Here is a 172,149-nt window from a genome sequence, read left to right on the forward strand (position 1 = left end):
ACCTTAGTCTTGCAATACCACATAGCGCAAGCGGGCCGATATCAATTGGGCGGTGAAACGATAACCTGGTGGCAGCTAGATCAAGGTTTACAACAAAAATCGTTTAAAACACAACAATTTGAAGTACCGGGTTTCACTTTACAGTGGATCTGGTCAATACTGGCGATAGTCATTTTTTTATTATGTTTATCAGCCTGTTATTGGCTATATCTCAAATACAAGCGAAGTTTGACTGGGCGCATTAAGCACGCCTATCACCAGCAGCAGTGGTCGCGTTTGATAGCTCTTTTGTATCAGCGTGCTGATCGGCGCGGTGTGTTAGCCCAATTAAAACGCTTACCGGGAGGGCAGTGGCTGGTGCCATTATTTTCTCAAGAGTATGGTGCGGCGCAATATCAGCTGAGCGAGACAGAAAAAAAACAATTAAAAAAGATCTGCTAAGTGAGCTTGCATGCTGTTGATTCGACCCGTTATCGCCTTGTTGTGTTGGGTAGGCCTTGTTGTTCCCGTTGTTGCTGATGACCTAAGTTACGTTGGCAACGCCAGTTGTGGTGAGTGTCACGCTGAGCAAATGCAGCTTTGGCAGGGGTCTCACCATGCCAAAGCGATGCAAGCCGCGACGTCTAAAACCGTATTAGGGGACTTTAATCAAACCCGATTTGAAGGCGCGGGGGGGTGGACCGAGTTCAATCAAGACGAAAAGGGGTACTACCTTACCACCGGCCCTTTAGGCCAAGCGGGTAAGCGGTTTGAGGTGCCTTACGTGTTTGGCTATTATCCTTTGCAGCAGGTATTGGTAGATATAGGCCAAGGCCGCTTACAGGCGTATACCGTGGCTTGGGATGCCAGGCCGAAAGATGAAGGTGGGCAGCGTTGGTATAGCCTTTATCAAGACACCCACAGTCACGCGTCACCTTTCTATTGGCAAGGGCAATTTAACAACTGGAACGCCCGCTGCGCGCAATGTCACTCCACCGATTTACAGCGTGGTTATGATGTCGCTACCGACAGTTATCATACGCAATGGAGCGAGATTAACGTGAGTTGTGAGGCCTGCCACGGCAAAGCTTCTAATCATGTGAAATTAAAGCAAGCCAATAAAGAGGCCGTGAATTCAGGCTTTGCCAAAGCGCAATTCAAGCAAGGTTTGTGGGCTTTTAGTCCTGACCAACTGACGGCGAAATTAGTTGGCTCCAAGCCTGCAACCATAGAGCATGGTCAACCTGGACAATGCATTGCTTGTCATAGTCGCCGTGTGGCCATCACAGATGGCAATGATCCCAGCCAGTTTAACCAAGATTACATCCCCCGTTTAGCGCTTCCGGATTTGTATCACAGTGACGGCCAAATTCTGGATGAGGTCTATATATATGGCTCATTTAGTCAGAGTAAAATGGCCGCCGCTGGCGTGGTGTGCAGTGATTGTCACGACCCTCACAGTGCGAAAGTGAAAATGCTGGATAACAACCTTTGCGCTCAATGTCATTTACCCACCGAATACGATACCCCAAAGCACACTTTACACGAAGCAGATTCAACCGGTGGCGTGTGTATTGATTGCCATATGCCGTCGCAGCGATACATGGGGGTGGATGATCGTCGCGACCACAGTTTTAAAGTACCTAACCCTTGGGTCAGTGAAGCGCTCGACACGCCAGATGTTTGTTTAAATTGTCATCAGGATAAAGACAGTGCTTGGTCGCAGCAAATACTCAAAGATAAAAAAGCCAAAGTATTTGGTCATTATGATGACATAGGCTCTGCGTTGTTGTTGGCGCAAACCGATGCCATCAAAGGTCAGGCTCACCTTGCTCAACTGATAAAAGACGAACAACAGCCGCCGATGCGGCGTGCGGTATTGCTGAGCCACTTAGACTTATCTTCGGTCAGCCATTTAGAGGTGTTACATAGCGCAGCTAATAGCGAGCAAACGCTAGTAAAATTGGGTGTTATTAGTGCTTTGGAAAGCGCGCCTTCTAACGTGCAAGTGCAAATTGGCTTTGGCCTTTTGTATGACCAAGACAAAAACGTACGGATGCAAGCAATGCGCCTGCTTGCGCCACTGTTTCGTCGTGAAGTGCCCGCAAAGGCTCAACAAAAATTGCAACAAGTGGTCACCGAAGCCATTACCACCTATCAAGGTCAGCAAGATTTATTGTCAGCGCAATTAGCGTTAGCAGACATTGCTTACAAGGTGGGTCAGTTGCCCCAAGCACAGCTTCATTATGAAAATGCGCTGCAGCTGCAACCGCAATTTTTGCCTGCAAAGTTAAACTTGGCCAGTATTCTTCGCGAGCAAGGTCAGTTAGCGCTTGCCAGTCAGTTATTAAACGATATTTTATCAATCGAGCCAGAGCATGCGATGGCGCTGCATAATTTAGGATTGGTATACACTATAGAGAAACGCTGGTCGCAAGCGTTGCCAGCGCTGGCAAAGGCCGCTCAACTAGAGCCGCAACATCCACGATTTGGCTTTGTCTATTTACTGGCCCTTGAAGCGGCAGGGGAAATAACGACTGCTCAAGAACAATTAGCTCGGCTCCAAGCATTGACGCCAGACGATCCGGCTTTGCAAAAGGTAAAACAGCGGCTCTCTCATGCCGCCCCCTAAAATGATAGGTGTAAAACAACGAGGATACGACGATGAAAAAAGTGCTTTGCATGACCGCATTAACGGGTCTGTTTGCATGCTTTGGCGCTGCGGCGCAGTCACAACCTAAGTTGGTGCTGCAAATTACCGTGGACGCATTACGCGGTGACTTAGAGCAGCGTTTTCGTCATAACATGGGGGAGGGGGGATTTAATTATTTACTGGATAAAGGCATTTATTACGACAATGCCCATTATCAGCACGCTAACACCGAAACCATAGTTGGCCATGTATCACTAGCCACCGGAGCGCCGCCCAAGGTGCATGGCATGGTGGGAAACGTATGGTTTGATCGAGCTGAAAACCGTGCCGTGTATAACATTGAAGATGAGCGTTATCACTTACTCACTTCTGGCGCAGATGTAGACAAAAGCGCAGAGATTGATTCAACCCAAAAAGTCGCCAAAGGCGACGGACGTTCGCCACTGCCCATGTTGTCGAGCACCTTTAGTGATGAATTAGCGCTGGCTTATAACGGCCAAAGCAAGGTTTTTGCGGTATCGGTAAAAGACCGAGGCGCGGTATCGTTGGCGGGCCAATATGGCAAAGCATTTTGGTTTTCGAAGTCTGCTGGCGAGTTTGTTAGCAGTGATTACTATTATCAGCAATATCCTGGCTGGGTTGATGCTTTCAACCAATCGAAGCCATTACAGGGTTATCACGAAAAAAGCTGGCAGCTGTCGTTAGATCAATCTAAGTATCTGTTTAAAGATGAAAAGGGAACCGATGGAAAAACCGAGTTAGCCGGCTTTGGGACACGATTTCCACACGCTTATGGCCCAACAACGGATAAGTATTTTACCACTAAGCTGACCTTGAGTCCGGCTGGTGACGAGCTAACTTTGGCATTTACTCAAGCTTTAATTGCCGAGGAGCAACTCGGGCAAGATGCAATACCGGATTATTTAGCCGTGAGCTTTTCTTCGAATGATTATGTTATTCATATGTTTGGCCCTTCTAGTTTAGAGGCAGAAGATAACTTATTGCGTTTAGATCGCAGCATTGCTCAGTTGCTTAAAACCGTCGACGAAAAAGTGGGCTTAGAACATACTTTAATTGTGCTTTCTGCTGATCATGGTGCGCCAGATACCCCTTCCTACTTGCAAGCGATGGGAGACCAAAAAGCCGAATACTTTAATTTTCAGCTGTTGGATGCCAAAGTATTATCAGACCTGCTTTCAAAAGCACTTAATCAAAAAGGAAAATGGGTGGAGCAATACGCTCAACCTTATATTTACCTCGATCACGATCTCGTCAAGCAGCACAAGTTAGACTTAGCCAAAGTACAGCAAGTTTTGGCCGATAGGTTGAGCCAAGTGCCCAATATCCAATACGCAGTACCCACAAGCCGAATTGTCGACGGTCAGCTAGCCAATACAAGAGTGATGAATTTGGTGGCCAATAATTATCACCCACAGCGCTCTGGAGATGTGCACCTTATCTTTTCTCCGAATGTTTACATTAATGATCTCGATGGCTTAAAAGTGGCCTCTGTTCATGGCTCGCCATGGCGATACGATACTTACGTGCCAGTTGTGTTTGCCGGCATGAAATTGGCGCCAGAGCGGGTAAATCGCGCGGTCACCCCTTATGACATCGCCCCCACTTTGGCCCATTATCTGAAAATCGCACCGCCTAACGGCGCGACAGGCTCAGTATTAGAAGAAGTGGTTGAGCGTTAGCTTGCTTAAACATTGGTCGAGTTTCTATCTCTGTCCTTAACCGAGATGATAAAGCGCGATTTTTATTTTTCTTTGATTTTATTAACCCTTTCTCATGTGGCAGGGGTTTAATACCTTTGCCTCCTGCAAAGGCTAGCAATAATAGTCGCAGTATGGACAGAGTGATTCGATGCTAGGCATCGGTTTACTTCAGGAGTGGCGAAATTGTCAGGTTTGCTCCCTGCAACTGACATGATTGAAAGTAATAAATTAAAGGAAGAATTATGAACAAAACCCTAGGTGTAATCGCTTGCTCAATGCTGACATCGTCAGTTTACGCTAAACAAGTTGAAACCCCATTTACGGCCATGTTTACCACTGGGGAAGTGGTATCGGGAGTCTTATCTTATGACGATGCTGCACGTATGGATCAATCAGATCAATACTCAGCATTTTTCAAAGATAGCTCAGCAGGCAGTTATATTGAAGTTCAGCTGGGCGGTGAAACGTATCGCGCACAAGCATCTGATATGCAACCTTTAGAGATCCATGTACATACTGGTATGGGCGATGGTCGCAGAGACATCATTTTTAATCCTAATCAATCACTGATTAGCCAGGCTGGTGTATCCATCGGCGGTATGGATATCATAGTGTCAGACGCTGATGGTGCGCGCTCTCAGTTACAGTTGCCGAGTGCTATTGACATCAACCCTGTTACTGGGCCTGAGCGGTTTAACCCAGGAAATGATTGGGCAGAATTATACTTCATGAATCGCTCGCCAGACAATATTGCCGAGATCAGTGAAATCGGTTCATCGGTGTCAGATACTGGCAAAGTCAGTTATCAGTTTGAAGCCGTGGTGGAATTTGCTCAGCAGCCCCCATTTATTCAAAACCAAATTGGAAAGGGCACGATCACGTGGGAGAAACACTTACCTAAGGTAAATCAATACGGTGAAACAGGCGTTGAATACGCCGACTATTCTCCTGAAATTACCTTCACAGTTGGTGACTACACTTACCAAGTTGATCCAAACTTAATGGATGACAAAGTAACACTTGGCGTTCATGGTACGCCAGAAGGCTTATTACAAGGCGTTCACATGCATTACACCTATCCACTGCAAGGGGTAGACAGTCAAGGCATGCCAGCACCTGAGCTACTGGATTTTTCTTTGGATATTTTTATTCCACAGCCTAACCAAACTACAGATTTGAGTGTGCCTTCACAACTGCCTGTATTGACGCCAGACGTTGATGCTCGCATTCATACTCAGGCTGGAGCATTAAAATTGGTTTCATTGGAGAATGTTTCCGACTTTGTTACGGCAGAGCCTAAGGTATTTATTGAGGTGTTTACTGACTTTCCGGATACTAACTTAGTGGTTCCGGCTAAGGGCGGTAAAGTGGTGTTTGCAAGAGATGTGATGTTCAAGCAACCACCTATGCCAGCAACACCTGACGAAACATTTACCATCCGTTACGGTGAAAACATCACTTGGCCAAATGGTTTTGTGTACAACCGAACTGGTTCAAAGAAAGTGGATTTGTTTAAAGCACCGGTAAATGCACCGCTATCATTTTACGTGCCAAAACATTGGCCAGCGGGTAAATATGAATACAACATGTATAGCTATGAAGTGGATACAGGCGCAGTGGCGACCAAGACGATTACGTTCACGAAGCTGAAATAATCTAAGTCACTTGCTTCAAGGCCAGCAATGCTGGTCTTTTTTATATATGCAATTCAAAAAAATGCTGAATAGGGCCCTTGCCTTTACCTACTGCTAACTGGTCGCAGGTGAGTAACCCTTTGTGCACGTACTTTTGCGCCGATTTTACCGCTTGTATAAGTGGTTGCCCTTGGGCGAGGTAAGACGCCAGTGCAGCAGCTAATGAGCAGCCTGTGCCATGGGTGTTTTGGGTATGAATACGTGGCTGTATTAAGGTAGTGATTTGTTGCGGCGTCACGAAGTAGTCATTGCTGTGCTGGCTGTCTTGTAGGCCGCCGCCTTTGATCATCAGCGCGGTTGGGTAGCTTTGTTGCCACTGTTTAGCTTGTTGTAATAAATCGCTTTCTAGCAGTGTTGGTGCTTCGTTTAATAATACAGCTAACTCGTGGGCATTTGGGGTCATCACCGTGGCAAGTGGCAACAGTTGTTCGAGGTAGGCTTGCACTGCGTCATCCTGCAGCAGCTTGTCACCCCCTGCTGAGACCATCACAGGATCAATAACCACGTTCGCCACGTCATATTGCTTTAATTTTTTTGCGATTAACGCAATGATATCGCGATTGAATAGCATGCCAAGCTTAACGCTGGCGATGTTCATGTCAGCAAATATACTGTCTATTTGTTGTTCAATGAAATCCAGCGGCAAGGTATGAATAGCTGAAACGGCTTGGGTGTTTTGTGCGGTTAATGCCACTAAAACAGAAGCGGCGTAGCAGCCGGTAGCAGAGATGGCTTTGATGTCGGCTTGAACGCCGGCGCCGCCGCAGCTATCGGATGTTGCGATGGTAAGAACATTTTGCACATGCTTGCTCATTTTTGCCGCCTTATTTGTCAAACGAGAAGGGTCGCTAACGAGGATAATTTAGCCTTGTTAACCACCATAATATAACAAGCTATCATAGTGCAAGTTGACCAAATTTCCCTGCTTGAAAGTCGGCAACGGCTTGCTGTAGTTCTGCCTGCGTATTCATTACAAAAGGTCCCATGTGAGCGATTTTCTCGTTAATTTTTTGGCCGGCCAGCACTAACACTCCCGCTCCTTCTTCACCGCCAGTTAGCTCGATGGCAACTTGGCTATCCACTATCACCGCTTGGCCTTGGGTTAAATTTTGCTGGCTTAATTCACCGCTATGTATGTACAGCACCACTTGCTCAAAGTGTTGCAGGGCGAGGTTTGCTGTGCCGTGAGCATTCAGTTGTACGTCGGCAATAGCCGCTTGCGCGGTTAATTGATTTAACGGCGAAGTCAGCGTTTTACCCGCAAACAACCAGCTTCCAGCCAGCGCGGTTAACTTACCGCCAGCGCCATTGTCAAAATATGGCAGCGACTGGTTACTTGAGTCTTGGTATTTAGCAGGACGAAGCTTGTCCTTCGCCGGCATATTCAGCCAAATTTGAAAGCCGTGCATGGCCCCATCTTCACTGGCTAACGGCATTTCAGAGTGCATCACGCCAAAGCCTGTGCTCATCCATTGTACTTGCCCCGTACGGATATCTTTGACATTGCCCATCTGGTCTTGATGTTGAAAGCCGCCTCGCAGGATGTAAGTAAAGGTTTCGATGCCGCGATGGGGATGGGGCGGAAAGCCGCCGATGTAATCACTGGCTTGATCTGACTTTAACTCATCGATCATCAAGTAAGGATCTAAGCTGAGCTGTGTGAAATCGGCAATGCGATGGATATTAACGCCATCACCGTCTTGGGTGGCGTGGGCGCGTAAACGGCGAACGATCTTCATATAAGCCTCCTTAGTCTATGTGTGTAGCCTATCGTTTAGCTTTATCGAACTCTATTGCAATAAACTCTCTTAATCATTCTAAAAAAGTGAACCGTTGTTGAGGCGGCCTTTACTTGGTCAATTAATGTAAAGATAAAATTGATCATGCTCACAAAATAACCAGGCTAGATTGGCAATAAAAAAACTACAATAGTATTGTATTACAAATGATTGGTTCTACAGATATGAGAGACAGGCTATGAAACGAAATATTACCCTTTTAGCACTTGCCACAGCTGGCATGTTTAGCGCCGCCGCTTCAGCCACTTCCCTTGATTTTCGTCACGAATATAAGAGTGACACTAAGCAACACGCGAGTCGCGTGAAAATGGGCCATACCTTTGAAAATAACCTAAGTGTAGACCTTGAGGTGAAGTTTAAAGGTGAAGAAGGCAAGTTTATGGAAGATCTCAAATCAAACGGAACCGAAATTGGCATTAACTACAAATACCAAATAAACGATGAGTGGGCGCTTATTCCCGGCATGCCGATTGAGTTCAGTAACTCAGGCGACACCTACAAACCGCAGTTACGCTTAACTTATACGCCAAAGGCATGGGATGGTTTTTCTATCAGTGGTCGTTACCGTTTAGACATAAAGCCGGGTGAAAGTAATACCGACAATGGTGATCGCACTTTACGCCACAGGTACACAGCTAACTTTGGTTACAAGTACGAGCAATGGACCTTTGGCGCTGAGTTGAACTATTACTACTCGGACAGCTCGGATTACATTTTGTACGACAACAAGCGTACCAACTACGAAAACAATTTGACCGTACATTACAAAATGGGTGATTGGACGCCTTGGGTTGAATTTGGCGACGTCTCGGTAGACAAATACTCCAGTGACCGTGAGCTAAGAAGCCGTGTAGGCTTACGTTACAGCTTCTAATCACTCAGAGGGAGTCATTTTGACAAGTCGCGGAGGTGGCCATGTTGCAAGAATTAACGGGTAAGCGGGTACTGATTACAGGCGGGACATCAGGCGTGGGTCTGGCAACTGCGCGGTTATTCGCTCAGCATGGCGCCAAAGTGGCAATCAATGGCGTTCGTGACCCCGCACAAGCTAGCTGCATGCTCAGTGAACTGGGTGCAGAAGCGATATACCTGCAAGCGGATTTAACGAAAAGTGAGGAGTGCCAACGTTGCGTGGCGGAGTTTGTGGCCGCTTTTGGTGGCTTGGACGTATTGATTAATAATGCTGGTGGACTGGGTGAACGCCGAGGGCTGGAGGAGATTGATGACGCCTTGTTTGATCGCGTGATGGACTTGAATGCACGCTCTGCATTAATGGTGACTAAATTTGCTATTCCTCATTTACGTCAATCAGCAAAGGCCAGTGGCACAACGGCTGCGGTTATCAGCACAGGCTCTTTGGCGGGGCGTGAAGGAGGCGGCATAGGTGCGGGGGTTTACGCCGCGGCTAAAGCTTGGTTGCACGATATTCATCGCAACTGGGTAAAAGAGTTTACCAAAGACAATATTCGCTTCAACATAATAGCCCCAGGTTCAATTGATACGGCGTTTCATCAAGATAAGTCGCCCGCATTGCTGCAGCAAATTGCCGCGACAATCCCAATGGGAAGGTTTGGTCAAGTAGAAGAAGTCGCGCCAAGCTATCTATATTTGGCTTCGCACCGAATGAGCGGCTATGTCACTGGGCAAGTACTGGATGTGAATGGCGGCCAATTAGCTCCCTGATATGCAGTCTGTAGTGTGAAATTGCTCACAATTTGATATGCGTCGAAGCTTAGTATCTGATATTATTGTAATACTACAAAATCAAAGGTGTCACTTATGGCGAGTTCTTTTGTACAAATCGCGGGTTCTAAACGCAGCTTGCATGTGCAGGTCGCGCGTGAAATTGCGCGAAAAGTATTATCGAATGAACTGCCGCAAGGCAGCACAATTCCAGGTGAAATGGAATTGTGTGAACAGTTTGCGGTTAGCCGTACGGCCTTGCGAGAGGCGATTAAGTTATTGACCTCTAAAGGGTTGCTTGAGTCTAGACCCAAAATTGGCACCAAGGTTCGCAGCCGTGAAAACTGGAACTTCTTAGACGCGCAATTACTCGATTGGGCGGTAGGTATTGAAAATACCGAGAAGGTTTACCAAGAGTTCCTTGCCTTGCGCAAAGCGATAGAGCCTGAAGCAGCCGCGCTAGCCGCAAGCAATGCCACTGCTGAACAGAGGATCCAACTTTCCGCGACGTTTCAAAAGATGAGTGACATCGCAAATAACTTTGATCAAGAAGCTTGGACTGCTGCCGACATGGAATTCCACCGTTTGGTTTTTCTGTCCACAGGTAATAGTTTTTATCTGCCATTCGCGAATGTGCTGTGCACCATGTTTGAAAGTTTTATCAGTCACTCTTCGCAAGATGGCTCTACGTGCATCGATGAGCACCGTGCGATTTATGACGCCATTATGGCGGGTAACAGTGACAAAGCCCGTGAAGCCAACCAATTATTGCTTAATAACAGCAATCACCGCCTCTAGTGCAGAGCGGTACCACCTTGTTAGCAAAAGCCCGCATTACGCGGGCTTTTTTGTTATTGTGCAAATTTCTATTACTCTTATTTGTATTACAAAATAAGCTTAGCTAAAATAGTAACAGCTTGCCACTGAACCCAGGGACGAATAAATACTTGGCAAACATCGCTGCGTGACCTGTTCGCGTTAGGCAGTTGTTTAAGGTTTATCATCACATTGAGGATCTATGCCACAAACGTTAATTCCAAATATTCATCACTTTATTGGCCAGGTAGATCCCTTTGACAAGTTACCCGATGAGTTACAGCGGCAAATCGCTTGTGCCATTAAAATTACTTACCTTGGTAAAGGTGAGCAGGTGCATTTTGGTGGAGCAGTAGATGCCCGATATTTATACGTGATACGTACCGGTTCGATGGAGCAACGTAACCCCGATGGCGGTTTGCGGGCCAAGCTTGGGCCGGAAGATATTTTTGGTTTCACCTTTCTCGACCCCGGTAAAGAAGATCACCAAGACTACATTGCCACCGCAATAGAAAACACCTTGCTCTATTTAGTGCCCCACGAAGAATTGCAACGCTTACTGGAGCAATACCCAAAGTTTTCTGAGCATTTTGCCGCCAATGCCCAAGTGCGCTTGCATTCCGCCTTAGACGTACAATGGTCTGATGGTGAGAAAGGCGTGTTCGTAAAAAAGGTGGCGGAGGTGGCCAGTAAACGCGTTGCAGTGGTGGATGCTGACACATCGATTCAACAAACTGCCGATGAAATGCGTCGTATCTGCCGCACGTCTTGCGCTGTCATTAAACAAGACGGCGTGATTGTGGGGCTGGTCACTGATCGTGATATGACCAAGCGGGTAGTGGCTCAAGGCATCGACATACAATTACCGATCAGCAGTATCATGACGGTAGAGCCGTTAACCATAGGGCCTGATGATTTAGTATTGCAAGCTTCAGTGGTGATGATGCAGCACAACGTGCGCAGCTTGCCGGTTGTGGAAGACAATGAAGTCTTGGGCATTTTAACCACCACTCACTTGGTTAAAAATAATCGCATGCAAGCCATGTTCTTAATCGAGCGAATCAAGTACAGCGAAACTGCTCAGGAACTGGCACAGTTAGCACCCGAGCGCCAGGCGATTTTTGAAGCTTTGGTTGAAGGGGGCGTGAGCGCCGAGGTGATTGGTCATGTCATGACCATGATCATGGATGCATATAGCCGGCGTTTGTTACAAATGGCTGAGCGTAAGCTAGGCCCTGCACCTTGTGAATTTGCTTGGATGGTGGCAGGCTCGCACGCGCGAAATGAAGTGCATTTATTGTCTGATCAAGACTGCGCCATTGTGCTGCCTGATGATGCTTCTGAGTCTGACCGTCAGTACTTTTTGCATTTGGCCCATTGGGTATGCAATGGTTTGGCAGCTTGTGGTTACCCACTTTGTCCAGGCAAGTTTATGGCTGCTAACCCGAAGTGGTGCCAGCCTAAGCAAGTATGGTTGGCGTATTATAGCAAGTGGGTCGCCAGCCCCGAATACGATAAGTTACTCAATATTAGCGTTTTCTTAGAGACGCGCTGCATTTATGGTAACGAAGCTTTGGTCAGCGTTTTACATCAACATTTGTTGGATGAAATTGCCGCTTCAAGTCGTTTCTTACCCTCTTTGGTTCGCGATTCGGTGACTGTTAATCCGCCCCTTGGCATCTTTAACTATCTAGTGCTTGAGAAAGGGGGGGCGCATTCAAATACCCTTAACATCAAGAAGTACGCCATTACTTTGTTGGTCGATTTAGCACGCATTTATGGTTTGTCGGCGCAATGTCATCAAGACGGCACCGAAGCGCGTTTTCGCTTTGCTCACGAACAAGGCTTGCTGAGTGAAGAGATGCTAAAAAATGTGCTGGGCGCTTATGGTTTTATTAGTCAGGTGCGTTTTAAACACCAATTAACGGCGCTCAAAGCCGGTAAAACGGCCGATAATCATATAACACCCGACCAGTTTGGCAGCTTCGAGCGCAAGCATCTTAAAGATGCGTTTCGCATTATTAATGACTTACAAGAAGTGGCTAAGATACGCTTCACCAAAGACTGAGCAAGTAGGGCAATATTTATGGCACCACCTTGGCAGTATTTTCACCCTTTAAGGCGCTTAGCCCGTCGGCGTCAGCAGTATTGTCGCCAGCACGATTTACCGCCTGCTTTGGCTGCCGCGTTGAGTCAGCCAATTCCAGATGTCTGTGACGATGCCAAAGCGTTGGATTTTTTGGCGTTAGATTTAGAAACCACAGGCTTAGATCCAAGCCAAGACCATATTATCAGCCTAGGCTACTTGCCTGTGGCGCAAGGCAACATTTGTTTATCGCAAGCCCACGAGTGCCTAGTGCAAAGTGCAGAGGCGGTGAAACCGGAAACCGCTGTCATTAACCATATTGTGCCGGAAATGTTGGTCACGGGAACACCGCTTGATGAAGCCATGGATGCTTTATTTTTTGCCATGGCTGGTAAGGTTCTGGTGGCGCACGGTGCACAATTAGAGCAAGGCTTTATCAATCAATATCTGGCGCGTCAATACGGTTTGCCGGCTGCGCCTTGGTGTTGGCTAGATACGTTGGCGATTGAGAAATCACTGACCGTGTATCAAGGGCAGCATAAGCATGGCGATTTCCGTTTAGCCTCGGTGCGTCAACGCCACTGCTTGCCCGAGTACGCCAGTCATGGCGCCCTAATTGATGCATTAGCGGCTGCCGAATTATTACTGGCATTATTGCATACTTTATTTCATGACCGTCCTGCCAAAATTGGTCAACTGCCTCGGGCTCAGTGCGATTAATTGCTCCGTTTTGTTGGCTTATCTATTCGCTCCAGCCACTAGCGGTTTTTGACTGCAAGGGCGCGACTGGCGAGTCCCATCAGTGCGGCGATAGCTATGAAAATGGCCGCCTCTTGCCAGTTTGCAGCGAATAAGCTTAAAGGCAAACAGCAAATGGCCAAACCTGCCACTAGACGCGCTAAATAAGCATTTTGACGGCCGTCAATATTGGCTTGCTCTTTGAGAGAAATGGTACGGCGCATATTCATCCGAAAGCGCGACAGTACAAGTTGTCGCTGGTTAGGCTTGGACTGATAAAATAGGCTAGTAGCAATAAAGAACCCGGCGGTAATAAATACATGCCCCAATACTGTGGTGATCACTTTCAGGTCAATCAGCTCTCGCTGACTCAGTGACTCAGGGGCTACCCAAGGGCTAAACCATTCGGGGCTAAACCCAAAGTGCACCGTGGCCGATACCAGCAATCCAACCACTAAGGTTGCCCAACCAGACCAATCAGGTGTGCGGGTGAAGACCACTCCCAGTAGTGCAGGAATAGCCAGTGGAATTTGTAACATGGCGCCAAGCAACATCAATAAATCAAAAAAGCCGATGTTATCCAGTGAGGCAAAAAATAGGGCTGCGGCGACCGCCAGCAAGCCATTAACTAAGGTAGCGGCTTTACCCACTTTGAGCTGTTTGTCATCGCTCACTGGCTGACGGCTAAATTGCTGATAAACGTTTTTGACAAAAATCCCGGCGTTGCGATTAAGGGCTGTGGTCATCGGGGATACGGTCGCAGCTATCATGGCCGCCATAATTAAACCAAGCACACCTGCAGGCATAAAGTGGTCTACGAAATACAAGTAAGCGGCGTTGTTGGCTTCATCACCAAGGTTGGGGTAAATGGATGCTAAATCAACGCCATAGGTGGCTGTCACCCATGGAGGAACAAACCAAAGGATAGGCCCGAAAATGAATAAAATGGCGGTAAATATGGCGGCTTTACGGGCTTCTTTTTCATTGCGAGTGACCAAGAAGCGGTAGCAGGTCATGGCGTTATTGGTGCTAATGGTTTGCTTGGTGAGCATGACAACACCCCATAACGCGAAAATTTGCCAATAGCTAATATCGTTGCCAGCCAAAGATGTAGCCGGGAAGTCTTGCACTAGTTGTACTGGGCCACCGGCTTGCCATAATGCGGCAGCGCCAACGACCATGGTAATGGCCATTAATAAGATAAGTTGCATTACGTTAGTGGCGGATACTGCCCAAGAGCCTCCTGTTACAGCAATAAAGGTAACGATGACTCCTACCGCAATGATGGTCGTACTGAGCTCTATTTGAAACACGGCGGCGACAAAAATGGCTAAGCCATTGAGCCAGATAGCCGCAGAAAGCGTCGTTAGAGGGAATTGTAGCCAGGTATAAATTTGTTCGGAGGCAAAACCGAAGCGCTGTTGTATCACCTCCATCGGAGTGTCGACTCGCAGTTTACGAAAGCGAGAGGCAAAATAGGCCGCAGCGATAAAAAATCCCAGTGCGTTTCCCCAAAAGACTAACAACACCGGGAAACCATCTTCATAAGCTTTTGCGGCCGCTCCGGTAAAGGTCCAAGCGCTAAATTGCGTCATAAAAGCGGTAGCACCTGCCATCCACCACATCATGGCGCCACCACCGCGAATGAACTGGGAGGAATCGGTGGCAAAGCGTTTAAACAGCAAGGCGGCAATCAAGATGAAGGCAAAATATGCGCCGATAACTGTGATGTCGATATAATTCATGGCGGACGATACTCGTTTGCAAATGGCTGCTATCTGATACTGAAATGAAGTAGCAGAAAACTTGCTTGTTGAAAAAGTCCGTCCGTGGGATTAACACGCTGTTGCTGGTTTATATCAGGTCACTGCAAGTGTTATGAGAAGGTACTTGCAGTAAGATGAAAGTGAACAAAGCCAAGAGCTCAGAGTGAGGCCTTGGCGTGTTATAGCGATTGCTGAGCCTAACCGTTAGATAACGCTTACAGGGCCTTGCCAGCGAATGATATCACCGTTTACCGTAACTTGGTTTTCGGATTGTGCCGTGACGCCTACTTGGTTAGACACAGCCACTTTGATGCGGCGTTCATCGACTAACACCAATTCTACCACAGAAGCTTGGTCGTCGCTGTGCAGCACGTTAACTCGGCTAATTTTGCCGCGGGCATCTGTGCTCGCTTCTATTGCCTCGTTGAAGTAGCCGTGGGTTTCATAAGCGTTAGCAAACAAGTGATTGCTGCCACGTTGACGCAAAAGCAATACAGGTTCACTGCGCAAGTTGAAGTCAGGGTCGTTGGCGCCAGTGCGCGCAAAAATGACTTCACTGTCTGCCGTAGCACTGCTGACTAAAGAGTAATAGCTTTGTCCCATCAACCAAGACGTTAAACTTGAGCCGCTGACTTTCGCTTGCGCGACGTTCCACAGGTGCTGATAACCGTGCTCATCACCTAATGGGGCTAAGCGAGCGTGACATTCGTAATCAAAATCGGTGCGAATAATTTGGCCGCTGTAGTGTACTGGGTAGTCATAGCTGTGCTCTTGTTCGCTGATCATTCTGAACAGATCTAGTACGACCGGCTTTTCAAAGCCTTCAAGCTCCAACATCAATACGGTACGCTGTTGATCAACACCCGGGTAGTAGCCGCGAACAAACGCACTCATACCCTGACATTGTTGGTCATCGGCCATAAAGAAGTGTTGCTCGCCCCAACGCGCTTCCGCAGTGGCAGTATCACCTTGGTTTTGGCTTGCTTGGTCAACCACGACGGTATTGTGGGCAATGGTTTGCTTACAGTAGCTTTTGTTTTCAGGGATATAGCGGCCGCCAAATTTAGGCTCAATATTAACCCAACGTCCAAAGCCGTAATCGTGAATGATTTCTTGGCCATGGTTAAATAAGCTCAAATGTAAGCCGTCAAAATGGCCGTGGTCGAGCGCAGAGTGTAATTTATGGTCGCTGCCGTGTTGGCCGTACCAAAGCAGTGCCATGCTGTCGTCGTTGTGACTGTCACGGTGACGCAAAATAGAGATGCCACCGCGTTCGCCAGCAGGACCGTCGGTAAGGGCTAAACTGCCCCAGTTAAATCCAGCGATGTCAGGTTGTTGTGCCACGGCATTCGCAATGGTTTCACCTGAGCTGTGTACCCAAACCTTGTTTTGGTGCTTGGCCATGGCCAGCAAGGTTTGATCTTGTTGATAGCGTTGGAAGCATACGCTGGTGGCCAATAAGATACCTTCGTCGTTGATGTCCATGGTTTTAGATGAATCATTCAACGCCGGTAGCACGCCATTTGGAAAGGCCGTTTTCATCACCGCATAAGACGTGGTTTTTATCACTTCTTGTTTGAGCTGATAAATCTCAAGCTCTGGTTGGCGACGCTCAATGGCTTCTGCAAATAAGAAAATAGGGCGTAATGAGAAGCGGTGGTAATACGGCCCCTCCATGTAATAGCCGTCAGGCGAGAATAGCTGAGTAAGCTGGGCAATAAAGCCGCCTGAGACGCTGTCGCCTTTTAAGCCATAGAGAGCTTTGTCGACGCTGGCTTGGTCATTGATGGCATAACCACAAATGCCCACCCCAGCCACGGCCCATAAGCCATGGTTATGAACGATATCAAAGTCATGAGCGTAAGTGTCAACAAACAACTCAATCATTAATTTAAATAAGTCTGTCTCGATCAGGTTTTGCTCAGCTTCTGTCAGCTCGTGGCGAATACACGAGTAAGCGCAAGACGCATACAACATCCACATGTTTTCATTTAGCGTTTGATGGAATAAACGCCCCGGTGGGTTGGAGTCGCGGCTAGTATTGAGCTCGAGAGTGGGGTAAACCTTGGCATACTCAACCAGCATCTCTTTGGCGTAAGCCAGATAACGAGGCTCTTGAGTGATCAAGTACAAGCGACCCGCTAGATCTAAGTGAATATAGTTTTGCTTATGGCGGTTATGTTCATAACCGCCGGCTTCACCGTGCCCCGGAATTTCGATGCCAATTGGCATGTAAGCTTCCAGTGCGGCAATCTCTGCCGCGATAGACTGACCAATTAAGCTGTTGCTATTTACATGCTGGCGTAAAGACTTAGCTTCTTCAAAGCTGATTAATAAAGGTTGGTAGCTCATTATTTTACCCTCTGTTCTGTCACGGCTAGGTATCCTTGCCAGCGGTAAGTTTGACCATTAAATTCGACTTGATGCTCAGTATCTGGAGTGACTCCTTCTACATTACTGACCATGATAATTAAATTGATGTTGTTGCCCGTAATCGCGACAACCGAACCGGTATCATCGCTGCCGATAATATGAATTTGCTCGACTTTACCTCGGGCATCGGTACTGGCCTCGATGGCTTCATTAAAGTAGCCGTGGGTTTCCAGCACATTTGCAAAAAGCGTGTTTTGTCCTTGGCGTCTAAGCACCAAGCCACTTTCACTGCGTAGATTAAAGCTTGGATCGTTAGCGCCAGTGCGGGTGAAGAATATCTCATCGCCGCCATGACAGGCCGCATGCCAAGTGTAGTAACTGTTGCCTTGCAACCAGCTGACACACGCGTGCTGGTCTGTTTTACCTTGTGCCACATTCCACAGGTGCTGATAACCGGCGCTGTCGCCCATGGTTTCAAGCACTGGGTGAGTCTGATAATCAAAATTGGTGCGAATGATCTGACCTTGGTATTGCAGCGCATAGTCATACTGGTGCGGCACATCGCTGTTAATTTTAAACAGATCTAACAATAAGGGCTGCGCCAGTTCGCTATGTTTAATCATCAATACACTGCGCTGTTGATTAACCCCAGGGTAGAACTCTTTGGCTATGGCACTCACCCCTTGTACGCATTCACTGTCGCCACTGAAAAAGTGCGGCGTTCCATGACGGCTGTCTGCTAACGCCACGTCAAAATCATTTTGGCAGCTGCTATCAATGCTCACTAAGTTATGGGCGATGGTTTGTCTGGCATACGATTTGTTTTCATCAAGGTAGCGCCCGCCAAATTTTGGCTCTACATTCACCCAGCGACCAAAGCCGTACTCACGCAGCACTTCTTGTCCATTGTTGAAGAAGCTAATGCCTAAGGTATCAAAGTGGCCATGGCCCATGCCATGTTGACCATAGTTCATGGCTAATTGACTGATATCTTGTTGAGCATTCTTCATTCGTAAGAACGCTTGACCACCGCGGTCGCCGTTTGGACCTTCATTGAGCTCAACGCTAGGCCAAAATGGCATGGGTACGCTCTGCGCTTCATAAGCTTTAGACAACGCCAAACCACAACTATTAACCCAGACTTGCTGCTGTATTTTAGCCATGCCAAGTAAATTAATGTCTTGTGGGTAGTGCTTAGCATAAAGGCTAACCGCCACAATCACGCCTGCGTCTTTGATGTCCATGGTTAATGAGGCATCATTTAATGCGGGGAATACACCGTTAGGGTAGGCGGTGGCAAGCATGGCTTTTATGGTTTTACCTATCACCTGATCTTTAAAATTAAAGATGTCTAGTTCGGGACGATAACGATGGACCAGCTCTGCAAATAAGCACAGTGGACGAATGGCATAGCGATGGTAATACGGTCCTTCCATGTAATAACCAGAAGGTGCAAACAGTTGACTGATTTGAGCTAAAAAGCCCCCTTTTTCGTCGTCACCGGCAAGGCCATGGATCGACATTTCGACGTATTTATCTTGTCCTGTGGCGACACCACAAATGGCAACAGCAGCCACCGCCCATAAGCCATGGTTATGGATACGGTCAAAGTCGAAGTCGTATTTAATCGTGAACATGTCCAGCATAGGTTGAAACAAACCGTCGATGATGTGCTGACGCTGCTGCGCGCTCAGCCAATGACTGATACAGCTGTAACCTAAACTGGTGTATAACAAAAACACGTGTTCATTCAGGATTTGATGGAACAAGCGACCCGGCGGGTTGGTATTACGCTGAATATGGAAGTCGAGTTGCAAGTATTTGTCAGCGTAAGCAGACAGTAAATCGGCGCAGAACTGGGCGTACTTTTCGTCACCCGTAACCAGAAACAAGCGGCCTGCTTGGTTTATAAATTGATAATTTTGCTTGTGTTTATTGTGTTCGTAACCGCCTGCCTCACCATGACCGGGTACTTCAATTGGCTGGCTGATAAATGCATCTGTGCTAGCAATAAGGTCTTGGAGACTTTTCCCCATCAGGCTTGGGCGTCCTAGCTCTTGTTGTAATTCGGTTATTTCTTCCTTGGTAAATAACACTGCATTAGGGACTGTTGGCATGATGACCTCTTGAGCATTGCGATATTGTATTATTATAAAATAATACAAATAAGACTCGCTGTCTTGTGAAAGATGAAATTTGGTGATCTTGGTCAAGTTAATTGTTGGTTACACCTGTTTTATCGTGTTTTAGCCAACTTTTATGCTTTTTTGTGTGTAAAGAAGCAAGTTAATCACTATTTATGTATGACAATAAAGCCATAACTAACTAGGATCAAGGCTGCTCTTGGAGTCTAGTGGCGCCTCTCAACCTGATAACGTAAAAAAATGCCATTTGTTGCGCCATTTTCAGCGGTATAATGGATATATTAGACTATATTTAGAGCATTTATAGACCTTTTTCTGACTTTGATTGGCACAGTTTCTGCCAAGTGGAAGGTTCTGGCTAACGACGGCTTTGCTTTCTTATATATTGTCATATTTATCTAGGGTGGATAGCCGAATCGGATGAAAATTTACCACGGTGTTAGCTTGTAAGGGTAAATGCCTATTTGTTTATGCTTAGTCAATAATTAAATATTTAAGTTGTTGTTTTTGTTGTTTTTATATTTTTATTTTCATCGCGTTAGTTATGTTTTATTTATCATATAAAGTGCTCGATAAAGCAGCAATATGATCTAAATCACATATAAAGTGTTTTTGTATTACAAATGAAATTGTTTGGCGGTAAACTGGTTTTATCTTGTAATAAGCTCACAATTTAAGAGGCCCGCTATGAATATAGACATAGTAGTTGTTCTCGCCTATTTCGTGTTTCTCATCGCAATAGGCTGGATGTTTAGATCGTTCAGTACGTCAACCAGCGACTATTTTCGTGGCGGCGGTAAAATGCTCTGGTGGATGGTAGGTGCGACCGCTTTCATGACCCAGTTCTCCGCTTGGACCTTCACCGGTGCAGCCGGTAAAGCGTTTACCGATGGTTTTGCCATCGTAATCCTATTTCTTGCTAACGCATTTGGTTACTTCCTCAACTATGTGTACTTTGCACCGAAATTCAGGCAGCTGCGGGTTGTTACCGCGATAGAAGCGATTAAAAAGCGCTTTGGCCGCACGTCAGAACAGTTTTTCACCTGGGGCAGCATGCCTGATAGCATTATTTCTGCCGGTGTCTGGCTGAATGGTTTGGCTATTTTTGTGGCCGCAGTGTTTAACATTCCGATGGAAACCACCATTATTGCCACGGGTTTAGTGTTATTAGTGATGTCGGTCACGGGTGGCTCATGGGCGGTGGTTGCGTCTGATTTCATGCAAATGCTCGTGATCATGGCGGTCACCATTACCTGTGCGGTAGCGGCTTATTTCCACGGTGGTGGTATCAGCAATATTGTTGCTAACTTCGATGGCAACTTTATGGTGGGCAGCGACCTTAATTACATGAGCATTTTCATTCTGTGGATTGTATTCATCTTTGTGAAACAGTTTGGGGTAATGAATAACAGCATCAACGCTTACCGTTACTTATGCGCTAAAGACAGTGAAAATGCGCGTAAAGCTGCTGGTCTTGCATGTATCTTAATGATTGTAGGTCCTGTTATTTGGTTCTTGCCTCCTTGGTACGTGAATGCCTTTATGCCTGATTTTGCTTTAGCGTTTGAGTCTATGGGTAATAAAGCGGGTGACGCAGCATACTTAGCCTTTGTGCAACAAGTGATGCCAGCCGGTATGGTGGGGCTATTAATGGCCGCCATGTTCGCCGCAACTATGTCGTCAATGGACTCGGGGCTAAATCGTAACGCGGGTATCTTTATTCGTAACTTTTACTCGCCAGTACTGCGTAAAGACAACGCCAGCGAAAAAGAGCTGATGCTAGCGAGTCGTTTAGCTACGGTAGCCATGGGCCTTATCATTATCTCGATAGGTCTGTTTATTAACTCTCTGAAACACCTAAGCTTATTTGACATCGTGTTAAACATCGGTGCCTTGATTGGCTTCCCAATGCTGATTCCTGTACTGCTTGGTATGTGGATCCGTAAAACGCCGGACTGGTCTGGCTGGGCAACCTTGGTTGTGGGTGGCGTGGTGTCTTACATCTTTGGTATTGCCTTAACTGCGCAGCACATTGAAAGCATGTTTGGTCTAGACCAAGCGTTAACTGGACGTGAATGGGCTGACCTGAAAGTGGGTCTGAGCTTAGCAGCACATGTGGTGATTACGGGTGGTTTCTTTGTTTGCTCTCGCTTCTTCTACAAAGGTTTGTCGCCTGAGCGTGAAGCAGAAGTGGAAGAGTTGTTCCGCGATTGGAATACGCCTGTAACAGCTGAGGGTATTGAGCAACAAAACCTGGATACCAAACAGCGCTCTATGTTAGGCAAGCTGATCAGTGTGGCAGGCTTTGGCATCATCGCAATGGCCTTGATTCCAAATGAAGCTTGGGGCCGCGGGTTGTTTGTACTGTGTGGCACCATGGTGCTTACAGCGGGTATCTTATTGATACAAGCAGCTCGTAAGCCTAACAGCGTTGCGCAAGCGTAACTGAGCCATATCAAGCAGGGGGCTTTGCCCCCTTTCTTAATCCGGTCCGGAGTTATCATGATGAACAAATTAAGTCTTATTGTTATCACTGCGCTTGTCAGCCAACCGGCCTTAGCGTTGACCTTAGAAAAAGACCAGCTTTTACACAGTGACCGTTTAGCCTTGGTAGATAGCAGCACCATCAAAGCCAATGACCGCGCTAAAACGGCGCAGTTAAAGCAGCAGCTAGAGCACTTAAAAGCGGGCCAAACGCTAGTGATTCCGGCAGGTAAATACCAAGATTTAGGCATAGTTGAAATTACTGCCAACAATGTCACCGTGCGTGCAGAGCAAGCGGGTGCAGCTTGGTTTACCGGCTTAGTACAGCTTAAAGTCAGCGGTGATAACGTAGTGCTAGATGGCCTTGTGTTTACCGAAGGTGGGCCTGCTGAGCGCTTTGGCGGTATTCGCTTTCATGGCACTGATAACGTACTGAAGAACTCAACCTTTAAAGACTTTAACCATGACTACGTGTATGCACCTGATGACAAGCGTCAGGAATACCCAAAATACTTGTGGCTGTCTATTTGGGGTAAACAAGCGCAGCTTGTGAACAATCGCTTCGAAGGTAAATACAAGCGCGGTACTTTAATTGGCGTGCAAAAAGATGAAACAGCAGATAATCACATCATCAAGCACAACCTGTTTTATAGCCAAAAACCAAACCAATACAATGAGTTTGCTATTGATAAAGCGATTCGATATAACGCCAATAGTTGGGAAGCGATTCGCATCGGCGACAGCAAAGCTTCGCAGTGGCCTTCGCATACCTTGGTAGAAGAAAACTTATTTGTGGATATGGACGGTGAGCGCGAGATGATTTCACTGAAGTCTGGTGACAACATCATTCGTGGCAATACCATTTTCAATAGCGCGTCGATGATTTCATTGCGGCACGGTAAAAACAACACGGTTGAAAATAACGTTATCGTGGGCAACCACAAGCAATTAACGGGTGGTATGCGTATTTATGATGAAGATCATGTGATTCGCAATAACTACATTTCGGGCACCCGTGGTCGTGAAGGCGCGGTTGCCGGTAATGCAGACGTGCGGGGGGGGATCGTTATCAATACTGGGATCATCGATTCAGCCAAAGGTGAACAGTTAGACCAAAACATCAAAGGTAAAGAGCTCAATAAACAATGGACGCCGAAGAACATCACCATTAGTCACAACACTATCGTGGATGCTGACTGGGGAATTGTTCACGGTAGCCAAGGCCACCGAGTGAGCTTATTTGATAATAAAGAAGTGGCTAATATCTTTGCTGGCAACAGCATTTCATTTGACCACAACTTGGTGAAGACCAGTCATCCAGAGCAGGTCGCGGTGCGTGCCAGCGAACATTACCCTTTGCTTAACGCCAGTTATGAGCAAGAGATGTATCTGGGTCAAGTGATAGAGCCAAAGCAATTGAAGCCCTTTATGCAACAAGGACCTGAGTTAAAACAAAAGAACGGATTTTCTTATCTTCTAGGGCAAGGTGCTGACGTAACCAAACTGAAGGTTATGACAGCAGACACTGTTGGCCCTGATTACCAAATTAAATAACTATTAGAGGAAAATACTATGAATCCATTTTTTGTTGCGAACGACGTACCTTGGGAAGACTTAGGCGATGGCATTAAACGTAAAATTGTGGGCTATACCGACGACCTTATGGCGGTGCACGTACATTTTGCTAAAGGTGCGGTCGGTACTCCCCATGTACATGAAATACATGATCAAATAGGTTATGTTGCGGAAGGCAGTTTTGAAGCCGAAATTGATGGCGTGAAGAAAATCTTAGTCAAAGGGGACGCTTACATTGCCCCGAAAAAAGTCATGCATGGCGCCGTGGCTTTAGAAGAGGGCAGTGTACTTATCGACGTGTTTACCCCAAAACGTGACGACTTTTTATAATTGAGAGGGTGTATCTATGTCGAAATTAAAAATCGCATTAATCGGCGAATGTATGGTGGAGCTGCAGCAAAGAGCAACTGGCCTTAATAAGGGCTTTGGTGGTGACACATTAAATACTGCAGTGTATTTGTCTCGACTCACTCAAGGTCACGACGTGACCGTAAGTTATGTCACGGGTCTGGGGCAAGATAGTATCAGCCAAGAGATGCTAAGCCATTGGCAAAAAGAAGGCATAGATACTCACTTAGTACAAAACTTGGCAGATAAGCTACCCGGACTCTACATGGTAGAGACCGATGAGGAAGGCGAGCGCAGCTTTCTGTATTGGCGCAATGATTCTGCTGCGAAATATTGGCTGAACCACGCTGACCAAAGCGTGCTGGACGAGTTAGCCGGATATGACGCTATTTACTTGTCTGGCATCAGTTTGGCTATTTTGTCTGCTGACAGTTTGGAGTTGCTCTTTTCGGTGTTGGAAAAATGCCAACAAGCTGGGGGGAAAATCTTGTTTGATAACAATTATCGCCCGCAGCTATGGCAAAGCAAAGAGCAGGCTGCTGCGGTGTACCGCCGCTTACTGGCTTTGACTCACACCGCGTTATTAACGTTTGACGACGAGCAAGCCGTTTATGGTGATACTGACGTTAGTCAATGTATTAGCCGTACCCAAGCCTTAGGGGTGGCAGAAATTATTATCAAGCAAGGCGGCAAAGAGTGTTTAGTCGTAGTGGGCAATGAGCAACAAAATGTTGCCGCCACTGCGGTAGCTAAAGTGGTGGATACAAACGCCGCGGGAGACTCCTTTGCGGCAGGCTTTATGAGTAAGCGTTTATTGGGCGCCGACGTTATCAGCGCTGCGCATAAGGCGCACCAAGTGGCAGGCACTGTGATTCAGCACCAAGGCGCGATCATTGACGCTAAGTACATTAGCGCATTAGTTGACTAATGGCTCCTCAAAGTCAGCCCGCGTAAAAATTAGCTAATATAAACAGCATCAGAAATAAAGAATTTGAACATAAGGATTAACCATGAGCTCGATTAACGAAAGATTAAAACAATTAAAAGTAGTCCCCGTCATTGCTATTAAGAATGCTGACGATGCTGTGCCACTGGGCAAGGTATTGGTAGAGAACGGCCTACCGTGTGCGGAAATTACCTTTCGCACGCCAGCAGCGGCGCAAGCCATTAAAAACATGCGTGAAGCTTTTCCGGAAATGCTCATTGGCGCCGGTACCGTATTGAACTCTGAGACGGTAGACGCGGCTATCGACGCTGGCGTGGATTTTATCGTCAGCCCAGGTTTTAACCCTACCACGGTTAAATATTGTCAGCAGCGCAATATGCCGATTATTCCGGGTGTGAACAACCCTTCTTTGGTTGAGCAAGCCATGGAAATGGGCCTCGATACCTTAAAGTTCTTCCCTGCGGGACCTTCTGGTGGTACTGGAATGTTAAAAGCACTGACAGCGGTATACCCGGTGAGCTTTATGCCTACGGGTGGGGTGTCTGCAGATAACATCAATGATTACCTAGACATTAACGCGGTACTTGCCTGCGGCGGTACTTGGATGGTGCCAGGCAAGCTGATTGATAATCAAGAGTGGGATCAAATTGCGGCCTTAGTAAAAGAAGCCGTTGCCGCGCTGTAATGGTGTATCGCTAAAACCCTTGGCGTAATAGGTGACTGTAACGAATAAAAAAGCCCGTCTTTAGACGGGCTTTTTTATAATTGAAGCTTATTTAGTTAGGCAGAAAACAATTTATCTTACGCCCAGTAAAATCATGCCTGGCAGTACGAAGAAGGTACCGAGCACATAGCTAAATGCCAGCAGTTTATTCTTGGTGCCAACCTCGGCTAAACGTTCTGCCGCTTTAATCGGTAATTCACGTAAGAAAGGTATGCCGTAAATCACGAACACGGCCAAGAAATTAAATAGGAAGTGAACCAAGGCTATGGTGAGGGCTGCTTCTGCTGCTGCCCCTGTGATCGCTGTGGCTGCCAGTAACGCCGTAATCGTCGTACCGATATTTGCGCCCAAAGTAAACGGGTAGATTTGACGTGTGCTGAACATACCGCTACCTGCCAATGGAATCATTAAGCTGGTTGTGGTTGAAGACGATTGCACCATCACGGTGACAGCAGCGCCAGAAGCGATACCCGTGATAGGGCCTTTACCAATTGCGCTATGAAGAATGTTTTTCGCACGACCAACCATGACTTTTTTCAGTACTTTACCTAAGTAAGTCACCGAGAAAAGAATGATTAAGATACCGGCAACAACCATGGCAATACCCGCGCCTTTGCCTGGAATAAAAGCAAACGCGTCGCTGATCATACCCACAGCAGGTTTTGTCAGTGGCTTCATAAAGTTAAAGCTTTTAATCGATAAATCTGCGCCGTCTACAAAGAAGTGAGCCGTTGCTGAGGCTAATTTTTGCAACACGCCAAACATGAGCTCTAATGGCAGGAAGATGGCTACCGCAATTAAGTTAAAGAAGTCGTGAACGGTGGCAGCGCTAAAGGCTCGTTTAAAGTCTTCTTTGTCACTAATGTGGCCAATGGACACTATGGTGTTGGTAATTGTGGTGCCCATGTTAGCACCCATGATTAATGGAATAGCCACAGACATCGGCAGGCCACCCGCCACCAATCCTACAGTCACGGCGGTAACCGTGGATGAAGACTGTACTAATGCGGTTGCAAGTGTACCGAGTAACAGCGCAACCAGAGGGTGGCTGGCAAATTGAAAGATTTGTTCAGCGCCTGCAGCGCCACCTGAGAAAAGTTTGAAGCCACTACTGACTGTGCTCACTGCTACTAACATGCAATAGACAAGTGCGACGACGAAAGCCCAGTTTAAAATAGATTTATTGGTCTGGCTCATGGTGAATATCCTTACGGTGTTTATTACAACTGCGTTGCATTTTTTTGACAAGCGGATTTAATCAGAGTTTTATGACATTAATGTTTCAGTTGTTGCATAAGTGTCATATTAATCATTTGATTAGTTAATGCTTGATGGTTTAATTTAATTAAATCAGACTGTTATCTTCATTCTTGCTTGGCTTGAAGAATTCATTTTTTTGGAGGGTTTGGGCAAAATAGGATTTGAAAAAGTGAAACAAGGTTCGAGTGAGCTCTCATGCGAGAGCCCGTTGTTACTTGATACTGCAGAGACACAGAGCCTTAACTAAACTGTCGACTCAAATATGATTGCGGTCACGCTTCTTGAACTTTCCCCCAGCTTTGGCAAAAATCCGCTCGCTCGTCGTTAGAGTAAAAAAAACGGGCATAGTCTGTTTGGTATATTTGATCTAGAAAATCAGTATTAAACTTCAGTTTATCTGATATTTCGCGGTAACAGAGATCTTCCATGCTGCGACTGCCTGATAAGTGTCTTGAAACGATTTGCTTTGGCTCTATGCCAAAATAGTCTTTAAACGCGGTTTGAATGACTTCTGAGATATCTTCTAAACGAAATAAAAGTAACTCTACATTGCCGTTTCGATAGATATTATATTTTTTATTGTGATCAAACTCTTGGGTAAAAATATCAATGTTAAAAGGGGTTTTTACGTCATCATCAAACCAGTTATCTCTGGTTAATTCGCGTCGGCTATTAAGAAACAGCTCTTGCACTTCGTTAATCGAAATAGCGCCGTTACTATAATCAGTAAAAAAATTCTTACGATAATACTTTTCAACGTCTAGCATAAAGTTGGATAGCTCCCTTCGAAGCGGGTCTCTTACCGTTACGATGACTTTCAAAGTCCCTTGATAACGGCCGCTGAGAATCGCTTCTCCTAAAACCTTAGCAATACGCATGTGACGTTGATTAACTTTGCCTAAGTGCTCATTGTAGAACTCGTGCTGTTTTTTATTGGTCTCTGGGTTGATGAAGTGGGTGTGGTAAATAGCGGAAGGCAAGCCTAAAGACTCGGTGGTTTTTCGAATTGTCATTGAGCCCACTCTGCCTGGCTGGTGAATCAATATAATGGGCTTATTTTGCTTTATTTCATGCTTTAGTTGTTTTACCTGCCGACGAGTATTGAACTCGCAAATCATGTTCCAGTAGAGCTGTTTCAGATCCATGCTAGGTACCATTGTCCATGCTGGTGAATATTATAGAGTTAGCTTAATAAGCATAGCCCTAAAACCTGGCTTAAGCCCATTAAGCCTCACAATATGTACAGAAAATCCTCACTGCTATAAGTATTTCTCAATCGGCAATAATTGAAGAAATTTCGATTGTAACCTTTGCCACTGGCCTGTTTCAGGCTCTTGTTGCCATTGTTGCTGGCCTGAATACCAGCGCACTTCGTTGTGTTCCAGCGCTAATCGCCAGCTGTTTTCTGGAGTCATGGCTTGTTGTTGTGTATCTCTGAGTTTAGCGGCAACAGTGGGACTCTTGATGATCAGCAAAGACTCAGTATTGAGGTAAGTGGAGCGCAGGTTAAAATTAAACGAGCCTATCGCGCTGATATGATCGTCAAATACGATGGATTTAGCATGTAGGCCGTAAGCGGCATGTGGCGCACATTTCGTGGCGTCTTTGGTCGATTCTAGGCACAGTGGGCTATCGGGTTTGAGCTCAAATAGCTGCATGCCATGAGCTAGCATGTCGTGACGTCGACCGGCGTAGCCAGAGTGATTAGTGACTAAGTCGTTGGATACCATGGAATTTGTAAAAGCTTTCACCTCAATGCCTTTTTGTGTGAGGCCTTGAAAGCGTTGCAGCTGTTTGTCGTCAAAGACTAAATAGGCGGACTCTATTAAAATACGCTGCTGCGATTGCAGCATTAATTCGGCCAAGGCAACGGCGGTCGCTTTGGGTTGGTCGGTATTTTCTACGTCAGCGGGTACGGGTTGGTCGGAAATAAATCGAGCTTGCACCCAATTGACGTTGGCGAGCCATTGGCCCAACATTTGGCTCGCTTGCGCTTGGGTTGTTGGTAGCGCGGGTGAGTGCTGATAATTGGGCTTTGAAATATGGCTTGGCAGTTGAGTATTAGGATCGCCGCCAAGTAATTCAACCGGATAAGACCAGCGGCTGTTCCAGTAACTGTGGTAACTCGATTGAATGTCTTTGATCACTGTGCCCATCACCATGACATCGCGGTCGCGAAAGTTAATTTCATCAGATAAGTCAAAGTATTCGTCGCCGATATTACGACCTCCGACTATCGATATGACGCCGTCGACAGTAAATGATTTATTGTGCATTCGACGATTTAATCGGTCAAAGTCGCCTAACACATTAAGCCATTTGGCTACACCACTTCGGGTCGGTATAGGATTAAACACTCTTATCGTAATATTGGGGTGGGAATCTAACGCGACCAGCAAACCTTCTCGTTCGTTGAGGTTAATGTCATCCAACATAACGCGCACGTTAACGCCGCGTTCTGCAGCTGCAAGCAAGCGACTAGCAAGGTATTGGCCTGATTTATCTGAATGCCAAATATAATACTGTATGTCGATACTGTGCTCTGCGACCTCAACCAAAGCAAGGCGTTGAGCAAGTGCATCCCAGCCAGTTTCTTGCAGCAGCACCGCGCTATCTGTGCCGGTATTCGTGGGTTTATAATTGGCTGCTATATTCGCCAACAAACTGTCTGCCGATTGAGGGCGCGCGGTAGCGTCCGTTTGATGGACTACTTCTGTAGGCAGCGATGCACAGTGGGCGAGCCCAACCAGTAATAAAATGCAGATGCTAAGGCGCTGTAGTGCAAGCATGTAAAAGCTTCCTTGAGAGTTCAAAATCGTGACTGTGTTCATCGCTGGGTCAACATAGCGACGATCGCTGTCAATCATAACGCGTATTGTTTATCGCAGTAAGACCATCTTTAGTATAGGTTTTTTCAACCGAGTTTGACTCTACTGCTGACCAGTAGGAAAGCAAAAATGATAAAGCATGGCATGGGCTGTCACCGTTTGGGCGCGAAATCCACGGTGGCCAGTTTCGCTGTGAGTAATAATGATGCTTTGCTGGTATGAAATAGCTTCAGCAAGCTAGTGCATCAGTGAGTTGCCGGAGCGTTGCTAATGGAGGCGTCGCTAATGCAACCTTTGATTACTGCACAGTGTTATTTACTTGTGCGTCCATCAAAGCTTGATAGGTAACCTCATATTAACCGGTTTTACAGTGAGCAAAAGCGGCTATTTGTTGTGGCAGAGTCGCTTCAGCAAACACTTAACACTGTGTATTGCCAAGCGTTATTCATGGATCCTTTGATTACTGCACAGTGTTATTTACTTGTGCGTCCAACAAAGCTTGATAGGTAACCTCATATTAACCGGTTTTACAGTGAGCAAAAGCGGCTATTTATTGTGGCAGAGTCGCTTCAGCAAACACTTAACACTGTGTATTGCCGAAGCGTTATTCATGGATCCTTTGATTACTGCACAGTGTTATTTACTTGTGCGTCCATCAAAGCTTGATAGGTAAACTCATACTGGCTGGTTTCACCATTAGCAAAGGTAGCATCGGCGGTGATATAGCTTGGGTATAAGGTTAAAATCAATTGCGTATTCTGATCTGCCAGAATACTCACCTTACCGCTGGAATAGCGATGTGGGGTGAAACGATCGCTGAGTAAGATGGGCTCTAAGGTGTTCAGCTCTAAGCTGCCCCCAGTGCCGTCAAACTCACTGTACAAGGCGACGTTTTTATACGTTAAGCTAAATTGGTCTCCCGAGATCCCCATGTTAGTTTCAACCGTGTCAAAGCGTACTTCATTACGCTCGCCATAGTTAATATAAAGGTCTGGGTAATATTCCGGCACTTGAATGTCTTGGGGCGATTGCGCCGCGGGCACGGTTTTCACCACGCCATTAAAGTTGGCTAACGAGCCATCCCTGTCTTTGACCCACTGCGCGGTAAACCAAATGGCACCGGTCAGTTGCGCTTCACCCGGGGTGATTTCATCGCCGGTCTCACGATTACAGTGGTTGGCCGCGAACCAATAAGACAAGACTGCTTGTTGTGATGAATCGAACGTGCCATCGACGATGGAGTGCTTTTCTTGGTGCACTTCATAGGTGGGTTGATCTTGGTAGACCTCACCATTAGTACAGCTAGTTAGCTCTGGGTTAGCTTCGTCAAAGTTGGCGTCAAAGATAACGTCACCTTTAAAGCTGTCTGCCACGTTTAACTCTTGAGTGCGGGCCAAGTTAGGCAAGGTGATTGCTGGCGGCAGATAAGGCTCGTTGAGCATATCCAATGGTGTTCTGGCAAAGTTTTCCAGTTCAAATATCACCGACGAAACAATGGCGACATTGTCTGGTGTGATTTCGAGTTGTTTCTTTTCGTAGACGTGAACCGCATTTGGGTTGTCGACATTATTTGCAGCGCTACTTCCTCCGCTGCTGCCACCACAAGCCGAAAGCCAAAGGCTGGCTAACACCGCGGTAGCATGAGTTAAATGTTTCATCCTGAAACCTCATGTTATTGATCCAGGTTGAATTATGCGCAGGACGTCAAAAAATGGAAAGACTCAATCTTATCTCATACTCGACTTTGTAGAGGGGGTACAGTGAGTATTTTCTCATTAATTAAATGCAAAGCGACCAAGATCAATATTGTAGAATTTTTATCCATTAGAATGCCTGCTACTAGGCTGCTTATAACCTGAAATTTGTGGCTATCATATTGAGCGTAAATAGAATTGCGGCTTTATTGCTAACCGGACTATAGTCTAGGTTGTTTATTTAAAATGTATGGCTCGGATGCTCAATCATTTTCACTTGGTTAATTGCTTGTCATGAACTCTCACTTTGCATCAAATACTAAAATTGACATCTATAAGCGGCGGTTATTGCCCGTGATAGTGGCTATTCTGCCTAGCTTGATGATGATTTACCTTGAGCTGGTGGACGAAAGGCAGCAAGTGGATAGCCTGTTAGAGCGCTTTGAGGTGTACAGTCACAGCGTGGCAGAAGGCACCCAAGCCATAGAGCGAGAGCTGTATCAAATCAGCAATGATTTTGATTCTTGTAATGAGGCCTTTATGGCCAAAATGAAGCAGATGGAATATCGGCGCTCGGCCATTAATGATTTTTATCTGGTCACTCCGGATAAACGCAATGCCTGCTTGCAAGACCCGTTGCCTGGGGCTTTAAAACAGCTCGATTTTACTCCTAACCAAACGCCCCAAGTAACCATGACTGAGCATGCCATGGTTTATCAAAGGTATGTACCCGGTAAAAATGTCAGTATCGTATGGGTGGTGTCCCATAGATACATCTGGGTGATGAGTCGCTGGTATTCTCATCAAAAATATTGGCTGGTACACAATGCCGATGGTAAGCAGCGTTTATATTCTAATAATGATACTTTTACTACCGACAAATCAGAGGTCGATGTGGCGGGTTTTCGTCACCTAGAGTATCAGTTGCCTGGAGATTATGGGTCTTCCATTGAACTCTATTATAAACCCGCTACTGCAGGTAACTTGTCCCGTTTAGCTTGGTTAAGAATCTTTCTAACTGCACTTATCAGCATGGTGTTTGCGTGCGTATTGGCCTTTCGCTTACGCCGAGATCTTTATCATCAAATGCTGGTGGGTTTTAACAATAACGAGTTTGAGTCTTTCTTTCAGCCCATTGTTGAACTTGAAACTGGCCGCTGGTGCGGCGCCGAAGCGCTGATGCGTTGGCACCGTAACGGTAAGCCCTACGCGTTTCCAGATGAGTTTATCCCTTTGGCTGAAAGCAAAGAGGTGGCGGCGAATTTCCACTACATCAGTTTCGATTCCGTACTGCGCTTGATAAATATGGCACCTACTTTGCCTCATGATTTCTTTTTCAGCATTAATGTATGCCCAAATGAGATCGATATTACGCAGTTAGATGATTTTAAATCTCAGTGTGATGACGAAATGCTGGCTCGAGTGGAAATGGAAATTACCGAGCGAGGCATTGTTGAGGAGCATTTGTCTGAGCGAGCCGAGATGTTTAAATTGGTCAATGATTTGGGCGTGAAAGTATCGTTAGATGATTTTGGCACAGGTCAATCTGGGCTGACTTACATCGGCAGCTTACCGTTTGACAAGATCAAGATAGACCGGCGCTTTGTGCAAGCCATAGGCACCGACTCCATTAACTTTCATATTTTGACAACCATCATCGAGCTAGCCCATAAGCTAAAAGTAGTGATGGTAGCCGAAGGTGTTGAAACCCCAGAGCAGCGAGACTGGCTCAAAGCGCAAGGCGTGACTCTGGCGCAGGGGTGGTTGTTTGCTAAAGCCCTTGAACCGCAGAAGTTTATTGAACAGTTGCCTGCAAACATTACACTCAAGGGAAAGGATGATAAGTAACGTCACGGTCGGCCCTGGGCCGATTAATCAACCTGTCTATAGCTTTTATTGGGCTAAGGTCATCGCTACCTTAGCGGTGGTGTTGTTGCACTCTCACGCCTTTATGAGCGCGCCATTGTGGCAAGATGTGCCTTGGTTGGGATTATTTCTAAACCAAGTCACTCGCTTTGCAGTGCCGTTGTTTTTTGTGATTGCCGGTTATTTAATTCAACCAAAATTGCAGCGAGATCCTTGGTCAACGTTAATGGCCTATGCGAAGCCACTGCTTAAACTTTGGTTGGTATGGAGCCTGATTTATTTTGCGTTGCCTTTTAATCTTGGCACTGTAGTTGAGCACGGTTATTGGCATGAACGTGTCGGTTATTGGTCGCAGCTGATGCAAGCGCCCTTAAATACCTTGTTTGAAGGCGGCTTGGTACACTTATGGTACATTCCGGGTTTGTTGTCTGGCCTGCTGGTGATGGCCGGTTTGATTGCAAGCGGTCGCGTACATTGGATTGGGCCGGTTGCGTTGCTGTTGTACGCTTATGCGTTAATGACCAGCAGCTATCAGCCTTTTACTGGCCTAGAGTCTGCTATTTTCCCTCGTAATGGCCCATTTTTTAGCACCTTAATGTTGGTCATTGGTTTTTGGGTTCGAGCGAAAGGTCGACCAATGAGCGTGACGTTGGCGTTCATTGTCAGCCTATTAGGCATGGCGCTGCATCTTACAGAGGCATTTTTTTTACTGCCGTTAACTGATGAATACCCTGGATATGACTTTTTATTTGCCACCCCTTTGTGGGCTTACGGCTTGTTGCATTTATGCTTGGCGTTGCCACAATTGGGGCAACGCCAAGCATGGCTCAAGTCACTCAGTGAAGCAACGCTGGGCATCTATTTAGTGCATTTGCTGGTGTTTATTTATTACAAGAACGTACTTGGTATGCTGAGCCTTTCTGGCTACTGGACAGAGTTTTTGGCCACGCCGGTGGTATTTGTAGTCTCTTATCTCATTGTTATAATGCTGCGTAAAAGCCCTCTGCACCGCCTGCTTTTAAGGTAGGGCAAGCCAAGGAAGATTTATGAAGCGTTGTTATGCTGTATTATGTTGTTTATTGTTATCTGCCTGCAGTCACACTTTATCGGTCAGCGAGTCTGAGCTGTCTCACTATATTAATGATCACGTGAGCTACCAACACGAAGATGGCATTCCAGGTTTACTTTACTTGAAAGCTGAGCTGGGCCAAGTAAAGGTCAAGTTAGGCCGGGCGCAGGCTGACACTATGGAAGTGGTCGCGCACTCGAAAATAGAATTGCAAAACCCCATCCAACCTTTTTCTGGTGAAGTAACCGTGTATTTTTCAGCCGTACCTTGGTATCACGCTGCAACGGGGGCTTTGTACTTAAAGCAAGTGCAGCTGACAAAAATTGAATCAGAGCCCCGTGAGTTAGCCAATGATGCCAACAAAGTGTTGCCGCAAATTTCGCAGACTGTGCGCGCGTTTTTAGAAACTCAACCTGTCTATGTGTTAGATGAGAGCAAGGCTAAAGAAGCTCAAATCAAAGCCGTGGGGAAAGAGATAGTGATTAAGCCGGGTAAAATAGAATTTGTCGCAGAGCTGCTGTAAGCAAGCTGAAGCGATGCCAACAAGGACGTATATGAAATTATCTCGGGCCCAGTTAGAGCTGTTAACGCATCAAGTGACGCAGCATTTTGAAGACGAGCTACAGCAAGACATCGGTCAGTTTGAAGCCGAATTTTTAATTGAGTTTTTTTGTGACAAGATAGGCCCGCATTACTATAACAAAGGCCTCTCCGACGCGAGTGTTACCGTGTCTCAAAGAGCAGAGTTGATAGTCGAGGCAATCGAAGAGCTCACCCAAGCCGATGCTTTAGCTGATTAACTCTACTTTATCATTAAAGCGGCCTGCTGCCGCGCGGTGAAAAGCGAATCAGTCGAGGTAGCGAGCTTCGATTTGTGCCAACGCGCCCTTGGCGAGAACCTGTTTAAGCTGGCCATCAAATTTATCGACCCAAGCTTGGTCTACTTGCTGCTTATTGAACGCGATGTAGATAGGAACTTCACCTAATGCTGGGCCGACAATACGCGGCACTTGATTGCCCATTTGCTTACTGTAGTAGGCGGCTTGTCTGTGATCTGCGGTGATAACGTCGATCCGATCCGTGTATAAGCTTTTAACCAAGCTGTCGGTGTTATTACGCAATACCACCTTAAATACTCCCTCGGCAAGGGCTTGATCAAATTCAGGTGCCACCCGAGCTTGTCGTAATTTTCCTACTTTAAGTGTCGCCAATTGCTTGAGGTCGCCGTCAAAGTGAATACCGTTATTATCCGGAGTCGTAATAATATGAGGCTTTAAATACAGCAATGGCGTGGCGGGGTAATGCAGCCACTCTAAACGTTCCGCCACCTTCATCGTTGGGATTAAACCTACGCCATTGGCTTTCGTCGTAAAGTGAAATGCTCGGGCCCAGCTGGTCGCATGGTATGTGGGTTCAACATCCAGTCTTTGGAAGACGAGGTTGAGTAGGTCAGGAATAATACCGACGACATGGTTTGGCTGTTGTTCGTCGGCGATGATGTAGGGCGGAAAGTCTATCGTATAGACGTCTATCAGCTTAGCTTGGGCCCAGCAATGAGTGCTGATAAGTAAACTAAAAAAGTATATTAATCTTCGAGTTAGCCTCATATCACGCCCCGTCACTAGTCTAGTTACAGCATAATGTATGTTATTTGAACAGCCAAGCAAGTTTACACAAGGAAGTAAGATTTTGTTATTGAGCACACAGAAAGAAACGCTTTACAGCTGACGCTGATTTGGCCGTGGAGAGGCCATTGCTCGCGCTTTCTTGGTAAGGGAAACTGACACTGCAAAATGCTCGAATAGTGGCTGCGAAGCGAAGGCCAGTAATGGGAGTAGGGCTTTTGGCGAGATAAGGGTTAATGCACTATACCTTGGCAGCAATAGTTTGCTGCCAAGGCATTTAACTTAAGGGATGGCGTACCATTTCGTAGGTCGACCTTGTGGAAACAGTACCACACCCGTTGAGGTATCTACCGAAGCTTCGCGGCGTAAACTTAATGTGTTGTCAGGGTAGCTGACACCATTATAGTAAAGCGTCTTCCATTGCTTGGAGACTTTGGTTTGCAGTTGTAACCAAGAATGGTCTGCGGTGGACAGCACGTATAAAGGGGAGGCCACATTTTCGGTGCGACTGACAAATTCATAGCCTTTGCCGGTACCTTCCATCACCAGTAATACACAACCTTGTTTTGAACACCAGTTCAGTTGTACTAGGGCATCATCAATGCCGTCACCGTTAAGATCATACTTCACGGCGCTGAACTTGGTATTGTTTGGGTTGGTTCTGTGATAACGGAAATATTGGCTGACTGCAGCTTGAATTTCGCGATCAAGACCAGTAGGGCCAACTGCCTCAGGAGTTAATGCTCGCTGCGTCGTAGTCGGCGGTTTTAATGGCACTAAGAATTCTTCGCCGCCGGCGGTCATTTTGTCTAACCGAATCTCTTCTTTGGCAAACTTGGTGACAATCCCCGACTTGTTCATTTGCTCGGCAAATAAGGCCAAACCTCTGCGCTTAAAGGTGATTTCTTTAGCAATGCTTTCGTCGCCAGAGCGGGTTAAGAAAATGGAGACTTCAGTTGGGTTGTTCGACTTCCAAAAGCCCGACTCTTTGATTACGTTATGATGGTTTTGAGTAATCAAACTGGCGGAATAGTCGTCACTTAAATGTAATTCAAACTTTTCATGGCTGTGGCCTGGCGGGGTACCCATGTAGTGACCTATGACTGTCGTGTCTACTTCCGGCCAAGCGGGCTCAGCACAACCTTGATACTTTCCCCAAGCTGCATCGGCTTTAGCCTGATAACCCCAATAGACATTACCATTGCCGCTAAAACAATCGCCTGGACGCAAGTTAAGGGTCAATATAAAACCGTTGTCGTTTTCGGCGCGAATGGTATTGCGCTGCGTGGTTTCAAATTTGGACAGGTTAACCTTGTAGTTTTGACTGCTTGACTGCGTCGAGAAGGTCAAGGTTTGGCCACTGACTAAGGCTTTCCAAAACGGGTTAACGCCGCGCGCTTTAAAGTGAAACCCTGTGACGGCTTTTTCACACTGCGGCGACGTTTTACTCAGCGCCATGTGGTGAACCCGGTCAACCCTTAAAGTAGCTTCCTGCTGGTTGGTGCTGGGTACAATTTCACCGGCAAACTCTACATAAGCAGGCTCATAAGCGGTGGGAGAGACCTTGTTGTAAATCATCTCTAAAGAAGGATCGAATTGCAGTTTAAAGCCGTTGTCAAAACCACATGGTGTAAACCAAGCTTCGCCGTCTCCCATCACCAGTTGGCCGCGAAAGTTGGTTTCGAGCACTTGGCTAAATGGTGTCAGCGTGATGACTTCTCCACTCGCGCTTTTCACCTCGGTAGCTGGAGGTGGCGTCGGTGATTGACTGCTGCACGACCAAATCAATGGCAGTGTGATAAGGCTAAGCAGTACTTGCTTCATGGTGAGTCCCTTTCGCTAGATCCATCTAAAAAATTGTTTTTATTGTAACAAACCCTGAATCAGGCCTAATTCACTATTTTTGTGCGCTGGTGCAAATTAGGAAAAATTTTATCTGGATTTTGATTTTAAATTTACCTTATTGGAAGAAATCGAGTATGTAATTGAGGCTCGGCACCCGATACTTATCTCTTTCGTTCAGTAATTCATGTTGCGCATGACCTATTACGATTGGCTCTTCATCAAAGCAAGGGTTGCCTGCTTGTAACAGATTTCGACAGAATTGGTCTTGGCCTGGCGCGTTTACCACCCGATCTTTGGCCGCTTGTAAAACGAGCAAAGGCGTGCGTATTTGACTGGCTTGAGTGATGGCCCGGTCGGCGGCTTGAATTGCTTGATTTACCCATTGGTGAGTGGCGCCGCCCACTTTTATTTCAGGATGACTTTCATAAAGTTGGCGAAAAAAGTGGTATCGGGATTCACTTTGGCTCAAATCATTGTTGGCAAATGGCCTGTTTTGATATGGCCCTTGCCCGGGCGCGTATTGGGTCGACCAACCCATCATTGTGCGTGATTTAATACTGGCAGCAGTAATGGAGAGCGCCATTTGTGGCCGAAATGGCCCCAGATTGATATCAAACATAGGACTGCACAAGGCTGCCTTGTCAAAACGGTCATGATGTAACGTCAGATATAAGCTCGCGATGGTTGCTCCCATTGAGTGGGCAATGAGGTGGCGCTGCGTATATTGTTCCAGCGGTAATAAATCCAGCCAGAGGGCGAAATCGTTGACGTAGTCATCAAATGAATCAACAAAACCGTGCTGTGGATCTTGCGTCATACGGCCAGAGTAGCCCTGCCCTCTGTGGTCGATAATAAAAATGTCGTAGCCTTGCTGGCTGAGATCGAATGCGAGCTCTTGATACTTCAAATAGCTTTCGATTCTCCCTGGTACTAAAACCAAAGCTTTTGGGTGGCCTTGGCATAAGCTGGCGTAGCTGATGGAGACGCCGTCCACCCCGCTAAAATGGTTGATTTCAGCGTGTTTACGCCAAAACGGTTGGATCACCGTAGCAAATTTGTCAGGTAACTCTTGCTCTAAGGTAAGGTGGTACTTGTTATTAAATGCCAATGTCTTCTACTGATGTAATCCGAGTATATTGATGTTAAGTTTACCTCAAGAGCCGATTAAGTTTCGACTTGTTCAGGTTAAGTTTTAACAATATTGGTCAGGGTCGCGATGAAAAATACTGCGTATTTACTGCCAGCGTTATCGGCACTGTTTTGGTCTGGTAACTTTGTATTGGCCCGTTATGTTGCAAATGATATTCCCCCTATCGCGCTTGCTTATTGGCGCTGGACCTTGGCGTTTATCTTGATACTGCCATTTGCCATTGGCCCCATTTGGCAGCAACGGTCGTTGATCCGACAACACCTATTACCTCTTACTTTGCTTTCTATCGTTGGCGTCGCCGGTTTCAATACCTTTGTGTATTTGGGCCTGCAAACGACCACCGCCACTAATGGCTTATTGATTAACTCTATGATCCCTATCTTAATCATAGTGTGTTCCTTGTTGATTGGCGTCAGGATCAAGCTATGGCAAGGCATTGGTGTTGTGACATCTTTTGGTGGCGTGATTTTTTTAGTATGCCAAGGAGATTTAAGCCGACTATTTAGCTTGTCTTTCAACCGTGGCGATCTTTGGGTATTACTGTCGGCATTGGTGTGGGCCGTATACTCGATTGGCTTAAAAGTGAAGCCAGCAGAATTATCAGGTTTAGCCTTTCTTGGCTTTAGTATAGGGGTAGGCAGTTGTACGCTTGCGCCTATTTATTGGTTTGACTTATTGGGTGAGAAAAGTTGGACGTTTAGCATGCAAAATGGATTTGCGATAGGCTATACTGCTGTCTTTGCTTCTCTGGTTGCCTATTTCTGCTGGAATCAGGGGGTTAAGTTTATTGGTGCCAGTACCGCCGGGCAATTTATTCATTTAATGCCTGTTTTTGGCTCTGGTTTAGCGGTGTTATTTATCGGTGAAGTGTTGGCTTGGTATCAATTGGTAGGCGCATTGGCTATTGGCATTGGTATTTTGCTTTCATTACGAACTCAATCCCGATAATACCGCCAAGTAAAGCGAGAGGTTGTTATGACACTTGAAGTATGGCTGACATATTTGATTGCCGGCATAGTGTTGAGCGTTTCACCAGGGGCCGGAGCTGTCAATACTATGTCTAACGGCATGAGTTATGGCTTTAAATACAGCCTGATTTCTATCTTGGGCTTACAGCTGGGCTTAGCGCTGCAGTTTGTATTAGTCGGCATAGGGCTAGGTGCAATCGTGGCCCAGTCTGCTTTGGCTTTCAGTATCATAAAGTGGGCCGGTGTGGCTTACTTAATCTACCTTGGCATTATGAAATTTAGGCAGCGAGGCGCATTTGACCTTAATGCTCACAACGAGCCAAAAGTACCGCCGTTTACCTTGTTTGCTAAAGCTGTTTTAGTCAACGTGACTAACCCTAAGAGCATTGTTTTTCTAGTGGCGTTATTGCCGCAGTTTATTAACCCACAAGCGCCACAAGCGCTGCAGTTTACCATTCTAGGACTCACTTCGGTGGGCGTGGATTTGTTGGTCATGCTGGGTTATGCCTTGCTGGCTACGCAGCTTGCCGTTTTTATTCGCAGTGAAAAGCACATGCGGTTTCAAAACCGTGTGTTTGGTGGCATGTTTATTGGCGCAGGCTCTTTATTGGCGGTAGCCACTCCTAAATAAGTCTGAACTTTCGCTGTTTGCCACAAAAAAGGAACCTAAGGGTTCCTTTTTTGTTGAGTATTGATATCGTTTTCATCAGTTTTGACAAAGGAATTCATGATGAGAGCTGAGATTTCCCCGATTTTACAGCAATTGAATCAAGTAATTATTGGTAAGCAGCCACAAATAGAATTGGCATTAGCTTGTGTACTCGCGGGTGGCCATTTATTGATTGAGGATTTACCCGGCATGGGTAAAACGACCTTGGCACAAGGGTTAGCAACGACCTTGGGCTTAAGTTACCAAAGGGTGCAGTTTACCAGCGATATGTTACCAGCGGATATTATCGGGGTGTCTATTTTTGACCCTAATGCGCAAGCATTTAGCTTTCACCCGGGACCAATCTTTAATCAAGTTTTACTCGCCGATGAAGTAAACCGCGCCAGCCCCAAAACGCAAAGTGCATTATTAGAGGCGATGGCAGAGCAACAAGTCAGTATTGATGGTGAAACCCATTCGTTACCGACGCCTTTTTTTGTTATTGCGACACAAAATCCGATAGATCAAGCTGGGACCTTCCCTTTGCCTGAGTCACAATTAGACCGCTTTATGATGCGCATTGAGCTAGGATTTCCGGAAATGGAAGCTGAGATGGCGATGCTTCAAGGTAAGCAGTTGCAGCACCCAGAGCAAGTCATTAGCGTGGATGATTTGTTACAAATGCAACAAGCCGTTAGACAAGTTAGCGCCAGTGAAGCGGTGTTGAATTATCTGCTACGCCTAGTTTCAGAAAGCCGTTACAACGCCACGTTTACCAATGCTCTTTCACCTCGGTGCAGTAAAACATTGCTGCAAGCGGCGAAGGCTTGTGCGTGGATGAAAGGGCGTGATTACTTGCTGCCTGATGATGTTCAGCAAGTCTTTACGGCAGTGGCTGAACACAGGTTAGGCGGCATTAGCGATGCGAAAGGAAGTGCTTTGAGCCAAACGCTATTAGCGGCGGTGGATCCTCTTGCGTAACCTAATGTCAGGCGTTAAAACTAGGCTGAATCACTATACCCAAGGTTGGCTTGCCCGGCATATTCCGTCGCAAAGCAAGGTACGTTTATCGCGCCGAAACACCTTCATTTTGCCGACGAGCTTTGGCGTTATGTTTCTGGCGACCAGCGTAACCTTGTTTTTTTTAGGCACCAATTACCAAAATAACCTTATTTTATTTCTCGCTTTTTTACTGGCCAGTATTCTCGTGTCAGCTTTGTTAGTGACTCATAAAAATATGTCAGGTTTAACTTTAAGCGCCAGCCCTGCGCATCCGCAGTTTGCGGGAGAGCTAGTGGCATTTCCATTTAAAATCTCCGGTCAGGGTCAGCATTACGAGATTGAGTATCAATTTCAGCAACACTCCTGTGATGTCAGCAGCGTTATTCAAGCCGAACAAGGTTTGGTTTATGCAACGGCTTCAAGTCGTGGTTGGTTTCAACCTGGTCGATTAACGGTTTCGAGTATCTACCCTTTAGGCTTGTTTCGTGTATGGAGCCATGTTGACCTTGATTGGTCGGCGCTGATTTACCCGGCGGCCATTAAAAATGGCATTGCCTTACAACCCCTTCCTGGCAAACAAGAGCAAGGCTTTTGTGGCACTGAAGCCGGTTTTGACGAGTTTGCTGGGTTGCGCAGCTGGCAGCAGGGGGAGTCGCTCAAGTCAGTAGCATGGAAACAACTTGCTCAGGGCCGAGGTTGGCATGCGAAAGCTTTTGAACAAGCCAAAGGCAGCCCGGTCTGGCTAGATTTAACTGCGTGTCAGGGGCACCTTGAAGTTAAGCTTGGTCAATTGTGTTACCAAGTGCTGACCTTGACCGAGCAGCAGGGATTGTTTGGGCTGCGGTTAGGCTCTCTTGAAATACCACCTGGCAGCGGTTTGAGTCATCAGCAAGCCTGTTTAGAAGCGTTAGCTTTGTATGGCGCGACCACCACTCAGCAGGGAGCACGCCATGAGCAGTAATGGTTTTTTTCAGCGCCAACACTTGCAGCTTATTTTCTGCGCGTATTTGGCCACCATGTTGTCACTTGCCTCGCAGTTGACGCCGCTGATTTTTGCGCTGACCCTTTTTTGTTTAGGTTGGCGATTGGGAATATTTTTGGGGCGGTTAAAGGCCCCTTCGCCATGGCTTAACCGAACCGTTACCCTCGTAGCAGCATCGGCAACACTAGGACTAGTGGCAAGCCAAGGGTTATTTAGTGTGATGCTGCATTTGATCATGCTTGGTTATACGTTGAAGTTTCTTGAATTAACGCAAAAGCGTGATATCAACGTTTTCATTTGCACCGGGTTCATTTTAGTCGCTACTTTTTTTGTGTTTCATACTCAAGTCTACATGGCATTGTGGGGACTTGTGTTGATGGCGCTGCATCTTATTATTGCATTGGCTTTATATGGGCCTCGTTGGCAGTGGCAGCAGCAAGGAAAAATACTGGGCAAGTTGGTATTAGTAAGCCTGCCTCTTTGTTTGGTTTTGTTTATTGTTTTCCCGCGCTTACCGCCAGTGTGGAAACTGCCGCAACAAAAAGGGGCGACGACGGGGTTATCTGATTCGGTCAGTTTAGGGGACATTGCAAAACTCAGTCGTTCCAGTGAACTGGCATTTCGAGCCAGTTTTGAGCAAACGCCGCCCAATGTTAACCAAAGGTACTGGCGAGCGATGACCATGAGCCATTATGATGGCACCACGTGGAGCCAATCTTTAGCTGATAAACAACAAGCCAACGCCCGCAGCAGTCAAGTCACAAAAACCGGAAAGGGGCAGTCTTATCAAGTCGTCTTTGAGCCCAGTTATCAAACCTGGCTGCCGAGTTTGACGCTGAGTCAGGCTGATGGGCAAGGTTTTTCGGTGTTTGATGGCAGCTTACGCAGTGAAAAGATCATTGCGCAGCGGCGAATGTTTGATTTGACTTGGTACCCAGACGCCAGCTTAACTGATGTGAATGAAAGTCAGCGGCGGCAGTATATTACACTTCCCGCTGAAGGAAACCCGCAAGCACGGCAATGGGCTGCGCAACTAAAACAAAGCCATCAAACGGCCAGTGCGCAGTTAGACGCGATATTAACTACCTTTACGCAAGCACCGTATCGCTACACCTTGTCGCCTCCTCAGCTTGGCGCTTCGCAAATAGATGATTTTTTATTCAACTCTAAGGCAGGGTTTTGCGTACATTATGCCAGCAGCTTTGTTTTTATGGCGCGCTCGCTAGGGTTGCCTAGTCGTATGGTGACCGGTTATCAGGGCGGAGAATGGGATGAAAATGCGGGGTTTATTACGGTGCGCCAGTACGATGCTCACGCCTGGGCTGAAGTGTGGCTGGATGGAAAGTGGCAAAGGTTCGACCCTACGGCTTATGTTTCACCTGAGCGTGTGGATATGGGGTTAGAGTCAGCGCTTCCGGATGAGTTTTTAGCCGGTGAAATGAGCTTATTGCGCCTTCGAAACAACGCTATGATTAATCAGCTTTATTTAGCGATGGCTAAATTTGATTATGCTTGGTCTGTGTGGGTATTAAACTACAACAGCGATAAACAATTACGTTTATTATCCCGTTGGTTTGGTTCAATCAACTTTATGCAGCAAGCTTGGTTATTTGTCTATTTATTTGCGACAGCGTTAGCGCTAATGGTGCTGTTTAGCCTGAAGCCTTGGCAAAGGCCGCGACTTTCAGCTCTTGATAAACAATTTTATTTGTTTGAAAAAGCCATGGGTCGGCATGATTTACAGCGGCAAACGGGTGAAACTGTCAGTGACTTTTGCAAACGCATCGGCCACAGTAAAAGGCATTGGCAAAGCACATTGACAGATTATAGCAGGGTATATAATCGGGCTAAATATGGCCAAGTGAGTGAAGTTCAATACGCAAAAGAAGTGATGAAGCTAAAGTGGCTACTGAGTAGATTAAAGTAGGCTGATAGTATTCAGCCTACTTTATATGACGCGGGTTAATTCAAGTTAGGGTATTCTTGGTCAACCACTATATGCACTTGATTGTCGTCGTTTTGATCCGCCGAAATGAAAATCAATTGACGAGTGTCTGCAGGAACATCAAGGGGAGCGTCATAAGCCGCTCCTATTTTGTTAATACAGTTCGCGTTAGCGCTGATTTTACTCACCACTAAACGATCTTCTGCTTGCGGAATATATTCCCCAGAAATTTTGTAATCACGATAGAAAGCATTTTTAATGGCCGCGATCTCGGTAGTGCCACGACAAATATAAGCATTGATACCGAAGTTTAGGTTAGCAATTGCATGCACTATGGTGAACTCGGCAGTGCCATCACTGAGCTCACTGCTGTTTCGTTCTAATAATACAAATTGAGCCGCGTAGTCATCGTTAATCGGTTGTTCAGAGCCCATCGCGATAGAGTAAAAATCTGTGTTGTCTGGGATTTCTTTTGCTGTCGGTTCGATAACTGTCGTGCCAGTGTTGGCATTTTGCGCTGAAAAATCAAAATAACCCATGCCTGGGTCTGTCGCATCCCAGTTGATAGTTTCTTGGCCAGAAACGTCTTGAAAAGCCACCGAGGTAACACTGTTAATACTGGCTTCTGACTCCATAATGTCAAAGTTAAGCATGCCGTCAGTTGTATCCGACACGAGATTAACAAAGACTGTTTCAGCACTGCGTGGCGTTGGTTCACCCTCGCTAATGTCTGAATCGTCGCCGCCACAAGCAGTTAACAGCAAAGGAGATAATAACAAAAAGTGTTTAGCAGAAAGTTGAACCATGTTTAATCCTTATTAACCCAATGGCAAGTGCCACCGGGTGTGACTATAACCAAAACAGGCGTCATTGTATTTTGCATTGATCATAGTTTTGATGATTATAATTTAGCAGGAAAATAGCCAATGTCGGCTGATGTTAAAATAAATCAAACAGCCTGAACCTAAGCTTAACCACTGTGGTTAAAAAACAGCGCTAAACATCGGCCAGCAGAGCGTTTTTGCATATCTTTTACCATGCAGTACAATAAACGCATCTTTAGCCATTAGGTGGTGTTATGCCAACAGAATTGTCTTTAACGGCCGATGCTATTAAACAATCGGTGAAGCAAGTCTTTACGGTTGAAGCGCAAGCGCTTCAACAATGTGCGCAGAGAACTGGGGACGAGTTTGTTAATGCCATCGCGTTAATGAAACACTGCCAAGGGCGTGTGATCGTTTGTGGTATGGGAAAGTCAGGTCTTATCGGCAAAAAAATCGCCGCAACTTTAGCTTCTGTTGGCACCCCTTCGTTCTTTTTACACCCAGGGGAAGCCTTTCATGGCGATCTTGGTATGGTGCAGGCCAATGACATATTACTGCTGCTTTCATACAGCGGTGAAACCGATGAAATTTTAAAAATCATCCCTTCGATTAAAGGCTTCGGTAATAAAATTATCGCTATTACGGGGGGGCTAACATCGAGCCTTAGTAAGCATGCTGACGTTGTGCTAGATGGCAGCGTTGATAAAGAAACCTGCCCTAATAACCTAGCGCCTACTACTTCAACGACGGTGGCATTAGCCATTGGTGATGCACTTGCATCAACATTAGTATTGGAAACCGAATTTAGTCCAATGGACTTTGCGCGTTACCACCCCGGAGGCAGCTTAGGTAAGCGATTACTTACTCGTGTGAAAGATGTTATGCGCAGTGAGCAGTTACCTGAAGTAGCGTTGGATACGCCAGTAACACAAGCTTTGATGGTAATGACAGAAACCCGTACTGGGTTAGCGCTAGTATTGGATCAAGGGGTGTTACAAGGCGTCATTACTGACGGTGACGTGCGTCGTTATCTGCTAGCGGGTCAAGATATCAACCAAGGTAAAGCGCGTGATATGATGACAGTATCACCTTGTCGCATTGATCAAGAGGCGATGCTCGCCGAAGCAGAAGACTTGATGCGGCAAAAGCATATTAAATGGTTAGTAGTAACTGACGCTCAACAAGCTCTGGTGGGCATTTTGGAATGGAGCCAGTGAACGAGCAGGCCATATTTGCATAAAAAAACCAAGGCCAAGGCCTTGGTTTTTTTATGTTGCAGCTTTATTTCAGAACCTTGGTTTAAACTTTAAATTGTTGCACTGAGTGACTTAAGTTTTGCGCTTGATGCAAGATTTCATCACTGGCTTGAGAAGTATGTTGCGCCGCTTGGTTTGAGGTCTCGGCAATATCACGAATGTTGACAATATTGCGGTTTACTTCGTTAGCTACGCTACTTTGCTCTTCAATCGCCGCCGCTACCTGTATGCTGGTGTCTGAAATATTGGTGACATCACTGGTAATTTGTTCAAGCAAGGCACCCGCTTGTTGCGCTTGCTCACTACTTTCTTTACCTTGGTTGTGACAAATATTAATGAGATCAACGATGGTCGCTGTACGCCCTTGCAGTGAATCGATGATCTTGGTGATTTCTTGGGTCGACTCTTGAGTGCGCATCGCGAGGTTTCGCACTTCATCGGCAACCACGGCAAAACCTCGTCCTTGCTCACCGGCGCGAGCCGCTTCTATGGCCGCATTAAGCGCTAATAAGTTGGTTTGCTCGGCAATCCCTTTGATGACATCGAGTACTTGGCCTATGGTTTGGCTTTCATCCTCTAAATCGGATACCGCTGCGGCAGAATCGGTAAGTTTATCTGCCAAGGTATTAATTTTACTTAAGGTTTGCTCAACGCTTTCACGACCGTCAATGGCGTTGGTATTCGTCACTTCCGCTTTGCTGGCTGCCGCTTCAGTATTGCTGGCAATCTCTTCAATGGTTGATCCCATTTCGGTGACTGCAGTAGCAACCATTTCCGTTTCTTGCAGCTGGTTGTCTATCCCGCTTTGGGTTTCATTGGCGTTATGAGAAAGCTGCTCAGCAGCGCTGGATAAGGTATCCACCGCGCCATTCACTTCTTGAATTAAGTGCTGGAAACTGGTCAGCATATTGTCGAAGTTGTTGGCCACTGAGCCAATCTCGTCTTTACTGGTAATATTGGCACGCTTGGATAGGTCTTTGGTTTGATTGATTTCTCGAATCGCGCTGTCCAGTCGCATAAGAGGCTTTATGATGCTGTTTGATAGGTAGATGTTGAGCGCTACAATAATAAAACTGATGACCAAGACAATAATATAAGCTTGGGTTTTAGTGCTAGCCGTTTCAGAGACTATGTAAGCGCCCACTTCAGATTCAAGGTGCTCTAAAGACTCATCAGCTTGATGAATCGTGGCGCGGAGTTTGCCAATCAAGCCGTCGTAAGCGGTCAGCCCCATTTTTTCAATGCCTGTTACAAAAGCATTGAAGTCTTTCTTATAAACCGTCAGGTTTTGCTTCGTGGCGCCATTTGCCCCGGCAATCATGGTATCAATCAATTTGTTGAAACGGCCCACATATTTGATGTCTTGCCTGAGCATAAAATCTTTTTCAAACCGGCGTAACATCAAGTAATCAGCCAGCGCTTTGTAGTCACTGGTATCTTTAAATGACTGCTCTGCGCCATGGGCGGCTTTTCTCAAAGAACCATAAAGGCCAGTTTTCGGCGTCAAGCCCAATTCTTCTTTTAGCTCGGTGAGCGCGACAAACTGTTCTTTGTAAGAGCGCATCGCGGTAAGCGTATTGTTTATGCCCGTCGCGTCAAGATTATGGTCATTGTAATACTGAATCAGGTAGTTAATGCTTTGCTCTGTGGTGGCGTAATCTTCTAAAAATCGCGCTTTATATTTGAGGTCATTACGACTGAGAAAATCTTTTTCACTGCGGCGTAACTTAAGCATGTTGGTTTGCAACTGCTCAGCTTCAAGCGCGGTATGAGAGATATCCTCTAGCTGATTTGTTTCTACCGCAATCATAATAGCTAGCGCAACTAAACCAACCAAAGTGATGGCAATACTCGCTATCAGTTTGTGTTTGATATACATAAACCTACATCCTTTTTTATCATCTATGAGGCGAATACTAGTTACAAATTTGAAACTAAAGTGTGAATAAAGACGCATTCACCAGCATTTTGATAAGCTGATGATTTGTAATTGTCCAAAGTTCGACTTAGCTCTTATTATTCTAGACACTCGTTGATATAAAGGGTTATTTTTTGTGATTTTGTTTTCAGGGTTTGAGCTTTTTAGAGAAAAATAAATACCAATGTATTTTCTATCTATATTTCTTAAATCTATCTTTCAATTTTACCGTCATTTTATCGATTTAATCTGATTTATTTGGCCTATTTATTCGATTGAATGTACATTTCTTTAGGTTACATCTCTTGTACTTCAGTTCCTAATAGCCAGTACAACTTTCATTCTGAAACGGATGCCATTACATAAATTAGCAGGCCTTAACTGCCGTCATGAACCATGGCGTACACATCATCATTACTCAGCTACCTGTTCTTTGTATTCGATATTCGAATGGTTTCTAATTAAACCTACCTCCTTGGCCGGGGTATTATTATCACATCGAAACACGCAGTAACACTCAAACGGAGCCAAGGTATGAATCAACTTTTAAAACTCAGCTGTCTATTTGCCATTTTGGCTCCGAGTGCGCATGCGATGGACGCAGACTTTCAGCCTCAAGCCGTGAGTAAAAGACAAATCTCGATTGACGTTGTGGCATATGAAAGCGAAGTACGTAACACAGCAGGCAAAATCGCTTTGTCACCTCAAGTGAGTTTGTCGCTGATAAAGCAAGTGATTGAAAATAAGTAAGTGCCATAAGGCAACCAATATATTCCAAACCCAAGAGGACAAGATTATGAAAAACGTAATGAAACTAGCAGCTATTTTTGTCGCCCTTTCTAGCAGCGCCATGGCAATGGACATGGACTACCAAGCGCAAGTAGTAAATAAGGTAGAAACCACGGCTGACGTAGTACCGGCTGCCTATGACGAAGCAACTAAAGGCATGGTGTCGTTTAGCTCGGTAGGGCAAACCGGTCGCTTAATTACCAGCTACAACTTTAATTAAGATGCTGCATAAATGGATCAGCATCAATAATAAAATAGCCCGTCATCACGGGCTATTTTGTTAACAAGAGAGTCAATGCCTTTTCAAGCTATTAGTTCGTGATGAGCTAACCCTTCCATCCATTTCTCAATGAAAAAATCAGCTTACTTCAAAATACAGGTGAGTAACTATCAGCCTAGCGCTAGAAGCTTGCTAAGTTGTTATTTTGACTCTTCTTTAGCTTGAGCGGCAAGCTCACGTTTATATACTTCTAAGCCTTGAATGTGGCGATGCTGGTAGTAACCGGCGTTAACGTAGGTTTTGCAAATAGGGTTGCCGGGTTGACCCGCTTTACCTAATTTATAACCTTCTTCACCGTGACAAACTTCGCTATAAGTAAGATCAAAACTAAAGCTATACCAATCTTTTGCTTGCTGTTCATCAACGGCGTCGCAAGTCATGGTTGCCGTATCGAGGTTTTCAAATCGAGGTAAGCCTTGGGTGGCATCTGTTTTAGCAACCGCTTTGATGGCTGCTTCATTGCATGAGTCGCTAGCCATGGTTGTGCCAGAAAGGCATAAACTGGAAATAATTAAAATAGAAGAGATACGCACTAGATTCTCCAAGTGAACGAATACTTGGCTAATCTAGCAGGCTCTAGAGGGAGAAAAAAATGATCTTGCTAAAAAGGCGAGTTAGCTAACAAAACCAAGTGTCAGCCAAGTAGAAAAACGTTTATTCGGTTTCGTATTCATCCAAAGAAATACCTTTTTCAAGCATGATTTGTTTTACTTTCTCGGGCAAGCCATCTGCTTGGTCTTTGCGTAAGTCTTCGTCTTCAGGCAGAGGTTGACCCGTGTAAGCGTGTAAAAAGGCTTCGCACAGTAACTCACTGTTAGTGGCATGGCGTAAGTTATTTACTTGTCTACGAGTACGCTCATCCGTGAGGATTTTTAATACCTTTAGAGGAATGGATACGGTTATCTTTTTTACTTGTTCATTTTTTTTGCCGTGTTCTGCATACGGACTTAAGTATTCGCCATTCCACTGTGTAGACATATTCTAAACCCTTTTAAAAATCAGGCTTATTCTACCCGCTCAATTTTCTGCTGGCAATCTATCGGTAAAGAAGCATAGACGTCTGTGAGCACTAATCTTGCCATTGGTATCAAGGCGTGGCTCAGGTAAAATACGCGGCTTAGAAGTAAAATGAAGATTAAAGACGTTTAGACGTCTAGAAGTGTTGACGTCTTAACCCTGCTGGCATAGAGTTGCCCCTATTTGAAGAGTTTTTGGAGTAGTTAAGTAATGGCGAAATACAAGCAAGCCACCCAAGCCGTTCGCACGGGTATTGAATCAGACACGCAGCATGGCGCTGTGGTTCCGCCTATTTATTTAAGCACCAATTACAGCTTTGAAGGTTATAACAAAATTCGTGGCTTCGATTATAGCCGCTCTGGCAACCCTACGCGGGCTATTTTAGGTGACGCCATTGCCAAGCTAGAAAATGGCACTACGGGCATTATCACTTGCTCAGGCATGGCTGCGGTAAACCTTATTACGGCACTTTTGAGCCCAGGTGACTTACTGGTTGCGCCGCACGATTGTTATGGCGGTAGCTACCGTTTATTTGACTGTTGCGCCAAGAAAAATGCCTTTGATGTATTGTTCATTGACCAAGGCGACGATGAATTAATGGCGCAAGCGATTGCCAAAAAACCAAAGATAGTCTGGCTAGAAACGCCGAGCAACCCCTTGCTCCGGGTTGTTGATATCGAGAAAATTTGCCAGCAGGCCAAAGCCGTGGGTGCTCTCGTGGTGGTCGACAACACCTTCTTGTCACCTGCACTGCAGCAACCCTTGGACTTAGGCGCTGATATCGTTATTCATTCCACCACCAAGTACATTAATGGCCACTCAGACGTCGTCGCGGGCGCGGTGGTGACTAAAGACGAAACTTTAGGTGAAGACTTAGCGTGGTGGGCCAATTGCTTGGGCCTTACGGGCTCTGCATTTGACTCATACCTTACCCTGCGTGGCATTCGCACCTTAAACGCCCGTATTCGTAATCACCAAGAAAACGCCAATGCCATTATTGAGTTTCTAAAAACGCAGCCAAAAGTAAGCACGATTTATCACCCAAGCTTACCAGACCACCCTGGGCACGAGATTGCTAAGCGTCAGCAAAAAGACTTTGGCTCCATGTTTAGCTTTGACCTTGATACTGACGAAGCCGGTCTCACTCAATTTTTTGCAGCGCTGCAGCTGTTTTCATTGGCCGAATCCCTCGGTGGGGTTGAAAGCTTAGTGGCGCATCCTGCGTCAATGACACATCGCGCCATGAGTGATGAAGCCCAACAAGAAGCGGGCATTTACAATACGCTTATTCGTTTATCTGTGGGCTTAGAAGACGCTGACGATTTAATTGCTGACTTAGCGCAAGCCTTTGAAGCGATTCTCTAGGAGAGACAAAGATGCAACAAACCAGACACGTACATAAATTTGGTGGCAGCAGCTTAGCGGATCCTAACTGTTTTCGCCGAGTTGCCGATATCATCAGCAAACACTCTGCTGACAAAGACTTGATCGTGGTTTCAGCCGCCGGCAAAACCACGAACCGTTTAATCGAGATCATCGAATACGCCACAGAAGGCGATACCGCAGCGGCGCAAGCTTTAGCATCACTATCAGAATTTCAACGTAACCTTGCCACTGAGCTATTGTCTGGCTCGTTTCAGCAACAAGCCCTCAATGATTTAGACCAAGACTTAACGCAATTGGCGTTGATGCTTGAAAATGGCCTAGACCAGTACATCAATAATCAAATTTTAAGCTTTGGTGAAGTATGGTCAGCACGGTTATTGTCTATTTATCTGCGCCAGCAAGGTCTTGCTGCCAGCTGGTTAGACTCACGTAAGTACTTATCGGCAGAGTTTGGCGTGCAACCGGTAGTGGACATTGAGCTTTCACGTGAAAAATTAACTCAAGAGTTACTGGGCCGTGAAAATGAACGCGTAGTGATCACAGGCTTCTTTGCTGCGGATGAACAAGGCCACACGGTAACCTTAGGCCGTAACGGCAGTGATTATTCCGCCACTGTCACCGGAGCTATTGCTAACGCTGTTTCTACCACGATTTGGAGTGACGTGGCTGGGGTATTTAGTACCGACCCTCGTAAGGTAAAAAGCGCCGTATTGCTAGAACGATTGTCGCTTGATGAAGCCGCAGAGCTTTCGCGTTTAGGCTCGCCTGTATTACATGCTCGCACTTTATCTCCAGTGATTGCCAGTAGCCAAAAGCTCAGTCTACGTTCCAGCTACACTCCAGATGAAGGCTCGACTCAAATTGTACGACGCCAGCATAAACTGGGCGCAGCAAAAATTGTTCATGGTCTAGAGCAAGCGTGCTTAATTGAAATAACACTGCCAGAAGGCGCTAATTTATCGGACAGCTACGCGCCTCTGGCGGATTACCTTAGCGCTCACTATGTATCGCCATTAGTGATCAATAAAGACGCCAAGGCCCATACTTTACGTTTGGTATATACGCCAGAGGTGGCGAATTCGGCGCATCAAGTTCTACAGCAATACAGTCATATTACAGACTTTAGTGCAGTGGAACTAAAAACCGGTTACAGCATGGTGGGATTGGTTGGGAATGGCGTAAGCGATAACGCCGAGCAGTGCTACCGTTTTTACCGCGCTTTGTCAGATCAGCCATTAGAGTTTATTCAAGCCTGTGATAAAAAGCTGTCTTTGGTGGCTGTGACCAAAGAGATTTTACTTGAGCCACTGTTGCAAACGCTACACGAAACCTTGTTTAAACGGGCTAAACGCATTGGTTTAGTATTGTTTGGCAACGGCAATATTGGCAGCGCATGGTTGAAGTTATTGACGGCAGAGCAAAGCAAGCTGGAGCAACGTTTTCATCAAAAGCTTACCTTATGCGGCGTGTTTAATCACTTGGGCGGTAAGCTCAACTTTGATGGCTTAATGCCGCAAGATTTCCAAGCCGGTTTTGAGCCTGAGCCTTTTATTTGGGAAGAGCTGCTTTCTAAGCTAAAACATCACCCATTTGATGAGCTGGTGATCTTAGACATTACCGCCAGCGAAAGCTTAAGTCGTTACTACCCTGAGTTTGCGGCGCGTCATTTACACTTGATCACTGCCAATAAATACGCGGGTTCGGCAGAGATAAGCTTTTATAACGAAGTGAAACAGAGCTTTAGCGATCACGGTTGCCATTGGTTATACAATGCCACTGTAGGCGCAGGCCTGCCGGTACAATCCAGCATAGCCATGTTGCAAGGGGCAGGGGATCACATTCAAGGCATCAGCGGTATTTTCTCTGGTACCTTATCTTGGCTATTCCAGCAATACGACGGTTCAATGCCGTTCTCTGAGTTACTGGACCAAGCTTGGCAACAAGGTTTAACTGAGCCTGATCCAAGAGAAGACTTATCCGGTAATGACGTCATGCGTAAGCTGCTGATCTTAGCCCGCGAAGCTGGCTTAAAGATGGAAGCCAAAGACATTGAGCTAAGCTCTTTGGTGCCAGATGAACTGGCTAAAATGAGCGCCGACGAGTTTATGCAAAATACCCACTTGTTGGATGAAACCTTAGCCGAGAAGCTAGAAAAAGCGCAAAAGCAAGGCAAGGTATTACGTTATATCGCGCGCTTTAGCGTAAATGGCAAAGCAACCGTGAGTTTAGAAGCGCTGAGTGAAACCCACGCTTTTGCTAACTTGCTGCCATGTGACAACGTGTTTGCCATTGAAACCCAGTGGTATCGCACCAACCCACTGACCGTACAAGGCCCAGGGGCAGGACGAGAAGTCACCGCCGGGGCGATTCAAGCGGATTTGGTGAGTTTATGTGAAAAGCTTTAGCTAGTGAATCAGTAAGCATGCAAGTGGGGCCGTTGTCCGCACTCTAAACCACTCGATTAATCATTGTATTAACGATTAACTTGCTGAATTTAAGGCCCCCTTCGCTATTAACGAAGGGGCTTTTTTATTGTTTGACTGAGGCTAGGTCAAAGGTAGGAGGCTGTTGGAATAATACTTCCTCTCTACTGGGAAAGTCGCCTTCTACCAGCCAACTGGGCAGGTAGTCGGTAGTAAAATCAATCGTCTCGCCGGTTCTTTGGTGGTGTAGCGCTAGCATACCGATGAGCTGAAGTGGCAGCATGGCTTCATCGCTAAACAGCTGGAGAGATTTCTCACCTGTGTCCTCTCCTGGATCCGGGCTGATGAAAGCATGGTACTCATAAAAAGCCGCTAATGCGTTTTTGGTGGTGATGCTGATGTTCTCTTCTTGAACTTTAGCGCAGCTTAACAAGGTGCTGATAATAGGGAAAAGCACGTAATGGTGGTAGCCTTCAGTACCTTTAGCAACATGCCCTTCAAAACCGTTGAGTTTACTAATAACACCTGGTTGGGTATAAGGGGTAAGGGCATTCGCTGCGTCAATGAGATCAGGTTGCAAAGCGTTGGCTACAAAGGCTTTAAAACACGCCATTTCTTTTTTTTCCGCCTCCATCGACTGATTGGCAGCGTTGTGATGATCCATCAAGTCTGCTGGGTAGCGTAATAATTCGTTTATGACTTCATCAGGTTGGCGCAACAATAAGTTTAAGTTAAGCGCATTTAACCATTGACCTAGTCCTGTTCCATAAGTAGAAGCGGCAGGGGTAAGAACAAACTCTTCGCCGGCGCAGGTAATGGGAGTTAATTGGCCTTGGTCAATGAGCATGCGCTGGTGCATCCAAGCCAGCTCGGCAGCGTGGCTTAGTAGCCAAATGCAGTGCGGCTTAGGCCAATTGAGCTGCACGGCTTGGACAAACATGTGAAAAAAGTCGTCAGAAAAGCTAAGTGCTAAACTCTGGGCTCTGGCTTCTTTAAAGTTTTTAGACAAGCTTTGGTGTCTTTTTTCAACCTGATTTAGTAAATGCTCGCTGTTTTCTTGCCAGCGAGCATTAAAAAATGTTTTGTTGTGGTGTGTTATGTGATTCATTTTTTTCCTTGATTTACAATTACCGCTTAAGCCACACCTTGTAGCTATACTTTTTCGGCTGTTATTTGACTAAGGTTGTTAGCCGGAATTCTGCTCTGGTACGTTGAGTTACCAATCAACGCATATTCAAGGAGTTACTCTACTTGACTAAAGTTAGGCCTTGATATGAGTACATGGTTACATGCGCATCGTTGAAGCTATCATATACTTGTAGTGGGCCCACTATTATCTCCTGTGGCACTGGCTTTCACTGGCTTTCACTGGCTTTCACTGGTTGTGACTGGTTGTGGTCGCTTATATCTGATGATTATTTATGTACTCAATCGATGGGTTGAGTTTCATGACTCTTTTGTAAAGTAATGTCGTTACCAGCAACCCTGCAATGAAGCCGCCAATATGAGCGGTCCATGCTACGCTGGTGTCTTGGTGGAATAAACCATAACAATTCATGGCGAACCAGATTAAAAAATATACCCATGCTGGTAAGCGTGCTTGATAGACTAAAAACATAAAGGTTAATTTTGCTTTCTTAAACAGCAAAATGTATGCCCCAAAAAAGCCAGCTATAGCGCCACTGGCACCGACCATAGGAATGGCTTCTCCTAGGTGGGCAAAGTAAAAGGAGAGCCCCGCAGCGCAACCAAATAATAAGTACAGGGCGAGGTATTTTGCTTTTCCTAAGGTATCTTCCAAGTTGTCGCCGATGATATATAAAAAGTACATATTGCCCAGCAAATGCAATAAATCGGCGTGTAAAAATTGATAGCTAACAATCGTCCAAGGGCGCTGCAAGAAGTGTTCAGGGCTAAAAACCAGCCAATCTATCCATTGTGAAGGAATGACATCACTGTAGGCGACAACAAAAAATACGAGACAGTTAAAGCTAATTAAACCGTAAGTTAAATAGGCAGGCTGTCGCGGTTGAATATTATATTCAACCGGTAAACGGGTTAAGAACTGAAACAAATACGAAGCGATACTGGTGCTTTGGTTAAACGCTTGCATTGCTTGCTTGATTCTTGGTGTATGCTGGATTAATTCTATCTGATCTTTATCCACCCAAGCGCCGTGGCAGCTGTGGCAGATGTCGATATGAGCATCGACTTGCTCAACAAATTGATGTCGGTCTAGTGGCTTGTGACAGTCTGGGCAGGCATGGTTCGTAGTGTGACAAAAAGGTCCGATCTCAGCCATTAGATCATGTTCCATGCCATGATGTTCATAGCTGGCTTCAAGCTCCCCGGTTTCAAACCATAAGCCACCACATTGTTGGCACAGGTCGATTTCTTGATTTTGGTACTCAGTAATTGTGAGCGGGAGTTGATGGCAATGGGGGCAGTGTTTTTCAGGCACTCAGAAGATCCTTGTACTGAGCCGAAGACATTGAAAGCAAATATAACGCCTCAGAGCGTTGCTTTTCATTTGTGGGTCTGGCTAAATTTCGTTAAAACCAATCTTGCTGAATATATTACAAAACAATGATGTTTTTGTAAGTAATTTAGATAGAAAATTTGAAATTTTCTATGCTTGAACTAAGCAAAAAACGTGAGGGTAAGCTGGGGTGACTCAGGGTAAGGTTATGAAAATAAAGGTTGCCATAGGAGCGATAACGCAAAGCTTAGCGTTTTTTGGGTCTGCACTGCGCTATGCGGCGCTGCTATTATTTACCCCCTTTGTGTGGGCTCAACCTACTGCTGTTTCGAATTGGTCTTTGGATTGGCTACAAGGTTTTGAGTTTAAAAGTGACTACTTAAGTCTTCAAGCCGATTGTGAACAAGGCTTTGCTAAAGGCATAGAAAGCTCGCAGCAATCGCATCGGTTACACTTAACGGTGCAGCATGCATCTTGGTCGATGTTATGTCACGAGGCGCAGCTCGATGCCGATGGCACGGTCTCAAATCACGCTGCGCATGAAATAGACAGTGGCAACTATCAAGAGAAAGCCGCCCCGCTCAGTGTGGTTGAGCAGCTTCGTTTATTGGCGGTAACACCACGACAACAAAGCCAACTGCAAGAAATCGTGACTCAACTCAAGCAACTGCCTCTGGGGGATTATGATATCAAGCGCTTAGATCTCTATACCCCGCAAGGTTTAACCAGTCTCTCCTTTAATCTCCAAGTCAATAAAGCGGGGATCACGGCGCATTTACAGCAGCAAGAAAATACCGTGACACTGCTTGTGGACTGGCAGCAGCAAGCGCTCACCCTACAGACCTCGGCCAGCGATAGTTTATTAAAACCTTGGATCGCAGCATGGCCTCAAGGCTTAAAGGGGACCTTTAACGTAAATTATCAAGCGCCACTGGATGCATTGTGGCAAGGGAGCTTTGGCTTAGGGGCTCAACAGGTTCGCTTTTTACCCTGGTTGCAGGATGGCCAGTTTAGCGCACAAGGTAAACTTGACGCCAAGGCGTTGCAGTTAAAGCTTCGCAAACTTAGCTTAACAGGCCGCGCTGAACCCGCAGTTGGCGCTAAGGCTCGCTTTCATCTATCAAGCGAACGGCCACTTGTGATGACCCCTGACAAGCTCTCGGCAAAACTGCAAATGAGCATAGATAACGCTAGCTGGCAAGGCAATGCATTGCCAGAGACAGATCTCTCATTGAGCTTTGATTCTGATTTTACCCGCTGGCATGGCCAATGGCAGTTAGCTAGCCTGCGTCAAGTGATAGAAGGCTCTTATGCTTGGCAACAAGGCTTAAGTGTCAAGCTTATTCCCGGTTACTTATATTTGCCGGATATGTTAGCGGCTGCGCCAAAGTATAAAGCGCTGGCTAAAACGGCTTTAACGCAAGGTAAACTGCACTACCAAGGTAAGCTATTTTATGACTTTCAGCGCCAATCTGGACAAGCTTCGGGCCAGCTGCAACTGCGCGAGTTAACCGGTTTAATCAACGATTTTGCGATTCAAAATGGCCAGCTGAGCATGGTCCATGAGTATAAAATTGAACAAAACCAACTTAAGACACTCAAAGAAAAGAACCAGTTAGCCATTGATGAGCTCAATATTGGCGTGCCGGTGAGCGTGATTAAGAGTGACTGGTTACTCCGCCAAGGTGATATTAAAGTTTCGCAGTTTAATGGTTTTTTACTTGGCGGCAGCGTTTCATTGTCTGACTTTGAGCCATTTAAGTTAGGCATGACCAAAGTGCACTTTGCCGGTATTCAACTTGCAGCACTGATGGATTATGGGCAGCTCCCAGGCGCGCAAGCCACTGGACTATTGGATGCATCTATTCCATTGTTAAATGAAACGGATGGTTTCCACATTTATGATGGCCAGATCAGTGCCCGAGCACCCGGAGGTAAAATCACCATTCCGCCGTCAGATGCGGTGCAAAGCATCACCAGCACCAACAAAGGGGTTGAGTTTGTATTTAAAGTGTTGGAAAACTTAAGTTATAGTCAATTAAACGGTAAGCTAAATTATAAACCCAGTGGTGAAACAGATATTAAAGTCTCTTTGGTTGGACGCAGCCCGCAGATAAGTGCCACGCGACCGATAGAGTTTAATTACTCTCACCAAGAGAACTTACTGCAATTACTTCGCAGTTTACGTTTTGCTAACGAATTAGAACGCAGTCTTGAGGAAAAATATAAATGATAAGGACACTTGCACCGCTTGGCTTGATATTCGCCTTGATGGCTTGTACTCCTAGAGTAGAAGTGGCGATGCCAGATAAGCCCATTACGGTTAATTTGAACGTTAAGATAGACCACGAGATAAGAGTTAAAGTGGATAAAGAGCTTGAGCAAATTTTCAGTGATGATAGCGGACTGTTTTAAGGAGATAAAAATGAAAAAGTGGTTAATTTTACTGTTTTGTGCCTTAAGCTTTAACGTGATGGCGCTGGATTTACAAGGTGCCAAAGAAAAAGGCTTAGTCGGTGAGCGCCCAGATGGCATGGTTGGTGTCGTGGTACAGTCTGCGGAAGCCAAACAAGTGGTGAAAAGCATTAATGCTAAACGCCTTCAGGCTTATAAGAAAATCGCTTCAAAGAATAATATGAGCGTAGATCAAGTCGCCGTGTTAGCAGGTGAAAAAGCCATCCAGAAAACCCCGAAAGGCCAGTTCATTCTGAACGGAGCGGGCAAGTGGGTGAAAAAATAAATATGTAACCTATTAAAATTCATAGCGTTACTTTTTAAGCCGCCAATTGGCGGCTTAGTTGTAATTGTACAGTCAGCTGGAGGATGTATGGCTAAAAAAAGTCTTTTAACCGCTGCGGTGGTTATGATGTCAGCAAGTCCCACCGCCAAATCGGAAGTGAATATGCCCACTCGAACTCAAGCCCCTGTTGCCCAGAAAAAACCCATGAAACTGACCCAGCATGGTGATACTCGGGTGGATGATTATTACTGGTTAAGAGATGACAGCCGTCAGGATGAAGCTGTTTTAAGCTATTTACACCAGGAAAATGACTATACCGAGACCATGCTGTCTCACACTGCTCAATTACAACAAACCTTGTACCAAGAAATGGTCGGAAGGCTGCAGCAAAATGATCAGTCGGTGCCGTATAAAAAGAAAGATTACTGGTACAGTCACCGTTACCATGAAGGAAAAGAGCACCCGATATTGGTGCGCAATAAAGGCACAGTTAACGCCCCCGACGAATTATTGTTAGATGCCAACGAACAAGCAAAAGGGCATGATTACTACAGTTTGGGCGACACCGCGATCAGTCATAACCAAGGGTTGATGGCATTTTCTGAAGATACGCAGAGCAGGCGCTTATACACGATTCAAATTAAAGACTTACGAAGCTCAAAGCTACTAACAGATAAGCTTACGGGCACGTCAGGTTGCATGGTGTGGGCGAATGACAATAAGACCCTCTATTATGTCAAAAAAGACCCTCAAACTTTATTGCCAAATCAAGTCTATAAACACGTGATTGGCACGCCGCAGTCTGCTGATGAGCTGGTGTACGAGGAGAAAGACGCCAGTTATTATGTATCTTTGCATAAGTCGACCTCTGAGGATTATGTTGTTATTGGTATGTATGCTACCAATAGCAGCGAAGCGCGCTACATCGATGCAAACCAACCGGAGAGCGTGGTCGAAATTTTCAAACCTAGAGACGCTAAGGTTGAGTACACCCTAGACCACTTTAAAGGTCGCTTTATGGTGAAAACCAATCGCACGGGGAAAAACTTTGCCTTGTTCTCCGTGTCACCCGCTCAGCGTGGTGATTTAAGCAAATGGCAAGAGCTTGCTGCAGCGCAATCAGACGTATTACTGCAAACCTATGAATTATTTGATGATTGGTTAGTGCTCGAAGAGCGTGTGAATGGTTTAGTCCAGCTGCGCCAAGTGCATTGGCAAACCGGTAAGCAAAAGAAAATTCAATTTAACGACCCTACTTACACGGCCTGGGTGAGCTTTAACCCCGATACGAGCAGTAATAAGTTACGTTATGGTTATACGAGCTTAACCACGCCAACGAGTACTTTTGAGGTTGACCTCAACACTGACACTCAAACCACCTTAAAGCAGCAAGTCGTCAACGGTGAATTCAGCGCTGAGCATTATCAATCAGAGCGAGTCTGGGTGGCCGCCAGAGATGGCACTAAGGTACCGGTTTCTTTGGTTTACCGGCAGGATAAATTTAACCAAGATGGCAGTAATCCGCTGCTTATTTACGCGTATGGCTCATATGGCAGTTCTGAAGATGCTATGTTTTCTGCGGAGTTCTTATCCTTGCTTGATCGTGGCTTTGTATACGCCATTGCACATGTTAGAGGAGGCGAAGAGCTTGGCCGGCAGTGGTATGAAGACGGCAAATTGCAAAATAAGCAAAACACTTTTAATGACTTTATCGATGTCACTCAAGCGCTCACCAAGCAAGGTTACGGCGATAAACAAAAAGTGTTTGCTATGGGGGGCAGCGCTGGTGGTTTATTGATGGGGGTGGTCGCCAATGAAGCTCCGGAGTTGTATAAGGGAGTGGTGGCACAAGTGCCGTTTGTGGACGTGGTAACCACGATGTCGGATGAGTCTATTCCACTAACGACAGGGGAATATGATGAGTGGGGCAACCCGGCCAATTCTGATGATTATCATTACATCAAAGCTTACAGCCCTTACGATCAAGTTAAAGCGCAAGCTTACCCTAATATGTTGGTAACCACAGGTTTACATGATTCTCAGGTGCAGTATTGGGAGCCCGCTAAGTGGGTTGCCAAGCTCAGAGACCTTAAGCAAGGCGATAATATGTTGCTATTAGACGTGGACATGGAAACCGGGCATGGCGGTAAGTCGGGGCGGTTTCAGCAATATTTGGACACCGCCAAAGAGTACGCATTTATTCTTGATTTAGCTGGGATAAAGCAATAAGCAAAAGCTTACTGTGTTTGTTGCAGCAAATAAGCTTCAATGGCTTGAATCAGCGCCATTTGACTGTGTTTCATTTGTGCAAAATTGACGTCATTGGGGCTGTGTTTGAATTGTTTTATATTGGCTTCAAGTTGCTTACCCGCTACCAAACTGGCGGTGCCTTGAAGCTTGATCAATAACTCCATCACTTGTGGCAGCTTATCAGATTGATAAAGCTGCTCAATTTCTAAAAAATCATCAGCAGCGTGAAGCAAGTAGTCTTCACACAATTGCAATCGAAATGCTGCTTGGCTGATTTTTATTTCCAAAACGGTTTGATCAAATACCTGCAATCTTACTTATCCTATAGCGTTATTTGCATGCCATCACGGGCAATAATCACATTATCAGGGAGCTCAGCTAAATGATCCAGTAAATAGCAATCTAACTCATGGCTAATGTGGGTTAAGTAGGTGGTTTTTGGTGCAATATCATGATGAATTGCGAGGGCTTGCGAGAGCGTATTATGGTCTTGGTCTGCCTGGTGAGAAGGCGGATGAGTGCAATCGAGTACCAACACATCCAACTCATAGCCATACAGCATGGCGCTGGTGGTGCTCGGTAAACCACAGGTGTCACTTAAGTAGGCTAAATTTCCTTGGTGTTGCTGAAACAGGTAGCCAAAAGTTGGCCGCGAGTGATTCAGTGGCAAAGGTGTTACTTGCAAACCACCAAAGTTAAGGGTTTTAAAAGGCACCAAAGGACGCTGAAATTTAAGTGCGCCAGGATTTTCAAATACGTCTTCGAGATCTTTTTTATCTTCTGGCCCATACACAGGGATTGTAACGTGCTCAGCCTCTTTATACGCGGCCAACCCACGAATATGATTGGCGTGATAATGAGTTAAAAAAATACGTTCAAATGAACCCGCTTGTTGGCGTTGGTTCAAATCAGCCATAGTGGCGTCAATTAAACTCACGTCTAAGCCGTCGGTTATTTTACCGCTGCAAGTTAAGCGAGCGTATTGTGGTTTTTCGATGGCGCGCAGGCATGCTCGGCAGTGACAACCAGGCGCAGGTACTTGACGGCCATCTCCGGTGCCAAAAAAGGTCAGCTTCATCGTAATACATCTTCCTTGAAGTATTTAGATAGTCTTAATTTGAGCGCTGAGTCTATCAGTGTGAAGTATGAGAGGATGTGACAGTTATCTGATTCTTTCTTGTTCGATTTTATCGTTTTACCGCATTGTCGGTTTGATCACATCGGTTTCTTTTAATAATTGTAGGGCGTGCAAAGAGAAGTATTCAGGCGTGTCAGGCAGTCCTTCTAGATGAGAGATGATTTGCGGATCTTGAGTGGCTAGGTGTTCTTGGTATTGCCTACGAGACAATAAGGCATCAGCGTGCGCATGTACGCGGGGTAAAAAATCCATGGTGGCCTCCGTTAGCTAAAGCCAGTTTGGCAAAGGTTTATGACAGTAATATGTCTTACTTGGTGAATTAATGTTCATCCAAGGCTTAGGTGAGGAAACGGTAGGATGGAGGATTGTCCTTTGGTTTGTAAGACATTTGCCATTTGTTGTTTGCGATATAGATTGCGCTTTGGCTTTGTAATAAATTTAAATTGTTGTTTTAAATTGTTTTTATTTTATATGGTGGTGGTGCAATGAGTGCTATTTATTAAAAAAAGTTAATAATACATTTTTTTGATTTCGATATGGCGGTATGCTGTTTGTCATTAGAATTATACGCAGATGAAGTTTTCATCTGCGTGCTGAATTACCTTAGGGATAAGGGTAATAGTCTAGGAAGTCGGACTTTAATGAAGCAACACTTCAAGACAAAAAAAGGCAATGCCGCAGGGCATTGCCTTTTTTATTGCCTTCAATTATTGATAAGCTGCCTAAGTTAGCGGTTTTGAAGCTCATTTTTTTATAAAATACGGTTTGGCTTATTGGCTCAGGTAATATTGATTTCTATAATCTGAGCTGCCGCTGGTGCTAGTGGCTTTCAAATCAGGGATAGAATGAAGTTTACCAACCAATATATTGCGTTTATTTGCTTAAGCGTGATCGTGTCTGTTTCAGCCGTCATTCTTGGCGGGGCTTTTACTTTTCGTGAATTGGCGCTTAAGCACCAAGAAATTAAAGTTGGCGCGGTTATTGAAGTCGTCGATAAGCAGTTAAGTGCCAACAATGGACGCCCTGAATTCGCAGCTTGGCTGCCTAACTTGTTACGTGCCCAAGCGATTGTCAAAATGGAAGTCGCTAATGACAATGGCACCATCTACCGCTTTCATACTGTAGCTGAAGAAGATGAGCTGTCCTCACAGTTAAGCCATTACAAGTTTTATTTACAATCTCACCCGGGTTTCTTTGTCAAAGTTGCTGTGGATCCGCCTTTTAAGCACCTAAAGTTTGATATTGCCTCTATGTCTGGTTTGATTATTGGCTTGATCTTGGTCGTCGTGGCGCTTTCCGTCAGCTTGCGTTGGCTTAAAAAACAGCTTAAAGGCTCTGAAAAATTAGAACGCAGGGCACAGTTTATTCTCTCGGGCCAAGTTAAAAAGTATGCTCACAGAGACAACAACGAATGGCCTTTATCTGCAGCAAAAGCCATTGACGAGCTAATTGAGCAGCTGGCTGACGCCAAACAAGAGCGTAGCCGCTTTGATACTTATATTCGGGCCAATGCTTTTGTGGATGAAAAAACCAGCTTGGCGAACCGCTTAGCGTTTGAAAACCGGTTGGATGTTTCTTTGCGTGATGAAAGCGTGACGACTGGCGCGGTCATGCTGGTGGATTTAGCAGGCTTAGAAGAAGTGAACCACACACTAGGCACGGTGCAAGGCGATGAAATTCTTAACCAAGTAGCGACGATAGTGAAAAACTTTGGTTTGAAATTTAATGGTTCTTTCTTTGCTCGCTATGCCGGTGCCCAGTTCGCCATTTTATTTCCGCAAGTGTCATTGAAAGAAACCAAAGATATTGCCAATCAAATATGTAAAGTCATTGATAAAGTGCATTTACCTGAGTCCATCGATATCGAAGACTTTTATTACGTCGGTGTGACCAACTTTATCATGGGCGACCAAGCTTCTAGCGTGATTGATGACGCAGACAAAGCCGCACGAGCAGCGCGCTTAGAAGGTGCCAGTGGGTGGTACATGTTTGACCAGGAGAATATCACGCCAGATGTTGCCAAAGGCAGCATTCGTTGGCGCAGCTTACTGCGTCATACTTTGGACCATAACGGCTTAATTTTATTTCTGCAGCCTGTTTTTAGCGCCATTGATGGCCGCGAGTGTGGCCATGAAGTAGTGACGCGCATTCGTGATGAAAAAGGCAAGCTCGTCAATGCCGGAGAGTTTCAACCTATGGCTGAAAAAGTCGGTATGACGTTAGAGATTGATCGCGCCATGACGGAAAAGGCGCTCGGATTGTTGCGCCAAAGAGGCGAGCTAAGCTCGCCAATGAGTTTAAACCTTTGTGCTAGCAGTATTTGTAATAAAGAGTTTCGTCTGTGGTTGCGCTATGAACTGATGCAATTGCCTAAGCTACTACTCAATAAGCTGATGATTGAATTGCCTGAAGAACATGTCTCACGTTACCAACAAGACTTATTGCCTGCGTTACAAGCGATAAAAATGTTAGGCTGCAAGTTGGCGGTTGACCACGCCGGCCAAGACGTTATTAGTATGCAATATATTAAAGAGTGTGAAATTGACGTGCTGAAATTGCACCCTAGCTTGGTGCGAGAAATAGAACAGCGACAAGTGAATCAAATTGCTATTCGCAGCTTGATGGGCGCATGTGCTGACAGCCAAGTGCAAGTCATCGCCGTAGGCGTTGAAAACGCCGCGGAATGGGATTATCTCAAGCGTTTAGGGGTGCATGCAGGTCAAGGTTATTTCTTCTCTCCTCCAAAAGAAGTACTTTCCTAAAAAATAAATGTGAACACGGCTGGGTTTTTTTCCTGTGGTTCGGTTTAAATTCACATTTAATTTTCATTTTTTAATTCTAAGCAGTATATAATTTTGCGGAAATCGCTGTGAGCCAGTACTTGTGGTTGAGAACTCATATAAGCTCACATTTTTAGGCAATTCTTATCCTGACTTTACCGCGATAGAGTATGCTTAATTCATTAGACGGATAATCTTTAATTACAGGTAGTTACAACGAATGCTAAAAGGGCTCTTCTCTAAGTCAAGTTCAGGCTGCCTCGGGATTTATTTACGCCCTGATTATGTGGCGTTGGCAGTCTTTGAAGGCGGCCAGTTAGTCAGCAATAAAAGCGTTAGCATCCCCTCATCTGAGCAGTGGTTGACCAGTATCAGCCAGTTAGTCAGTGAGACTGGAGCCAAAAAACTGCCTGTTTCTTTAGCAATATCACCTCACTTTTATCAACAATTACAAGTTGATAAACCAAATGTGCCCAATGATGAGTTAGCCAGTGCTTTACCCTTTGCCATAAAAGATTTGATTACTGAATCGGTATTCGAACTCGCCATTGATTATTACGACGTGCCTCCTGTACCCATGATGACCGAGAAGGTAACCGTGGTTTACAGTCAAAAAAGCATTATCCAAAAAGCCGTAGATGTTATGGCTGAGTTAGACCTGCCCATTAACAACATTGCGACAGAAGAGCTTGCCTTAACCAATTTAATGACGGCTGAAAAAGAAACGCAAATGTTAATTCATCAAGTACAAGGCGATGACGTAGTGGTGTCGATAGTGCGGGATAACATGTTGTATTTTAGCCGAAAAATTCGTGGCTTTCAGGCGTTAGGCCAACAAGTTGAGCCACTCGATACCTTTTTAATGGACGGTCTAGGACTTGAGTTGCAGCGCTCGCTAGATTACGTCATCGGTCAATTGAAAATTGCCGACGTCAGCAAGATATTACTTGCTGTGCCTGGTGAAAGCGGTGACTTGATTGCCAGTAATTTGTCTGAGACCTTGGACCGAAAAGTCGACGTTTTTCAATTCCAGCAGCAAGGCGTGGATGTTAATGCCATGCCTGCCATTGGTGCGGGGGTCAGCCAATGAAAACTCGCGTTAACCTCTATACCCAAGATTTCGTAAAGAAAAAAGAAGTATTGTCTTTGCTGCAAATGGTTTATGTATGGGCAGCCCTGTTGGTGTTAACGGTGTTGGGTTACAGCTATTACCAGTGGCAACTGACGTCTGCTCGAGCAGAGCAACAAGCCAGCGCCAATCAACTGCAGCGGCAACAAGCAGAACTAGAACAGCTCAATCAGAGGGTGAGCGAGCACTTACCTTCAAAGCGCCTACAGCAAGAGCTGACCTATAAAAAAGCTGAGTTAGCGGCTAAGCAGAAATTACTTGGTGCGGTATTAGGCCGAGAGCAGCTGAAAAATAATGGCTTTGCGGCGGTATTAACCGATTTAGCCAAACTGAATGACAAAGATATTCGCTTAACGCAATTTGCGATAGAGCAAGGCAACGTGAGTTTATCGGGCATTGCTTACGCCAATGATGCGGTGCCGCGTTGGGTTAAAAGTTTTAAACAAAGTGAAACGTTAGCCGGGCAAGAGTTTTCCTTACTCAAGGTGAGTCGCGATGAGAATGAAGAATTGAGCTTTCAGTTGATAGCGAACACCGTAAAGGAGGCCAAGCAATGAATGGCTGGCAAGGCTTAACCGAAAAAGTCGCTGCGTTGTCGATTCGTGAACGGGTCATGGTCTTTATTACCGGGTGTGTGATCATCGCGTTTCCGGGTTACAGTTATTTTATTGAGCCGGCACAAAAACGTTTCAATCAGCAACAAGTATTGCATCAACAAAACTTACAGCAACAAACTCGAGTGAAAGGGGAAATTGATATCGCGCAGATCTTGCTCAAGCGCGATCCTGATGAGCCGGCTCGCAATGCGTTAAAGGTCATTTTGCAAAGTATTCAGCAAACGGATTTACAGCTTAACCAAGGCACGGTTGACCTTATTTCTTCTGACAAAATGGCCGCAGCATTAGAGCAATTACTGAATCGCAGTCAGAAGCTCAAATTAGTTGAATTAAGCTCAATTGCACCGACGCCTTTGTTGCCTACTGAAGGTGACTTTAGTGAAGACATTAATTTATTTCAGCACGGCTTAAAACTTAAGTTTACCGGCCAATACTTCTCAATTCGCAGTTATTTAACTGAATTAGAGCAATTACCTGAAAAGTTTTACTGGCAGTCTTTGCGGTATCAAGTGCAGCAGTACCCGCAAGCAGAAGTAGAGCTGTATATCTATACCTTAAGTACAAATAAGGACTTTATTCGTGGTTAGATGGCTTGGCGTTTTGACGCTGTTTTGCAGTTGTTTGGCATTTGCAGGTGAGAGTGAGCTGCAAGACCCTACCGCGCCCAAAAATCAAACTAAAGTTGTCACCACGAAAAAGTCGGTGGGCTTACCCAACTTACAAAGTATTGTAATTAGTCAAAATAAACGCGCCGCGTTAATCAACAATCGCCAGTACCGTGTCGGGCAGTACGTCTCGGGTTATAAGGTGATCAAAATAGACAGCAATCAAGTGTGGTTAGAAAAAGATGGCAAGACAGTCAGATTATCCGTATTTGGAACCGCATATTGGAAGCGATAAGAAAGGATGAGAGTTAAGGTGGATGCAGAATGAAAAATAGTGCCCTGATAGTGTTAGCACTGCTGTTATCAGCGTGTAAAGCCACTGAGACTTTAGATGCTCAGGTGCAAAAAGACACGCTCAATGAGTCGGTTGCGCAAAACGAAGCCAATAACGCGCCGCAAGACATTCCTGTGCCCGATACAGTATTGAATGAGTTGTTACCAGAAGCCGGCTTGACCACTAGCCCTCAACGTAATTATGAAAAACGTTTTCAAGTCTCGGCAAAGGGCGTTGATGCGACTCAATTTTTTGGCTCTATTGTACAAGACACCCCTTTTAGCGCGGCGATACATCCTGGCGTGGAAGGACGTATCACCCTTAATTTACGTGATGTTACTTTAGATGAAGTGTTTTCGGTGGTGAAAGACATCTACGGTTATGACATTCAACGTAAAGGGCGTATTTATCACATCTACCCAGCCGGTATGCGAGTAGAAACCTTCTCGATGAACTACTTATTAATGAATCGAGACGGGGCTACAAAGACTACAGTGGCAACCGGCCATTTAGCTGACCAAGACAATAGTAATAATAATAGTGACAGTGATTTTGGTAACTCTGATTCTAGTAGCTCTAACTCCAACTCTAACTCAAATTCTAGTTCCAGCAACGGTGGCAGCAATACCAATGGCACACGTATTATTACGCGCACCAATACGACGTATTGGGAAACCTTGCAGACAGCCTTAAACGATCTTGTCGGCACGGGTGAAGGCCGCAAAGTGATTCTCAACCCAATGGCAGGTTTGGTCACGGTGAAGGCGTTTCCTCATGAGTTAAAAATTGTTGAGGATTTTCTGAACAAGTCTGAACAGCATCTGCATCGCCAAGTCATTCTTGAAACACAAATTATTGAAGTTATTCTCGATAATAACTACCAGCAGGGTATTTCGTGGGAAAATGCTGGCGGCACAGCCAACACCACCAATATTATTTATGACAGCGCCCATAAAATTGCTGAGAATGTGATTCGTAATACCATTGGCGGCGGCGGTGCGATTACCATCTCCAACGGTGATTTTACAGCCGTAGTTTCGTTACTTGAAACACAAGGGGATGTTAACGTACTTTCTAAACCGCGCATTACCGCAACCAATAATCAAAAAGCCGTGATCAAAGTCGGTAACGATGAGTATTTTGTAACAGATGTTTCTACCACAACGGTAACAGGCACGGCGACTACGTCGACGCCGAACGTAGAGTTAACGCCATTCTTCTCAGGTATCTCGTTAGACGTTACGCCGCAAATAGACGCTGATGGCGGCGTATTATTACATGTTCACCCGTCTATCATTGATATTAAAGAGCAGCAAAAAACCATTAGTTTTCGTTCTACGACTGGAGGTGGCGATGGTGCCATTACCGCTGATGACGGTTTAGTTATCCCAGTAGCGCAAAGCGAGGTACGAGAATCTGACACCATAGTGAAGGCGCAAACAAATGACGTGATAGTGATCGGTGGTCTCATGAAAACGGCGACCCGTGACATCGTTTCAAAAACGCCTTTCTTAGGTGATATTCCTTGGGTGGGTGAGCTGTTTACCAACCGCACTAAGGAATCATTTAAAACAGAGTTAGTCATTTTACTTAAACCAACCGTGGTTGAAGACGGCACTTGGAGCAAAGAGCTGCAAAAATCGTCTGAATTACTCGAGAAATGGTACCCAGCGCAGTAATGATGTATTTAGATCATTTCGGTTTGCATTCTCTGCCGTTTACTTTAACGCCAGACACCGAATTTTTTTTCCCCTTGCAGCCTCACCAAGAAGCGCTGCAAGTGGTGTTATCTGCGCTGAATGGCGGAGAAGGCATCATTAAAGTAGTGGGGGAAGTGGGCACAGGTAAAACATTGATTTGCCGAAAAGTTATGCGAGAGCTGCCCGAGGACTATTATTGTTTTTTCTTCCCTAACCCTTACCTGACCGCGACGGAGTTAAGACAAGAGATTGGCAAGCGCTTAAAGCTGGACGCGCAGCAATATGAAGATCAGGCAAGCCTAACCGATGCAATTGAAAGGCGAATCAAAATGGTTCGCCAGCGCGGCAAAAAAATGGTGATTTGTATCGACGAAAGCCAGGCGTTACCTGATGAAACACTTGAAGCATTGCGTTTATTCACCAATCTAGAAACTGAAAAGGAGAAATTGGTACAGGTCATATTATTTGGCCAACCTGAGTTGGATGCTCGCTTGTCTCAAGATAAGTTTCGTCAACTAAAACAAAGGATAAGCTTCAGTTATGAGCTTCGTACTTTGCAGCAAAACGAAGCCAATGATTATATTCGCCATCGCTTGATGGTTTCAGGCTATCGCGGCGCGCCAATTTTCAGTGATCAAGCGGTGCGGGTGATTTGGCGTGCCAGTCATGGCGTGCCAAGGCTAATCAACGTGTTATGTCACAAGTCGATGATGCTTTGTTATGGCAAAGGCATCAGTTTAATTGAGCCTGCGGTAGCCAAATTGGCTGTGCAGGACACCGAAGGCGTAATCAGCAAGCGTCGCTACCCCAATTGGGTTTATGCACTAGCAGTGCTCGTCTCGTTAGAAATCATCGTATTAGCATACTGGTGGTGGGGGCAGTCACTATGAGTGTCATCAATCAAATGAATAAAGACCTTGCCCAGCGCCAACAAAGTCAAGTCAGTCCCGTCGTCGGTTCTGTGCCACGTCAATGGCGCCAGCAATGGCCATTGATAGCGGGCATCGGCCTATTTATTTTACTGACGGGTTGCATTGGCTATTTTGTTATCTGGCCTTGGTGGCAACCTTCCAGTCATGAAGCTCGCCACACGGCGCAAAATGTTGTGAATGAAACTGCCGCGCTTCATTCGCTTAGCAGTGTTACCCCTGAGCCAAAGCTTGTGCCAACGCCTCAGGTTACTAAGGCTGAGGAAGTCGGTGAGCAAGATATTCAATTAGCCATAGACAAAGATTTATATGTGGCGCTAAACGATGGCAGCGGCGCAAAAATACACATAAAAAATCAGAGTGTGAGCATTATTAATGCTGACGGCACCAAGACATTACTGACGCTACAACCTGAAGCCACTCCTGTGCCAGCAACCCCAGAGCCGAAACCAACACCCTTAGCAATAATAACAGCCAAACCCAAGGCGCTTCCCAAACCTGTGGCGCCAGAGGTTGTCATTAAGGCGAGTACACAAGCACCTTTACCTCAGCCGCAACTTGCAGCGGATAAATATCAAGACAAAGCGAAAGATACCGGCCAGCCGGGCAAGCTGAAGATTAAATCGGTGCAACTGAGCTCTGATGAGTTATATGCGTTACATTTAAAGCAAGCTCGAGCGGCCAAAAATAAAGGCGACTTAAGTGTAGCGGAAGGAAAGTTTGAAAAAGCGCTGCGTATCAAGCCCCGTGATGAAGTGGTGCGTAAAGAGCTCGCGGCGCTGAAGTATGGTCGTGGCAGTGAAGCGCAAGCGATGTTATTACTGCAAAAAGGCATCGAGTTAGTGCCTGATAGTGCCGATTTTAGACTTATGTTAGCCCGGATTTATATGAAATCTGGCGACCGCGAAGGAGCGGTCAGTCTATTAGACAGTTACAGTCCAGAGGTGGTGGCAAATTTAGATTATTACGCCACGCTCGCAGCGTTGTCACAGCAGCTAAAAATGGATGACAAAGCCATCAAAGCTTACCTAGAGCTGGCGCGTCGGCAGCCTTACCAAGCTAAATGGTGGTTAGGTTTGGCCATTAGCCAAGACCGAACCGGCATGCGCGAAGAAGCGTTAACGAGTTATCAGCAGGCTGATGTTATCGGTGGTTTATCGCCGTCATCAAGCCAATACATCAAGCAAAGAATTGCTAAGTTGGAGCCTTAAGTTATGGCGCAACCGAAACTGAAAAAACGCCTTGGCGACTTGTTAGTCGAAGACAACATTATTAGCGAAGAGCAGCTAATGCAAGCCTTGTCGGAGCAGCGCAATACCGGGCGAAAATTAGGGGCAACCTTGCAAGCGCTGGGCTTTTTGAGCGAGCAACAAATGCTGAGCTTCTTGTCACGGCAGCTCGATATTCCTTTGCTGGATCTCAGTCAGTTACGAATTGATCCCAAAGTGGTTGAGTTAATTCCCGAGGTACACGCGCGTCGATTGAGAGCGTTAGCGGTACACGATGATGGCCAGTTTGTGACGGTCGCGATGTCGGATCCTGCTGATTTGCAAGCACTGGATCGCATTAACTCCATTATGCCTCAGCGCCAGATAAAACTGGCAGTAAGCCGCGAGTCTCAGTTGGTGGAGTCGTTCGACCGCCTTTATCGTCGAACCAAAGAAATTGCCTCGTTTGCCGAGCAGTTGCAAGAGGAGCATGGCGATGATAACAGCGTAGATTTAGACTTTGGTGGCTTAGACAGCGGTGGCTCAGAAGCGACCGTGGTGAAGCTGTTGCAATCCTTATTTGAAGATGCGGTGCAAGTTGGCGCATCGGATATTCACATTGAGCCAGAAGAAAAGCTGCTGCGTATACGCCAACGTGTTGATGGCGTTTTACAAGAAAGCGTACTGGATGAAGCCAGCATTGTTAGCGCGCTGGTGTTACGCCTCAAGCTGATGGCTGGTATGGATATTTCAGAAAAACGCTTACCGCAAGACGGCCGTTTTAACATGACCATTCGTGGCCACAGTATTGACGTGCGGGTTTCAACCATGCCGGTGCAATTTGGTGAGTCTGTGGTGATGCGACTACTGGATCAAAGTGCCGGTATTTTGTCCTTAGAACAAACCGGCATGCCCGCAGATTTACTGCCGCGTTTTCGCAGGCAACTCAAGCGTCCTCATGGCATGATTTTGGTAACAGGACCAACCGGTAGCGGTAAAACAACATCGTTATACGGCGCTTTGTCTGAGTTGAACGAGCCAGGCAAGAAAATTATCACGGTAGAAGATCCGGTGGAATATCGCTTACCGCGGATCAATCAGGTCCAAGTTAACAGCAAAATAGGCCTTAACTTTTCCTCCATTCTTAAAACCACCTTACGACAAGATCCCGACATTCTATTGGTGGGGGAGATGCGTGATCACGAAACCGTAGAAATTGGCCTCAGAGGCGCGCTAACAGGTCACCTCGTCTTGTCTACTTTGCACACCAATGATGCGGTAACCAGTGCATTGCGCTTAATCGACATGGGCGCGCCGGGTTATTTGGTGGCCAGCTCATTGCGAGCCATTATTGCCCAGCGTTTGGTGCGCAAAGTGTGTGAAAATTGTAAAGCGCCTTTGGAACCAGAGCTGAGCGAACGGGTTTGGTTAGAAAATTTGTCTAAAATGTCCTTGGCAGAGCGAACCTTTTATAAGGGCAACGGTTGTCAAAACTGTAACTTTACCGGTTATAAAGGCCGGGTCGGGGTATTTGAAATGCTAGAGCTTGATGATGCCATGATGGAGGCATTGCGCCGCGACGATCCTGAAGGCTTCTCTCAAGCAGCTAAAGCCAACAAGAGTTACCGCCCTTTGGCCATGGCGGCATTAGATTACGCGATTGCAGGCGTGACCTCGCTGGAAGAAGTATTGCGTTTGGTTGAGCAGGTGGACTTATGGCAACAGCAAGAGGCTGACGCTTAATGCCGGTGTTTGACTACAAGGGCCGTGACGCCCAAGGAGGCCAAGTTTCAGGGCAACTTGAAAGCTCAGATGAAGCTACTGTGGCAGATGCCTTGATGCGCCGAGGCATCATGCCTACCAGCATAAAGCCAGGCCGTGCTAAAAGTGATTTTGATTTGAGCGTGTGGTTAGAGCGCAGCGTGCCGCTGGATCAAATGGTGATATTTACGCGCCAAATGTACTCATTAACCAAGGCCGGTATCCCTATCATTCGGGCGATTAATGGTTTAGCTGAATCCAGTCATAGTAAGTTATTACAACGCACCTTGCATGATGTGTCAGAGCAAATGCGTAACGGTCGGCCGCTAGCGGTCGCGATGCAAGGGCATCCCAAAGTCTTCAATACCTTGTTTTTATCGATCGTGAACGTGGGTGAAAATACAGGTCAACTTGATAAAGCCTTTTTACAACTGTCTGAGTACCTTGAGTTAGAACAAGAAACTCAAAAGCGGGTAAAAGCGGCGATGCGCTACCCCAGTTTTGTATTAATGGCGTTAGTGGCCGCGATGGTTATTCTTAACATCTTTGTCATACCCACTTTCGCCGGTATGTTTGCTAAGTTTGGCGTCGACTTGCCTTTGCCGACGCGCATTTTAATGACCACCTCGTCGGTGTTTGTGAATTATTGGCATTGGATGTTGATTGGGTGTATTGCGGTATATTTTGGCATTAAGTCTTGGCTGAAAACGGATCGCGGGCGCTTCACTTGGGACAGATACAAGCTGCGCTTGCCTATCGTGGGCGACATATTAAACCGTACTTTATTGGCACGTTATTCGCGCAGTTTTTCGATGATGTTAACCGCAGGGGTACCGCTAAATTCAGCGCTTAGCTTTGTCGCACAAGCCACTGATAACGCGTTTATGGCAGACCGTATTGTCGGTATGCGTGAAGGCATTGAACGTGGCGAAAGCTTGCTGCGTACGTCAAATAACAGCGGTTTATTTACTCCCTTGGTGCTGCAAATGATTGCTGTAGGGGAAGAAACGGGCCAAGTGGATGAGCTGCTACAAGAAGCGGCGGAGTTTTATGAGCGAGAAGTGGATTACGACTTAAAAAGCTTAACCGCCAAAATAGAGCCTATTCTAATTGCTATCGTGGCCGGCATGGTATTGATTCTTGCGTTGGGCATATTTACGCCTATGTGGGACATGATGAAAGCGTTCAAAGGCGGCTAAAAATGAACGCAAAAGCGGAAATGATTGAAATTTTACGGAGTTTTGGCATTAAACAAGTGCTTTGGACGGTAGTATTAACCTTAGTCTTAGTATTTTTGTTTTATTACCAGAGTCAAAGATCCGTCATAGATCAAACCAGTTTAGAGCTCACCAGCAATCGCTTTTCGCAAGCCGTCGCTGAAATACACTTGCAATGGCTCAAAGAAGGTAAGCCTAAGCAACTGAACTGGAATGAAAAACAGGTTTTTTTAAGCGATGAAGGTTGGCCCGTGTCGCTGAATGATAAAAATGTTGGCCTAAATTGTGCTTTACTTTGGCAAGGCTTCATTGACGAACAATTGGAACTGAATCAGAAAGCCCTGAATATTAATGTGCTTCCTGATACTGGCGGTAAGGATGCAGGCTGTATTTATTACTTGCCCGATGTGATGGGCTTTGAATATTGGTCAAAAAGCGGCAGCGTGACATTAAAATCTATGGGTGAGACGCTGCAATAAGCAAAAATACTGTTATATAATCTCGCTAAGCGTTAAATAATTAGCGACTATGAGGCTTAAATGAATAAAAACTCAGGTTTTTCTCTTATCGAATTAGTGATTGTAGTGGTGGTACTTGGCATTCTTGCCGTGACAGCACTGCCGCGCTTTTTAGACGTTACAGAGGAAGCAAAAAATGCCAGCCTTGAAGGCGTTGCCGGCGGCTTTGCGACCGGAGTTTCATTGACAAGGGCGCAGTGGGAAGCCATTGGTCGCTCTAAAGAAGCAGGTAAAAATGTGGTGAGCTATGATGGCTCGAAACTGTATTTAACCACGCCAACCTCTGCAGAGGTTAGCGCAGGTACAGTTTCACCAGGTTATCCTGTAACAAACCAAAATGAAGACGTTGCCCCGGGCAGCCTCACGGCTGTGAAATGTGAGTCGGTTTGGCGTTCTATTTTGCAGAACCCACCGCGTATATCAAGCTCGTTCGGTGATGTACGCACTCAAGGCGACTTCTTTAAGTATTACGTGACTACGACAAGTAGCGGCACGGAAACGAGCTGTTTATTTTATTTGGTAAACAGTCTTAACAAAGACACGGATGGTCTGTATGTAGATCCTGGTTCGGATACTACGCAATTTAAAAACTTTACCTACAAACCGGCAACGGGTCAGGTATCGGCTAATATTAATTAAAATTGTTAAATCCTTAAGGAAAACAACATGAAACAAGCGTTAAACAAACAATCTGGTTTTACTCTTATCGAGTTAGTTATTGTTATTATCGTACTAGGTATCTTAGCAGCCACTGCAGCCCCTAAGTTTATTGACCTGCAAACAGACGCTCGCCAATCAGCCTTGAATGGCCTAAAAGCGGCATTAGAAGGCGGTGCAACGCTTACTTACGCAAAAGCGGCGATTGCAGGTAAAGAAAAAGATGCTACTGCCGCCGATTTAGATGTTGATGGAAGAACTGTGAATATTATTTTCGGTTATCCGACAGCTCTTAATGTTGGTATTGGCGCTGCAGTTGATCTGAGCTCAGGAGACTGGGCTACTACTGAAGTAGCTGCAGCTGGTGGTGAGCCTGCAATTTTGCAAATTGCTGCGACTGGCACTACCCCGGAGACAAACGGCTCTTGTTGGGTTGAGTATGCTGAAACGGAAACTGCCACTGATAGACCTGTTATTAGTATTGTTGGACTAGATAGTACTGGTGCTGATACTACTGAATGCCCATAAATAATATGCAATGCCAATTTACCAACAGAAAGTAAATTCTTCTAAGCTCACCGGCTTTACTCTAGTAGAGCTGGTGATCGTTATTATTTTACTTGGTATTTTAGCGGCATATGCTTTACCCAAACTGCTGTCTTCCAGTGGTTTTGAAGATTACGCAGTGCGAGATCAGTTAATCACTCGCCTGCGCCTTACCCAATTACAAAATATGAATGCGGATCCCAGCAACAATGCCACGAGCAACGCTTGCTATTGGACCGTGATTAAACAAGACGCTCCCAACTCTTGCATTTACTCTTATGAAACTGCTCGCTTAGCCAATGGTGGGTCGCAGTGCTCTGCGCCTGATACTGGCTTATCTTGCAGTGCTTCAGCACCAGAACATCAAAGTGACCCTTACGGTTTAATTACTTTTGCAAATAAAGTCAGCATTACTACGGGGAACTTTCTGTTTGATTTTCATGGCAGAGAAACCCAAGCCTGCGCCACTTTCCCTTGCCAAATTGATATTGACTCAGGCAATAGCCTCAGTGTAGAGATTGAGCAGGAAGGTTATATTCATGCGAATTAAACCTGCTTATTTTACCCCTGCGTTATGTCAGCTCGGCTTCACCTTAGTGGAGCTAGTAGTAGGCATTGTCGTGATGGCGGTGGCATTCACTATTATCACTACTATGTTGGTTACCCAAAGCCGCGACAGCATCGACCCGTTACACCAAATGCGCGCAGCAGAGTTAGCGCAAAGTGTGTTAAATGAAATTGTGGGCCGTTCATACGATGAAAACTCTGATCATAATGGTGGCGTGTATCGCTGTGGTGAGCAATGGTGGCAAGGACCTGCGCTGGCTTCTGGTAGCAGTTGGTATGATTTTACCAATCAACAATGGCAACTTTGGCAAGTAAGCGACACTGTGACTGACGTGCCGTGTTCGGTGACTTTGGGAAAAGATAGCGGTGAGCAGCGCAGTGGGGGCACCAATAATTACAATGATGTCGATGACTATATCACCGCAAGCGGTAGCTTTGTCAGTGCGGTAGACTTTGGCGATGCCACGGGTCAACCTTTGTCTGATGTGTATCGCAACTTTGACATTCGTATTCAAGTATCGAAAGATTTTACCTTTGGATCAGGTAACGATAGCGCCAAACGAATTGACTTAACGGTGCGCACGCCTAAAGGTAATGAAATTGATTTCTCCGCCTATCGGGGGAATTACTGATGTATTGCCAATGTCTAAACCGTAATAGCCGGGGGTTCACTTTAGTTGAGCTGGTGATTGTGATCATTATGCTGGCCATTCTTGGCGTGGCTGTAACCAACTATATTGGCTTTGGCACCTTGTTGTACCGAGATGTCGCTGAGCGGGAAGAGATCCTTGCCAGTGCTCGCTTTTCGATTGAGCGACTCAACCGAGAGGTGAGGGCGTCGCTGCCTAATAGCCAACAAACTTCGAATGATGGTAACTGTTTGCGTTTTGTGCCTGTGTTAGACTCAAGCACTTACGTTGACTTTCCTATTTCCCCCAACGTCGCCAGTGATAATGGCAGCTTAATCGCTTTTAACCAGTATCAATTTTCGCCAAATCAAGGCCAGCAAATTAGTGTATACAATTTAAATGCGAGTGATATTTATAGCTTCACCCCGACTTCCTTGGTTGGGGTGAAAAGTTATACACCGCCTTCATCGGGTAATATTGCCAGTTTAGAATTTACTTCAACTATCCGCTTTCCACTTGCTTCGCCATCACAACGTGTGTTTGTGGTGGCAAGGCCGGTGCAATATTGTGTGTCTAACGGGCAACTAACTCGAACGGTTTCCTCTTGGCCAACAGAAACCGGAGTACCCAACATATCGAGTTTAATGGCTGAGAATATCACGGTGCTAAACGCCACTGATCCTAATTTTCAGCCAGTATTTGAAGTGATAGAAGCCGACCTAAGCCGAAATGGCATGGTGAAGATATTTCTCAATTTTAGCCGTGACGGTGGCGCTGAGTCATTGGTCTTCCACCATGGGATCCATATTCAAAATGTACCCTAAGCGCCCGAACTCACACTTATTATCACTGTCACTGCAAGGCGGCAGTGCTATTGTCATCGCGGTATTTATCATAGTGGTGATGTCTTTATTGGCCGCGGCGTTAACTCGCATGTTACAAGACTCGCAAGACAGTATTGCTTATGAAGTGTATGGCACAAGGGCATATTTGGCCGCCAATGCCGGCATAGAACACGGTTTTGTAAAGTTATTTCCTCTCGGTGGCGGCAGCGAGGTATGTAACAGCGTCACTGTGCTCGATTTATCTGCTCAAACTGCGTTTCATGGCTGCACCGTTAATTACAGTTGCAATGAAATAACTGAAACCGCCATCAATTTGAAGCAATATCGCTTAGAAAGCACTGCTCAGTGTGACGCAGGTAAATTTGTTACCCGGCGAAAAATACAAGCTCAAGCGAAGGAGTTGTAGTGATGGTAAGGTTTTTCGGCATTTTTTTCCTGATTTTTAGTAGTGTTTTTGCGAGTGCTGCTGACGCCGTTTTTCCCGGTTACTTTCAAGTAGGAAATGACGATAACGCAATTAATCCTACTTATTTGTTGGCAGAGAGCTTTTTTGGCTTAGGGTCTAATTATCGGCCTGTTTATCCAATTCATTTTCAATTGACTGAAGCTAGCCAAATTTCCAGCATTGAGTTACTTAATAGCCAGGGATTAGATGCTGAAGCACTTGGCGTTATCTGGGATGAAAACGATAACCAGCTGTTTTTTGGCCAGGGGTCTACAAATGCTAGAGGCGTTATTCCTGCCAATATAAACCTTCCAGCTGGCGATTATCAGATGGCTATTTGGGGTAAGTGCTTTATATCTTTTCTAACCTTAGATTATTGTCAGCTATTTGAAGATTGGGACGATTTTAGTTTTGATGGCGTGAAGTTGGCCGGCGTAAATACTGACGCGGTCCATTTTATAGAGCGAAGCCACGTAAGTAATAAAAATAAAAATGGAGACCCTTACGATGGTTCTGGGTTGTTTCCTATCACGCGGCAAAATTACCCTTTTGAGTATCGCTTCACTCTAGCTCAGGATTCAACTTTTAACCGCTTTATGTTATTCAACTTGCGCACTTCAAATCAAGGCGTCAATGCTGAGGTACAATTGATAGAGCCTAATGGTAGTGTGGTGCGTTTAGGGTTCGTCAGTGGCAACGGCGATAAGGTATTGACAGACGCTACTATAGTAAAAACTTTTGCAGCGGGTGATTATATTATTCGTATACCGGCAGCCAATGTTGCTTTGTCTTGGGACGACTTCGTCGTAGATTTTAGTTCTGTTTCGTCAAACTTACCTCAGTGTATAGATGTATTTAGTGAAGCTATCAAAGGCTACGTGCTAAACAAGCCGGATGAAAAAATAACGCTGCCTGAGAATACCAGCACAGATACATGGAATAATAATACGCCTTTGCCTTTTTCAAAGGGGGACCACTTTTTCTCTGGTATTTCACTGAGTGCTCCCTATACGGGGACGATGGCGGGAGCTACGGCAAGGGTCAATGTGAAGAACGGCAACATAGGGGACAATAGTGTTATTAACCCGAATGATCCTGATCGTTTAATCTTATTGGTAGATGGCAGCATTACCTTGCTTAATGGCGTGCAATTTAACGGTATGATCTACGCCACAGGGTCGGTAACCGTGAACCCTGGCGCCATTGTTACGGGTGCAATTACTGCGGAAGGTGCTGTTGTTAACTATGGCTCGGTAACTTATGACCCTGAAGCGGTAGAAAGTGCGGATCTTTCTGGTTTATGTGAGAATGCTGGCCCGCCACCGGTGCAAACGGAATTTCAATACGGCCAAGGCGAGTTAGGTTACATTGAATTTGACCAGCCATTTAGTGATATCCCAGTGGTATTTGCGATGCCAACCATAGATAAAAATGACCCAAATGCTGACGGGCCTTCGACGGTTGAAGTATTAAAAGGCAGCGTTAGCGCAACAGGTTTCACCGTGGTGCAAGTAGAGCCCAGCCGAGGGGTAGGCTTAAGTGCTAAAGTGATGCCTAAAATCGACTATGTTGCTGTTTTACCTGGTAAGACTCAATTGCCCGACGGCAAGGAAATCTTAGCTGGGGTTGTCGAAACCAGCGCTTATCAACGAGGTGGTAGGCAACTTGCCGGTGGTGAAGTCGTTGCCTTTGAATCTGGGGTGTTTAGTGCTACGCCGAGCGTATTAGTGCAACGCTACGTAGAATCGAATAACTGCTGGATCACTGCAACGGCGAACGATGCCAGTAATACTCAAGTTGAATTATCGCTGGAATTTTCTGAAGTATACTCCTCTTCAAATACCAACAATGGTCGCCGTTGTTACCCGGGAAATGTGCGTGTTGACCGGGCTACGCCTGAAACCCTGGCTTGGTTAGCAGGGGAAGGCGTGGGTGAGTTCACCCAAAATGGTGAAACGCTCTATTACGAATTTGGTCAAGGCCGCAACTTTGCGGGGGGCAATACCAGAGACCTTGCGAATCAATGCCGCTACATGAGCAATAGCTTTTTACAGTCGTATGGCCAAGCGCCTATTTTTGTAGCCAACAAAAGCAGCCGTGATGGCAGTGATGGCGGTTGGGCGAGACGCTGTGACATTAACGCTACAAGCTACAGCATCGTTGTTGATGAGGACCAAGCGCAAAACGCAGAGCGTAATCATTTAAGTGAGTCCTTCGATTACTTTGCCATAACCAATAATGCTCCCGTTAATAATGAAGAGTTGGAGATAGTCACAGAACAAGACGCGCTCACCTGCGACCAGCACGGCATTACTGTTCGAGTACTTGAAGACGGTGTGCTGGATCAGGATTACACGGGTTTAATCAGGCTCAGCACAGATACCGGCAAAGGCCAATGGGGCCTGATTACAGGGGATGGTAATTTGTTACCTGCCCCTACTTCTGACGACGGGGTTGCCACTTACCAGTTTGTTTCATCCGATGGCGGTGATGTTGAGCTCTCTTTATTTCATCAACAAGCCGGCGAGGTGGTTATCTCGGTTGAAAATGCAGACAATACCGCAGCAGTGGCCACCACTGTAACCTTTAGGCCTTATGGCTTTAAGCTCAGCGTGCCTAATCAAACAGAGCCTGCGAGCCAGTACCATTACGCCAACAGGCCTTTTGATGCCCAGCTTACAGCGATAGGTAAAGACGCAACTACCGGCCAATGCGGGGTAATTCTTGAATATAGTGGATCTAAAAACATTCATTTTTGGAGTAACTATGACGCCCCTACGGTGGTGGCGGGTCGCCAAGTTGAAGTGAACGAGCAAAGCATTGCGACCACCCAGGCTGCAGCGAGCCAGCAGCCAATTATATTTAATGCCGGTATCAGTGAGCCCTTTAAAGTTAACTACCCTGACGCGGGACGGATTGAACTGGCAGCCAGCGACAACGCAGAGATTGGCAAACCTCCTGGGCCAGACGATGATATTTATGAAGGCAGTCAGTTATTTACTTTTACACCAAGGCAATTGGTGATAGATGAAGTTGTTGGGTATCGCAGAGACGGCAGCAATGAAATTCAAGTCTCTCTTGGCTCAGGGGCGTTTATCAGAGCTTCTCAACCGGCAAATAATTTGGACTTTGAGACGCAAAAAGATTACGACACTTTTGATATTCGCGTGCGGGCAGAGTTAGATTGCAGCCAAGATAGCCAAGGGCATTGTAGTTCCAGCGCCATTGCGCCGAGTTTTTACCATTTACTGGCCTTTGAGCAGCAACTCGTTGCCCCTGGAGGAGGCGCGTCCGGAGTGATGACTCGAGAAGGCAGTAATGCGCGATTTAATAATTATCAAATGTTGAGTAGTGAGCCGGGTGAAGTGAGCTTGCGTCATTTCGCTTGGAATGAAGTGGGCACTCAGGCGCTTACCGCTAGCAGTGACGACTATTTAAATGACAGTCAGTCACAAACTTTCACCCCCATTGCAGATGCAACTCAAACCATTGGTCGCTTTATACCTTGGTACTTGCACGTCGATAGCTTTTTAGCAACGCCAAGCTGTCAAAGTTTTAGCTACCTTGATCAACAGGGAGTCAACATCGACTTAGCCTTAGGAGCCTATAATCAAGCACCAACACCCGTGCTATTAAGTAATTATGATACCACTCTTGGTTATGATACCGCTGCTCCAAGCGAACAAGCGTGGTTGATGGGCGCGCGCGAAGGTGCGGGTTTATTACTGCAAGGTGATAATTCGAGCCGGTTACTGTTTAATCCTGCAGATTATGACTGGCAAGCAGGGCAGCTGGTTTGGTCATCTGAGCTGGCGGGTCTAGCTAAACTGTTACCCCATGCGGTAGATGGTCCGTTTACTAGTCCAATGATGGTGTTGAATATTCTGGGGCCTGATGGCGAGCGTTTGCAAACATCTGGTAGCGAAACTTGCCAGCCCGGTAACGGTGCGCTCGAACACTATTGCGATGCTGGTTCCCTAGGTGAAATGCGTTATGGTCGAATGGTTGCTGCTAATAGCCATGGCAGTGAGCTGGCCAGTTTACGGGCGCCACTGCGCATTGAGTACTTTAACGGATCGCGATTTGAAACCAATACGGACGACAATTGCAGTGCGCTTACTTATAACCCCGTGGCCAACCACAGCATCACTGAGTTCTCATGGGCAATAGATAGCACAGGCGATGGTAATCTGGATCAGGCGGGAGAAACTAACCCGATTCCTGTGAGTACGGGAGACAGTCGTTATGGCCTGCTTAATGCCACTGCGGTAGCCGGTGAAATTAATCTTAATTTTAGTGCGCCCGGCAGCGTTGGCGGCTTTAAGTATTATGTCGATTTAAACCCTGACTCAGGTAGCAATTTATGCTGGCTGCGATTTGATTGGAATAATCAATCCGGCATTGAAAATGTCTGTGGTCAAGGTAACGCTTCGGCGATTTGTGCCCAAGCTGATCTGGATCTTAGCCCTTTAGCTCGTCAAGATGATTGTATTAGTGGCGATATTCAGTTTGGATTATTCCGTGGCAATGACCGGATTATCTACCGTCTAGAGGTGAATGACTAAATTTTGTCTAAATTAAGATTAATTTGCTCTATTGCTGGCGTTTTTAGCCCCCTTGACCCTGCTTTGATAATATAGCAAGGTGCTAATTGGGCATTCACTCACACTATCGCTGATCCTATGCGCGACGGCGCTTGCCGTTCATTTATAGGCTTGGTAAAGTGGGCGCAATTCCGCCATTTTTTTTGCAGGATCTCCATGTTTAAAAAGCTTAGAGGCGTGTTCTCCAACGATCTATCTATCGATTTGGGTACAGCCAACACACTTATTTATGTAAAAGACCAAGGCATTGTATTAAACGAGCCTTCTGTGGTGGCCATTCGCCAAGAGAGAAGTGGTACAGGTCCTAAAAGTGTTGCTGCCGTGGGCAGTGATGCCAAGCAAATGTTAGGCCGTACGCCAGGCAATATTAAAGCGATTCGTCCAATGAAGGACGGTGTAATCGCAGATTTCTATGTCACTGAGAAAATGTTACAGCACTTTATTAAGCAAGTGCATAACAACAACTTTTTGCGGCCAAGCCCTCGTGTTCTCGTGTGTGTACCCTGTGGTTCTACTCAAGTAGAACGTCGTGCTATTCGTGAGTCTGCACAAGGTGCGGGAGCACGTGAAGTGTATTTGATAGATGAGCCTATGGCGGCAGCGATTGGTGCTGGTTTACCTGTTTCGGAAGCGACCGGCTCTATGGTGGTTGACATAGGTGGCGGTACTACCGAAGTTGCCATCATTTCATTAAACGGTGTGGTTTATTCTTCATCTGTACGTATCGGTGGTGATAAGTTCGATGATGCCATCATCAACTATGTGCGTCGTAACTATGGCAGCTTAATTGGTGAAGCGACGGCAGAGCGAATCAAGCACGGTATTGGCAGCGCTTACCCTGGTGATGAAATGCGTGAGATTGAAGTGCGTGGTCGCAACCTAGCTGAAGGCGTACCAAGAAGCTTTACCCTAAACAGCAATGAAATTTTAGAAGCGCTGCAAGAACCCTTAACGGGCATTGTGAGTGCGGTTATGGTAGCCCTTGAGCAGTCTCCTCCTGAACTTGCGTCAGATATTTCTGAGCGTGGCATGGTGCTTACTGGTGGCGGTGCGCTACTAAAAGACCTCGACCGTTTACTCATGGAAGAAACGGGTATTCCTGTGGTAGTTGCAGATGATCCGCTGACTTGTGTGGCGCGTGGCGGTGGTAAAGCCCTTGAGATGATAGACATGCACGGTGGAGACTTATTCAACTACGAATAAGCATCATATTCACCGTGGCGGTATGTATCAAAAAGCCGCTGAGCTCTGGTTATCTGATTCAGGATGAAACGACAACCATGGCCATGAACCAGTACGCTTTCTCGGGTTAATGGATTAACCTCAAAAATTGAAACAAGTCTGAGGTAGGTAATGTCGCATGATGTTTGTGCTGGGTTATCTGCCTTTATTTTATCCCTGTCGCGAAGCATTCTTAATAGGAGCGACCTTGTTTTTTAGTGACGATTCATGAAGCCTATTTTTGGCCGCGGGCCTTCATTACAGCTAAGACTTCTATTAGCCGTGATTGCCTCGGTATCTTTAATTTTGCTGGATAGCAAACTGAATTTACTTTCCCCATACCGCGTATATCTAAACTCGTTAGTAAGCCCCTTGCAATACGTTGCCAATGCACCGAGTCAGCTATTAGATACCGTGGCTGAAAAAGTGGTTAGTCGGGAACAGTTACAAGCGGATAACAAAGATTTAGAACAGCAAATCTTTTTAGTTCGCAGTGATTTATTATTAATGGATAGCCTTAAAGAAGAAAATAACCGTTTACGCAAGTTGCTAGGATCGCCGCTGCGGGGAGACGCGCGTAAAATGGTTGCTGAAATCATGGAAGTGGATTCAGATCCTTTTACTCACCAGGTAGTGATAGATAAAGGCTCACTTAATGGTGTATTTGAAGGTCAGCCAGTGGTGAACGACCAAGGCGTCGTTGGGCAAGTACTACGAGTGGGCAGTACCACCAGTCGCATTTTGCTGATTACTGACATTAGCCATGGTATTCCAGTGAGGGTGCAACGTAACGACATGCGCACCTTAGCCAATGGCACGGGTGAACTGGATAAGCTAGACATCCCATATATTCCTCACAGTACCGATATTCAAGAGGGCGACGTGTTAGTGACCTCTGGTTTAGGTGGCCGTTTTCCCGAAGGCTACCCCGTTGCCACGGTTGAACAATTTGAGTATGACCAAGGTATGCCTTATGCGAGAGTGCAAGCGTCCCCAGTTGTCGCGCTTGATCGAATCCGGTATTTGTTATTGTTGTGGCCTGATGATAAACCAAATAAAGCCGCCATTCTGGGGCCTGAGCAAACGGGGGCTGCGAATGACGCTAGCATTGACAGTCATGACGATAACAGTCATGAAAATGGCCCAGAGACTAGTAGCGATAATATTGTGACTGAAGAAGTGGAAGCTTCAATGCAAAGCTCGGAGGCCAACAATGGATAAAGCAAACGGCAGAGGCACCATTTTTATCTCTATTTTGGTGGCTTTAGTGCTGGCTATCCTACCCTTACCGGCGCAATTGGATGCATTTAGGCCTGATTGGCTTACTTTAGTCGTGCTCTATTGGGTGTTAGCGCTTCCACACCGTGTTAATGTGGGCACTGCATGGCTCGCCGGTTTGATGTTGGATATCTTGCTTGGCTCAACTTTAGGGGTCAGGGCTATAGGCTTAGCCGTGGTAACGTATCTGACGGCAATGAATTACCAGTTGATTCGTAATTTTTCCGTTTGGCAGCAGGCCGTCGTGATTGGGGTTTTGACCTTGACCTGTAAGTTGCTGATTTTCTGGGCTGAACATCTAGTTTCTGACATTATCTTACAGCCTAGGTACTTTTGGTCTATTTTAACCACTATGATGATATGGCCTTGGGTCTTTCTAATTTTAAGGCGCACTCGTCGTAAATTTGCGGTGCGATAAGTAACATGATTTATTTAGCGTCGGCTTCGCCCAGAAGACAAGAGTTACTTACCCAGCTAGGGGTGAAGTTCGAACAAATTTTACCTCGTATCGAAGAGCAAATTGAGCCGGGTGAAAAAGCGGCTGATTATGTTCAGCGTTTAGCCCTTGAAAAGGCCCAAGCAGGTTGGCTGATGAGCCCACAAGATAAACCTGTGTTAGGTGCAGATACCATTGTATTTCAAGACAGTAAAGTACTCGAAAAACCCGTCGACTTTGAACATGCATGTGACATGTGGTCGAAGCTGTCTGGGCGCACTCATCAAGTATTAACAGCCGTTGCAGTGTGTGACGGTGAAAAGCAACAAGGCATTTTAGTAACAACAGACGTCACTTTTTGTGAGTTAACCCCACAAGACATGCTGCTGTATTGGCAAACTAACGAGCCAAAGGATAAAGCGGGAGCATATGGTATTCAGGGGATAGGCGGGCGTTTTGTTACTGCGATAAATGGCAGCTATAGCGCTGTTGTTGGGTTACCTTTGTATCAAACCCATCGCTTGTTGGCCGAGTTTATTCAATTTTAAACTTTTAGGGCGTTCAAGCTGCCAGTGATTTTTTGCTGAGCCGCAAACGTATAACATTATGAATGTTGAGTTATTAATCAACGTAACTCCGAGTGAAACCCGAGTTGCATTGATAGAAAGTGGCATACTGCAAGAAATGCACGTAGAGCGGCAAGCCAAGCTAGGTATTGTAGGTAATATTTACAAAGGCAAAGTCAGCCGGGTTTTACCGGGTATGCAAGCCGCGTTTATTGACATCGGCTTGGAAAAAGCGGCTTTTTTGCACGCGTCTGACATTGTGCCCCACACCGAGTGTGTTGCCAAAGTAGAAAAAGAGCATTTTCAAGCCGGTAATATCGCTGAGCTTGTTAGGCAAGGTCAAGATATCATGGTGCAAGTGGTTAAAGACCCCCTAGGTACCAAAGGCGCGCGTTTAACTACCGACATTACGTTACCCTCACGATATTTGGTTTTTATGCCTGGCAGTGCCCATGTCGGCGTCTCCCAGCGCATTGAAAGTGAAACGGAAAGAGACAGGTTAAAAACGATCACGGCGCAGCATGTCGATGAGCTTGGCGGTTTTATTATTCGCACGGCTGCTGAAGGTGCCGGAGAAGTTGAACTTGCTCAAGACGCTGAGTTCTTAAAACGTTTATGGCGAAAAATTCTGGAACGTAAAAAAAGCAGTAAGGCTTGTAATACCCTTTACGCTGACCTTGGCTTGGCGTTTCGTATCATTCGCGACTTTGTTGGCACTAAAATTGAGCGCGTGCGCCTTGACTCTAAGCAAACCTTTGAAGAATTGAGCCAATTTACCAAAGAGTTTGTGCCGCAATTGACCTCTAGCCTTGAGTATTATGGCGGTGATCGCCCTATTTTTGATATCTTTGATGTTGAGAATGAAACCCAGCGAGCCCTTGACAGAAAGGTAGAGCTAAAATCAGGCGGCTATTTGATCATAGATCAAACCGAAGCCATGACAACGATTGACATTAACACTGGGGCGTTTGTTGGCCATCGTAACTTAGAAGAAACCATTTTTAATACCAACACGGAAGCCACGCAAGCTATTGCACGGCAACTTAGGCTGCGTAATTTGGGCGGTATTATTATTATTGATTTCATAGATATGAAATCCGAAGAACACCAGCGCCGAGTTTTGCATAGTTTAGAAGTTGCGCTCAGCAAAGACAGAGCCAAGACCAACATCAGTGGTTTTTCTCAGCTAGGGTTAGTAGAGATGACTCGCAAGCGCACCCGAGAAAGTTTAGAGCATATCTTGTGCTCTGAGTGCCCTGAGTGTCACGGCCGTGGTCATGTTAAAACGGTTGAAACCGTGTGCTTTGAAATTTTGCGAGAAATCATGCGGGTTAATCGCGCTTATGAGGCAGACCGCTTTTTGGTCTATGCCGCGGCGAGCGTCGCTGAGAGCTTATTAGGTGATGAATCTCATAGTTTGGCGGAGTTAGAAGTTTTTATCGGCAAAGCGGTTAAGGTACAAGCTGAGCCTTTATACGCACAAGAACAGTTTGACGTGGTGATGATGTAATCAGCACGAGGATATATAGGCAGGGAGTGAAGCAAAGTGAGTCAGTTTGAAGCAATTTAGCTTGCGTTGGTTACGCCGATTTTGGATCAGTCTCGCCGTGATACTGGTACTGTTGGCGGTTGCTGCCAGCTTATTTCGTGGCTTATTACCACTGATGAACGCGTACAAGGATGACATTACATACTGGCTGGTAGACCAACACGATATTGATATCAGTGTAGACAGTCTAGATGCCAGCTGGGATCGCCATGGACCTGCATTAGTAATTAATCAAACTCACTTTAACCAAGATCCCCATGCGCCGTTTGAATTAAGTATCCGTGAAACGCGGTTACGTCTTGACTTATGGGCCAGCATTGAAAAACAAACGCCCGTTTTTCATCGTATTGAGTTATCTGGCGTTGAACTCGAAGTGAAACCGGAAAATGGTGACAGTGAGGCTAATAATGCAGTTAAGGGGAAATCTTTAAGTAAAGAGGGCATTGCCAGGTTGTTCTTAAGTGACCTTAGCGTATTTAGCTTAACGGATAGCCAAATTGCTTTTTATCCCTTGGCCGGAGTTAAACAAACCATCGCCATTGAATCACTCAATTGGTTAAATGAGGGCGCGCGCCACCAAGGGGTGGGCAAAGCGAGTCTTATTGATACTTCCAACCTTAACCTTAGTCAAGACAGCCTGCTGAGCTTCAAAGTTGAATTAAACGGTGAAGATACTCAGCAATACCAAGATTGGCCGGGCTTGATTTATGTGGAAGCAAAAGATCTTAACCTTGCGCCCTTACTCGCTAGCGTGCTGCCTACAGATAATAGTTTGGTCACTGGTGAGGTTAACTTTAAAGCATGGGCTGACTTTACATTTGGCAACCTCTTACAAGCGCAATTAGTATTTGAACCGACTCGGTTGACTTGGCAGCAAGCAAAGGATGAAGGGGAGTTTTTGATTGAGTCGGGTCACCTAACATGGTGGCCAACTCATGAAGGGTGGCAGTTGGACTCTCACCAGTTACAGGTGGTCACCAATCAGCAGCAGTGGCGAGACTTTGATATTCAAGCATATCAGGCGGATAACCTGATTGTTGCTCAGGCTGATACCATTGCCGTTAACGCGCTTGTGCCATTAGCTAAGTTATTTGGCAGACCAAGCAGCAAGGTGCAACAAGCCCTAGACAGCCTTAACTTACAGGGCCAACTATCCCATATCAGCTTATTGTATAACACCGATAGCCCAGATTTTGCCGTCCGTGCAATGATAGACGATTTAAGCGCGCATTATTGGCAAGGCATACCTGATTTTCAACAGGCGCGTTGGGAGTTTCTTGCTGAGCCAGGCAAAGGCCAATCATTATTCAGCTTGCAAGGTCAAACATTAGACTTTAAACAGCATTTTAATCAACCTATGCGAGTGGATGAGTTGGCTTTACCCCTTCACTGGCGAGTGGGAGATAAGCAATTTCAGGTCTTCAGCCCTGGCGCGGAGTTTAACAATCCGGATTTATCTTGGTTAGGGCAGTTTGCGTTGACGTTTGAGCCAGGCCTTTCACCGCACCTTGCTTTGTATAGCGAAGCGCACGTTAATGATGCCGAGGAAGCCGAGCATTACTTACCTATTCAAGCAATGGGTGAAGGCGTATACCGTTATCTGCAACCAACGATTAAAGCAGGTAAGGTCGAGACGGCAAAAATACTGTGGCACGGCTATTTCGCAGATTTTCCATATCAAGATGGCTCAGGGGTGTTTCAAGCTTTTGTGCCGTTAGAGCGTGCCGAATATGCGTTCTTCCCGGGCTGGCCTGCGTTGTCTGATATGCGGTTAGATTTATTGTTTCAAAATGATGGCTTATGGATGACGAGCCCGAAAGCGAAGCTTTTAGGTTTGACAACGTCTTCTATAAAAGGCGTTATTGAACGATTCTCCCCGGATGTGCCGTTGACTATTGCGGCTAAATTAACTGGCATGGGAGATGAAATTCGCGAGTATATCGATGCATCGCCTTTGCAAGATAGCGTCGGCAAAGCTTTAAATGCTATCACCGTCAATGGTGAGATTGTGGCTGAGTTGGATCTTACCATTCCTTTAAATGGAGACCAGACCCTCGCCACAGGAAAAATTAATTTAGACCATAACCAAGTTTCCTTGCCACTGAATGATGCTGGCTCTGAGCGCTTACTGCTTAACAACGTGAGTGGTAGCTTTGAGTTTGAACAAGGCAACCTTGCTAACGGGGATGTGAATGCCGAGCTTTTTAATCAACCTATTAAGGTTTTATTTGAGGGGCAGCAGCTGGACCAGGGGTATCGCAGCCAAATTGATTTATCGGCACAGTGGCGCTGGCCAAGTATTTATCAAAGCTGGCCGAATTTGCACATTCTTGAAGCCTCGGGTGAGTTCAATTGGGACGCAGATATCAGTTATCAGGTACAGCATGACGGTAACTACAAGTTAGATTTAAGCATGTCGTCAGACTTACTGGGCAGTGAGTTAGGTTTGCCCGCACCTTTTAACAAAAACAGTTTGAAGAAATGGCCGCTTTCGGTTTCTGCGCATAGCCAGAGCCAGCAGCTGAATTTATCGGTTGAACTGGCCAATAAAGTGTATTTTAACTCTGTGATTGACCAGGTTAACTCCGCTAAAAACCGATATTGGCTTCACCTCGGCCGCCACTTGCCCAATCGTATGCCGGCGCAGCAGCAAGCAATCACGTTAAACTATAATCGACTTGATATTGGCGCGTGGTTAAACCACCTAAAAGACAAGCAGGATAGGCTCGCAAGCAGTTCTGCCGCAAGTAATCCAAACAACAAGCCTTTTTTTAAACCGCAGCATTTCGATTTTTATGTCACCCATGCAGATCTACTGGGCCAACCGCTCGAACAGTTAAAAGTTACCTTAAAGAAAAATGCTCAGCAATGGTTTGCGCAATTAAATGCAGAGCAGTTACAAGGCACTATCAGCACATCGGACGATAAACTCACGGTTAACTTTCAAAAGTTGGATTTGCCGCAACTCGACTTTGCTTTATGGCAGCCGGAAGAGGCTAATGTAGTCGAGAATCAAAGCAAAGCCAGTAAAGCTATGACTTATGACTGGCGAGCGCTACCCAATATCGACTTAACATGTTTACAATGCCGCTTTGGCGACTTGGATTTTGGCCGCGTGAGTGGCAAGTATCAAAAAACCGCGCAAGCAGGAGCACTAGAGACACTTACTTTTAGTTACCCCCATTCGAATGTAAATATAACTGGCTTTTGGAGTGGCTACAAAGCACGACAGCAAACCAGCCTAGATATTGCCATAGACAGTCGTGACGTCGACAAGCTAGTGCAAAGCCAAGGCTACCGCAGTCCAATGCGCCAAACCCCTGTAAGCTTAACAGGCAAGCTTGCGTGGCAAGGGGCGCCGATGGCATTTTCTACCGCCACTTTATCGGGCGATCTCAGTTTTAAAACGGAAGCGGGCTACGTCGCAGATGTCAGTGACAAAGGGGCTAGGTTATTCAGTTTACTGAGTCTTGATTCGTTGCGACGCAAGCTGAATTTAGACTTCAGAGATGTGTTTGCCGAAGGCTTGTATTTTGATTCCATGGGGGGCTCCGCTACCATTAAAAATGGCTTAGTGAGCAACCAAGACTTTGTATTCGATGGCGGTGCTGGGCGCTTAGAAGGTGCAGGCACGGCAGACCTGAATGAATGGCAGATTGATTACCGCATGGCATTTTACCCTGACGTCACTTCTAGTTTACCTGTACTTGCGGCGTTTACCTTAACCCCTGTTACTGGCTTGTATGTTTTACTGGTTTCTAAACTGTTAGAGCCAGTCGTCGATACCATTACTGAAATTAATTTCAGCCTCACTGGGGATCTTAGCAGCCCTGAACTTAAAGAAGTGGGCCGTCAACAAGGTGAAGTAACGGTGCCAGAAAAAATTCGAGACTCTTATGAAAAGCGTATCTCTGATTCAGTTAATAAGCTGCAGCGAACCCCATAAAAACCTTCAACAAATAAAACAAGCATTGATTGCCATGCAGCCGATGCCTGAGCAATTAGTGTTATTACCGGAAAATGCTTTGGTCTTTGGTGAGCGAGCGGACTACCTGCGCCACCAAGAGGTGTTAGGCCAAGGGCCTTTGCAGCGTGAGCTTGCACAATTGGCAGCGCGATATGGCATATATTTAGTCTGTGGCAGTATGCCAATAACTTCAGACGAGCCAGAGCGTGTGTATACCTCAAGCTTAGTGTTCGATCCGCAAGGGCAATTGTGCGCGCATTATCATAAAATGCACTTGTTTGATGTGGATGTGGCTGATGGTCACGGTGCGTACCGCGAATCTGCGACTTTTAAGCCCGGTGAACAACTGAGTTGTGTCGATCTTGGCGAGGTTAAACTGGGACTGAGCATTTGTTACGATTTACGTTTCCCAGCCTTATTCCAAAACCTTGTAGCGCAAGGGGCGAATGTCATTTTGGTGCCTGCCGCGTTCACGCAAGTCACGGGGCAAGCTCATTGGCTGGCGTTATTGCAAGCTCGCGCCATTGAAACCCAGTGTTATATTGTGGCGGCAAATCAAGGCGGTGAACACGAGAATAAGCGGCAAACTTGGGGCCATTCCTGTATTATCTCGCCATGGGGTGAAATACTGTCTCAATTGACCCAAGGGGTAGGGCATTTAGCCCAATCTCTCGATTTGGCTCACTTGGCGAGTATTCGCCAAAAAATGCCCGTGCAGCAGCACCAAAGATTTATTTCTAAACCGCTTGATACGTAAGTGGTTAGGCCGAAAAAAGAAAGGAATTTCAATGAGTTTTGAAGCTGTAAGTGAACATTTACTTGCGCCTACCGAGTTAAGCATCGATAAACTTGACTCCGTTTTAGCGAGCATGTACCAACATAAACTCGACTACGCCGATTTGTATTTTCAAGCCAGCCGCCACGAAAGCTGGGTGCTGGAAGATGGCATTGTAAAAGAAGGCAGCTTTAATATTGAAAAAGGTGTCGGGGTAAGGGCCATCAGTGGCGAGAAAACAGGTTTTGCTTATTCTGATCAACTTAGCTTAGCGGCTTTGCAGCAAGCTGCGAAGGCGGCCCGTGGTATTGCCAAACAAGGCCAATCTGGTACTGTCAGCTTGCTTAAGCCAAGCAGTGCACCGCTGATGTATCCGGCTCTAGATCCGCTAGAATGCTTACAAAAAGAACAAAAAATAAATTTATTGAAAACCGTTGATGCATTTGCACGCAGTTTAGATCCTGCCGTTACTCAGGTTATCGTGAGTATGAGTGCGGTTTACGAGGAAGTGCTTGTCGCGGCCAGTGATGGCACATTAGCAACGGATATTCGCCCTTTGGTAAGATTTAACTGCTCCGTTTTAGCAGAGCGTGGCGAGCGACGTGAACGCGGCAGTTCGGGTGGCGGTGGTCGTCACAGTATGGAGTATTTCACCTCGAGCCCAGAAGGTGAGCAACAAGCCTTTACTTATGCTCGTGAAGCCGTGCGCCAAGCATTAGTTAATCTTGAAGCGATAGATGCGCCGGCAGGAGCTATGCCTGTGGTATTAGGTGCTGGTTGGCCTGGTGTGCTGTTACATGAAGCCGTTGGCCATGGTTTAGAAGGTGATTTTAACCGTAAAGGGTCTTCAGCATTTTCTGGCCGTATTGGTGAGAAGGTGGCGTCTGAACACTGCACGATAGTGGATGACGCAACTTTAATGGATCGCCGAGGTTCGTTAACCATTGATGATGAAGGCACTGCTGGCCAGAACACCATGCTGATTGAAAAAGGCATTCTAAAAGGCTACATGCAAGATAAGCTTAACGCGCGGTTGATGAATACCGCATCTACCGGGAATGGCCGTCGTGAATCTTATGCTCACTTACCTATGCCTCGAATGACAAATACCTATATGTTGGCAGGTGAATACGAACACGACGAGTTAATCGCCAGCGTTAAACAAGGGATTTATGCACCGAACTTTGGCGGTGGTCAGGTTGACATTACCTCGGGTAAGTTTGTGTTCTCTGCGTCGGAAGCTTATTTGATCGAAGACGGTAAGATTACCGCGCCAATTAAAGGGGCAACCTTGATTGGCAATGGCCCAGAAGCGATGCAAAAAGTGTCGATGGTGGCGAATAACCTGAGCTTGGATTTAGGCGTAGGTGTGTGTGGTAAAGACGGTCAGTCGGTGCCTGTTGGCGTCGGCCAACCTTCTTTAAAATTAGATGAGTTGACCATAGGCGGCACTCAATAGAGCATGGAAGAGGTTCGCGCAGTGAAGGCTGCGCGTACCTGATTACGCTTCTAGAATCATTTCACGTAAGTATTTAAAAATTTCACGTGCGGCTTTGGGCGGTTTCGCGCTCTTTAGTTCTTTGTTTGCTTGGCGTGCCAGTTGGCGCAATTTTTGACGCTCTAACTGCGGGTACTGCTCTATTAAGCCAGAGATAGCTTCGTCGCCTTCAGCAATTACTTGATCCCGAAAGATTTCTATTTGATGAAACTCTCGAGTTGCCTCTTGATGCTTATTCGCTAGCTTGTCTAACGCTGCTTGAATTGGCTCAGGATCTTCGTGGCGCATTAATTTGCCAATGTATTGCAATTGGCGTCTTAATGCTTCGTGTTTATTTTTAATCTTATGCGCCAGCGCGATGGCGTCAGCCAAAGATTCAGAAAGAGGAATTTTGGCCAGCTCCGTAGGGCTCAGTTTTACTAATTGATTGCCCAGCGCTTGCAACGCATCCATTTCACGTTTTATTTCCGATTTACTGATGAAATCTTGTTCGTCTTCGTTTGCCATCATCTTTATTTCTTGCGGTTTGTTAACCATATCTTACCAGCAAATTGCCGCAAGCTCCTCCTGTCGTGGTATGCTTGGCGCAATTAAGTTGCAATAGAAGAATGATGATGGATTCAACAAGCCTTATTGCCCAAGAACGGGAACAATTAGAAGTAGCGGTTGCAGACGCGATTAGTTTAGCAACGCAGTTAGGGGCTGACCAAGCTGAGGTGGCGGTCAGTCGTCAAACGGGTATCGCGGTGAATACTCGTATGACGGAAGTTGAAAATATTGAATTTAACCACGACGGTGCACTCGGTATCAGCGTGTATGTGAAAGGGCGCAAAGGCAACTCCTCGACCTCTGACGTGTCGCCTAAATCCATTGAGCAAGCTGTTAAAGCTGCGATTGAAATTGCCAAGCACACTAGCGTTGATGAATATGCTGGCCTTGCAGATCCTGCACTGCTAGAGCGTCAACCACAAGACTTGGACTTGTTCCACCCTGCTTCCCTCGAGCCAGATGACGGCTTAGCTATTGCTAAGGCTTGTGAAGAGATTGCACTCAGCCAAGACCAACGTATCGTGAATTCTGATGGCGCCAGTTACACCAGCCACTTAGGAATCAAGGTCTACGGTAATAGCCATGATTACGTGCAAAGTTACTTATCGAGTCGCCACAGCTTGAGTTGTATGTTGATTGGCCAAGAACAAGATGACATGCAGCGAGACTACAGTTACACCATGGCGCGTAACCCTGCTGACTTGCTTTCTCCTGAAGCCGTTGCCAAAGATGCAGTTGAGCGAACGGTAAAGCGTTTAGGCGCGCGCAAGATAGATACTTGCAGCTGCCCCGTGTTATTTTCTTCCGATGCGGCGGTGAGCTTGTTTGGTCACTTAGTCAATGCCATCAGTGGTGGCAGTTTATACCGTAAATCATCTTTTTTATTGGATAGCTTAGGGCAACAAGTGTTCCCTCAGGGCTTTTCAATCAGTGAGCGTCCACATGTGCTCGGTGGTTTGGCCAGTACGCCATACGATTCGGAAGGTGTGAAAACCCAAGATTTAGAAGTGATTGCAGACGGTGTGCTGAATTCTTACCTACTCACCAGCTATTCTGCTCGAAAATTAGGCATGACGACTACAGGGCATGCTGGTGGAATTCATAACTGGTTTGTCAAAACCGGTGATGATGACTTCACACAAATGTTGAAAAACTTGGGCACTGGGCTGTATGTAACGGAGTTGATGGGCCAAGGCGTTAATGCTGTGTCGGGCGATTACTCACGCGGTGCGGCGGGTTTTTGGGTTGAAAATGGTGAAATTCTTTACCCAGTACACGAAATTACCATCGCCAGTAATTTGAAAGACATGTTTAAAGGGATCGTCGCGGTGGGCTCCGATGTCGACCTACGCACTAGTCTGCGCACTGGCTCGGTACTGATAGACAATATGAAGATAGCCGGTAACTAATGCGCTATTTTGCCAAGGTAAGAAAAAGCCAGCGTAATGCTGGCTTTTTGCTTTTAGTGGGTAAAGAGAGGGTTAAGCGTTAGGCGCGAAGGAATATCGTCGCCATGCCAAGAAATGAAAATAAGCCGACGACATCTGTGATAGTGGTTAATGCCATGCCTCCGGCTAAAGCAGGGTCAATGTTGAACTTTTTCATTAGCAGCGGAATGGATACCCCAGCAAGGCCAGCAATGGATAAATTGATGAACATTGCACCGGCTATCACGTAACCGATATTAACGTCGCCTTTCCATATCACCACAGCGACGGCTACTAGCAATGCCCAAATAAAGCCATTTAATAAGCCTATCGCCACTTCTTTCCAAATCAGAGTTTTGGCATTACTGTCGCCAATGTGGCCAACGGCGAGGCCACGAATAACCAAGGCAAGTGTTTGGTTTCCGGCGATGCCGCCCATGCTGGGCACTATGGTCATTAAAATAGCCAGGGTGGCAATTTCAGAAATAGTCGCTTCAAACATGTTAGACACTGAGGCCGCTAATAATGCTGCACCAAGGTTAACCGTTAACCAAATGGTACGTCGCTTGGTGCTTTTTAACACGGGAGCAAAGGTATCTTCGTCATCATCCATGCCGGCCATGCCCATCATAGTATGATCGGCGTCTTCACGTATGATGTCGACCACGTCATCAATCGTGATCCGTCCAAGCAGTTTATTGTGGTCATCGACCACTGGAGCACTGATTAAGTCGCGGCGCTCAAAAATTTTAGCGACCTCGCTGTCTTCCATGCCGACAGGGATGGACTCTGCGTTGTGATTCATCACTTCGGCAACAGAGGCGGCTGGATCGCAGGTCAACAAGCTGGCTAAAGGCACTTCTCCCAATAATTCATCATTTTTGTTGAGTACATAAAGGGCGTCGGTACCGGCAGGGATATCACCTTTTAAACGTAAGTAACGCAATACAACGTCGACGCTTACGTCTGGCCGTAAGGTGATGGTGTCCGTGTTCATCACGCTACCGGCGGTGTCTTCTGGGTAAGACAATGCTTGCTCGAGTCGCTGCCTGTCTTGCGCGTCCATTTGTGCGAGCACGTCTTGATACTCAGAGTCATTTAGGCCGCCAAGGACGTAAGCCAAGTCATCCGTATCCATCCCTTCTGTTGCGGCCACCAAGTTTTCGGTGTCCATCAACGCAAGAATGCTGTCACGAGCGTCTTCGTTGAGCTCTTCGAGAATTTCACCTTGCTGCTCAGCGTCGGTAAGTTGCCACAGTGATTTACGTTCGCTTTGGGGCGAAGACTCTAAAATAAGCGCGACGTCTTCTGGGGGAAATTGATGCAGCATGCGCCTGACTTGAACAAACATACCGTTGTTCAAGGCTTTATTGACTTCAAGCAAGCGCTCTTGAGTTGTTAAATGCTCTAAATTATCTGGCATAAGCATTCCTTCCCTCTAATTGTTATCGGTACTAATGGAAGGTAAACGCCATTCATGAAGCTTATTCTGCTTCTTCGAACTTATCTTCTATTAGCTGTTTAACCGCATCCATGGCAAGCTGGGCATCCTCTCCGTCAGCTTCTAAGGTAATGCTTTGACCTTGGCAGGTCTCTAGCATTAATAGCCCCATAACACTGGCTGCTGACGCTTGTTTCTCTCCGTGAATGAGGGTCACGGTAGCATTAAACTTATTCGCGAGTTCTGCCAGCTTAACGGCGGCCCTTGCGTGTAAGCCTAGTTTATTTTTAATCGTGATGGTTTGTTCAATTGCTGGCATGTTCGACCTTTTCTAAGGTGCGGTGACGTATTTGCACTTTATGCTCGGCACTAAAGAATTCGGCTAAGCGTTCGGCTATAAATACGGACCTATGTTGCCCGCCGGTGCAGCCTATGGCAATAGTAACATAGCTGCGATTGTTTCTTTCTAAGTGAGGCAGCCAAGTAGTTAATAAATTCTCAATTTGCCAAATAAACTTCATCACTAAAGGCTGTTCACTCAGGTATTGCGCCACAGGTTGATCAAGGCCTGTAAAAGGTTTGAGCTCTGGCACCCAATGTGGATTAGGTAAGAAGCGCGCATCAAATACGTAATCAGCGTCTTTGGTTAGGCCATTTTTGTAACCAAAAGATTCAAACACTAAAATAAGTTCATTGGTTTTTTGGCCTAATACCCTTTGCTTAATAAGTTCGCTCAATTCATGAATAGATAAATCACTGGTATCTATACGTAAATCAGCGCTTTCGCTAATAGGATGTAATAAGCGAGTTTCCTCGTCGATAGCTTGAGACAAAGAAAGCTGCATCTTTGCCAAAGGATGCAAACGGCGCGTTTCGCTATACCTGCGAACCAGAATGCTACTGCTAGCGTCTAAAAAGAAGGTACTGACGTCGGCTAAACTATCAAGCTGCTTGATCACGTTATCGAGTTGCTCGGTTTCTGGCGGCAAGTTGCGCACATCTACGCTCACGGCGACAGCTTCAAATTGGCCTTTGAGTCCGGCGATAAGTTCGGGCAATAAGTGTACGGGTAAGTTATCCACGCAATAATAGCCAAGGTCTTCAAGTACTCGAAGGGCAACTGTTTTACCTGAGCCAGAGCGACCACTCACTATAATCAGTTTCATGTCTTACCTTAGTAAATTAAGAATCACAGATAAGCTGATACAGCTCATCATCAGACGTAGCTGCGCGCAATTGACGACAGATCTTTTTATCGCTGAGCTTTTCGGCAATCAAGGCCAAGGTTTTAAGGTGTTGACTGCACTGGCTTTCAGGCACCAAAACGGCAAATAATAAATCTACTGTTTGATTATCTATAGCATTAAAATCAATCGCTTGCTCGCATTGAATAAAAATACCCGTAACGGGGTGATCGTCTGAAATGCGGGCATGAGGGATCGCGATACCGGCGCCAACACCCGTTGTGCCCATTTTTTCTCGAGCCAGTAAGCTTTCAAATAACACTTTTGGTTCAATTGCTAACTTAGCGCCGGCAATTTCACTGATTAACTCTAATGCTCGTTTTTTGCTCGAACAAGGCACCACGCTTTTGGTGCACTCTTGCGTGAGAAGATGACTTATTTCCATATGACTACTATCGCTTCAGCTGTCCTTGGTTCTGAGGCTGGCTGGCCCAATATTGCTTCATTGATTCTATCTCTTGCCACATTCGGGCCAGATGGTTGTTTTGATGGCCAACGGCCCCCTAAGATGGGAGCGCTCTTTGACGTATCCGTTATCGCGGTATTATCAATGCAGTTGCAACCTCGTTCAAGTAGAACTGATTTTTTTCTGCACAATTGATCATGGAACAGGGTATTGAGCGATATTTACAGCAAACTCTTGCGTTGGTTTGAGGGCGGGATCCCTAATGACTCGCGGTATTTGGCTATGGTTCGCCGGGCAACCTTGATGCCTTGGTCTGCCAGTAATTGAGTGATTTTACTGTCACTCAGAGGCTTTGCGGGTGTTTCTGCTGCGACCAATTTTTTTATTAATGCACGAATGGCAGTCGAGGAGCATTCTCCTCCACCATCAGTGGCTACGTGGCTTGAGAAGAAGTACTTGAGCTCGTATATGCCCCTTGGAGTGTGCATGTATTTTTGCGTAGTGACACGAGAAATGGTGGACTCATGCATCTCTACTGCTTCAGCCACATCATTGAGCACCATAGGTTTCATCGCTTCATCGCCGTACTCAAAAAAGGCGATTTGATGTTGTACGATACAGTTAGACACTTTTAATAAGGTATCGTTTCGGCTTTCTAAGCTTTTGATAAACCACTTAGCTTCTTGCAAGTGGCTGCGAATAAATTGACTGTCGTCGGTATTACTGGTTTGTTTAGCAAAAGCGGCGTACTCAGCATTTACCTTGATTTTAGGCACAGAGTCAGGGTTGAGTTCTACCACCCAACGGCCCGATTTTTTTTGTACCGACACATCTGGAATAATGTATTGAGCATCTGACTCAACGATGGCGTTACCGGGACGAGGCTCTAAGGTGTGAATTAAGCGCATCACTTCTCGCAGCTCCGCTTCTTTGAGCTTCGTTTGGCGGCTTAATGTGCGATAATCACGGTTTGCCAGTAAGTCCATGTGTTGTTTGATAATATCAATGGCTTGCTGGCGCCACTTTACTTCAGGACTGATTTGCTGTAGCTGAATAAGCATGCACTCTTGTGGAGAGCGGGCTGCTACGCCCAGAGGGTCAAAGTGCTGGATACGTTTTAGCACTGCTTCTACTTCTTCAAGTTCAACCTCTAGCTCTACTTCTTCTGAGACGACGCTTTCAAGGATATCTTGACTGCTGACGGTCAGGTAACCCGACTCGTCGATGGCATCAATTATGGCTAAGGCTATGGCTTGGTCTGTTTCTGAAAAAGGCGTGAGGGTCATCTGCCATAATAAATGGTCGTGCAAATTATTTGACGTTTCACCCTGATAGACAAAATCTGCATCTTCGCCACCTGAGCCGACACCACTGCTGCCGGTTGGCGCCGAGGTATAAGTATCATCCCAGGTTGAGTCAGTAGGGAGGTCGTCAGGCAGGTCTGTTTGAGCCATTGCCTCTGATGAGTCTATTTGCGACAGGTCTTTGTCTTGGTCTAATGAGTCTATCTGGCCATTATCTTCTGCTTCGAGCAACGGATTAGCTTCAAGGGCTTCTTGAATTTCTTGTTGTAGATCCAAAGTCGATAATTGCAGCAAACGAATCGCTTGCTGCAACTGTGGGGTCATCGTTAATTGCTGACCCAGTTTAAGCTGAAGGGTTGGCTTCATTGATATCCTGTTTATAGGCGCTAAGGCAAACCATGCTTGCCTTTAAAACTATAGCTTGAATTGATCCCCGAGGTAGACACGTTTAACTTGTTCATTGGCCAAAATTTCTTCTGGCTTACCCACGGCAATCATCTCTCCATGGCTCACTATATAGGAATATTCACATACATCCAGTGTTTCCCGCACGTTATGATCTGTGATTAATACGCCTAGACCACGGTCTCTCAGGTGTTCAATGATTTTTTTGATATCTATTACAGAGATCGGATCAACACCTGCAAAGGGTTCGTCAAGTAAGATAAATTGCGGGTCGGCTGCCAGTGCTCGGGCTATTTCAACGCGCCTTCTTTCACCACCTGAAAGTGACATCCCTTTGTTGTTTTTTATATGCGTAATGTGAAATTCTTCAAGTAGCTCATTGAGACGGTCTTGTTTTTGTTCGTGACTTAGCTCACTGCGTGTTTCAAGAATAGCCATGATATTTTGAGTCACGGTAAGACGACGAAAGATCGAGGCTTCTTGGGGAAGGTAGCCGATGCCTTTCTGCGCTCGAACATGCATAGGTTGACCTGATATTTCTTCTTGATCGATAAAGATTTGGCCTTCGTCGCGCTTAACTAAGCCTACCACCATGTAAAAAGTTGTTGTTTTGCCAGCACCGTTTGGTCCGAGTAAACCAACAATCTGGCCTGTTTTTACCCGCAAACTGACCCCGTTTACCACGCGGCGGCTTTTATAACTTTTCGCTAAGTTTTTTGCTTCTAAGGTTGCCATTAATCCGCCGACTTATCTGATTTTTTTGACTCAAATTGTGCGGGAGTAAACACGGTTCGTGTTTGCTGATTACCTTTTTTGCCTTCGATCTTACGAGAGCTGATGTCGTAAGTAATTTTTTCGGCTTTATAGCTGCTGTCGAGCTGACTTATTACGGCATTGTTGCTAAGAATAATTTTATTCGTTGCCTTAACATAACGAATTTCTTGGGCCTGGGCATTGATTGGTTTACCGTCATCCATCATCTGATAGAAGGTTGCCGGGTTACCCGTGGAAATCATAATTTCACCGGTTTTTTCACGAATACCAATGAGTTTATCCCCGGTCATTTTTATGCTGCCTTGAGTGGCTACAACGTTACCAAAGAAGGTGGTGGTATTTGAGTTCAAATCTACGGTATTGGAGTCTGCGTAAATATTGATTGGCTGCTGCGAGTCAGAAGCTAACGCCAAAGCTTGGCTACTGAATAATGTTAGGCTTAAAAGCGCGATGTTAAGGTTTGTCATTTAAATAAGTCGCCGTTACGTTGGTTAATAGCGAGGCTCGTTGATCATCTAGATTGGCAAATAAGCCCTTGCCTCGTTGTTCGATTTGATCTCCATAGAAAGTTACAAGCTCTTTGCTGTGTAATTCATTTTTAAGTAAGTCTATGCTTATTTTTTCAGTTTTAATTAAATGAATATGTTGGTCATGAGTTAAGTTAGAGGCTTTTACTTGATCAATCAACTCTAGAGTTGATTGTTGATGAAGCGTGCCATTAAGACTGTTTATCTGCCAAATTGTCTGTTTATTATTTCGAAATACAGTGACATCGGGTTGTTCAAACTGTGTGACTTCTTTAGTCCTAAAATACGTGATTTTATTGGCTTTTACCGTGTAGTCTAATTGTCCAAGAGGATTGTAAGTGTCCGTAGTGGTATTCTTTGCAACAAAGTAGGGCTGTGAAGGGTCTATAGGTTGTGTTTCTTTCTGCTCTTGGCCAAAAAAACGCCACAAGGCTAATGATAAAATGAAGCAACAAAATGTACTGACATTAAGCTTATTCATACGCTTGTGCCTTGTGCACTGTGGAGTTTACCTCTTGCCAATAATAATAAATCACAACACTCTCTGACCGCGCCATAGCCCCCTTTTATATTAGTCTGATAGTGAGCTTGTTGCACTACGAGTGGGTGAGCATCATTGACCGCGACCGCGAGGCCAACTTGATTCATGACGCTGAGGTCAATCACGTCGTCGCCAATATAGGCCACTTCGTCCGCATTGACAGAAAGTTGTTGCAGCAACTGTTGAAAGGCGATGTCTTTGTTATCTTGGCCTTGGTAAATATAAGGGACGCCTAAAGCAGACATACGGTTATGTACAATTTGAGATTTTCTGCCAGTAATAACGGCTACGTCAATACCTGCATTTAATACCGCTTTAATGCCAAAACCGTCACGGGTATGAAAAGCTTTTAACTCTTCACCTTGGTTACCCATGTAAATTCGGCCATCAGAAAACACTCCATCAATATCGCAAATAAGCAACTTTATCTGTTCAAACTGTCGTAAAACGCTGAGTGAGATGTCGCCATAAGGAGTGTTTTTCATTCGCTGGCCTTTCCGCTTAAATGCTATAAAAAAGTAAAAATTGGTAAGCAATAAAGCAGCTTAGCAAAATTCCACCCTCAAAGCGCGAGATTTGCTTTATTTTACCGTTGCCGGCAACAACCAGCAGTAGCAAGGTTACGCCAAGCATTACGAACATATCTCGCCCTGCTGCATCAGGCGCTATTTCACCTGGCGCAATTATGCCTGGAAGTGCTAATACCGCCAAAATGTTAAAGATGTTTGAGCCAACGATGTTCCCAAGAGCCAAGTCGCCTTCGTTTTTGAGCACGCTAGCCACACAGGCTGCTAACTCGGGCAAACTGGTGCCTATAGCAATGATTGTTAAGCCAATAACGAGCTCTGAAATGCCAAAGTGGCGGGCAATGCCAATCGCTGAGTCGACTAAAACATCAGAGCTGTATATTAACAGGCCTAAGCCAAATACAGTCCAAAATACCGATTTCCACAAAGGAACGTCCGCGGGAATTTCTTCTTCTAACTCCTCCACCAAGGGGTCGTCTGTTTGAGGCGATTTAAGTGATAAGTAGGTTAGACCGCCAATGGACATGAAAAAGCCCACCATTAGAATGCTGCCTTCAACACGAGTGAAATTAACGTCCCATAATACATATGCCGCAATCAAACTGGTCACAAGCACCATAGGTAATTCGCGGCGCATCACAGTTGACGCAACGAGCATGGGCTTGAGCAGCGCGGTAATGCCTAATACTAAGGTAATATTCGTAATATTAGAGCCAATCGCATTACCAATAGCGGTATCTGGGTTGCCTTTTAAACTGGCAGCAGCTGAAACCATCATCTCAGGGGCTGAAGAGCCCATTGCGACAATAGTTAAACCAATGATTAAGGGAGAAAGGCCTAAGTTACGCGCAATCGCAGAGGCGCCATAGACAAATTTATCGGCGCTCCATACTAAACCGATTAATCCAAGAATCAGCCAAACAATATTTGCTTCCATATAATGTGCTACTTGATGTGTCCAAAAGGGTAAAACTCCATTTTCCCGTTTATCTCGGCAAAAGTGAAGGGTTTGAGTATGTTAATTATTACACATACAATATAAGCAGATTAATCAGAGTATTTCGATATATGCCACAGTTAGTTGCCATTAAGGATATGAGCTTTGCCCGTGACGAACGCGTTTTGTTCCAAGGGCTTGATTTAACCATTGAACAAGGCAAAATCACGGCGATTTTAGGCCCTAGTGGCATTGGCAAGACCACCTTGCTTAAATTGATTGCGGGGCAATTAACGCCGTCTTCTGGTGATATCCGGTTTGCTGGTGAGTCGGTTGTGACAGCTTCGCGTAAGCAGTTATTTCAAATGCGGCGTAAAATGGGCTTGTTATTTCAGTCCGGAGCACTGTTTCCTGAGTTAACCGTGTTTGAGAATGTTGCCTTTCCGTTGCGTGAGCATCACCAGCTCGCCGAGCCTGTGTTGCGCACTTTAGTGCAAATGAAATTGGAAGCCGTTGGCTTGCGCGGCGCGGAATCAATGCTTGCCACCGAACTTTCCGGGGGCATGGCGCGAAGGGTCGCTTTGGCGCGGGCGATAGCCTTAGATCCTGAACTTATTATGTATGATGAACCATTTGCTGGCCAAGACCCTATATCTATGGGAGTGCTGGTTAAGCTTATACGTGATTTGAACCACAGCTTGGGGCTGACATCAGTTGTCGTGAGCCATGACGTTCAGGAAGTTTTAGAAATAGCCGACTATGTTTATGTTTTGGCAGATAAAAAAATTATTGCACGAGGAACCCCCGAAGATATTGCTGCGAATCAAGATGAAAAACTGGTGCAATTTATTCAAGGTTTGCCTAATGGCCCAGTGCCATTTCATTACCCTGCGAGTCACTTTATCAAGGATCTAACGAGTACATTATGATACAAGGGATTGTCCGAACGGGCGCTTCAACCCTCCATGTTATTGGTCAATTGGGGTTGGCTGTTGTCATGCTTTTGAGAGCATTGGCATGCGCGCCTAACGCTAAGTTTTTACGCTTGGTGACCGCTCAAGTGTACTTTCTTGGTGTGCTGTCTTTGCCTATTATTTTGGTTGCTGGCTTATTTATCGGCATGGTACTTGGACTGCAAGGCTACAACGTATTAGTTGGTTATTCCGCAGAGCAGAGCTTAGGTACTATGGTCGCATTAGCTTTATTGCGCGAACTTGGGCCTGTGGTAACGGCATTGTTGTTTGCGGGGCGTGCGGGCTCGGCGTTAACGGCTGAAGTTGGACTAATGAAGTCGACGGAGCAATTAGCCAGCATGGAAATGATGGCAGTGGACCCATTAAAGCGAATTATTGCGCCGCGTTTTTGGGGCGGGGTGATCGCGATGCCTTTGTTAGCATTTTTATTTTCAATGATCGCTATTTGGGGCGGCAGTTTAGTCGGCGTAGACTGGAAGGGTATTGATAGTGGTGGCTTTTGGGCGGTGATGCAAGCCAGTGTTAATGTCTACGAGGACATCTTTTTCGGCTTTTTGAAAAGTTTAATATTTGCTTTAGTTATTTGTTGGATAGCGTTATTTAATGGCTTTTATTGTCAGCCATCTTCATTGGGAATTAGCCAAGCTACGACCAAAACCGTGGTCAATTCTTCGCTGTTAGTTTTAGCTTTAGATTTTGTATTAACCATTTTTATGTATGGTTGATGTTAGGAAAGGGTATGTCTGAGAAAAAGTTACATTTTTTTGTGGGGTGTTTTGTACTTTCAGCCTGTGCAGCTTTGTTGCTGTTAGTGTTAAAAGTTGCGGGCTTTAACTTAACGGGTCAGTCTGATACATATCAGTTAGTAGCCAAATTTGACAATATTGGGGGGCTCAAGCCTCGCTCGCCGGTTAAAGTCGGGGGGGTAGTTGTCGGACGAGTTGAGTCGATAGACCTTGAAACCGAAACTTATACCCCCATTGTGACATTGAGCATGTTCAAAAAGTACGGTTATTATCCTGAAACCAGTTCAGCGGCGATTTTGACCGCAGGGTTACTGGGGGAACAGTTTATTGGCCTCAGAGCCGGTTTTATTGACGAGGACATCGTCATGCTCGAACAAGGCGACGAAATTGAGGATACCAAGTCAGCCCTTGTGCTCGAAGATTTGATCGGACAATTTTTATATTCAATTCAAGACAAGGAATAAGCCTGATGATGCGTTTATTTTGTGTGCTGTTATTTTTAATCACTGGCGTTTCACACGCGAACGAAGTCAAGCAGTACACTGACCCTTATGCGCTTATTGAAGAGGTGGCAGGGCAAGCTTTTGCACGAGTTAAAAATGAGCGTGAGCAAATGTTAGATGACCCGGCTTATGCTGACCAGGTCGTAAAAGACGAATTATTACCTTATGTTGACACGCGTTATGCCGCTTATAAAGTTATCGGCCCAACGTTAAGGGATATGAGCAAAGCGCAACGGGACCGTTTTGCGGATGCTTTTAAAGAGCACATGATTCAGACATATTCAAATGTACTGTTCAAATATGACCAACAAACACTGCAGTTTGCAAAGAAAGTGAAATTGGGGACTCAGCGGGTTATTGATATCCCGGTGCATTTTGTACAAGCAGGCCAACCAGATATTAAAGTTACGTTTAAACTGCGCAAAAATAAGAAAACGTCAGTGTGGCTAGTGTTTGATGTTGTGGCCGAGGGGGTCAGTCTGCTAGATACTAAAAAGTCAGAACTGGCTGGGCTCATTCGTAGCAAAGGAATTGATGAAGTCACCCTCATGCTAGAACAAAAAAATGCTGAGACAAGGCCTGTAAGTAAAACAAATTAATGTTAACTATTAAATATAACACCAGCCGCTTACACTTATCCGGTTCGTTGACGCTACCCGAAGTAGAGAAACTCAAGCCAGAGCCCTACCAAGGGGTAAGGGCTATAGACTTGAGTCGCATCACTGATTTTGATTCAGCTGGCTTAGCTTGGCTAGTGCATTACTTTGCTCCCTACAAAGTAGGCTTTAGTCATGCACCGAGTAGTTTGCTGACTTTGTCTCAGCTGTATGGCTTAGATGACTTGTTTTGCCACGGATAAAGTGGTGCGTCTAACAAAAAAAAGAATATTCGACTGATAGCGGTTTTAATTTTTCCCCAGAGGTGATAAAACAGCTGGCCTTAAAACGCGTTGGGTTGCGGTTTATCAAATCGATGCCGTTCAAGCTTCAGTCGTGGTACACATTAAAATTTAGCAGTAAAACTAGGATTGAAGATGGATCCAAAAGAAATAGAAGCAAAGCTATCAGCGGCTTTACCGTTAGAAGAGTGCTTTGTAAAAGGCGAGGGCAATCATTTTCAAGTGATTGCCGTTTCTGAAAGCTTTGCGGGTATGAGCAGAGTTAAGCAACAGCAAGCAATTTACGCACCGTTAACGGAAGAAATTGCAGCCAATACGATACACGCATTAAGCATTAAAGCCTTTACTCCTGAGCAATGGCAAAAAGAAAAAATATTTAATCAGCCATCTTAAATAGAGGTTTCTATGGATAAGTTTTTGATTCAAGGTGGCTGCACCTTAAACGGTGACGTCACTATTTCTGGCGCAAAAAATGCTGCGCTGCCTATTGTGTTTGCCACTTTGCTTTCTAATCAAGAGATCAGCCTAACAAACGTGCCTAAGTTGCGTGATATTAATACGACGTTGGCTTTGTTACGTGATCTTGGCGCCAACGCTGACTATGATGGCGATGTGGTAAAAGTGAATGCTGGACCTGTTAACAGCTACAAAGCGCCGTATGAGCTGGTCAAAACGATGCGAGCATCAATTCTCGCCTTAGGCCCACTAGTCGCTAAATATGGTAAAGCTGACGTTTCTTTGCCTGGTGGCTGTGCCATCGGGGCAAGGCCTGTCAACCTTCACATTCATGGCCTTGAATTGATGGGTGCTAACATAGTGGTGGAAGAAGGTTATATCAAAGCTCGTGTAGATGGTCGTCTACAAGGGGCTCGTATCGTGATGGATATGGTGAGCGTAACCGGCACTGAAAACCTAATGATGGCGGCGGCTTTGGCTGAAGGCACAACCGTGATCGAAAATGCTGCGCGCGAGCCAGAAGTGGTTGACCTTGCTAACTTCATTAACACGCTGGGCGGCAAGGTTTCTGGTGCTGGCACCGACACAATTACTATTGAAGGGGTTGAAGCGCTGACCGGTGGTCATTACAGCGTTCAGCCTGACCGTATTGAAACGGGTACCTTTTTAGTGGCTGCCGCCGTTACTGGTGGCAAAATTACTTGCCGAGATACAGATCCAAGCTTGTTAGAAGCCGTGCTCGCCAAGCTTGAAGAAGCGGGTGTATTGGTTGAAACAGGTGAAGACTGGGTGAGCGCCGATATGCGAGGCCGCAAACTCAAATCAGTTAATATCAAAACCGTGCCTTACCCTGGCTTCCCAACCGATATGCAAGCGCAGTTTACCTTGCTTAATGTCGTCGCTGAAGGTGCCGGGCGTATCACTGAGACCATTTTTGAAAACCGTTTTATGCACGTGCCAGAGCTACAGCGCATGGGCGCAGAAGTAGAGCTAGAAGGAAACACGGCTATTTGTGCTTACAGTGAAGAGCTTAGTGGCGCACAAGTCATGGCCACCGATCTAAGAGCATCTGCTAGCTTGGTCATCGCGGGCTTAGTGGCTAAAGGTGAAACCATTGTTGATCGTATCTACCACATAGATCGCGGTTACGAAAAGATCGAGAACAAGTTGATTCCTCTTGGCGCAACGATGAAACGTATTGGCTAGGCTTCCCAAGCCAGCTCATGAAGCCGTTGAAGTTCACTTCGACGGCTTTTTCTTTTATCCTTCAGTGTCGTATAAAGCTGGGATAGTTTATACCTAACAATAAGTCTCCTTAAAGCCTTCGACCTTTAGATTTAACTTGCTTTCTTATCCATAGTTTTAGTGGGACATTTTGCCGTTAAAGAGCGTCTAGAGTCAGCTTACTTTTTCACAAGAGAGGGAGCTCAACTGCTTTGTAATACGCTAGCAAGGATTCATTGTTTCCTCTATTTCGCAGCAATCACTTTAGCTAGTAAACAGCGCCAGACATTAATGAGTCATGCTTTTTCTGATATGAGGTATGGGCAGTTATGGCATTAAAAAAGGTCAATAATGCAGAGATAAAAAAGGCCTCAACAAAGTTGAGGCCTTTTTACGTATTAAGCAAAGGGTCTAAAGTACAGTTTTAGACCGCTTATACATCTCTTTATCGAGCGACTTTACAAACGTCTGGAACGGGCCACTCGCCGCAACGAACAACACGGACCGAGTAACTGACCCTGGTTTGCGATTCAGGTTTGTGTGGACTCTCTAAACCCGTATTAAAGTCAATGATACGTGAGGTTATATGGTCGTAATTATTCCCATCACCGCCTAGATCCGTATCAATAGAGCCGTTGTAAGGTGTACTAGAATAGTAATTTACAGGGTAAGTATTAGGGAAAATAGATTGATTGATTGCAGGTGAATAACAGCTTCTATCGACAATAGAGTCAAGCTCTTTAATATTCGGCAGTCGCCAATCGTTGGCTGCAAATGCAGTACTTTCATTCGCTGTTTGAACCGCGATGAGTGCATCTTGCCAAGTTGCAAACGATGTTGGTTGACCACTACATACGTCTTTACCGTTTGCACCAATAGACCATGTTTGGCCTAAGCTGCACACAGACCAAACAAGGCCACTTCGAATATCTTTAACCGTGCCATCGTCTAAACTGATGAAGTGACTGGTGGTATAGTCTTTCTTTATTTGCGCATTACAAAATGTGTCTGCAGCAAGTAGATTATGACTGTTTAGTAGTGCTAAAGAGCATAAAATAATAGATAATTTTTTCATTTTCATACTCCTTAAGCTTCAGGCTCTGTGGTTGGTTCAGGTGCTGGTTCAGATGATGGCTCTGGCTCATTGTTATCTACCAGCGTTTTGTCATCACGACGCACAATCATCACTTTGTTGTGTTCATTTTTGCTGCATTGCTGAAGGCGAGCCGTAGTGATATCAAAGCAAAGCGCGCTGCCAGGGCCGGCAGCAGCCGTTGTCGCCGTCCAATATAAGGCGTGACCTTCGAGATCAACTAAACAGCTATCGCCGGCACAGTCAAAGAAGGTTGGGTCTAGGATATCAGTGGAGCCATTGGCTAAGTTTTGATAGTTGAAAATACTTCTAAATTGTTCAACGGTTGGAACCTGCCAGTCGGTAAAACCACAAGTGCCTTTTAGATTTGCTTCTTCAACATAGTCATTAGTAGAGCAATACCTATCACCGTCTCTCGCGATATTATCAAATGCGCAAATACTATTAGCTGCAGGTAGTGGAAGCCCAGGTAAAGCTCCACCTTTTCCATCGCCTAATATCCAGCCGGGTTTGCCGCCATTTGTATTGTCGTTTATATCATGCCAAGGATAAGAGAAGTTAACGGCATTATCATTAGATAAGTCAGCTGCGGTCCAGTAGAATTCTCGGTTATCTTCTTCTCCTGGTGCTGGAGGTGGCTCATTGGTAGCAAGGTAGAGTTCATTATGACCACCTTTACGCTCCCATACCATGCCCGTCACTTCATCTTTAACACAGCGCCATTGTGTGGCTTGAGCGTTCAGCTCGTTACCGGCTGCATCAAGTTTTACATACCTAAAGCCTGCTTCACCAAGGTAGTAATCGCTGTTTAGGTCTAGCTCGTTAGGACTTTTATAATATGGCGCGCTCGCATCATTCACATTGACTACGTCTGAGCCAAAGTCCGCATCCTGGTTAGGGTGACTGGCTAATGAAGCCGTTGAATCATAGCTGAACTCGTCAGAGAAGGTCGTAATGCCTGTATCGTTTAATCGAACATCACCTGAAATAATGAAGGTTTGGGTCGCTTCTTGACCGTCATCGTTTGAGAATTTGATGTTAAGTGTTCTGCCGCCACGAGGCTTGTTAGACTCGAATAACGTCATATTTAAGTAGGCGACCTGTTGCCCTGGAGCAAAGCTCAGTACGTTATAATTATCCAGTTCAAAGTCTTCGCCTATGACCGCCGAGCCTGAAAGCTCCATATAAAAGTCTGCGGTGAATGAAGGCGGTAGATCTAGCGCATATTCAAATGGAATAGTCGCATTTCTTCTGTCTAGTTCTAGGATCTCCCCTGGGATCATTAAGACGACTTCATTACTTGCCGGAGGGGTTGTTGGGCCACCGCTAGGGTTAGGCTCACCGGATGGGACAGGAGTAGTAGAGCCTCCGCCGCTTAGGTCTTTTGAACCACCGCCGCCACAGGCTGCAACCAGTATACTTGCAGTTAAAATTCCGATTTTACGCCAACACATTATGAGTCCTCCTTTAATGTGTTAAATCCATGGTTAGACTTTCCAGATATAATTAGGTTGGCATGATAACGGTTGCATAAGTCTTTATAAAGCCCATTATTAGTACGAGGCTCGCAGAATGCTAAAAAATGATCTTTAAGGCTCACAGTTTTTAAAGGGTGGGGCTATGAAGTGATAATTATGAGAATTATCTCCGTTTATCAAAATCTTCCACTTCAATAGCTAATTCAACCTCTTCACCATCCCGTAACAGTTTTACTTGGATGACTTCACCTGGGCGAACCTCTGCCACTCTATCAAGCACGTCGGTGACGCCTTTCACGGGCTCTTGATTGATGGCGAGCATCACGTCAGAGGTTTTGACACCGGCTTGCGCCGCCGGGCCGCCTGGCACAACTTCAGTGATCATTATGCCACTTTGCGCTTCAATGCCCCAAAGTCGAGCCATCACAGGGTTAACAGGGCCGCCAACGACGCCAATAGAGCCTCGAATGACACGCCCATCACGTATTAAGCTGGTCATTATTCGGCTAATAAGCTGCTGAGGGATGGCAAAGCTAATGCCATAACTTTCAGTGTCTTGGGTGATGTGATAAGCCGAAGTGTTAATTCCAACTAACTCTCCTCGGCTATTGACAAGGGCGCCGCCTGAATTGCCTCGGTTGATTGCCGCATCGGTTTGCAAGAAATCTTGCCTACCAGTAGAACTGATGCCGGAACGACCCGTCGCACTAATAATGCCTTGAGTAACGGTTTGACCTATGTTGTATGGGTTGCCAATGGCGAGCACTATGTCACCTACATTTGGCAGGTAAGAGGGGTTTTGTGGGATCACGGGTAAATTGCTTGCATCAATTTGTAATACGGCTAAATCGGTAACAGCATCGCCGCCAACCATATTGGCAGTGAGTAATCGACCATCTTGTAGTGCCACTAAGACTTGGTCTGCCTGCTCGATCACATGCAGGTTAGTGAGCACATAGCCTTTATCACTCATGATGATGCCTGAACCAAGGCCGTTAGGTCTCAACTCAGGTTGACTGTTAATGTTAGAACGTTGGTAGGTTTGCGAATAAATATTGACTACAGCCGGCGCAGCGCGGCGAACCGCGGAGCTGTAACTGGCAACTTGGCCGCTATAACTTTCGATTTGCTCGGCGAATGGTAGCTCTTGATTATTTCGCAGCGGCGGAAAAAAAATCAGTAAAAATACGGCGAATAATAAACCGATAGCAACAGACTTTAAGATATAACGCAGAGCTGATGGCATGAAATTGTGCGAGTTATGTTTAGTGTCATGAAGAATAGCAAAAAAGCGTTAAAAAAAAACGCCTCACGGGAGGCGTTTTACCACAGTGTGCGATTTATCTAGGATTTAGCGCAGTACTCGGTATAAAGAAGTATTACCACGCTTGATATTCAGCGCTAGCACCGAGGGCTCTGATTCAATAACCTTGCGTAAGTCAGCGATATCTTTAGTGCGACTTCGGTTAATGCCTAAAATAATATCCCCTTGTTCAAGGCCTGCCATTTCTGCTGGGCTGCCAGGCTGCACTTCAGCAACCATAACCCCGGGTGTTTTAGCGTTTGCTGGCGTGCTGCTCAGTGTGGCGCCTTCTAATGCGGGGTGGATAGCTTGAGCTTTGATTTTAGTATCTTTAGCTTCGCTCAGGGTCACGTCAAAAGCTTGCTCTTTGCCGTCTCTTACCACTGTCACAGCAATTGTTTTGCCTGCACCTAAGGTGGCAATTTTGGCTCTTAGCTCACTGAAAGAACGTATTTTCTTATTGCCCAGCTTAACAATAATATCGCCGGCCTCTAAACCGGCTTTTTCAGCGGCAGAGTCAGGCATTACTTGATTGACAAATGCGCCGTGTTGCGTGTCATAACCAAATGCATCTGCTAGCTCAGGCGTTAATTCGCCGCCGGTTACCCCTAATAACCCTCGGCGTACACCACCAAACTCCAATATTTGTGCTGTGAGGTTATTCACCATATTAGATGGAATGGCAAAGCCGATGCCGATATTGCCGCCGTTAGGGCCAAGTATCGCGGTATTAATTCCTATTAACTCACCATTGAGGTTAATTAACGCGCCGCCAGAGTTTCCGCTGTTAATGGCTGCGTCGGTTTGAATAAAGTTTTCGTAATTCTCAATATTTAAGCCACTGCGGCCAAGCGCACTGACGATGCCTGAAGTGACGGTTTGCCCTAAACCAAAAGGGTTGCCTATGGCAATAGTAAAGTCACCCACTCTAAGTTGGTCAGAGTCTGCAAACTCTATGGCTTTCAGGTTTTTACCTTTAATTTGCAGCAGCGCAATATCGGTTTGTTTGTCCTCGCCAATTTTGGTAGCAATGTATTCTTTGCCATTTTTTAAGGTGACTTTGATTTCATCGGCTTGGTGGATCACGTGGTAGTTAGTGATCACATACCCCTTATCAGCGTCAATGATGACGCCTGAGCCCAGTCCACGAAATGGTTGGCTTGACTGCTGTTGCGGCGCTTGGTCGAAGAAAAAGCGGAAAGCTTCAGGAACTTGCTGCTCAGGAACCTTGGTCCCCGCAACTGAAATATTGACCACAGCGTCCGAGACAGACTGCAAAATAGGCGCCAGACTAGGCAGCTCTTTATCACCCACTTGACTCGGAAACGCAGCTTGAACTGGCAGGCTAGCAAGGCCAAGTGCCGTTGATAATGCAATGGCACTAAAAATAGAGACGCTTTTTTTCATTGATTAACATTCCTAAAATCAGACACAAAGCCATAATGACTCATAACAGTATAGAAAGGATTGCCCTTTTACAGAGCTTTACCTTGTTTGACGTAGGCTTAATTAGCTTTGCGCAGATGTGCACTTTGGCTCTTGCTGCGCTTCATCCAATACTGTTGGTTGCGACATATCTATGGTTGCTTCTTCGTCTGCTTTAGAAGAGGTTGACGTTTGATGAGGCGTTTCTGTTGCGAAGGCGTTTACATCAGGGCGCTGCGCTTTTAATAGCAGGGCACTGGCTTCGGCTTCAGGCAATAGTTGATGCGCGGTGTCAGACATATGCTGATACACGTCTTGATACTGCTTAGCCATCTCAGCCATTAATTCTGCGGACTTGGTAAAGTGTTGTGAGACATGGCTTTGATATTCTTGCTGGTCGCCCTCTTGCTGATGATGTGTTTGTTTAAGTTTGTCGATTTCTTGTTTATATTGTTCGCATTCGCGCTGGTGAGTTTGCACCAAGGCTTCGCGCTCAACTTGAAAGCGACGTTGGCTGGTTTTTTTGCCAATAAAAAATGCAGCAATAACAAGGATGATGGCGAGGCTAATAACGGCATAAATAATCATGGTGTGCTCCTACTTAAGGCAACAAAAATAAACGACACTGAAACAGATTGTTCAGGACAAGGATATAAATAAAGCCTGTGACTCCATTAAACAAGTACCAACAAGATTTAAAATCTGATGATTTTCACTATGACGCGGCGCAAGAGCAGGCGGTCATTGCGTTAAATCGTCTTTATCAAGACTTAACCAAGCCAGCCCCGGCTCCGGCAAAAAAGTCTTGGCTGGATAACCTAAAGGCAAAGTTTTCTGAACCTGAGCCGGTAGAGCCGATTCAAGGTCTCTATTTTTGGGGCGGGGTAGGCCGAGGTAAAACGTATCTTGTGGATACCTTTTTTGACTGCTTACCGTTTGAGCAAAAAATGCGGGTTCACTTTCACCGGTTTATGCATCGTATTCATCATGAGCTAGGTGAGTTAAAGCAGCAAGAAGATCCCTTGTTGATCATTGCAGCGAATCTAGCGAAAGAAGCAAGGGTGATTTGCTTTGACGAGTTTTTTGTTTCAGATATCACTGATGCTATGTTGCTGGGGACGTTATTTGAAGCGTTATTTGCCCACGGCGTTGTGCTTGTGGCCACGTCTAACATAGTGCCTGATGAGCTATATCGTAATGGCTTACAGCGAGAGCGTTTTATTCCGGCGATAAAACTTATTAATCGTCATTGTGACATTATTAACGTCGATAGCGGCATTGATTACCGGCTACGAACCTTAACCCAAGCAGAGATTTACCATCATCCCCTAGACGAGAAAGCCAAGCAAAACCTTAAGCAGTATTTCCAGCAATTATCCACTGAGCCACGCCGTTACGGTCATGATATCGAAGTTTTAAATCGTGCCATTCCAACCTTAGGTGAGGCCGAAGGCGTTTTATATATCGACTTCTCCGCTTTGTGTGAAAGCGCCCGCAGTCAAGTTGATTACATTGAAATGTCTAAGCTATACCACAGCGTGCTACTGGCTAATGTTAAACCCATGGGAAATACCACGGATGATGTAGCCCGCCGTTTTATAGCCATGGTAGATGAATTTTATGAACGCCACGTAGCGCTTATTATCTCTGCTGATGTCGCAATGGACGCACTTTACACTCAAGGCCGATTAACGTTTGAATTCAAACGTTGCTTGTCTCGCCTGCAAGAAATGCAAAGCCATGAATACCTAGCGAAAGAGCATTTACCATAAGCAGTTGCAGGTTTGAAGATAACGTTTGAAAAAGCACCAGAAAAAGGGTGCTTTCTGATATCCTTTTCCGTATAATCTTGCGACCCTGTTACAAACGCCATGTTTTGGTGAGTTTGTTTCACCAATAGTTATGCTCGAAGGGGCGTAATGATGGTATTTAATTATGTTGTATTTTCCCAATGCAACACGTCAGTAACACTTTAATATTTGGGTAAGAGTTTAATGAAAACTTTTGTTGCAAAACCAGAAAGCGTTCAACGCGACTGGTATGTAGTAGATGCTGAAGGTAAAACTTTAGGTCGTTTAGCTACTGAAATCGCTTCTCGTCTACGCGGTAAGCATAAAGCAGAATACACTCCACACGTTGACACTGGTGATTACATCATCGTTGTAAACTGTGAGAAAGTTGCCGTAACTGGTAACAAAGCTGCAGGTAAGATTTACCATTCTCACACTGGTTACCCAGGTGGTTTGAAATCTATCTCTTTCGAAAAGCTAATCGAAAAAGCACCAGAGCGTGTGATTCAATCAGCTGTTAAAGGTATGTTGCCAAAAGGTCCTCTAGGCCGCGCAATGTTCCGTAAATTGAAAGTTTACGCGGGTTCTGAGCATCAACATGCAGCTCAACAACCACAAGTTTTAGACATCTAATACGGAATTCAGGCAAATGGCAAATCAATACTACGGCACTGGTCGTCGCAAAAGCTCTACTGCTCGCGTGTTCCTAACAGCGGGTAGCGGTAACCTTACAATTAACAACCGTTCTCTTGAAGAGTTCTTCGGTCGTGAAACAGCACGTATGGTTGTTCGTCAACCACTTGAGCTGACTGAACTGACTGAAAAGTTCGATATCAAGGTAACAGTTAAAGGTGGTGGTACAACAGGTCAAGCTGGTGCTATCCGTCACGGTATCACACGTGCACTAATGGAATTCGATGAGTCTCTACGTAGCGATCTACGTGCAGCTGGTTTCGTTACACGTGATGCTCGTAAAGTTGAGCGTAAGAAAGTGGGTCTACGTAAAGCACGTCGTCGTCCACAATTCTCGAAACGTTAATTTTTACGTCTTTCGATATACAAAACCCGGCCTCGGCCGGGTTTTTTTTATTCTATTGAAATTACACATATTCTGATGTTGATAGCATGTTAAAGGCATTATCAGCTTGTCAAATCCCTGTGGTTTCTTTAAAATTCACCGGATTTTTCTGTGACAATTGTACAGACCCGCAAAAGCAGAAATCTGCACAAGATGATATAGTTTTGCCGCAAAGGGAAATAATAATAATCGCGGAGTCCGTAGGGAGAGTTTTTGGATGAGCAATGCGCCTGTGAATACCGGCCGCCGAATGTTCCTCACTGCCACTACAGCTGTAGTGGGAGCCGCAGGAGCTGGGGCAGTGGCTGTGCCGTTTATAAAATCATGGAACCCGAGTGCTAAGGCGAAAGCTGCTGGTGCCCCGGTGAAAGTGGATGTAAGTAAAATTGAACCTGGCCAATTAATTCGTATTGAATGGCAAGGTAAACCTGTTTGGGTGGTTTCAAGAACTGAATCTATCATGGCTGATTTAAAAGCTCATGAAGGTAAGTTAAGAGATCCAAACTCTGAAGAACCGCAACAGCCAGAATATGCGGCGAATCCTGCACGCTCTATCCGTCCGGATATTTTTGTAGCGGTAGGTCTATGTACTCACTTAGGTTGTTCACCGACTTATTTGCCAGACAGCTTTGCTGAGCAAGTAGAAGGCGTGAAAAGTGGTTTCTTCTGTCCGTGTCACGGTTCGAAGTTTGACATGGCTGGTCGTGTATTCCAAAACGTACCTGCGCCACTCAACCTGATGATTCCTGAGTATCACTTCACAGACGAGAATACCCTGTTAGTTGGTGTATCTGAAGGAGAAGCATAATGATCAAAGGATTGGTAACCGGTGTCATAGATTGGGTCGATGCGCGTATCCCAATGACCGACACTTGGAATAAACACTTAGCGCAATATCCGACTCCAGTTAACTTTAACTTCTGGTACTTTTTTGGCTCATTAGCCATGCTAGTGCTGGTTAACCAAATCTTAACGGGTATTTGGTTAACCATGAACTATAACCCTTCTGCAGAAGGGGCGTTTGCTTCTGTTGAATACATCATGCGTGATGTTGAATACGGTTGGCTATTACGTTACATGCACTCTACTGGTGCTTCGTTTTTCTTTATTGTTGTTTACCTGCACATGTTCCGTGGTTTGATCTACGGCTCTTACCAAAAGCCTCGTGAGTTAATCTGGGTATTTGGTATGTTGATTTTCCTTGTGTTAATGGCTGAAGCATTCATGGGGTATCTACTCCCCTGGGGGCAAATGTCGTTCTGGGGAGCCCAGGTAATAATCTCCTTGTTTGGTGCATTGCCGGTGATTGGGGATGACTTAACGTTGTGGATCCGTGGTGACTTTGTTGTCTCCGGAGCTACCTTAACGCGCTTCTTTGCCTTGCACGTAGTTGCACTGCCGTTGGTGCTAGTGGTGTTAGTCTTCTTGCATATTGTTGCCCTTCACGAAGTTGGTTCCAACAACCCTGAAGGTATCGAGATTAAGAAGAAAAAAGGCAGCGTACCTGAATCAGAACTGAGCAAGTTTAAGTTCCACAAACAGTTCTCTGGTAAAAAAGATATCGTGGATGCAGCACCTTTCTTCCCGTACTTTGTAGTGAAAGACGTGGTGGGTATCGCCGTATTCTTATTCTTCTTTGCCGCGGTAATTTTCTACCTTCCTGAAGGTGGTGGTTACTTCCTTGAGCCGCCTAACTTTGAGCCGGCCAATGGTTTGAAGACACCTGAACACATTGCGCCAGTATGGTACTACACACCTTTCTACGCCATCTTACGTGCTATCCCAGATAAGCTTATCGGGGTAATCGTATTTGGTAGCTCGGTAATGATTTTATGTTTCTTGCCATGGTTTGACCGTTGTAAGGTAAGATCGATTCGCTACCGCAGCATTTGGCACAAATTGAACATCACTCAGTTCATTATTTGCTTTATCATCCTGGGTATTTTAGGTGCGCTACCTGCAACACCTACGTACACCTTGATTTCGCAAATTTGTTCATTCGGTTATTTTGCATTCTTTGCTTTATTGTGGTTCTACAGTAAAAACGAGAAGTGTAAGCCAGTGCCAGAAAGGATTACTAAATAATGAAAAAGCTATTTATTACATTATTTGCACTGTTACCTGGGTTAGTATTTGCTGCTGGCCCAAGCATTCCGCTAGACAAAGCTAACTTTGACCTAACGGACAAGGTGTCGTTGCAAAACGGTGCTAAATTATTTATGAACTACTGTTTTGGTTGTCATGCGACTGGCTATCAACGTTATGAGCGTGTTGCGAATGACCTCGATATTCCAAATGAAATCATGATGGCAAACATGGTTTTTACTGACCAAAAGATTGGCGACTTGATGCACAATGCCATCAATAAAGAAGATGCCGCTAAATGGTTTGGCGCCGCTCCACCGGACTTAACCTTGGTGGCTCGTCTGCGTGGGCCAGATTGGTTATACACGTATTTGCGTTCTTTCTATCAAGACCCAAGCCGTCCGTTTGGCGTGAACAACACGGTATTTCCTGACGTAGGTATGCCCCATGTGTTAGAAGAATTGCAAGGTGTACCAAAAGCGGTTTATGCTGTTGAAATCGTAGACGGTGAAGAGCACAAGACCTTAGATTACATTGAAACAGATGGCACTGGCGAACTTAGTGCAGATGAATATGACCAAGCCGTATTAGATATGGTAAACTTCATGGTCTATTCGGGTGAGCCAATGCGAGTTGAGCGTGAAAGACTGGGCGTATTTGTCTTAGGCTTCATTTTCATCTTCTTTATCATCAGCTACTTGCTGAAGAAAGAGTTCTGGCGCGACGTACACTAAACAAACCCTAAATTGGTTTGATTAAAAGATGGCAATGTGGGTAATGACCTGCATTGCCTTTTATGTTTTTAAAGAGTTGGAGGATTAAATGGCAGTTGCTGCTAATAAACGCTCTGTGATGACCCTATTTTCTGGCGCATCTGATTTATACAGTCACCAGGTACGTATCGTACTGGCTGAGAAAGGTGTCAGTGTTGAAATTACCCAAGTGGATCCAGATAACTTGCCGGCAGAATTGGTTGAGCTAAACCCATACCAATCTGTACCAACTCTGATTGACCGAGAGCTTGTGTTGTACGAGTCTCATATCATCATGGAATACCTTGATGAGCGTTTCCCGCACCCGCCGCTAATGCCTGTTTACCCTGTTGCGCGTGGTACCAGCCGCCTGATGATGCATCGCATTAAAAACGATTGGTACAGTTTAGTGGAAACTATCGCTAACGGTAGCCCTGAAGCTGCGCAAACCGCTCGCGCTAAACTGACAGAAGCCTTGATCAGCATCGCGCCAGTATTTGACGAAATGGACTACTTTATGAGTGAAGAGTTCACGCTGGCTGATTGCTACATGGCACCTTTGCTATGGCGCTTGCCTGAGCTCGGCATTGAACTAACAGGTCCGGCAACCAAAGGCATGAAAGCTTACATGATACGTTTATTCGATCGTGAATCATTCCAAGCCTCTTTAACGGAAACTGAGCGCGACATTCGCGTACTGATTTAAGCATGACTGAAATGACGCCTAATCGCCCGTATTTATTACGGGCTTTTTTTGACTGGATTTTAGATAACGAATTAACGCCGCATTTAGTGGTAGATGCTTTGGCTGCCCACGTGCAAGTACCACAGCAATTCGTTAATGACGGCAAGATTGTACTTAATATCGCTCCTAGCGCAGTGACTGCATTTGAGATGGATAATCAGGCGGTAAGCTTTAACGCTCGCTTTTCTGGCTCTCCGTTTCAAGTGTATATACCTATCTATGCGGTAGAAGCTATTTATGCGCGAGAAAATGGCGCAGGTACCATGTTTGAACCTGAACCTGGCTATCAAGGTGAACCAGAGCCGCCGGAGCCAGAGCCGACACCGCCCAAGGGCCGACCAGGCTTGAGAGTAGTTAAATAAAAAAACCGCCTAAAGGCGGTTTTTTTATTGCTTACAGAGCACTCTTCGTTATTGTTGAGTCGTTTCTTCTTCGCCAGCGACCACCGTGGCACTCTCCGCCTCTGCTGCCTGGGCAGGCGTTTCAAGGTATTGAAATACTTTGACAACACGCTTTACACCATTAATGTTGCGAGTGATTTCAACTGCTTGAGCGGCCTCATCTTGGGTGACTAAACCTATCAAAAAGACTTCACTGTTTTCGGTGACCACTTTAATCTTTAAAGGGTTAACCTTAGGGTCATCCAATAACAAACTTTTTGTTTTAGTGGTGAGCCAAGAGTCACTGCTGCGCTGTGATAAGCTGATTAAGCCCGCGACGCGAATTTCGTTATAGACTTTGGTGACGCCAGCGACAGACCTGACCGTCGTTTCCGCTTGCTGGCGATATTCTTCATTACTGGTTTGGCCAACCAACAAAACGTGGCCGTTATTACTGATGGCTGAAATGCGTGAAGCCTTCATCAGGCCTTCGTTTTTTGCTAACGCATTAGCGGCTTTGATTTCAATGTTTTGATCATCGATTTGTGCGCCAATGCTACGGTTATCACTGACCATTACTGCTGTAGTAGCTGCACCTGCGACAACCAAGCCTGCACAGCCTTGTACGCCGAGGATACTGGCCAATAAGCCGACGCGCAATAAAGGTGAGACTGTCATGGTCATGCTCCGGTTGAAAACAGGGTCTGGTCAATTAAATCACTGATGCAGTTAAGAGTGAATAGGTGGACTTCTTCAATCCGGCAGCCTTTAGGTGAAGGTGCGCGGATCTCAACATCCGTAGCGCTTAATAGCCCAGCCATCTCACCGCCATCTGCACCCGTCAAAGCTACAATCTGCATATCTCGGCTTACCGCTGCTTCCACTGCTTTGATAACATTACGACTATTACCACCATGTGAAATAGCCAATAAAATATCACCCGCTTGTGCCAATGCTCGCACTTGTTTGGCATAAATTTCGTCAAAGTGGGTGTCTGTGGTAATGGCGGATATTAAGGTTGAATCAGAAGTAATTGAAATAGCAGGCAAGCTAGGACGCTCTGTTTCAAACTTATTCAGTAAATGCGATGCAAAGATTTGCGCCAATGCGGCATTGCCACCATTACCACAAACAATAATTTTGTTACCGTTTAATAGGCAGTGCACCATCATCAAGGCCGCTTTCTCAATGTATTCGGGTAATGCTTCAGCGGCGGCTATTTTAGTCTGTATGCTTTCCGTAAAGCTCTCTTTGATCTTATCGCGCATTGGTTAATACTCCTGAAATGCGTTTTTTACCCAAAGGGGAGAGTCTGCGTCGGCTTGGTATGCGATAACATCAAAGCGACAATAGGCTTGGGTGTTTTGTGTCATTAAATAATGCTTTGCGGCGGCTAAAATCCGTTGTTGCTTGCGATAGGTTACGGTTTCTACGGCCTGCCCAAACTGACTTTGCTGGCGATATTTTACTTCAACAAAGACAAGGGTGTCTGCTTGACGCATGATTAGATCTACTTCACCTTGGCGAGTAGTATAGTTACGGCAAACAAGACGTAAACCGGCCTGTGATAAAAAATCACAGGCCTTGTCCTCGTAATATTGGCCTTGTGCGCGGCTATTTGTGATAGGCATAGCTCAATTATTCACCTCGCACGGAGTATTGCCTCAGCATAGTTACGTCCATTTAGAGGGGCGTGTCTGTAGAGTGACTTTCTAGCGTCTCGGTTAAGTCTTCTTCTTCAAACGATAACGTGTTTTGTGGTTCATTTGGCTCTACCTCCAGCTCAAGTGAGTCGGCCTGAGGTGTTGCAGGTTCTTGATAGCTATTATCAAAACTGTTGTCTGGTGCCGTGTCTAACTGAGTCTCTTCAAAACCAAACTCAGCGTTGGCGTTGATAGGCGTTTCTTCTGACACTGGAGTTAAAGCATTACTTTGTTCTGGCTGAGTTAAATATGCCGGCGTAATCAGTTTCGTTTCGCCGTCAACGTACTGCCCCCAAGCTAAGTAGCTGTCGACGTAATTGTCACTGTTTAGACCAAGCTGCCCACTAACCCCTTTTAACTTCACACTGCTATCGGCCTGCATTTCAGCTAGTTGCGGGATCAGATGCCAAGCATCAATACCAATGGCATAAAAACGCAGCTCACCGGCAGAGCGTGATGGCCACAAGGTTTTCGCTTCACTTAAGTACGGATTGTCAGGCTCAATGATAATAGGCAGGTCGCTGTGGTAAACCAAGTTAAGATCGAGTTTTTGTTCTTTACTCATGTTGGTGCTTGCGCTGCGTGAGCCAGTATAAATGCCCATTTGCTCGGCAAATGGGCTTACTGTTACATCAATAAAAGGTTTGATAATACTCAGTTCAATCGGCGCGGCAATGATGTAAATACCTTGCACATCGCGACGGCTTCGGACTTCAGCTTTGGCGTTATAACTGACTTGTTGTCTGAGTTGGTTAATGCGTTGTTGGCTGGCGTTGGTGCGTAAAATGTCAGGGATCATTTTTTGCATTTGCTGGCGGTCTGTAAAGTAATGTACTTCCGCTTTATGGCCCGTTAAACCAAGCCATTCTTCGCTAAATGCATTTGCCATGCGTTCACCGTAGCGTCCTCTTGGAGCGATAACTAAAGCGTGCTGGCGGCCATCGTCAAACACTTTTTGCGCAGTTTGCTCCGCTTCGCCTTCCGGAGAAAGTGCAAAATAGAATTGGCTGGCGTTGTAACCGGCGTCTTCAACACGGTTTAACGCTAGCATGGGTAAGGTATTATTTAATCGAGTTAGCTCTTCGATATTACTTTTGAGCAGAGGCCCGACGATAAAGTCAGCGCCATTGGCAGTGGCTTGCTGATAGAGACCGGCAATACTATTGGTTTGCGTGTCTAAGAAGTTAACTTGAGCTGAGCCACCTTCAGCGGTATAAGCCTTTAAAATACCATCACGAATAGCTTGGCCTTGCGCTGCGTATTTTCCTGACAGAGGTAAAAAAACTGCGACATTTTGTGGTTTAAACGCCGGCCCTGCAATGCCTTGGCTAGAGCCTGGAAAGTAGAGAGAAGCCGCGTGTTGCGGATATTGGTTTTTCCAAAATGCTATTTCTTGTTCAAGTTGGCTGCCCTGACCGCGATAGAGTTTTTGAATTAAACCTAACTCAAACCACGCTCGAAAGTTATCGTCTTGGCTTTGCGCCAGCATAGTTTGCAGTTGTTTCTCGGTATGGCGATTAAGCAATTGCCAGATTTGGTTATTGTTTGCTTGAATCGCCTCAGGCTCTAACAAGTAATTGTTAAGCTGAATAAACGAAAACATGGCTTCACTTGCCTGGTTTTCGGCCAGCTGCGCATTGCCTTTGAGGGTTAAATAGCTGGCCCAAGCAGCGCTGTCTAAGTCGCTTGGTGAAACTTGTTTAAGTTGGGTTAATGCTGTCTCGTTATCTCCCTCCATGACAAAGCTTTGAGCGCGGATGAGTTGCTTCTCCGACATTTGCTGGGGTGATAAGTTTTGCTTATCGAGCTGTTGCAGAACGGCGAGTGCTTGTTGGCTATGGCCACCAGCAAGAAATGAGCGCGCAGCAAGTAACTGCCAGTCAATGTTGTAGCTGCCCGAGCTTTTATTCGCTTGTTCTAGGTAGTAATCTGAAGTGGCGGTTAAAGGGGCCATGACCGGCGGAGGAGTAATGCCTGCAGCGGTAGGAGACTTTTGTGTACCACTACAAGCAGTAATTAAAAGAACGGTCGTTAAACAAAGGCTTGCTCGTGTTACACTCAGTGACTTAAGAAGTTTCAAATCCATCAGCTCTATTTCTACCAAAAAGATGTGTATAGTTTAATCGCCAGAGGTGGTTTTCTCAATCATTGGTCACACAAGAGCCGATATTAATTCAATATTTTCTTTGGTTAATCATTAATATGTCTGATTTAGCAAGTTTGTTTATCGTGCCAACTCCGATTGGCAACATCCAAGACATCTCTGCCCGCGCGTTAGCGGTGCTGCAGCAAGTTGATCTTATCGCGGCGGAAGATACTCGTCACACCGCCAAGCTGCTTAACCATTATCAAATTTCTAAGCCATGCTTTGCGCTGCATGATCATAATGAGCAGCAAAAATCCGCGGGCTTGATTGCAAAAATTCAAGCGGGTCAAAGTATCGCCTTGGTGTCAGACGCTGGCACGCCGTTAATCAGTGATCCTGGCTACCATTTGGTTAATGATTGCCGCGCTGCCGGGGTGAATATTGTGCCGCTACCAGGCCCATGCGCGGCCATTACGGCTTTGAGTGCGGCGGGTTTACCGTCTGACCGCTTCAGCTTTGAAGGCTTTCTGCCCGCCAAAGAAAAAGCCAAAGTAGATACCTTAACGGCATTACTCGAAGAGCCACGGACGATGATTTTCTATGAGTCGCCGCGACGCGTGTTAGACACTCTGGAGCAAATAGTCAAAGTCATGGGGCCAGACAGGCGGGTTGTGGTCGCCCGTGAAATCACTAAAACTTTTGAAACGATTCATGGCGCTGGCGCAGCTGAAATGTGGCAATGGCTGGGTGAAGACGAAAATCGTCGCAAAGGTGAGATAGTGCTGTTGATTGCGGGGCACAAACCGGACCCTCATGCATTGCCTCAAGCCGCACTGCAAACCTTAACGCTATTAGTTAAAGAGTTACCTCTCAAAAAAGCTGCTGCCATTACGGCTGAAATTCATAAAGTGAAAAAGAACGCACTGTATAAATGGGGCCTCGATAACTGCTAGTGGTTCACTCTTCATTGCGACTGCAGAGGTAACCATTGTAGTTTGCTTACACTGAAGCTATAATCCGCCGCCTGAGTTGACCAGACCGTCGTCGCTTACCTTCATTTTGATAGGTAAGGGGAGGAAAGTCCGGGCTCCACAGGGCAGGGTGCCAGATAACGTCTGGGGGGCGTGAGCCCACGACAAGTGCAGCAGAGAGAAGACCGCCGATGACTTCTTCGGAAGAACAGGTAAGGCTGAAAGGGTGCGGTAAGAGCGCACCGCGCAACTGGTAACAGTTTGTGGCGAGGTAAACTCCACCCGGAGCAAGACCAAATAGGCTTCCTTAAGGTATGGCCCATATCGGAAGCGGGTAGGTTGCTTGAGCCTGTGAGTGATTGCAGGCCTAGACGAATGACGGTTCACGACAGAACCCGGCTTATCGGTCGACTCACCTCTTTATAAAGCCAGACGAGTATTTACCGTCTGGCTTTTTTATTGCGTATTGAGCCGCTTATTGTTTACTTGCCAACCCGTACTTTCTTCCCTTTCGAGTGCACAAATTTGGAAATTAATTTACTTTAATTTTATAAATTAACTCTATCTAAATCAGGGGCTTCCTAGGGCGGCTGTCAAAATATACAAAATAATGAGAAATTCGAAGCGGATCCTCCCTTGCAATGGACAAAATCCCCCTTAAAATTAGAAAATGTGGGAAAATGTGTCTTTTTGTGGGAATTAGTGCAATTTAAGGGGGAGCTTTGTTACGAGGTGCGCACGGCATCAACCTTGATAGCAAAGGTCGATTTGCCATTCCAACCAAATACCGCGACTGGCTCCTAGACGAGTGTCAGGGGCAATTGGTGTGCACAGTGGATATCAACTCTCCTTGTTTATTGCTTTACCCCTTGCATGAATGGTTAGAGGTAGAGAAAAAGTTACAAGGCTTGTCGAGCATGCGGCCGCAAGAACGGCGACTGCAACGGTTATTACTTGGTTATGCAACCGACTGTGAATTAGACAAGGCGGGGCGAATTCTTTTAGGTAGCCCCTTAAGACAGTACGCCAGCTTAGATAAAAAGCTGATGTTAGTAGGACAACTGAATAAATTTGAACTTTGGGATGAAGCGAGTTGGTTAGCGCAAGTTGAACAAGATGTCATTGCTCAACGCGGCAGCAATGAAGAGTTATCCCAAGGCTTACAGGAATTTTCTTTATAATATGACAACTGCATTTTCGCACACCACAGTGTTACTTGATGAAGCCGTCGCGGGGTTAAATATTAACCCTGATGGTATATATGTTGACTGTACTTTTGGTCGTGGTGGGCATTCTCGCTTGATCCTTTCTCAATTAGGCCCAAAGGGTCGTTTAATTGCAATCGACCGAGATCCACAAGCTATTGCGGTAGCCGAGCAACTGGCTCAACAAGATGAACGCTTTACCATTGTGCATGGCCCCTTTTCCGGGTTAGCGCAGTATATAGAAGATAAAGCGCTAACTGGAAAAATAGATGGCGTGCTGATGGACTTAGGAGTATCTTCTCCGCAACTTGATGATGCAGAGCGTGGCTTCAGTTTTTTGCGTGATGGCCCCTTAGACATGCGCATGGATCCGACATCAGGAGTCAGTGCCGCAGAGTGGTTAGCCAAAGCCGACGCTGAAGATATTGCTTGGGTGCTAAAAACGTTTGGTGAAGAACGCCATGCCCGCAAAATTGCCAGCGCAATTGTGATGGACCGAGTAGAGCGAGAGCCGTATACCCGGACTAAGCCGTTGGCTGAGATGATTGCTCGAGTAAACCCGAGTAAAAAGGAAAAAAACAAGCATCCTGCGACGCGCAGCTTTCAAGCTATTCGCATTTATATCAACAGCGAATTAGAAGAAATAGACAAGGCATTAAATGCTTCTTTGGAAGTATTAAAAGCCGATGGCCGTTTATCTGTGATCAGTTTCCATTCATTGGAAGACCGCATGGTTAAACGTTTTATCAGAAATCAGGAAAAAGGGCCCGAATATCCAGCAGGATTACCGCTCACTGAAGAGCAGTTGAATGTTGGTAGGACATTGAAGTCGATCGGAAAAGCCCGCAAACCAGGGAAGGAAGAGGTAACGGAAAATCCAAGAGCCAGAAGTTCTGTGCTCCGTATTGCTCAAAGGTTAAAATGAGACTAAACACAGGTTTATTGCAGGTCATTGCAAAAGACCTGCTTAAACACAAGTTGACCGTGTTGCTGGCTATCTGCGTGGTAGGCAGTGCTTTCTCGGTGATCATTGCTACCCATGAAACACGTTTGCTTACCGCGAAACGGGAATCCCTGCGCGCTGAGAAAGACCGTTTAGACATAGAATGGCGAAATTTATTATTAGAAGAAAACGCGCTGGTTGAGCATAGTCGCATTCGTAACATTGCCACAGAAAAACTGCATATGAAACGCGCAACGGGCCGCAATGAAGAAGTGGTGGAGCTGCCATGACACGACGCAACCCGAAGCCGAAACCAAACCTGATTAAGTGGCGTTTTGCTACCGTGGCTTCCGTCATCACCATGGTGTTTACTGTGCTGCTGGGGCGCGCAGCTTATATTCAAGTCATTGATCCTGACCGGCTGCAACGAGAAGGTGACATGCGCAGCTTAAGAACCACTTCAACCCAAGTTCAACGAGGTATCATTAGTGATAGGCATGGTCAGCCTCTGGCCATCAGCGTGCCGGTGCAAGCCGTATGGGCCGACCCAAAAGTGATACATCAAAAAGGCAGTTTGAAAGATTTGCGCGCTTGGCAAGCTTTATCTGACGTATTGTCTATTGAAGTAGAAAAGCTTCGCGGTAAGGTACAAAATCCAAAGAAGCGCTTTGTTTATTTACAGCGTCAAGTCAGTCCGGCCATGGCGCAATACGTGGATCAGCTCGGTTTGCCGGGTGTCTACCTTAAACCTGAATCCCGCCGCTTTTACCCCACGGGTGAAATTAGCGCTCATGTGATTGGCTTTACCAATATTGATGATAAAGGACAGGAAGGCATCGAGCGCACCTATGATGACTGGTTAACAGGTACGCCTGGCGAGCGTAAGGTCCGTAAAGACCGTCACGGTCGCGTGATTGAAGACATCGCGATTGTTAAACAAGCGCAGCAAGCCAAAGACATTGAGCTCAGCATAGATCAACGATTGCAATCGATTGCTTATCAAGCCTTGAAAAAGATAGTGCAATTAAACAATGCAACCAGTGGCTCGGCGGTTGTGATTGATATTACCACGGGTGAAGTCTTAGCCATGGTGAACTCGCCTTCTTTTAACCCGAACAACCGTGGTCAATTTCAGTCATTTCGCGTGCGAAACCGTGCCATTACCGATACTTTTGAACCTGGTTCTACGGTTAAACCTCTGGTAGTGGCCAGTGCCCTGATTAATGAAGTAGTGGCTCCCGATGAAGTTATTGATACGTCACCTGGCTGGATGCGAGTGGGTGGACGCCGAGTGGCCGATCATCGTAACTATGGTGAAATGGACCTTGCCAAAATTTTGCAAAAATCCAGCAACGTGGGAGTCAGTAAACTGGCGTTGGCGTTATCCCCTGAAAAGTTAAAAGATACTTTTTATGACGTGGGTTTAGGTAATGACACTGGCATAGGTTTGATTGGCGAAACGTCAGGCATGCTACCAGAGCGTCGTCGCTGGTCTGATTTTGAGCTTGCGACCATGTCATTTGGTTATGGCATTACCGCAAACACTTTACAGTTGGCACAAGCCTACGCCATTTTAGCAAACGGTGGCATCAGTTACCCCTTATCGATTATTAAACTAGATAAACAGCCTCAAGGCGAACAAGTCATTCCAAAAGAAGTAGCATTTCGAGTGTTAAATATGCTTGAAGGCGTCACTCAGCCAGGCGGAACAGGTTTACAAGCGCGAGTAGACGGTTATCGTGTGGCAGGTAAAACAGGCACGTCAAGAAAAGCCGTTGCTGGTGGTTACGGCGACGATTATGTGGCCGTTTTTGCGGGGGTAGCGCCAGTCTCAAACCCTAAGCTGGCCATCGCGGTTACCGTGAACGAGCCGAAAGGCGACCGCTATTATGGTGGCGATGTGGCAGCACCTGTGTTTGCTGAAGTGATGGACGGTTCATTGCAATTACTGAACGTCATCCCAGATGACAAAGACGTGCGTTTGACTAGGGTCAGTAAACCGGAGGCTGCGCAATGACACTCGCTGAAATTTGCCAAGGTTACCTTACTGATTTAGCGTCTATTTCTTGCTTGGGAATGACGATGGACAGTCGCCAGGTGAGTGCTGGTGACGTATTTATTGCGATACAAGGGACACAGACTCACGCAGAGCGATTTGTGGCCAGCGCATTTGAAAAAGGCGCGGTAGCTGTCATCTTAGAAACGCAGCAAGCAGAATTACATAATACCTTATGCCGCGATTTCTCCGGGTACGTGGTATATGCCTATCAGCTAGCAGAGCATGCTTCAGCCTTAGCGGGGCATTTTTATCAGCAGCCAAGCGCAAAAGTCACCTTATATGGTGTTACAGGCACTAACGGCAAAAGCAGTATTTGTAACCTTATTGCCAACTTTTCAAGCTTATTAGGCGCTCCTGCGGGGGTATTAGGCACGCTGGGTAATGGTTTATTTGGCCAACTTACGCCGGCGCTTAATACCACTGGTAGCCCAGTTGAAGTACAAGCTAGCCTTAGCCAGCAACAACAAGCCGGTGCGATGGCGATTGCTATGGAAGTTTCTTCCCACGGCCTAGTGCAACATCGCGTAGCCGCTTTAGCTTTTGATTGCGCAATTTTCACCAATTTAAGCCGCGATCACTTAGATTACCATGGCACCATGCAAGCTTATGGCGCAGCCAAACGTCGTCTATTCGACTTCGATTCGTTACAACACAGAGTCATTAACGTTGATGATGAAATCGGTCGTCGGTGGGCGCAAGAGTGCCAGAATGTGATTGAATACGGTTTTAGCGCAAATGTGAGCGCTGCAAAGTTTTTCAAAGTCACCGAAGCAACTTACCTGCCTCAAGGGCTGAGTTTTAAATTCACTTCAAGCTGGGGTAATGGCGCGATAACTGCTCCCCTTTACGGTGAATTTAACGTGCTAAATTTAGCCGCTACTTTGGCCGCGCTCCTTGCCCAAGGCGTAGAGCTAAGCAAGCTAGTGACTGCGGCGCCTCAGTTGAGCGCCATTGATGGCCGGATGGAGCATTTTGGCGCGAATACAAAACCTTCTGTTGTGGTTGACTATGCGCATACGCCTGATGCATTAAAACAAGCGTTACAAGGGCTAGCACTGCATTGTCAAGCAAACTTATGGTTGATTTTCGGGTGTGGTGGGGATCGCGACAAGGGCAAAAGAGCAGAGATGGCGCAGGCTGCTGAGCCTTTATGCCAACACATCATTTTGACGGATGATAACCCCCGCACTGAATCGCCAGAGATGATCGTGCAAGACATTTTAGCAGGATTCAAAAATGTGGCGTCGGTTGAGGTGATCCACTCTCGTGAGCAAGCCATAAGCTATGCCCTGACACAAGCTGCCCCACAAGATGTGATTTTAGTGGCGGGAAAAGGCCACGAAGACTACCAAATTTTTGCTGACCGTACGGTGCACTTTAGTGATCGTGAATGTGTCAGTGCATTACTGAAAGAGGCGACGTTATGATCCCTTTAGCTTTATCAGAGATAGCGCAAGCAGTAGAAGGTCAACTGGTTGGTGAAAGCATTGAAATTCAACAAGTGGCGACAGATAGCCGAAAGATTCAAACTGGCGATTTATTTATTGCGTTAGTGGGACCCAGTTTTGATGGTCATGCTTTCGCTGAGCAAGTGCAGCAAGCCGGGGCTTGTGCTTTGATTGTCAGTCGTCAATTAGATATAGCTTTACCGCAAATAGTGGTCGAAGACACCCAGCATGCACTGGGCGCATTGGGTGCATATGTCAAAGCTCAGGTAAAGCCCACCACGGTTGCCATTACTGGTAGCAATGGTAAAACCACCACAAAAGAAATGGTGGCCGCCATTTTAGCGCAATCTGGGGAGGTGTTGGCAACCGCAGGCAATTTCAACAATGAAATTGGCGTACCTTTAACCTTGTTGCGGTTAGAGCCTCAGCACCAGTATGCAGTGATAGAACTTGGCGCCAACCATAAGGGCGAAATTGCTTATACCAGTTCTTTGGTCAAACCTGACGTGGCATTGATTAATAATGTTATGCCGGCTCACCTAGAGGGATTTGGATCTATACAAGGTGTGGCGCAGGCGAAAAGCGAAATATTCTCTGGTTTAGTGGCTCAAGGCACGGCTTTTGTGAACGGCGATAGCGACTTCCTCAGCTATTGGCAACAAAGGGTAAAAGACAAGCCGTTACGCTGGTTCTCAGTTGAAGATGAAAACGCCCATGTCTTTGCCACCGATATTTGTCTTGATGCGGCAGGTTGCGCGCAGTTTGTGCTGCACAGTGAGCAAGGCCAAATATCCATGCAGCTTCCCGTTGCGGGCAGGCATAATGTCGCCAATGCGTTAGCGGCGGCGAGTTTGTGTTTGGCGCTGGGCATTAGCTTAGCCCAAGTTGCTCAAGGCATCGGCAGTATGCGGCAGGCTAAGGGCAGGTTAAATATTCATAATGTTCGCTCTGGTTTAACTGTGATTGATGACAGTTATAATGCCAACCTTGCGTCCGCTAAGGCGGCAATAGATTTACTGAGTATTTATCAAGGTTGCCGTATTTTCGTTGTCGGAGACATGGGAGAACTGGGTGATAAAGCCAGGCAGTATCATTCCGAGCTTGGTGAATATGCCGTGGCAAAAGGCATTGATAAAGTTGCCGCAGTGGGGGTGCTGAGCCTTAACACTGCAAAAGGTGCCGCGAGTGCGGGCCATTACTTTACCGAAAAGGCTGAGCTTAATACTTGGTTAACGCAACAAATAATAGCCCAAGACCAAGACATTACCGTGTTGGTGAAAGGTTCAAGAAGTGCCCACATGGAAGATGTAGTGGCATATATAAATCAACATCATAAGGCAGTAGCATGTTAGTTTGGTTGGCTGAGCAGTTAACAGCTCAATACTCATTTTTTAATGTTTTTTCTTACCTGACCTTCCGGGCGGTAATGAGTATTTTAACCGCATTGGTTGTATCCCTCTGGATGGGACCTAAGTTAATAAAGCGTTTGCAGTTATTGCAAATTGGTCAAGTGGTTCGACATGATGGCCCAGAATCTCATTTTAGTAAAAAAGGCACGCCTACTATGGGCGGTGTGTTGATTGTCGCGGCCATTGCTATTTCAACCCTATTATGGGCGAGACTGGATAATGCATACGTATGGGTATTGCTGTTTGTACTGTTCAGTTTTGCCGCTATCGGCTTTGTGGATGACTATCGCAAAGTGGTCCGTAAAGACACTGATGGCCTTATCGCCAGATGGAAGTACTTTTGGCAGTCTGCTGCAGCGATTGCGGTGGCAGCATTTTTGTATTTTACCGCCCAATCAGACGGCCAAACCGTGCTAGTGGTACCTTTTTTCAAAGAGATCATGCCTCAGCTTGGCTTGTTTTTTATTCTTTGGACTTATTTTGTCATTGTCGGCAGCAGTAATGCGGTTAACCTCACCGATGGGTTAGATGGACTCGCGATTATGCCGACAGTGATGGTCGCGGCGGCGTTTGGGATCATTGCCTACCTCACTGGTAATGCCAATTTTTCATCGTATTTGTTTATTCCTTTTATTCCACAAGCCAGTGAAGTGCTCGTGATATGTACCGCTATTGTGGGAGCCGGGTTAGGTTTCTTATGGTTCAACACTTATCCTGCCCAAGTGTTTATGGGTGACGTAGGCTCTTTGTCTCTGGGGGCGCTCCTGGGCACGATTGCGGTGTTAGTTCGTCAGGAAATTCTTCTGGTCATTATGGGTGGCGTATTTGTGGTTGAGACCTTGTCTGTGATTTTACAGGTAGGCTCCTACAAGCTTAGGCAACAGCGTATTTTCAGAATGGCTCCGATTCATCACCACTATGAGTTAAAAGGCTGGCCTGAGCCGCGCGTGATTGTACGTTTTTGGATCATTACTTTGGTCTTGGTCTTGGTGGGTCTGGTGACCCTGAAATTAAGGTAAGCGAGTGTTCAATGCAGCAAAATAATGTCGTGATTTTAGGTTTGGGTATGACAGGATTGTCCTGCGTACGCTATTACCTAAAAAAAGGCATCACGCCAACTGTGATTGACACGAGAGCAAAGCCTCCTGGTATAGAAGAGCTACCAACCGGTGTGCCGCTAGTATGCGGCGAAATGCCACAAGAGCTACTCAATAAAGCGGATGTGATTGTGGCAAGCCCTGGTATTGCGCTAGCCACGCCGGCTTTGCAAGAAGCCGCAGAGAGTGGCGTTGAAATTATCGGTGATATTGAGTTATTTGCCCGCGAAGCGCAGGCTCCCATTATTGCTATTACTGGCTCAAACGGTAAAAGCACGGTCACTAGCCTGGTGGGCGACATGGCAAAGGCCGCGGGTGTAAAAGTAGGAGTCGGTGGCAATATTGGCGTTGCTGCTTTATCTTTGCTTGAGCAAGAATGTGAGCTTTACGTATTAGAGCTTTCGAGTTTTCAATTGGAAACAACCAGTAGCTTAAAGCCACTGGTTGCGACAGTATTGAATGTGTCTGAAGATCATATGGACAGATACGACAGCTATCAGGCTTACCGAGCCAGCAAACTGACCATCTACCAGCAGGCTCAACATTGTTTAATCAATCGCGATGACAGTTTAACCCAGCCTATACAGCAAACCGACAAGCAAACTCTCATTAGCTTTGGCACAGACAGCCAAGACTACGGCTTAGTTAACCAAGAAGGCCGGTTAGCTTTGTGCCATCACGGCGAAGTTTTACTTTTTGCCGAAGAATTAAAGCTCAGCGGTATTCATAACTTGGCGAATGTTCTGGCGGCAATTGCGATGATAGATGTTGCGGGCATTGATAGGCAGGCAGCCATTAAGTGTGCCAAGCAATACACCGGACTTGCCCATCGTTGTGAGTTTGTTGCTGACGTGCACGGTGTACGCTGGATCAATGACTCTAAAGCCACCAATGTCGGGGCAACATTAGCTGCTCTAGAAGGCTTGGCGCCTGTGGTAAAGGGTGACATTCACTTAATCGCAGGCGGGGATGGCAAAGGCAGTGATTTTTCACCGTTGCAACCAGTGTTGGCTAACAGCGTTAAAACCCTCGTGTGTTTCGGGCAAGATAAGCACGCCATTGCTGACCAGTTTAGCGAAGCAATCATTGTGGATGATCTTAGCGCCGCAGTAGCAAGATGTGCTGAACGCGCCAAATCAGGGGATTGGGTGTTGTTATCTCCAGCATGCGCCAGTTTGGATATGTTTCAAAACTTTATGGTACGCGGCGAGCGCTTTAAAACTCTAGTGGGGGCGTTAGCATGAGCACCACTGGGATAAAAGATTGGCTATTTCCGGCTAAAAAGGTTGGCCTTTACGACCGCCAGTTGCTTATTTTATCCCTGAGTTTAATGGCCATCGGCATTATTATGGTGGCTTCAGCGTCTATTCCTGAAGGGATTGCGATTGCGCAAGACCCGATGATGTTTGTAAAACGTCATTTTGTTTTTTTAGTGGGGTCATTACTGGCGGGTGGTTTCATTTTGACCTTACCTGTCGCATTTTGGCAAAACAACAGCAGCCGTTTGTTATTGCTCGCTATTCTATTGTTGTTGGCGGTATTGGTTGTTGGCCGCTCGGTAAACGGAGCCGCGCGTTGGATAGCATTAGGGCCGATTAATATTCAGCCCGCTGAATTTGCCAAGTTTGCTTTATTTGCGTACCTCGCCAGTTATCTAGTAAGGCGTCAGCAAGAAGTGCAAGAAACCTTAAAAGGCTTTTTTAAGCCATTGTTAGTATTGTTTATTTTAGCGTCATTATTACTGGCTCAGCCCGATTTAGGCTCAGTTGTCGTGATGATGGTCACGACTATTGGCATGCTGTTCTTAGCAGGTGCTAAAATCGGTCAATTTATTGCTATCTTATTCAGCGCGGTATCGGCGGTAGTGTTATTGATTGTGATTGAACCCTACCGAATGCGCCGGGTGACTTCTTTTATGGACCCATGGCAAGACCCATTTGGCAGTGGCTATCAGCTCACCCAATCGTTAATGGCTTATGGCCGAGGCAGTTGGTTTGGTGAAGGCTTGGGTAACTCGATTCAAAAATTGGAGTATTTACCCGAAGCCCACACCGATTTTGTGTTTGCGATTTTAGCCGAAGAGTTAGGCTTTGTGGGTGTCATGGTGGTATTGGCACTCCTGCTTTGGCTTGCCATGAAAGCCTTATTGCTCGGTAAGCAAGCTCTAGAGAATAACCAACTCTACAGCGGTTATTTAGCGATGGGCATAGGCATTTGGTTTAGTTTTCAAACCGCGGTGAACGTCGGCGCTTCTGCAGGTGTTTTGCCGACCAAGGGGTTGACCTTGCCATTAGTGAGTTATGGTGGTTCAAGCTTAATAATGATGACGATGGCAGTAGCTGTATTGTTAAGAATAGATTTTGAATTGCGCCGAGATACGGTGCAAGCCAGGGAGCGTAGCGATGACAGCTAAAACCTTGGTGGTAATGGCCGGCGGCACGGGAGGCCATGTTTTTCCTGGAATAGCAGTAGCCAAAGAGTTGGCGCAACAAGGCTGGAATATTCGCTGGCTGGGCACAGCCGATAGAATGGAAGCGCAATTAGTGCCAAGCCATGGCTTTGAAATAGATTTTATTGATATCTCTGGCGTGCGTGGCAATGGCATTAAACGCTTATTAATGGCGCCGCTCAGGATCGTCAAATCTATTTTTCAAGCAAAAGCGGTGCTGAAACAATCCAAAGCCGATGTCGTGCTTGGCATGGGCGGTTTCGCCAGTGGCCCTGGAGGCATTGCAGCATGGTTGTCAGGCATTCCGGTTGTGTTACATGAACAAAATGCCGCAGCGGGAGCGACCAATCGCATTTTGTCCAAAGTGGCTAAAAGAGTGCTTATGGCTTTCCCAGGCGCGTTTGAGCATGGCCAGGTTGTGGGTAATCCTGTTAGGCATGAAATTATTGAGGCCGCGAATAAAAGACAACTTTCTGAAAATGCTAGCATTAACGTTTTGGTAGTAGGCGGAAGTTTAGGCGCGAGGGTGCTAAACCAGACCTTACCGCAAGTTGTAAGCCAGCTCGATAGCACCAAGATGAAGGTGAAACATCAAACCGGTAAGGGTAACCTGTCGCAAGTTGAGCAGGCTTATCAAGGGCAAGCGCAAGTAGAAGTTATCGAGTTTATTGATGATATGGCTGCGGCATATCAGTGGGCCGATTTAGTGGTTTGCCGTGCGGGCGCATTGACCGTGTCTGAGTTAGCGGTGCTGGGCTTACCTGCTATTTTTGTGCCTCTACCTCATGCCGTTGACGATCATCAAACCAAAAATGCAATGAGCTTGGTTGCACACGAAGCAGGTTTATTAATGCCGCAAAATGAACTGAGCGTTAACAGTTTAACGGCCATGATAAAGCCGTTGATTGAACAACCTGAGCGGTTGGCCGTGATGGCAAGTAATGCCAAACAACAAGGTATTACAGACGCAACCCAAAGGGTTGCCAATATATGTAAAGAATTAACAGAGAAGAATGTATGACCAAGGTAGAGCTGCAAAAAATTAGAACCATGATCCCTGAAATGCGCCGAGTGGAAACTATCCACTTCGTGGGTATAGGCGGCGCGGGTATGGGTGGCATTGCAGAAGTTCTACTGTATGAAGGCTATCATATCACCGGTTCAGACATAGGTCGCAATCGCGTGGTTGAAAGGCTGAGCGAGCTCGGCGCTGAAATCACCATTGGACACGACGCCGACAATGTTAAACAAGCTTCTGTTGTTGTGGTCTCTACCGCAATCAATAAACAAAACCCGGAAATTATTGCGGCTCAAGAGCAGCGTATTCCTATCGTACGTCGGGCTGAAATGTTGGCTGAACTGATGCGTTACCGCCACGGTGTTGCGGTTGCCGGAACTCATGGTAAAACGACAACAACCAGCTTAATCGCCAGTATTTACGCCGAAGCGGAGCGTGATCCAACTTTTGTTATTGGCGGCTTGCTTAATAGTGCCGGCACCAATGCCAAATTAGGTGCTAGCCGCTATCTAATTGCGGAAGCTGATGAGAGCGATGCCTCCTTTTTGCACCTGCAGCCTATGGTCTCGGTGGTCACTAACATCGAAGCGGACCATATGGATACCTATCAAGGTGACTTTGAGGTATTAAAAAACACCTTTATCGACTTCCTGCACAATCTGCCATTTTATGGTGTTGCGGTTGTATGTATCGACGATCCTGTGGTGACTTCTTTATTGCCTCGCATTGGTCGTCATTACGTGACTTATGGCTTTAGTGATGAAGCTGACGTGCAAATCGCAGATTTTCATCAAACTGCCAGTGCTTGCTCATTTGTGGTGAAGCGTCAGGATAAAGCGGATTTAACCATCAAGTTAAATCTACCGGGTGAGCACAATGCATTAAATGCGGCAGCGGCGATAGCAGTGGCGAGCGAAGACAGCATCGAAGACAGCGCTATTTTAAGTGCACTAGAGCAATTTCAGGGCATTGGCCGGCGTTTTGAGCAATACGGTGAGTTTGCGACCGGCAATGGACAAGTCATGCTGGTGGATGATTATGGTCATCACCCAAGTGAAGTGCTTGCCACTATCAAAGCCGCCAAGCAAGGCTGGCCGGAGCGACGTTTAGTGATGGCCTATCAGCCACATCGATATACGCGTACGCGTGATTTATATGAAGACTTCGCGGCTGTTTTGTCGCAAGTTGACCAGCTGGTGTTACTTGATGTTTATGCTGCGGGTGAAGACCCTATTCCCGGCGCAGACAGTAAAGCCTTATGCCGTACGATACGCCAGCGCAGTGATAAAGAGCCTGTGCATGTTGCAACGATAGAACAGCTGCCTGCTGTGCTTGCAGATCTGCTGCAAGATGGCGATATTGTGCTCACTCAAGGCGCGGGAAATATTGGCGCAGCAGTAAAACAACTGGCTGATTTAGAACTGAATATTGAAAAAATGAAACAAACAGCGGAACTTGTCTAGCGGAAAATGTGGAGCAGGTGGTTTTAATCAGTATATTTATTTGAAAATTGCCAGCTAGACACATTGAACAAGTGGCTTAGCTCGATATAATGCTCGGCTGGAAATTTTAATAGCCGTTGAGATAGTGCCGTTAAAGGTGCTCACGTAAAGGGATATAAGTGGCCGAAGAAACGCAACCGCAAACCAGAATAGAGTTTTTTGCTGGCTTGACGTTTTTTGTACTGGTAATGGCGTTGTTAGCCTGGTTTAGCTTCACGGCGATGCATTGGTTAACAGACCAAAAGCGCTTACCCATGAGTGAGCTGATTTTATTGGGTGAAAGAGAATACGTCAGTGATGACGAGGTGCGTCAAGTATTATTGGCAATCCCTGATTCACAAAACTTTTTTACTTTGGACGTGGCGCAGTTACAAGACAATTTGCAATCTTTGCCGTGGGTGTACAGCGCTTCCATTCGCAAACGCTGGCCGGATAGATTAAAAGTGTTTTTGGTAGAACAGCCGGTAGTGGCATTTTGGAATCAAGCAGACTTAGTGAATGAGTTTGGCGAGGTGTTTCATGCTCCTATTGCGAAAATTCGGCAATCATTGGTGCAGCTTGAAGGGCCTGATAACAGTGCACCAGAAGTGCTGCAAGTTTACCGCCAACTTGATAGCTTGTTAGAGTTGAATGGTTTTAAGATAGTCGCGGTGCAATTAACGCAGCGCTACGCGTGGAATATCGAGTTAGCACAGGGCATTGAGCTAAAACTGGGGCGAGAGCAACGATTAGACCGGGTGCAAAGGTTTATCGATATTTACCCTTTGCTTGATGCTGAAAATGTTGCATACGTTGACCTTAGGTATGACACCGGGGTCGCAGTAGGTTGGAAACAACAAAGAGAGTCAAATGACCAAAATAATGGATAAAAAATTAATCGTTGGTCTGGATATTGGCAGTACCAAAGTCGCCGCTTTGATTGGTGAAGTACTGCCCGATGGTGAATTAAACATCATTGGCATGGGCTCCCATAAGTCCAAAGGCATGGATAAAGGCGGAGTGAACGACTTAGACTCAGTGGTGAAGTCGGTAGAGCGCGCGTTACATGAAGCTGAGCTTATGGCCGATTGCCAAATTACCTCCGTCTACTTAGGGATTTCTGGTAAGCACATCAGTTGCCAAAATGAAATCGGCATGGTGCCTATCTCTGATGAAGAGGTGACACAAGACGATGTTGATAACGTGATTCATACGGCTAAGTCGGTAAAAATTCGCGATGAACATCGCATTTTACATGTGCTGGCACAAGAGTTTGCCATTGATTATCAAGAAGGCATTAAGAATCCTGTGGGGTTATCCGGCGTTCGTATGCAAGCAAAGGTGCACTTGATCACATGTCACAATGATATGGCTAAAAATATTGTCAAAGCGGTTGAACGCTGCGGCCTTAAAGTTGACCAACTTATTTTCTCTGCGTTGGCTTCAAGCTACGCCGTACTGACAGAAGATGAGAAAGAATTAGGCGTATGTGTGGTTGATATTGGTGGTGGCACCATGGACTTAGCCGTGTTTACCGATGGCGCTTTACGTCACACCGCGGTGATCCCTTACGCAGGGCACGCGGTAACCAGCGATATAGCATACGCTTTTGGCACACCGCCCACCGATGCTGAAGAGGTGAAAGTCAGATACGGCTGCGCCGTCGGCAATTTAGTAGGCCGAGAAGATAAAATTGAAGTGCCCAGTGTTGGCGGACGGCCAGCAAGAAGCTTGCAGCGTCAAACTCTGGCAGAAGTGATTGAGCCTAGGTATAGCGAACTATTGGGTTTGGTGAAAACGGAATTGGATCAATTACAAGAAAAATTAAAGCAGCAAGGGGTTAAGCACCAGCTTGCCGCAGGCGTCGTGCTCACTGGCGGCGCCTCTCAAATTGAAGGTTTAGTAGAAAGTGCGGAAATGACATTTCAATGTCAGGTGCGCATTGGTACTCCTTTAAATGTTAAAGGATTAACGGAATATGTAGATGCACCAGTATTTTCAACCGTGGTTGGATTACTGCAATATCAAAAAGCCAACCAGGCGACAACTTGGCAAGAAAAAGAGCAAAGTCAAGGCGTAGGGTCGTACTTCAAGCGAGTACACAGCTGGTTTAAAGGCGAATTTTAAAAGTTTTTGCGAACAGGCAAATGTAAAACGGAGAGAAACTCATGTTTGAAATAATGGACAGTCATGCAGACGAAGCTGTCATCAAAGTAGTTGGTGTCGGCGGTGGCGGCGGTAACGCTGTTGAGCATATGTTAACTCAAAGCATCGAAGGGGTAGAGTTCATCTCTATCAATACAGATGCACAAGCCCTGCGTAACTCAAACGCTGGTGCAACATTACAGATTGGCTCAGGTATCACAAAAGGTTTAGGCGCAGGTGCTAACCCGGAAGTTGGCCGTGAAGCAGCACTTGAAGACAGAGATGCGTTACGCGAGTTGCTTGAAGGCTCTGATATGATCTTTATCGCTGCCGGTATGGGCGGTGGTACTGGTACTGGCGCTGCACCTGTTGTGGCTGAAGTAGCTAAAGAGTTAGGCATCTTGACGGTTGCAGTAGTCACTAAACCGTTTGCGTTTGAAGGTAAAAAGCGCCTTAGTTACGCCGAGCAAGGCATTGAGCAACTTGGTAAGCAAGTTGATTCATTGATCACTATCCCTAACGACAAGCTGTTAAAAGTACTGGGCCGTGGTATCAGCCTACTGGATGCATTTAAAGCGGCCAACAATGTGTTGTTTGGTGCGGTTCAAGGTATCGCTGAACTGATTACTCGTACCGGTTTAATTAACGTCGACTTTGCAGACGTGCGTACGGTAATGAAAGAAATGGGTACCGCCATGATGGGTACAGGCGTTGCCAGTGGCGATGATCGTGCTGATGAAGCCGCAGATGCTGCCATTTCTAGTCCGCTGCTTGAAGATGTGGATTTAGCAGGTGCGCGAGGCATATTGGTGAATATTACAGCCGGTCTTGATATCAGTATCGAAGAATTCGAAACGGTAGGTAACGCGGTACGTACTTTTGCGTCAGAAAACGCGACAGTGGTTGTCGGCGCTGTTATCGACCCAGATATGACTGATGAGCTGCGCGTAACTGTCGTCGCAACGGGCATAGGTGAAGAGCGTAAAGCAGACATCACGCTGGTGAACGCGAAACCTGCACCAGTGCGTGAGCCAGTGACAACTTCAGGCTCAGCTGCCGTTGCTACTGCCGCTGTGATTGAAGAGTCGCCGGCTCAGCCTGTTGCAAAACCGGCCGAAGAAGCGAAGCCTAAAGCGGCAGCAGAAACTAAGTCAGACATTGATTACTTGGATATTCCAGCGTTTTTACGTAAACAAGCTGACTAAAAAGTAAGCATGTTTTGTAAATAGTGTGATCTGTGTTAGGATACGGGGCAATTGTGTCAGATTGATGGCACAGATGTGCTGTATTTAATACTGTGTATTAAGAATGTAGGAAGTTACATGATTAAACAAAGAACACTCAAAAAGAGCGTACAAGCAACAGGTATTGGTTTGCATTCAGGCAACAAAGTCACTATGACTTTACGACCTGCGCCGGCTAATACAGGTATTGTATATCGACGAGTTGATCTTGACCCTGTAGTGACGATTAAAGCCAATGCACAAGCGGTTCAAGAAACCATGTTGTGTACTTGTCTCGTTAATGAATCAGGTGACAAAATTTCTACTGTTGAACACTTATCCGCAGCACTTGCGGGTTTAGGTATCGACAACATAGTGATCGACGTAGACGCCCCTGAAATTCCGATTATGGATGGCAGTGCGAGTCCGTTTGTTTTTCTACTGCAATCTGCAGGCGTAGAAGAATTGGGCGCGGCGAAAAAATTTATCCGCATCAAAAAGCCTGTTCGAGTTGAGGATGGGGATAAATGGGCTGAATTAAACCCAACTAATAAAGGTTTCAGGTTGGATTTTGCCATTGATTTTGCGCACCCTGTCATTGAAGGTCAAAACCAACACATAGTGAATGAGTTTTCTGGCCCTTGGTTTTTAAAGCAAATTAGTCGCGCGCGCACATTTGGTTTTATGCGTGATGTTGAGTTTTTACAATCAAAAAACTTAGCGCTAGGCGCAAGCTTAGATAATGCCATTGGTCTTGACGATTACCGCGTACTTAATGATGATGGCTTACGCTACGAAGATGAGTTTGTAAAACACAAGGTATTGGACGCCATCGGCGACCTTTACTTAAGCGGTTACACGCTGCTTGGCGAGTTAAAAGCTTATAAAACAGGCCATGCTCTTAACAATAAGTTGCTGTGTGCCTTGCTAGCGGACCAAGAAGCATGGGAAATGGTTTCATTTGAGGCTGAAGCTGATGAAGCTGTGACCTACCTTGATCCTGTGTTAGCGTTATAAGTTAATCTTCTTTATCTGCACTGGCTTTTCTCTCTGTGGCCAGTGCAGCTAAGCGTAACAACTTTTCTTTTAATTTCCCTTCTGCATGCTCTGCCGCACTTAATATATGACTCGCAGATGTTTCGCTAATAACCCTAGGGTTTGCTTTTTGAGGCCTACTAGGGATTTTTACGTCTGTTTTTTGATACGCCATTTGCGGCAGTATTTTGGCTTCAACGCTGACGAGCGCACTGATATGTTGGCGTAAATCAGTCAATATTTGACTGCGACAAAAATTAAACCGCGTTAGCCAAATCGCACTGGGTACGCCGATGATGAGCGTACCAGTTCTGAAATTTGCGATCTTTCCATGCTTAATATTGTGTCGTTCCAGCACACTTTGTAGTACCCTGTCCAGCTCTGATAGTAGATCAGCACGTTGTTTCATCTTTTTAAAGCTAGAACCCGCAGCCAATTTAGAAAGAGAACAGGGATGATTTTTTCTCATTGTGAATCATTATATTTTTAAGTAGTAATTATCATGAGTGTAACAGTTATTTATGCCGGTCAAAAACATCGGCACAGCATGGTGATAAAACTAAAATGGATTTGGTTTTTTCTTGTCACCTTTGCGCTTATCACAGGTTTGCTCGGTCATCGTCTTTACAAAAGTTATACCGCCACATTAATGCAGTATAAGGTGGCAAGTTTAACCGATAATAAAGCCATTGAAAGTGAGCAGATTTCTCAGCTTAAACGTCAATCTGATCAGCAACTGGTATTGCTGGCCACAAAAGTAGGTGAGTTACAGGCGCAAGTTAACCGTTTAAATGCTTTAGGCGGTCGTCTTGCACAAGAAGCCGACTTGGGCAATGGTGAGTTTGATTTCGATGCGCCATTGCCTGTAGGTGGGCCAGTCACTAGTGAATTAGTGATGAATGTTGACCTTCGCACCTTGACTCAGCAGATCGATGAAGTCGCAAATGAGTTAAGAAATAACGAAGAACAGATGTATTTACTTGAATCTGTGTTATTGAGTCACCATATCTCAGATAACAGTTATATTTATGGCTTACCGGTAGCCGGAGGCCAGGCATGGGTAACATCGTTATTTGGTGTACGCAAAGACCCATTCACTGGTAAAGCGAGCTACCATAAAGGCGTGGACATTGCTGGACGAAGTGGATTGGATATCACGGCTACTGGCGCTGGAATTGTCAGTTGGGCCGGACATCGTAAAGGTTATGGCAAGTTAGTTGAGATAAACCATGGCGACGGTTATGTGACACGCTATGCTCATGCCAAATCTGTCACTGTGGCTGAAGGTGATGTGGTTAAACGTGGTGATAAAGTTGCTGTAATGGGCTCTACAGGACGCTCTACAGGACCTCATGTGCATTATGAAGTCATCAAAGATGGCCAACAAGTTAACCCCAGAAGATACATTTACCGTAAAGCAAGCTAATCCCCGCAAGGACGATGTGGGAAACGGAATACAAAAACGAGAATCGAAAGATGTTTAATAAAATCATTACAAAAATCATCGGCAGCCGTAACGACAGATTGCTGAAAAAACTGAAAAAAACGGTAAATCAAATTAATGGCCTAGAAGCGCAGTACGAGGCCTTAAGCGACGAAGAGCTAAAAGCCAAGACCATTGAGTTTCAGGATGCATTCCAGGCCGGTAAATCGTTAGAAGAACTCTTACCTGATGCCTTTGCGGTGGTTAGGGAAGGCTCTAAACGTGTCTTTGGCATGCGCCACTTTGACGTCCAGCTGTTGGGCGGCATGATCCTACATGACAACAAAATAGCAGAGATGCGTACCGGTGAAGGTAAAACCCTTACTGCCACCTTGCCTGCTTATTTAAATGCTTTAACCGGTCGCGGTGTTCACGTTATTACCGTGAATGATTATCTCGCGAAACGTGATGCTGAATGGAATCAGCGCTTATTTGAGTTTCTTGGCCTAACTGTCGGGATTAACTTATCGGGCATGGACACAGATGCTAAGCGTACCGCCTACGCTGCTGACATCACTTATGGTACCAATAATGAGTTCGGCTTTGACTACTTACGTGACAACATGGCGTTTGAGCCTGGCGCTCGTGTTATGCGTCCGCTTTATTACGCGGTAGTGGATGAGGTTGACTCTATCTTAATTGATGAAGCAAGAACGCCTCTGATTATCTCTGGTCCAACAGAAGGCAACCAAGAGCTTTATACGCAGATTAATACGGTCATCCCGCTGCTTGTTAAGCAAGATAAAGAAGACTCCGACGAGTATACGGGCGACGGTGATTACACGGTTGACGAAAAAAATAAACAAGCCTTTTTAACTGAGCGTGGTCAAATTAAGGTTGAAGAGATCCTGCAAGAGCGTGGTCTGCTGCAAGAAAATGAATCTTTATTCGCGGCGTCTAGCATTAGTCTATTGCATCACGTGAACGCGGCCCTAAGAGCCCACACCTTATTTGAAAAAGACGTCGACTACATCGTCAGCGATGAGCAAGAAATCGTTATTGTTGATGAGCATACTGGTCGTACTATGCCCGGTCGTCGTTGGTCTGAAGGTTTGCACCAAGCCGTAGAAGCAAAAGAAAAAGTCAGCATTCAAAACGAAAACCAAACACTTGCATCCATTACCTTCCAGAACTACTTCCGTTTATATGAAAAACTGGCGGGTATGACAGGTACAGCGGATACTGAAGCATTTGAATTCCAAAGTATTTATGGCTTAGAGACCATAGTGACACCAACCAACAAGCCTATGATTCGTAAAGACATGGGTGATTTGGTTTACCTCACGACAATGGAGAAATACGAAGCCATTATTGAAGACATCAAAGGATGTGTTGAGCGTAAGCAACCTGTACTGGTAGGTACGGTTTCAATTGAAAGCTCTGAAATCTTGGCTGGGTTATTGAAAAAAGCCAACATCAAACACCAAGTACTCAATGCTAAGTTCCATGAAAAAGAAGCCGATATTGTTGCCCAAGCCGGTACTCCTAGCGCGGTGACCATTGCCACCAACATGGCTGGCCGTGGTACCGATATTGTACTGGGTGGTAACTTACAAATGTTGCTCGATCAAGCCGCTGAAAATGGCGCAAATGAAGAGCAACAAGCCAAGTTGAAACATGATTGGGAAGGCGTGCACCAAGCTGTTCTGGATGCCGGCGGCCTGCATATCATAGGTACTGAGCGCCATGAATCGCGTCGTATCGATAACCAGCTACGGGGTCGTTCTGGGCGTCAAGGTGATCCAGGTTCTACTCGTTTCTATTTATCGATGGAAGATCCGTTAATGCGTATCTTTGCGTCAGAAAAAGTTTCCGGCATGATGAAGAAACTGGGCATGGAACAAGGTGAAGCAATAGAGCACCCTTGGGTATCTCGCGCTATCGAGAATGCTCAGCGTAAAGTAGAAGGTCGTAACTTTGATATTCGTAAATCGTTACTCGAATTTGACGATGTAGCCAACGATCAGCGTAAAGTGATTTACGAACAACGTAATGATCTAATGGACAGCGACGAAATATCAGAAACAATAGAAGTGATCTGGGATGACGTGATAAGCGGTGTGATTGACCAATATATTCCGCCGCAATCATTAGAAGAGCAATGGTCAGTCCCTGAACTTGAAGCGCACCTTAAGAACGACTTTAACCTCGACTTACCGTTGCAAAAATGGTTAGAAGAAGACGATCGTCTTGATGAAGAAAAACTGCGAGATAAAGTCATTGCGGCTTCTCGAGAGTCTTACAAAGCCAAAGAAGAAGTGGTTGGCCCAGAGGTTATTCGTAACTTTGAAAAAGCCGTTATGCTGCAAACATTAGACGGTTTATGGAAAGAACACTTGTCTGCCATGGACCATCTCCGTCAAGGTATTCACCTTCGTGGCTATGCCCAGAAGAATCCAAAGCAAGAATATAAACGTGAGTCTTTTGAACTGTTTACAGAAATGCTCGAGAACTTAAAGCACGACGTGATAGGGGTATTGTCAAAGGTTCAAGTTCAAACCCAACACGACGTTGAGGCAGTAGAAGAACAACGCCGTAAAGAAGCGAAAGCGCAGCAGCAAAACTATAGCCATGAAGACGCCCATAGCCAATTGGCTGACGCGGTTAAGGAAGAGCAAGCACCGGATACTTTTGTGCGCGAACAACCTAAAGTAGGTCGTAATGAGCCTTGTCCGTGTGGCTCAGGTAAGAAGTATAAACAGTGTCACGGTAAGCTTAACTAAGACACCTTACGAATAAAAACAATACGGGTTGCAGCTTGCTGTAACCCGTTTTTTATGGAAAAAATACAGGTCAACTTTATGAAACGAGTGCACGTTGCCGCAGGGATTATTATTAATCCAGAGCATAAGATTTTGTTAAGCAGACGCTTAAGCCATCAACACCAAGGGGGAAAGTGGGAGTTTCCTGGCGGTAAAGTAGAGCAGGGTGAAACCGTTTCAGAAGCACTGACTCGTGAACTGGAAGAGGAAGTTAACCTAACAATCTTCGACTGCAGCTTGTTTGAAACGATCAGCTTTGATTATCCAGATAAGCAAGTACTGCTAGAGTTTATGCTTGTTACTGACTTTAGTGGTAACGCCAACGGCAATGAAGGTCAGGAAATTCGTTGGGTTGAAGTTCAAGCGCTTAACCAATATGAATTCCCTGCTGCAAACCAGCCTATTGTTACAGCTTTAATGCAACAGTTTAGCTGATGGTATAGCCGAGAAGCTTACTGCCAGCCTTCTCCGTCTTGTTGTTCAGAGGGAAAAGCGGGCTCCCCTGGTATACGTTTCTCTTCATCAGCCCATTCGCCTAAATCAATCAACTTACAACGTTCACTGCAAAAAGGGCGAAATTCGGAGCTCGGTTGCCAGGTCACCGGTGTTTTACAGGTTGGGCAAGGCACTGAGGTTAGGTTTTTACTCATGGTTTAACAGCTCGCTAGGTGAAAAGGGATGTCTTGGCTAGGTTCATCGTTGTGGGGCAAAAAGCGGATCGCAAAGCGCGTTTTATGGCCACTGACGGTAGGAAAAAAACCAAGGTTTTCAGATAGCTTAATTCTAATCATGTCGCAGTCCTCTGCCACGTCTTGATAGAAGCCTGTTTTAGCAACTTGTGCACTAAACTGGCTTTTCTCTCGACTAAGTTGAAGATGCAGCTGCAGCGCACCAATTAATGGCTGAAAATCCGCCAACCAACGTTTGCAGTCTGACGCTTTTTCTTCGTGGCTTAAGCTTAGCCAAAAGTGCAGTTGCGGCAGATCAAAGCTGCAACAGCCCCCTGGAATTGAAAAGCGCTGACGAATGGCCGATAAGAAGCGATCTTCTTTTAAGGTTTGTGTAATACGACTAAGGCGCGGTAATTGGTAAATAAAATCGTTTAGCTGAGACTCTAGGTGATTAACCATTGAAGTGTCTACCGCAGGCATGGTTGCCCAGTGTTTTACCGTTGACAGCTGCTTTTCTAGGTCCTTGCAAAGATCATTGCGAATATCGCTGCGCTCTAATACTTCGTGTAAATCAAGCAGGCCTTTGAATAAAGCCTCGGGATCACTGGCTGTTTCAAGCCGGCGACTTTTGGCTATCTGACCAAAAATATACTCTAGCCTTAAATAGCTGCGGCTTTTTTCATTTAGCGGATGTTCAAAAGTAACCATTAAAGTGCGATGTTCTCTAGCTTTGTAAAGCAACAAAGTTTAGCGCTAATTATCGCTGTTGTAGAGTTTTATTCGCAACTTTTACCAGTAACTGATGATGAATTTTGTTAACCTGGCTTTTTAACCAACTTAAGTCTGAGCTGTTATCTAGCACGAATTGCGCACGCGTTAATCGCTCGGGGCGACTTATTTGGGCGTTCATGATCGCTCTAATTTGCTTTGCTTGGCTGTTATCACGCTCGCAAGCCCGCTGAAGTTGGGCTTGCTCTGGTAAATCAACGACAATAACGGCATCTGTGTATTGTTGTAGGTTGTTCTCAAGTAGCAAAGGCGCTTCGAGTAAAGCATATGGGCCTTTACACGCTTTTAGCTGACTCAAGATACGTTCACGAATCAGTGGGTGTAATAGTTGGTTGAGCCATGATTTGTTTGCTTGATTGGAAAAGGTCAGCTCGCGCAGCCGCTTTCTATCGAGGTGATTATTTTGCTGTAAGATTGAAGGGCCAAATTTTTCTTCGATAGCCATAAGCGCAGGGCTACCTGGCTCAACCACTTCTCTTGCTACAACGTCGGCATCGACAATTTCAATGCCGAGATCTGAAAAGAATCGACTGGCTGACGACTTGCCACTGCCAATGCCACCTGTAAGGCCGATAATATGTGTCATCAGCCCAGCAGAAAGCGGTAATACAGTTCGATAAGCTGCTCACCATAAACAAGGTAAATCCAGCCAGCTGCAGCCAAGTACGGGCCAAATGGAATAGGCTGACCACGACCATTTTTGGCAAGCGCCATTAATGAAATGCCGACTATGGCACCCACAAACGAAGACAATAAGATGATTAAGGGTAACGCTTGCCAGCCAAACCATGCACCTAAGGCTGCAAGTAGCTTAAAGTCACCGTAACCCATGCCCTCTTTTTTAGTGAGTATTTTAAAGGCCCAGTAGATGCTCCATAAGCTTAAATAGCCCGCCATTGCACCAATAACGGCATCTTCTAGCGTTGCAAAACTGCCATTGAAATTGACAATTAGACCTAACCACAATAACGGTAAGGTCATGTTGTCAGGTAATAACATGGTATCAAAATCAATAAAAGTGAGCGCGATCAGGGTCCATGTTAGTACCAGTGCTGCAAGCAAAGGCCAACCAAAAGGTACCACAAAAGCGACTGCCAATGACATTAACCCCGTGAGTAACTCAATGCTTGGGTAGCGGGCTGATATAGGCGTTTTACACTCGCTGCATTTACCCTTTAAGCATAACCAGCTAATGATAGGGATATTCTCTAACGCAGTAATTTTATGGCCACATTGAGGGCAAGCAGAGCGTGGCACTACTAGGTTATATTTAGGCTTTTCTTCTTTGGTCGGTGCAGCTTTTAATTCATCTTCCAAAAAAGCGCGGCATTCGCTGCGCCACTCAGCTTGCATCATCTTTGGTAAACGGTGAATGACGACGTTAAGGAACGAGCCGACCAATAAGCCGAGACATAATACAACAAGGCATAAGGCCCATAGTGAGCCTTGCAATAATAATAAAATTTCAGTCATTAGCCTACAACGCTACCCAGTGAGAAGATAGGTAAGTACATAGCGATGACAAGTCCACCAACTACCACACCTAAAACGACCATGATCATAGGCTCAATCAAACTGGTCAGGGCGTCTACAGCATCATCCACTTCCCGCTCGTAAATGTCAGCGACTTTAGTTAACATGCCATCTAAATCACCCGATTCCTCACCTATCATAATCATTTGCGCCACCATATCAGGGAAAACTCCAGTTGTACGCATGGCTACGTGCATTTGCATGCCCGCCATCACTTCGGTTCGAATATTCTCGATAGCGGAGCGATAGACATAGTTACCCGAAGCGCCGGCCGCGGATTGTAAGGCATCAATCAAAGGAATACCGGCAGCAAAAGTGGTGGATAAGGTTCTTGCAAAGCGTGCCATTGCTCCCTTATGTAAGATGGTATTAATTACGGGGATTTTTAAAATAAACTTGTCTGTCTTATTTCTTACATTCTCAGAATTTAAATGTGCTCGTCTAAACAGGAATAAAGCAATAAAAATAGCGCCAAAAACTATATACCAGTAGCTTTGTAGCGTATGGGAAATGGCAATGACAAACTGAGTAAAAGCCGGTAACTCAGCGCCAAAGCCGTTAAAGATTTCTTCAAACTGTGGAATTACAAATAACAATAAAATCACGGTTACCGTGATGGCCACTAATACCACCATAGCCGGATAAAACATGGCTTTTTTAATTTTTGACTTTAATGCTTCAGCTTTTTCTTTATAGATAGCGATGCGGTCATAAATAGTTTCCAGTGCACCGGATTGCTCGCCGGCTTGCACTAGATCACAGTAAAGGTCGTCAAAGTACTTAGGATGTTTTTTTAAAGAGTCTGAAAGAGGTGTGCCGGTTTCTACCTCTGCAGTCACTTCACTGAGTAAATCACGAATGGATTTTTTCTCATTACTTTTTCCGATCATTTGCAAACACTGAACTAAAGGCACACCTGCCGATAACATAGTCGCAATCTGTCGTGTTATCACGGCAATATCCATAGGCTTTATACCTTGGCCTAATTGCGATAATGCCGACTCGGTTTTTTTGTTGATCTTGGTAATATTAACGCCTTGACGGCGCATCTCAGCTTTAACTTGGTTGGCTGTTTCACCTTGAGTCTCGCCCGAAACTTTTTTGCCTTTGCGGTTAACACCTGTCCATTTAAAAGTCAGTATTTTAACCGGTTTTTTAGCCTTAGCAGCCACAGCCATAATCAATCCTTCTTATACTTTATTATATTTGGAAACTTAACCGCTGGTTACGCGAGTGACTTCAGATAGACTCGTAACTCCCTCTACAGCTTTAATCAAAGCGGATTGGCGCAAAGTGTGCATACCTTCTTTTTGTGCTATATCACTGAGTTGAATCGAGTTAGCGCCATCTAGAATTGCGCGTCCTATTGCATCAGACATTTGCATCACTTCATAGATACCTACGCGACCTTTATAGCCGTCGGTGCACTTATCGCAGCCTACCGCTTTGTAAGTGGTAATGCCCTTTTCTATTTGATTTGGGGTAAAGCCCAATAAGGTTAGATCTTGTTGGGAAACCTGCTCAGGCGTTTTACAGTGTTCACATAAACGCCTTGCAAGTCGTTGCGCCATAATCAAAGTCACAGAAGAAGCGACGTTAAAGGCAGGTACACCCATATTAAGTAAACGCGTTAATGTTTCAGATGCTGAATTAGTATGCAAAGTCGATAATACCAAGTGACCGGTTTGCGCTGCTTTAATACCTATTTCAGCGGTTTCTAAATCACGGATCTCACCGACCATAACAATATCGGGATCTTGTCGTAGGAATGAGCGAAGAGATGCTGCAAAGGTTAACCCTGCCTTAGGGTTCATTTGAACTTGATTAATACCTTCCAAGTTGATTTCTACCGGATCTTCTGCGGTCGAAATATTACGCTCAGGAGTATTCAGAATATTAAGGCCGGTATACAAAGAAACCGTTTTACCTGAGCCGGTTGGGCCGGTAATAAGGATCATGCCTTGCGGTTTTGAAATGGCGTCTAAATATTGTTTCTTTTGTTTATCGCTATAGCCTAACTTATCGATATCCAGGTTCGCTGCCGAGCTATCTAAAATACGCATTACGATTTTTTCTCCCCACATGGTGGGCAGGGTTGAAACACGTAAATCCATTGATTTGTTTTTACTGAGTTTTAGCTTAATTCGGCCATCTTGCGGAATACGCCGCTCGGCGATATCCAGTTTTGACATGACTTTTAAGCGGGCAGAGAAGCGGTTGGTTAAGTTAACCGGCGGTGTCGCCACTTCGGTTAAAATACCATCGATACGCAGGCGCACCCGGTACTTCTTCTCATAAGGCTCAAAGTGAATATCTGACGCGCCTTTGCGTATCGCATCAGAAAGAATCTTATTAATATATTTAACGATGGGGGCGTCATCGTCGCCCATTTTTTGGGCTTCATCGAGACGGGATTCGGTATCATCAACATCAATATCGCCTATTTCTGCCTCATTTAGATCACCAAGAGCAGCATCGTCTTCTTCTATAAGCTTTTCTATCGCCTTTTGCAGCTTATCTTCTTCCACCAATAAGGCTTCGGTATGCATGGCAAAGCTAAAGCCAAAGTCTTCCAGAGCAGCTACATTGGTGGGGTCAGACATGGCGATATATAGCGTATGACCTTGGGTATAAATAGGGATCGCATGGTGTTTATCAATCAATTTTTCATTAATAAACTTATCGGGAATGTCTTCAAGCTGAAATGAATCTAGGTCTAGCAAAGGGATGCCATACTCGGATTCGCAGAAATCAGCGAGCTCTTTTGAAGATATGTATTTGTTACTAACTAAGTAGCTGACTAGGTGAGCTTTTTCAGACTTGATACTGGTTAGAATTATTTTGGCTTTTTCCTCTGGGAAAAAGCCACGAGTGACTAAATTATTTAATAAGCCACTCGTGGTTTTAGCTATAGGCATTATTGTTTTAAATTCATATTAGAATGTTGGACAATATGGTTTGTAAGCAGCTACGCCAGAAGCACAATCAGCAGTCCAGGTAACCGTACCGTTAGTCTCGCGCTTGCCTGTAAGTATGTATGTAGCGGCAACATCAAGGCTTCCAAGGTTGTCATTGGCTGCATCAACATCAACTGTGATTGTTACTTCACCAGCTGCCGCAGAAGTAGTTGCTACACCAAGAACATTCTTTGGTGAGCCAGCAGCACCTGTTTTGGTAACTGCTTCTGGAACGCTAGTAGGAGCCGCAGCTGTTGAACTAATACACTTAGTCGCAAAGTTAGAAGTTGTTGCATCAGTTTGTGCACAGATTTCTACAGCGCTTTGAGCAGCACCTGCCGCCGTAATTAACTTAGAGAACTGTGCTTTATTTGTGTAGTCTTGGTACGCAGGAAGTGCGATCGCTGCAAGAATACCAATGATGGCAACAACGATCAGTAGTTCGATTAAGGTAAAACCCGCTTGGGCTTTGTTCATTTGCTTGTTCATAATAAAGTGTGTCCTTTACTTACGGTTTTTTTATTAGGGATAAGGTTGAGCAAATGGAAGAATCTTAGGTAAGATTTTAGCGTCCTTTGCTACAGTCTTAAGATCTCAAGTTTTTTGATTTGAGACAAGTTAGCTAGATCATGTTTTTCGATCTTTCGAGTCTGCACTCATGGTTTGAGTCACATTTTAGACGAAATGGTGAACCCATTTCTATCCTTAGCACTTTCCACTTAAATAAGCACAAACTCTATTCGATTAAACTTGTTTAACTAACGGCGCTGATTTTAGTTAAAAAAGCACCAAATGTTCAAGAGCTTTCTATCAATAATCGCGCTTAAACCCGTTTTTCTAAAAATTTAAGCCTATTTGCTGTCTTTAAAACGCATTGATAAATCAATCGCTTGTACATGCTTGGTCAGTGCGCCAACGGAAATGTAATCCACGCCGGTTTCTGCAAATTCCGCTATGGTGCTAAGGCTGACGTTGCCTGATACTTCAAGCTTAGTCGGTTTGCCTTGTTCGGCGTTTATTGTAACGGCTTGCTGCATCTGCTTGACGCTAAAATTGTCTAGCATAACGACATCTGCGCCCGCTGCAATGGCTTGGCCCAGTTCCTCTAAGCTTTCCACTTCAACTTCTACTCTAAGTCCTGGCTGTAGTCTTTTTGCTTCTTCAATGGCTTTATCAATACCACCACAAGCCATAATGTGGTTTTCCTTGATCAAGTAAGCATCATAAAGGCCAAATCTGTGATTAAAGCCACCGCCACAAGTGGTCGCGTATTTAGATGCATTACGAAGCCCAGGTAGGGTTTTGCGCGTATCTAGCAGCTTACAATTGGTGTGTTTTATTTTTTGGCTGTATTCAAACACGCTAGTAGCTATGCCTGAAAGTGTTTGAATAAAGTTTAATGCGGTGCGCTCGCCAGTTAACAAAATGCGCGCTGGGCCGGTTAAGGTAAACAGCTCTTGATTGGGGCTGATGGCTTCGCCGTCGGCGACGTGCCATTGAATATCTACGCAGTTACCCAGCTGGTGAAACACTTCATCGGTCCAGGCTTTGCCGCAGAAAATACCCGCTTCACGGGTAATCACGGTCGCTTGGCTTTGAGTATCAGCAGGGATCAAATTTGCGGTGATATCACCTTCTAAATATGACAAGCCGTTAAGATCTTCGGCAAGGGCAAGCTCTACGCTCTGCTGTACTTCATCGTGTTTCATGGGCGTTCCTGTGTTGTGATTGATTCAGCGACTGTCTTTTATAAGCTAAGAGTCAACTGCTTACCTTGTTGTACCAATTTTAGCTGCCTTAATACGTTCATGCCGAGCAGCACGGTATCATCGGTCATATAAGGGTTAATTTGAGCGCGCAGATCGTACAATGTTATCGACCCTATGCTCAAGCTATTAATCTCAGTGCTATAAACGTTAATAGTGCCGTTGGCAGTATTAACTCGACTGGCATAGCCGGGTTTAAGGCCAATTCTTTGCGCCAGTTTTTCTGGAACAACGGTCGAGGTGGCTCCCGTGTCGAGCAAATACGTTACTTCTACGCCGTTAATAAAGCCGTTAGCCACATAATGGCCTTGGCGGTTTTGCAACAGTATGATGGTTTGACCATCTGCTGCTGTGCTCACGTTTTGATTAGGATTGTACTGCTTGGCCAATTTGTCATCGAAATATTGGTATAATAGCGCAGCGGCAATAAGCCACATAAAAAGCCACATCCATTTTCCCACTTTTTGTGGCTTTTGAGTCGCTGCTGTGGATGGCTTTGGAGGCGTTTCTTTTGAAGACGGCTCAGACATAATCACTTCCTTTATTCTCTGCTGCGCTGCTAACATAGACAAATTCAGTACCTTTGTGAATTCATTTATGCCTCATGATACCCGTGCTTATCGCCAGCTCACCGTCAGCCCACAAGGGCATATCGCTTGTGCCCGCCAAGTTGCCAGTCCTTTTTTTGATAGCCGGCCTCAGCTCAACGACATTAACTTATTAGTTATACACAGCATCAGTTTACCACCGGCGCAATTCGGCGGCCCATACATAGACCAATTGTTTACCGGTCAGTTAAATCCAAACGAACATGAATACTTTGAAATGATTCATCAGTTTAAAGTGTCGGCTCATTGTTTAATACGCCGCGATGGGGAATTGGTTCAATACGTGCCTTTAAATCAGCGCGCTTGGCATGCGGGCGTGTCTGAATTTAAAGGGCGAACGCGTTGCAACGATTTTTCTATTGGCATTGAACTAGAAGGCACAGATGACAGCCCGTTTGAGGCCGAGCAATACCAAGTGCTTGCGCAGCTTACCAAGGCCATTATGAGACAATACCCAGACATTAGCCTTGAACGTATTACGGGCCACTCTGATATTGCGCCAGGGCGCAAAACAGACCCTGGAACCGGGTTTGACTGGTCGCACTTTTTAGCATTAGTGGAGGGTTAGTTGCAGCGGCCTTGGTGGCAAAGCTTTAATACTTTTTTAAACACTACTGGTTAACTTGCTCCTAGAGTAATGCTTCCAAGGCGAAATGTGGTGCAATATAAGGCCATGCCCTTTTGCTGTATGACAGACAGCTCCATAGTTACAAATGTTGAGGTCGGTTGCACTATCAGCTTGGCACTGCTTATTTCACCGTCTGCTTTCAATTTCTCGCAGATAAACTATTTTTAACTGCAGGTTTTTTATACATACAAACAACATAAATTGTAATTATGTTATCAAGATGCAGTATTTCGTTCTGCTGATGTAAATGGTATGACCATTTATACCGTTTTGACTTATTTAGTTTGATCGAGATCAGGTTTTGGCTAGACAAAATGTATCAGCTTTGTTATTTTTTGCGCCAAATTAAATTGGTAATACCAATTGTTCGAACGAGATGGCATGACATACCAAAAAATCAAACAACCAAAAATTGCTGACGTAATCGAAGCGCAACTAGAGAGTATGATCTTGGAAGGGAGTTTAAACCCTGGCCAGAAAATGCCGCCTGAGCGTGAATTAGCAAAACAGTTTGATGTGTCTCGCCCTTCATTACGCGAAGCTATCCAACGACTCGAAGCTCGGGGGCTGTTAACCCGTCGCCAAGGTGGGGGAACTTTTGTAGAAGCCGGCTTGAGGCAAGGATTAACCGACCCTTTATACGACCTACTAAACTCCACACCAGAATCGCAATATGACTTGTTAGAGTTTCGTCATGGCTTGGAAGGGATTTCAGCTTTTTACGCTGCTCTTCGGGGCACAGAAGCGGACTTTGCGCAAATAAAGCTGGCTTATGAACATATGCAGCAGGCGCAAAACCAAGCCGATTTAGCCGCTGAAGCCAAGGTTGCGGTGCAGTTTTACATGGCCATAGTAGAAGCATCTCATAATGTGGTGTTGCTGCATCTCATGCGTGGTTTGTTGCCACTGCTCGAACAAAACGTATTACACAACTTAGAGTTGATACAACATCACCCTGAGGTTTTGACCGATATTCGTCAACACCGCGCGATGTTGCTAGACGCCATTTTAGGGAAAGCTCCCAAACAAGCCAGAGAAGCGTCTGATCGCCATTTGGTTTTTATTGAAGAAACCCTGCTGGAAATTGGTCGTGAAGAAAACCGCCTTGAGCGCTCTTTACGCCGAATTCAGCAAGCAAAAGATTAACTTAATTTTTTTAAATAAGTTTTACGTGAAAGCAGTCACGTCACAGTAATAACATATAGGAAACTGCCATGTCAGATATCCAAAAGCACGACCTAGATCCACAAGAAACGAGTGAGTGGTTAGAAGCACTTGAAGCGGTGATTGCAGAAGAGGGCCCTGAGCGTGCTCACTACCTGCTTGAAAAGCTAGCTGATAAAACTCGCCGTAGCGGTGGTCATCTCCCTTTTGATGCAACAACTGCGTATGTGAATACTATTCCACCGGGTCAAGAACCACATATGCCAGGTGACATGGTACTTGAACGTCGTATTCGCGCTATCATTCGTTGGAATGCGTTAGCAACGGTACTGCGTGCATCGAAAAAAGATTTAGATCTAGGTGGTCACATCTCTAGCTTTGCATCATCTGCCACGCTTTATGATGTAGGCTTTAACCACTTTTTCCGCGGCCCAAGCGAAGAAGACGGTGGTGATTTGGTATATTTCCAAGGTCATATTTCACCGGGTATCTACTCACGTGCATACCTAGAAGGTCGCGTATCTGAAGAGCAGCTAGATAATTTCCGTCAAGAAGTAGACGGTAAAGGTTTGCCTTCTTACCCGCACCCTAAATTGATGCCTGAATTCTGGCAGTTCCCAACGGTATCTATGGGTTTAGGTCCGATTTCTGCGATCTACCAAGCGCGTTTCCTTAAATACTTAACCGACCGCGGCATTAAAGATTGTTCGAAACAGCGCGTATATTGTTACCTAGGCGATGGCGAGTGTGACGAGCCAGAATCATTAGGTGCGATTGGCATGGCGGCCCGTGAAGGCCTTGATAACTTATGTTTTGTTATCAACTGTAACTTGCAGCGCCTTGATGGCCCGGTTCGTGGTAACTCTAAGATTATCCAAGAGCTTGAAGGTACGTTCCGCGGCGCAGGCTGGGAAGTGATTAAAGTGATTTGGGGCCGTTACTGGGATCCACTATTAGCACAAGATAAGTCAGGTAAACTGCTACAGCTAATGGAAGAGACGGTAGACGGTGAATACCAGAACTTTAAAGCAAAAGGCGGCGCTTACACCCGTGAGCACTTCTTTGGCAAGCACCCTGAAACAGCTGAAATGGTTGCTAACATGTCCGACGATGACATTTGGCGCCTAAACCGTGGTGGTCATGACCCATACAAGGTTTACGCCGCTTACAAAAAAGCCGCTGAAACTAAAGGCCGTCCAACGGTTATCCTAGCGAAAACCGTAAAAGGTTACGGCATGGGTGACGCAGGTGAAGGTAAAAACATCGCTCACGGCGTGAAGAAGATGGACGTAGAAGCGATCAGACATTACCGCGATCGTTTTAATATTCCTGTAAGCGATGAAGATCTTGCCGACATCCCTTACTACCACCCGGGAGAAAACTCGGAAGAGGTGAAGTACATGAAGGCGCGCCGTGAAGCGCTTAATGGCTTCTTACCTCAGCGCCGTATTAACTCAGATATCGACATGGATATCCCAGCAGTTAAAGCGTTCGATGCAGTACTAAAAGGCTCTAATGGTCGTCAAATCTCAACGACGATGGCGTTTGTGCGTATTCTAACTGTATTGCTAAAAGACAAGTCTATTGGCAAGCGTATCGTGCCTATCATTCCTGATGAAGCGCGTACCTTTGGTATGGAAGGCCTGTTCCGCCAAGTGGGCATTTATTCTCGCCAAGGTCAGAAGTACACGCCACAAGATAAAGACCAAGTCGCTTACTACAAAGAAGACATCAAAGGTCAGGTGCTACAAGAAGGTATTAACGAGCTGGGTGCCAAAGCAGATTGGTTGGCAGCAGCAACGTCTTACAGTACCAATAACAGCCCGATGATCCCGTTCTACATCTACTACTCAATGTTTGGTTTCCAACGAGTTGGAGACATGGCTTGGCTGGCTGGTGATCAACAAGCTCGTGGTTTCGTTGTCGGTGGTACCGCGGGTCGTACTACGTTAAACGGTGAAGGTCTACAACATGAAGACGGTCACTCACACGTTCAAGCTAACGTTATCCCTAACTGTATTACTTACGATCCAACATACGGTTACGAGTTAGCGGTAGTGGTGCAAGACGGCCTTAAGCGTATGTACGATGACAATGAAAACATCTACTACTACTTAACCGTAATGAACGAAAACTACGAACAGCCAGAGATGCCAGAAGGTGTTGAAGAAGGCATTCGTAAGGGTATTTACAAGCTTGATGAAGTGAAAGGCAAGGGCAAAGGTAAGGTTCAACTACTTAGCTCTGGTACTATCATGCTGCAAGTTCGTGAAGCTGCGGCCATCCTAGCGGAAGACTACGGCATTGATGCCACGGTATACAGTGCGACTTCTTTCAACGAGCTAGCCCGTGACGGTCAAGCGGTTGAGCGTACCAATATGCTAAACCCAACAGCTGAAGAGCAAGTGCCATACATTACTTCTGTCTTAGAAGAAGGCGTGATCACTGTTGCTGCAACGGATTACATGAAAAATTACGCAGACCAAGTGCGTGCTTATGTACCCGGTCCATATAAAGTTCTGGGTACAGACGGCTTTGGTCGCAGTGATAGCCGTGAGAATCTACGTCGTCACTTCGAAGTTAATGCACACTATGTGGTTGTTGCTACCCTTGCTGAACTTGCGAAAGAAGGCACAGTTGAGAAGTCAGTTGTTGCACAAGCGATTGAAAAATACGGCATTGACGTCAACAAAGTTAACCCACTGCACGCATAATTATAGGTATTAAGAGCATGGCTAATATTAAAGAAATTCTAGTGCCAGATATCGGCGCTGATGAAGTAGATGTAACTGAGATCCTAGTTGCTGTGGGCGATGTAATCGAAGAAGAGCAAGGCTTGATTTCGGTTGAAGGTGACAAGGCGTCAATGGAAGTACCGGCACCTTTTGGCGGCACGGTACAAGAAATTAAAGTGGCTGTGGGTGACAAAGTGTCTGAAGGCACATTGATTGTCACTGTCAGTGCTGAAGGCGAAGCTGCTCCTGCACCTGCTGCAGAAGCGCCAGCTGCAGCGCCTGCGGCAGAAACTACCCAAGCACCAGCGGCTGCACCTGCTGCTGGCGGTGCAACTCAAGAGATCACTGTGCCTGACATCGGCGCGGACGAAGTTGACGTAACTGAAATTTTGGTTGCAGTTGGCGACGTTATTGAAGAAGAGCAAGGCTTGATTTCAGTTGAAGGCGATAAAGCTTCTATGGAAGTACCGGCACCAGTGGCGGGTACGGTTAAAGAAATCAAAGTAGCAGTGGGTGACAAGGTTTCTGAAGGCAGCTTGATTGTCGTAGTTGAAACCGGCGCAGCCGCACCTGCTGCAGTAGCTCCGGCCCCTGTAGCAGAGCAAGCCGCGCCAGCTCAGGCAGCAGCGCCTGCAGCCCCAGCAGCCGCGGAAATTAAAGAAGTCATTGTGCCAGATATTGGCGGTGACGAAGTCGAAGTAACCGAAGTTTTGGTTGCTGTTGGCGATAGCATTGAAGAAGAAGCAGGCCTGATTACCGTTGAAGGCGACAAAGCTTCAATGGAAGTGCCTGCGCCATTCTCAGGCGTGGTTAAAGAGCTAAAAGTCAATGTAGGTGATAAAGTGTCTGAAGGCACTTTGGTTGCTTTAGTTGAAGTGCAAGGTAGCGCCCCCGCGGCTCCTGCTCCGGTAGCTGCACCAGCCGCTCCTGCACCGCAACAAGCAGCGCCACAACAAGCTGCGCCTAAGCCACCACCTGTGCCGCATCACCCAAGTGCTGCTGACAGCAAAGGCAGTGCTACAGTGCATGCTTCTCCGTCAGTACGTCGCTTAGCGCGTGAGTTTGGCGTTGACCTTAGCAAGGTAAAAGGCACGGGTCGTAAATCTCGTATCATCAAAGAAGACGTGCAGGCTTACGTTAAGTACGAACTGTCGCGTCCAAAAGCCACTGCAGCCACTTCAGTGGGTGGCGGTAACGGCTTACAAGTAGTGAAAGCGCCTAAGGTAGACTTCGCTAAATTTGGCGATATCGAAACGGTTGAAATGTCTCGCATCCAGAAGATCTCTGGCCCTGCGCTGCACCGTAACTGGGTGACCATCCCTCATGTTACTCAGTTTGACGAAGCCGATATCACCGAGTTAGAAAGCTTCCGTAAGAGCGAAAACGCGATGAACGCGAAGATTGGCAATGGCATCAAGATCAGCCCGCTTATCTTTATCATCAAAGCGGTGGCAAAAGCCCTTGAACTGCATCCTAAGTTCAATACCTCTTTGGCTGAAGACGGCGAGCACATTATCTACAAGAGCTACATCAACATCGGTGTGGCAGTCGATACGCCAAACGGTCTTGTAGTACCAGTAGTGAAAGATGTGAACAACAAAGGCATTCATGAACTAAGCCGTGACTTGGCTGAAATTTCTAAGAAAGCCCGTGATGGCAAGCTAACCGGTAAAGACATGCAAGGCGGCTCAATGAGTATCTCTAGCCTTGGTGGTATTGGTGGTACGCAATTCACGCCAATCGTCAATGCCCCTGAAGTGGCCATCTTAGGTGTGTCTAAGTCTGAAATGAAGCCAAAATGGAATGGCAGTGAATTTGAACCGCGCCTAATGGTGCCGTTGGCACTGTCTTACGACCACCGTGTAATTGACGGTGCGGATGGTGCGCGATTCATCACCACCATCAACGGTTTACTCGCCGATTTACGTAAATTGGTACTGTAAATGTTAACAGGTCGGCGTTTGCCGACCTTTTTTCTTCCATTTTTATAACATACTTGTAAACTTGCTGGGTTTTTTCCCGACAAGCCGAAACAATAAGAGGCCAAAATGAGTAACGAAGTGAAAGCACAGGTAGTCGTGCTAGGATCCGGCCCTGCTGGATACTCTGCCGCATTTCGCGCAGCAGATTTAGGTTTGGAAACAGTACTAATTGAAAAATATTCAACGCTAGGCGGTGTCTGTCTAAACGTTGGCTGTATTCCTTCTAAAGCCTTGTTACACGTTGCAAAAGTAATTGAAGAAGCCAAAGCACTGTCTGAGCACGGTGTTCTCTTTGGTGAAGCGCAAACCGATATCGACAAAATCCGTATCTGGAAAGATAAAGTTGTTAGCCAGCTAACTGGCGGTCTTGGCGGCATGGCTAAGATGCGTAAAGTTAAAGTGGTTGAAGGTTTTGGTAAATTTACTGGACCTAACAGCATCGAAGTCGAAGGCAAAAATGGTAAAACTACCGTTAACTTCGACAACGCCATTGTTGCAGCGGGCTCTCGCCCAGTTAAATTGCCATTTATTCCCCATGATGACCCACGTATTTGGGATTCAACGGGCGCGCTAGAACTGAAAACTGTACCTGAGCGTTTATTGGTACTGGGCGGCGGTATTATTGGTCTAGAAATGGGCCAGGTATACAGTGCACTTGGTTCTAACATTGACGTAGTAGAGTTTGCTGACCAGCTAATTCCTGCGGCTGACAAAGACATCATTCAAGTTTATACCAAGCGTGTGAAGAAGAAATTCGACATCATGCTGGAGACGAAAGTAACGGCCGTTGAAGCAAAAGAAGACGCGGTATACGTGACTTTTGAAGGTAAAAATGCGCCTGCTGAGCCGAAAGCTTACGACGCAGTGCTAGTGGCGGTAGGTCGTGTTCCAAACGGTCTCAACCTAGACGCTGAAAAAGCCGGTGTTAACGTGACTGAGCGCGGCTTTATCGAAGTTGATAAGCAAATGCGCACGAACGTAAGCCACATTCATGCGATTGGTGATATTGTTGGTCAACCTATGTTGGCACACAAAGGTGTGCATGAAGGCCACGTAGCAGCAGAAGTCATTGCAGGTAAGAAACACTACTTTGATCCTAAAGTGATTCCTTCGATTGCTTACACTGAGCCAGAAGTCGCTTGGGTTGGTCTTACAGAGAAAGAAGCTAAAGAGCAAGGCGTTAACTTTGAAAAAGCGGTGTTCCCGTGGGCTGCGTCTGGTCGTGCAATTGCATCGGATTGTTCAGACGGTATGACCAAGCTTATCTTTGATAAAGATACTCACCGTGTGATTGGTGGTGCTGTTGTGGGTACTAACGCAGGTGAACTACTTGGCGAAATCGGCTTGGCTATCGAGCTTGGCGCTGACGCTGAAGATATTGCGTTGACAATACACGCTCACCCAACGTTGCATGAGTCTGTTGGTTTAGCTGCAGAAGTATACGAAGGCTCTATCACTGACCTTCCAAACCCAAAAGCCGTTAAGAAAAAGTAATGGCGGTTGGGCGTTGAGATTAAGGCGACTTTCGAGTCGCCTTTTTTGATCTAAGCAGATAATATTCTGGCTGTCATTGCTAAGATGTTCGCATAGTTTGGCGCTATTTGTGGCGCAACTTGATATTAAGCAGTTATTAAACGGATGTTGAAATGTATCGCTGGTGTGTATTTGTAACGTGTTTGCTCTTGGCTAGTGTGTCTATTGCTCAGCCTCGCCCTAAAATTGGCTTAGCCTTAGGCGGCGGTGGAGCCAAGGGGGCAGCCCATGTCGGCGTATTAAAAGTGTTAGAGCAGCACAACATTCCAATAGACTATGTCGCGGGCACTTCGATGGGGGCGTACGTTGCCGCCATGTATGGCTTGGGCTTATCTGCCGAAGAAATTGAAACCTTGATGCTTAGCACGCCTTGGAATGAAGGCTTTTCCGACCGTATCGAGCGCCAGCGCCTCAGTTATCGTAAAAAACAGCAACGAGATGACTTCACCATAGATTCTGATATTGGCTTTAACGGCAAAGAGTTCGCCTTGCCTTATGGCTTTATTCAAGGTGAGAGCATGGCGAAGTTACTGCGCCTTTCAACTAAAAGCGTGGCTAACTTTAAGCACTTTGACCAGATGCCCATTCCTTATCGCGCGGTGGCTCTCGATCTAGAAAAAATGGAGCCTTATGTGCTCACCAAAGGCAACTTAGTGACAGCCATGCAAGCCAGTATGTCCGTCCCTGGTGCGTTAAAGCCGGCTGAGGTTGATGGTCGATTTTTGGCAGACGGCGGTATCGTCAATAATTTACCGGTAGATGTGCTCAAAGAAATGGGCGCGGATATTATCATTGCCGTTGATATCGGCTCAAGTTTAAGTAACAAAGAAGACTTAGACTCTTATATCGCCATTTTAGATCAGCTTTCCAGCTATATGACGCGCTCAAGTACCCAGCAGCAAATTGCATTGATGACTGAGCAAGATATCTTGATCCGACCCGAAATTGACGCCATAGGCACGGGAGCATTTGAGGATATGCCCCAAGCTTTGCCGCTTGGTGAAGCGGCGGCGAGCGCCCATCTAACTAAACTCACCAAACTAGGGCTTTCTGATACTGACTACCAAGTTTATTTAACGCGCAAACAAACTCGTCGCGCAGGGTTTTCAAGTACCGCAGACGGCATTATTGTTGATCGCGTGCAAATAGAGTCGAACTCTAAGTTAGCCGATAGCTCAATTGAGGCTTTGCTTGGCATTAAGGCCGGTAAACTGTATCAGCAAGAGCAATTAGAAGAAGACATTAAGGACTTATACGCCCTGGATATTTTTCAGCGGGTTGATTACGAAATACTCACCTTTAAAGACGAAACCGTTTTGAAGGTGGTCGCCGATGAAAAGTCTTGGGGGCCGGGGTATTTTGACTTTTCATTCGGCCTAGAGCAGCTCGGGCGAGATTCCGAAGTGACTATTGGCGCAGCATATACGCTATCTGACTTAAACGCATGGGGTGCGGAGTGGCGCTCTGAAGCGTTAGTCGGTACTCGCAGTCGCTTATTTACTGAATTTTATACGCCTTTAGGCGATTTGCAGCAGTTTTATTGGAACGTTGCCGGCGAATTTAACCAACAAGAGCGTAACTTTTTTGTAAACTCAGAAGACTCCAGCTCGGTGCAGTATTTTCAAACCGACTATACCACCTATAAAGGGCTAACATCCTTAGGTTGGAACATCCGTGCTAATGCCATCGTCAGCAGTGGTTGGAGTTATGAATACGGCGAAGTAGACGTTATTGGTACCAGTTTTAAAGAAGACTTTACCGTGCAAGGCCCGTTCTTTTTTGTAGGAGTCGACACGCTGGATGATTTAAACTTCCCGACCACAGGGCAGCAGCTTGACCTTAATGTGCTTTATGCTTATCAATCTTCTCAAGGCATAGATGATGAGTCTGTCTCATACGACATTGATTGGCGCGGGGCGAAAACATGGGGTCGCCACACCGGTATCATGCGATTAAGCTATGGCGGCATCGACTCAGACCTTAAGGTGCCGGCAGTCGTTAAAGATTTGGGCGGTTATCAAAATCTATCTGGGTTGTCGCAGTACGAGCTATCGGGTAATTATAAAACTTTTGCTTCTTTGGTATATAACTACCGGATGCTGGATAACGACTTTGGGGCGTTTAAGCTGCCAATGTACTTATCCATGTCAATTGAACAAGGCAATACTTGGCAAAGCAGCAGTGAGATCAAACTTGAAGATATGATCACCGCCGGCAGTATTGGCTTGGCGGTGAACTCTAACATTGGCCCGATTATTCTGGCCGCTGGTTTAAGCGAAGGCGGTAACTCCGCAGTGTATTTATACCTGGGTACGCCATTTTTACAATAATGAAGCGCCTAGATAAGGTGCCTGTGCCCCTTATCTAGTTGCCAAGTCCGTAGCAAATACTCTTCACGTATTGATACTCCGCTAACCCTAAGTGGCTGCCTTCGCGGCCAAAGCCGGATTCATTAATGCCACCAAAAGGACTCACCGCCGCGGAAATGATGCCTTCGTTGATGCCTATCATGGCGTATTGTAACTGTTGACTGAGTCGCTGGCAGCGATGGATATTTAAGCTGTAACAATACGCCGCTAAACCTGCGCCGGTTTGATTGGCCCGTTGGATCGCTTCGGTTTCATCGGTAAACGTTTGCAGTGCGATGACTGGGCCAAACAGTTCATGTTGAGCGACGGGCATTTCATCGGTTACCTTATTGAGTACCGTAATGGGAAAGAAATTTGCGGCACTTGCGATGTTTACTTGCTCAAACACCCGCTCGGCTCCCAGCGCCTCGCTTTCTTTAATCCACTGTTGCAGCTTTGTTTTAGCGTGTTGATTGATAAGTGGGCCACAGTCAACACCCGCTTGCCAACCATAGCCAGAAGACAGCGCTGAAAGTCGAGCGAGCAACTTCTCATTAAACGCAGAAGCCACCGCTTTAGCGATATATATCCGATTACTGGCCACGCACGTCTGGCCATTGTTACGTAATTTACTGGCGATAAGGCCGGCGACAGCTGCATCTAAATCGGCATCTTCAAAAACAATAAAGGGGGCGTTGCCGCCGAGCTCCAGCGATAAACGCTGCAGTTGCGGCGCGCTTTGTGTCATTAAGATTTTGCCCACGCGGGTTGAGCCGGTGAAAGATAGCTTTTTAATTGCCCCGTGTTGGCAAAACTGCAGACCAATTTGCGCGGCATCACCGCTAACAATATTGATGACTCCAGCTGGAAACCCTGCTTGATGCGCTAGCTCAACCAGTGCATTGGCGGTAAAAGGGGTTAACTCCGAAGCTTTAATCACCAAGGTGCAACCGGCAGCCAGCGCTGCGGCTGCTTTACGTAACACCATCGCTGCAGGGAAATTCCAGGGCGTAATCATCGCGACCACGCCTAAGGGGGCATGTTGGGTCTGGAATTGTTTATTTGGTAAGGGCGAAGCTAAGGTTTCACCGTGGTCAAATTGTCTAAAATCTGCAAACCAACGTACAAAAGAGGCGGCGTATTCGATTTCAGCAAGGGCTTCGTTTAAGGGCTTGCCTTGCTCTAAACAAATAATGAATGCTAAATCGCTTTTGTGCTCCATGATTAACTGGTGCCAGCGCAGTAATTGCTGGCACCGCTGAGGCCAATCAGATTCCTGGTTATTGTTAAATGCCTGTTGAGCGCTGTGGATAGCTTGCTCCACTTGGGGCGGGTTTAAGCAAGGAATGTGACCGAGCTGTTCACCATTAGCGGGATTAAAAACATCGAGGCGACTCTCTGTCGTTAGCCATTGACCATTAACATAACAGGCTTGTTTGATTAAATCGGGTTGCTTAAGTTGGGCAAAGTTCATTGGCAAAATGGGTTAGGGGAGTTTGTATTGATTTTAATAACCTGATAACAAAATTGAAATAATTTACTGACGTATTAAATTCAATTTTTGCACTAATTCCGGTATACTCTCGCTGCTTCTAATTATGGTCACATGGCTTAGGAGTTAGCCACGCAGGCAATCCCTCGTTTGGTTAAATCTTTATGCTGTGCCCCCGTCAAGGATAAATCACCCTAATTGGTGATAACAATATGAGGAACAAGTCGTGCTTGAAGCCTACCGTAAACACGTCGAAGAGCGTGCTGCCCAGGGAGTGGTTCCTAAACCATTAGACGCTGAACAAACAGCGGCACTGGTTGAGCTAGTTAAAAACCCACCTGCTGGCGAAGAAGAGTTTGTACTGGAACTGTTATCTGAGCGTATACCGCCAGGTGTTGATGAAGCTGCTTACGTAAAAGCGGGCTTCTTAGCGGCAGTTGCCAAAGGTGAAACAACATCACCAATCCTATCAGCTGAAAAAGCCACAGAGCTACTAGGCACTATGCAAGGCGGTTACAACATTGAGCCTCTGATTGCCCAGCTTGATAACGATGCCCTAGCGCCATTAGCTGTAAAAGCACTATCTCACACTTTATTGATGTTTGATGCTTTTTACGACGTGGAAGAAAAAGCCAAAGCGGGTAATAAATTTGCGCAGCAAGTGCTTGAATCTTGGGCCAATGCTGAGTGGTACTTAGAAAAACCAGAAGTACCTGAGAAAATCACTGTTACCGTATTTAAAGTAACCGGTGAAACGAACACTGATGACCTATCTCCAGCGCCAGACGCATGGTCTCGTCCTGATATCCCGCTGCACGCATTAGCTATGCTAAAGAACGCGCGTGAAGGTATCAACCCTGACAAAGCGGGTGAAATTGGCCCAATTGAGCAAATCAAAGCGCTACAAGAAAAAGGCCACCAGTTGGCTTACGTTGGTGACGTAGTAGGTACGGGTTCATCTCGTAAATCTGCAACTAACTCTGTGCTTTGGTTCATGGGTGATGACATTCCAAACGTGCCAAACAAACGTGCTGGCGGTGTTTGTATCGGTGGTAAAATTGCGCCTATCTTCTTTAACACGATGGAAGACTCTGGTGCTTTACCAATCGAAATGGACGTTGAAAGCCTAAACATGGGTGACGTGATTGAAATCTACCCGCACCAAGGTGTGGTGAAGAACGCTGAAACTGGCGAGCAAATCACAACGTTTGAACTAAAAACCAATGTCATCCTAGATGAAGTACGCGCCGGTGGCCGTATTCCACTTATCATTGGTCGTGGCCTTACTGATCGCGCGCGTACTTCATTAGGCCTAGGCCCGATTGACGTATTCAACCTACCTGAAGACGCTGTTGATACTGGCAAAGGCTTCACGCTAGCACAAAAAATGGTAGGTAAAGCGTGTGGCGTGACCGGTGTACGTCCTGGTCAATATTGTGAGCCTAAGATGACCACAGTTGGTTCGCAAGATACCACAGGTCCAATGACGCGCGACGAGCTGAAAGACTTAGCATGTCTAGGTTTCTCTGCAGACCTTACCATGCAGTCATTCTGTCACACTGCGGCTTATCCTAAGCCAATTGATGTGAACACACACCATACGTTGCCAGACTTCATCATGAATCGTGGCGGTGTATCTCTGCGCCCTGGTGATGGTGTTATCCACTCTTGGTTAAACCGTATGCTACTGCCAGATACAGTTGGTACTGGTGGCGATTCACATACACGTTTCCCACTGGGTATTTCTTTCCCTGCGGGTTCTGGCCTAGTGGCATTTGCTGCTGCGACAGGCGTGATGCCATTGGATATGCCAGAGTCGGTATTGGTTCGCTTCAAAGGTGAGCTAGAGCCGGGCATTACATTGCGTGACCTAGTAAACGCGATTCCTTATTACGCTATTCAACAAGGCCTACTAACGGTTGAGAAAGCCGGTAAGAAGAATATCTTCTCTGGCCGCGTACTTGAAATTGAAGGTCTGCCAGACCTGAAAGTAGAACAAGCGTTTGAGCTTTCAGATGCCTCTGCTGAGCGTAGTGCTGCGGGTTGTTCTATCAAGCTAAACGAAGAGCCTATCAAAGAGTACCTAAACTCTAACATTGTCATGCTTAAGTGGATGCTAGCGGAAGGTTACGGTGATGTACGTACCATTGAGCGTCGTATTACCGCAATGGAAGAGTGGATAGCTAACCCTGAACTAATGGAAGGTGATGCCGACGCAGAATATGCTGCTGTGATCGAGATTGATCTTGCAGATGTAAAAGAGCCAATCCTTGCATGCCCTAACGACCCAGATGACGTTAAGCTACTAAGCGAGCTAGCTGGCGAGCACATTGATGAAGTGTTCATCGGTTCTTGTATGACTAACATTGGTCACTTCCGTGCGGCAGGTAAACTGCTTAATCAGTACCAAGGTCAACTGCCAACACGTCTATGGGTGGCTCCGCCAACCAAGATGGACGAACAGCAGCTAACTGACGAAGGTTACTACAGCATCTACGGTAAAGTGGGCGCACGTACAGAAATGCCAGGTTGTTCATTATGTATGGGTAACCAAGCGCGCGTAGCAGATAATTCTACCGTAGTGTCAACTTCAACTCGTAACTTCCCTAACCGTCTTGGTACGGGAGCGAATGTTTATCTGAGTTCAGCAGAATTAGCCGCTGTAGCCGCCATTATTGGTAAGTTACCTTCTGTTGATGAATATATGACCTACGCCAAAGAATTAGATGCAACTGCTGCAGATACATACAGATATCTAAACTTTGATCAGCTTCCAAGCTATACTGAAAAGGCTGAGAAGGTTATTTTTACTCAAGCTGTGTAATGCAAAAAAAGTAAAATAAACCAAAAAAAACCCTCTCAGGAGGGTTTTTTATTGGAAAAAACATAAAACACATAACAAATTAGTCAAATAAGGGCTATTTGATTAAATTAAATATCAATTATTTTGCATACACTAGTGGATCTTTTTATAAAGACTTGATTAAATTACGCCTGTCAGACGAAGTTTTGTTTTTAAGCTAATAATGGGTATATATATGTTGGGCGTTGTTGACTAAATAGGGAACCTTTCTCGAAAACTGCGATCAGATCATTGAGCACGATACATGGAAGTGATTCT

Annotated in this window: 152 protein-coding genes and 1 other RNA gene (1 of these 153 cut by a window edge); 101 read left to right on the top strand and 52 right to left on the bottom strand. The window is 45.9% G+C overall.

All coding sequences use genetic code 11. The features are described 5' to 3' along the window. From D1Z90_RS04545 to D1Z90_RS04560, 4 genes are all read left to right on the top strand, one after another. On the top strand, positions 1-441 hold the 3' portion of the coding sequence (locus tag D1Z90_RS04545) for a BatD family protein (RefSeq protein ID WP_119909562.1). Its footprint begins 744 nt before the window's first position; only the last 441 of its 1,185 coding nucleotides appear in the window; the start codon falls outside the window, past its left edge; the stop codon is at positions 439-441. Between the two features lie 10 nt (positions 442-451). Next, complete coding sequence (locus D1Z90_RS04550; RefSeq protein WP_119909563.1) at positions 452-2,611, top strand: ammonia-forming cytochrome c nitrite reductase subunit c552; 2,160 nt, start codon at positions 452-454, stop codon at positions 2,609-2,611. Between the two features lie 32 nt (positions 2,612-2,643). After that, positions 2,644-4,332, top strand: coding sequence for an alkaline phosphatase family protein (locus tag D1Z90_RS04555; RefSeq protein ID WP_119909564.1), 1,689 nt, complete (start codon positions 2,644-2,646; stop codon positions 4,330-4,332). Between the two features lie 263 nt (positions 4,333-4,595). After that, positions 4,596-6,008: a hypothetical protein gene (locus D1Z90_RS04560; RefSeq protein WP_119909565.1), complete on the top strand. Its 1,413-nt coding sequence runs from the start codon at positions 4,596-4,598 to the stop codon at positions 6,006-6,008. A 40-nt stretch (positions 6,009-6,048) separates the two neighbouring features. Here D1Z90_RS04560 and thiD read toward each other — a convergent pair whose 3' ends face one another. Both thiD and D1Z90_RS04570 read right to left on the bottom strand, forming a co-directional pair. Next, positions 6,049-6,861: a bifunctional hydroxymethylpyrimidine kinase/phosphomethylpyrimidine kinase gene (gene thiD, locus D1Z90_RS04565; protein ID WP_119909566.1), complete on the bottom strand. Its 813-nt coding sequence runs from the start codon at positions 6,859-6,861 to the stop codon at positions 6,049-6,051. An 82-nt stretch (positions 6,862-6,943) separates the two neighbouring features. After that, the gene (locus D1Z90_RS04570) at positions 6,944-7,786 is read right to left on the bottom strand and encodes a pirin family protein (RefSeq protein WP_119909567.1); all 843 of its coding nucleotides are present in this window, start codon (positions 7,784-7,786) and stop codon (positions 6,944-6,946) included. Positions 7,787-8,024: 238 nt separating this feature from the next. On the opposite strand from D1Z90_RS04570, the gene D1Z90_RS04575 reads away from it, so the two are divergent. The 5 genes from D1Z90_RS04575 to D1Z90_RS04595 all read left to right on the top strand — a co-directional run bounded on the left by D1Z90_RS04575 (position 8,025) and on the right by D1Z90_RS04595 (position 13,151). Next, positions 8,025-8,720 carry an oligogalacturonate-specific porin KdgM family protein gene (locus D1Z90_RS04575; protein ID WP_119909568.1) on the top strand — a complete coding sequence of 232 codons (696 nt, stop codon included), beginning with the start codon at positions 8,025-8,027 and terminating at the stop codon, positions 8,718-8,720. 41 nt (positions 8,721-8,761) lie between these two features. Then, a complete protein-coding gene (locus tag D1Z90_RS04580; RefSeq protein ID WP_119909569.1) occupies positions 8,762-9,529 on the top strand; it encodes an SDR family NAD(P)-dependent oxidoreductase in 768 nt (255 codons plus the stop codon). Positions 9,530-9,625: 96 nt separating this feature from the next. After that, positions 9,626-10,327: a FadR/GntR family transcriptional regulator gene (locus D1Z90_RS04585; RefSeq protein ID WP_119909570.1), complete on the top strand. Its 702-nt coding sequence runs from the start codon at positions 9,626-9,628 to the stop codon at positions 10,325-10,327. Between the two features lie 220 nt (positions 10,328-10,547). Further along, entirely contained in the window at positions 10,548-12,413 is a 1,866-nt protein-coding gene (locus D1Z90_RS04590) for a DUF294 nucleotidyltransferase-like domain-containing protein (RefSeq protein WP_119909571.1), read from the top strand. Positions 12,414-12,431: 18 nt separating this feature from the next. Then, the gene (locus tag D1Z90_RS04595) at positions 12,432-13,151 is read left to right on the top strand and encodes a 3'-5' exonuclease (RefSeq protein ID WP_119909572.1); all 720 of its coding nucleotides are present in this window, start codon (positions 12,432-12,434) and stop codon (positions 13,149-13,151) included. A 38-nt stretch (positions 13,152-13,189) separates the two neighbouring features. On the opposite strand, the gene D1Z90_RS04600 is transcribed toward D1Z90_RS04595, so the two are convergent. The 3 genes from D1Z90_RS04600 to D1Z90_RS04610 all read right to left on the bottom strand — a co-directional run bounded on the left by D1Z90_RS04600 (position 13,190) and on the right by D1Z90_RS04610 (position 19,425). Beyond that, on the bottom strand, positions 13,190-14,914 hold the full coding sequence (locus D1Z90_RS04600; protein ID WP_119909573.1) for a sodium:solute symporter family transporter: 1,725 nt from the start codon (positions 14,912-14,914) through the stop codon (positions 13,190-13,192). Between the two features lie 225 nt (positions 14,915-15,139). Further along, positions 15,140-17,287 carry a heparinase II/III domain-containing protein gene (locus D1Z90_RS04605; RefSeq protein ID WP_119909574.1) on the bottom strand — a complete coding sequence of 716 codons (2,148 nt, stop codon included), beginning with the start codon at positions 17,285-17,287 and terminating at the stop codon, positions 15,140-15,142. After that, positions 17,287-19,425 (bottom strand): heparinase II/III domain-containing protein, encoded by a 2,139-nt coding sequence (locus D1Z90_RS04610; RefSeq protein ID WP_119909575.1) that lies wholly within the window; start codon positions 19,423-19,425, stop codon positions 17,287-17,289. Before D1Z90_RS04610 ends, D1Z90_RS04605 begins: the two co-directional genes overlap by 1 nt. Positions 19,426-20,139: 714 nt before the next feature. On the opposite strand from D1Z90_RS04610, the gene D1Z90_RS04615 reads away from it, so the two are divergent. The 5 genes from D1Z90_RS04615 to D1Z90_RS04635 all read left to right on the top strand — a co-directional run bounded on the left by D1Z90_RS04615 (position 20,140) and on the right by D1Z90_RS04635 (position 25,490). Beyond that, complete coding sequence (locus D1Z90_RS04615; RefSeq protein ID WP_119909576.1) at positions 20,140-21,897, top strand: sodium:solute symporter family protein; 1,758 nt, start codon at positions 20,140-20,142, stop codon at positions 21,895-21,897. A 57-nt stretch (positions 21,898-21,954) separates the two neighbouring features. Continuing rightward, entirely contained in the window at positions 21,955-23,490 is a 1,536-nt protein-coding gene (locus D1Z90_RS04620; RefSeq protein ID WP_119909577.1) for a polysaccharide lyase 6 family protein, read from the top strand. An 18-nt stretch (positions 23,491-23,508) separates the two neighbouring features. Next, positions 23,509-23,841: a cupin domain-containing protein gene (locus tag D1Z90_RS04625; protein WP_119909578.1), complete on the top strand. Its 333-nt coding sequence runs from the start codon at positions 23,509-23,511 to the stop codon at positions 23,839-23,841. Between the two features lie 16 nt (positions 23,842-23,857). Then, positions 23,858-24,787 carry a 2-dehydro-3-deoxygluconokinase gene (kdgK, locus tag D1Z90_RS04630; protein ID WP_119909579.1) on the top strand — a complete coding sequence of 310 codons (930 nt, stop codon included), beginning with the start codon at positions 23,858-23,860 and terminating at the stop codon, positions 24,785-24,787. Between the two features lie 82 nt (positions 24,788-24,869). After that, the gene (locus D1Z90_RS04635) at positions 24,870-25,490 is read left to right on the top strand and encodes a bifunctional 4-hydroxy-2-oxoglutarate aldolase/2-dehydro-3-deoxy-phosphogluconate aldolase (RefSeq protein WP_119909580.1); all 621 of its coding nucleotides are present in this window, start codon (positions 24,870-24,872) and stop codon (positions 25,488-25,490) included. A gap of 111 nt (positions 25,491-25,601) precedes the next feature. Here the strand turns inward: D1Z90_RS04635 and D1Z90_RS04640 are convergent, their stop codons facing one another. From D1Z90_RS04640 to D1Z90_RS04655, 4 genes are all read right to left on the bottom strand, one after another. Then, entirely contained in the window at positions 25,602-26,726 is a 1,125-nt protein-coding gene (locus tag D1Z90_RS04640) for a Na/Pi symporter (RefSeq protein ID WP_119909581.1), read from the bottom strand. Between the two features lie 335 nt (positions 26,727-27,061). Continuing rightward, positions 27,062-27,934, bottom strand: coding sequence for a putative capsular polysaccharide synthesis family protein (locus tag D1Z90_RS04645; protein ID WP_158587054.1), 873 nt, complete (start codon positions 27,932-27,934; stop codon positions 27,062-27,064). A gap of 114 nt (positions 27,935-28,048) precedes the next feature. Next, positions 28,049-29,578 (bottom strand): phospholipase D family protein, encoded by a 1,530-nt coding sequence (locus D1Z90_RS04650; RefSeq protein WP_119909711.1) that lies wholly within the window; start codon positions 29,576-29,578, stop codon positions 28,049-28,051. Positions 29,579-30,240: 662 nt separating this feature from the next. Further along, entirely contained in the window at positions 30,241-31,275 is a 1,035-nt protein-coding gene (locus D1Z90_RS04655; protein ID WP_119909583.1) for a hypothetical protein, read from the bottom strand. A 330-nt stretch (positions 31,276-31,605) separates the two neighbouring features. On the opposite strand from D1Z90_RS04655, the gene D1Z90_RS04660 reads away from it, so the two are divergent. The 4 genes from D1Z90_RS04660 to D1Z90_RS04675 are packed head-to-tail and all read left to right on the top strand — an operon-like array spanning position 31,606 to position 35,046. Next, complete coding sequence (locus D1Z90_RS04660) at positions 31,606-33,159, top strand: EAL domain-containing protein (RefSeq protein WP_119909584.1); 1,554 nt, start codon at positions 31,606-31,608, stop codon at positions 33,157-33,159. Continuing rightward, complete coding sequence (locus D1Z90_RS04665) at positions 33,149-34,204, top strand: acyltransferase (protein ID WP_119909585.1); 1,056 nt, start codon at positions 33,149-33,151, stop codon at positions 34,202-34,204. Before D1Z90_RS04660 ends, D1Z90_RS04665 begins: the two co-directional genes overlap by 11 nt. Before the next feature lie 19 nt (positions 34,205-34,223). Then, positions 34,224-34,769 carry a YceB family lipoprotein gene (locus D1Z90_RS04670; protein ID WP_119909586.1) on the top strand — a complete coding sequence of 182 codons (546 nt, stop codon included), beginning with the start codon at positions 34,224-34,226 and terminating at the stop codon, positions 34,767-34,769. A gap of 31 nt (positions 34,770-34,800) precedes the next feature. Next, a complete protein-coding gene (locus D1Z90_RS04675) occupies positions 34,801-35,046 on the top strand; it encodes a DUF2164 domain-containing protein (RefSeq protein WP_119909587.1) in 246 nt (81 codons plus the stop codon). A gap of 48 nt (positions 35,047-35,094) precedes the next feature. Here D1Z90_RS04675 and D1Z90_RS04680 read toward each other — a convergent pair whose 3' ends face one another. The 3 genes from D1Z90_RS04680 to D1Z90_RS04690 all read right to left on the bottom strand — a co-directional run bounded on the left by D1Z90_RS04680 (position 35,095) and on the right by D1Z90_RS04690 (position 38,824). Then, complete coding sequence (locus D1Z90_RS04680) at positions 35,095-35,853, bottom strand: substrate-binding periplasmic protein (protein ID WP_119909588.1); 759 nt, start codon at positions 35,851-35,853, stop codon at positions 35,095-35,097. 300 nt (positions 35,854-36,153) lie between these two features. After that, a complete protein-coding gene (locus tag D1Z90_RS04685) occupies positions 36,154-37,695 on the bottom strand; it encodes a COG3650 family protein (protein WP_119909589.1) in 1,542 nt (513 codons plus the stop codon). Positions 37,696-37,831: 136 nt separating this feature from the next. Continuing rightward, on the bottom strand, positions 37,832-38,824 hold the full coding sequence (locus tag D1Z90_RS04690) for an alpha/beta fold hydrolase (protein WP_119909590.1): 993 nt from the start codon (positions 38,822-38,824) through the stop codon (positions 37,832-37,834). A gap of 108 nt (positions 38,825-38,932) precedes the next feature. Between D1Z90_RS04690 and D1Z90_RS04695 the strand changes: the two genes are divergently transcribed. The 5 genes from D1Z90_RS04695 (at position 38,933) to D1Z90_RS04715 (ending at position 44,394) form a co-directional block, all read left to right on the top strand. Beyond that, positions 38,933-39,814 (top strand): DMT family transporter, encoded by an 882-nt coding sequence (locus D1Z90_RS04695; protein WP_119909591.1) that lies wholly within the window; start codon positions 38,933-38,935, stop codon positions 39,812-39,814. Positions 39,815-39,841: 27 nt separating this feature from the next. Continuing rightward, positions 39,842-40,465 (top strand): homoserine/homoserine lactone efflux protein, encoded by a 624-nt coding sequence (gene rhtB, locus D1Z90_RS04700; protein WP_119909592.1) that lies wholly within the window; start codon positions 39,842-39,844, stop codon positions 40,463-40,465. Positions 40,466-40,561: 96 nt separating this feature from the next. After that, positions 40,562-41,464 carry an AAA family ATPase gene (locus tag D1Z90_RS04705; RefSeq protein WP_119909593.1) on the top strand — a complete coding sequence of 301 codons (903 nt, stop codon included), beginning with the start codon at positions 40,562-40,564 and terminating at the stop codon, positions 41,462-41,464. Beyond that, positions 41,457-42,446 carry a DUF58 domain-containing protein gene (locus D1Z90_RS04710; RefSeq protein WP_147378730.1) on the top strand — a complete coding sequence of 330 codons (990 nt, stop codon included), beginning with the start codon at positions 41,457-41,459 and terminating at the stop codon, positions 42,444-42,446. Before D1Z90_RS04705 ends, D1Z90_RS04710 begins: the two co-directional genes overlap by 8 nt. Further along, on the top strand, positions 42,436-44,394 hold the full coding sequence (locus D1Z90_RS04715; protein ID WP_158587055.1) for a transglutaminase TgpA family protein: 1,959 nt from the start codon (positions 42,436-42,438) through the stop codon (positions 44,392-44,394). The genes D1Z90_RS04710 and D1Z90_RS04715 overlap by 11 nt, the downstream gene beginning before the upstream one ends. Before the next feature lie 35 nt (positions 44,395-44,429). On the opposite strand, the gene D1Z90_RS04720 is transcribed toward D1Z90_RS04715, so the two are convergent. Beyond that, the gene (locus D1Z90_RS04720) at positions 44,430-45,218 is read right to left on the bottom strand and encodes a hypothetical protein (protein WP_119909596.1); all 789 of its coding nucleotides are present in this window, start codon (positions 45,216-45,218) and stop codon (positions 44,430-44,432) included. A gap of 272 nt (positions 45,219-45,490) precedes the next feature. On the opposite strand from D1Z90_RS04720, the gene D1Z90_RS04725 reads away from it, so the two are divergent. Then, complete coding sequence (locus tag D1Z90_RS04725) at positions 45,491-46,453, top strand: KpsF/GutQ family sugar-phosphate isomerase (RefSeq protein ID WP_119909597.1); 963 nt, start codon at positions 45,491-45,493, stop codon at positions 46,451-46,453. A gap of 82 nt (positions 46,454-46,535) precedes the next feature. On the opposite strand, the gene D1Z90_RS04730 is transcribed toward D1Z90_RS04725, so the two are convergent. After that, positions 46,536-48,371: a methyl-accepting chemotaxis protein gene (locus tag D1Z90_RS04730; protein ID WP_158587056.1), complete on the bottom strand. Its 1,836-nt coding sequence runs from the start codon at positions 48,369-48,371 to the stop codon at positions 46,536-46,538. 573 nt (positions 48,372-48,944) lie between these two features. On the opposite strand from D1Z90_RS04730, the gene D1Z90_RS04735 reads away from it, so the two are divergent. Together D1Z90_RS04735 and D1Z90_RS04740 are read left to right on the top strand one after the other, a co-directional pair. Next, positions 48,945-49,160 (top strand): hypothetical protein, encoded by a 216-nt coding sequence (locus tag D1Z90_RS04735; RefSeq protein WP_119909599.1) that lies wholly within the window; start codon positions 48,945-48,947, stop codon positions 49,158-49,160. Between the two features lie 46 nt (positions 49,161-49,206). Then, positions 49,207-49,419: a hypothetical protein gene (locus tag D1Z90_RS04740; protein WP_119909600.1), complete on the top strand. Its 213-nt coding sequence runs from the start codon at positions 49,207-49,209 to the stop codon at positions 49,417-49,419. 200 nt (positions 49,420-49,619) lie between these two features. Here D1Z90_RS04740 and D1Z90_RS04745 read toward each other — a convergent pair whose 3' ends face one another. Beyond that, complete coding sequence (locus D1Z90_RS04745; RefSeq protein ID WP_119909601.1) at positions 49,620-50,012, bottom strand: hypothetical protein; 393 nt, start codon at positions 50,010-50,012, stop codon at positions 49,620-49,622. 121 nt (positions 50,013-50,133) lie between these two features. Further along, on the bottom strand, positions 50,134-50,457 hold the full coding sequence (gene metJ / locus D1Z90_RS04750) for a met regulon transcriptional regulator MetJ (RefSeq protein WP_119909602.1): 324 nt from the start codon (positions 50,455-50,457) through the stop codon (positions 50,134-50,136). A gap of 249 nt (positions 50,458-50,706) precedes the next feature. Here metJ and metB point away from each other — a divergent pair, with 249 nt between their 5' ends. Both metB and D1Z90_RS04760 read left to right on the top strand, forming a co-directional pair. After that, complete coding sequence (metB, locus tag D1Z90_RS04755; protein ID WP_119909603.1) at positions 50,707-51,861, top strand: cystathionine gamma-synthase; 1,155 nt, start codon at positions 50,707-50,709, stop codon at positions 51,859-51,861. A gap of 11 nt (positions 51,862-51,872) precedes the next feature. Continuing rightward, on the top strand, positions 51,873-54,287 hold the full coding sequence (locus tag D1Z90_RS04760; RefSeq protein WP_119909604.1) for a bifunctional aspartate kinase/homoserine dehydrogenase II: 2,415 nt from the start codon (positions 51,873-51,875) through the stop codon (positions 54,285-54,287). 124 nt (positions 54,288-54,411) lie between these two features. Here the strand turns inward: D1Z90_RS04760 and D1Z90_RS04765 are convergent, their stop codons facing one another. Beyond that, on the bottom strand, positions 54,412-55,413 hold the full coding sequence (locus D1Z90_RS04765) for an Imm49 family immunity protein (protein ID WP_119909605.1): 1,002 nt from the start codon (positions 55,411-55,413) through the stop codon (positions 54,412-54,414). 294 nt (positions 55,414-55,707) lie between these two features. After that, positions 55,708-56,766 (bottom strand): rhomboid family intramembrane serine protease, encoded by a 1,059-nt coding sequence (locus D1Z90_RS04770; RefSeq protein ID WP_119909606.1) that lies wholly within the window; start codon positions 56,764-56,766, stop codon positions 55,708-55,710. Positions 56,767-56,992: 226 nt separating this feature from the next. Here D1Z90_RS04770 and D1Z90_RS04775 point away from each other — a divergent pair, with 226 nt between their 5' ends. The 4 genes from D1Z90_RS04775 (at position 56,993) to D1Z90_RS04790 (ending at position 61,753) form a co-directional block, all read left to right on the top strand. Then, positions 56,993-59,017, top strand: coding sequence for an intermembrane phospholipid transport protein YdbH family protein (locus D1Z90_RS04775; RefSeq protein WP_119909607.1), 2,025 nt, complete (start codon positions 56,993-56,995; stop codon positions 59,015-59,017). Next, positions 59,014-59,199, top strand: a complete 186-nt coding sequence (locus D1Z90_RS04780; protein ID WP_119909608.1) for a YnbE family lipoprotein — start codon at positions 59,014-59,016, stop codon at positions 59,197-59,199. The genes D1Z90_RS04775 and D1Z90_RS04780 overlap by 4 nt, the downstream gene beginning before the upstream one ends. 10 nt (positions 59,200-59,209) lie before the next feature. Beyond that, complete coding sequence (locus D1Z90_RS04785; RefSeq protein WP_119909609.1) at positions 59,210-59,524, top strand: YdbL family probable chaperone protein; 315 nt, start codon at positions 59,210-59,212, stop codon at positions 59,522-59,524. An 87-nt stretch (positions 59,525-59,611) separates the two neighbouring features. Continuing rightward, entirely contained in the window at positions 59,612-61,753 is a 2,142-nt protein-coding gene (locus tag D1Z90_RS04790) for a S9 family peptidase (RefSeq protein ID WP_119909610.1), read from the top strand. Positions 61,754-61,761: 8 nt separating this feature from the next. Here the strand turns inward: D1Z90_RS04790 and D1Z90_RS04795 are convergent, their stop codons facing one another. The 3 genes from D1Z90_RS04795 to D1Z90_RS04805 form a co-directional block, all read right to left on the bottom strand. Then, on the bottom strand, positions 61,762-62,085 hold the full coding sequence (locus tag D1Z90_RS04795; protein ID WP_119909611.1) for a hypothetical protein: 324 nt from the start codon (positions 62,083-62,085) through the stop codon (positions 61,762-61,764). A gap of 11 nt (positions 62,086-62,096) precedes the next feature. Beyond that, on the bottom strand, positions 62,097-62,852 hold the full coding sequence (gene phnP / locus D1Z90_RS04800; RefSeq protein ID WP_119909612.1) for a phosphonate metabolism protein PhnP: 756 nt from the start codon (positions 62,850-62,852) through the stop codon (positions 62,097-62,099). Between the two features lie 117 nt (positions 62,853-62,969). Then, complete coding sequence (locus D1Z90_RS04805; RefSeq protein ID WP_119909613.1) at positions 62,970-63,164, bottom strand: hypothetical protein; 195 nt, start codon at positions 63,162-63,164, stop codon at positions 62,970-62,972. A gap of 593 nt (positions 63,165-63,757) precedes the next feature. Between D1Z90_RS04805 and D1Z90_RS04810 the strand changes: the two genes are divergently transcribed. The 26 genes from D1Z90_RS04810 to tldD all read left to right on the top strand — a co-directional run bounded on the left by D1Z90_RS04810 (position 63,758) and on the right by tldD (position 95,254). Further along, positions 63,758-65,674, top strand: a complete 1,917-nt coding sequence (locus tag D1Z90_RS04810; protein ID WP_119909614.1) for an EAL domain-containing protein — start codon at positions 63,758-63,760, stop codon at positions 65,672-65,674. Positions 65,675-65,912: 238 nt separating this feature from the next. Continuing rightward, positions 65,913-66,782: a type IV pilus biogenesis protein PilM gene (locus D1Z90_RS04815; protein ID WP_119909615.1), complete on the top strand. Its 870-nt coding sequence runs from the start codon at positions 65,913-65,915 to the stop codon at positions 66,780-66,782. After that, positions 66,779-67,378 (top strand): PilN domain-containing protein, encoded by a 600-nt coding sequence (locus tag D1Z90_RS04820; RefSeq protein ID WP_119909616.1) that lies wholly within the window; start codon positions 66,779-66,781, stop codon positions 67,376-67,378. Before D1Z90_RS04815 ends, D1Z90_RS04820 begins: the two co-directional genes overlap by 4 nt. Then, a complete protein-coding gene (locus tag D1Z90_RS04825; RefSeq protein WP_119909617.1) occupies positions 67,375-68,025 on the top strand; it encodes a type II secretion system protein GspM in 651 nt (216 codons plus the stop codon). Before D1Z90_RS04820 ends, D1Z90_RS04825 begins: the two co-directional genes overlap by 4 nt. Beyond that, positions 68,018-68,338, top strand: coding sequence for an MSHA biogenesis protein MshK (locus D1Z90_RS04830; protein WP_119909618.1), 321 nt, complete (start codon positions 68,018-68,020; stop codon positions 68,336-68,338). The genes D1Z90_RS04825 and D1Z90_RS04830 overlap by 8 nt, the downstream gene beginning before the upstream one ends. 29 nt (positions 68,339-68,367) lie before the next feature. Beyond that, a complete protein-coding gene (mshL, locus tag D1Z90_RS04835) occupies positions 68,368-70,056 on the top strand; it encodes a pilus (MSHA type) biogenesis protein MshL (RefSeq protein ID WP_119909619.1) in 1,689 nt (562 codons plus the stop codon). Further along, positions 70,056-70,967 carry an ExeA family protein gene (locus tag D1Z90_RS04840; protein WP_232525200.1) on the top strand — a complete coding sequence of 304 codons (912 nt, stop codon included), beginning with the start codon at positions 70,056-70,058 and terminating at the stop codon, positions 70,965-70,967. Before mshL ends, D1Z90_RS04840 begins: the two co-directional genes overlap by 1 nt. Next, entirely contained in the window at positions 70,964-72,217 is a 1,254-nt protein-coding gene (locus tag D1Z90_RS04845) for a tetratricopeptide repeat protein (RefSeq protein WP_119909620.1), read from the top strand. The genes D1Z90_RS04840 and D1Z90_RS04845 overlap by 4 nt, the downstream gene beginning before the upstream one ends. A 3-nt stretch (positions 72,218-72,220) precedes the next feature. After that, a complete protein-coding gene (locus D1Z90_RS04850; RefSeq protein WP_119909621.1) occupies positions 72,221-73,957 on the top strand; it encodes a GspE/PulE family protein in 1,737 nt (578 codons plus the stop codon). Further along, the gene (locus D1Z90_RS04855; RefSeq protein WP_119909622.1) at positions 73,957-75,174 is read left to right on the top strand and encodes a type II secretion system F family protein; all 1,218 of its coding nucleotides are present in this window, start codon (positions 73,957-73,959) and stop codon (positions 75,172-75,174) included. The genes D1Z90_RS04850 and D1Z90_RS04855 overlap by 1 nt, the downstream gene beginning before the upstream one ends. A gap of 2 nt (positions 75,175-75,176) precedes the next feature. After that, positions 75,177-75,671 (top strand): hypothetical protein, encoded by a 495-nt coding sequence (locus D1Z90_RS04860; protein WP_119909623.1) that lies wholly within the window; start codon positions 75,177-75,179, stop codon positions 75,669-75,671. A gap of 60 nt (positions 75,672-75,731) precedes the next feature. Further along, on the top strand, positions 75,732-76,349 hold the full coding sequence (locus D1Z90_RS04865; protein ID WP_119909624.1) for a prepilin-type N-terminal cleavage/methylation domain-containing protein: 618 nt from the start codon (positions 75,732-75,734) through the stop codon (positions 76,347-76,349). A 27-nt stretch (positions 76,350-76,376) separates the two neighbouring features. Continuing rightward, positions 76,377-76,895 carry a type II secretion system protein gene (locus tag D1Z90_RS21910; protein ID WP_119909625.1) on the top strand — a complete coding sequence of 173 codons (519 nt, stop codon included), beginning with the start codon at positions 76,377-76,379 and terminating at the stop codon, positions 76,893-76,895. Positions 76,896-76,905: 10 nt separating this feature from the next. Then, positions 76,906-77,463, top strand: a complete 558-nt coding sequence (locus D1Z90_RS21915) for a type II secretion system protein (RefSeq protein WP_119909626.1) — start codon at positions 76,906-76,908, stop codon at positions 77,461-77,463. Then, positions 77,453-78,112 carry a type IV pilus modification PilV family protein gene (locus tag D1Z90_RS04880; RefSeq protein WP_119909627.1) on the top strand — a complete coding sequence of 220 codons (660 nt, stop codon included), beginning with the start codon at positions 77,453-77,455 and terminating at the stop codon, positions 78,110-78,112. The genes D1Z90_RS21915 and D1Z90_RS04880 overlap by 11 nt, the downstream gene beginning before the upstream one ends. Further along, entirely contained in the window at positions 78,112-78,933 is an 822-nt protein-coding gene (locus D1Z90_RS04885; RefSeq protein ID WP_119909628.1) for a PilW family protein, read from the top strand. The genes D1Z90_RS04880 and D1Z90_RS04885 overlap by 1 nt, the downstream gene beginning before the upstream one ends. Then, positions 78,905-79,360 carry an MSHA biogenesis protein MshP gene (locus D1Z90_RS04890; protein ID WP_147378731.1) on the top strand — a complete coding sequence of 152 codons (456 nt, stop codon included), beginning with the start codon at positions 78,905-78,907 and terminating at the stop codon, positions 79,358-79,360. The genes D1Z90_RS04885 and D1Z90_RS04890 overlap by 29 nt, the downstream gene beginning before the upstream one ends. Positions 79,361-79,362: 2 nt before the next feature. Beyond that, a complete protein-coding gene (locus D1Z90_RS04895) occupies positions 79,363-83,964 on the top strand; it encodes a polymer-forming cytoskeletal protein (RefSeq protein WP_119909630.1) in 4,602 nt (1,533 codons plus the stop codon). Positions 83,965-84,159: 195 nt separating this feature from the next. Continuing rightward, entirely contained in the window at positions 84,160-85,206 is a 1,047-nt protein-coding gene (locus tag D1Z90_RS04900; RefSeq protein ID WP_119909631.1) for a rod shape-determining protein, read from the top strand. A gap of 246 nt (positions 85,207-85,452) precedes the next feature. After that, positions 85,453-86,445, top strand: a complete 993-nt coding sequence (mreC, locus tag D1Z90_RS04905; RefSeq protein ID WP_119909632.1) for a rod shape-determining protein MreC — start codon at positions 85,453-85,455, stop codon at positions 86,443-86,445. Next, positions 86,438-86,920 (top strand): rod shape-determining protein MreD, encoded by a 483-nt coding sequence (mreD, locus tag D1Z90_RS04910; RefSeq protein ID WP_119909633.1) that lies wholly within the window; start codon positions 86,438-86,440, stop codon positions 86,918-86,920. The genes mreC and mreD overlap by 8 nt, the downstream gene beginning before the upstream one ends. 5 nt (positions 86,921-86,925) lie before the next feature. Beyond that, a complete protein-coding gene (locus tag D1Z90_RS04915) occupies positions 86,926-87,486 on the top strand; it encodes a Maf family protein (protein WP_119909634.1) in 561 nt (186 codons plus the stop codon). Positions 87,487-87,544: 58 nt separating this feature from the next. Further along, positions 87,545-89,014, top strand: a complete 1,470-nt coding sequence (gene rng / locus D1Z90_RS04920) for a ribonuclease G (protein ID WP_119909635.1) — start codon at positions 87,545-87,547, stop codon at positions 89,012-89,014. Positions 89,015-89,060: 46 nt separating this feature from the next. Further along, the gene (locus D1Z90_RS04925; RefSeq protein ID WP_119909636.1) at positions 89,061-92,999 is read left to right on the top strand and encodes a YhdP family protein; all 3,939 of its coding nucleotides are present in this window, start codon (positions 89,061-89,063) and stop codon (positions 92,997-92,999) included. After that, complete coding sequence (locus D1Z90_RS04930; protein WP_119909637.1) at positions 92,950-93,777, top strand: carbon-nitrogen hydrolase family protein; 828 nt, start codon at positions 92,950-92,952, stop codon at positions 93,775-93,777. Before D1Z90_RS04925 ends, D1Z90_RS04930 begins: the two co-directional genes overlap by 50 nt. Before the next feature lie 31 nt (positions 93,778-93,808). Further along, the gene (gene tldD, locus D1Z90_RS04935) at positions 93,809-95,254 is read left to right on the top strand and encodes a metalloprotease TldD (protein ID WP_119909638.1); all 1,446 of its coding nucleotides are present in this window, start codon (positions 93,809-93,811) and stop codon (positions 95,252-95,254) included. Positions 95,255-95,296: 42 nt separating this feature from the next. Here tldD and yjgA read toward each other — a convergent pair whose 3' ends face one another. Then, positions 95,297-95,830 (bottom strand): ribosome biogenesis factor YjgA, encoded by a 534-nt coding sequence (gene yjgA, locus D1Z90_RS04940; protein WP_232525201.1) that lies wholly within the window; start codon positions 95,828-95,830, stop codon positions 95,297-95,299. Positions 95,831-95,907: 77 nt separating this feature from the next. Between yjgA and pmbA the strand changes: the two genes are divergently transcribed. Then, complete coding sequence (gene pmbA / locus D1Z90_RS04945; RefSeq protein WP_119909639.1) at positions 95,908-97,251, top strand: metalloprotease PmbA; 1,344 nt, start codon at positions 95,908-95,910, stop codon at positions 97,249-97,251. Positions 97,252-97,330: 79 nt separating this feature from the next. On the opposite strand, the gene mgtE is transcribed toward pmbA, so the two are convergent. The 10 genes from mgtE to D1Z90_RS05000 all read right to left on the bottom strand — a co-directional run bounded on the left by mgtE (position 97,331) and on the right by D1Z90_RS05000 (position 105,375). Further along, the gene (gene mgtE / locus D1Z90_RS04950) at positions 97,331-98,692 is read right to left on the bottom strand and encodes a magnesium transporter (RefSeq protein WP_119909640.1); all 1,362 of its coding nucleotides are present in this window, start codon (positions 98,690-98,692) and stop codon (positions 97,331-97,333) included. 61 nt (positions 98,693-98,753) lie between these two features. Beyond that, positions 98,754-99,029 (bottom strand): HPr family phosphocarrier protein, encoded by a 276-nt coding sequence (locus D1Z90_RS04955; protein ID WP_119909641.1) that lies wholly within the window; start codon positions 99,027-99,029, stop codon positions 98,754-98,756. Continuing rightward, the gene (gene rapZ, locus D1Z90_RS04960; protein WP_119909642.1) at positions 99,016-99,876 is read right to left on the bottom strand and encodes an RNase adapter RapZ; all 861 of its coding nucleotides are present in this window, start codon (positions 99,874-99,876) and stop codon (positions 99,016-99,018) included. Before rapZ ends, D1Z90_RS04955 begins: the two co-directional genes overlap by 14 nt. Before the next feature lie 16 nt (positions 99,877-99,892). Then, positions 99,893-100,339, bottom strand: a complete 447-nt coding sequence (gene ptsN, locus D1Z90_RS04965) for a PTS IIA-like nitrogen regulatory protein PtsN (RefSeq protein WP_119909643.1) — start codon at positions 100,337-100,339, stop codon at positions 99,893-99,895. A 242-nt stretch (positions 100,340-100,581) separates the two neighbouring features. After that, complete coding sequence (locus D1Z90_RS04975; protein WP_119909645.1) at positions 100,582-102,030, bottom strand: RNA polymerase factor sigma-54; 1,449 nt, start codon at positions 102,028-102,030, stop codon at positions 100,582-100,584. Between the two features lie 48 nt (positions 102,031-102,078). After that, entirely contained in the window at positions 102,079-102,804 is a 726-nt protein-coding gene (gene lptB / locus D1Z90_RS04980) for an LPS export ABC transporter ATP-binding protein (RefSeq protein ID WP_119909646.1), read from the bottom strand. Next, positions 102,804-103,310: a lipopolysaccharide transport periplasmic protein LptA gene (lptA, locus tag D1Z90_RS04985; protein ID WP_119909647.1), complete on the bottom strand. Its 507-nt coding sequence runs from the start codon at positions 103,308-103,310 to the stop codon at positions 102,804-102,806. The genes lptB and lptA overlap by 1 nt, the downstream gene beginning before the upstream one ends. Then, entirely contained in the window at positions 103,297-103,851 is a 555-nt protein-coding gene (gene lptC / locus D1Z90_RS04990; protein ID WP_119909648.1) for an LPS export ABC transporter periplasmic protein LptC, read from the bottom strand. The genes lptA and lptC overlap by 14 nt, the downstream gene beginning before the upstream one ends. Continuing rightward, positions 103,848-104,396, bottom strand: coding sequence for a 3-deoxy-manno-octulosonate-8-phosphatase KdsC (gene kdsC / locus D1Z90_RS04995; protein WP_119909649.1), 549 nt, complete (start codon positions 104,394-104,396; stop codon positions 103,848-103,850). Before kdsC ends, lptC begins: the two co-directional genes overlap by 4 nt. A 16-nt stretch (positions 104,397-104,412) precedes the next feature. Then, a complete protein-coding gene (locus D1Z90_RS05000; protein ID WP_119909650.1) occupies positions 104,413-105,375 on the bottom strand; it encodes a calcium/sodium antiporter in 963 nt (320 codons plus the stop codon). Between the two features lie 131 nt (positions 105,376-105,506). Here D1Z90_RS05000 and D1Z90_RS05005 point away from each other — a divergent pair, with 131 nt between their 5' ends. The 7 genes from D1Z90_RS05005 to murA all read left to right on the top strand — a co-directional run bounded on the left by D1Z90_RS05005 (position 105,507) and on the right by murA (position 110,158). Next, positions 105,507-106,304, top strand: a complete 798-nt coding sequence (locus tag D1Z90_RS05005) for an ATP-binding cassette domain-containing protein (protein WP_119909651.1) — start codon at positions 105,507-105,509, stop codon at positions 106,302-106,304. Beyond that, positions 106,301-107,074, top strand: a complete 774-nt coding sequence (gene mlaE, locus D1Z90_RS05010; RefSeq protein ID WP_119909652.1) for a lipid asymmetry maintenance ABC transporter permease subunit MlaE — start codon at positions 106,301-106,303, stop codon at positions 107,072-107,074. Before D1Z90_RS05005 ends, mlaE begins: the two co-directional genes overlap by 4 nt. Positions 107,075-107,088: 14 nt before the next feature. Then, positions 107,089-107,559, top strand: coding sequence for an outer membrane lipid asymmetry maintenance protein MlaD (gene mlaD / locus D1Z90_RS05015; RefSeq protein WP_119909653.1), 471 nt, complete (start codon positions 107,089-107,091; stop codon positions 107,557-107,559). A 5-nt stretch (positions 107,560-107,564) separates the two neighbouring features. Further along, positions 107,565-108,197: an MlaC/ttg2D family ABC transporter substrate-binding protein gene (locus D1Z90_RS05020; protein WP_119909654.1), complete on the top strand. Its 633-nt coding sequence runs from the start codon at positions 107,565-107,567 to the stop codon at positions 108,195-108,197. Beyond that, complete coding sequence (locus tag D1Z90_RS05025; RefSeq protein WP_119909655.1) at positions 108,197-108,457, top strand: STAS domain-containing protein; 261 nt, start codon at positions 108,197-108,199, stop codon at positions 108,455-108,457. The genes D1Z90_RS05020 and D1Z90_RS05025 overlap by 1 nt, the downstream gene beginning before the upstream one ends. A 174-nt stretch (positions 108,458-108,631) precedes the next feature. After that, positions 108,632-108,889 (top strand): BolA family protein, encoded by a 258-nt coding sequence (locus D1Z90_RS05030; RefSeq protein ID WP_119909656.1) that lies wholly within the window; start codon positions 108,632-108,634, stop codon positions 108,887-108,889. A gap of 12 nt (positions 108,890-108,901) precedes the next feature. Then, a complete protein-coding gene (gene murA, locus D1Z90_RS05035; RefSeq protein ID WP_119909657.1) occupies positions 108,902-110,158 on the top strand; it encodes a UDP-N-acetylglucosamine 1-carboxyvinyltransferase in 1,257 nt (418 codons plus the stop codon). 463 nt (positions 110,159-110,621) lie between these two features. Here murA and D1Z90_RS05040 read toward each other — a convergent pair whose 3' ends face one another. The 5 genes from D1Z90_RS05040 to D1Z90_RS05060 all read right to left on the bottom strand — a co-directional run bounded on the left by D1Z90_RS05040 (position 110,622) and on the right by D1Z90_RS05060 (position 116,063). Then, complete coding sequence (locus D1Z90_RS05040) at positions 110,622-111,251, bottom strand: Lcl C-terminal domain-containing protein (protein ID WP_158587057.1); 630 nt, start codon at positions 111,249-111,251, stop codon at positions 110,622-110,624. Positions 111,252-111,262: 11 nt separating this feature from the next. Beyond that, positions 111,263-112,723, bottom strand: a complete 1,461-nt coding sequence (locus D1Z90_RS05045) for an Lcl domain-containing protein (protein ID WP_119909659.1) — start codon at positions 112,721-112,723, stop codon at positions 111,263-111,265. Positions 112,724-112,910: 187 nt separating this feature from the next. Next, positions 112,911-113,993: an outer membrane-stress sensor serine endopeptidase DegS gene (gene degS, locus D1Z90_RS05050; protein WP_119909660.1), complete on the bottom strand. Its 1,083-nt coding sequence runs from the start codon at positions 113,991-113,993 to the stop codon at positions 112,911-112,913. 105 nt (positions 113,994-114,098) lie between these two features. Further along, positions 114,099-115,457: a Do family serine endopeptidase gene (locus tag D1Z90_RS05055; RefSeq protein WP_119909661.1), complete on the bottom strand. Its 1,359-nt coding sequence runs from the start codon at positions 115,455-115,457 to the stop codon at positions 114,099-114,101. Positions 115,458-115,559: 102 nt separating this feature from the next. Continuing rightward, entirely contained in the window at positions 115,560-116,063 is a 504-nt protein-coding gene (locus tag D1Z90_RS05060; RefSeq protein ID WP_119909662.1) for a Z-ring associated ZapG family protein, read from the bottom strand. 77 nt (positions 116,064-116,140) lie between these two features. Between D1Z90_RS05060 and zapE the strand changes: the two genes are divergently transcribed. From zapE to D1Z90_RS05100, 8 genes are all read left to right on the top strand, one after another. Continuing rightward, positions 116,141-117,247, top strand: a complete 1,107-nt coding sequence (zapE, locus tag D1Z90_RS05065) for a cell division protein ZapE (protein ID WP_119909663.1) — start codon at positions 116,141-116,143, stop codon at positions 117,245-117,247. A 222-nt stretch (positions 117,248-117,469) separates the two neighbouring features. Beyond that, entirely contained in the window at positions 117,470-117,898 is a 429-nt protein-coding gene (rplM, locus tag D1Z90_RS05070; protein WP_119909664.1) for a 50S ribosomal protein L13, read from the top strand. Between the two features lie 16 nt (positions 117,899-117,914). Further along, on the top strand, positions 117,915-118,304 hold the full coding sequence (gene rpsI / locus D1Z90_RS05075) for a 30S ribosomal protein S9 (protein WP_119909665.1): 390 nt from the start codon (positions 117,915-117,917) through the stop codon (positions 118,302-118,304). A gap of 256 nt (positions 118,305-118,560) precedes the next feature. After that, positions 118,561-119,151, top strand: a complete 591-nt coding sequence (gene petA / locus D1Z90_RS05080; RefSeq protein ID WP_119909666.1) for a ubiquinol-cytochrome c reductase iron-sulfur subunit — start codon at positions 118,561-118,563, stop codon at positions 119,149-119,151. Then, the gene (locus D1Z90_RS05085) at positions 119,151-120,428 is read left to right on the top strand and encodes a cytochrome b (protein ID WP_198419051.1); all 1,278 of its coding nucleotides are present in this window, start codon (positions 119,151-119,153) and stop codon (positions 120,426-120,428) included. Before petA ends, D1Z90_RS05085 begins: the two co-directional genes overlap by 1 nt. Then, complete coding sequence (locus tag D1Z90_RS05090) at positions 120,428-121,162, top strand: cytochrome c1 (RefSeq protein ID WP_119909667.1); 735 nt, start codon at positions 120,428-120,430, stop codon at positions 121,160-121,162. Before D1Z90_RS05085 ends, D1Z90_RS05090 begins: the two co-directional genes overlap by 1 nt. Positions 121,163-121,250: 88 nt before the next feature. Beyond that, positions 121,251-121,886, top strand: coding sequence for a stringent starvation protein SspA (gene sspA, locus D1Z90_RS05095; protein ID WP_119909668.1), 636 nt, complete (start codon positions 121,251-121,253; stop codon positions 121,884-121,886). An 11-nt stretch (positions 121,887-121,897) separates the two neighbouring features. Beyond that, positions 121,898-122,287, top strand: coding sequence for a ClpXP protease specificity-enhancing factor (locus D1Z90_RS05100; protein ID WP_119909715.1), 390 nt, complete (start codon positions 121,898-121,900; stop codon positions 122,285-122,287). Between the two features lie 48 nt (positions 122,288-122,335). Here the strand turns inward: D1Z90_RS05100 and dolP are convergent, their stop codons facing one another. The 4 genes from dolP to D1Z90_RS05120 are packed head-to-tail and all read right to left on the bottom strand — an operon-like array spanning position 122,336 to position 126,094. Next, complete coding sequence (gene dolP / locus D1Z90_RS05105; RefSeq protein ID WP_119909669.1) at positions 122,336-122,983, bottom strand: division/outer membrane stress-associated lipid-binding lipoprotein; 648 nt, start codon at positions 122,981-122,983, stop codon at positions 122,336-122,338. 2 nt (positions 122,984-122,985) lie between these two features. Continuing rightward, positions 122,986-123,573: an SIS domain-containing protein gene (locus tag D1Z90_RS05110; RefSeq protein ID WP_119909670.1), complete on the bottom strand. Its 588-nt coding sequence runs from the start codon at positions 123,571-123,573 to the stop codon at positions 122,986-122,988. Between the two features lie 3 nt (positions 123,574-123,576). Further along, complete coding sequence (locus D1Z90_RS05115; RefSeq protein ID WP_119909671.1) at positions 123,577-123,936, bottom strand: YraN family protein; 360 nt, start codon at positions 123,934-123,936, stop codon at positions 123,577-123,579. Positions 123,937-123,988: 52 nt separating this feature from the next. Continuing rightward, positions 123,989-126,094 (bottom strand): penicillin-binding protein activator, encoded by a 2,106-nt coding sequence (locus D1Z90_RS05120; RefSeq protein WP_119909672.1) that lies wholly within the window; start codon positions 126,092-126,094, stop codon positions 123,989-123,991. 116 nt (positions 126,095-126,210) lie between these two features. Between D1Z90_RS05120 and rsmI the strand changes: the two genes are divergently transcribed. The 17 genes from rsmI (at position 126,211) to lpxC (ending at position 144,559) form a co-directional block, all read left to right on the top strand. Beyond that, positions 126,211-127,047, top strand: a complete 837-nt coding sequence (gene rsmI / locus D1Z90_RS05125) for a 16S rRNA (cytidine(1402)-2'-O)-methyltransferase (protein WP_119909716.1) — start codon at positions 126,211-126,213, stop codon at positions 127,045-127,047. 72 nt (positions 127,048-127,119) lie between these two features. Beyond that, an RNA gene (gene rnpB / locus D1Z90_RS05130) (RNase P RNA component class A) lies at positions 127,120-127,484 on the top strand. A 303-nt stretch (positions 127,485-127,787) separates the two neighbouring features. Continuing rightward, positions 127,788-128,246 carry a division/cell wall cluster transcriptional repressor MraZ gene (gene mraZ / locus D1Z90_RS05135; protein ID WP_119909673.1) on the top strand — a complete coding sequence of 153 codons (459 nt, stop codon included), beginning with the start codon at positions 127,788-127,790 and terminating at the stop codon, positions 128,244-128,246. 1 nt (position 128,247) lies between these two features. Further along, positions 128,248-129,195: a 16S rRNA (cytosine(1402)-N(4))-methyltransferase RsmH gene (rsmH, locus tag D1Z90_RS05140; RefSeq protein ID WP_119909674.1), complete on the top strand. Its 948-nt coding sequence runs from the start codon at positions 128,248-128,250 to the stop codon at positions 129,193-129,195. Beyond that, entirely contained in the window at positions 129,192-129,503 is a 312-nt protein-coding gene (gene ftsL, locus D1Z90_RS05145) for a cell division protein FtsL (protein ID WP_119909675.1), read from the top strand. The genes rsmH and ftsL overlap by 4 nt, the downstream gene beginning before the upstream one ends. Next, the gene (locus D1Z90_RS05150) at positions 129,500-131,230 is read left to right on the top strand and encodes a penicillin-binding transpeptidase domain-containing protein (protein ID WP_119909676.1); all 1,731 of its coding nucleotides are present in this window, start codon (positions 129,500-129,502) and stop codon (positions 131,228-131,230) included. Before ftsL ends, D1Z90_RS05150 begins: the two co-directional genes overlap by 4 nt. Beyond that, a complete protein-coding gene (murE, locus tag D1Z90_RS05155) occupies positions 131,227-132,699 on the top strand; it encodes a UDP-N-acetylmuramoyl-L-alanyl-D-glutamate--2,6-diaminopimelate ligase (RefSeq protein ID WP_119909677.1) in 1,473 nt (490 codons plus the stop codon). The genes D1Z90_RS05150 and murE overlap by 4 nt, the downstream gene beginning before the upstream one ends. Then, on the top strand, positions 132,696-134,072 hold the full coding sequence (locus D1Z90_RS05160; RefSeq protein WP_119909678.1) for a UDP-N-acetylmuramoyl-tripeptide--D-alanyl-D-alanine ligase: 1,377 nt from the start codon (positions 132,696-132,698) through the stop codon (positions 134,070-134,072). Before murE ends, D1Z90_RS05160 begins: the two co-directional genes overlap by 4 nt. Next, the gene (mraY, locus tag D1Z90_RS05165) at positions 134,066-135,148 is read left to right on the top strand and encodes a phospho-N-acetylmuramoyl-pentapeptide-transferase (RefSeq protein WP_119909679.1); all 1,083 of its coding nucleotides are present in this window, start codon (positions 134,066-134,068) and stop codon (positions 135,146-135,148) included. Before D1Z90_RS05160 ends, mraY begins: the two co-directional genes overlap by 7 nt. Before the next feature lie 11 nt (positions 135,149-135,159). Then, on the top strand, positions 135,160-136,470 hold the full coding sequence (gene murD / locus D1Z90_RS05170; RefSeq protein WP_119909680.1) for a UDP-N-acetylmuramoyl-L-alanine--D-glutamate ligase: 1,311 nt from the start codon (positions 135,160-135,162) through the stop codon (positions 136,468-136,470). After that, entirely contained in the window at positions 136,467-137,639 is a 1,173-nt protein-coding gene (gene ftsW, locus D1Z90_RS05175; protein WP_119909681.1) for a cell division protein FtsW, read from the top strand. The genes murD and ftsW overlap by 4 nt, the downstream gene beginning before the upstream one ends. Beyond that, positions 137,629-138,696 carry an undecaprenyldiphospho-muramoylpentapeptide beta-N-acetylglucosaminyltransferase gene (gene murG, locus D1Z90_RS05180; RefSeq protein WP_119909682.1) on the top strand — a complete coding sequence of 356 codons (1,068 nt, stop codon included), beginning with the start codon at positions 137,629-137,631 and terminating at the stop codon, positions 138,694-138,696. The genes ftsW and murG overlap by 11 nt, the downstream gene beginning before the upstream one ends. Further along, positions 138,693-140,156: a UDP-N-acetylmuramate--L-alanine ligase gene (gene murC, locus D1Z90_RS05185; RefSeq protein WP_119909683.1), complete on the top strand. Its 1,464-nt coding sequence runs from the start codon at positions 138,693-138,695 to the stop codon at positions 140,154-140,156. Before murG ends, murC begins: the two co-directional genes overlap by 4 nt. Before the next feature lie 158 nt (positions 140,157-140,314). Beyond that, positions 140,315-141,064, top strand: coding sequence for a cell division protein FtsQ/DivIB (locus D1Z90_RS05190; protein ID WP_198419052.1), 750 nt, complete (start codon positions 140,315-140,317; stop codon positions 141,062-141,064). Then, positions 141,045-142,301 carry a cell division protein FtsA gene (gene ftsA, locus D1Z90_RS05195; RefSeq protein WP_119909684.1) on the top strand — a complete coding sequence of 419 codons (1,257 nt, stop codon included), beginning with the start codon at positions 141,045-141,047 and terminating at the stop codon, positions 142,299-142,301. Before D1Z90_RS05190 ends, ftsA begins: the two co-directional genes overlap by 20 nt. Before the next feature lie 41 nt (positions 142,302-142,342). Continuing rightward, positions 142,343-143,524 carry a cell division protein FtsZ gene (ftsZ, locus tag D1Z90_RS05200; protein ID WP_119909685.1) on the top strand — a complete coding sequence of 394 codons (1,182 nt, stop codon included), beginning with the start codon at positions 142,343-142,345 and terminating at the stop codon, positions 143,522-143,524. Between the two features lie 117 nt (positions 143,525-143,641). Then, a complete protein-coding gene (lpxC, locus tag D1Z90_RS05205) occupies positions 143,642-144,559 on the top strand; it encodes a UDP-3-O-acyl-N-acetylglucosamine deacetylase (RefSeq protein WP_119909686.1) in 918 nt (305 codons plus the stop codon). A gap of 1 nt (position 144,560) precedes the next feature. On the opposite strand, the gene D1Z90_RS05210 is transcribed toward lpxC, so the two are convergent. After that, a complete protein-coding gene (locus D1Z90_RS05210; RefSeq protein WP_119909687.1) occupies positions 144,561-145,046 on the bottom strand; it encodes a DUF721 domain-containing protein in 486 nt (161 codons plus the stop codon). Between the two features lie 33 nt (positions 145,047-145,079). Here D1Z90_RS05210 and D1Z90_RS21920 point away from each other — a divergent pair, with 33 nt between their 5' ends. The 3 genes from D1Z90_RS21920 to mutT all read left to right on the top strand — a co-directional run bounded on the left by D1Z90_RS21920 (position 145,080) and on the right by mutT (position 149,257). Beyond that, complete coding sequence (locus D1Z90_RS21920) at positions 145,080-146,003, top strand: M23 family metallopeptidase (protein ID WP_119909688.1); 924 nt, start codon at positions 145,080-145,082, stop codon at positions 146,001-146,003. Between the two features lie 50 nt (positions 146,004-146,053). Then, positions 146,054-148,783, top strand: coding sequence for a preprotein translocase subunit SecA (gene secA / locus D1Z90_RS05220; RefSeq protein ID WP_119909689.1), 2,730 nt, complete (start codon positions 146,054-146,056; stop codon positions 148,781-148,783). 78 nt (positions 148,784-148,861) lie between these two features. Continuing rightward, on the top strand, positions 148,862-149,257 hold the full coding sequence (gene mutT, locus D1Z90_RS05225) for an 8-oxo-dGTP diphosphatase MutT (protein WP_119909690.1): 396 nt from the start codon (positions 148,862-148,864) through the stop codon (positions 149,255-149,257). 17 nt (positions 149,258-149,274) lie between these two features. Here the strand turns inward: mutT and yacG are convergent, their stop codons facing one another. The 9 genes from yacG to D1Z90_RS05270 form a co-directional block, all read right to left on the bottom strand. Then, a complete protein-coding gene (gene yacG / locus D1Z90_RS05230) occupies positions 149,275-149,472 on the bottom strand; it encodes a DNA gyrase inhibitor YacG (RefSeq protein WP_119909691.1) in 198 nt (65 codons plus the stop codon). A gap of 3 nt (positions 149,473-149,475) precedes the next feature. Next, positions 149,476-150,201, bottom strand: coding sequence for a cell division protein ZapD (zapD, locus tag D1Z90_RS05235; RefSeq protein WP_119909692.1), 726 nt, complete (start codon positions 150,199-150,201; stop codon positions 149,476-149,478). Between the two features lie 49 nt (positions 150,202-150,250). After that, entirely contained in the window at positions 150,251-150,868 is a 618-nt protein-coding gene (coaE, locus tag D1Z90_RS05240) for a dephospho-CoA kinase (RefSeq protein ID WP_119909693.1), read from the bottom strand. After that, a complete protein-coding gene (locus D1Z90_RS05245; protein ID WP_119909694.1) occupies positions 150,868-151,755 on the bottom strand; it encodes a prepilin peptidase in 888 nt (295 codons plus the stop codon). The genes coaE and D1Z90_RS05245 overlap by 1 nt, the downstream gene beginning before the upstream one ends. Next, positions 151,755-152,993: a type II secretion system F family protein gene (locus tag D1Z90_RS05250; protein ID WP_119909695.1), complete on the bottom strand. Its 1,239-nt coding sequence runs from the start codon at positions 152,991-152,993 to the stop codon at positions 151,755-151,757. The genes D1Z90_RS05245 and D1Z90_RS05250 overlap by 1 nt, the downstream gene beginning before the upstream one ends. A gap of 36 nt (positions 152,994-153,029) precedes the next feature. After that, positions 153,030-154,733 carry a type IV-A pilus assembly ATPase PilB gene (pilB, locus tag D1Z90_RS05255; RefSeq protein WP_119909696.1) on the bottom strand — a complete coding sequence of 568 codons (1,704 nt, stop codon included), beginning with the start codon at positions 154,731-154,733 and terminating at the stop codon, positions 153,030-153,032. Positions 154,734-154,751: 18 nt separating this feature from the next. Further along, positions 154,752-155,261 (bottom strand): pilin, encoded by a 510-nt coding sequence (locus D1Z90_RS21925; RefSeq protein ID WP_269777027.1) that lies wholly within the window; start codon positions 155,259-155,261, stop codon positions 154,752-154,754. Between the two features lie 362 nt (positions 155,262-155,623). Next, the gene (nadC, locus tag D1Z90_RS05265; protein ID WP_119909697.1) at positions 155,624-156,481 is read right to left on the bottom strand and encodes a carboxylating nicotinate-nucleotide diphosphorylase; all 858 of its coding nucleotides are present in this window, start codon (positions 156,479-156,481) and stop codon (positions 155,624-155,626) included. Between the two features lie 38 nt (positions 156,482-156,519). Next, positions 156,520-157,068: a retropepsin-like aspartic protease family protein gene (locus tag D1Z90_RS05270; protein WP_119909698.1), complete on the bottom strand. Its 549-nt coding sequence runs from the start codon at positions 157,066-157,068 to the stop codon at positions 156,520-156,522. 67 nt (positions 157,069-157,135) lie between these two features. On the opposite strand from D1Z90_RS05270, the gene ampD reads away from it, so the two are divergent. From ampD to D1Z90_RS05300, 6 genes are all read left to right on the top strand, one after another. Then, positions 157,136-157,714 (top strand): 1,6-anhydro-N-acetylmuramyl-L-alanine amidase AmpD, encoded by a 579-nt coding sequence (gene ampD, locus D1Z90_RS05275; RefSeq protein ID WP_119909699.1) that lies wholly within the window; start codon positions 157,136-157,138, stop codon positions 157,712-157,714. 441 nt (positions 157,715-158,155) lie between these two features. Then, positions 158,156-158,920, top strand: a complete 765-nt coding sequence (pdhR, locus tag D1Z90_RS05280; protein WP_119909700.1) for a pyruvate dehydrogenase complex transcriptional repressor PdhR — start codon at positions 158,156-158,158, stop codon at positions 158,918-158,920. Between the two features lie 68 nt (positions 158,921-158,988). Further along, complete coding sequence (gene aceE, locus D1Z90_RS05285) at positions 158,989-161,652, top strand: pyruvate dehydrogenase (acetyl-transferring), homodimeric type (RefSeq protein ID WP_119909701.1); 2,664 nt, start codon at positions 158,989-158,991, stop codon at positions 161,650-161,652. Between the two features lie 17 nt (positions 161,653-161,669). Continuing rightward, positions 161,670-163,616, top strand: a complete 1,947-nt coding sequence (gene aceF / locus D1Z90_RS05290) for a pyruvate dehydrogenase complex dihydrolipoyllysine-residue acetyltransferase (protein ID WP_119909702.1) — start codon at positions 161,670-161,672, stop codon at positions 163,614-163,616. A gap of 105 nt (positions 163,617-163,721) precedes the next feature. After that, entirely contained in the window at positions 163,722-165,149 is a 1,428-nt protein-coding gene (lpdA, locus tag D1Z90_RS05295) for a dihydrolipoyl dehydrogenase (RefSeq protein ID WP_119909703.1), read from the top strand. 152 nt (positions 165,150-165,301) lie between these two features. Continuing rightward, positions 165,302-167,518, top strand: coding sequence for a patatin-like phospholipase family protein (locus D1Z90_RS05300; protein ID WP_119909704.1), 2,217 nt, complete (start codon positions 165,302-165,304; stop codon positions 167,516-167,518). Positions 167,519-167,552: 34 nt separating this feature from the next. Here D1Z90_RS05300 and D1Z90_RS05305 read toward each other — a convergent pair whose 3' ends face one another. Continuing rightward, positions 167,553-169,010 carry an NAD-dependent succinate-semialdehyde dehydrogenase gene (locus D1Z90_RS05305; protein WP_119909705.1) on the bottom strand — a complete coding sequence of 486 codons (1,458 nt, stop codon included), beginning with the start codon at positions 169,008-169,010 and terminating at the stop codon, positions 167,553-167,555. A 244-nt stretch (positions 169,011-169,254) separates the two neighbouring features. On the opposite strand from D1Z90_RS05305, the gene acnB reads away from it, so the two are divergent. After that, positions 169,255-171,852 (top strand): bifunctional aconitate hydratase 2/2-methylisocitrate dehydratase, encoded by a 2,598-nt coding sequence (acnB, locus tag D1Z90_RS05310; protein ID WP_119909706.1) that lies wholly within the window; start codon positions 169,255-169,257, stop codon positions 171,850-171,852. Positions 171,853-172,149 lie beyond the last annotated feature (297 nt).

It is taken from the genome of Motilimonas pumila (assembly GCF_003596335.1).
Lineage (GTDB): Bacteria > Pseudomonadota > Gammaproteobacteria > Enterobacterales > CBDFNC01 > Motilimonas > Motilimonas pumila.

Coding starts and splice junctions, on each gene's coding strand:
- D1Z90_RS04550 (WP_119909563.1), top strand. CDS start 452: ATGCTGTTGATTCGACCCGTTATCGCCTTGTTGTGTTGGGTAGGCCTT.
- D1Z90_RS04555 (WP_119909564.1), top strand. CDS start 2,644: ATGAAAAAAGTGCTTTGCATGACCGCATTAACGGGTCTGTTTGCATGC.
- D1Z90_RS04560 (WP_119909565.1), top strand. CDS start 4,596: ATGAACAAAACCCTAGGTGTAATCGCTTGCTCAATGCTGACATCGTCA.
- thiD (WP_119909566.1), bottom strand. CDS start 6,861: ATGAGCAAGCATGTGCAAAATGTTCTTACCATCGCAACATCCGATAGC.
- D1Z90_RS04570 (WP_119909567.1), bottom strand. CDS start 7,786: ATGAAGATCGTTCGCCGTTTACGCGCCCACGCCACCCAAGACGGTGAT.
- D1Z90_RS04575 (WP_119909568.1), top strand. CDS start 8,025: ATGAAACGAAATATTACCCTTTTAGCACTTGCCACAGCTGGCATGTTT.
- D1Z90_RS04580 (WP_119909569.1), top strand. CDS start 8,762: ATGTTGCAAGAATTAACGGGTAAGCGGGTACTGATTACAGGCGGGACA.
- D1Z90_RS04585 (WP_119909570.1), top strand. CDS start 9,626: ATGGCGAGTTCTTTTGTACAAATCGCGGGTTCTAAACGCAGCTTGCAT.
- D1Z90_RS04590 (WP_119909571.1), top strand. CDS start 10,548: ATGCCACAAACGTTAATTCCAAATATTCATCACTTTATTGGCCAGGTA.
- D1Z90_RS04595 (WP_119909572.1), top strand. CDS start 12,432: ATGGCACCACCTTGGCAGTATTTTCACCCTTTAAGGCGCTTAGCCCGT.
- D1Z90_RS04600 (WP_119909573.1), bottom strand. CDS start 14,914: ATGAATTATATCGACATCACAGTTATCGGCGCATATTTTGCCTTCATC.
- D1Z90_RS04605 (WP_119909574.1), bottom strand. CDS start 17,287: ATGAGCTACCAACCTTTATTAATCAGCTTTGAAGAAGCTAAGTCTTTA.
- D1Z90_RS04610 (WP_119909575.1), bottom strand. CDS start 19,425: ATGCCAACAGTCCCTAATGCAGTGTTATTTACCAAGGAAGAAATAACC.
- D1Z90_RS04615 (WP_119909576.1), top strand. CDS start 20,140: ATGAATATAGACATAGTAGTTGTTCTCGCCTATTTCGTGTTTCTCATC.
- D1Z90_RS04620 (WP_119909577.1), top strand. CDS start 21,955: ATGATGAACAAATTAAGTCTTATTGTTATCACTGCGCTTGTCAGCCAA.
- D1Z90_RS04625 (WP_119909578.1), top strand. CDS start 23,509: ATGAATCCATTTTTTGTTGCGAACGACGTACCTTGGGAAGACTTAGGC.
- kdgK (WP_119909579.1), top strand. CDS start 23,858: ATGTCGAAATTAAAAATCGCATTAATCGGCGAATGTATGGTGGAGCTG.
- D1Z90_RS04635 (WP_119909580.1), top strand. CDS start 24,870: ATGAGCTCGATTAACGAAAGATTAAAACAATTAAAAGTAGTCCCCGTC.
- D1Z90_RS04640 (WP_119909581.1), bottom strand. CDS start 26,726: ATGAGCCAGACCAATAAATCTATTTTAAACTGGGCTTTCGTCGTCGCA.
- D1Z90_RS04645 (WP_158587054.1), bottom strand. CDS start 27,934: ATGGATCTGAAACAGCTCTACTGGAACATGATTTGCGAGTTCAATACT.
- D1Z90_RS04650 (WP_119909711.1), bottom strand. CDS start 29,578: ATGCTTGCACTACAGCGCCTTAGCATCTGCATTTTATTACTGGTTGGG.
- D1Z90_RS04655 (WP_119909583.1), bottom strand. CDS start 31,275: ATGAAACATTTAACTCATGCTACCGCGGTGTTAGCCAGCCTTTGGCTT.
- D1Z90_RS04660 (WP_119909584.1), top strand. CDS start 31,606: ATGAACTCTCACTTTGCATCAAATACTAAAATTGACATCTATAAGCGG.
- D1Z90_RS04665 (WP_119909585.1), top strand. CDS start 33,149: ATGATAAGTAACGTCACGGTCGGCCCTGGGCCGATTAATCAACCTGTC.
- D1Z90_RS04670 (WP_119909586.1), top strand. CDS start 34,224: ATGAAGCGTTGTTATGCTGTATTATGTTGTTTATTGTTATCTGCCTGC.
- D1Z90_RS04675 (WP_119909587.1), top strand. CDS start 34,801: ATGAAATTATCTCGGGCCCAGTTAGAGCTGTTAACGCATCAAGTGACG.
- D1Z90_RS04680 (WP_119909588.1), bottom strand. CDS start 35,853: ATGAGGCTAACTCGAAGATTAATATACTTTTTTAGTTTACTTATCAGC.
- D1Z90_RS04685 (WP_119909589.1), bottom strand. CDS start 37,695: ATGAAGCAAGTACTGCTTAGCCTTATCACACTGCCATTGATTTGGTCG.
- D1Z90_RS04695 (WP_119909591.1), top strand. CDS start 38,933: ATGAAAAATACTGCGTATTTACTGCCAGCGTTATCGGCACTGTTTTGG.
- rhtB (WP_119909592.1), top strand. CDS start 39,842: ATGACACTTGAAGTATGGCTGACATATTTGATTGCCGGCATAGTGTTG.
- D1Z90_RS04705 (WP_119909593.1), top strand. CDS start 40,562: ATGATGAGAGCTGAGATTTCCCCGATTTTACAGCAATTGAATCAAGTA.
- D1Z90_RS04715 (WP_158587055.1), top strand. CDS start 42,436: ATGAGCAGTAATGGTTTTTTTCAGCGCCAACACTTGCAGCTTATTTTC.
- D1Z90_RS04720 (WP_119909596.1), bottom strand. CDS start 45,218: ATGGTTCAACTTTCTGCTAAACACTTTTTGTTATTATCTCCTTTGCTG.
- D1Z90_RS04725 (WP_119909597.1), top strand. CDS start 45,491: ATGCCAACAGAATTGTCTTTAACGGCCGATGCTATTAAACAATCGGTG.
- D1Z90_RS04730 (WP_158587056.1), bottom strand. CDS start 48,371: ATGTATATCAAACACAAACTGATAGCGAGTATTGCCATCACTTTGGTT.
- D1Z90_RS04735 (WP_119909599.1), top strand. CDS start 48,945: ATGAATCAACTTTTAAAACTCAGCTGTCTATTTGCCATTTTGGCTCCG.
- D1Z90_RS04740 (WP_119909600.1), top strand. CDS start 49,207: ATGAAAAACGTAATGAAACTAGCAGCTATTTTTGTCGCCCTTTCTAGC.
- metJ (WP_119909602.1), bottom strand. CDS start 50,457: ATGTCTACACAGTGGAATGGCGAATACTTAAGTCCGTATGCAGAACAC.
- metB (WP_119909603.1), top strand. CDS start 50,707: ATGGCGAAATACAAGCAAGCCACCCAAGCCGTTCGCACGGGTATTGAA.
- D1Z90_RS04760 (WP_119909604.1), top strand. CDS start 51,873: ATGCAACAAACCAGACACGTACATAAATTTGGTGGCAGCAGCTTAGCG.
- D1Z90_RS04765 (WP_119909605.1), bottom strand. CDS start 55,413: ATGAATCACATAACACACCACAACAAAACATTTTTTAATGCTCGCTGG.
- D1Z90_RS04775 (WP_119909607.1), top strand. CDS start 56,993: ATGAAAATAAAGGTTGCCATAGGAGCGATAACGCAAAGCTTAGCGTTT.
- D1Z90_RS04780 (WP_119909608.1), top strand. CDS start 59,014: ATGATAAGGACACTTGCACCGCTTGGCTTGATATTCGCCTTGATGGCT.
- D1Z90_RS04785 (WP_119909609.1), top strand. CDS start 59,210: ATGAAAAAGTGGTTAATTTTACTGTTTTGTGCCTTAAGCTTTAACGTG.
- D1Z90_RS04790 (WP_119909610.1), top strand. CDS start 59,612: ATGGCTAAAAAAAGTCTTTTAACCGCTGCGGTGGTTATGATGTCAGCA.
- phnP (WP_119909612.1), bottom strand. CDS start 62,852: ATGAAGCTGACCTTTTTTGGCACCGGAGATGGCCGTCAAGTACCTGCG.
- D1Z90_RS04805 (WP_119909613.1), bottom strand. CDS start 63,164: ATGGATTTTTTACCCCGCGTACATGCGCACGCTGATGCCTTATTGTCT.
- D1Z90_RS04810 (WP_119909614.1), top strand. CDS start 63,758: ATGAAGTTTACCAACCAATATATTGCGTTTATTTGCTTAAGCGTGATC.
- D1Z90_RS04815 (WP_119909615.1), top strand. CDS start 65,913: ATGCTAAAAGGGCTCTTCTCTAAGTCAAGTTCAGGCTGCCTCGGGATT.
- D1Z90_RS04820 (WP_119909616.1), top strand. CDS start 66,779: ATGAAAACTCGCGTTAACCTCTATACCCAAGATTTCGTAAAGAAAAAA.
- D1Z90_RS04825 (WP_119909617.1), top strand. CDS start 67,375: ATGAATGGCTGGCAAGGCTTAACCGAAAAAGTCGCTGCGTTGTCGATT.
- mshL (WP_119909619.1), top strand. CDS start 68,368: ATGAAAAATAGTGCCCTGATAGTGTTAGCACTGCTGTTATCAGCGTGT.
- D1Z90_RS04840 (WP_232525200.1), top strand. CDS start 70,056: ATGATGTATTTAGATCATTTCGGTTTGCATTCTCTGCCGTTTACTTTA.
- D1Z90_RS04845 (WP_119909620.1), top strand. CDS start 70,964: ATGAGTGTCATCAATCAAATGAATAAAGACCTTGCCCAGCGCCAACAA.
- D1Z90_RS04850 (WP_119909621.1), top strand. CDS start 72,221: ATGGCGCAACCGAAACTGAAAAAACGCCTTGGCGACTTGTTAGTCGAA.
- D1Z90_RS04855 (WP_119909622.1), top strand. CDS start 73,957: ATGCCGGTGTTTGACTACAAGGGCCGTGACGCCCAAGGAGGCCAAGTT.
- D1Z90_RS04860 (WP_119909623.1), top strand. CDS start 75,177: ATGAACGCAAAAGCGGAAATGATTGAAATTTTACGGAGTTTTGGCATT.
- D1Z90_RS04865 (WP_119909624.1), top strand. CDS start 75,732: ATGAATAAAAACTCAGGTTTTTCTCTTATCGAATTAGTGATTGTAGTG.
- D1Z90_RS21910 (WP_119909625.1), top strand. CDS start 76,377: ATGAAACAAGCGTTAAACAAACAATCTGGTTTTACTCTTATCGAGTTA.
- D1Z90_RS21915 (WP_119909626.1), top strand. CDS start 76,906: ATGCCAATTTACCAACAGAAAGTAAATTCTTCTAAGCTCACCGGCTTT.
- D1Z90_RS04880 (WP_119909627.1), top strand. CDS start 77,453: ATGCGAATTAAACCTGCTTATTTTACCCCTGCGTTATGTCAGCTCGGC.
- D1Z90_RS04885 (WP_119909628.1), top strand. CDS start 78,112: ATGTATTGCCAATGTCTAAACCGTAATAGCCGGGGGTTCACTTTAGTT.
- D1Z90_RS04890 (WP_147378731.1), top strand. CDS start 78,905: ATGGGATCCATATTCAAAATGTACCCTAAGCGCCCGAACTCACACTTA.
- D1Z90_RS04895 (WP_119909630.1), top strand. CDS start 79,363: ATGGTAAGGTTTTTCGGCATTTTTTTCCTGATTTTTAGTAGTGTTTTT.
- D1Z90_RS04900 (WP_119909631.1), top strand. CDS start 84,160: ATGTTTAAAAAGCTTAGAGGCGTGTTCTCCAACGATCTATCTATCGAT.
- mreC (WP_119909632.1), top strand. CDS start 85,453: ATGAAGCCTATTTTTGGCCGCGGGCCTTCATTACAGCTAAGACTTCTA.
- mreD (WP_119909633.1), top strand. CDS start 86,438: ATGGATAAAGCAAACGGCAGAGGCACCATTTTTATCTCTATTTTGGTG.
- D1Z90_RS04915 (WP_119909634.1), top strand. CDS start 86,926: ATGATTTATTTAGCGTCGGCTTCGCCCAGAAGACAAGAGTTACTTACC.
- rng (WP_119909635.1), top strand. CDS start 87,545: ATGAATGTTGAGTTATTAATCAACGTAACTCCGAGTGAAACCCGAGTT.
- D1Z90_RS04930 (WP_119909637.1), top strand. CDS start 92,950: ATGAAAAGCGTATCTCTGATTCAGTTAATAAGCTGCAGCGAACCCCAT.
- tldD (WP_119909638.1), top strand. CDS start 93,809: ATGAGTTTTGAAGCTGTAAGTGAACATTTACTTGCGCCTACCGAGTTA.
- yjgA (WP_232525201.1), bottom strand. CDS start 95,830: ATGGTTAACAAACCGCAAGAAATAAAGATGATGGCAAACGAAGACGAA.
- pmbA (WP_119909639.1), top strand. CDS start 95,908: ATGGATTCAACAAGCCTTATTGCCCAAGAACGGGAACAATTAGAAGTA.
- mgtE (WP_119909640.1), bottom strand. CDS start 98,692: ATGCCAGATAATTTAGAGCATTTAACAACTCAAGAGCGCTTGCTTGAA.
- D1Z90_RS04955 (WP_119909641.1), bottom strand. CDS start 99,029: ATGCCAGCAATTGAACAAACCATCACGATTAAAAATAAACTAGGCTTA.
- rapZ (WP_119909642.1), bottom strand. CDS start 99,876: ATGAAACTGATTATAGTGAGTGGTCGCTCTGGCTCAGGTAAAACAGTT.
- ptsN (WP_119909643.1), bottom strand. CDS start 100,339: ATGGAAATAAGTCATCTTCTCACGCAAGAGTGCACCAAAAGCGTGGTG.
- D1Z90_RS04975 (WP_119909645.1), bottom strand. CDS start 102,030: ATGAAGCCAACCCTTCAGCTTAAACTGGGTCAGCAATTAACGATGACC.
- lptB (WP_119909646.1), bottom strand. CDS start 102,804: ATGGCAACCTTAGAAGCAAAAAACTTAGCGAAAAGTTATAAAAGCCGC.
- lptA (WP_119909647.1), bottom strand. CDS start 103,310: ATGACAAACCTTAACATCGCGCTTTTAAGCCTAACATTATTCAGTAGC.
- lptC (WP_119909648.1), bottom strand. CDS start 103,851: ATGAATAAGCTTAATGTCAGTACATTTTGTTGCTTCATTTTATCATTA.
- kdsC (WP_119909649.1), bottom strand. CDS start 104,396: ATGAAAAACACTCCTTATGGCGACATCTCACTCAGCGTTTTACGACAG.
- D1Z90_RS05000 (WP_119909650.1), bottom strand. CDS start 105,375: ATGGAAGCAAATATTGTTTGGCTGATTCTTGGATTAATCGGTTTAGTA.
- D1Z90_RS05005 (WP_119909651.1), top strand. CDS start 105,507: ATGCCACAGTTAGTTGCCATTAAGGATATGAGCTTTGCCCGTGACGAA.
- mlaE (WP_119909652.1), top strand. CDS start 106,301: ATGATACAAGGGATTGTCCGAACGGGCGCTTCAACCCTCCATGTTATT.
- mlaD (WP_119909653.1), top strand. CDS start 107,089: ATGTCTGAGAAAAAGTTACATTTTTTTGTGGGGTGTTTTGTACTTTCA.
- D1Z90_RS05020 (WP_119909654.1), top strand. CDS start 107,565: ATGATGCGTTTATTTTGTGTGCTGTTATTTTTAATCACTGGCGTTTCA.
- D1Z90_RS05025 (WP_119909655.1), top strand. CDS start 108,197: ATGTTAACTATTAAATATAACACCAGCCGCTTACACTTATCCGGTTCG.
- D1Z90_RS05030 (WP_119909656.1), top strand. CDS start 108,632: ATGGATCCAAAAGAAATAGAAGCAAAGCTATCAGCGGCTTTACCGTTA.
- murA (WP_119909657.1), top strand. CDS start 108,902: ATGGATAAGTTTTTGATTCAAGGTGGCTGCACCTTAAACGGTGACGTC.
- D1Z90_RS05040 (WP_158587057.1), bottom strand. CDS start 111,251: ATGAAAAAATTATCTATTATTTTATGCTCTTTAGCACTACTAAACAGT.
- D1Z90_RS05045 (WP_119909659.1), bottom strand. CDS start 112,723: ATGTGTTGGCGTAAAATCGGAATTTTAACTGCAAGTATACTGGTTGCA.
- degS (WP_119909660.1), bottom strand. CDS start 113,993: ATGCCATCAGCTCTGCGTTATATCTTAAAGTCTGTTGCTATCGGTTTA.
- D1Z90_RS05055 (WP_119909661.1), bottom strand. CDS start 115,457: ATGAAAAAAAGCGTCTCTATTTTTAGTGCCATTGCATTATCAACGGCA.
- D1Z90_RS05060 (WP_119909662.1), bottom strand. CDS start 116,063: ATGATTATTTATGCCGTTATTAGCCTCGCCATCATCCTTGTTATTGCT.
- rplM (WP_119909664.1), top strand. CDS start 117,470: ATGAAAACTTTTGTTGCAAAACCAGAAAGCGTTCAACGCGACTGGTAT.
- rpsI (WP_119909665.1), top strand. CDS start 117,915: ATGGCAAATCAATACTACGGCACTGGTCGTCGCAAAAGCTCTACTGCT.
- petA (WP_119909666.1), top strand. CDS start 118,561: ATGAGCAATGCGCCTGTGAATACCGGCCGCCGAATGTTCCTCACTGCC.
- D1Z90_RS05085 (WP_198419051.1), top strand. CDS start 119,151: ATGATCAAAGGATTGGTAACCGGTGTCATAGATTGGGTCGATGCGCGT.
- D1Z90_RS05090 (WP_119909667.1), top strand. CDS start 120,428: ATGAAAAAGCTATTTATTACATTATTTGCACTGTTACCTGGGTTAGTA.
- sspA (WP_119909668.1), top strand. CDS start 121,251: ATGGCAGTTGCTGCTAATAAACGCTCTGTGATGACCCTATTTTCTGGC.
- D1Z90_RS05100 (WP_119909715.1), top strand. CDS start 121,898: ATGACGCCTAATCGCCCGTATTTATTACGGGCTTTTTTTGACTGGATT.
- dolP (WP_119909669.1), bottom strand. CDS start 122,983: ATGACAGTCTCACCTTTATTGCGCGTCGGCTTATTGGCCAGTATCCTC.
- D1Z90_RS05110 (WP_119909670.1), bottom strand. CDS start 123,573: ATGCGCGATAAGATCAAAGAGAGCTTTACGGAAAGCATACAGACTAAA.
- D1Z90_RS05115 (WP_119909671.1), bottom strand. CDS start 123,936: ATGCCTATCACAAATAGCCGCGCACAAGGCCAATATTACGAGGACAAG.
- D1Z90_RS05120 (WP_119909672.1), bottom strand. CDS start 126,094: ATGGATTTGAAACTTCTTAAGTCACTGAGTGTAACACGAGCAAGCCTT.
- rsmI (WP_119909716.1), top strand. CDS start 126,211: ATGTCTGATTTAGCAAGTTTGTTTATCGTGCCAACTCCGATTGGCAAC.
- rsmH (WP_119909674.1), top strand. CDS start 128,248: ATGACAACTGCATTTTCGCACACCACAGTGTTACTTGATGAAGCCGTC.
- ftsL (WP_119909675.1), top strand. CDS start 129,192: ATGAGACTAAACACAGGTTTATTGCAGGTCATTGCAAAAGACCTGCTT.
- D1Z90_RS05150 (WP_119909676.1), top strand. CDS start 129,500: ATGACACGACGCAACCCGAAGCCGAAACCAAACCTGATTAAGTGGCGT.
- murE (WP_119909677.1), top strand. CDS start 131,227: ATGACACTCGCTGAAATTTGCCAAGGTTACCTTACTGATTTAGCGTCT.
- D1Z90_RS05160 (WP_119909678.1), top strand. CDS start 132,696: ATGATCCCTTTAGCTTTATCAGAGATAGCGCAAGCAGTAGAAGGTCAA.
- mraY (WP_119909679.1), top strand. CDS start 134,066: ATGTTAGTTTGGTTGGCTGAGCAGTTAACAGCTCAATACTCATTTTTT.
- murD (WP_119909680.1), top strand. CDS start 135,160: ATGCAGCAAAATAATGTCGTGATTTTAGGTTTGGGTATGACAGGATTG.
- ftsW (WP_119909681.1), top strand. CDS start 136,467: ATGAGCACCACTGGGATAAAAGATTGGCTATTTCCGGCTAAAAAGGTT.
- murG (WP_119909682.1), top strand. CDS start 137,629: ATGACAGCTAAAACCTTGGTGGTAATGGCCGGCGGCACGGGAGGCCAT.
- murC (WP_119909683.1), top strand. CDS start 138,693: ATGACCAAGGTAGAGCTGCAAAAAATTAGAACCATGATCCCTGAAATG.
- ftsA (WP_119909684.1), top strand. CDS start 141,045: ATGACCAAAATAATGGATAAAAAATTAATCGTTGGTCTGGATATTGGC.
- ftsZ (WP_119909685.1), top strand. CDS start 142,343: ATGTTTGAAATAATGGACAGTCATGCAGACGAAGCTGTCATCAAAGTA.
- lpxC (WP_119909686.1), top strand. CDS start 143,642: ATGATTAAACAAAGAACACTCAAAAAGAGCGTACAAGCAACAGGTATT.
- D1Z90_RS05210 (WP_119909687.1), bottom strand. CDS start 145,046: ATGAGAAAAAATCATCCCTGTTCTCTTTCTAAATTGGCTGCGGGTTCT.
- D1Z90_RS21920 (WP_119909688.1), top strand. CDS start 145,080: ATGAGTGTAACAGTTATTTATGCCGGTCAAAAACATCGGCACAGCATG.
- secA (WP_119909689.1), top strand. CDS start 146,054: ATGTTTAATAAAATCATTACAAAAATCATCGGCAGCCGTAACGACAGA.
- mutT (WP_119909690.1), top strand. CDS start 148,862: ATGAAACGAGTGCACGTTGCCGCAGGGATTATTATTAATCCAGAGCAT.
- yacG (WP_119909691.1), bottom strand. CDS start 149,472: ATGAGTAAAAACCTAACCTCAGTGCCTTGCCCAACCTGTAAAACACCG.
- zapD (WP_119909692.1), bottom strand. CDS start 150,201: ATGGTTACTTTTGAACATCCGCTAAATGAAAAAAGCCGCAGCTATTTA.
- coaE (WP_119909693.1), bottom strand. CDS start 150,868: ATGACACATATTATCGGCCTTACAGGTGGCATTGGCAGTGGCAAGTCG.
- D1Z90_RS05245 (WP_119909694.1), bottom strand. CDS start 151,755: ATGACTGAAATTTTATTATTATTGCAAGGCTCACTATGGGCCTTATGC.
- D1Z90_RS05250 (WP_119909695.1), bottom strand. CDS start 152,993: ATGGCTGTGGCTGCTAAGGCTAAAAAACCGGTTAAAATACTGACTTTT.
- pilB (WP_119909696.1), bottom strand. CDS start 154,733: ATGCCTATAGCTAAAACCACGAGTGGCTTATTAAATAATTTAGTCACT.
- D1Z90_RS21925 (WP_269777027.1), bottom strand. CDS start 155,261: ATGAACAAGCAAATGAACAAAGCCCAAGCGGGTTTTACCTTAATCGAA.
- nadC (WP_119909697.1), bottom strand. CDS start 156,481: ATGAAACACGATGAAGTACAGCAGAGCGTAGAGCTTGCCCTTGCCGAA.
- D1Z90_RS05270 (WP_119909698.1), bottom strand. CDS start 157,068: ATGTCTGAGCCGTCTTCAAAAGAAACGCCTCCAAAGCCATCCACAGCA.
- ampD (WP_119909699.1), top strand. CDS start 157,136: ATGCCTCATGATACCCGTGCTTATCGCCAGCTCACCGTCAGCCCACAA.
- pdhR (WP_119909700.1), top strand. CDS start 158,156: ATGACATACCAAAAAATCAAACAACCAAAAATTGCTGACGTAATCGAA.
- aceE (WP_119909701.1), top strand. CDS start 158,989: ATGTCAGATATCCAAAAGCACGACCTAGATCCACAAGAAACGAGTGAG.
- aceF (WP_119909702.1), top strand. CDS start 161,670: ATGGCTAATATTAAAGAAATTCTAGTGCCAGATATCGGCGCTGATGAA.
- lpdA (WP_119909703.1), top strand. CDS start 163,722: ATGAGTAACGAAGTGAAAGCACAGGTAGTCGTGCTAGGATCCGGCCCT.
- D1Z90_RS05300 (WP_119909704.1), top strand. CDS start 165,302: ATGTATCGCTGGTGTGTATTTGTAACGTGTTTGCTCTTGGCTAGTGTG.
- D1Z90_RS05305 (WP_119909705.1), bottom strand. CDS start 169,010: ATGAACTTTGCCCAACTTAAGCAACCCGATTTAATCAAACAAGCCTGT.